At 67.0% G+C, this 230,686-nt stretch carries 199 protein-coding genes and 1 pseudogene (2 of these 200 running past the window's edge); 109 read left to right on the top strand and 91 right to left on the bottom strand.

The features are described from left to right. Positions 1-27: the 3' end of an ATP-binding protein gene (locus CFB39_RS30040; RefSeq protein ID WP_089475558.1), read on the top strand. Its footprint begins 1,296 nt before the window's first position; the window shows 27 of its 1,323 coding nt (coding positions 1,297-1,323); the start codon falls outside the window, past its left edge; it ends in the stop codon at positions 25-27. Between the two features lie 60 nt (positions 28-87). Here the strand turns inward: CFB39_RS30040 and CFB39_RS30035 are convergent, their stop codons facing one another. The 4 genes from CFB39_RS30035 to CFB39_RS30020 all read right to left on the bottom strand — a co-directional run bounded on the left by CFB39_RS30035 (position 88) and on the right by CFB39_RS30020 (position 2,794). After that, a complete protein-coding gene (locus CFB39_RS30035) occupies positions 88-699 on the bottom strand; it encodes an alpha/beta fold hydrolase (RefSeq protein WP_089475557.1) in 612 nt (203 codons plus the stop codon). A gap of 67 nt (positions 700-766) precedes the next feature. Then, positions 767-1,501, bottom strand: coding sequence for a metallophosphoesterase (locus CFB39_RS30030; protein ID WP_089475556.1), 735 nt, complete (start codon positions 1,499-1,501; stop codon positions 767-769). A 111-nt stretch (positions 1,502-1,612) separates the two neighbouring features. Then, complete coding sequence (locus tag CFB39_RS30025; RefSeq protein WP_089475709.1) at positions 1,613-2,149, bottom strand: GNAT family N-acetyltransferase; 537 nt, start codon at positions 2,147-2,149, stop codon at positions 1,613-1,615. A 12-nt stretch (positions 2,150-2,161) separates the two neighbouring features. Beyond that, positions 2,162-2,794, bottom strand: coding sequence for a LysE family translocator (locus CFB39_RS30020; protein WP_089475555.1), 633 nt, complete (start codon positions 2,792-2,794; stop codon positions 2,162-2,164). Positions 2,795-3,100: 306 nt separating this feature from the next. Here CFB39_RS30020 and CFB39_RS30010 point away from each other — a divergent pair, with 306 nt between their 5' ends. Together CFB39_RS30010 and CFB39_RS30000 are read left to right on the top strand one after the other, a co-directional pair. After that, positions 3,101-4,294, top strand: a complete 1,194-nt coding sequence (locus CFB39_RS30010) for a porin (protein WP_089475553.1) — start codon at positions 3,101-3,103, stop codon at positions 4,292-4,294. A gap of 646 nt (positions 4,295-4,940) precedes the next feature. Then, complete coding sequence (locus CFB39_RS30000; RefSeq protein ID WP_089475552.1) at positions 4,941-6,863, top strand: SMP-30/gluconolactonase/LRE family protein; 1,923 nt, start codon at positions 4,941-4,943, stop codon at positions 6,861-6,863. A gap of 43 nt (positions 6,864-6,906) precedes the next feature. On the opposite strand, the gene CFB39_RS29995 is transcribed toward CFB39_RS30000, so the two are convergent. From CFB39_RS29995 to CFB39_RS29975, 5 genes are all read right to left on the bottom strand, one after another. Continuing rightward, positions 6,907-7,842: a c-type cytochrome gene (locus CFB39_RS29995; protein WP_089475551.1), complete on the bottom strand. Its 936-nt coding sequence runs from the start codon at positions 7,840-7,842 to the stop codon at positions 6,907-6,909. Continuing rightward, complete coding sequence (locus CFB39_RS29990; protein ID WP_089475550.1) at positions 7,839-8,525, bottom strand: c-type cytochrome; 687 nt, start codon at positions 8,523-8,525, stop codon at positions 7,839-7,841. The genes CFB39_RS29995 and CFB39_RS29990 overlap by 4 nt, the downstream gene beginning before the upstream one ends. 60 nt (positions 8,526-8,585) lie before the next feature. Continuing rightward, complete coding sequence (locus tag CFB39_RS29985; RefSeq protein WP_089475549.1) at positions 8,586-9,644, bottom strand: substrate-binding domain-containing protein; 1,059 nt, start codon at positions 9,642-9,644, stop codon at positions 8,586-8,588. 8 nt (positions 9,645-9,652) lie between these two features. Then, on the bottom strand, positions 9,653-10,444 hold the full coding sequence (locus CFB39_RS29980) for a transcriptional initiation protein Tat (RefSeq protein ID WP_089475548.1): 792 nt from the start codon (positions 10,442-10,444) through the stop codon (positions 9,653-9,655). A gap of 420 nt (positions 10,445-10,864) precedes the next feature. Beyond that, on the bottom strand, positions 10,865-13,054 hold the full coding sequence (locus CFB39_RS29975) for a TonB-dependent siderophore receptor (RefSeq protein WP_089475547.1): 2,190 nt from the start codon (positions 13,052-13,054) through the stop codon (positions 10,865-10,867). Positions 13,055-13,455: 401 nt separating this feature from the next. Here CFB39_RS29975 and CFB39_RS29970 point away from each other — a divergent pair, with 401 nt between their 5' ends. Further along, entirely contained in the window at positions 13,456-13,902 is a 447-nt protein-coding gene (locus tag CFB39_RS29970; protein ID WP_089475546.1) for a hypothetical protein, read from the top strand. Positions 13,903-13,927: 25 nt separating this feature from the next. Here the strand turns inward: CFB39_RS29970 and CFB39_RS29965 are convergent, their stop codons facing one another. The 5 genes from CFB39_RS29965 to CFB39_RS29945 all read right to left on the bottom strand — a co-directional run bounded on the left by CFB39_RS29965 (position 13,928) and on the right by CFB39_RS29945 (position 19,776). Beyond that, complete coding sequence (locus tag CFB39_RS29965) at positions 13,928-15,022, bottom strand: porin (protein ID WP_089475545.1); 1,095 nt, start codon at positions 15,020-15,022, stop codon at positions 13,928-13,930. Positions 15,023-15,124: 102 nt separating this feature from the next. Then, positions 15,125-16,468, bottom strand: coding sequence for an MFS transporter (locus CFB39_RS29960; RefSeq protein WP_089475544.1), 1,344 nt, complete (start codon positions 16,466-16,468; stop codon positions 15,125-15,127). A 155-nt stretch (positions 16,469-16,623) separates the two neighbouring features. Next, the gene (locus CFB39_RS29955; RefSeq protein ID WP_089475543.1) at positions 16,624-17,685 is read right to left on the bottom strand and encodes an aromatic ring-hydroxylating dioxygenase subunit alpha; all 1,062 of its coding nucleotides are present in this window, start codon (positions 17,683-17,685) and stop codon (positions 16,624-16,626) included. Positions 17,686-17,734: 49 nt separating this feature from the next. Further along, complete coding sequence (locus CFB39_RS29950; RefSeq protein ID WP_089475542.1) at positions 17,735-18,700, bottom strand: PDR/VanB family oxidoreductase; 966 nt, start codon at positions 18,698-18,700, stop codon at positions 17,735-17,737. Beyond that, positions 18,697-19,776, bottom strand: coding sequence for an aromatic ring-hydroxylating dioxygenase subunit alpha (locus CFB39_RS29945; protein ID WP_089475708.1), 1,080 nt, complete (start codon positions 19,774-19,776; stop codon positions 18,697-18,699). The genes CFB39_RS29950 and CFB39_RS29945 overlap by 4 nt, the downstream gene beginning before the upstream one ends. A gap of 199 nt (positions 19,777-19,975) precedes the next feature. Between CFB39_RS29945 and CFB39_RS29940 the strand changes: the two genes are divergently transcribed. Then, a complete protein-coding gene (locus tag CFB39_RS29940; protein WP_089426730.1) occupies positions 19,976-20,464 on the top strand; it encodes a MarR family winged helix-turn-helix transcriptional regulator in 489 nt (162 codons plus the stop codon). A 55-nt stretch (positions 20,465-20,519) separates the two neighbouring features. Here the strand turns inward: CFB39_RS29940 and CFB39_RS29935 are convergent, their stop codons facing one another. Continuing rightward, positions 20,520-21,266, bottom strand: a complete 747-nt coding sequence (locus CFB39_RS29935) for a TetR/AcrR family transcriptional regulator (RefSeq protein WP_089475541.1) — start codon at positions 21,264-21,266, stop codon at positions 20,520-20,522. Between the two features lie 170 nt (positions 21,267-21,436). Here CFB39_RS29935 and CFB39_RS29930 point away from each other — a divergent pair, with 170 nt between their 5' ends. From CFB39_RS29930 to CFB39_RS29895, 8 genes are all read left to right on the top strand, one after another. Next, the gene (locus tag CFB39_RS29930; RefSeq protein WP_089475540.1) at positions 21,437-22,618 is read left to right on the top strand and encodes an isovaleryl-CoA dehydrogenase; all 1,182 of its coding nucleotides are present in this window, start codon (positions 21,437-21,439) and stop codon (positions 22,616-22,618) included. A 31-nt stretch (positions 22,619-22,649) separates the two neighbouring features. Continuing rightward, a complete protein-coding gene (locus tag CFB39_RS29925) occupies positions 22,650-24,257 on the top strand; it encodes a carboxyl transferase domain-containing protein (RefSeq protein ID WP_089426732.1) in 1,608 nt (535 codons plus the stop codon). Positions 24,258-24,276: 19 nt separating this feature from the next. After that, a complete protein-coding gene (locus CFB39_RS29920; RefSeq protein WP_089426733.1) occupies positions 24,277-25,062 on the top strand; it encodes an enoyl-CoA hydratase/isomerase family protein in 786 nt (261 codons plus the stop codon). Between the two features lie 45 nt (positions 25,063-25,107). Beyond that, entirely contained in the window at positions 25,108-27,105 is a 1,998-nt protein-coding gene (locus CFB39_RS29915; protein ID WP_089475539.1) for an acetyl/propionyl/methylcrotonyl-CoA carboxylase subunit alpha, read from the top strand. Positions 27,106-27,628: 523 nt separating this feature from the next. Beyond that, positions 27,629-28,060: an STM2901 family protein gene (locus tag CFB39_RS29910; protein WP_089475538.1), complete on the top strand. Its 432-nt coding sequence runs from the start codon at positions 27,629-27,631 to the stop codon at positions 28,058-28,060. Continuing rightward, positions 28,060-28,398: a DUF1493 family protein gene (locus CFB39_RS29905; protein WP_089433189.1), complete on the top strand. Its 339-nt coding sequence runs from the start codon at positions 28,060-28,062 to the stop codon at positions 28,396-28,398. Before CFB39_RS29910 ends, CFB39_RS29905 begins: the two co-directional genes overlap by 1 nt. A 214-nt stretch (positions 28,399-28,612) precedes the next feature. After that, positions 28,613-28,816: a hypothetical protein gene (locus tag CFB39_RS29900; protein ID WP_089475537.1), complete on the top strand. Its 204-nt coding sequence runs from the start codon at positions 28,613-28,615 to the stop codon at positions 28,814-28,816. A gap of 42 nt (positions 28,817-28,858) precedes the next feature. After that, positions 28,859-30,973, top strand: coding sequence for a phosphocholine-specific phospholipase C (locus tag CFB39_RS29895; RefSeq protein WP_089475536.1), 2,115 nt, complete (start codon positions 28,859-28,861; stop codon positions 30,971-30,973). Between the two features lie 104 nt (positions 30,974-31,077). Here the strand turns inward: CFB39_RS29895 and CFB39_RS29890 are convergent, their stop codons facing one another. Next, positions 31,078-32,400, bottom strand: coding sequence for a galactosyl transferase GMA12/MNN10 domain protein (locus tag CFB39_RS29890; RefSeq protein WP_089475535.1), 1,323 nt, complete (start codon positions 32,398-32,400; stop codon positions 31,078-31,080). A 445-nt stretch (positions 32,401-32,845) separates the two neighbouring features. Here CFB39_RS29890 and CFB39_RS29885 point away from each other — a divergent pair, with 445 nt between their 5' ends. The 3 genes from CFB39_RS29885 (at position 32,846) to CFB39_RS29875 (ending at position 36,079) form a co-directional block, all read left to right on the top strand. Then, positions 32,846-33,988 (top strand): DUF2827 domain-containing protein, encoded by a 1,143-nt coding sequence (locus CFB39_RS29885; RefSeq protein WP_089475534.1) that lies wholly within the window; start codon positions 32,846-32,848, stop codon positions 33,986-33,988. A gap of 778 nt (positions 33,989-34,766) precedes the next feature. Continuing rightward, positions 34,767-35,570 (top strand): EAL domain-containing protein, encoded by an 804-nt coding sequence (locus CFB39_RS29880; RefSeq protein WP_089475533.1) that lies wholly within the window; start codon positions 34,767-34,769, stop codon positions 35,568-35,570. Between the two features lie 92 nt (positions 35,571-35,662). After that, the gene (locus CFB39_RS29875; RefSeq protein ID WP_089475707.1) at positions 35,663-36,079 is read left to right on the top strand and encodes a hypothetical protein; all 417 of its coding nucleotides are present in this window, start codon (positions 35,663-35,665) and stop codon (positions 36,077-36,079) included. Between the two features lie 93 nt (positions 36,080-36,172). On the opposite strand, the gene CFB39_RS29870 is transcribed toward CFB39_RS29875, so the two are convergent. The 11 genes from CFB39_RS29870 to CFB39_RS29795 all read right to left on the bottom strand — a co-directional run bounded on the left by CFB39_RS29870 (position 36,173) and on the right by CFB39_RS29795 (position 55,234). Then, entirely contained in the window at positions 36,173-38,152 is a 1,980-nt protein-coding gene (locus CFB39_RS29870; protein WP_089475532.1) for an FkbM family methyltransferase, read from the bottom strand. Between the two features lie 23 nt (positions 38,153-38,175). Continuing rightward, positions 38,176-39,312: a DUF2827 family protein gene (locus CFB39_RS29865; RefSeq protein WP_089475531.1), complete on the bottom strand. Its 1,137-nt coding sequence runs from the start codon at positions 39,310-39,312 to the stop codon at positions 38,176-38,178. A gap of 32 nt (positions 39,313-39,344) precedes the next feature. Further along, positions 39,345-39,812, bottom strand: coding sequence for a DUF4019 domain-containing protein (locus CFB39_RS29860; protein WP_089475530.1), 468 nt, complete (start codon positions 39,810-39,812; stop codon positions 39,345-39,347). A 25-nt stretch (positions 39,813-39,837) separates the two neighbouring features. Beyond that, positions 39,838-40,992 carry a DUF2827 domain-containing protein gene (locus CFB39_RS29855; protein ID WP_089475529.1) on the bottom strand — a complete coding sequence of 385 codons (1,155 nt, stop codon included), beginning with the start codon at positions 40,990-40,992 and terminating at the stop codon, positions 39,838-39,840. A 14-nt stretch (positions 40,993-41,006) separates the two neighbouring features. Further along, on the bottom strand, positions 41,007-42,152 hold the full coding sequence (locus CFB39_RS29850; RefSeq protein ID WP_089475528.1) for a DUF2827 domain-containing protein: 1,146 nt from the start codon (positions 42,150-42,152) through the stop codon (positions 41,007-41,009). A gap of 402 nt (positions 42,153-42,554) precedes the next feature. Further along, positions 42,555-43,217, bottom strand: coding sequence for an OmpA family protein (locus CFB39_RS29845; RefSeq protein WP_089475527.1), 663 nt, complete (start codon positions 43,215-43,217; stop codon positions 42,555-42,557). A 124-nt stretch (positions 43,218-43,341) separates the two neighbouring features. Continuing rightward, complete coding sequence (locus tag CFB39_RS39725) at positions 43,342-51,498, bottom strand: ESPR-type extended signal peptide-containing protein (protein WP_144030339.1); 8,157 nt, start codon at positions 51,496-51,498, stop codon at positions 43,342-43,344. 1,009 nt (positions 51,499-52,507) lie between these two features. Next, on the bottom strand, positions 52,508-53,410 hold the full coding sequence (locus tag CFB39_RS29810; RefSeq protein ID WP_089475522.1) for an aminomethyltransferase: 903 nt from the start codon (positions 53,408-53,410) through the stop codon (positions 52,508-52,510). A gap of 95 nt (positions 53,411-53,505) precedes the next feature. Then, entirely contained in the window at positions 53,506-53,724 is a 219-nt protein-coding gene (locus tag CFB39_RS29805) for a hypothetical protein (RefSeq protein WP_011354057.1), read from the bottom strand. 229 nt (positions 53,725-53,953) lie between these two features. Further along, entirely contained in the window at positions 53,954-54,604 is a 651-nt protein-coding gene (locus CFB39_RS29800) for an NADPH-dependent FMN reductase (protein ID WP_027790596.1), read from the bottom strand. A gap of 324 nt (positions 54,605-54,928) precedes the next feature. Beyond that, the gene (locus CFB39_RS29795) at positions 54,929-55,234 is read right to left on the bottom strand and encodes an NIPSNAP family protein (RefSeq protein ID WP_089426751.1); all 306 of its coding nucleotides are present in this window, start codon (positions 55,232-55,234) and stop codon (positions 54,929-54,931) included. A 279-nt stretch (positions 55,235-55,513) separates the two neighbouring features. Here CFB39_RS29795 and CFB39_RS29790 point away from each other — a divergent pair, with 279 nt between their 5' ends. The 3 genes from CFB39_RS29790 to CFB39_RS29780 all read left to right on the top strand — a co-directional run bounded on the left by CFB39_RS29790 (position 55,514) and on the right by CFB39_RS29780 (position 59,485). Continuing rightward, positions 55,514-56,302, top strand: a complete 789-nt coding sequence (locus CFB39_RS29790; RefSeq protein WP_089475521.1) for a GNAT family N-acetyltransferase — start codon at positions 55,514-55,516, stop codon at positions 56,300-56,302. Between the two features lie 359 nt (positions 56,303-56,661). Beyond that, entirely contained in the window at positions 56,662-58,746 is a 2,085-nt protein-coding gene (kdpB, locus tag CFB39_RS29785) for a potassium-transporting ATPase subunit KdpB (RefSeq protein ID WP_089475705.1), read from the top strand. 40 nt (positions 58,747-58,786) lie between these two features. After that, a complete protein-coding gene (locus CFB39_RS29780) occupies positions 58,787-59,485 on the top strand; it encodes a response regulator (RefSeq protein WP_089475520.1) in 699 nt (232 codons plus the stop codon). 8 nt (positions 59,486-59,493) lie between these two features. On the opposite strand, the gene CFB39_RS29775 is transcribed toward CFB39_RS29780, so the two are convergent. The 3 genes from CFB39_RS29775 to CFB39_RS29765 all read right to left on the bottom strand — a co-directional run bounded on the left by CFB39_RS29775 (position 59,494) and on the right by CFB39_RS29765 (position 65,018). Further along, complete coding sequence (locus CFB39_RS29775) at positions 59,494-60,147, bottom strand: lytic transglycosylase domain-containing protein (protein WP_089475519.1); 654 nt, start codon at positions 60,145-60,147, stop codon at positions 59,494-59,496. 129 nt (positions 60,148-60,276) lie between these two features. Beyond that, positions 60,277-61,620 carry a DUF3999 domain-containing protein gene (locus CFB39_RS29770; RefSeq protein WP_089475518.1) on the bottom strand — a complete coding sequence of 448 codons (1,344 nt, stop codon included), beginning with the start codon at positions 61,618-61,620 and terminating at the stop codon, positions 60,277-60,279. After that, complete coding sequence (locus CFB39_RS29765; RefSeq protein ID WP_089475517.1) at positions 61,617-65,018, bottom strand: DUF2339 domain-containing protein; 3,402 nt, start codon at positions 65,016-65,018, stop codon at positions 61,617-61,619. The genes CFB39_RS29770 and CFB39_RS29765 overlap by 4 nt, the downstream gene beginning before the upstream one ends. Before the next feature lie 485 nt (positions 65,019-65,503). Between CFB39_RS29765 and CFB39_RS29755 the strand changes: the two are divergent. From CFB39_RS29755 to CFB39_RS29735, 5 genes and pseudogenes are all read left to right on the top strand, one after another. Then, a pseudogene (locus CFB39_RS29755) lies at positions 65,504-66,792 on the top strand (glycine betaine/L-proline ABC transporter ATP-binding protein); the annotation flags it as partial. Continuing rightward, positions 66,785-67,681 (top strand): choline ABC transporter permease subunit, encoded by an 897-nt coding sequence (gene choW, locus CFB39_RS29750; protein WP_046549695.1) that lies wholly within the window; start codon positions 66,785-66,787, stop codon positions 67,679-67,681. The pseudogene CFB39_RS29755 and the gene choW, both read left to right, overlap by 8 nt. 105 nt (positions 67,682-67,786) lie before the next feature. Continuing rightward, positions 67,787-68,785 (top strand): GlxA family transcriptional regulator, encoded by a 999-nt coding sequence (locus tag CFB39_RS29745; RefSeq protein ID WP_011354068.1) that lies wholly within the window; start codon positions 67,787-67,789, stop codon positions 68,783-68,785. Between the two features lie 98 nt (positions 68,786-68,883). Continuing rightward, positions 68,884-69,831 carry a choline ABC transporter substrate-binding protein gene (locus CFB39_RS29740; RefSeq protein ID WP_089475515.1) on the top strand — a complete coding sequence of 316 codons (948 nt, stop codon included), beginning with the start codon at positions 68,884-68,886 and terminating at the stop codon, positions 69,829-69,831. Between the two features lie 302 nt (positions 69,832-70,133). Further along, complete coding sequence (locus CFB39_RS29735) at positions 70,134-70,760, top strand: trimeric intracellular cation channel family protein (protein WP_089475704.1); 627 nt, start codon at positions 70,134-70,136, stop codon at positions 70,758-70,760. Positions 70,761-70,769: 9 nt separating this feature from the next. Here the strand turns inward: CFB39_RS29735 and CFB39_RS29730 are convergent, their stop codons facing one another. Then, complete coding sequence (locus CFB39_RS29730; protein ID WP_089475514.1) at positions 70,770-71,195, bottom strand: PACE efflux transporter; 426 nt, start codon at positions 71,193-71,195, stop codon at positions 70,770-70,772. 147 nt (positions 71,196-71,342) lie between these two features. On the opposite strand from CFB39_RS29730, the gene CFB39_RS29725 reads away from it, so the two are divergent. Next, on the top strand, positions 71,343-72,272 hold the full coding sequence (locus CFB39_RS29725; protein WP_089475513.1) for a LysR substrate-binding domain-containing protein: 930 nt from the start codon (positions 71,343-71,345) through the stop codon (positions 72,270-72,272). 48 nt (positions 72,273-72,320) lie between these two features. Here CFB39_RS29725 and CFB39_RS29720 read toward each other — a convergent pair whose 3' ends face one another. Both CFB39_RS29720 and CFB39_RS29715 read right to left on the bottom strand, forming a co-directional pair. After that, on the bottom strand, positions 72,321-73,469 hold the full coding sequence (locus CFB39_RS29720) for a sialidase (RefSeq protein ID WP_089475512.1): 1,149 nt from the start codon (positions 73,467-73,469) through the stop codon (positions 72,321-72,323). Between the two features lie 66 nt (positions 73,470-73,535). Continuing rightward, positions 73,536-73,805 (bottom strand): MoaD/ThiS family protein, encoded by a 270-nt coding sequence (locus CFB39_RS29715; protein ID WP_043180651.1) that lies wholly within the window; start codon positions 73,803-73,805, stop codon positions 73,536-73,538. 217 nt (positions 73,806-74,022) lie between these two features. Between CFB39_RS29715 and CFB39_RS29710 the strand changes: the two genes are divergently transcribed. Further along, positions 74,023-74,406 carry an ASCH domain-containing protein gene (locus CFB39_RS29710; RefSeq protein WP_241025767.1) on the top strand — a complete coding sequence of 128 codons (384 nt, stop codon included), beginning with the start codon at positions 74,023-74,025 and terminating at the stop codon, positions 74,404-74,406. Between the two features lie 65 nt (positions 74,407-74,471). Here CFB39_RS29710 and CFB39_RS29705 read toward each other — a convergent pair whose 3' ends face one another. Continuing rightward, a complete protein-coding gene (locus CFB39_RS29705) occupies positions 74,472-74,870 on the bottom strand; it encodes a nuclear transport factor 2 family protein (protein ID WP_089475510.1) in 399 nt (132 codons plus the stop codon). A gap of 80 nt (positions 74,871-74,950) precedes the next feature. Here CFB39_RS29705 and CFB39_RS29700 point away from each other — a divergent pair, with 80 nt between their 5' ends. Next, positions 74,951-75,907 (top strand): LysR substrate-binding domain-containing protein, encoded by a 957-nt coding sequence (locus CFB39_RS29700; RefSeq protein WP_089475509.1) that lies wholly within the window; start codon positions 74,951-74,953, stop codon positions 75,905-75,907. 25 nt (positions 75,908-75,932) lie between these two features. Here CFB39_RS29700 and CFB39_RS29695 read toward each other — a convergent pair whose 3' ends face one another. Beyond that, positions 75,933-76,622 carry an aspartyl/asparaginyl beta-hydroxylase domain-containing protein gene (locus tag CFB39_RS29695; RefSeq protein ID WP_089475508.1) on the bottom strand — a complete coding sequence of 230 codons (690 nt, stop codon included), beginning with the start codon at positions 76,620-76,622 and terminating at the stop codon, positions 75,933-75,935. Positions 76,623-76,865: 243 nt separating this feature from the next. Between CFB39_RS29695 and CFB39_RS29690 the strand changes: the two genes are divergently transcribed. Both CFB39_RS29690 and CFB39_RS29685 read left to right on the top strand, forming a co-directional pair. Then, positions 76,866-77,210 carry a DUF4148 domain-containing protein gene (locus tag CFB39_RS29690; RefSeq protein WP_089475507.1) on the top strand — a complete coding sequence of 115 codons (345 nt, stop codon included), beginning with the start codon at positions 76,866-76,868 and terminating at the stop codon, positions 77,208-77,210. A gap of 80 nt (positions 77,211-77,290) precedes the next feature. Beyond that, positions 77,291-77,566 carry a DUF4148 domain-containing protein gene (locus CFB39_RS29685; protein ID WP_089475703.1) on the top strand — a complete coding sequence of 92 codons (276 nt, stop codon included), beginning with the start codon at positions 77,291-77,293 and terminating at the stop codon, positions 77,564-77,566. A 266-nt stretch (positions 77,567-77,832) separates the two neighbouring features. Here the strand turns inward: CFB39_RS29685 and CFB39_RS29680 are convergent, their stop codons facing one another. Beyond that, on the bottom strand, positions 77,833-78,360 hold the full coding sequence (locus tag CFB39_RS29680; protein ID WP_089475506.1) for a cytochrome b: 528 nt from the start codon (positions 78,358-78,360) through the stop codon (positions 77,833-77,835). Positions 78,361-78,549: 189 nt separating this feature from the next. On the opposite strand from CFB39_RS29680, the gene CFB39_RS29675 reads away from it, so the two are divergent. From CFB39_RS29675 to CFB39_RS29665, 3 genes are all read left to right on the top strand, one after another. Next, positions 78,550-78,900: a hypothetical protein gene (locus CFB39_RS29675; protein ID WP_089426768.1), complete on the top strand. Its 351-nt coding sequence runs from the start codon at positions 78,550-78,552 to the stop codon at positions 78,898-78,900. Between the two features lie 62 nt (positions 78,901-78,962). Further along, on the top strand, positions 78,963-80,132 hold the full coding sequence (gene hpnI, locus CFB39_RS29670) for a bacteriohopanetetrol glucosamine biosynthesis glycosyltransferase HpnI (protein WP_089475505.1): 1,170 nt from the start codon (positions 78,963-78,965) through the stop codon (positions 80,130-80,132). After that, positions 80,129-81,217, top strand: a complete 1,089-nt coding sequence (locus CFB39_RS29665; protein WP_089475504.1) for a lysylphosphatidylglycerol synthase domain-containing protein — start codon at positions 80,129-80,131, stop codon at positions 81,215-81,217. The genes hpnI and CFB39_RS29665 overlap by 4 nt, the downstream gene beginning before the upstream one ends. Positions 81,218-81,260: 43 nt before the next feature. Here the strand turns inward: CFB39_RS29665 and denD are convergent, their stop codons facing one another. From denD to CFB39_RS29625, 8 genes are all read right to left on the bottom strand, one after another. Beyond that, positions 81,261-82,232 (bottom strand): D-erythronate dehydrogenase, encoded by a 972-nt coding sequence (gene denD, locus CFB39_RS29660; protein ID WP_089475503.1) that lies wholly within the window; start codon positions 82,230-82,232, stop codon positions 81,261-81,263. A 28-nt stretch (positions 82,233-82,260) separates the two neighbouring features. Continuing rightward, positions 82,261-83,037 carry a 2-oxo-tetronate isomerase gene (otnI, locus tag CFB39_RS29655; protein ID WP_089475502.1) on the bottom strand — a complete coding sequence of 259 codons (777 nt, stop codon included), beginning with the start codon at positions 83,035-83,037 and terminating at the stop codon, positions 82,261-82,263. A gap of 82 nt (positions 83,038-83,119) precedes the next feature. Then, positions 83,120-84,445: an MFS transporter gene (locus tag CFB39_RS29650; RefSeq protein ID WP_089426773.1), complete on the bottom strand. Its 1,326-nt coding sequence runs from the start codon at positions 84,443-84,445 to the stop codon at positions 83,120-83,122. A gap of 112 nt (positions 84,446-84,557) precedes the next feature. Further along, complete coding sequence (locus CFB39_RS29645; protein ID WP_089475501.1) at positions 84,558-85,196, bottom strand: aldolase; 639 nt, start codon at positions 85,194-85,196, stop codon at positions 84,558-84,560. Beyond that, a complete protein-coding gene (gene otnK, locus CFB39_RS29640; protein ID WP_089475500.1) occupies positions 85,193-86,491 on the bottom strand; it encodes a 3-oxo-tetronate kinase in 1,299 nt (432 codons plus the stop codon). The genes CFB39_RS29645 and otnK overlap by 4 nt, the downstream gene beginning before the upstream one ends. Before the next feature lie 19 nt (positions 86,492-86,510). Then, entirely contained in the window at positions 86,511-87,401 is an 891-nt protein-coding gene (gene ltnD, locus CFB39_RS29635) for an L-threonate dehydrogenase (protein ID WP_006489132.1), read from the bottom strand. A gap of 49 nt (positions 87,402-87,450) precedes the next feature. Next, positions 87,451-88,155 carry a FadR/GntR family transcriptional regulator gene (locus tag CFB39_RS29630; RefSeq protein WP_011354089.1) on the bottom strand — a complete coding sequence of 235 codons (705 nt, stop codon included), beginning with the start codon at positions 88,153-88,155 and terminating at the stop codon, positions 87,451-87,453. Positions 88,156-88,344: 189 nt separating this feature from the next. Beyond that, positions 88,345-89,412, bottom strand: a complete 1,068-nt coding sequence (locus tag CFB39_RS29625) for a GlxA family transcriptional regulator (protein WP_089475702.1) — start codon at positions 89,410-89,412, stop codon at positions 88,345-88,347. Between the two features lie 290 nt (positions 89,413-89,702). Here CFB39_RS29625 and CFB39_RS29620 point away from each other — a divergent pair, with 290 nt between their 5' ends. The 7 genes from CFB39_RS29620 (at position 89,703) to CFB39_RS29590 (ending at position 97,265) form a co-directional block, all read left to right on the top strand. Further along, on the top strand, positions 89,703-91,088 hold the full coding sequence (locus CFB39_RS29620; RefSeq protein ID WP_089426777.1) for an L-serine ammonia-lyase: 1,386 nt from the start codon (positions 89,703-89,705) through the stop codon (positions 91,086-91,088). Between the two features lie 16 nt (positions 91,089-91,104). Further along, positions 91,105-92,349, top strand: a complete 1,245-nt coding sequence (locus CFB39_RS29615; RefSeq protein WP_006480591.1) for a sarcosine oxidase subunit beta family protein — start codon at positions 91,105-91,107, stop codon at positions 92,347-92,349. Positions 92,350-92,380: 31 nt separating this feature from the next. After that, entirely contained in the window at positions 92,381-92,680 is a 300-nt protein-coding gene (locus CFB39_RS29610) for a sarcosine oxidase subunit delta (protein ID WP_089433164.1), read from the top strand. Then, positions 92,677-95,688, top strand: a complete 3,012-nt coding sequence (locus CFB39_RS29605) for a sarcosine oxidase subunit alpha family protein (protein ID WP_089475499.1) — start codon at positions 92,677-92,679, stop codon at positions 95,686-95,688. The genes CFB39_RS29610 and CFB39_RS29605 overlap by 4 nt, the downstream gene beginning before the upstream one ends. Further along, positions 95,678-96,310, top strand: a complete 633-nt coding sequence (locus CFB39_RS29600; protein ID WP_089475498.1) for a sarcosine oxidase subunit gamma — start codon at positions 95,678-95,680, stop codon at positions 96,308-96,310. The genes CFB39_RS29605 and CFB39_RS29600 overlap by 11 nt, the downstream gene beginning before the upstream one ends. Then, positions 96,307-96,747 (top strand): dihydroneopterin aldolase, encoded by a 441-nt coding sequence (locus CFB39_RS29595; protein WP_011354099.1) that lies wholly within the window; start codon positions 96,307-96,309, stop codon positions 96,745-96,747. Before CFB39_RS29600 ends, CFB39_RS29595 begins: the two co-directional genes overlap by 4 nt. Before the next feature lie 194 nt (positions 96,748-96,941). Next, complete coding sequence (locus CFB39_RS29590) at positions 96,942-97,265, top strand: helix-turn-helix domain-containing protein (protein WP_089475497.1); 324 nt, start codon at positions 96,942-96,944, stop codon at positions 97,263-97,265. Between the two features lie 232 nt (positions 97,266-97,497). Here CFB39_RS29590 and CFB39_RS29580 read toward each other — a convergent pair whose 3' ends face one another. Next, complete coding sequence (locus CFB39_RS29580) at positions 97,498-98,571, bottom strand: alkene reductase (RefSeq protein ID WP_089475495.1); 1,074 nt, start codon at positions 98,569-98,571, stop codon at positions 97,498-97,500. Between the two features lie 172 nt (positions 98,572-98,743). On the opposite strand from CFB39_RS29580, the gene CFB39_RS29575 reads away from it, so the two are divergent. Beyond that, positions 98,744-99,619, top strand: coding sequence for a LysR family transcriptional regulator (locus CFB39_RS29575; protein ID WP_089475494.1), 876 nt, complete (start codon positions 98,744-98,746; stop codon positions 99,617-99,619). A gap of 22 nt (positions 99,620-99,641) precedes the next feature. On the opposite strand, the gene CFB39_RS29570 is transcribed toward CFB39_RS29575, so the two are convergent. The 7 genes from CFB39_RS29570 to CFB39_RS29540 all read right to left on the bottom strand — a co-directional run bounded on the left by CFB39_RS29570 (position 99,642) and on the right by CFB39_RS29540 (position 105,130). After that, positions 99,642-100,040 carry a lysozyme inhibitor LprI family protein gene (locus tag CFB39_RS29570; RefSeq protein WP_089475493.1) on the bottom strand — a complete coding sequence of 133 codons (399 nt, stop codon included), beginning with the start codon at positions 100,038-100,040 and terminating at the stop codon, positions 99,642-99,644. Positions 100,041-100,062: 22 nt separating this feature from the next. Further along, a complete protein-coding gene (locus CFB39_RS29565) occupies positions 100,063-100,746 on the bottom strand; it encodes a lytic transglycosylase domain-containing protein (RefSeq protein ID WP_089475492.1) in 684 nt (227 codons plus the stop codon). Positions 100,747-100,904: 158 nt separating this feature from the next. After that, positions 100,905-101,300, bottom strand: a complete 396-nt coding sequence (gene arr / locus CFB39_RS29560; RefSeq protein WP_089426786.1) for an NAD(+)--rifampin ADP-ribosyltransferase — start codon at positions 101,298-101,300, stop codon at positions 100,905-100,907. 32 nt (positions 101,301-101,332) lie between these two features. Further along, the gene (locus tag CFB39_RS29555) at positions 101,333-102,100 is read right to left on the bottom strand and encodes an ABC transporter permease (RefSeq protein ID WP_089475491.1); all 768 of its coding nucleotides are present in this window, start codon (positions 102,098-102,100) and stop codon (positions 101,333-101,335) included. Next, positions 102,097-103,035, bottom strand: coding sequence for an ABC transporter ATP-binding protein (locus CFB39_RS29550; RefSeq protein WP_089475490.1), 939 nt, complete (start codon positions 103,033-103,035; stop codon positions 102,097-102,099). The genes CFB39_RS29555 and CFB39_RS29550 overlap by 4 nt, the downstream gene beginning before the upstream one ends. Continuing rightward, complete coding sequence (locus CFB39_RS29545; RefSeq protein WP_089475489.1) at positions 103,032-104,210, bottom strand: ABC transporter permease; 1,179 nt, start codon at positions 104,208-104,210, stop codon at positions 103,032-103,034. The genes CFB39_RS29550 and CFB39_RS29545 overlap by 4 nt, the downstream gene beginning before the upstream one ends. Then, positions 104,207-105,130, bottom strand: coding sequence for an ABC transporter substrate-binding protein (locus tag CFB39_RS29540; protein WP_089475488.1), 924 nt, complete (start codon positions 105,128-105,130; stop codon positions 104,207-104,209). The genes CFB39_RS29545 and CFB39_RS29540 overlap by 4 nt, the downstream gene beginning before the upstream one ends. Positions 105,131-105,296: 166 nt before the next feature. On the opposite strand from CFB39_RS29540, the gene CFB39_RS29535 reads away from it, so the two are divergent. Further along, positions 105,297-106,226: a 2-hydroxyacid dehydrogenase gene (locus CFB39_RS29535; RefSeq protein ID WP_089475487.1), complete on the top strand. Its 930-nt coding sequence runs from the start codon at positions 105,297-105,299 to the stop codon at positions 106,224-106,226. Positions 106,227-106,323: 97 nt separating this feature from the next. Here the strand turns inward: CFB39_RS29535 and CFB39_RS29530 are convergent, their stop codons facing one another. The 3 genes from CFB39_RS29530 to CFB39_RS29520 form a co-directional block, all read right to left on the bottom strand. After that, on the bottom strand, positions 106,324-107,427 hold the full coding sequence (locus CFB39_RS29530) for a hypothetical protein (RefSeq protein WP_089475486.1): 1,104 nt from the start codon (positions 107,425-107,427) through the stop codon (positions 106,324-106,326). 45 nt (positions 107,428-107,472) lie between these two features. Next, a complete protein-coding gene (locus CFB39_RS29525) occupies positions 107,473-108,435 on the bottom strand; it encodes a cyclopropane-fatty-acyl-phospholipid synthase family protein (protein WP_089475485.1) in 963 nt (320 codons plus the stop codon). 267 nt (positions 108,436-108,702) lie between these two features. Further along, the gene (locus CFB39_RS29520) at positions 108,703-110,655 is read right to left on the bottom strand and encodes a Xaa-Pro dipeptidyl-peptidase (RefSeq protein ID WP_089475484.1); all 1,953 of its coding nucleotides are present in this window, start codon (positions 110,653-110,655) and stop codon (positions 108,703-108,705) included. Between the two features lie 591 nt (positions 110,656-111,246). Between CFB39_RS29520 and CFB39_RS29515 the strand changes: the two genes are divergently transcribed. Beyond that, positions 111,247-112,059: a hypothetical protein gene (locus tag CFB39_RS29515; RefSeq protein WP_089475483.1), complete on the top strand. Its 813-nt coding sequence runs from the start codon at positions 111,247-111,249 to the stop codon at positions 112,057-112,059. Positions 112,060-112,091: 32 nt separating this feature from the next. Here the strand turns inward: CFB39_RS29515 and CFB39_RS29510 are convergent, their stop codons facing one another. Further along, on the bottom strand, positions 112,092-113,360 hold the full coding sequence (locus tag CFB39_RS29510; RefSeq protein WP_089426798.1) for a lipoprotein-releasing ABC transporter permease subunit: 1,269 nt from the start codon (positions 113,358-113,360) through the stop codon (positions 112,092-112,094). Between the two features lie 286 nt (positions 113,361-113,646). Between CFB39_RS29510 and CFB39_RS29505 the strand changes: the two genes are divergently transcribed. The 4 genes from CFB39_RS29505 to CFB39_RS29490 all read left to right on the top strand — a co-directional run bounded on the left by CFB39_RS29505 (position 113,647) and on the right by CFB39_RS29490 (position 123,519). Continuing rightward, positions 113,647-119,649: an MG2 domain-containing protein gene (locus CFB39_RS29505; protein ID WP_089475482.1), complete on the top strand. Its 6,003-nt coding sequence runs from the start codon at positions 113,647-113,649 to the stop codon at positions 119,647-119,649. 54 nt (positions 119,650-119,703) lie between these two features. Beyond that, on the top strand, positions 119,704-122,118 hold the full coding sequence (gene pbpC, locus CFB39_RS29500) for a penicillin-binding protein 1C (protein ID WP_089475481.1): 2,415 nt from the start codon (positions 119,704-119,706) through the stop codon (positions 122,116-122,118). Between the two features lie 77 nt (positions 122,119-122,195). Further along, the gene (locus CFB39_RS29495) at positions 122,196-122,552 is read left to right on the top strand and encodes a hypothetical protein (RefSeq protein ID WP_256991472.1); all 357 of its coding nucleotides are present in this window, start codon (positions 122,196-122,198) and stop codon (positions 122,550-122,552) included. A gap of 157 nt (positions 122,553-122,709) precedes the next feature. Next, positions 122,710-123,519 carry a hypothetical protein gene (locus tag CFB39_RS29490; RefSeq protein ID WP_089475701.1) on the top strand — a complete coding sequence of 270 codons (810 nt, stop codon included), beginning with the start codon at positions 122,710-122,712 and terminating at the stop codon, positions 123,517-123,519. Positions 123,520-123,759: 240 nt separating this feature from the next. Here CFB39_RS29490 and CFB39_RS29485 read toward each other — a convergent pair whose 3' ends face one another. Further along, positions 123,760-124,098, bottom strand: a complete 339-nt coding sequence (locus tag CFB39_RS29485; protein ID WP_011354126.1) for a helix-turn-helix transcriptional regulator — start codon at positions 124,096-124,098, stop codon at positions 123,760-123,762. A 79-nt stretch (positions 124,099-124,177) separates the two neighbouring features. Between CFB39_RS29485 and CFB39_RS29480 the strand changes: the two genes are divergently transcribed. Both CFB39_RS29480 and CFB39_RS29475 read left to right on the top strand, forming a co-directional pair. Continuing rightward, a complete protein-coding gene (locus CFB39_RS29480; protein WP_089426803.1) occupies positions 124,178-125,077 on the top strand; it encodes a hypothetical protein in 900 nt (299 codons plus the stop codon). Between the two features lie 207 nt (positions 125,078-125,284). Next, the gene (locus tag CFB39_RS29475) at positions 125,285-125,515 is read left to right on the top strand and encodes a hypothetical protein (RefSeq protein WP_089429039.1); all 231 of its coding nucleotides are present in this window, start codon (positions 125,285-125,287) and stop codon (positions 125,513-125,515) included. 97 nt (positions 125,516-125,612) lie between these two features. Here CFB39_RS29475 and CFB39_RS29470 read toward each other — a convergent pair whose 3' ends face one another. From CFB39_RS29470 to CFB39_RS29440, 7 genes are all read right to left on the bottom strand, one after another. Further along, complete coding sequence (locus tag CFB39_RS29470) at positions 125,613-126,620, bottom strand: aldo/keto reductase (RefSeq protein ID WP_089475479.1); 1,008 nt, start codon at positions 126,618-126,620, stop codon at positions 125,613-125,615. 51 nt (positions 126,621-126,671) lie between these two features. Beyond that, positions 126,672-126,998: a carboxymuconolactone decarboxylase family protein gene (locus tag CFB39_RS29465; protein ID WP_089475478.1), complete on the bottom strand. Its 327-nt coding sequence runs from the start codon at positions 126,996-126,998 to the stop codon at positions 126,672-126,674. 132 nt (positions 126,999-127,130) lie between these two features. Further along, on the bottom strand, positions 127,131-128,024 hold the full coding sequence (locus CFB39_RS29460) for a LysR family transcriptional regulator (protein ID WP_089475477.1): 894 nt from the start codon (positions 128,022-128,024) through the stop codon (positions 127,131-127,133). Between the two features lie 82 nt (positions 128,025-128,106). Then, complete coding sequence (locus tag CFB39_RS29455; protein WP_179257757.1) at positions 128,107-128,985, bottom strand: alpha/beta hydrolase family protein; 879 nt, start codon at positions 128,983-128,985, stop codon at positions 128,107-128,109. A 110-nt stretch (positions 128,986-129,095) separates the two neighbouring features. After that, positions 129,096-129,836: an alpha/beta fold hydrolase gene (locus CFB39_RS29450; RefSeq protein ID WP_089475475.1), complete on the bottom strand. Its 741-nt coding sequence runs from the start codon at positions 129,834-129,836 to the stop codon at positions 129,096-129,098. Further along, positions 129,833-130,639, bottom strand: coding sequence for a DinB family protein (locus tag CFB39_RS29445; RefSeq protein ID WP_089475474.1), 807 nt, complete (start codon positions 130,637-130,639; stop codon positions 129,833-129,835). The genes CFB39_RS29450 and CFB39_RS29445 overlap by 4 nt, the downstream gene beginning before the upstream one ends. Positions 130,640-130,727: 88 nt before the next feature. Then, positions 130,728-131,498 (bottom strand): alpha/beta hydrolase, encoded by a 771-nt coding sequence (locus CFB39_RS29440; RefSeq protein ID WP_089459026.1) that lies wholly within the window; start codon positions 131,496-131,498, stop codon positions 130,728-130,730. A 182-nt stretch (positions 131,499-131,680) separates the two neighbouring features. Here CFB39_RS29440 and CFB39_RS29435 point away from each other — a divergent pair, with 182 nt between their 5' ends. Then, entirely contained in the window at positions 131,681-132,277 is a 597-nt protein-coding gene (locus CFB39_RS29435; protein WP_089475473.1) for a TetR/AcrR family transcriptional regulator, read from the top strand. A 69-nt stretch (positions 132,278-132,346) separates the two neighbouring features. On the opposite strand, the gene CFB39_RS29430 is transcribed toward CFB39_RS29435, so the two are convergent. Together CFB39_RS29430 and CFB39_RS29425 are read right to left on the bottom strand one after the other, a co-directional pair. Further along, on the bottom strand, positions 132,347-132,778 hold the full coding sequence (locus CFB39_RS29430) for a YciI family protein (protein ID WP_089475472.1): 432 nt from the start codon (positions 132,776-132,778) through the stop codon (positions 132,347-132,349). A gap of 160 nt (positions 132,779-132,938) precedes the next feature. Next, complete coding sequence (locus CFB39_RS29425) at positions 132,939-134,702, bottom strand: ATP-binding protein (protein ID WP_089475471.1); 1,764 nt, start codon at positions 134,700-134,702, stop codon at positions 132,939-132,941. A gap of 161 nt (positions 134,703-134,863) precedes the next feature. Here CFB39_RS29425 and CFB39_RS29420 point away from each other — a divergent pair, with 161 nt between their 5' ends. Beyond that, a complete protein-coding gene (locus CFB39_RS29420; protein WP_034186060.1) occupies positions 134,864-135,094 on the top strand; it encodes a hypothetical protein in 231 nt (76 codons plus the stop codon). Positions 135,095-135,136: 42 nt separating this feature from the next. Here CFB39_RS29420 and CFB39_RS29415 read toward each other — a convergent pair whose 3' ends face one another. From CFB39_RS29415 to CFB39_RS29400, 4 genes are all read right to left on the bottom strand, one after another. Further along, a complete protein-coding gene (locus CFB39_RS29415; protein WP_256991471.1) occupies positions 135,137-135,607 on the bottom strand; it encodes a hypothetical protein in 471 nt (156 codons plus the stop codon). Positions 135,608-135,633: 26 nt separating this feature from the next. Beyond that, entirely contained in the window at positions 135,634-137,046 is a 1,413-nt protein-coding gene (locus tag CFB39_RS29410) for an MFS transporter (protein WP_089475470.1), read from the bottom strand. A 160-nt stretch (positions 137,047-137,206) separates the two neighbouring features. Further along, positions 137,207-137,968 carry an ABC transporter permease gene (locus CFB39_RS29405; protein ID WP_083266168.1) on the bottom strand — a complete coding sequence of 254 codons (762 nt, stop codon included), beginning with the start codon at positions 137,966-137,968 and terminating at the stop codon, positions 137,207-137,209. A gap of 3 nt (positions 137,969-137,971) precedes the next feature. Further along, the gene (locus CFB39_RS29400) at positions 137,972-138,916 is read right to left on the bottom strand and encodes an ABC transporter ATP-binding protein (RefSeq protein ID WP_089475469.1); all 945 of its coding nucleotides are present in this window, start codon (positions 138,914-138,916) and stop codon (positions 137,972-137,974) included. A gap of 434 nt (positions 138,917-139,350) precedes the next feature. Here CFB39_RS29400 and CFB39_RS29390 point away from each other — a divergent pair, with 434 nt between their 5' ends. The 10 genes from CFB39_RS29390 (at position 139,351) to CFB39_RS29345 (ending at position 149,397) form a co-directional block, all read left to right on the top strand. Beyond that, positions 139,351-139,647: a cupin domain-containing protein gene (locus CFB39_RS29390; RefSeq protein WP_089475468.1), complete on the top strand. Its 297-nt coding sequence runs from the start codon at positions 139,351-139,353 to the stop codon at positions 139,645-139,647. 617 nt (positions 139,648-140,264) lie between these two features. Continuing rightward, a complete protein-coding gene (locus CFB39_RS29385) occupies positions 140,265-141,863 on the top strand; it encodes a DUF2957 domain-containing protein (RefSeq protein ID WP_089475467.1) in 1,599 nt (532 codons plus the stop codon). Between the two features lie 71 nt (positions 141,864-141,934). Beyond that, the gene (locus CFB39_RS29380; RefSeq protein ID WP_089426816.1) at positions 141,935-143,188 is read left to right on the top strand and encodes a DUF2957 domain-containing protein; all 1,254 of its coding nucleotides are present in this window, start codon (positions 141,935-141,937) and stop codon (positions 143,186-143,188) included. Positions 143,189-143,261: 73 nt separating this feature from the next. Then, positions 143,262-144,086 (top strand): OmpW family protein, encoded by an 825-nt coding sequence (locus CFB39_RS29375; RefSeq protein WP_089475466.1) that lies wholly within the window; start codon positions 143,262-143,264, stop codon positions 144,084-144,086. A gap of 121 nt (positions 144,087-144,207) precedes the next feature. After that, positions 144,208-144,711 carry a hypothetical protein gene (locus tag CFB39_RS29370; protein WP_046549628.1) on the top strand — a complete coding sequence of 168 codons (504 nt, stop codon included), beginning with the start codon at positions 144,208-144,210 and terminating at the stop codon, positions 144,709-144,711. Between the two features lie 182 nt (positions 144,712-144,893). Next, a complete protein-coding gene (locus tag CFB39_RS29365) occupies positions 144,894-145,397 on the top strand; it encodes an activator protein (protein WP_089475465.1) in 504 nt (167 codons plus the stop codon). A gap of 230 nt (positions 145,398-145,627) precedes the next feature. Beyond that, on the top strand, positions 145,628-146,725 hold the full coding sequence (locus CFB39_RS29360; RefSeq protein WP_089475464.1) for a hypothetical protein: 1,098 nt from the start codon (positions 145,628-145,630) through the stop codon (positions 146,723-146,725). A gap of 440 nt (positions 146,726-147,165) precedes the next feature. After that, the gene (locus tag CFB39_RS29355) at positions 147,166-148,308 is read left to right on the top strand and encodes a glycosyltransferase (protein ID WP_089433136.1); all 1,143 of its coding nucleotides are present in this window, start codon (positions 147,166-147,168) and stop codon (positions 148,306-148,308) included. Continuing rightward, positions 148,305-148,799, top strand: a complete 495-nt coding sequence (locus CFB39_RS29350; protein WP_089475463.1) for a hypothetical protein — start codon at positions 148,305-148,307, stop codon at positions 148,797-148,799. Before CFB39_RS29355 ends, CFB39_RS29350 begins: the two co-directional genes overlap by 4 nt. A gap of 13 nt (positions 148,800-148,812) precedes the next feature. Further along, positions 148,813-149,397, top strand: a complete 585-nt coding sequence (locus CFB39_RS29345; RefSeq protein WP_089475462.1) for a dual specificity protein phosphatase family protein — start codon at positions 148,813-148,815, stop codon at positions 149,395-149,397. 84 nt (positions 149,398-149,481) lie between these two features. Here the strand turns inward: CFB39_RS29345 and betA are convergent, their stop codons facing one another. From betA to betI, 3 genes are read right to left on the bottom strand one after another with little or no spacing between them, the layout of a single operon-like run. Next, positions 149,482-151,182, bottom strand: a complete 1,701-nt coding sequence (betA, locus tag CFB39_RS29340) for a choline dehydrogenase (protein WP_089458772.1) — start codon at positions 151,180-151,182, stop codon at positions 149,482-149,484. Between the two features lie 25 nt (positions 151,183-151,207). After that, complete coding sequence (betB, locus tag CFB39_RS29335; protein ID WP_089475461.1) at positions 151,208-152,677, bottom strand: betaine-aldehyde dehydrogenase; 1,470 nt, start codon at positions 152,675-152,677, stop codon at positions 151,208-151,210. Positions 152,678-152,709: 32 nt separating this feature from the next. Continuing rightward, the gene (betI, locus tag CFB39_RS29330) at positions 152,710-153,294 is read right to left on the bottom strand and encodes a transcriptional regulator BetI (RefSeq protein ID WP_089426825.1); all 585 of its coding nucleotides are present in this window, start codon (positions 153,292-153,294) and stop codon (positions 152,710-152,712) included. 720 nt (positions 153,295-154,014) lie between these two features. Between betI and CFB39_RS29325 the strand changes: the two genes are divergently transcribed. From CFB39_RS29325 to fdhA, 8 genes are all read left to right on the top strand, one after another. After that, entirely contained in the window at positions 154,015-154,917 is a 903-nt protein-coding gene (locus CFB39_RS29325; RefSeq protein ID WP_089429040.1) for an alpha/beta fold hydrolase, read from the top strand. A gap of 67 nt (positions 154,918-154,984) precedes the next feature. Next, the gene (locus CFB39_RS29320; RefSeq protein WP_046549619.1) at positions 154,985-155,554 is read left to right on the top strand and encodes an isoprenylcysteine carboxylmethyltransferase family protein; all 570 of its coding nucleotides are present in this window, start codon (positions 154,985-154,987) and stop codon (positions 155,552-155,554) included. A 17-nt stretch (positions 155,555-155,571) separates the two neighbouring features. Then, on the top strand, positions 155,572-156,855 hold the full coding sequence (locus CFB39_RS29315) for a glycosyltransferase (RefSeq protein ID WP_089475460.1): 1,284 nt from the start codon (positions 155,572-155,574) through the stop codon (positions 156,853-156,855). Next, positions 156,852-158,447, top strand: coding sequence for a DHA2 family efflux MFS transporter permease subunit (locus tag CFB39_RS29310; protein ID WP_089475459.1), 1,596 nt, complete (start codon positions 156,852-156,854; stop codon positions 158,445-158,447). Before CFB39_RS29315 ends, CFB39_RS29310 begins: the two co-directional genes overlap by 4 nt. Positions 158,448-158,457: 10 nt before the next feature. After that, positions 158,458-159,396: a glycosyltransferase family 2 protein gene (locus CFB39_RS29305; RefSeq protein WP_089475458.1), complete on the top strand. Its 939-nt coding sequence runs from the start codon at positions 158,458-158,460 to the stop codon at positions 159,394-159,396. A gap of 17 nt (positions 159,397-159,413) precedes the next feature. After that, positions 159,414-161,252, top strand: coding sequence for an efflux transporter outer membrane subunit (locus tag CFB39_RS29300; RefSeq protein ID WP_089475457.1), 1,839 nt, complete (start codon positions 159,414-159,416; stop codon positions 161,250-161,252). After that, entirely contained in the window at positions 161,252-162,442 is a 1,191-nt protein-coding gene (locus tag CFB39_RS29295; RefSeq protein WP_089475456.1) for an efflux RND transporter periplasmic adaptor subunit, read from the top strand. The genes CFB39_RS29300 and CFB39_RS29295 overlap by 1 nt, the downstream gene beginning before the upstream one ends. Before the next feature lie 322 nt (positions 162,443-162,764). Beyond that, positions 162,765-163,961, top strand: a complete 1,197-nt coding sequence (fdhA, locus tag CFB39_RS29290) for a formaldehyde dehydrogenase, glutathione-independent (protein WP_059525191.1) — start codon at positions 162,765-162,767, stop codon at positions 163,959-163,961. A gap of 154 nt (positions 163,962-164,115) precedes the next feature. Here the strand turns inward: fdhA and CFB39_RS29285 are convergent, their stop codons facing one another. Further along, entirely contained in the window at positions 164,116-165,138 is a 1,023-nt protein-coding gene (locus CFB39_RS29285) for a class I fructose-bisphosphate aldolase (protein WP_089475455.1), read from the bottom strand. Between the two features lie 363 nt (positions 165,139-165,501). Between CFB39_RS29285 and CFB39_RS29280 the strand changes: the two genes are divergently transcribed. Then, positions 165,502-166,422 carry a LysR substrate-binding domain-containing protein gene (locus tag CFB39_RS29280; protein WP_089475454.1) on the top strand — a complete coding sequence of 307 codons (921 nt, stop codon included), beginning with the start codon at positions 165,502-165,504 and terminating at the stop codon, positions 166,420-166,422. Here the strand turns inward: CFB39_RS29280 and CFB39_RS29275 are convergent. From CFB39_RS29275 to CFB39_RS29265, 3 genes are all read right to left on the bottom strand, one after another. Beyond that, the gene (locus CFB39_RS29275; RefSeq protein WP_089475453.1) at positions 166,411-167,298 is read right to left on the bottom strand and encodes a DMT family transporter; all 888 of its coding nucleotides are present in this window, start codon (positions 167,296-167,298) and stop codon (positions 166,411-166,413) included. The genes CFB39_RS29280 and CFB39_RS29275 overlap by 12 nt on opposite strands. Before the next feature lie 226 nt (positions 167,299-167,524). Further along, positions 167,525-168,283: a hypothetical protein gene (locus CFB39_RS29270; RefSeq protein ID WP_089475452.1), complete on the bottom strand. Its 759-nt coding sequence runs from the start codon at positions 168,281-168,283 to the stop codon at positions 167,525-167,527. Between the two features lie 263 nt (positions 168,284-168,546). Next, positions 168,547-169,968 carry a PLP-dependent aminotransferase family protein gene (locus tag CFB39_RS29265; protein ID WP_089475451.1) on the bottom strand — a complete coding sequence of 474 codons (1,422 nt, stop codon included), beginning with the start codon at positions 169,966-169,968 and terminating at the stop codon, positions 168,547-168,549. Positions 169,969-170,242: 274 nt separating this feature from the next. Here CFB39_RS29265 and CFB39_RS29260 point away from each other — a divergent pair, with 274 nt between their 5' ends. Next, positions 170,243-171,655 (top strand): discoidin domain-containing protein, encoded by a 1,413-nt coding sequence (locus CFB39_RS29260; protein ID WP_089475450.1) that lies wholly within the window; start codon positions 170,243-170,245, stop codon positions 171,653-171,655. Between the two features lie 57 nt (positions 171,656-171,712). On the opposite strand, the gene CFB39_RS29255 is transcribed toward CFB39_RS29260, so the two are convergent. Continuing rightward, positions 171,713-172,738, bottom strand: a complete 1,026-nt coding sequence (locus CFB39_RS29255; RefSeq protein WP_089475449.1) for a GlxA family transcriptional regulator — start codon at positions 172,736-172,738, stop codon at positions 171,713-171,715. A 447-nt stretch (positions 172,739-173,185) separates the two neighbouring features. Between CFB39_RS29255 and CFB39_RS29250 the strand changes: the two genes are divergently transcribed. The 11 genes from CFB39_RS29250 to CFB39_RS29200 all read left to right on the top strand — a co-directional run bounded on the left by CFB39_RS29250 (position 173,186) and on the right by CFB39_RS29200 (position 187,521). Next, positions 173,186-174,460, top strand: coding sequence for a serine hydroxymethyltransferase (locus CFB39_RS29250; protein ID WP_089475448.1), 1,275 nt, complete (start codon positions 173,186-173,188; stop codon positions 174,458-174,460). A gap of 31 nt (positions 174,461-174,491) precedes the next feature. Continuing rightward, positions 174,492-175,463, top strand: coding sequence for a dipeptidase (locus CFB39_RS29245; RefSeq protein ID WP_042588480.1), 972 nt, complete (start codon positions 174,492-174,494; stop codon positions 175,461-175,463). A 140-nt stretch (positions 175,464-175,603) separates the two neighbouring features. Continuing rightward, entirely contained in the window at positions 175,604-176,137 is a 534-nt protein-coding gene (locus CFB39_RS29240) for a DUF5943 domain-containing protein (protein WP_089475447.1), read from the top strand. A gap of 76 nt (positions 176,138-176,213) precedes the next feature. Then, positions 176,214-178,277, top strand: coding sequence for an NADH:flavin oxidoreductase (locus CFB39_RS29235; RefSeq protein WP_021160633.1), 2,064 nt, complete (start codon positions 176,214-176,216; stop codon positions 178,275-178,277). Positions 178,278-178,280: 3 nt separating this feature from the next. Next, positions 178,281-180,206 (top strand): (Fe-S)-binding protein, encoded by a 1,926-nt coding sequence (locus tag CFB39_RS29230; protein ID WP_089475446.1) that lies wholly within the window; start codon positions 178,281-178,283, stop codon positions 180,204-180,206. A gap of 4 nt (positions 180,207-180,210) precedes the next feature. Further along, positions 180,211-181,380 (top strand): electron transfer flavoprotein subunit alpha/FixB family protein, encoded by a 1,170-nt coding sequence (locus CFB39_RS29225; protein ID WP_089475445.1) that lies wholly within the window; start codon positions 180,211-180,213, stop codon positions 181,378-181,380. After that, a complete protein-coding gene (locus tag CFB39_RS29220; protein ID WP_089475444.1) occupies positions 181,377-182,162 on the top strand; it encodes an electron transfer flavoprotein subunit beta/FixA family protein in 786 nt (261 codons plus the stop codon). Before CFB39_RS29225 ends, CFB39_RS29220 begins: the two co-directional genes overlap by 4 nt. 52 nt (positions 182,163-182,214) lie before the next feature. Then, positions 182,215-183,456 (top strand): SRPBCC family protein, encoded by a 1,242-nt coding sequence (locus CFB39_RS29215; RefSeq protein ID WP_089475443.1) that lies wholly within the window; start codon positions 182,215-182,217, stop codon positions 183,454-183,456. A 30-nt stretch (positions 183,457-183,486) separates the two neighbouring features. Beyond that, a complete protein-coding gene (locus CFB39_RS29210) occupies positions 183,487-184,641 on the top strand; it encodes a hybrid-cluster NAD(P)-dependent oxidoreductase (RefSeq protein WP_089475442.1) in 1,155 nt (384 codons plus the stop codon). Between the two features lie 134 nt (positions 184,642-184,775). Then, positions 184,776-185,639 (top strand): glycine betaine ABC transporter substrate-binding protein, encoded by an 864-nt coding sequence (locus tag CFB39_RS29205; protein WP_089475441.1) that lies wholly within the window; start codon positions 184,776-184,778, stop codon positions 185,637-185,639. 226 nt (positions 185,640-185,865) lie between these two features. Continuing rightward, on the top strand, positions 185,866-187,521 hold the full coding sequence (locus CFB39_RS29200) for an APC family permease (RefSeq protein ID WP_089475440.1): 1,656 nt from the start codon (positions 185,866-185,868) through the stop codon (positions 187,519-187,521). Between the two features lie 161 nt (positions 187,522-187,682). Here the strand turns inward: CFB39_RS29200 and purU are convergent, their stop codons facing one another. Further along, a complete protein-coding gene (purU, locus tag CFB39_RS29195; protein ID WP_089475439.1) occupies positions 187,683-188,567 on the bottom strand; it encodes a formyltetrahydrofolate deformylase in 885 nt (294 codons plus the stop codon). Between the two features lie 169 nt (positions 188,568-188,736). Next, complete coding sequence (locus CFB39_RS29190) at positions 188,737-189,642, bottom strand: LysR family transcriptional regulator (protein WP_089475438.1); 906 nt, start codon at positions 189,640-189,642, stop codon at positions 188,737-188,739. A 275-nt stretch (positions 189,643-189,917) separates the two neighbouring features. On the opposite strand from CFB39_RS29190, the gene betC reads away from it, so the two are divergent. The 5 genes from betC to CFB39_RS29160 all read left to right on the top strand — a co-directional run bounded on the left by betC (position 189,918) and on the right by CFB39_RS29160 (position 197,131). Then, on the top strand, positions 189,918-191,453 hold the full coding sequence (gene betC / locus CFB39_RS29180; RefSeq protein ID WP_089475437.1) for a choline-sulfatase: 1,536 nt from the start codon (positions 189,918-189,920) through the stop codon (positions 191,451-191,453). A 45-nt stretch (positions 191,454-191,498) separates the two neighbouring features. Further along, entirely contained in the window at positions 191,499-192,467 is a 969-nt protein-coding gene (choX, locus tag CFB39_RS29175; RefSeq protein WP_089475436.1) for a choline ABC transporter substrate-binding protein, read from the top strand. A 259-nt stretch (positions 192,468-192,726) separates the two neighbouring features. Then, complete coding sequence (locus CFB39_RS29170; RefSeq protein ID WP_089426849.1) at positions 192,727-193,866, top strand: porin; 1,140 nt, start codon at positions 192,727-192,729, stop codon at positions 193,864-193,866. A gap of 374 nt (positions 193,867-194,240) precedes the next feature. Then, positions 194,241-195,653 carry a cysteine--tRNA ligase gene (gene cysS / locus CFB39_RS29165; protein ID WP_089475435.1) on the top strand — a complete coding sequence of 471 codons (1,413 nt, stop codon included), beginning with the start codon at positions 194,241-194,243 and terminating at the stop codon, positions 195,651-195,653. Between the two features lie 227 nt (positions 195,654-195,880). Next, positions 195,881-197,131: an MFS transporter gene (locus tag CFB39_RS29160; protein WP_089475434.1), complete on the top strand. Its 1,251-nt coding sequence runs from the start codon at positions 195,881-195,883 to the stop codon at positions 197,129-197,131. Positions 197,132-197,189: 58 nt separating this feature from the next. On the opposite strand, the gene CFB39_RS29155 is transcribed toward CFB39_RS29160, so the two are convergent. From CFB39_RS29155 to CFB39_RS29135, 5 genes are all read right to left on the bottom strand, one after another. Next, positions 197,190-197,558 (bottom strand): YbjQ family protein, encoded by a 369-nt coding sequence (locus tag CFB39_RS29155; protein WP_069252350.1) that lies wholly within the window; start codon positions 197,556-197,558, stop codon positions 197,190-197,192. A 127-nt stretch (positions 197,559-197,685) separates the two neighbouring features. Next, on the bottom strand, positions 197,686-198,939 hold the full coding sequence (locus CFB39_RS29150; protein WP_089475433.1) for a M20/M25/M40 family metallo-hydrolase: 1,254 nt from the start codon (positions 198,937-198,939) through the stop codon (positions 197,686-197,688). Positions 198,940-199,018: 79 nt separating this feature from the next. Further along, positions 199,019-200,731 (bottom strand): M36 family metallopeptidase, encoded by a 1,713-nt coding sequence (locus tag CFB39_RS29145; RefSeq protein WP_089475432.1) that lies wholly within the window; start codon positions 200,729-200,731, stop codon positions 199,019-199,021. A gap of 489 nt (positions 200,732-201,220) precedes the next feature. Next, complete coding sequence (locus tag CFB39_RS29140; RefSeq protein ID WP_089426853.1) at positions 201,221-202,165, bottom strand: GlxA family transcriptional regulator; 945 nt, start codon at positions 202,163-202,165, stop codon at positions 201,221-201,223. A 130-nt stretch (positions 202,166-202,295) separates the two neighbouring features. Beyond that, complete coding sequence (locus CFB39_RS29135; RefSeq protein ID WP_089475431.1) at positions 202,296-203,258, bottom strand: helix-turn-helix domain-containing protein; 963 nt, start codon at positions 203,256-203,258, stop codon at positions 202,296-202,298. A gap of 244 nt (positions 203,259-203,502) precedes the next feature. Here CFB39_RS29135 and CFB39_RS29130 point away from each other — a divergent pair, with 244 nt between their 5' ends. The 7 genes from CFB39_RS29130 to CFB39_RS29100 are packed head-to-tail and all read left to right on the top strand — an operon-like array spanning position 203,503 to position 209,014. Next, positions 203,503-204,660, top strand: coding sequence for an amine dehydrogenase large subunit (locus CFB39_RS29130; protein WP_089475430.1), 1,158 nt, complete (start codon positions 203,503-203,505; stop codon positions 204,658-204,660). Between the two features lie 7 nt (positions 204,661-204,667). Further along, complete coding sequence (locus tag CFB39_RS29125) at positions 204,668-205,222, top strand: MauE/DoxX family redox-associated membrane protein (protein WP_089475429.1); 555 nt, start codon at positions 204,668-204,670, stop codon at positions 205,220-205,222. Continuing rightward, positions 205,219-205,851: a methylamine dehydrogenase accessory protein MauD gene (gene mauD, locus CFB39_RS29120; RefSeq protein WP_089475428.1), complete on the top strand. Its 633-nt coding sequence runs from the start codon at positions 205,219-205,221 to the stop codon at positions 205,849-205,851. Before CFB39_RS29125 ends, mauD begins: the two co-directional genes overlap by 4 nt. Before the next feature lie 39 nt (positions 205,852-205,890). Then, a complete protein-coding gene (locus CFB39_RS29115) occupies positions 205,891-206,436 on the top strand; it encodes a methylamine dehydrogenase light chain (protein ID WP_089475427.1) in 546 nt (181 codons plus the stop codon). After that, positions 206,433-206,933: a cytochrome c gene (locus CFB39_RS29110; protein ID WP_089475426.1), complete on the top strand. Its 501-nt coding sequence runs from the start codon at positions 206,433-206,435 to the stop codon at positions 206,931-206,933. The genes CFB39_RS29115 and CFB39_RS29110 overlap by 4 nt, the downstream gene beginning before the upstream one ends. A 53-nt stretch (positions 206,934-206,986) precedes the next feature. After that, positions 206,987-207,475: a cytochrome c gene (locus CFB39_RS29105; RefSeq protein WP_089475425.1), complete on the top strand. Its 489-nt coding sequence runs from the start codon at positions 206,987-206,989 to the stop codon at positions 207,473-207,475. Positions 207,476-207,508: 33 nt separating this feature from the next. Continuing rightward, complete coding sequence (locus CFB39_RS29100) at positions 207,509-209,014, top strand: aldehyde dehydrogenase family protein (protein WP_089475424.1); 1,506 nt, start codon at positions 207,509-207,511, stop codon at positions 209,012-209,014. Positions 209,015-209,086: 72 nt separating this feature from the next. On the opposite strand, the gene CFB39_RS29095 is transcribed toward CFB39_RS29100, so the two are convergent. Next, the gene (locus CFB39_RS29095; RefSeq protein ID WP_089475423.1) at positions 209,087-209,530 is read right to left on the bottom strand and encodes a DMT family transporter; all 444 of its coding nucleotides are present in this window, start codon (positions 209,528-209,530) and stop codon (positions 209,087-209,089) included. Positions 209,531-209,651: 121 nt separating this feature from the next. Between CFB39_RS29095 and CFB39_RS29090 the strand changes: the two genes are divergently transcribed. Then, positions 209,652-210,530 (top strand): LysR family transcriptional regulator, encoded by an 879-nt coding sequence (locus CFB39_RS29090; RefSeq protein WP_089475422.1) that lies wholly within the window; start codon positions 209,652-209,654, stop codon positions 210,528-210,530. A 55-nt stretch (positions 210,531-210,585) separates the two neighbouring features. Here the strand turns inward: CFB39_RS29090 and CFB39_RS29085 are convergent, their stop codons facing one another. Next, positions 210,586-212,169 carry an isocitrate lyase gene (locus CFB39_RS29085; protein WP_089426863.1) on the bottom strand — a complete coding sequence of 528 codons (1,584 nt, stop codon included), beginning with the start codon at positions 212,167-212,169 and terminating at the stop codon, positions 210,586-210,588. 610 nt (positions 212,170-212,779) lie between these two features. Here CFB39_RS29085 and CFB39_RS29080 point away from each other — a divergent pair. The 6 genes from CFB39_RS29080 (at position 212,780) to CFB39_RS29055 (ending at position 218,509) form a co-directional block, all read left to right on the top strand. After that, positions 212,780-213,733, top strand: a complete 954-nt coding sequence (locus CFB39_RS29080; protein WP_089475421.1) for a choline ABC transporter substrate-binding protein — start codon at positions 212,780-212,782, stop codon at positions 213,731-213,733. An 83-nt stretch (positions 213,734-213,816) separates the two neighbouring features. Next, entirely contained in the window at positions 213,817-214,746 is a 930-nt protein-coding gene (locus CFB39_RS29075; RefSeq protein WP_039366557.1) for a 3-keto-5-aminohexanoate cleavage protein, read from the top strand. An 87-nt stretch (positions 214,747-214,833) separates the two neighbouring features. After that, positions 214,834-215,799, top strand: coding sequence for an L-carnitine dehydrogenase (locus tag CFB39_RS29070; protein ID WP_039366226.1), 966 nt, complete (start codon positions 214,834-214,836; stop codon positions 215,797-215,799). A 12-nt stretch (positions 215,800-215,811) separates the two neighbouring features. Beyond that, on the top strand, positions 215,812-216,300 hold the full coding sequence (locus CFB39_RS29065) for a thioesterase family protein (RefSeq protein WP_089475420.1): 489 nt from the start codon (positions 215,812-215,814) through the stop codon (positions 216,298-216,300). A 33-nt stretch (positions 216,301-216,333) separates the two neighbouring features. Continuing rightward, positions 216,334-217,290, top strand: coding sequence for an alpha/beta hydrolase (locus tag CFB39_RS29060; RefSeq protein WP_089475419.1), 957 nt, complete (start codon positions 216,334-216,336; stop codon positions 217,288-217,290). 22 nt (positions 217,291-217,312) lie between these two features. After that, positions 217,313-218,509, top strand: a complete 1,197-nt coding sequence (locus tag CFB39_RS29055; RefSeq protein ID WP_089475418.1) for a TauD/TfdA family dioxygenase — start codon at positions 217,313-217,315, stop codon at positions 218,507-218,509. 199 nt (positions 218,510-218,708) lie between these two features. Here CFB39_RS29055 and CFB39_RS29050 read toward each other — a convergent pair whose 3' ends face one another. The 3 genes from CFB39_RS29050 to CFB39_RS29040 form a co-directional block, all read right to left on the bottom strand. Further along, the gene (locus CFB39_RS29050) at positions 218,709-219,005 is read right to left on the bottom strand and encodes a DUF4148 domain-containing protein (RefSeq protein WP_089426868.1); all 297 of its coding nucleotides are present in this window, start codon (positions 219,003-219,005) and stop codon (positions 218,709-218,711) included. 214 nt (positions 219,006-219,219) lie between these two features. Then, positions 219,220-220,206 (bottom strand): oxidoreductase, encoded by a 987-nt coding sequence (locus CFB39_RS29045; RefSeq protein WP_089475417.1) that lies wholly within the window; start codon positions 220,204-220,206, stop codon positions 219,220-219,222. 167 nt (positions 220,207-220,373) lie between these two features. Beyond that, positions 220,374-220,664, bottom strand: a complete 291-nt coding sequence (locus CFB39_RS29040; RefSeq protein ID WP_039366241.1) for a DUF3331 domain-containing protein — start codon at positions 220,662-220,664, stop codon at positions 220,374-220,376. Between the two features lie 664 nt (positions 220,665-221,328). Here CFB39_RS29040 and CFB39_RS29035 point away from each other — a divergent pair. The 9 genes from CFB39_RS29035 to CFB39_RS28995 all read left to right on the top strand — a co-directional run bounded on the left by CFB39_RS29035 (position 221,329) and on the right by CFB39_RS28995 (position 230,645). Then, a complete protein-coding gene (locus CFB39_RS29035) occupies positions 221,329-222,093 on the top strand; it encodes an SDR family oxidoreductase (protein ID WP_089475416.1) in 765 nt (254 codons plus the stop codon). Between the two features lie 42 nt (positions 222,094-222,135). Next, a complete protein-coding gene (locus tag CFB39_RS29030; RefSeq protein ID WP_089475415.1) occupies positions 222,136-222,978 on the top strand; it encodes an ureidoglycolate lyase in 843 nt (280 codons plus the stop codon). 23 nt (positions 222,979-223,001) lie between these two features. Further along, positions 223,002-224,279, top strand: a complete 1,278-nt coding sequence (locus CFB39_RS29025) for an L-fuconate dehydratase (RefSeq protein ID WP_089426871.1) — start codon at positions 223,002-223,004, stop codon at positions 224,277-224,279. A gap of 43 nt (positions 224,280-224,322) precedes the next feature. After that, entirely contained in the window at positions 224,323-225,099 is a 777-nt protein-coding gene (locus tag CFB39_RS29020) for an SDR family oxidoreductase (RefSeq protein WP_089475414.1), read from the top strand. A 12-nt stretch (positions 225,100-225,111) separates the two neighbouring features. Then, entirely contained in the window at positions 225,112-226,650 is a 1,539-nt protein-coding gene (locus CFB39_RS29015; RefSeq protein ID WP_089475413.1) for a sugar ABC transporter ATP-binding protein, read from the top strand. 27 nt (positions 226,651-226,677) lie between these two features. Beyond that, positions 226,678-227,715, top strand: a complete 1,038-nt coding sequence (locus CFB39_RS29010) for an ABC transporter permease (RefSeq protein WP_089475412.1) — start codon at positions 226,678-226,680, stop codon at positions 227,713-227,715. Between the two features lie 97 nt (positions 227,716-227,812). After that, positions 227,813-228,754: an ABC transporter substrate-binding protein gene (locus CFB39_RS29005; protein ID WP_089475411.1), complete on the top strand. Its 942-nt coding sequence runs from the start codon at positions 227,813-227,815 to the stop codon at positions 228,752-228,754. A gap of 60 nt (positions 228,755-228,814) precedes the next feature. Next, positions 228,815-229,687 carry an amidohydrolase gene (locus tag CFB39_RS29000; RefSeq protein WP_089475700.1) on the top strand — a complete coding sequence of 291 codons (873 nt, stop codon included), beginning with the start codon at positions 228,815-228,817 and terminating at the stop codon, positions 229,685-229,687. Positions 229,688-229,877: 190 nt separating this feature from the next. Continuing rightward, on the top strand, positions 229,878-230,645 hold the full coding sequence (locus tag CFB39_RS28995) for a FadR/GntR family transcriptional regulator (RefSeq protein WP_089475410.1): 768 nt from the start codon (positions 229,878-229,880) through the stop codon (positions 230,643-230,645). A 30-nt stretch (positions 230,646-230,675) separates the two neighbouring features. Here the strand turns inward: CFB39_RS28995 and CFB39_RS28990 are convergent, their stop codons facing one another. Continuing rightward, on the bottom strand, positions 230,676-230,686 hold the 3' end of the coding sequence (locus CFB39_RS28990) for an FAD-binding oxidoreductase (protein ID WP_089475409.1). It continues 1,231 nt past the right edge of the window; 11 of the gene's 1,242 nt are visible here — the last part of the coding sequence; its start codon lies beyond the right edge, outside the window; its stop codon occupies positions 230,676-230,678.

The following is a 230,686-nucleotide window of genomic DNA, read 5'->3' as shown; positions in this document are numbered from 1 at the left end:
CGGCTGACGTTGAGGAATGCGGGGTGACCGCGTGCGGCGTGTGAGCACTTCGGCTTCAGGTTTGTGCTGAAGCCGAAGCGCGCGGCGTCACCCGCGCTGCAGATGCGCATCGACGAGCGGCGCGAGCGTCGTCGCATGCACGGCCGCGAGATCGTGCCGGCCGCCCGGCACGACATGCAAATGCGCGTCGGGCAGCCGTTCGAGCAGGCGCCGGCCGGCCGCGACGGGGCTGATCGGGTCGTCGTCGCCCCACAGCAGCAGCGTCGGCTGCGCGATGCGGCCGATATCCCGCGACAGGTCGGCACGGAACGTCAGGAACCAGTCGGGAAGCTGCGGGTTCGCTTCCGCGAAACCGGTGCGCCAGTCCTGCGCGCCGAGCCCGGCCATGTCGAGGCCGCCGGACGTGACCGTCAGCACGAGGTGCGTGATCAGTGCGGGCTTGTCGAGCGCCGCGCGCATCGCGATCACGCCGCCCATCGATTGCGCGATCACGGCGGTCGGCCGGTCGATCGTTTCCAGCACATGACGCACGAGGCTGTCGAAATCGTCGACGGCCGGATCGCGCGGCGTGTCGCCGAAGCCCGGGTAGCCGACGATCCGGCGCTCGGCCGGATGCGTGAGAAGGCCGGCGAGCGGTTGCCAGAAAGCGGTGCTGCCCGATGCGCCGGGCAGGAAAAGCAGTTGCGACGGAACGGGCATGGCGGTGCGATTTCCCGGTGAGTGAAGTGAAGTGAAGCGGAAGGGCGCGTGACGTGAGCCGGACGCATCAGCACCGGCCGGTGCGCAGCGCGACGGTCCAGTCGTCGCGCCCGCGTGAGGCCGCGGTGGCGGCCGCCGTGTGCCAGTCGTATTCGACAGCATGGAATTCGACGTTCCAGCCGGCGGCCGTGCGCGTCACCATCGCGTAGCGCGCGTGCGGCGAGCCCGTCTCGATGCGGTGCGGATGCGGCAGGTCGTCCGTGTAGGCCTGCAGCCCGACGCTGCCCGGGTTGACGACCAGCCGGCCGTCGTCGAGCCTGGCCGTGCGCGGGAGGTGCGTGTGGCCGCACAGGATCAACGATGCCGGTTCGTCACCCGCGCGCTGCGCGATTTCATCGGGCGTGGCCGCGCGGCAGCCGTCGGGCGTGACCGTTTCGAGGAAATAGACGAGGTCGCTGTCGGGCGTGCCGTGCACCATCAGCACGTCGTCGTCGAGCGTCATGCGTTCGGGCAGCGCGGCGATCCATTCCAGATGATCGGCGCGCAGCGTGTCGTGCGCCCAGCGATCCGACAGCCGCATCGACTCGCGATCGCCGGTGAGCAGTTGCCGCTCGTGATTGCCCTTGATGGTCGGCAGGTCGAGCGCGATCAGGCGGTCGGCCGTCTCGGGCGGATGGAGTGCGCCGGACAGGATGTCGCCGAGATTGACGATCACGTCGGCGCCGCGGCGGCGGACGTCGTCGAGCACCGCGTCGAGTGCGGCGAGGTTGCCGTGGATGTCGGACAGCGCGGCGATTTTCATGGCGGGTCGGCGAGGAAGGGAACGGCGATTGTCGCCAATTCGGCGCAGGCCGTCCAATGGCGGGCGCAGGCGACGCGGTGAGCGGTTTGACGTGAAGCCGCGATGGGTGTGTCAGTCGGTTGCGAGGCGCGCGTACATCGCGAAATCGCCCGGCGTGCCGCGCACCATCTTGTACGCGCGCAACAGCCCTTCGTACCGGTAGCCGCATTTCTGCAGCACGCGCGCGGAGCCTGCGTTGCTGGTCAGCACGACGGCCTGCATGCGCATGAAGCCGCTGTGGGCGAATGCCCACTCGGTGACGGCCGTGCACAGCGCGCTCGCGATCCCGCGCCCCCAGTGCGACGGCGCGAGGTCGTATGCGATCTCCGCCGAGCGGTTCACGGTCGATACGGTATGCAGGCCGATCGTCCCGGCGAGCGCGCCCGATGCGTCGTCGATCACGGCGAGACGCCGGATCGAGTCGGGGTCCGTCGATTCGATGGCGTCGAACAGCGGCAGCAGATCGTCGGGCGAGCGCAGGTTCCAGCTCGTATGGCGGTAGACGTCTGGGTTCGTCAGGTACGCATACCACGCGTCGAGGTCGGCGCGTTCGATCTGGCGGAGCGACAGGCCGGGAAAGCCGGAGCGGGGCGGCGCAGCGATTTTCATCGGCATCCGCGCCTATGCCGCATGACGCCGGTACAGCGCCAGCGACCCGGCGAGCGCGAGCAGCATCGCGCCGCACGTACGTTCGAGCCACAGCGCCCCCGCGCGCTTCAGCAGCCGCACCGCGCGTGCGCCGAGCAGCGCGTAGCCGAACATCACGACCCCGTCGAGCAGCGCGAACGTGATCGCGAGCGCGACGTATTGCGGCGCGAGCGGCGCGGACGGATCGAGGAACTGCGGCAGGAAGGCGGAGAAGAACAGATAGCCCTTCGGGTTCGTCACCGCCGTGAGGAAACTCTTCGCGAAGATCGACGCGTTGCGCCCGGATGGGTCGCCACCGTGCGCGGCGGCGACGTCGAGCGAGCCCTTCGACATCAGCAGCCGGATGCCGACGTACGCGAGATACGCGGCGCCGAGCCACTTCACCACCGAGAACCAGAACGCCGACGCCATCAGCAGCGCGCCGAGGCCGAGCGCCACCGCGACGATCAGCACGAAGTCGGACAGCATCGCGCCCGCGAAGCCGTAGGCCGCGCGGCGCACGCCGTAGCGCGAGCCGTTGGTCAGCGCGAGCAGCACGGTCGGGCCGGGTGTCGCGATACCGACGAACGCGACGGCGGCGAAGATCAGCAGGGTCGTTTCATGCATGAAGGCACTCCCGATGGATGGCGGCGCGTTCGATTATCGGTTGCGCCCGCCCGGGCTGTACAGGTGAGACGCGTTGCGCACACGGCCGGCTGCGCGACTATCTCGATTTTGGCAAGAAACTGTTTTCATTATTGTGCTTTCGACGGGAACCGGTTCCATCTACCATGGCGGCCGCAGTGGGCATGCCCGCCGCGTCGTCGCGCGCGGACGCGGCCGGCCTCGCACCGCCGGCACATCTCGCCGCCCGCGCGCTGCTCGCAACTGACAGCCAGAACAACGGGTTCAACGCCCGGAGACACGATAATCATGAACAAGCAACTGATCGCAGCCCCGCTGCTGCTCTCGCTCGCGGGCATCGCCGCCGCGCAAAGCTCCGTCACGCTGTACGGCATCGTCGATGCGGGCGTCACCTATCGCAGCAACGAGCGGGTCGGCTCCGCGGGCGCGTACACCGGCCACTCGAGCGTCGGGCTCACGACCGGCAACCTGTCCGGCAGCCGCTGGGGGATCAAGGGTTCCGAGGATCTCGGCGGCGGGATGCGCGCGCTGTTCGTCCTCGAGAACGGCTTCGACATCACGAACGGCACGTCGGGGCAGGGTGGCCGCCAGTTCGGCCGCCAGGCATTCGTCGGCCTCGGCAGCGACCGCTACGGCACGGTCACGCTCGGCCGCCAGTACACATCGCTCGACGACTTCGTGAGCCCGGTCGGCCCGTCGTCGTATATCGGCGGCTTCGGCGCGCACCCGGGCGACATCGACGACCTCGACCAGACCGCGCGGGTCGACAGCTCGATCAAGTACACGAGCGCCAACTACTCGGGCTTCACGTTCGGCGCGCTGTACGGCTTCGGCAGCCAGCCGGGCAGCATGAAGCAGCGCAACACGTGGAGCGTCGGCGCGGCATACGCGGCGGGCCCGCTGCGCGTCGGCGTCGGTTACGAGCGGTCGGACAACAGCAAGACGGGTGCGACCGACCCGACGGCCGGCAAGTGGCAGAGCACCGACGACGGGCTGTTCAACTCGTCGATCAACGAAGGCTATGCGAGCGCGCAGTCGCAGCAGATCATCGCGACCGGCGCGACCTACGACTTCGGGCCGGCCGTCGTCGGCGTGAACTACAGCAACGTGCAGTACCGCAGCGGCGGCCAGTCGCTGTTCACGGGCCACGCGACGTTCAACGTCGCGGGCGTGTTCACGCGCTGGAACGTGCGCCCGCAGACGCAACTGTTCGCGGGCTACAGCTACACGCGCGGCAGCGATGTCGACGGCGTGGACGACCGCGCGCAGTATCACAACGTCACGCTTGGCGCCGTGTATGACCTGTCGAAGCGCACCAGCGTGTACCTGCTCGGCGCGTACCAGCATGCATCGGGCATGACGCTCGACGCGCTCGGCCACCCGGTGGCCGCGACCGCGTCGGTGTCGGACAAGGCGAACGGCCACTCGTCCGATTCCCGCTCGCAGGCCATCGTCAGCCTCGGCCTGCGCCAGAAGTTCTGACGCGCAGCGATCGTTGCGGCCGCAACGTTGCCCGCCGCCGATGCCGGCAACGTTGCATGCAGGCTCCTGACCTGTCGCTTCTCCTTTCTTCTTCTACCGGTACCGCATGATCGACATCGTCGACGCGCGGCCGAAATTCCTCGACGGCCGGGCTGGCCCGACGCTCGACGACGCGAACTGAACGATCGCGGCCGCGTGCCGGCATGGCCGGCGCGCGGGTTTTGGGTTTGCTCCACCGTATCCCGCTTTCCTCTCCCTTCCTCCCGCTGCATGCCGCCGTGCCGAATCGCGATGACGCGATTGCGCCGGATATTATTTTTTCTCTTTCATTTCAATTTCGATTTGTAATCATTTGGCCCATTTCCGGGGAATGAAAAAGGCAATGCGGGCATTTCAGAAAAAATGACGCATTCGCATTGCGTGAACCGGAAGAAAATGCCGGGGAAAAAGCGCCGAAACCGTGCGCCCGGCAAGCTGCTGCGGCGCGGTGAGCGGGTTTGACCATCGTTGACGGAAAAGCGCCGGACGGCAAAAAGAACGGAGTGAATAATTCGGGAGGGCGGCGAATGCGCTTTAGCCGGAATCACCAATATTTCACGCGCCGCGATTTACAGTGTCGACCATTGAACGTTCGGGAGCATTATTCATGTCAATGAAACAAATTCGGGCGGCGTTGCTGGGAATGTGCATGGCAATGCTGGCGCCGGCGAGTCACGCGCAGGTGCAATACTCGACCGACTGGCTCGCGAACACGTACGGCACGCTGGCCCAGCACGTCGGCAATGCCGCGCGCTCGATGTGGGTCGCGCCCGAGGGCGTGATCTATACGTCGTCGCGCTGGGACGAGAACGCGGGCGGCGTCGCGCTCTACCAGAACGGCCAGACGTTGGGCACGATCGGTATTCACGACGAATTCCAGGGCGGGGCGATTACCGGCAACGCGACGTCGATCTTCGTCGCGCTCGGCTACAACCGCACCTTCGGCAGCGGCTCGGTCGGCCGCTACGATCGCAGTACGAACAAACGCGACCTGCGTATCCCGGTCAGCACGTGGACGGGCCTTCCGAACCCGGACGTGATCACCGGCCTCGCGACGGCCGGCAACCTGCTGTACGCGAGCGATTTCTACGGCAACCGCGTGCGCGTCTATACGACCGACGGCGTCTGGCAGCGCGACATCGGCGTGACCGGGCCCGGCGCGCTGGCGCTCGATGCGGCGGGCAACCTGTGGGTCGCGCGCATGGGCGCGGGCGTGGTCGCGCAGTACAGCGCGACCGGCACGCTGATGAACACGATCCAGATGGCGGCCGGCGCGCGGCCGTCGGCGCTGTATTTCGATGCGTCAACGGGGCAGTTGCTGGTGGGCGACCAGGGCCCGGACATGAACATCAAGCTCTACAGCCTCGCCGGGTTGCCGCAGCAGATCGGCACGTTCGGCGTGCAGGGCGGCTATCTCGACACGACCTCGGGCATCAAGGGGCAGGTCGGCGACAAGCGCTTCACGCGCGTGGTCGGCATCGGCAAGGATTCGGGCGGCAACCTGTACGTGCTCAACAACGCGTGGGGCGGCGGCTGGGATCTCGGGCGCAACGGCAGCACCGATCTTCATTCGTACAGCCCGACCGGCGCGCTGCAATGGAAGCTGCAGGCGCTGAACTTCGAGGCGATCGCCGCGCCCGACCCGGCGACCGACGGCGCGTTCTTCTATAGCGGCAACAACGTGTATACGGGCTCGGCGGGCGGCACGTTCGTCGCGAACACGGTCGACCCGTTCACCTATCCGAAGGACCCGCGCCTCGACATGAACGACTACCAGCGCGGCCAGCATTTCGGCCAGCTCGTGATGGTGGGCGGGAACCGGATTCTCGTCGCGTCGGGCCAGAACCCCGGCAACTTCAATTTCTATTACTTCACGCCGGCGACCGGCTATATCGCGAATCCGGCCGGCTCGCTGCCGGGCAAGCCGTTCAACACGACGTTGCAGGTCACGACCGGTTTCGACATCGACGGCAATGGCGACGTGTGGGCGGGGCTGAACGGCACCAACGCGATTACCCGCTACCCGATGACGGGCTTCGATGCGACCGGCAAGCCGTCGTGGGGCAAGCCGGTGACGACGCCCGTGCCGAGCACCGTGGCGCCGACGACGCGCATCGTCTACCAGGCGGACAGCGACACGATGATCCTCGCGCAGGGCCTCGCGAACAACTGGGACTGGACCGCGATGAACGGGCACATCGAGGTCTATCACGGCTGGAAGAACGGCAACACGACCGCGCCGAACCCGGTGATCAACCTGACCAGCGCGAACCCGAAATCGATCGCGGCGGCCGGCCACTACCTGTTCGTCGGCTACGTGCACACGGTGCCGAACGTCGACGTGTTCGATCTCAACACCGGCGCGCTCGTGACGACGCTGACCAACTCGAACACATCGGCGATGGACGTCGGCAATGACGTCGACTCGATGTACGGGATCCGCGCGTACCTGCGCTCGACCGGCGAATACGTGATCACGAAGGACAACTACAACGGCACGAGCATGATCGTGTATCGCTGGCATCCGTGAACGTGCAGGCCGTGCGGGCCCGGTGGCCTGCACGGCGTTTGCATCACGGTGCGCCGAGCACGCGCCCGTTCACGCTGAGCCCGTACATCGAATCGGGCGAATCGTGGAACTTCGCGCGCGTGTCCTGCACCGAGCCCGTGAAGCGTGGGTCCTGCGGACGTTCGTGGCTGTCCATGAAGGTCGCGACGTCCCACGCCTCTTGATCGGTCAGCGTGCCGCCGAGCCCGAGCGGCATGTTGGCCTTGATGAAGCCGGCCGCATTGCGGATGTCGCCCATCCCGGCGCCCCAGTTGAACGAACGCGCGCCCCACAGCGCGGGGAAGACCGCCTTGCCGCCGCTCGACTGCCCCTGGCCGTCCGCACCGTGGCACAGCGCGCAGTGCTGCGTGTAGACGGCGGCGCCGCGTGCATAGTCGGCCTTCTGCGCGGGCGGCGGCAGTTTCAGGAAACCCTGCCCCAGCAGCTTCGTGCCGACCGGCGCGCCCTTCGCGAGCCAGTACGAATAGGTCTCGAGCGCGACGAGGATCGGGTCGCCGGCCGGTGGGGCCTTGCCGTTCATGCTGTAGCGGAAGCACCCCTGCAGGCGCTCGGCGAACGTGTTCACGTGGCCGTTCTTGCTGCGGTACGCCGGATACAGCAGGTAGGCAGCCCACATCGGGCTCGAATCGGGCCGGCGGCCCGCGTCGAGGTGGCAGCTCGCGCAGGTCAGCTTGTTGCCGACGTACTTGCCTGCGAACTCGGGCGTGTGCAGGAAGATCTGCTCGCCGAGCTTCACGGTCTTGCCGAATTCGTCGGCGGGTATCGCGGATTCGGCGGGCGGCGCGAAGGGTCTGGCGGCCGTTGCCATCGTGGCCGGCGCGGGTGCGGAAGCCGCGGCCGGTGCATCCTGCGGGGTAGCCGCGAACGCCAGCGCGGGCATCCAGGCCGCACCGAGCAGGGCCGCGCGGGTGCGGCGGATCAGCGTCGTGCGGTCGATCATTGCTTGTCTCCTTGTGCCGCGCCGCCGCGCGCGTAGTAGGCGGCCACCGCGTCGATGTCGGCGTCGGACAGCTTGCCGGCGATCGCCGGCATCAGCGCCATTGGCCCGGGCAGGCGCGTGCCGTGTTTCCAGCCGTTCAGCTGGCCGGCGATATAAGCGGCCGGCTGGCCCGCGAGCGGCGGAAACGCGGTGCCCACCCCGAGGCCGCCGGGGCCGTGGCATTGCGCGCACGCGGGCAGACCCTGCGACCAGCGTCCGCGCGTCGCGAGCCACGCGCCGGTGTTCGCCGGGTCGATCGACGTGTCGTTGGAGGCCACGATGCCGGCCGGCGCGGGCAGGCTCGCGAAGTACGCGGAGACCGCATCGCGCTCGTGCGGCGTCAGCAGTGTCGAGAGCGGCTGCATGACCGGGTTCTGGCGGCTGCCGTCCGCGAACGCGGCAAGCTGCGCGGACAGATAGGCGGCTGGGGTGCCCGCGAGGCGCGGGAAACCGGTCGCCGCGTTGCCTTCGCCCTGGCTGCCGTGGCAGCCGATGCACGCGGCGACGCCCGTCGTCGTGCCCTGTGTGGCGATCGTCTTGCCGAGCGCCGCGTCGTCTGCGCGCGCCTGGCCGGCCAGCAACGCGGCCGCTGCGAGCAGCAGCGGTGCGAACCGGCGTCGCGGTGTGTCCACCGTATCGTTCACGTGTCCCCTCCTTGTTGTAGGTCGCTCGCGCGCCGCCGGACTGCCGGCGCGGCCGCGCGGTCAGCCCGCGTCGGATTGCTGCTGCTCCGGCGCGAGGTGCTGCGTCGGTGTCGCCGCATCGTATCGGCCGAAGCCGTAGCGCTGGAAAATCCGGAACGCTTCCGGCGACCGGATGAACGCGAGCCACGTGCGCGCGGCCTCCGGATGCGGCGCGTCCTTCACCATCGCCCCCGCATAGATGGCCGTCGTATTCTGCTCGGCCGGAATGTCGATGTGCATCAGCGGATGCCCGACCTGTTCCTGGAACGCCGCTTCGGATTGCCACAGCACGCCCGCGTCCGCGCGACCCTGCATCAGGAACAGCGCGGTTTCCCGATGGTGGATGTGCGTGAGCTCGGCCGTGCCGGTGCGCACCTTGTCGTCGTAGACGGTACGCGCGAGCGCGTCGCCGCCGGCTTTCACGAGCGACGCGCGGATCTGCCGCGCGACGCCTTCGAATGCAGGATTGGGCATCGCAAGCTGCACGTCGGGCCGCGCGAGGTCGTTCAGCGACGCGATGCGCTTCGGATTGCCGGCGCGCACCATGATCGTCAGCTGGTTCGTCACGTACGGCACGGCCGGGCCGATGAGCGTGCCGTCCGCGATCAGCCCGTCGATCTTGCCGAGCCCCGCGAAATACGCATCGGGCTTGACCGTCCACGTCATGTTGCCGACGGTGATCGTGCCGCCGGCCTGGATCTGCTTCACGAGCAGGCCGGGCGGGATCGTCTCCCAGTAGATGCGGCCGCGGTACTCGGGGTGATCTTCCTCGAACTTCGCGACGAGCGGCGCCATCGCGAAGAAATAGTTGCCGCCGACGAACAGCACGAGCTTCGGCGCGGTGAGGTCTCCGTGGAAATCGGCGAGTACGTCGACCTGCGGCACCGTGAATTCGAGGCCACGGTGCGTCGCGTCGTTGTTGCGGCCGTTTTGCCAGGGCGGGAAGACGGTCGCGGCGGTATCGGCGGGCGCGGCAAGCGACAGGGCCGACGCGCAGCAGAGCCACGCGGCCAGCACGGCGCGCAGCGTGCGCCGACGGCGGCGCGACGGCGGTTGCAGTTGCAGCGGGATCGATGTCATCGCGGGGCTCATTTTGCGTACGTGAAGCCGGCCTGCTGCAGTTCGGGCAGCGTGCCGACCGCGCCTGGCGTGACGATCGCCGACGGGATCACGTGGTTGGTCAGGTCCGCCGCAAGCGCATCGAGCGGCAGCTTGTCGGGATTCGCGTTTGCGCCGTCGAGCCGTTCCGCGAGTTCCCAGATCGCGTTGTGGCACGACAGGAACACGACACCACGCTGCTGCAGCGCGGCGATGCTGTTGTCGTGCGACGAGAACGCGCCGTCGGGTAACTCGTGGTCTTGCGCGCTTTTCGATTGCGCGGGCTTTGCATCGAGCAGCGTGTTGGACGGAAACGCGGCGCCGGCGAATTTCGCGAGGCCGTATTTGTCCCACGCGGCCTGGTCGAACAGCGCGAGATGCGCGCTGCCGTGCGTGGCCGAAACGACGAGGAAATCCGGATGACGGTACGACCAGATCTGCGCATTCAGCGAATTGCGCATCAGGTTCAGCCATGGGCCGCCGAGCTCGGTGTTGTCCCATACCTGCTTCGGGCCGCCGCGGTAGCCGGTCACTTCGGCGAGTGCCGCGTGATCCCACTGGTCGGGGCGTTCGAGGATCATCGGCACCGTCTTGAAGTCGCGCCGCCTCGGCGCGGCCGCGAGGCGGCGCGTGAGGTCGGCGAGGTGCGTGGCGCCGCCGGGCAGCAGCGCGCCGGTGTCGGGCGTGGCGGCGTGAGCGGGGCGCGCGGCGGCGAGCAGCGCGGTGCCGGCCGCAAGGCCGAGTGTCTTGAGCGCGCCTCGGCGTGCATGCCGGTCGGACATGGCTTATCTCCCGGAATCGTTTTTGTGGGGGGCGTGTCGCGTTGCCGTGCGGCGATTCGGCGTCGCGAATGCGTAGCCAGTCTAGCGGCGCGTGCTCGATACGGAAAATCGCGATATCGGATGGGAGGTATTCGAGCGTCTGATGATTGGACGGGGGGCGGGGGCGGTGCGAACGGCGTGGCGACCGTCGGGGCGAGCGTTGCATCCGACCTTCTTCGCAGCGCCGGGTCGTCGGAAGCATCCAGCGGACGGTTCCGGCTGCGGTCGACGAATTGACCTGATTATTGATATGGATGACTGATTATAAGGCGAGGGGAGCAAATGGTCGGCTTGTATAATCGCCCCAACGAATGCGATGCGGGCTTGCGGGTGGGCCGCCGCTTGCCGGCCAGCCCACGCCCGCATCAGCCCATCAGCCCATCAGAACGACACCGTCGTCGTCAGCGTGACGAGCCGCGGCTCGCCGACCGCGATGATCAGGTTGTTGTTGCTCGACGGGTAGTAGGTCTTGTCGAGCAGGTTCTTCACGTTGAGCTGGAAGCGCGTCGGGAACTTGCCGATCGTCGTTTCGTAGGCGGCGAATGCGTCGACGGTCACATAGCCGGGCAGCGTGAAGCTGTTTGCAGTGTCGCCGGAGCGCGCACCGACCAGACGTGCGCCGCCGCCGAAGCGCCAGCGGCCGGGCAGGTTCGCGATCGCCGTGTCGTATACCGCGAAGAGGCTGCCCGTATGGCGCGCAACGTTGGTTAGCGGCGTGTTGCTGTCGCGATCGGTCGCATTCGTGTACGCATAGCTGCCGATCACGCTCAGGTGGCGCGTGATCTGCCCCGCGACGTCGAGCTCGATCCCGCGCGAGCGCGCGGTGCCGATCGTCGACGTCAGATCGCCCACCGTGACCGCGACGTTGCGCTTGTCGATCTGGTAGACCGCGAGCGTGCCGGTGATCGCCGGCTTCAGGCTGAACTTCAGCCCGGCCTCGAGCACGCGGCCGTATTCCGGTGCGAGCGGCGCCGCGACGTTCGTGGCGACGTTCGGCTTGAACGAGCGGCTGACGTTCGCGTAGGCGGTCAACGCCGGCGTGAGCGCATAGGCGAGCCCGAACTGCGGCAGCCACACGCTGCCGCGCGAGCGGTCGGCGAACACGAACGGCCGCCCCATCCCCGATTCCTGCTGCCAGTTTTCCCAGCGCAGCCCGCCTACCGCGGTGAGTCGGTCGGTGAGCTTCACCGAGTCCTGCACGATCGTCGAATATGCATGCACCACCGAGCGCGAATCGCTCTGCTTCGGGTTGGGCGTGCCGCCCGGCGCGAGCAGGTCGTACACGGGATCGTAGAGATTGAAGCCCTTCGTCGCCTTGCCGCGGATCGTGTCGCCGCGGAAGCTGCGCTGCCGCTCGTATTCGCCGCCGATGTAGATCGCGTGGTTCATGCCGGCGAGCGTCACGTTGCCGAGCAGGCCGAGCGTCGCGATCTGGTCGGAATCGTTGCGCCCGAGATTCGCATCGGACGAGCGCGTCAGTGCGCCGGTGGTGCTGTTGAACGCGGTTGCGCGGGTAATGTACTGATCGTAGCGATCGCGGCCCCAGCCGTAGGTTGCACGCACGCGCCACGCATCGGAGAAGCGGTGCTCGACGCGCGCACGCAGCGTTTCCTGAATGCCGGTGCTCTGCGACCACGCTTCCTCGTAGCGGCGATAGCGCAGCGCATCGTCGAGCTGGCCGTTCACGAGCACGGTGCCGCGATCGAACGGCGTCGTGTAGTCGACGTACTGGTAGCTGACGTCGATCGACGTGTTCGCGTCGTGCCACGACAGCGCGGGCGCGATCAGCGCGTCGCGCTGGCGGCCGAAGCTGCGCCAGTAGCGGCTCGTGTCGTACTGGCCGGTCAGCCGGAACGCGAGCGTGCCGCCCGCGACCTGGCCCGGCTTGCCGAGCGGGCCCGTGAGATCGAACGTCGCACTGCTGCCGCCGTGGCTCGTACGCGAGGCCGAGATCGAGCCGCCGAAGGCGTCTTCCGGCTTGCGCGTGACGAGGTTGATCACGCCGCCCGGATCCTGCATCCCGTAGAGCAGCGACGCCGGGCCCTTCAGCACTTCGACGCGGTCGATCGTCGCCAGGTAGCTGTGCAGCACCGGCGTGCGCACGCCGTCGACGAGCACGGAGCCGTCGTTGTTCGACCCGAAGCCGCGTTTGATGAACGCGTCGCGCGTGCCGCCGAGGGTGTTCGTTTGCGTGACGCCGCTGATGTTGCCGAGCACGTCGTCGAGCGAGCGCGCCTGCTGGTCCTGCATCACGCTGCTGCTGACCACCGCGACCGATTGCGGAATCTCCTTGATCGAACGGTTGTCGCCGCCCGCGATGCTCGTGGTGCGCGGCTGATAGCCGACTGTCGGATCGGCGGTTGCCGATGCGCTGACGCTGATCGCCGGGAGTTCGCGCGCGGCCGTCGGCGCGGGTGTGGAAGCGGAAGCAGGGGCGGCGGATTCGGCGTCAGCGCGTTCTGCGGCGGACGCATGCGTGCCGCTCGCAACGCACAGGGTGATCAGGGCAGGCAGGCTCGTGCGCCACGGACGCAGGGTCCGGGCACGGCGGGGTGTTCGGCGGGATGGCATGAATCGATGCAGGACGGAGTGCTAAGGATCGGGGCGCGGGCCGCGGCGTTTCGCCATGACCAGGACGCGAATAATATATGTAATGAGAATCATTTGCAATTGTAATGAGGTGATCTGCCCCACGGGGACCTCGGTTGCCGGCCTGCCGGCCGTCTGCTACCGTAGCGACCAAAATCAGACGCAGTGAAATTCAATGAGAGAGCCGGGGGCCGCACCATGTCACCTTCCTGTCACGTCGCGTTCAGCGCGACGCTGCGCACCGCACACGACCATGCGGGTGGAGAAGTGATCGCAGCCGTGTTCCGCCATTCGAACGATTAAAGCAACGGAAGCGAATTCGTCCGGCGCAAGCGCCGGGCTTCAATTACTTCAACCACCACGCTAGACGGGAGAGACCACCCATGAAAAAGATTTCCGCGCCGTTCGCGGCGGCCGCGCTTGCGGCATGCACGATGCTGGCGGCCGTTTGCCAGAGCGCCTGCGCCGCATCGGACACCGAGCCCGCGATCGACGCGCATTACGGCGCCGTGATCGAGGCCTACACGCAGGACATGGCCGCCGCGAAGACGAAGTACGACGGCAAGCGGCTCGTGTTCGTCGGCGCCGTGATCCGGATGGGCAGCGATCCGGGCGGCACCTATTTCGGCGCGCTGACGAAGGACGGCGAGCAGTTCGACACGCATTTCGACGTGGCCGACCAGGATGCGCTGAAGCCGAAATTCCCCGGCGGCGAGATCAAGCCGTTCGTCACGTCGGCGGCGTTCCGCTTCAGCTGCGTGAACGAAGGCTATATCGATGCGCCGGTGCTGCCGGGGTTGAAGCTCTCGCACTGCAAGCTCGCCAACTGACCTGCGCCGGCGCGGTGTCCGGCGTTCAGAACTTCTGCTGGATGCCGGCCATCACGCCGAGCTGGTTCATCCCGGTCCCGACCGTCCCGCCGGCGGCGACCGCGTTCGCCGCCAGCGTGCTGTTGAACATGTAGCCCACCGACGTATAGACGGTCGTCCGCTTCGACAGGAAATAGTTCGCGCGGCCGACGAGCAGCGTGGCATTCGTGCCGCCTTCGCTGTTTTCGCGGCGCTGCAGGTAGCGTACGCCCTGAAGGTCGAGCGCGAGGTAGGGCGTCGCGTAGTACGTGCCGCCGGCGAACACGATATCGGCCTGCAGGTGTTCGGCCGCCGCGAGGTTGCGGCGGATCCATCCGGCGCCGAGTTTCGCCGGGCCGATCTTCACGTAGCCGGCGACGATGTCGCGCGTGTCGGTGTACGCCGGATTGTTCAGCGGCGCGAGCGCGCCGCCGCCGCCGCGCATCACGTCGTGCGACGCGGCGAGCCCGAAGTTGCTCGCGTCATACGCGAGCATCGCCGTGTACTGGCGGCAGGCGACGATGTCGCCTGGCACCTGCCCGGCACAGCCCGTCGCCGACGGCCCTGCCGGGCCGGCTGCGTCGCGGCCGAAGCTGTAGGTGGCGCCGAGCGTCACGCCGTGGAACGTGCCCTTGTAGCCGATCGCATTGTCGCTGCGCGCGTTCGGCAGATAGGAATCGAAATCAGCCATCGAGTGAATCGACGGGCCGATCACGTCCGCATTGGTCAGCACGATCATCGACATGTTCATCTGGCGGCCGAGGGTCAGCGCGCCGAACGGACCGTTCACGCCGACGTTCGCCTGTCGCCCGAACAGGCGCCCGCCGTAGTTCAGTGCGCCGGTGCCGGGCTGGAAACCGTTTTCGAGCACGAAGAAGGCCTGGTAGCCGCCGCCGAGATCCTCCGTGCCTCGCAGCCCCCACCGTGACGGCACCTCGCCGGTGAGCGTCGGCATGCCCGTGAACGATCCGCCGTGCGCGGCGTTGTTGTAGTAGGACACGCCGGTATCGATGATCCCGTACAGCGTGACGCTGCTTTGCGCGCAGGCCGGTCCGGCCAGTGCCATCGCCGTCGCGAGCGCGACGCCCAGTTTATTTTTCATGGCTGTCTCCAAACAGTATGTAGAAATACTTATCGATTTTTATAGTGACCCGGACGAATCCGGGATGCCGACAGGTATCGGCAAGACGGCTGGCGCCGCGTGTTACGACATCGCCGGGTCGCGTTGCCGGCGCGGCGCCGCGGCCCGGGAGCCCACCATGACGACGGCGATTGCCGCGCCGGCCATCGGCACGAGGAACGCGAGATAGAGATGGGGCACGGACCAGCCGTCGTCCAGCAGCGCACCGACCGTCATCGGCGACAGGATCGCGCCGAGGCGGCCGATGCCGACCGCGAGGCCGATGCCGGTCGTGCGGATTTCGGCGGGGTACGGCGTCGGCGACAGCGCATACATGCCGGCCACGCACGCATTGATCACCGCGCCGAGGAACACCGCGACGGTCATCCCGATGCCGAGCGAGCCCGTGTTCGCGCCGAACACGACCATCAGCGCGCCGCCGAGCAGCAGGGTCGCGCCCAACAGGTTGCGCAGGCCGAAACGCGTCGACAGCAGGCTGAAGAGCGAGGCGCCCGCAATGCCGCCAAGGTTGAGCAGGACGCCGCCGGTGACGCCCTGCGATGCCGACAGCCCGGCCTGGACCAGCAGCTTCGGCGTCCAGCTCACGACGAAATAGAAGCTGCCCATCACGAGGAAGAACGCGATCCACAACGCGATCGTGCGGCGCGCGAGCGGTGCGCGCAGCACGGCCGTCCAGCTCGACGCGGGGCTTGCGGTGTCGATCGACGAGGCCGCGGGCGGCAGCGCGTCGATCGGTGCGCGCTTCATTCTCGCGAGGATGCGGTTGATTTTCTGCAGCGCGTGGTCCGGACGCCTCGCCAGCAGGAAATCGAGCGATTCCGGCAGCAGCGCGAGCACCATCGGGATCGCCAGCAAGGTCAGGATGCCGCCGAACGCGAACACGCTGCGCCATCCCCACGTCGACAGCAAGTAACCGGCGATGACGCCGCCGGCGGTGGCGCCGATTGCGTAGCCGGTCGACTGCATGCCGATCGCGGCGCTGCGCCATTTGTTCGATGCGTACTCGCCGCTGATCACGGTCAGGCTCGCCAGCATGCCGCCGATGCCGAGCCCCGTGTACGCACGCGCGACGGCGAGTTGCAGCGTGCTGTGCGTGGCCGCGCAGGCGAGCATCCCGGTCGAGATCACGGCGAGGCAGAGCAGGATGATGCGGCGGCGGCCGACGCGGTCGGCCAGCGGCGCGATCAGCACCGAGCCGATGCCCATGCCGGCCAGCCCGGCACTCAGCAGCAGGCCGATTTCCTTGCCGCTCAGTTTCCATTCGGCCGCCAGGTGCGGTGCGGCAAACGCGACGGCCAGCACATCGAAGCCATCGAGCATGTTCAGCACGACGCAGGCCGTGACCGCCATCGTCTGGAACGCGCTCATCGGGGATTCGTCGATCGTATTGCGGATATTTGCGCTCACGTCAAAGACCCTTCATAAAATAGTATGACTAATCAAATGGAATGGCATTGAAGCCGGGTAGCGAATGGGACGAAAGCGAACGCGTGGGGTTGACGGGCATCCCCCGGGAACCCCCGCTGCTGCCGGCAGGCGCCGCTAGTGCGCCGGCAAGATGCTTACGCGGGTTCGGGTTGCAGCAGCAGCCGCTCGATCACGCGCCGCGCACGATTGGGGCCCGCGTCGACGTGAATGTCGAGCTGTCGACCGTCCGGAAAGCGCAGCTGATTCCGGTATTGCGCTTCGATCACGGCCTTGTCCTCGTCGAACGTCGCCGCGGATTGCTCGATGACCGTTTGCGCGATGCGCTCGACGTCGTGCTGCGGATTGGTCGCGACGGTCCAGAAGTAGTGCGTCGTCGTTTCCGTCTCGGGCGTGATACCGTGGAAGCCGCGCATGTGAAGGCCGCCGCGTGCCGGATCGTGCAGGTCGCCGGTGCCGGCGTCGATCGCGCCGGTCCAGATCCGGATGTGCGACACGTGGAACTCGATTTCCTGCCAGCGATCGACGCGGGCCGCGAACGGCCATGCGGCGGTGTAGGTCGGCGGCGGGACGGAATCCGGCATCCGGCGCACCAGCGTCACCGTGTCGCCGTCGCTGCTGACGCGGGTTTCCGCGCCCATATGCAGCGGCGCGTTGCCGCCGATCGTTTTCAGATGGACATAGCCGAGGTGGCTCAGGTCCATCAGGTTGTCATGAATCAGTTGATACGGCGCGTCGTAATGGTACTGGCCGCCGCCGAACCGGTATTGCGGATCCGTATGGAATGTGTAGCGCGGCGGCGCGCAGGTCGGTTGGGCGTGCGCGTCGGCGCCGATCCAGATCCACACGATCGCGTCCTGCTCCTGCACCAGATACGCCGACACGCACGCCTTGGCCGGTATCCGGTCCTGCCCGGGAATCTCCACGCATGCGCCGCCGCGGTCGAACAACAGGCCGTGATAGCCGCAGCGCAGGCCGCGCGCTTCGAGCGAGCCGCACGACAGCGGCAACGACTTGTGGCAGCAGCGATCCTCCAGCGCACCGACTTCACCGGACGGCAGCCGGAACAGGACGACCGGATGGCCGAGCAGCGTGCGGGCGATGGGCTTGTCCGTCAGTTCGGATGACAGTGCGGCGACCCACCATCGGTCGACCGGGAATTTAGCAGTATTGATTGATGGCCGGGCAGGTTGCGCCATTGATCGTCTCCATTGTGGTGGTGGGCCGCCTCGAGTCGGGCGTGTCCGTCTACAGGTCGAGTACCAGCAGGTCGGTTCGCGCTCGCGAGCAGCAGGGCATGAACTGGTCGCCGGCGGCTTTTTCCTCGTCGGTCAGATACGCATCGCGGTGATCGGGCTCGCCTTGCAGCACGCGTGTCAGGCATGTGCCGCAGACGCCTTGCTCGCACGACGTCAGCACGTCGACGCCGTTTGCCGCGAGCGCCGCGATGACCGTGCATTCGGCCGGCACGTCGATCACCTGGCCGCTGCTCGCGATCCGGACCTGGAACGCGCGATCCGCGCCGGACGCCGCCACCGCGCCGCCGAAGAACTCGTAGTGCAGTCGCGCTTCCGCCCAGCCGCGCTCGCGCGCGGCGTTCAACACCGCATCCATGAAGCCGCGCGGCCCGCATACGTACAGGTGCGTACCTTCGGGCGCCGCGGCGAGCACGGCGGCCAGGTCGAAGCGTTGCTCGGGCGCGCCGTCGTCGACGTGGAAGCGGGCGCGATCACGGAATCCGGCCGCGTTGATCCGCTCGACGAAGGCCATGCGGTCGGCCGAGCGCGCGCAGTAATGCATGTCGAACGCGACACCGGACGAGAACAACCGTTCCGCCATGCTGAGGATCGGCGTGACGCCGATCCCGCCTGCCAGCAGCAGGTGGTGCGGCGCGTCGGGGGCGAGCGGAAACTGATTGCGCGGCACGCCGATCCGCACGGTATCGCCTTGCCGGACTGCATCATGAATGGTGCGCGACCCGCCGCGACCGTCGGCATCGCGCAGCACGGCGATCTGATAGCGATCGCCGTGCTCCGGGTGGTTGCACAGCGAATACTGGCGCACGAGGCCGCCCGGCAGATGCACGTCGATATGGGCGCCGGCGTCGAAGCGCGGCAGCGGCGAGCCGTCATCGCTGACGAATTCGAAGCCGCAGATGTCGCGTGCTTCCTGCCACTTGCGGGCCACGCGGACCGTCAGCGTCGCGGCGCTCATGACGCCTCCCTGACCTGCGCGACCGGAATCACGGGCCGCGACGGGCTCGACGCCTGCTCGTCGGCGAGCAGCCGCTCGATCACCTTGCGCGACAGCACGCCGCCGGCGTCGATGTTGAGCTTGAGCAGCTTGCGATCGGGCCACTTCTCCAGGTTGAGCTGCTGGCGCTCGAGCATCTCGAGATCCTCGGCGAAGATCTTGCCCTGGCCTGCGCGGATCTCGGCGGTCAGTGCGTGATCGTCGGGCCGGAAGTTGCGCGCCATTCCCCAGAAATACCAGATCGAGGTGTCCGTCTCGGGCGTGATGAAATCGACGACGATCGACGACGCCTTCAGGTCGGCCGGCGCGTCGTAGCCGCCGTGGCCAGCATGCGCGACACCCACTTCGATCATCACGTGGCTCGGCGGGGCGAAGCGGCAGATCTGCCAGCGGTCCACCGGCACGTCGTCGGCCAACCCGTTGCCGCGCAATGCCATCTGCCAGAACGGCGGCGGCATCACGTTCTCCATGAAGCGGCTCGTGACGACTTCGTCGCCGTGGCTGGTGGTCTTCGGCGGCGCTTCGTCGATTTCCTTCTGGCCGATGCTCGACGCATGCACGTAGGTTTCGTGCGTGAGATCCATCAGGTTGTCGATCATCAGCCGGTAGTCGCAGCGGATGTGGTACAGGCCGCCGCCATGGGCCCAGGCCGGATCCTCGGCCCACGCCAGCACGGGCAGTTTCGCGGGATCGGCTGCCGACGCATCGCCCGGCCAGACCCAGATGAATCCATATCGCTCGATCACCGGGAAGCTGCGAATCGGCGGGAAGCCGCCGACACGCTGGCCCGGCATGCCGGCCGCCTTGCCGTTGCAGCCCATTTCCAGCCCGTGATAGCCGCACACGAGTACGCCGTCGCGCACGAATCCCAGCGACAGCGGTGCACCGCGGTGCGGGCAGAAGTCCTCGAGCGCCGCGACCTGGCCCTCCGCCGCGCGATAAAACACCATCGACTCGTTGCAGATCTGGCGGCCCAGCGGCTTGCCGTCGATTTCATCGGGCGTGCACGCCACGTACCAAGCATTCTTGAGAAACACGTTCGTCGTCTCCTTCAGGTCGATGCCGCCGGTACGCGGCATCTCTTCATTCCGTGTACTGAATGAGATTCAGTGTACTCATCGAGATTGGCTGGAGCAAGGCGGGCGGTATACTGGTTTTCCCGGGAAATGGCGCGAGGCAGCGCCATGCCGTCGGCGCGTGCAACCGGCATGCGCCGTTTATGTCATCGACTCATTCATGGAAAAAACGAATCCCGCCGACCTGCCGGTTTTCCCGCTCGATCTGTACGACGAACCCGGGCACCTGATCCGGCGCGCACACCAGATCGCGGTTGCGATGTTCTACGAGAAGCTGGGCCGGGACGTGACGCCGGTGCAGTACGCGGTCCTGCGGATGCTGTACGAGTGCCCGGGGCTCGATCAGGTGACACTCGCGCAGCGGGTCGCGCTCGACACGTCGACGACCGCGGATCTCGCGGTCCGGCTCGAAGCGAAAGGATTGATCGTGCGCGAAGTGCTGCCGCGGCGTCAGCGCCGCTTGCTGCTGACACCGGCGGGCGTCGAACTGCTTACGCACCTGATTCCGTCGGTGAAGGAATTGCGCGCCGGCCTGTTCGACGGGATGGGGGAGGACGATTCGCAGGAACTGGTGCGCCTGTTGCGCAAGTTCGTCCATTTGAACAACGAGCAGAGCCGCGCGCCGCTGCGCGTTGGCGACGAGTCGTAACGCCCTCGACGCCCAGCAGCGGCGGGGAAGCGGCGGGCGCGCTGCCCGCCGTGCGTCACCCGCGCGTGCTGTCGCCTTCCAGCCGCCGCACGGCTTCCGCCACTTCGTTCCTGAAGCGCACGAGCGCCGCCTGTTCCGGCGCCGGCGGCTGCACGGCCGCCCACAGCATGTCGACGAGCTGCGTGGCCGTCGTTTCCGTATCGAGCTTGCGGTGCCCGAGGATCGCGTCCCACAGCACGTGCTCGATCGGCCCGAACACCATCGAGCGCAGCAGACTCAGCGGCAGGTCGGTGCGCACCTGCCCGGCCGCCTGGCCGCGTGCGAGCACGTCCATCAGCGGCGCGGTGTAGCGGCGCTGCAGCGCGGTGAGCTCGTCGCTCAGCGCGTGCTGCTTCGCACGGCCTTCCGACAGCACGAGCGCGCACAGGCCCGTGCCGTTCACCAGCATCAGCCGCAGATGGGTGCGCACGATGAAGGCGAACTGCTGCCGGACCGACGCGTCCTGCGGCATCCCTTCCTCGAACGCGGCGATGTTTTCGTCGTACCAATCCGCGATGACACGCGCGCACAGCTCGCGCTTGCCGCGGAAATAGCTGAACACCGTCGCTTCCGATACCCCCACGCGCTGCGCGATCTCGGCGGCCGTCGCATGCTCGTAACCTTTTTCGGCGAACACTTCCCGGCCGGCGCGCAGAATGTCCTGCACGCGTTGCTGGGATTTGCGCCCGGCGGGCGCGCGCGGCGTGTCGGCGCGGTCGGCTTTGACGGTGGCGGTCATGGTGTCGGCGGTAGCGGCTGTCATCTCGGCATGATATCTGAGTGTCACTCAAAAAACTATTGACGCCGAACCCGACGAGGCGCGAAACTGTGCCAAATTTACGCTGTATCGGTCAATGAATCTAGGTATTCATTCGATTTGAGCGAAACTCAGAAATCGGTGAGTGCCCCACACTTTCTGGAGACGGAGGAGACATGATCAACCTGCCCGGTGTGCAATTCATGCTCGGTGAAGACATCGAGATGCTGCGCGACGCCGTCGCGACGTTCGCGGCGAAGGAAATCGCGCCGCGCGCGGCGGAGGTCGACCGCACCGACCAGTTTCCGATGGATCTGTGGAAGAAGTTCGGCGATCTCGGCGTGCTCGGCATGACGGTGGCCGAGGAATACGGCGGCGCGAACATGGGCTACACCGCGCACATGGTCGCGATGGAAGAGATCTCGCGCGCATCGGCGTCGATCGGCCTGTCGTACGGCGCGCACTCGAACCTGTGCGTGAACCAGATCCACCGCAACGGCACCGACGCGCAGAAACAGAAATACCTGCCGAAGCTCGTGTCGGGCGAACACATCGGCGCACTCGCGATGAGCGAGCCGAATGCCGGCTCCGACGTCGTCAGCATGAAGCTGCGCGCGGACAAGCGCGGCGATCGCTACGTGCTGAACGGCACGAAGATGTGGATCACCAACGGCCCGGATTGCGACACGCTGGTGGTCTACGCGAAGACCGACCTCGAAGCCGGCCCGCGCGGCATGACCGCGTTCATCGTCGAGAAGGGGATGAAGGGCTTCTCGGTCGCGCAGAAGCTCGACAAGCTCGGCATGCGCGGCTCGCACACGGGTGAGCTGGTGTTCCAGGACGTCGAAGTGCCGGAGGAAAACATCCTCGGCCAGCTCAACGGCGGCGTGAAGGTGCTGATGAGCGGCCTCGACTACGAACGCGCGGTGCTGTCGGGCGGCCCGACGGGCATCATGGCCGCGTGCCTCGACGCGGTGGTGCCGTATATCCACGACCGCAAGCAGTTCGGCCAGGCGATCGGCGAATTCCAGCTGATCCAGGGCAAGATCGCCGACATGTACACCACGTTCCAGGCATGCCGCGCGTACCTGTACGCGGTCGGCCGCCACCTCGACTCGGCCGGCAGCGATCACATCCGCCAGGTGCGCAAGGACTGCGCGGGCGTGATTCTCTACACGGCCGAGAAGGCGACGTGGATGGCCGGCGAGGCGATCCAGATCCTCGGCGGCAACGGCTACATCAACGAATACCCGGTCGGGCGCCTGTGGCGCGATGCGAAGCTGTACGAGATCGGCGCCGGCACGAGCGAGATCCGCCGGATGCTGATCGGCCGCGAGCTGTTCGCGGAAACGATGTAACGCCCCACGTCACGCGAACGGAGCCCCGTCGATGCCGATCATCGAATCGAAACTGAATCCGCGCTCGGAAGACTTCCGCGCGAATGCCGCCGCGCTCGAGGCGGTCGTCGCCGACCTGCGCGCGAAGATCGAACAGCTCGCGCAGGGCGGCGGCCAGGCCGCGCGCGACAAGCACCTGTCGCGCGGCAAGCTGCTGCCGCGCGACCGCATCGCGCAACTGCTCGACCCGGGCGCGCCGTTCCTCGAGTTCTCGCAGCTCGCGGCGAACGGCATGTACAACGACGACGCGCCGGGCGCGGGCGTCATCACCGGGATCGGCCGCATCGCGGGCCGCGAATGCGTGATCGTGTGCAACGACGCGACGGTCAAGGGCGGCACGTATTACCCGGTCACCGTGAAGAAGCACGTGCGCGCGCAGGAAATTGCCGCGGAAAACCGGCTGCCGTGCGTGTATCTCGTCGATTCGGGCGGCGCGAACCTGCCGAACCAGGACGACGTGTTTCCCGATCGCGACCACTTCGGCCGCATCTTCTTCAACCAGGCGACGATGTCGGCGGCGGGAATTGCGCAGATCGCCGTCGTGATGGGGTCATGCACGGCGGGCGGCGCATACGTGCCGGCGATGAGCGACGAGTCGATCATCGTGAAGGAGCAGGGCACGATTTTCCTCGGCGGGCCGCCGCTCGTGAAGGCCGCGACCGGCGAGGAAGTGAGCGCCGAGGATCTCGGCGGCGGCGACGTGCATACGCGCCTGTCGGGCGTGGCCGACCATCTCGCGCAGAACGACGCGCATGCGCTGTCGATCGCACGCAACATCGTCGGTCACCTCGCGCCGAAGATCGCGTCGCCGGTCGCGTTGCGCGAGCCGAAGCCGCCGCGCTACGACGCGAAGAGCCTGTACGGCGTGATTCCGGTCGATACGCGCAAGCCGTTCGACGTGCGCGAGGTGATCGCGCGCATCGTCGACGATTCCGAGTTCGACGAATTCAAGGCGCGCTACGGCACGACGCTCGTCACGGGCTTCGCGCACATCTGGGGCCACCCGGTCGGGATCGTCGCGAACAACGGCATCCTGTTCTCCGAATCGGCGGTGAAGGGCGCGCATTTCATCGAGCTGTGCTGCCAGCGCAAGATTCCGCTCGTGTTCCTGCAGAACATCACGGGCTTCATGGTCGGGCGCAAGTACGAGAACGAAGGCATCGCGCGGCACGGCGCGAAGATGGTGACGGCCGTGTCGAACGCGAAGGTGCCGAAGTTCACGGTGATCATCGGCGGCTCGTTCGGCGCCGGCAACTACGGGATGTGCGGTCGCGCATTCGGCCCGCGCTTCCTGTGGATGTGGCCGAACGCGCGCATTTCGGTGATGGGCGGCGAGCAGGCCGCGTCGGTGCTCGCGACGGTGCGCCGCGACGGCATCGAGGCGAAGGGCGGTTCGTGGTCGGCCGAGGAAGAGGATGCGTTCAAGCAGCCGATCCGCGATCAGTACGAGCGCCAGGGCCATCCGTATTACGCGAGCGCGCGGCTGTGGGACGACGGCGTGATCGACCCCGCGCAGACGCGTGACGTGCTGGGGCTTGGCCTCGCCGCGTCGATGAACGCGCCGATCGAGGACACACGCTTCGGCGTGTTCCGCATGTAACGGCCGGGAGGGCTGAACGATGCGATACGAAACGATCAAGGTAAGCGAAGCCGGCCGCGTGGCGACCGTCACGCTCGCGCGTCCCGACGTGCGCAATGCGTTCAACGAGACGACGATCGCCGAGCTGACCACCGCGTTCGAATGGCTCGACGCGCACGAAGGCGTGCGCGCGATCGTGCTCGCCGCGGAAGGCGCGGCGTTCTGCGCGGGCGCCGACCTGAACTGGATGAAGAAGATGGCCGGCTACTCGGACGACGAGAACCGTGCCGATGCGCGCAAGCTCGCGCGGATGCTCGAGGCGATCCATCGCTGCGGCAAGCCGGTGATCGCACGCGTGCATGGCGACGCATATGCGGGCGGCGTGGGCCTGGTGGCGGCGGCCGACATCGCGATCGCCGCCGACGGCGTGAAGTTCTGCCTGTCGGAAGCGCGGCTCGGGCTGATCCCCGCGACGATCGCGCCGTACGTGGTGCGCGCGATGGGCGAGCGCGCGGCGCGCCGCTACTTCACGACGGCCGAGGTGTTCGACAGCACGCGCGCGGCGTCGCTTGGCTTCATTCACGACGCGGTGCCGGCCGACGCGCTCGACGACACGGTCGCGAAGCTGGCCGCGACGCTGGTCGCGAACGGCCCCGACGCGGTGAAGGCGTGCAAGCGGCTCGTCGCCGATGTCGCCGGCCGGCCGCTCGACGCGACGCTGATCGAGCAGACCGCCGACTGGATCGCGCGCACCCGCGCCGGCGCGGAAGCGCGCGAAGGGATTGCGTCCTTCCTCGAAAAGCGCACGCCGTCGTGGCGTGAATGATCGCGCAGCGCGCGTGACCCCCTCTTTCCGGACGACACCGAAGCCATGTTCGACAAGATTCTGATCGCCAACCGCGGCGAAATCGCGTGCCGCGTCGCCGCGACGTGCAAACGTCTCGGGATCGCGAGCGTCGCCGTCTATTCCGACGCGGACGCGAACGCGAAACACGTGGCCGCATGCGACGAAGCCGTGCACATCGGCGGCTCGGCCGCCGCGGACAGCTACCTGCGCATCGAGCGCATCATCGAAGCCGCGCGCGCCACCGGCGCGCAGGCGATCCACCCCGGCTACGGCTTTCTGTCGGAGAACGAAGATTTCGCGCATGCGTGCGAAGCGGCCGGCATCGTCTTCATCGGGCCGCCGGTCGACGCGATCGCGGCGATGGGGTCGAAGGCGGCCGCGAAGGCGCTGATGCACGCGGCGGCCGTGCCGCTCGTGCCCGGCTATCACGGCGACGACCAGGACGCGTCCAACCTGCATCGCGAAGCCGACGCGATCGGCTATCCGGTGCTGCTGAAGGCCAGCGCGGGCGGCGGCGGCAAGGGAATGCGCGTGGTCGAGCGCTCCGACGATTTCCCGGCGGCGCTCGCGTCGTGCCAGCGTGAAGCCGCGAGCAGCTTCGGCAACGATCGCGTGCTGATCGAGAAGTACCTGACGCGCCCGCGCCACGTCGAGGTGCAGGTGTTCGGCGACACGCACGGCAACACCGTGTACCTGTTCGACCGCGACTGTTCGGTGCAGCGCCGTCACCAGAAGGTGCTCGAGGAAGCGCCGGCGCCCGGTTTGCACGACGACGTGCGCCAGGCGATGGGTGAGGCGGCCGTCGCGGCCGCGCGTGCGGTGAATTACGTCGGCGCGGGCACCGTCGAATTCATCATGACGGGCGAAGCGTTCTACTTCATGGAAATGAACACGCGCCTGCAGGTCGAGCATCCGGTCACCGAGATGGTCACGGGGCTCGATCTCGTCGAGTGGCAATTGCGCGTCGCCTCCGGCGAGCCGCTGCCGCTGAAGCAGGACGAACTGCGCGTGCAGGGTCATGCGCTCGAGGCGCGTCTCTATGCGGAAAACCCGGCGCGCGGCTTCCTGCCGTCGACGGGCACGCTGAAGCACCTGCGGCTGCCGGCCGGCGTGGAGTTCGCGATCGGTGCGTCGGTGCGCGTCGACAGCGGCGTGCGCGAAGGCGATGCGATCACGCCGTTCTACGATCCGATGATCGCGAAGCTGATCGTTCATGGCGCGGACCGTGCGGAAGCGCTGAGCCTGATGCTGCGCGCACTGCGTGCCTGTGAAGTGGTCGGCCTGCACACGAACGCCGCGTTCCTGCAGCGAATCGTTGCGTGCGCACCGTTCGCGACGGCCGATCTCGACACGGGCCTGATCGAGCGCAACCACGACGCGCTGTTCGCGCCGCAGGAGCCGCCGCGCGCGATGCTGGCGCTCGCGTGCGCGGCGCTGCTCGCACGCGAACGCGGCGCGACTGCGCGGGGTTCGTCGCCGTGGGGCGCGCTGCCGGACTGGCGGTTGAACGGCGGCTATCGCCGCACGCTCGAATGGCACGCGGCCGAGCGCGAAGCGGACGTGACGGTGACGTACGAGGACGACGGCGCGGGTACGCGCCTCGCGATCGGCGCCGCCGCCGCGCAACCGTTCGCGTGGACGCGTGGCGCCACGCCGCTCGATTTCGACGTGACGCTCGGCGGCGTGCGCAGCAGCGGCCGCGTGTATGCGGACGGCGACCACTTCCACGTGTTCACGCAGGGCACGGCGGAGACGTTCGAATGGCGCAACCTGCTCGCGCATGCGGGTGACGCGGAGCAGGGCGGTGGCCGCCTGACCGCGCCGATGCCGGGCAAGGTGATCGCGGTGCTGGTCGAGCCCGGCCAGAAGGTCGAAGCCGGCACGCCGCTGATCGTGATGGAGGCGATGAAGATGGAGCACACGATCGGCGCGCCGAGCGCGGGCGTGGTCGCGGAAGTGCTGTACGGCGTCGGCGACCAGGTGTCGGATGGCGCGCAGTTGCTGATGATGGCGGAAGGCTGAGCGTTGCATATGCGTGAGAGCCGTTTCCGGCTCTCACGCACGGACCACGTGCCCCGTATTATCCGATCGTCTCCGACACCATCCGGCTGCGAATACCTGATGTCCTGCATCAGGACGACATCGCATTTCTGTGTTGTGATCGTCGCTGTCGTCGCGCGTAGACAAAAAAGAATAATTTGCGTGTCGCAGCTTCAGGATTCTTGAATAATCCCGGGATTCTCGTCGGCGACCGGCCGCTCGACGTGCGCTGTCGCGCTGCCTTGCACCGGTTTGTCCGTTGCAACAGTTGTTCAAAGATCGAAACCGGCCCCGTCCGGACTTCCTCGCCAAAACGAACTGACTGCTTCCTCTTGTGGAGAAAGGCCGCGCGCGATCGCGACTGCTTTCCGGTGTGTCCAGAAAAACAGGCTCGATTGGAGAAACAGTCCCGCGTTCCTGCCGGTGCGCGACATGGTTGCGTTAGCGTAATCGCCGGGATGTGCGGCCCGGTGTCCTGCGCAATGTAGCCGAGAGAAAGACTGAGATGGCGAACAAGTATAAATACGGAATTCACATCGACCTTACTCCGCCAGAACTTTTCTGCCTGATTGTTATCGACGTGGCCTGTGATGAATTGGGTATCGACGATGCTGTCGGGATCGCAATGATTTTATTAGGTCAAAGGTTCATGCCGACCAGAGGGAAATTCGGCGGAGCAGTCAAGGGAACCTCGATCGCGTCCAGGGTATCGAGAAAGGTGTTGCCCTATGAACTCAAGTACAAAATTCTGCCAACGGTAACGTCATTCAAGAGTCTCCTGCTGCTCAAGATCAAATTTACCCGGGAGCTCGGCGCCTTTGTCGGGCGGGCTGTACCGGTGGTCGGTTGGATCATTACCGCTATCGATATATCAGTCATCATGTACCGCTCTACAGTCACGTACAATGGCTTGGTCAAGCAGGAGGATCGCTTTTAATGGACGGTCGTCTGATAGAGCTGGTGCGGGATGAGGCCGATTCGCCACTATGGGGCGAGCTCGAGATTACCGAGGACACGGATCTTTGCATCGACCTTGAAATTTCCGACAGGGCCATGTTGAGATTGATGCGGAGATTTTCGGAAACGTTTGGTGTCGATATTTCCGATTTCGACGTTGATTATTATTACCCTTCCCGGAAACTGGGGCTGGGCCGATTCTTGCTGACGGTATTCAGGTCGCCATTCAGCGCCGACGCCAGGGACAAAATACTGGAGCGTCCGCTCACGATCAAGATGATGGAGACCGCGATTGAAACCGGCCGGTGGACGATGTAACCGCTCGAAAAAACGCTTGGCTAACGAAGATATTTCGATAACCTTGCGATTGTCATCCTCCCTTCCGTATCCCCGCATGGCGCGCGCTGCGCGCACGTCGATCCTCCCGCCACTCGACACCATCGTGTAACACGTCGAAATTAGCATCTCGCCGTCGATATGACCGGAGCGTATCCGCGCCTGGGTCACGTCATCACATCCACGGAGAGACGTTATGCGAAACTCGGCCCTACGGCCCGTCGCGGTCGCTGGCCTGATCGCGCTGACCGCACTCCTCGGCGCCTGCAACGACGACGTGACCGCACCCGCCGCACCCGTCGCGCAGCAGAAGGCCGCCTGTGGCGGCGGCGTGGTCGCCACCGCGCAGATGCACTGCCCGCCCGGTTTCACCGCGCCTGCCTCCTCGCCCGCTTCCTGATCCCGGCCGTTTCCACCAGAAATCCAATCAAGAGCAACCAGCATGGCCACCCATTCGCGACGCGACTTTCTGAAGTTCTCCGCCGGCCTCGCCGGTGCGACCGCCGCCACCGCACTGCTGCCCGAATCGATCCGCAAGGCGCTCGCGATCGAGCCGAACACCGTGACGGGCACGATCCAGGATGTCCAGCACATCGTCGTGTTCATGCAGGAAAACCGTTCGTTCGACCACTACCTCGGTCACCTGAGCGGCGTGCGCGGCTACAACGACCGCTTCCCGGTCACGCTGCCGAACGGCAAGCCGGTGTGGTTCCAGCCGCGTCAGGAAGACACGTCGAGCGTGATCGCGCCGTTCCGCTACGACACGACCAACCCGGGCGTCAACGCGCAGTGCATCGGCGGCCTGCCGCATACGTGGGCGACGACGCACGGCGCGATCGACAACGGTCGCGCGGACCAGTGGGCGGTGCAGAAGTCGAACATGACGATGGGCTATCACGTCCGCGACGACATCCCGTTCCATTACGCGCTCGCGGATGCGTTCACCGTGTGCGACAACTACTTCTGCTCGATCCCCGGCAACACGCACCCGAACCGCATGTACCTGATGACGGGCATGGTCGACCCGCTCGGCACGGGCGGCGGCCCGCTGCTCGACAACACCGATTACATCGACAACCAGTTCGACAAGATCAAGCTGCCGCCTTTCAACTGGACGACCTACCCGGAACGGCTCGAAAAGGCCGGCATCTCGTGGCAGATCTATCAGCAGGGCACCGGGTTCGACAACTTCACCGGCAACTACGGCACGAACATGCTCGCGTGCTTCAACAACTTCGTGAATGCGCCGGCCGGTTCGTCGCTGCAGACGCGCGGGATGAGCACGCGGCCGATCACGCAGCTGAAGGCCGACGTACAGGCGAACGCGCTGCCGCAGGTGTCGTGGCTGCTGCCGCCCGCCGCGTATTCGGAACATCCGAAGTTCACGCCGCTCTACGGCGCGTACTACCTGTCGACGATTCTCGATGCGCTGACGTCCAATCCGGACGTGTGGAGCAAGACCGTCCTGCTCATCATGTACGACGAGAACGACGGCTTCTTCGATCACGTCGTGCCGCCGTCGGCACCGACGCTGCCGGGCTCCGGGATGAGCACCGTGGACGTTTCGCTCGAGCGGCACAACGTCGTGACCTCGACCCAAACCGGCACGTACACGGCCGACAACCTGCCGTATGGCCTCGGGCCGCGCGTGCCGATGTTCGTGGTCTCGCCGTGGTCGAAGGGCGGCTTCGTCTGCTCGCAGGTCTTCGATCACACGTCGGTGCTGCAATTCATCGAGAAGCGCTTCGGCGTGATGGAAACGAATATCTCGCCGTGGCGCCGCGCGATCTGCGGCGACCTGACGTCGGCGCTCGACTTCTCGAAATCGGATGCCACGCTGCCGACCCTGCCGAGCACGCAGGCGTATGTCGCGCAGGCGGACCTGCAGTGCTCGCGCGCGTCGTCGCAGACCGCGCCGGCCAGCACCGTGCAACAGGTCGTGACCGCGCAGGAACCCGGCACGCGGCCGGCGCGCGCGCTGCCGTACGAATTGCATGTGACCGGCCAGCTCCAGGCGCAGGGCTACGCGCTGACGTTCGCGAATACCGGCACGCAAGGCGCGCACTTCTGGGTCTATACGGGTGACGCGACCGCGATGCCGCGCCGCTATACGGTCGAAGCGGGCAAGCAGCTGACCGATACGTGGGCGCTCGACGCGAACGGCAACTACCTGGTGAGCGTGTGGGGGCCGAACGGCTATTTCCGGCGCTTCGCGGGTTCGGCCGCGGCGGATGCCGGCGCGAAGCCTGAAATCACGCCGTGCTACGACACGGCCAATGGCGACGTGTACGTGACGATCGCCAACGCGGGTACCGGCGCGCTCACGGTCACGGTGACCGATGTCGCGTACGGTAGCGCCGCGCGCACGCTGACGGTGCCGGCGGGGCAGCGCATCGAGGCGCGCTGGGATCTGTCGTGCAGCAGCCACTGGTACGACCTGCAGTTCGCGGTGGCGGGGAATGCCGGCTGGACGCGACGCATTGCGGGGCACGTGGAAACCGGCAAGCCCAGCCTTACCGATCCGGCCGCCGTCGCGCCGACGGTGACGGCGATCTGACCGCGGCCCGTGCGTGCCGGCGGCTCGCCGGCACGCGATGAGCGCCGTCGCTCGGGGGATTGATTGTAGTCATCCAGCGGTTTTTGCCGCTTCGAACACCGGTATCAGCCCAGCACCCCGTCGTCGTGCGCCATCATCAGCGCACGCATCGCGGACCACATCCCGTAGTAGTGGACGATGTAGCTGTCCGCGCGGCGAAACAGCCAGGGCGTGTTGAAGCTGACGAGATCGGCCACGCCTTCGCCGTCCAATTGCCCGTCGCGCTCCATCGCGCGAATGAAATGCAGCTGGTCGCCGTCGCTCGCATAGACGCTCGACCGGTCGTGCAGCGCGGCGATCGTCGTCATCATGTCGCGCAGCATCGCGTCGTTGCGCTCGGTGTGCCGGAACGCCATCACGCCCGAGTTGAACGCCCACTGGCCGAGATCGTGCGCGAGCAGCCAGTCGCGCCCTTCGAGCAGCGGCGCCAGCGCTTTCTGCTGGTCCGCGATCAGCACGTCGGCATCGAGCCACACGACCCATTCGTGATGCTGCAGGTACGCATGCAGCAGCCACGGCTTGAACCAGTTGCCGGTCGCGTTCAGGCCGATCTCGGCCGGAATGTCGCGATGCACGTAGAGCGTGTAGCCGTGCGTGTCGCAGTAACGCCGGAAATTCCGTTCGGCGACGCGCGCATAGCTGCCGATGTTCGGCGTGTAGAGCGTCATCAACGCAATCGGGCGGCCCGGGTTGTAGGTGCTGCGCTCGGCGGCTTCGTCCGGCGTGTTGGCGGCGTCATGATCGAACGAGAACATCGGCCGGCGGGCGGCCCGGCATCGATTGACGTACGCGACGAGCGTGTCGCGGAAACGGGGCGTCGTGCCTTTCCGTTCGGGATCGTCCGGCGTGTCGTCGATGCTGATCGCGAACGTCGGTTCGCGGCTCCACATCGGATCGAGGTCGGGGCTGCTCGGCATGACCGGATACAGCCCGTCGATCGGGGTCATGTAGTGATGCGTGTCGAGCGCCGCGAACAGCGCGGCCTCCGAGGTCAGCCGCGGTTCGCTGCCGAGCTTGCAGCGTTGCACCAGCTGCATCACGATCGCCCGCGCGGCCGCCGTATTGCGCCAGATCTGCACGTCGACCTGCGGCAACGGGGGCGCGAACGCGTCGACGAGCAGCATGTCGCGGCCGTGCATCAGGCGATCGAGCGCGACGGGCTCGATGATTGCCGCATCTTCGCTGAGCAGCAGCACGAGTTCGTCGGGCTGCGCGCCGCGCAGCACATGGAGCAGTGATTCGTAGCGATGGAGCGGCCGCAGCGGCAGCGCCTGCGGCATCGCGGAGGCGTCGACGATTACGTGGCGATAGCCGTGCGCCTGCGCGTACTGCCGGTGATTCTCGAGGCTGGCGGGCGCGTCGTGACTGAAATGGCTGAGGACGATCATCGCGCGCTCCGGAGGCCGCGAAGCGGATCACGGCGGGCGCCGGGCGCGGGACGTGTCGGCACGGCATCGCGGCCGGGCACGCGTACCGGCGCATGCCGCCCCTGTTCATGATGGATTGCCCGGAAGACTTGCGCGGCGTCGCGTTCCATTCTGTCAGCCATTTTTTCCGCAGCGTGGCTGCGAGGTCGTTGTCTGCCCGCGCCGGATGCCGATACCGTCCGATCATCCCCCGGCATCCCGGTAGCGCGGCGGGTCGCCGGAGTATCGCACAACCGTCTCGCCGATTGGCATGCGCCGGCGGTGCGCTGACCATCCCTGACAGTATGCGGCCGGCGCTCCGCTAGAATGCCCGCTTGCCGCCGGCGAGCGCCGCTTGACGCGGGCGGCGCATCGCGCGCTACACTGCGTCCATTCCATCCCCATCCAACCTTCCATCCTGCCGACGATGACGTCTCCTGTCCTGAACGGCCTGCGCATCGGTATCACGATCGGACTGCGTGCCCCCGACGAAAGCCTGTGGATCAACGGCATCAAGCAGAACGCGCTGTTTCTCGCGAAGCTGCTGATGGCGTCGCCGCACGGCTACCGCGTGACGCTGGTCAACACCACCGATGTGCCGCTCACCGATGCGCTGCAGTGGGATCGCCACGTATTCGACACGCGCACGTTCGACGACATGAAGGATTCGCTCGACGTGGTGATCGAGCTCGGCGGCCAGGTCAACGGGGAGCAGACGGCCTACCTGAAGGCGCGCGGCGCGAAGCTCGTCAGCTACTGCTGCGGCGTCGAGTACATCAACGTGATGGAGTCGATGCTGTTCGGCCGCCGGCTGTGGGATTCGCTGTTCATCAACCGCGGCTACGACGAGGTGTGGGCGATTCCGCAGATCGCGCCCTCGTCGCTGCCGTTCCTGCAGTCGCTGCGCCGCTGCCCGGGGCGCGTCGTGCCGTTCGTGTGGGATCCGATGTTCCTGAGTGCGCGCGCCGCGCCGCTGCCCGAGCACGGTGAATACCGGCCGCGCAGCGAGCCCGGCAAGCGGCTGACGGTGATGGAGCCGAACCACGACGTGGTGAAGTTCTGCGTGTATCCGATGCTGATCATCGACGAAGCGTATCGGCGCGACCCCGACGCGATCTGCTTCACGCACGTGACGAATGCCCTCCATCTCGCACACGACAGCCCCGAGTTCGTGATGCTGATGAACTACCTGGACATCGTGCGCGCGGGCAAGGCGAGCTTCGTCGGGCGCTTCGATACGCCGCTGTTCCTGGCCGACCTGACCGATATCGTCGTGTCGCACCAATGGTCGAACCCGCTCAACTATTTCTATTTCGACGTGTGCTGGCAGGGCTATCCGCTCGTGCACAACGCGAGCCTCGCGCCCGATCTCGGCTACTACTATCCGGACAACGACGTGCAGCAGGGCGCCGATGCGCTGCTGCGCGCGCTGCATACGCACGATGACGACTGGGAAGCGTACACGCGGCGCCAGCGCGAGATCCTCGGCCGCTATACGTCGGCCAATCCGGCACTCGTCGCCGAATATGATGCGCTGCTGGCGAACCTGATCGGCGCCTCGGCCGCATAAGGCCCGATGTTTCGCGCGACGCACACCGTCGCGCCCAATCCCGCCATCGGGATTGTCCCGCCCTAATGTCTGACGAAATAATGCCGTTAAAAAAGAAACCGCCGAACCCGATCGGTTCGACGGTTTTGAAGGCACGAATTTGACGGCTCCGAGGGAAGTCCGTCGGAAATCATTTTAGAGGTTAACAAGTATTTAAGATTGTTAAAAATGGTTCAATCGATAATCATCATATGAATTAAATTGATATTATCGATTAAAGGCTGTTTGATTCATGTTTGAAAATTTAATAATTCGTTTGAAACAATAAAATTGAATGCTGTGATGATCGAATGACGTGCGGTAGCCGATTTTCGACGTAGGTGCCGGCTTTTGCTAGAGGCTCGACAGTGGGCGATGACACGATGCTTCACGGGGCGGTATTTATCTGATCAATTCAGGGTTTCCTGATTTCGAGATCCGTAAATGACAGGGGAATTGAATCGGGCCGGGTTGTTTAGGCGGGGGAAATAAACAGTATCCGAATCGGGGTTCCGTAATTTGCGTTAGTGTGACCTGTCGCACATTCGGTATCGTGCGCGCATGGTGTATTTCCAGTAACTGAATATCGTTGAAAAATATCGAATTTGACGGCGCGCCGAAGCGAACAGTACGCTCCCGGAAAAGATCGACATAACAGGATGGGCCGGGTAGGCGGCGGAGCGCGTCATGGGTCGGCTTGCTCCGCATGTTTGTTGAGGTCGAGCCGCGATCGGCGGCTCGCCATTTGCCGGAGCGCCGGATGAATGCGGTCGAAGCTCGCCTGGAGGCGAATCGGGAAGCGAATCGTGACGAAATCGATCTCGTGTTCGGCGCCCCCGACGATCATCCCGACCTTGCGTCGGTACGCAGTTTCGTGGAAAGCCGGCTCGGGTTCGCGCAAGAGCCCGTGTGCCGGGCGGACCTGTCGGGTGGTGTGCTGTACCAGGAATGCCTGGCGCGATTGCGGTGGGGCGAGCGCGATACGCTGCCGCCGGTCGCGTTCCTGCCGCGCCTCGAGGCGCTCGGGCTGATGCGGTGGTTCGACCGGCTCGTGGTCGGCCGGACGATCGATGCGTTGCGTGCCGATCCGGCTGCCGTTTACGGCTGCAACGTGGCGGCGGCGAGCGCGGTGGTCGACGACGCGTGGCTGGCCCTCTTCAGGCGGCTCGAGCGCGAGCCGTCGGTCGCGGCGCGGCTGGTGGTCGAGATCACGGAGACGGGGCCGCTGAACCCCGTCGCGGGGCGATCGTTCGTGAACCGCTTCCGGCAGGCCGGGTGCCGCATCGCGATCGACGATTTCGGGGTCGGCTTCAGCGCATTGAACAACCTGGTGGTCGGCAATCCCGACATCGTGAAGCTCGACCGGTCGATCCTGTCGATGATCAAGCGCAACGCGATCGGGCGTTACCAGCTCCGCCGGCTGATCGCGTTCGCGCATGAAGGGGCACGACACGTCGTCGTCGAAGGCGTGGAGAGCGAGGTCGACCGGCAGATCATCCTGGATGCCGGCGTCGCGTGGGCGCAGGGCATCCGTTTTTCGTGGCGGTCGCCGGCCGCCGCGTGACGGCGCGGGAACAGGCGAGGTGGCGTGCACGATGCACGCCGATGTCGGGCGTGATCGGCGCGTGGCCGGGACGAATCGCAAAGGGGCTGAGCATGGCAGGGACGAAGGCCGGAGGCGGAACGGGCACGCAGGCGGCCGGTGCGCGCGACCTCGTCGCGATCACCGAGCTGGCCGACATGCTGTGGCAACTGGGCGCCGAATCGACCGAGGTGCCGATCGACGTCGCACCGTATCTCGACGGCCTGAAAGCCATTGCACGCCGCATTCAGCGGATGACGCAGCTCGACGCCGGCGGCCGCGAGCTGGCGGCGCGGCACTATTACGCGGCCGTCATCGCGGGCGCGTGCGGCGACGATTCGGCCATCGCGCGTGGCGTGTCCGACAGCCTCGTCAAGCCATCCGGCGGCGCCAGCCGGCCGGTGGCGCATTGCTTCGCGGTGCTCGCGCGGATGGGGCGGCGGCATGGCCGTACGTTCGCCGCGCAGAGCGGCGATCGGGTGCTGGTCTAGCGTCTGTTCACGCCAGTCACGGGCCACAGCGCGAGACGCGCGGCCCGCGTCGACATCGTCCGCGCGCCGCGGCCCCGATCAACATCCTGTCGATCAATCCTTCCCGAATCCGCCGAGCACGAACGCCATCGCGCGGTCGACCGCGTCGTCCCATTGCCCGACGCGCGCGGCGCGCACGATCCGGATGCCGGGATAGAGCGCGGTGCGCGAGCCGGTTTCCCAGCGCGCGTCGGCTTTCGGGCTGAGCAGCAGCACGGCCGGCACGCCGAGCGCGCCGGCGAGGTGGATGTGCGCGGTGCAGGTGGTCACCACGGCATCCAGCGCCAGCATCAGCCCCGCCAGGTCGCTGAAGTCGCCGATCGCGTGATGCGGGAACGTCACCGGCAGGTCCGATTGCTCGGACTGCGCGGACAGGTCGCGGTTGATGCAGTACGCGGCGTGGCCGTGCATCCGCGTCAGCGGCGCGAAGTCGCGCAGGCTGGCCGCGCGATGGAAGCGCACGTCGCTTTCGTCGCGTCCGCGCCAGTTGAGCCCGATGCGGCGCGTGCCGGCGGGATGGCCGTCGCGCGACACGCGCTCGCGCCACGTGGCGGCGCGCTCGGGCGGGCACGACAGGTAGGCGGCCGCCGAGCCTGCGGGCGCCGGCGCATAGCCGAACTGCGCGGCGAGCATCAGGCACGAACACCAGTAGTCGTGCGCGAGTGGCGACGTGTCGACCCATGCGCCCTGTGTGCCGATGAATTCGATGTGCGGGAACGTGTGACGCAGCAGGCCCGTCAGCGCGTCCGGCACGACGACGGTCACGCTCGTGCAGCCGAGTGCGCCGAGCGCAGGCAGGTAGCGCGCGTACTGGAGCTGGTCGCCGACGCCGCCGTAGCTGAGCACGAGCAGCCGTTTGCCGTGCAGCGGCTGGCCCTGGTAGAGCCGCTCCGTCGCCAGCCCGAACTGGGCGGCCGTCAGCACGTTTTCGCTGGCGATGGTGGCGAGGGCGGCCTCGTCGCGCCGGCCGGCGCGCAGCAGCAGCGCCGAACGCGCGAGTTCGATGCGCCCGCGCGTTGCGTCGGGCAGGGCGGCAGGATCGCCGAAGCGTTCGAGCGCCGCGAGCCCGGCTTCGGGCGCGCCGGCGAAGCCGTAGCACGACGCGAGCTGCAGCGCGATCGCATCGTCGTCGAGCCCGCGGCCGCGCGCACGCTGCCAGCGGTCGATGGCATGGCCCCATTCGCCGCGCGACTCGTGGTCGAGTGCGAGATTCCAGTTCGTTTCGGGCGCATCGGCGTCGGCGGCTGCGGCTGTCGCTGCCGGGAGCGCCGTATCGTTGTCCGCCTCCGCCGTGACGGCAAGCGGTTCGCCCGAGATGATCAGCTTCTGCCGGTCCCAGCGCGGGTTCGGCACACACAGCATGTTCAGGCCGTCGATCCGGTAGAACGTGTAGTCGAGGCCGGCGAACGTGGCGATGATCGGCGCCTCGCCGACTTTCCAGTATTCGATCCAGCACCACGGCAGATGCGTCTCGATCAGCCGGCGCGCGCCGCGCAGCGCGTCGATCTCCATCCCTTCGATGTCGAGCTTCAGGAAATCCAGCCGAGGCAGCCCCAGCGAGTCGAGCCGCACGACCGGGGTCGGCGTGCCGCCGTCAGCCTGCCCGCCGACGAGCGAGACCTGGCCGAAGTCGGCCTCCTGTCCGTAGTCGACGTCGGGCACCTTCATCGTCCCGTTGGCGCTGGCGAGCCCCATGTTCAGCAGATGGACGTTGTCGAGCTGGTTGAGCGCGACCGTGCCGCCGAGCGCATGGAACAGCGTGCGCTGCGGCTCGAACGCATACACGCGGCCGCCGCGCGCACGCAGCCGGTGCGCGATCGGCACGCACACGAGCCCCGCATTTGCGCCGCCGTCCACCGCGATCGCATCGTCCGGCAACTGGTCGATCACGTGCAGGATCGTGTCGAGCTCGCCCTGGATGTGCGGCCGGCCGGTCTTGATCAGCGCTTCGGCCTGAAACGCGCAGTGCCGGTTGATGACGAACGGGCCGTGGATCGAATCGATCACGACGAAATTGCGGACGGTCTGATTCATGGGCGGGGCGTGTGCGAAGGAGGTCAGCCGAGTGCGCGGCCGTCGAACAGCTGCCGGATCTGCGCGGAATATGCGTGGACGTTGTGCTCGGCGAGCGTGTCGACCTGATGCAGGCAGCGGCGGGCCGCGGCCGCGTAGTCGTCGAGCCGAGCGTCGTGCGTCTGCGCGGCGGTCGCGATCGCACGCGCCGCATCGAAGATCTCGAAGTCGGGGTAGTAGTAGCCGACGTCGCGCAGGAACGGCGAGTTGTGCACGAGCGGGTAGTTGCCGTACAGCGCGTCGTACAGCAGGTAGTTGAGGCCGTTTTCCCAGTGATGGGACACGACGATGTCGGTGTGATGCGCGGCCCAGGCGACGAACGGCGCGCGCACGTCGGCGGTCGCCTTGCCGTCGCGCACCATCTCGAGCCCGAGCGCGAGATGCTTGAAGGCGACGTTTTCCTTCTTGTCGAACGTGTTGGTCATGAACACGTGCTCGACGAGCGCCGGATGCTCGACGTAGCACGCGTTCGCGGCGAGCATCGGCACGATCGAGCTCTTCACGACGTTCAGGTTCGGTTCGAAGAACGCGATGCGCTTCGCGGTGCCGTGGTTGCGATAGCCGAAGCGCGCCTTCAGTTCAGGATCGGCGTCGAGGCTGCGCTCGATGAAATACGGCGACCAGATGTGCGGCAGCTCGATCACCGGCGCGCGATAGACGGCCCGGAAATACGCCGCGCACGTGTGCATGTGCTGCGGGTTGGTCCAGATCTCGTCGAACTGCACGCGGTTCGGGTTCGGCCGCCACTGATTCTTCTCGAAGTTGATCGTCTCGACCGCGATCACGTAGTCGTTGCCGAAGCGGTACGACACGCACTTGCCGCCGCGCCGGCGTACGGCATCCGTGTGGGTCTGGTCGATGAACGCATTCATCTCGATCAGCAGGTCGGTCTGGTGGACGACGGCCGACAGCGGCCGCAGCGCGTCGCCGAACGCGTCCATCATCAGCGCTTGCGGATAGTCGGTGATGCCGTCGTCGTGCGCGAGCCAGACCTCGCCGATCAGCGGCGACTGCTTCAGCAGCATGTACAGGAACACGCAGTGCTGGTTCGCGCCGTTGTACCAGATCGACTGCGTCGCGTCGCGCTGCACGTTCATCGTTATCGCGACATTGAGTTTCATCGGATCGGCTCCGTGGGTGCGCGGCGCGCGGGTTATTGCGCGAAATTCTGCGACTGGCGCGGCACGTAGCCCGTCAGGTGCCAGCGGCCGTCATCTTCGAGGCGGAAGCTCAGCTTCTCGTAGACCGTCGCGCCGCTCGTCAGCGTGGTCGTGTAGTCGACGTTCGCGTAAAGCCCGTCGGGCGTCGTCGCCGCGTTCGTGTAGCGGATGCGCGTGACCTGCGCCCAGCCGCGACGGCTGACCGTGCCGACCGACTGGCGTGCATGCTGCATGTCGGCCGCGAACTGGTCCTGCTTGATGCGCGCCTTCACGAACGGGGCCGCGTCGGCCCATACCGCGCCGTACTGGCCGGCATCGAGCTGCTTGAACACCGCATCCGAGTCGTGGAGCAGCGCGTCGGCCGATTCGCCGGCGGATTGCGCGTGCGCGCCGAGCGCGAGCGAAGCGACGGCGCAGCCGATCAGCCATTTGGCGCGGGTGAGGGACGGGCGTGCGTTCATGTCGGAGTCCGGAAAGGGCGGCGCGTCACGCGTCGCGATAGAGGGTGGCGATCGCGTCCGTGTAGGCGGCGACGTTCTCGGGGTTGTAGATGCTGACGGAACTGAGCACGTGCCGCGACTGCTCGCGGTACGCCTCGAGGTTCGCGTCGTGCTCGGTGAACGCCTTCAGCAGTGCGCGGCCGCCGGCCTGGCAGTCGAAGTCCGGATAGAAATACCCGGCCTTGCCGAGGAACGGCGAGTTGTGGATCAGCGGGTAGTCGCCGTACAGCAGCTCGTAGTACAGGTAGTTCTGCGCGTTTTCCCACGTGTGCGACACCACCGCATCGCCGTACGCGGCCATGAACTCGTACACCGCATAGCGGCTTTCGAACGTCGTGATCCCGTGGTTCACGATGTCGAGGCTCTTCGCGAAGTGGACGAACGTCGCGTGTTCCTTCAGGTGCAGCGTGTTGCACACGCGCACGAACTCGAGGAAATCAGGCTTGGCCCGATACGCTTCCTCGGCCACCAGCATCGGGATGACGCTCGTCTTCACCATGCAGATGTTCGGCTCGAACATCGTCACGCGCCAGCGCGGCTTGCCGGGCGCATAGCCGAACGACAGCCCGGCGCCGAGCGTCGCGCGCGCCTTGTCGAACAGCATCGGGTGCCAGATGTGCGGGACGATCGTGACGGGCGCGCGCAGGCCCGTCTGGTAATAGTGCAGGCACGAGCGCTCGAACTCGGGGATCGTCCACACGGCGTCGTACGGCGCGCCCGAGAACAGGAAACCCGACGGCTTGTTGAACATCGCGCGTTCGATGTCGATCACGTAGTCGTTGCCGACCCGCATCGTGACGACCTTGCCGCCGCGCTCGCGGAACGCGCGCAGGTAGTCCGCGCCGAACTGCGCGCTCATTTCGATCAGGACGTCGCAGCGCTGCAGCGCTTCGTCCATCGACAGCAGCGGCACGTCCCATTCACCGAGCATCATCTGCGGATCGGCGACCTGTTCGCCGCCGTTCACCATCACGGCTTCCGCGACGAGCGGCGACTGGCGCAGCAGCAGGATCAGCAGCAGGCAGTTCTGGAAGATGCCGTTTTCCCACAGCGACTGGCCGGCGCCGCGCACGAACAGCGACACGCCGACGACGAGACGCTTGCCCTCGCCGGGCGCTTGACGGGCATTGGAGTCCGACATGCGTATGCTCCGGTTCAGGCGACCAGACGCGAGACGAACGCGTCGAGGTTCGCGGGGTTGTCGATCGAGACCGACTGCAGCAGCCGGCCGGCCTTCGCGCGGTAGTCGTCGAGGCGTTCGTCGTGATGCAGCCAGGCCTCGAGCAGTGCTCGGCCGCCCGCGGCGGAATCGAAGTCGGGGTAGTAGTAGCCGGCGTCGCCGATCAGCGTCGAGTTGTGGATCAGCGGGTAGCCGCCGTACAGCACGTCGTAATACAGGTAGTTCTGCCCGTTTTCCCAGTGGTGCGACACGACCGCGTCCGCATGGCGCGCCATGAAGCCCGGCAGGTCGAGGCGCGGCTCGAAGGTCGCCTTGTGCTGGCGCACGAGGTCGAGGCTGTTCGCGAAGTGCACGAAGGTCGGATGCTCCTTCATGTGCAACGAATTCACGACGAACATGTGCTGTACCGCGTCCGGGCGCGCGCGGTAGAACTCGTCGCACGCGAGCATCGGGTAGTGGCAGGACTTGGCGACCGAGATGTTCGGTTCGAGCATCGCCAGGTGCCACGGGCGGCGGCCTGGCCGATAGCCGAACGTCGCGCCTTCCGCGGCGAGCGCGGCGATGCGGCGATCGAGGAAGTACGGCGACCAGATGTGCGGCATCAGGTGGACCGGCGCGCGCAGGATGGTCTGCAGCATTGGCGCGGCGGTCTTGTCGTATTGCGGCAGCAGCCACACTTCGTCGAACGGCGCACCGTTGAAGATGTGCCCCGACGGTTTGCCGAAGATCGGGGTTTCGCACAGGCCGGCATACACGTGCCCGCAGAAGAACGCGGCGATTTTCTTGCCGAGCGCCTTCATGTGCCTGAGCCATTCCACCGGCAGCTGCGCGCCCATTTCGATCACGACGTCGAGTTCGTGCGTGACGTCGGCGGGCTTCACGAGCGGGATGTCGAGGCCGTCGAGTTCGAGGCCGGCCGGCAGCGCGTTGGCGTCGCCGCCGTTCAGGAAGTAGACGGGGCCGACACGATCCGAGCGCTTGAGCATCATCGCGAGGAACGCGATGTTCTGGTGTATGCCGTTTTCCCAGATCGCCTGGCCGTCGCGCGCAAACAGCGAGATGCCGACCGCCGGCCGTTGCTTGCGGGTGCCGCCCGAGGCGGCTTCATTGATGTCCGTCACCGGTTGGTTTCCTCTGCGGCGTCGTGCGTCCGGGCATCGCGTCGAGCGTCTGGCCTGGAAGCGGCGCGCCGTGGATCGTCATGGTTGCATGTGCGCCGGTGCGCCGCGGCGGGCGAATCGGGCGACCGGGTTCGCGAGGGCGGCAGCCGGTTTCCGGCGTGTCGTCGGGTACGCCTGGCACGGCGTGCGAGTCGGGCAGGCTGCCCCGGCGACTGTCTGCGGCGATTGTGGCACGGAAACCACCGGTTTTGGCGGGACGTGACGAACTTTGACATAGCCGCCGGCCAACGGAAACGGGCGCCGGCGAAGCGGCGCCCGGGCGGTCCGGCGGCGGTCGGGTGCGAGCCCGGCGCGGCGCTGGCGGCCGGCCGGATCGGGGCGCCGCGCGCGGCGGCGGCCCGCTCAGTGCTGCAGGCGGATTTCGACGCGGCGGTTGCTGGCGCGGCCTTCCGGCGTCGCGTTGGACGCGACCGGATCGGCCTTGCCGCGACCCGTGACCGTCAGCGAGTCGGTCTTCAGGCCGTGCGCCTTCAGGTACGCCGCGACGGATTCGGCGCGACGCTTCGACAGCGCGAGGTTGTAGTCGTCGCTGCCCACCGAATCCGTAAAGCCGGTGACGCTCACCTGCGAGTACGTGTGGTCGGCGCGCTCGCTCAGCAACCGGTCGAGCGATTCGCGCGCGGTCGGGGCGAGCGTCGCGTGGTCGGTCGCGAACAGCGCGTCGCCCGACAGGTTCACCTGTTCGACGACGGCAGCCGCCGGCGCGGCGGCCGACGCCGCTTCGGCCGGCGCCGCGCCGCACTGGAACACGAGCGTCGCGGGATCGGATTTGTCGCGCAGCGCGCGGGCCGAGTCGACGGCGCGCACCGGCTCTTCGCCGCAAATCTTGCGGGCGGCCTTCATGCAGGTCTGCGGGCCCGACAGCAGGCCGTGGCAGTCCACCTGGAAGGTCCGCACGCCGTCGCGCGGCTGCAGTTCGGAAGCGCTGAAGGTCGGGCCGGATGCGGTCGAGCACGCGGCGAGGGCCGTTGCGGAAAGTGCGAGCGCAAGAGCGAGTTTGTTCACGGTTACATCCTCAATGCTTGGGTTGACTGAAGCCCGCCACGGGTGGCGCGGCGGGCTCGTCCGGCCGTCGGGGCCGCCGCGGGCCGTCCGGCTGGCGAGCCGGGCGGCCTGGCGGCGCGACGCGTTACTTCCACTGGTACAGCATGCCGGCGCCGATCACCTTCTGACCGCCGCTGAAGCCGCCGTTGATCGACGCCTTCAGGTTCTCCGTGATGCGAGCCTGCATGTTGACCGCCATCGCCTTCTGGCCGAGGAAGGTCGACGTACCCACGCCCATCCCGAAGTTGGCATCGCGATCGAGCTGCGGGATCGATGCCATCGCGCCGACGGCCGCGATACCCTGCTTCGCCATCTGGTCGGTCTGCTGCAGTTGCGAACCCAGCGAGTTGATCTGCGCCTGCTGGCCCGACAGTGCCGTCGACAGCGTCGTCTGCACCTGCGTCAGCTGGTTCACGTTCACCGCGTCGGTGCCTTGCGTACCCGGCGCGACGTTCGTGATCTGGCGCTGCTGCTGGTCGTTGCCGACCGACACCACGTTCGAGCGGCCGCCGTCGTTGGAGCCCGCACCGATCGCCACCGAGTTCGAACCCGCGGTGACGACCGGAAGGTCGTTGCCCTTGCCGTTCAGGTCGGCGGCGACGCCGTTGTTGTTGTTGGAACGAATCGTGTTGTTGTTGATCGTCGTCGACAGCGAGTTCAACGTGTTGTTGATGTTGGTCACGCCGGTCGACAGCGAGGCCACGTTGCTGTTCGTCGTGCTCAGGCCGGTGGACAGCGAGCCGATGCCGGTCGAGGTCGACGTCGACAGCGAGTTGACGTTGCTGTTCGTCGTGCTCAGGCCCGTCGACAGCGAGTTGATCGCGGTCGAGGTCGACGTGGACAGCGACGCCACGTTGCTGTTCGTCGCGCTCAGGCCGGTGGACAACGAGTTGATGCCCGTCGACAGCGACGCGACGTTCGACGCGGTCGACGTCGACAGCGTGTTGATCGCGTTGTTCGTCGCGTTGAGCTGGCTGCCGTTGATCGCGTCCGTGCTGCTGGCCGAGATCCGGCCCGCGGCGACGTTCGTGATCTGGCGTTCCTGGCCCGGTGCGCCGACGCTCACCACGCCGACCGGCGAGCCGCCTGCGAAGGGGTACGTGACGCCGCCGATCGTGGCGCTCGACGTCGGATTCGCGGCGCTCGTGACCGAGTTCGCGCCGAGTGCGATCGAGTTGGCGACGTTGGCCTGTGCGTTCGTGCCGAAGGCGAGTGCGTCGGCGGCGGTTGCCTTCGCAGCCGAGCCGTACGCTTGCGCGCCGGTGGCGCTTGCCGTGGCCTGGTTGCCGAGCGCGATCGTGTTGTCCGCGGTGGCCTGGTTCGAGCTGCCGAGGGCGAGCGCGCTCGCGCCGTTGGCCGTGTTCGCGTTGCCGAGCGCCACTGCGCCGTTGCCGGTCGCCGTGTCGTTCGCACCCATCGCCACCGCGCCGGTACCCGTTGCGATGCTCGGGTCGCCGATCGCGACCGCGCCGTCGCCGGTTGCCGTGTTGCCGGAGCCGATCGACACGGCCTTGCCGCCCGTTGCCGATGCGTTCTGGCCGATGGCGACCGCGCCTGCCGACTGCGCGTTCGAACCGTCGCCGACCGCGACGCTGCTGGCGCCTGCCGCGCTGGCGTTCACGCCGGCTGCCAGGGCGTTGGTGCCCGTTGCGCCCGTGTTGTCGTAGTTGGCTTGCTGCACGCCGTTGTCGTTGACGCTGTAGTAGTGCGTCTTCGCGGCGTTGATCGCGGTCGAGGTCGAGGTCGACAGCGAGGTGATCGAGCTGGTCGCGGACGACAGGCCCGTCGACGTCGAAGTCGACAGCGAGATTACCGAACTATTCGTCGAGCTGAGACCCGTGGACAGCGAACCGATCGAGCTGTTGGCCGAGGACAGACCCGTCGAGGTCGAGGTCGACAGCGAGGTGATGGAGCTGTTCGCCGAGGACAGGCCGGTCGAGGTCGACGTGGACAGCGAGGTGATGGAGCTATTCGCCGAGGACAGGCCGGTCGACGTCGAAGTCGACAGCGAGGTGACCGAGCTATTGGTCGACGAGAGGCCGGTCGAGAGCGAACCGATCGAGCTGTTGGCCGACGAGAGACCGGTCGAGGTCGAGGTCGACAGCGACGTGATCGAGCTGTTGGCCGAGGACAGACCGGTCGAGGTCGAAGTCGACAGCGAGGTCACCGAACTATTGGTCGAGCTGAGACCCGTGGACAGCGAACCGATCGAGCTGTTAGCCGACGAGAGGCCGGTCGACGTGGAAGTCGACAGCGACGTGATCGAGCTGTTTGCCGACGACAAGCCGGTCGAAGTCGAGGTCGACAGCGAGCCGATCGAGCTGTTCGCAGACGACAAGCCGGTCGAGGTCGAAGTCGACAACGACGTGATCGAGCTATTTGCCGACGACAGGCCCGTCGAGGTCGAGGTCGACAGCGAGGTGATCGAGCTGTTGGCCGAGGACAGGCCCGTCGAGGTCGAGGTCGACAGCGAGGTGATCGAGCTGTTGGCCGACGACAAGCCGGTCGAGGTCGAGGTCGACAACGAGGTGATCGAGCTGTTAGCCGACGACAAGCCGGTCGAGGTCGAAGTCGACAGCGACGTCACCGAGCTATTCGTCGAGCTGAGGCCCGTGGACAGCGAACCGATCGAGCTGTTGGCCGACGAGAGGCCGGTCGACGTGGAAGTCGACAGCGACGTCACCGAACTATTCGTCGAGCTGAGGCCCGTGGACAGCGAACCGATCGAGCTGTTAGCCGACGACAGACCGGTCGAGGTCGAGGTCGACAGCGAGGTCACCGAACTATCCGTCGAGCTGAGGCCCGTGGACAGCGAACCGATCGAGCTGTTAGCCGACGAGAGGCCGGTCGAGGTCGAGGTCGACAGCGAGGTCACCGAACTATCCGTCGAGCTGAGGCCCGTGGACAGCGAACCGATCGAGCTGTTAGCCGACGACAGGCCGGTCGAGGTCGAGGTCGACAGCGAGGTTACCGAACTATCCGTCGAGCTGAGGCCCGTGGACAGCGAACCGATCGAGCTGTTAGCCGACGAGAGGCCGGTCGAGGTGGAGGTCGACAGCGACGTGATCGAACTGCTAGCCGACGAGAGGCCGGTCGAGGTCGAGGTGGACAACGACGTGATCGAGCTGTTCGCCGAGGACAAGCCGGTCGACGTCGAAGTCGACAGCGAGGTGACCGAGCTATTGGTCGACGAGAGACCGGTCGAGAGCGAACCGATCGAGCTGTTGGCCGACGAGAGACCGGTCGACGTCGAAGTCGACAGCGACGTGATCGAACTGTTAGCCGACGACAGGCCCGTCGAGGTCGACGTGGACAGGGACGTGATCGAGCTGTTAGCCGAGGACAGACCGGTCGAGGTCGAGGTCGACAGCGAGGTGACCGAGCTATTGGTCGACGAGAGACCGGTCGAGAGCGAACCGATCGAGCTGTTGGCCGAGGACAAGCCCGTCGAGGTCGAGGTCGACAGCGAGGTCACCGAACTATCCGTCGAGCTGAGGCCCGTGGACAACGAACCGATCGAGCTGTTGGCCGACGAGAGACCCGTCGACGTCGAGGTCGACAACGACGTGATCGAGCTATTGGCCGAGGACAGGCCGGTCGAGGTCGAAGTCGACAGCGAGGTGACTGAGCTATTGGTCGACGAGAGGCCGGTCGAGAGCGAACCGATCGAGCTGTTGGCCGACGAGAGGCCCGTCGACGTCGAGGTCGACAACGACGTGATCGAGCTATTGGCCGATGACAGACCCGTCGAGGTCGACGTCGAGAGCGATGTGATCGAGCTATTAGCCGAGGACAAGCCGGTCGAGGTCGAAGTCGACAGCGAGGTGACCGAGCTATTGGTCGACGAGAGGCCGGTCGAGAGCGAACCGATCGAGCTGTTGGCCGATGACAGACCCGTCGAGGTCGACGTCGAGAGCGAAGTGATCGAGCTGTTAGCTGACGAGAGGCCGGTCGACGTGGAGGTCGACAGCGACGTGATCGAGCTGTTAGCCGACGAGAGGCCCGTCGACGTCGAAGTCGACAGCGACGTGATGGAGCTATTCGCCGAAGACAGGCCGGTGGAGGTCGACGTCGAGAGCGAAGTGATCGAGCTGTTAGCCGACGAGAGGCCCGTCGACGTCGAGGTCGACAACGACGTGATGGAGCTATTCGCCGAAGACAGGCCGGTGGAGGTCGACGTCGAGAGCGAAGTGATCGAGCTGTTAGCCGACGAGAGGCCGGTCGACGTGGAAGTCGAGAGCGAAGTGATCGAGCTGTTTGCCGAGGACAAGCCGGTCGACGTCGAAGTCGAGAGCGAGGTGACCGAGCTATTGGTCGACGAGAGGCCGGTCGAGAGCGAGCCGATCGAGCTATTGGCCGACGACAGGCCCGTCGAGGTCGAGGTCGAGAGCGACGTGATCGAGCTGTTAGCCGAGGACAGGCCGGTCGAGGTCGAGGTCGAGAGCGACGTGATCGAGCTGTTAGCCGAGGACAGACCGGTCGACGTCGAGGTCGACAGCGAGGTGACCGAGCTATTGGTCGACGAGAGGCCGGTCGACGTGGAAGTCGACAGCGAGGTGATCGAGCTGTTAGCCGACGACAAGCCGGTCGACGTGGAAGTCGACAGCGAGGTGATCGAGCTGTTGGCCGACGACAAGCCGGTCGACGTGGAAGTCGACAGCGAGGTGATCGAGCTGTTGGCCGACGACAAGCCGGTCGAGGTCGAGGTGGACAGCGAGGTGACTGAGCTATTGGTCGACGAGAGGCCGGTCGAGGTCGAGGTGGACAGCGACGTGATCGAGCTATTGGCCGACGACAGACCGGTCGAAGTCGAGGTCGACAGCGAAGTTACCGAACTATTCGTCGAGCTGAGGCCGGTGGACAGTGAACCGATCGAGCTGTTGGCCGACGACAAGCCCGTCGAGGTCGAGGTGGACAGCGAGGTGATCGAGCTGTTGGCCGACGACAAGCCCGTCGAGGTCGAGGTGGACAGCGAGGTGATCGAGCTGTTGGCCGACGACAAGCCGGTCGAGGTTGACGTGGACAGCGAGGTGATCGAGCTGTTGGCCGACGACAAGCCGGTCGAGGTTGACGTGGACAGCGAGGTGATCGAGCTGTTAGCCGAAGACAAGCCGGTCGAAGTCGAGGTCGACAACGAAGTCACCGAGCTATTCGTCGAGCTGAGGCCGGTGGACAGCGAACCGATCGAGCTGTTAGCCGAGGACAGGCCGGTCGAGGTCGAGGTGGACAGCGACGTAATCGAGCTGTTGGCTGACGACAGCCCCGTCGACGTGGAAGTCGACAGCGACGAGACCGAACTGTTGGTCGAACTCAGGCCAGTCGACAGCGACGAGATTGCGCTGCTGGACGACGACACCGTCGTCGACAGCGAATCCACGGCCACATTGGTTGCAAAGAGCTGCGAGCCGTTGATTGCGTCGGTACTGGCCGAGGAGATCGCGCCGGCCGCAACGTTCGTGACCTGGCGCTGGTTGGTCGAGCTGCCAACACTGACCACGCTCGTCGGATTGCCGCCCGCGAACGTGCTGGTTACGCCGCCGACGGTACCGGTAGGCGTCGGGTTGGCTGGGGCCGTAGCGGAGCCGCTGCCCAGCGCGACGCTGCCGACGTTGCTCGCGACGGCATTCGGGCCGATCGCGACCGCGTTGCTTGCGCTCGCGCTCGCAGCATTGCCGACGGCGACGCCGCTTGCGCCGGCTGCGTTGGCAGCATTGCCGACGGCGACACTGCTGGCGCCCGCGGCCGTGGCGGCTACACCGGCGGCGAGCGAGTTGATGCCCGTTGCGCCGTTGTTGTTGTAGTTGGCTTGCTGCACACCACCGTCGTTGACGCTGTAGTAGTGCGTCTTCGCGGCTTCGATCGCAGTCGAGGTCGAGGTGGACAGCGAGGTAATCGAGCTGGTGGCCGACGACAGACCGGTCGACGTGGACGTGGACAGCGAGTTGATACCGGTCGATGTGGACGTGGACAGCGAGGTGATCGAGCTATTGGCCGATGACAGACCCGTCGACGTGGAAGTCGACAGCGAGGTCACCGAACTATTCGTCGAGCTCAGGCCCGTGGACAGCGAACCGATGGAGCTGTTGGCCGACGAGAGACCCGTCGAGGTCGAGGTCGAGAGCGAGGTGACCGAGCTATTGGTCGACGAGAGGCCGGTCGAGAGCGAACCGATCGAGCTGTTAGCCGACGAGAGGCCCGTCGAGGTCGAAGTCGACAGCGACGTCACCGAGCTATTCGTGGAGCTGAGGCCCGTGGACAGCGAACCGATGGAGCTGTTGGCCGATGAGAGGCCCGTCGAGGTCGAAGTCGACAGCGACGTCACCGAGCTATTCGTCGAGCTGAGGCCCGTGGACAGCGAACCGATCGAGCTGTTGGCCGACGAGAGGCCCGTCGAGGTCGAGCTCGACAGCGACGTCACCGAGCTATTCGTGGAACTGAGGCCCGTGGACAGCGAACCGATCGAGCTGTTGGCCGACGAGAGGCCCGTCGAGGTCGAGCTCGACAGCGACGTCACCGAGCTTTTCGTCGAGCTGAGGCCCGTGGACAGCGAACCGATCGAGCTGTTGGCCGACGACAGACCGGTCGACGTGGAAGTCGACAGCGAAGTGACCGAGCTATTTGCCGAGCTGATGCCGGTGGACAGCGAGTTGATGCCGGTCGAAGTCGACGTGGACAGTGACGTAATCGAGCTGTTGGCCGACGACAGGCCGGTCGACGTGGAGGTCGACAGCGAAGTGACCGAGCTATTTGCCGAGCTGATGCCGGTGGACAGCGAGTTGATGCCGGTCGAAGTCGACGTGGACAGCGAGGTGATCGAGCTATTGGCCGACGACAGGCCCGTCGACGTGGAGGCCGACAGCGAAGTGACCGAGCTGTTGACCGAGCTGATGCCGGTGGACAGCGAGTTGATCCCGGTCGAAGTCGACGTGGACAACGACGAGATCGAGCTGTTGGCCGACGACAAACCGGTCGATGCCGACGTCGACAGGCTCGTGATGTTCGACGTCGTCGTGCTCGCCACTGCGTAGAGCTGGCTGCCGTTGATCGCATCGGTGCTGGTCGCGCTGACGAGGCCCGCGGCGACGTTCTGGATTCGGCGTTCCGCGTTAACCTGACCGACGCTGACAATGCCGCCCGTCGGCGTCCCGGCTTGGTAGTTGCCGAACGTCTGGCCACCGATCGTGGTGCTGTTGACGGCGGTGTTGCCGCCCGTCGTCGTCGACGCGGTGCTGTTCGTTACCGAGCTGCTGCCGAGCGCAACCGAGTTTGCGACGTTTGCGGTCGAGCCGACGCCGATGGCGATGGCGTTGGTGGTCGTTGCATTGGCGTTTTGCGCGAATGCAACGGAACCCGCCCCCGAAGCGGTCGAGTTCGAGCCGAAGGCCGTTGCGTAAGAGTTCGACGCCACGGCTGCCGAGCCGACAGCCACGGCGCCGGAGCTGCCGCTGGCCGTCGAGCCGTTACCGAGTGCAACCGCGTCCGAGCCGGTCGCCACCGTGGTGGCCGCGAAGCTGCCGACGTTGCCCATCGCGATTGCGCCCAGGCCTGTCGACGTGGCCGAATTGCCGATCGCAACCGAGCCGTTCGTGCCCGTGGCCGATGCCCCGCGGCCGAGTGCGACGGACGTATTGTTCGCCGTGGCATTGGTGCCGAAAGCGATGGAGTCGACGCCGGTGGCAGTCGCGTTGGAGCCGAGTGCGTTCGCGCCGCTGGCGGACGCATTCGAGAACCGGCCGAGCGCGATCGAGTTGGTGCCGGACGCCACCGCGCCGCCCGTGCCCGAGCTGTTGCCGCCGCCGATCGCGATCGCGCTGGAGCCCGACGCCGTGGAGTCGTTGCCGACGGCGGTCGCGCCCGTGTTCAGCGCCTTCGCGCCGGAGCCGATGCCGATCGCGCTCAAGCCGGTAGCCGTCGTGGCCTGACCGAATGCCTGGGAGTAGTTGCCCGATGCCGTTGCGTTCGCGCCGATTGCAATCGACGTCGCGCCGCTGGCCGTCGTCGTGCTGCCGCTGTTGCCACCGATCGCGATCCCCTGGGTGGCGCCGCCTGATACGGTGCCGCCGCCGGCCGAGTACTGCGCGTGCGCGACGTTGCCGGCGGCCGCCCCCGCGACGAGCACAGCGGCCGCGACGGCCTTGACGACGGCCGACTTGTTCGGCTTGCCCCGTGCCGAGTCGTGTTCCGATGCGGCGACCCACGCGCCGAGGGATTCGTTCCAGATCGAGCGGTATGTGCGGTTCATGTCCTGCTACCTCCAAATATGCACGCCACACACCGGTCTCTTTTGTTAGAGGAATACTCCGTGCGCTCGCGCGAATCTCAAAATTGATGGGCGGAGTTTATTGGAGGGGGATTTTTCAGATTGATAAAAAGTGATAAATAGTGGGTTTTGAAAGTTAAAGGATGGTTAATAAGTCGCGTTTTGATGTATCTGTGCGGAATGTATTTGAAAGTTGTAAGAATGTTTGGTGCAGGGTTTGAAACTTCCAGGGGTGCCTTGGTTTTTCGTATAAAAATCATGTGCTTATGGTAGTTTTGTGCGTTGTCTTACACAACGGAGACGCTCAATTGTAAGATGGATGAAATAGCAAACGTTTGCGGAGCGGAGAATTCTTTCAGACATGTAATGTATGTGGATGTGCCGGGGGATAATATGATTTCCATCTTGTTAATTTGTTAATTCAAGATTTGTGTTTCGTTTTTATATTGATTTTATCGATTATCTTTAAATCAAATTAATTTGTAATATCGAACATCTGGCTGTGCTGATTTACGCATCGGGTCCACTGCGATGGCCCGCGAGACGGGCGTTTCGGGCCGGTTGGCCCGTCCAATTTGTAAAAAAGTGCTACAGGGCGGTGGACCGAACCGTCACCATTCATCTTTCGAATTTGTCCTATTGACTATTTCGACGATGGTGACAATCGGATGAGATTCGGCGACGGGGCGAATCCGTCTGGCAGGCGTGACCGACGTCGATGGTGCGCCTGGCGGCGACAGGTTGTTAAAAGGGGCTGTCCGGCATCGGTGGCGACGTCCCCGAAACGTCAAATCCCGGGTGTGACAATTTGTCCGCGCGTGCCGAAGCGCCGAAGAAAAAAGGGCGCGAGTGAGTGTGTCAGCCGCGCCACATCAGGCAGGTCGATGAAGGTCAGCGAGGTTCCGCACCGCGTGCGATGGGGCGGGCTCGAGTTGCCCGGTTGCCCGACCGGACAACCGGGGCAACCGGGCTGCTGCCCGGCGCGGCGCCCTTACTTCTTGAGAAACCGCAGCGCAAACCGCGCCATGCGCGGCACGAACATCGGGCGCAGCAGGCGCTTGTCGTAGCCGGCCATCCGCCGGTCGTTCTCGGCGAGACACAGTTCGATCAGCTCGCGCGGATTGAGTGCGTCGCCGATATCGGCGGTGCCGGTTGCCGGGAAGTTCGCGTCACGTGCGACGCCGTCGGAATCGATGCCGCGCGCGATGCCGATGCGCTCCCGGATCAAATGCACCCACACGGCCGCGACCCGCGCGAAGAACCACGGCCGGCGCCACCACGGGAGCGAGCGCCAGTACCACGCGTACCAGTTCACGAAGAACAGGATGTGGCGGCCTTCTTCCTGGATCACCGGCTCGAAGGTTTCAACGAGTTCGGGCGGGAAATAGCCGGAGCGCTGCGCGGAACGGAACAGGCCGAACGCGAAGAAGCTGTCGATGCATTCGCTGAAGCCCGTGACGATCCACCACCACTCGGGATCTTTCGGTGCAGGGTAGGCGGGCTCGGGGGCGAGCCGGATGCCGTATGCCTCGACGAGCTTCGACAGCACGACCTTGTGCCGCGCTTCCTCGCCGCCGTCCATCTCGAGCGCGCGGCGCAATAGCGGATTGCCGATCGTCGCCGCATAGGTGGCCACGCGAATCGATGCGCGGCCTTCGGTCTGCACCGCGATGTCCCAGATCGGCAGCGACGTGAGCCGTTTGAGCTCGGCGGGCGTGAGCGCCGGCCAGTCGATCACGGCCGGCTTGTACGGATTGTGTGTGTCGAGCAGCATGCGGCAGAACATCTGCATGTGCGCATCGGAACCGATCCGGACCGGACCTTGCCTCTCGAAGGTCCAGTTGCGCATTGCGTGATCTGCGGCTGCATGCTGTTCCTGCAGCGTGTCACTCATGGCTGTTGTTATGCGATTACGGGTCGAAAGATTCTTGCATAGCTTCCGTAAACGCGTATTTTCGAGCGGCCATGCGCACGCCGGCCAGGCGTGCGTCACGCGTTCGTGTCGACCCAGAGGCGGCCCCAGCGGGACGCGTAGGCCAGCGCGTGTTCTTCCTCGAAGAAGAAATCGATCGCGTCGAACGAAACGGCGCGCGGCGACGGGCCGCCGCTCGCCTTCTCGATCGTCAGGTTGGCGGCGAACAGCCCGTTCGGCAACCGGGCAGCAGCGGGGGCGACTTCGTAGCCCTTGTAGCGGATCGTACGGTTCATGGCGTGCGCGGAGAAAGTTCGGAGGTTCAGCGTACGAAAACCCGCCCGCGGCGTGAACCAATCTTTCGGCCAATGCAAATCACGCGGCGGGCCGAATTCTTATCGGCGCGGGGAAAGGGGCAGCAGGGAGAGGCGCCGACGCACACGGCGCGTGGCCGCGCGTCCGAATGTGCACCGCCCGCGCCGGCGAATGGAATCGTCCGGGCGCGGGCGGTGGAAGGCGGGGGAATTACTGGTTGGCGATCTTCAGCACGGGTGCGAGCGCATCGACCGATGCCGCATGCGAGGCCGCGCGATGCGAGGCGAACGCGAGCGCGAACTCGGCCGCCTGCGTGCCGACCGTCTCGAGCTGTGCGACGACCTTCGGATCCGAGCAGCTGTCGGCGCTGTCGAAGCGCGTTTCGAGCGTGTTCACGGTCGCGCCGAACGGCGTCGGCCAGCCGCGCAGCGCGTGCACGATCGAACGCAGCGACGTCAGCACGGTGCCGGCCGCCTGCCAGCCGTAGGCCGTGACGATCAGGCCGACCGCACGGCCGTCGAGATACGGGCGATCGTCCGCGCGCAGTTCCTCGAGCGTGTCGAGTGCGTTCTTCACGAGGCCGGATACGCCGCCGTGATAGCCGGGCGTCGCGATGATGATCGCGTCGGCCTGGCGCACGGCGTCGATCAGTTCGCGCTGCGCGTCGGTCAGCGTTTTGTGTTCGGGCGCGTAGTGCGGCAGCGTATGCAGGAACGGGCCGTCGAACAGCCGCGTACGCGCGCCGGCCGCTTGCGCGCCGCGCAACGCGAACGACAGCGCGCGTTCGGTCGACGACGCTGCCCGGGTGGTACCGCCAATGCCGACGACGAACGGGCGGCGGTGTTGATCGAATGCAGTCAAGGGGCGCTCCTGGGGGATGGCTTGCCCGGCTAAGCACAGGCTTAAAACCAGATGGTAACGACCCCGCCGCCACTCTGAAAACGACTTTTCGTTCTATCGATATGCCGCGCGGCAGGGGCAATCGTGTGCGCGGGCGCCCAGATCGATAGCAGAAATGCTTGGTTGGGACGGCGGGCCGCGGTCGATAAGATGGGCCCGTCTCCTCCATGATGTCTCTACTGACATGGGTTGGCCCCGCCGCGCGGATGCAGGCGGGGCTTTTTTTCGTCCCGGTCAGGAAAAGGGGCGCGATGTGGCGGGCGGTTGCCCGTTGCCCGTTACCTATTACTCGAACACCGGCCGGAAGAAGCTGCGCTCGTAGCTGACGATGCAGCGTGTTTCCTCCGCGTAGCGGAATGCGGCCTGGCAGGCCGGATCGTCCATCGAGCGTTCGCGGTAACGCTCGTATTCGGCGAGGCTCGGGAACGAGAACATCGCGAGCGCGATGTTGTTCGCCCCTTCGGACGGCAGGAAGTAGCCGTGATGCGTGCCGCCGAACTTTTCGACGAGCGGAATCCACATCCTGCCGTAGGTTTCGAACTGGTCGAGCTTGTACGGATCGATGACGTAGCGAAGGTAGCAGGTGATCATGAGCGCGCTCGGAGCGGGGAGGATCCAGCGAGTCTGGATGGCGCCGCCGCATGTGTCAACGACACATGCCGACGCGTGATCCGGCCACGAGATGCGTTGCTTGCGCAAACAACGATCGGCGCACTTTCATCCGTTCGCAACGACCCGCGCAGCGCCGCGGCTCGCACCGTTGCACGGGTCTCTCCCGCGCGCATTTCCCCAAACTTTTACGACATTTTTTCTTGCGAGGGCGGCTGGCGCGCTCATAGACTTCGGGCATCCCAACCACGGAGCAAGGCAATGTCGATACCCTGGAACGCGATCGCCGAACACACCCCCGCCGTGCCGCCTTCCGTGCGCGCCGATCGGGTGATCGTGCGGCGTTTCGATCCGGCCTTCGACAGTTATGCACAACTCACGCCGATGCTGCATCGCGCGTTCGCGCGGCTCGGCGCGATGGGACTCAACTGCACGTGTGTCGACCAGAGCGAGGACGTCACGCGCCGCCGCGCGGAAGCGGGCGAGTGCTACGTCGCCGTGTGCGGCGGGCGCGTGATCGGCACGGCCACGCTGTATGCGACCGATCCGTCGTCGGCGTGCTCGCTGTACCGGCGCGAAGGCGTCGCGAGCGTGCGGCAGGTGGCGGTGGACCCCGATTGCCAGAGCCGCGGGATCGGCGCGTTGCTGCTGTCGTTCGCCGAACAGTGGGCCGCGCTGCGCGGCTATACGCTGCTCGCACTCGATACGCCGCATCCCGCTTCGCACCTGCTCGCGTTTTACGGCGCGCAGGGATTCGACGTCGTCGACGTGATGCGCTTCGACGGCAAGCGCTACGACAGCGCGATCCTTTGCAAGCGGCCCGTCGCGCACCTCGCGCGCCGCGTGTCGCCGGCGTCGCGCATGGCCGCGCGCGTGGCGGCCGTGCGGCGTCTTGCGTATGCGTTGCCGTCGCGCGTGGTCGCCGTGGCCCGGCGCGGCCAGCACGTGCGCCGCGGCGCAGGCTGGGCGGCACGACGCGCGGCCGGTGCTGCGAGTTGCCGCTCGTCGCCGTGGCGTCCGCGTCAGCACGGGCGCTACACGTTCGGCTGAACGCCGCGCCCCGGTTCGTTTTCCTGCTTTGCCGCGTAAGCGTCGGATGAGCGGAGTGTGGCGCTCCCGCTCGTGTACGGCCCTTGAGACACCCCCGCCGCGCCGCGGCGAAACGGACGTTTACGCGCTTTTTATACCGTGACGCGATCCTTTGCCGCGATCTTCACGCGAACCTTCATAAGATGGTTGCGTGGAAAACGGAAGCCGCACGCGAGCATGCGTGAAGGCCGCCGGCTCGCCTGACCGATGCCGGATGCCGATGCGCGGGCGTGCCGGCAAAGGAAACCGCCATGTCTCTCTCACCCATGACAGGTCCGCGCCCCGCGCAGCCAGGCCATCCGCGCACGGCCGCGCGCTCGATGTTCGACCCCGCGCTCGTGCGCCCCGCGATCGCCGATTCGTTCAGGAAGCTCACGCCGCGCACGCAGTTCCGCAACCCGGTGATGTTCTGCGTGTACGTCGGCAGCATCCTGACGACGATCCTGTGGATCGCCGCGCTGTTCGGCCAGGCCGAAGCGCCCGCCGGTTTCATCGTCGCGATCGCGCTGTGGCTGTGGTTCACCGTGCTGTTCGCGAACTTCGCCGAAGCGCTCGCGGAAGGGCGTTCGAAGGCGCAGGCCGCCTCGCTGCGCAGTGCGAAACACAACGTGGTCGCGAAAAAGCTCTCGGCGCCGCGTGCGAAGGCGGTCGTCGAAGTGATGGCGTCGACCGACCTGCGCAAGGGCGACGTCGTGCTCGTCGAAACCGGCGACACGATCCCGGCCGACGGCGACGTGATCGAAGGCGTCGCGTCGGTCGACGAATCGGCGATCACCGGCGAATCCGCGCCGGTGATCCGCGAGGCGGGCGGCGACTTCTCGTCGGTGACGGGCGGCACGCGCGTGCTGTCCGACTGGATCGTCGTGCGCGTCGCCGTCAATCCGGGCGAGGCGTTCCTCGACCGGATGATCGCGATGGTCGAAGGTGCGAAGCGCAAGAAGACGCCGAACGAGATCGCGCTGACGATCTTGCTCGTCGCGTTGACGATCGTGATGCTGCTCGCAACCGCCACGTTGCTGCCGTTCTCGACGTTCGCGGTCGAGGCGATGAAGGCCGGCCATGGCGTGACGATCACCGCCCTGGTGGCGCTGCTCGTGTGCCTGATCCCGACGACGATCGGCGGCCTGTTGTCCGCGATCGGCGTGGCCGGGATGAGCCGCATGATGCAGGCGAACGTGATCGCGACGTCGGGCCGCGCGGTGGAAGCCGCCGGCGACGTCGACGTGCTGCTGCTCGACAAGACCGGCACGATCACGCTCGGCAACCGCCAGGCGTCGGCGTTCGTGCCCGCGCCGTTCGTGACCGAGGAAGCGCTGGCCGATGCCGCGCAGCTGTCGTCGCTTGCCGACGAAACGCCGGAGGGCCGCAGCATCGTCGTGCTCGCGAAGCAGCGTTTCAACTTGCGCGAGCGCGACATGCAGGCGCTGCACCCGGTGTTCCTGTCGTTCAGCGCGCAGACGCGGATGAGCGGCGTCGACCTGTTCCCCGACGGGACTTCCTCCGGGGCGCCCGGCCGTGAAATCCGCAAAGGCGCGGCAGATGCGATCAAGCACTATGTCGAGTCCCACGGCGGCCACGTCACGCGCGAAGTCGACGCGGTCGTGACCGACATCGCGCGTCGCGGCAGCACGCCGCTCGCGGTGGCGGAGCGCGTCGACGGCGTTGCCCGCGTGCTCGGCGTAATCGAGCTGAAGGACATCGTGAAGGGCGGTATCAAGGAGCGCTTCGCGGAACTGCGCAAGATGGGCATCAAGACCGTGATGGTGACGGGCGACAACCGGCTGACGGCCGCGGCGATCGCGGCGGAGGCGGGCGTCGACGATTTCCTCGCGGAAGCGACGCCGGAAACCAAGCTCGCGACGATCCGCGAGCATCAGGCGGCGGGCCGTCTGGTCGCGATGACCGGCGACGGCACCAACGACGCGCCGGCGCTCGCGCAGGCCGACGTGGCGGTCGCGATGAACACGGGTACGCAGGCGGCGAAGGAAGCCGGCAACATGGTCGACCTCGACTCGAACCCGACGAAACTGATCGAGATCGTCGAGATCGGTAAGCAGATGCTGATGACGCGCGGTTCGCTGACGACGTTCTCGATCGCGAACGACGTCGCGAAGTATTTCGCGATCATCCCGGCCGCATTCGCGACGACGTATCCGCAACTGCGCGTGCTCGACGTGATGCACCTCGCGTCGCCGGCGTCGGCGATCCTGTCGGCGGTGATCTTCAACGCACTGATCATCGTCGCGCTGATTCCGCTCGCGCTGAAGGGCGTGCGCTATCGCCCGCTCGGCGCCGCGCCGCTGCTGCGCAGGAACCTGCTGTTGTATGGCCTCGGTGGCGTACTGCTGCCGTTCCCGTTCATCAAGCTGATCGACATGGTGCTGGTGGCATGCGGATGGGCCTGAGCATGGGCGCGCACCATGCACCGGACGAAGGCGCTGCCGCATGAGCGAACCGAGCGTCGTCATCGTGATCGTCGACGAAGACAGGTTCATCCGGCATTTCGTCCGTGTCGCGCTGAAGGCCGAACACATGCACGTCTTCGAGGCCGCGACCGGAGCGGCGGGCGTGGCGGCCGTCGGCGCGCGACGTCCCGACCTGATCGTCGCGGACACGAACCTGTGCGACGTCGGCGGCACCGACCTGATCCATGCGCTGCGCGCGTGCTCGGCCGCGCCGCTGATCGTGCTGTCGGCACTGAGTGCGGAAAGCGACAAGGTGGCGGCGCTCGACGCGGGCGCGGACGACTACCTGACCAAGCCGTTCGGCGCCGCCGAGCTGATCGCGCGGATGCGTGCTCACCTGCGGCGACAAGCCGGCGGCGGGCGCATCGATGCGGTGTGCGTGCGCTTCGACGACGTGACCGTCGATCTCGGCGATCGCCAGGTGCTGCGCGGTGGGGCGCGCGTGCATCTGAGCCCGATCGAATTCCGGCTGCTGGCCGCGCTCGCGCATCACGCGGGCCGGCTACTGACGCACGACCGCCTGCTGAGCGAGGTGTGGGGCGCGGCGCACGGCAAGGATGCGCACGACCTGCGTGTGTATGTCGGCCACCTGCGGCGCAAGCTGGAATGCGATCCGCGGCGGCCCGCGTACATCGTCACGGAGACGGGCGCCGGCTACCGGCTCGACGGCGCGCGGTAGCGACGCGCTCAAGGGTTCGCGGCCGTCCGCAGCGCGTCGCTTGCCGCGCCGTTCGAACGGCGTAGCTGCGCATCGAATTGCTGCACGCGCAGCGCGACCCGCTGTGCATAGCGCTTCGTGCCGCCGTTGTAGCGCACGAGCGCGGTTTCGACGTCGCCGTCCGCATCGTCGAGATAGCCGCGGAAGATCGCCGCGCCAATCCGCACGTTGGTGGCCGGATCGGAAAGATCCTTCACATGCGCGACGAGATCGCGATGGGCGGTGGGCATCACCTGCATCAATCCGCGCGCGCCGGCGACACTGACCGCGTGGCGATCGAAGCCCGACTCGACCGCGATGATCGCGAGCAGCAGCGCCGGTGCGAGCCCGTAGCGATCCGATTCGGTCTGCACCGCGCGCGCGATCGTGCGCGCGTCGGCATACGCGAGGTGAAAGCGGTTGCGTAGCGCGGTGACGATCGTGTCGAGCGTCGGAGGAAGCGAGGGTTCGGGCGTGCTGGCTGCGCTGGCCGGCGCCGCTGGCGTGTCGTCGGCATGCGCGGGCCATGCGATCGACAGCGGCAGCACGATCGGGAAGAGCAGCAGAAGCTGCTTCAGCCGCAGGGCCGGGCGCACGCGCGTGCGTGGCAGCGGCCGGTCATACGATGGATAGGTTTCCTGCATGTCGTCGCATCGTGGTTCCGATGCGACGACTGTACGCAGTTATGCATTGCGACCGTCGAAAGAAACCGGCAAGCGAGATAAACGGCGCGTAAAGACGGGCGGACGGGCGGTGTGCATGACCGCGCGGCGTCACCCGTCGCGGCCGTGCGTATCGCCGCCACCTTTCGCGAGGCGCCACGCAATCGTGCCGAGCACGCCGACCGCGATGACCAGTGCGCCCCACAGCACGTAGCGGCGCGGTGCGTCCGTATCGGCGGCTGACGCCGGCGCGACCGCCGACACCGGCAACGCCGCGCCGACCCGCGCGGGCCGCACTTCGGGCGCCATGCCCACCAGCAATGCGTCGCGGCTCACGGCCGACGACACGAGCGACGCGTCGCCGACGCCGAGCGTAAACGGCGGCGTGCCGCGTGCGACGAACGTCAGCGCGGCCGGATGCCAGCCGATCGCGACGGCCGGCTGGCCGCCGCCGAATCCGCCATTGCGCATGTCGACGACGATCCGCCACGCGCGATCCGTATTCGCCGCGAATTCGAGCGGCGGATTGCGCTGTTCGCCGGCCTTGCCCTGCAGCCGGAACAGCACGGCGCCCGCGACGTCGCGCCACGGCGCCTGCGCGTCGGCGCGGCTCTGCAGCGTCGCGCGCGCCACGGTGTTCGGCTGCGGCAGGTCGATGCGCACTCGGTCGACCGGATACGCGCCGTCGGTGTCGAACAGATACTCGCCTGGCGTGGCGCCGGCCCGCACGCGCACGGCGTCGCGCCATTGGCGCGGCACGGAGGCGGTGTCGGTCCCGCGTGCATCGCGTGGGTGCGTCTCGACGTCGATCGACGCGATCGCGGGTGCGCCGTCGAGCCAGTCGAGCCGCAGGTAGCGTGGCGCGGCGCCTTCGAGCGCGATGCGTTCCTGCACCAGCATTGCGTCGCCGTGGCCCACCTTCAGCAGTTGCGTGCTGCCGAGCGACCGCCAGCTGCGCAGGTCGTCGCTGGCTTCAACGGTGACACGCCCCTGGTAGCTGTCGTCGCTCACGTGCACGAGCAGCGCGTCGATCTCGCCGTCCGCATGCGACAGGTCGACGAGATCCGCGCCGTGCTTCGCGCGCACCGGTGCGGCGGCGCCCGCGCGCAGTGCGCCGTCGGGGCCGACCGTCACGCCGAGCGGCGCGTTGCCGTTGTCGGCGCGGACGGGCGGCAGCGCAAACCAGTGCACGGGCGTGCGCTTCGGCTGGACGGTGGGCGCGGCCGCCGTGGGGGCATCGAGCGAATACGGCACGGGTTCGCCCGCGCCGTTGAAGATGCGCACGTCACCGAGGTCGTTGCGCCGGCTCGCCGCATAGACGGGCTGCGGCACGGTGAGCTGGTAATACGCGGCGGTGCCGTCGAGGTCGAGCGAGAAGCGCTGCGCGACGCGCGCGTCGGCCGCCGCGAACGACGCGAGCAGGCTCAGTCCGAGCAGGGCGGCGAGTCGTTTCATGGCGTGTCGTCCTGCGGCGCGGCGGCCTTCGGCGGCAGCGGCGAGAAATACCCGATCAACAGCAGCAGCACGCCGATGCCGATGAACGACACGATGCGCTCGATGCCGGTCACGTGCGACAGGTCGAACAGGAACAGCTTGACGACCGTGAGCGCGAGCAGCGCGGCGCCGACGAACCACAGCGGACGCAGTCCGCGGCGCGTGGCCCAGATCGTGATGGCCAGTGCGCAAAGCGTCCAGTACACGGACACCGATGCCTGCACCAGCGTCGATTCCGCCATCGCGCCGAGTTCGTACGGCACGCCGGCCCAGTGATGCAGCGTGCGCAACAGGATCGCATTGAGCCACAGGAACGCGGTCGCGCCGGCCGCGCTCAGCAGCTCGACGCGATACTTGCCGAACGACCAGCCGAGCTTGCGGGCGCGCACGAACCACGATGCGGCGAGTGCATAGACCACCGCGAGCACGAGGTCGAGCGGGTTGAAGAGCGGCACGCGCGCCCAGCTTCCGCCGTCCTGCGTGAAGTTCGCGTAGAAGGTCCACGCCCACATCACGACGATCAGCGGCAGCGACGCGAGCGCGCACACGCGGGCGATGCCGTCGCGGCGCGTCAGCCACATTCCGGCGAACGCGAACAGGCTCCAGCCGACCATGAACACCTGCTGGATGCCGAACGACGACAGCACGGTGTCGATGCCGTAGGCCAGGTGGAAGCGCTGATGCAGCGTGCGCAGCATCAGTGCGTTGAACCACAGGAACACGGTGGCGATGGCCACGTAGTCGACGACGCGCGGATGCCACGCGATGCCGAGCGTCTTCAGCCGGCGCAGCCACACGGCGAATGCAATGAACACCAGGCACTGCGCGATGTCGAGCGGGTTGAGCAGCGGCAGCCAGAAGAGCGGCGCCGCGTTGCCGTCGCTGATCACGCTGGCGATGCTCCACAGCCACAGCAACGCCGCGAGCGGCGCCGCACCCCACACCTGGTACGCGCGCGGAAACGCCGCGACGGGCCAGCGCAGCCGCGAGCCGGGGCCCGACACCAGCAGGAGCAGCGCACCGAAGCCGTAGGCCCACGCGCTCCAGCTCCACGCGCCTTCGGGCACGTACGCACGCAGGCGCCAGAAGCCTTCGAGCGACAGCAGCCCGCACACGGTCCAGAACATCAGCGTATGCAGCGGCGCGATGATGCCTGCGGAGAGGGATGGCGCGACGCCGCGCGCCGAGCCTGGCGCGGAATCGGCGCCTGCGGTGCCGCGCGACTGGCGCCACAGCAGCGCAAGGCCTGCGCCGACGGCGACGGGCCACGCGAACGCGCCCATCCCCGACAGCGGCGCTTCGTGCGCATCGAACACACGCAGCGCGAGCAGCGCCAGCACCGGCGTCAGCGCGAGCGCGGGCCATTCGGCGAGCGGCCACGCCAGCCGGCGGCGGGCGACGTGCGCGAGCCACGCGGTGCCGGCCGCGAACAGCGCGGTCGAATCGACGACGAAGCGGTCGGCATGCAGGTCGACGTGACGGCTCGCGTAGACGAGGATCTCGTGCAGGCCGCCGCTCACCCACCACAGCAGCCCCCATGCGGCGGCCGCGGCGCCGATCTCGGGCATCCACGCATGCCACGCGCGGGCTTCGCCGCGCCCGTGCAGCCACCAGCCGGTGAACAGGCCGGCGAGCGCGATCAGCAGCATCGCGATATACGGGCTGTTGAGCACCGGCAGCGCGGTGGCGTCGGCCGGCCCGAGCAGGCTCGTGAAGAACGCGCCGGCAGCGGCAACCTGCATCAGCAGTCCGAAGCCGAACCGCAGCATGCGCTTCTCGCGCACGCCGAGCCAGACGACGGCCGCGCCTTCGATCGCCCACGCGGCGCTGGTCGTCGGACCGGAGAACGCGAGCGGCACGGCCAGCGTCGCGAAGATCACCGCGAGCGCGAGCGTGGATTCGAACAGCAGCGCGAGGCGGTCGCGGCGCCGCGCGAGCCACGCGGTGACCACGACGTAGAACGCCGACAGCGCGACGGCGCTCCACGCGAGCCCGAACGGCATGTCCTTCACGAGCGACGCCTGCAGCGCGGTCGCGACGATCGGCGTGCCGAACACGAGCGTGCCGTCCACGTAGTGCCGCAGCGCGAGTTCGCGCTTCACCGCATACAGCAGCGCGATGCCGACGTACATCAGGAAGAACAGGATGAGGAACGGCTCGGTGCTCGCGAACAGCGCGGGGCGGTAGGCCGTCACGCCCCACGCCGAGCCGATCGTGAACGTGAAGACGAAGCCGAGCAGGTTCAGCGGACGCCAGGCCTTGAACCACGCGATCGCGAAGATGCCCGCGTTCAGCAGCGCGTAGTAGCTGAACAGCGCAACATGGTTGCCCTGGCCGGTCGACAGCAGCACCGGCGCGAGAAAGCCGCCCGCGGTGCCCATGAACGCGAGCGGCAGCGCGTTCTGCCGCACCGCGAGGAACGCGCTCAGCGCACACACGGCCACCATCAGCGGGAACGCGGCGCCGACGGGCAGCAGCGCGTAAAGCTTGGTCGCGGCGAAGATCGTCAGGTACAGGATGCCGACGCCGCCGCCCTGCAGCACGAGCCCGTACGCCGCACGGCGCGCGCGCACGCGCCAGCCGATCGCGAGCAGCGCGGCCGCGGCGAGCGCGGTGCCGGCGAGGCGGAATTCGATCGGCAGCATGTTGTTGTCGGCCGCGTACTTGAGCAGGAACGCGACGCCGAAGAACAGCACGATGATCCCGACGCGCACGACCGTATTGCCGCCGAGCAGCCAGTCGCGTGCGGCGCGGAAGGCGCGCTCGACGAGGTCGGGTTCGCGCGGTTTGGGCGGCGCGGGAGGCGCCGACGGTGCGGGCGCCGGGGCGGCAGGCGTTTCGCTCGCGCGGATCGCGGCGGCCGGTGTCGGCGCCGGCGTGGCGGCGCGCACGGGAGTGGGAGCCGGTGCCGATACGGACGCCGGTGCATCCGCGCGTGCGACGGCCGGCTGGGCCGGCGCGCGCGGCGGCAGGGCGGCCGAAGGCGGGACGGGTGCGGATGGGGTGGCGGAGGCGGTGCCGGCGGGCTTGTGCACGGTCGCGTCAGTTGTGGCCGTGCCGGCCTTCGCACCAGCCAGCTGGCCGCGCAGCGACGCCACTTCGCGCGTCAGCGTCTCGACTGTCGCCTCGAGGCGCGCGACGCGCTCGGCCAGGGGAGCCGGCGGCTGGGCGGGCGGTGCCTGCATCGCGAACGCATCGGGGGCCGTGCCGTTGTTCTTGCGCTTGCGCTGTTGCAGCGTGTTGTCGAGGCAGAACCCGATCGCGGCGCCGAGCACTGCGCCGGTGATGGCGGAGAAATCCCCGATCCATGCGGCAATCCCGCCCACGATGAAGCCGATTGCGGTAAAAGCCCAGTTCATCTCGCCTTGCTCCCTCTCTCGTATCGTTATCGGCCTGCGATCGGATGTGTGCCCGTCGAGGCGGTGTCGGCATGGCCGGCAGGCGAACCGGCATGCGCTGCTGACCACGGTGGCCGCGTGGCGGCCTGCGTCGCGATCAGCGTATTGGCGGGGAATGTATCACAGCGGCTGTCGGGGATTTTCCGGGTTGGCGCGGTATCGCGGCGTGCACCGTCCGGTGTCGCCGCGCGGCTTTTTGCACGGTCATGCTTTTTATTGGTGGAGGCGAGGCGCTTTCGTCTGAGCAGATCGACGCGTGATCGGACGTGAAATTGTCGTAAAGCGACGCGTGCCCGATGCGAATTGGCGCAAGGCGCGACACGATCCGCGCCGCGTTGCTGCGCACAAGTCCGACGCGCGATGCCCGCCGTTGCTGGCCGTGCGCGTATTGCGCCGCCGCAATCGGGTGCCGTCGCGTGCCGCGCCCCGCCCGGCGGGGCTGGCAGCCGTGTCGTATTTGCGCAAGCGTTTGTCGTAATTCGTCGGCAGGTCGGGGTTTTTTCTGGCAACTATGTAGGCACGCTAAGACAAGCGCGAGTCCCCGCTACACGAGGAGAAGGTTTCGATGGATGCCCCCAAGGTCGTGGTCGAAGGTCTGTGCAAGGTGTTTGGAAGCAACCCGCAGCAGGCGCTCGACATGCTCGCCGCCGGCGCGACGAAGGACGATGTGCTCAAGCGCACCGGCCAGGTCGTCGGCGTGCACAACGTCTCCTTCGATGTGCAGGAAGGCGAAATTTTCGTGCTGATGGGCCTGTCCGGCTCCGGCAAGTCCACGCTGATCCGCCTCGTGAACCGGCTGGTCGATCCCAGCGCCGGCAAGGTGATGATCGACGGGCTCGACGTCGCGTCGGCGCGCCGCTCGGCGCTGACCGCGCTGCGCCGCAAGGACATGAGCATGGTGTTCCAGTCGTTCGCGCTGATGCCGCACCGCACCGTCGTGTCGAATGCCGCGTTCGGCCTGGAAGTCGCGGGCATGGGCAAGAAGGAACGCGAGCGCCGCGCGATGGAAGTGCTCGAGCAGGTCGGCCTCGCCCCGTTCTCGCACAAGCTGCCGTCCGAGCTGTCGGGCGGGATGCAGCAGCGCGTCGGCCTTGCCCGCGCGCTGGCCGTGAACCCGTCGCTGATGATCATGGACGAGGCGTTCTCCGCGCTCGATCCGCTCAAGCGCCGGGAAATGCAGGATGTGCTGCTGCAACTGCAGAAGGAACAACGCCGCACGATCATGTTCGTGTCGCACGATCTGGAAGAAGCGCTGCGCATCGGCAACCGCATCGCGATCATGGAAGGTGGCCGGCTCGTGCAGGTCGGCACGCCGCAGGACATCATCGCGAACCCGGCCGACGATTACGTGCGCGCGTTCTTCGACGGCATCGACACCAGCCGCTACCTGACCGCCGGCGACCTGATGCAGACGGGCGCCGTGCCGATCGTGTCGAAGTGCGATGCCGCGAACGTCGCGGCGACGCTGAACGGCAGTGCCGACTATGCGTTCGTGCTCGATGCGCAACGCAAGATCCGCGGCTTCGTCACGCGGGAAGCGATCGGCCAGGCGACGCCGTCCGTGAGCCCGATCGAATCCATCCGGCGCGACGCGTCGCTCGAACATGTCGTCGCGCGCGTGGTCGCGAGCCCGAATGCGCTGCCGGTCGTCGACGACGACGGCTGCTACTGCGGCTCGGTCGATCGTGCGCTCATCCTGAAGGCCATCACGCGTTCGCGAGGTTCCCATGTCTGAAATGATTCCGCTCGGTACCTGGGTCGACCAGTCCGTTCACTACCTGCTCGACCACGACGCCAAGACGTTCGACACGATCGGCCAGGCGATCGAGGGGCTCGCGGCATTCGTCGAGCACGGCCTGCAGGCGATCCCGATGTGGCTGATGATGGCGATCTTCATCGGCGTCGGGCTGTGGCGGGTGGGCTGGCGCTTCGCGCTGTTCACGACGCTGTCGCTGCTGCTGATCTTCGCGACGGGCTTCTGGGACCAGACGGTCATCACGCTCGGCCTCACGCTGTCGTCGACGATCATCAGCCTCGTGCTCGGCATCCCGCTCGGCATCTGGGCCGCGAAGAGCAAGTGGGTCGCCGCGATCGTGCGCCCGATCCTCGACCTGATGCAGACGATGCCCGCGTTCGTCTACCTGATTCCGGCCGCGATGCTGTTCGGTCTTGGCCGCGTGCCGGGGATCCTGTCGACGGTGATCTTCGCGATGCCGCCGGCGGTGCGCCTGACGAGCCTCGGGATCCGCCACGTGAACCGCGAGATCGTCGAAGCCGGCCAGGCCTTCGGCTGCACGCCGTGGCAACTGCTGTACAAGGTGCAGTTCCCGAATGCGCTGCCGTCGATCATGCAGGGCGTGAACCAGACGATCATGATGGCGCTGTCGATGGTGATCATCGCGTCGATGGTGGGGGCAGGCGGCCTCGGCAACGACGTGCTCGCCAGTATCCAGCGCCTCGACATCGGCCTCGGTTTCGAAAGCGGCCTGTCGGTCGTGCTGCTCGCGATCATTCTCGACCGCATCACCGAAAGCTTCGGCCGTGCGCCGGGCACCGTGAAGGCGCCGCTGTTCTCGGGTCTCAAGCAGCTGTTTCGCGTGAAGGCCGCGCCCGCGCAGGCCTGACCTCCGGCGGCCGGCATCCCCGGCCGCTCACCCTGAATGAATAACGGCTTCCGCGGTTTCGGCCGCGGGGCTGGCCCCCTGCAACCTCCTCGCCAGGAGACCGATGTGACGTCCGCCGTCGCTGTCGCGCCCGCAGCCTGCGTTTCACCGGTTTCATCGCTCGCCCATTTCGGCTTCCTGACGCTGCCGAACTTTTCGATGATCGCGTTCTCGAGCGCCGTCGAAGTGCTTCGGATGGCGAACTACGTCGGGCGCGCCGATCACTACCAGTGGTCGATCTATTCGCTCGACGGCAGTCCGGTGCACGCGAGCAATGGCATCGCGGTACGGCCCACGCAGGCGCTCGACTACACGAACCTGCCCGACGTGATGATCGTGTGCGGCGGCATCCGCATCCGCGACGTGGTCGACGAGGGCGCGCGCGATACGCTCGCGGCGCTCGCCGAACGTGGTCTGCCGCTCGGCGGCATCTGCACGGGCGCGTATGCGCTGATGTCGAGCGGGCTGCTCGACGGCTATCGCTGCACGGTGCACTGGGAGAACCTGTCCGCGTTGCATGCCGAGTTTCCGCAAGTGGGTTTCGCCGACGAACTGTTCGTCGTCGACCGCGACCGGCTGACCTGCACCGGCGGCACCGCGCCGCTCGACCTGATGCTGAACCTCGTCGGGATGCGCTTCGGCCAGCAGCTGGCCGCGCAGGTATCCGAGCAGTTCATCCTGGAGCGCATCCGCAGCTCGACGGACACGCAGCCGATTCCGGTCGATGCGCGCGTCGGCTTCTCGCGCGCGGAGCTGATCGAGGTCGTGCGGCTGATGGAGGCGAACATCGAGGAGCCGCTGTCGCTCGAGGAGCTCGCACGGCTCGTGCGGCTGTCGCAGCGGCACCTGCAGCGCATGTTCAAGGTGTACCTGAACGTATCGCCGACTCACTATTACCTGACGCTGCGCCTGAAGCGCGCACGCGACCTGCTGCGCACGACCGACGCGTCGATCGCACGCGTGACGACGGTCTGCGGCTTTCATTCGCCATGCCATTTCAGCAAGGCCTACCGTGCGCAGTTCGGCCACGCACCGAGCTACGAGCGCCGGTTGCCGGGGCGCTGACTAATCCAATGGTCCGCGACGCCGCCGGGATCGCGGCGCGCGGCTTCAATAAACGATCCCGCATTCAAGCAAACGACATCACTTTGAGGAGAAGCAAGATGAAGCGCCTATTGATCGCAGCGGTGTGCGGGATCGGGATAACCGCGCCGATGTCGGCCGTGTATGCGGCCGATCCGCCCGTGTGCAAGAACGTGCGCTTCGCGGACGTCGGCTGGTCCGACATCGCGGCGACCACGGGCCTCGCATCGACGATGCTGCAAGGGCTCGGCTACAGCCCGACGAAGACGATCGCGTCGGTGCCGATCACGTTCGCCGGCATCAAGAGCAAGCAGATCGACGTGTTCCTCGGCTACTGGTCGCCGACGATGGACCCGATCATCCAGCCGTTCACGAAGGCCGGCCAGATCAAGGTGCTGTCGACGCCGAACCTGACCGGCGCGAAATACACGCTCGCGGTGCCCGACTACGTGTACCAGGGCGGCCTGAAGTCGTTCGCGGATATTCAGAAGTATGCGGACAAGCTGAACGGCAAGATCTACGGGATCGAACCGGGCAACGACGGCAACCTGCTGATCAAGAAGATGATCGACGGCAACCAGTTCGGCCTCGGCAAGTTCAAGATGGTCGAGTCGAGCGAGGCCGGGATGCTGGTCGAGGTGAATCGTGCGATCCGCGACAAGCAATGGATCGTGTTCCTCGGCTGGGAACCGCATCCGATGAACGTGCAGATGAAGATCGACTACCTGAGCGGCGGCGACGACGTGTTCGGCCCGAACTACGGCGAAGCGAAGGTGCTGACGGCGACGCCGCCCGACTACGCGCAGCGCTGCCCGAACGTCGCGAAGTTCGTGTCGAACCTGCAGTTCACGACGTCGATCGAGAACCACGTGATGATGCCGATCATGAACAAGGAAGACCCGAACAAGGCGGCGGCCGAGTGGCTGAAGGCGAACCCGCAGGCGCTCGACAAGTGGCTCGCCGGCGTGACGACGCTCGACGGCAAGCCGGGCCTGCCGGCGGTGAAGGCCTATCTCGGCGTGCATTGAACGTAACGCGTCGGGCGTCGCGGCTTCGGCTGGAAGCCTGACGTGTTTCCGAGCCGGTGGAAGCAGGGTGCGCATCCTGCTTCCGCCGGCTTTTTGCTTCCGGTTTCAGGTTCGGCCCGTCAGTGGACGGGCGATGCGCTAGACTGCCCGATCCCGATCGAGGAGGCGGCAATGATACGCAGTGCGCTTGAGGTATCCGGATGGCGGCAGGTGGCCGGCAGGCGGCCGAGGCCGAACGGCGCGTCGGCTTGTCGCGACGCAGGCTGCAACCGGACGATGCCGCACTGCGGCCATTCACGCACATGAAGCGCATCGAGCAAGTGGTGCTGGCCGCCGATCTCGCGGGCACGGCGGTGTTCGCGGTCGAGGGTGCCAATGCGGCGATCGGCGCCGGGCTCGACCTGTTCGGTGTGATGGTGCTGTCGCTCGTCGTCGCGCTCGGCGGCGGCGTGATCCGCGATCTGCTGATCGGCGCACGGCCGCCCAGCGCCGTGAGCGACTGGCGCTATCCGGCGCTTGCGTTCGCTTCAGGGCTGTTCGCGTTCGTGTTTCATGAGCGGGTCGCCGCGTTTTCTCCGTCGCTGCTCACGACGCTCGATGCGGCCGGCCTTGCGTTGTTCGCGGTCGCGGGCGCGGTGAAGGCGCTCGAATTCCGGGTTCACCCGTTCATTGCGACGCTGATGGGCGCCGTGACCGGTTGCGGCGGCGGCGTCGTGCGCGATGTGCTGCTTGCACGGATCCCGGTCGTCCTGGTCACGGACATTTATGCGAGCGCGGCGCTGCTCGGCGCGGTGGTCGTCGTATCGTGCCGACGGCTCGGTTGCTCGCCGATCGTCGCGGCCGCGCTGGGCGGCGTCGCATGCTTTGCGCTGCGGATGGCGGCGGTACGATTCGGCTGGCAATTGCCGAAAATTGCCGCCGGGGCGTGAGCGTTCGGCTCATTGCCCCTTCGTCGCCGCCGGCACGTCGAACACCCGATCGAACGCCCACTGGAACACGAACGCGTAGCCGAAGAAGAACGCGAACAGCCCGATGTCGACGACGAACGCGTCGAGCCACGAGATGTCGAGCCACCCCGCCACGACCGGCACCAGAATGAAGATCAGCCCGCCTTCGAATCCGGTCGCGTGCAGGATCCGCCGCCCGAGCGTGCGTGTCGGCTGGCGACGCGACGCTTCCCAGCGCTCGAACAGCGCGTTGAAGATCATGTTCCACAGCATCGCGATCGCCGACATCGTTGCCGACAGCGCGCCCGAATAGACGAGGTCCTGCTTGAAGATCGCCGCGATCACGGGCGAGATGCAGGAAATCGCGATCGCTTCGTAGAGCACCGCCTGCGTGATCCTGCGCGGTAGGCCTTGCACGTTGTTGCTCCGGAGGGACGTCACTCGACGCGGCACCGTGCCGCGACGTCCCGCAAGGCTATTCGCGTTGCACGCCTGCTTCAATTCACCTAATCTCACCCGGATTCAATTGAATTCAACCCGGCCCGAGCCGGCCCGCGAGGCCCCGTGTTCTCGAAAATCCCCCTGACTGCATTGCGTGTATTCGAGTCGTCGGCGCGGCTCGGCGCATTCAAGGCCGCCGCGGACGAACTGTCCGTGACGCCGGCCGCCGTGTCGCACCAGATCAAGTCGCTCGAAAGCCGGCTCGGCGTGCTGCTGTTCGAGCGCGGCGCGAGCGGCGTGCGGCTCACGGACGAAGGCGAGCGCCTGTTTCGCGCGAGTCACGATGCATTGCTCGCATTGAGCCGCGGGCTCGATGCGGTGCGGCCCGAGGCGGCCGGCGAGCGCACGCTCGTGCTGACCACCACGCCCGCGTTTGCCGCGATGTGGCTGATTCCGCGCCTCGGCCGGTTTCGTCAGGTCGATCCGCAACTGCACATCAAGGTTGAAACCGGCAACACGCTTGCGGATCTCGAACGCGATGCGCGGATCGATCTCGCGATTCGCGCGACGTCGCGCACGTTTCCGGCACTGCACGAGATTGCGCTGATCGACGAGTATTTCGGCGCGTATGCGGCCGCCGGCTTCGACGCGCATCGCACGGACGAGCCGCTCGACCTGATCGAGACCGTGTGGGATACGCCGCTGCCGGTGTCGGTCGACTGGGTGTCGTGGTGTCGCGCGGCCGGCCGCGACGCGTGGCTCGAGCGCGCGGTGTTTCGCCACTACGACGACGAGCATTACGCATTGCAGGCGGTGCTGCATGGGCAGGGCATCGCGTTGCTCAGTTCGGTGCTGGCCGCCGAGCATGTCGAGCACGGGGCGCTGATGCCGATCGAGCCGGCGGTGCGGATCGAGGGCGCGCGTTTTGTCGCGCTGTGCCGGCCCGGGCGGGAGCGCGAGCCGCAGGTCAGGTCGTTTCTCGACTGGCTCGAAGAGGAGATTGCGCAGACGCGGGAGGCGGTGGGGCGGATGGGGGCGGGCGTTGAGCGGTAAAGCGGGCCGTGCAGGCCGATGCGAACCGACCCGCTCGCACACCCACCGTCACCCGAACCTGACGCAATAAACCGGCGGCAAATGCGCAGACACCAGTTGCCAGTTTTCGCCGCCGTCACCGGACGTCCATAACCCGCCGGTGGTCGATCCCATCGCGAGGCGCGTACCGGTGTCATCGATCGCGAGCCCGTGCCGATACACGAGGTCGTACGCCGGTGCACTCGGCAACCCGTTCGAAAACTGCTCGAAACTGCGCCCGCCGTCGCGCGTGCGCGTGACGACGAACCGACCGTTCACCGGAATCCGGCACGCGTCCTTCACGGCCGGCACGAACCACGCGGTGTCCGGTTCATGCGGGTGCACGGCTACCGCGAAGCCGAAGCTCGAAGGCTGCGCCTCGATGCGCCGCCAGTGTTCGGCGCCATCGGTCGAGCGGAAGATCGCGCAGTGATGCTGCGTCCACAGCACGTCCGGGTTGGCCGCGCATTGCACGACGCGGTGCGGGTCTTGCGCGTTGGGCTCGCCGCGCCGCTCGGGCGGCATGTAGTCGGCTTCCATGCCGTCGGCGGTCACGCGCCACGTCGCGCCGCCGTCGGCGGTCTGCCAGACGCCGCCGCACGAGATGCCGACCGTCACGTGCCGGCTGTCGCGCGGATCGACCATCACCGAATGGATGCCCGGCGCATCGTATCCGCCGCCGCCCCATTCGGCGCGCTCCGGGCGATCCCACAGTGCCCGGTTGAGCACCCAGGAACTGCCGCCGTCGTCGGAGCGGAACAGTCCGCCGGGAATCGTGCCGGCCCACAGCACGCCGGGTTCGTCGGCGCCGCCGGTTTCGAGCGCCCAGATCTGCTGGAGCGTCCATGGCGGTTGCGGCGTGCCGGGTGGCGCGTCGTCGTCGTCGCCGGTGCCGGCATTCACACTGGCACCGGCGGGTGGGGCGTCGGCGGGCTGCGGCGGATAGACGGGAACCGCGCATTCTTCCCAGTCGGCGGCGCCTGCGCGCCGGCGGTGCAGCTTGACGCCGAAATGGCCGAGGTTCAGCGCCGCATACAGCGTGCCGTCGCGCGGGTCGGCGAGCGCCATGCTGACCGGCTCGCCGGCGAAGTGCGGCTCACCGAGCGTCCAGCCGCCGTGGCCGTCGGCCTGCAGGACGAACAGGCCCTTGCGGGTGGCGACGAGCAGTCGATCGTTCATTTGCGATGTCTCCGGATGCCCGGCTTGACGTTGGGGTGCGCGGCCGGTGCTTGTGCATATGTCCCCTTATCCGCCCGTCAACGCCTGCACGACATAGACCCGGCTGGCGTCGCCGAGCACATCGGACAGGTGTTGCCGGTCGCGGATCGGCTGGCCGTCGATGAATACCGACAGGTGTTTGCGCAGCGCACCCTGGTCGTCGAGGATGTAGCCGCGCAGCCGCGGCTGCTCGCCGAAAACGGTGTCGAATGCTTCGCCGACCGAGTGGGCGTCGATCTCACGCTCGGGCGTTTCGATATGCCGCTGGATCGAGGCGGCGAAGAAGAGGTGCGCCATGGCGGTGGCTGGCAGGAGCCTCGCTGAGGGGACGGTCTGTAGTTTAGGCGATCCTTTGGGGGCGGAAAGCCGGCATCGCGTAGTCGCGGTGCGCCGGCGTGTCCGATCCGGCCGGGTCGACACGTTCCGGCGAATCGGCAACAATCCTTGCCGGATCGTCATCGCATACAGGAATCGACCGCCATGCGACCGTCAGTCGTACGCTTTCCATTTGCCGATGAAGGAAATACTTGCCATGCCGCGATCCGCGCTGTCGATCGTCAAACCCGCCGTCGACGATATCGTCGCGGGCCGCAAGCGGGTCGAAATCCGGTCGTGGGCGCCGCCGGTCATACCGTTGCGTGATCTCGTGCTGGTGCAGAACACGATCTTCCTGCGTCAGGACGGACAGGAGGACCCTGACGGGATCGCGCTCGCGCTGGTCGACGTCGTGGGGGTACACGACTGGACGCCGGATGAAGCCCGCGCGCAAGGCAAGCAATGGTGTGCCGGATACGTGTGCTGGGAACTGACGAACGTGCGGGCGATCGATCCGCCATTCCGATGCGCAGCGAAACGAGGGATCTATGCACTGGAGACCCCGGAGCGTCATGCATCCTGACTCCCGCGCCCGGGAACGACAGAGCCATCGGTGATGGTTTGCCGGGCAGATATCGTGCAGTCGTATTACGCGTACTTGTCACCCACCGCCGCCCTGACCGGATGCGTGTCATAGACGATGACCATGCGCTCGACGCGTCCGCTTTCGTCGAATTCGAACACATCGACGCATTCGAACTGCACCGCCGAGCCGTCCTTCAGCCCCCAGTCGTACACGAAGTAACCGGTTGCCCGTCGCGCGCCGGTCGCGCTGACGCAGATGTCGATCGCCGTGATGCGGCTTTGTCCGGATGCGGAAACGACTTTTTCGAAAAACGGTGTCGGCTGCATCCAGCCGAGAAACGGCGAATAAATCCGCGCATCCGGCGTGAACAATGCGCAGATCGCGGCGACGTCGCCGCGCTCGAGCGCCTTCAGGTAGGTGTCGACCTGCCGCGTGTATAGTGCTTTCGACGATGGGTCCATTCTCTTTCTCCGCGGGTTGTTGACGAGCCGGGCCGCGACAGGTGAGGCGGATCCGGTGCAACCACGATAGCGATGCACAGATGTCCGAACAATCGAAAAATCCGCAACCCAGGCATGCGGCCCGTGCATACCCGCTTGCCGAACTCACGCGAGCCCTGCCGCCGTTGACGGCGTTCCAGGCCTTCGTTGCCGCGGCCGAACTCGGCAGCTTCAGCCGGGCTGCCGATCATCTGTGCCGGACCCAGGGGGCGGTGAGCCGTCAGGTGCAGCAACTGGAAGTGCATTACGGGTGTGCGCTGTTCGTGCGTCATGCGTCGGGGCTGACACTGACTGCGGAAGGCGGCGCGTTGCTGACGGTGGCCGTCGACGTCCTGACGCAACTGGCACGCCACGCGCAGGCGCATGGCGGCGTCGCGCCGGTTCTCACGCTGCGGTTGCCGTCGACCTTCGCGATCCGCTGGCTGCTGCCGCGTCTCCCGGCGATCAATCGCGCACTCCCGCAGACCGAGCTGCGGATCCAGACGTCGGCGGACGACACGCCGGATTTCGCCGGAACCGACGTCGACGCGATCGTCGTACGAGGCGCCGGGCACTGGGCCGGCATGGTGTCGGTTCCGCTCTTTGCAGAGCGGCTGACGCCGATGTGTACCGGCACGCTGGCCGCTTCATTGAGATCGATCGCCGACCTTGCGCAGGCCACGTTGCTTCATCCCGCCCACGGGCACGACGAGTGGCGCTGCTGGCTCGCGGCCGTCGGCGCGACGCAGGTCGACCCGGAAGCCGGGCTCGTACTGGACACGCTCGAATTGACGCTCACCGCCGCCGAGCAGGGGCACGGCGTGGCGATCGGTGACCCGCGCATGGCCCGGGACCGGCTCGCGGCCGGGACGCTGGTCGCCCCGTTTGGCGAGGTCGTGGACAACGGTCTCGGCTATTTCCTCGTGTACCCGTCGCCGCGTGCGATGCAGCCCAAGATTCGCGCGCTGACGTCGATCCTGGCGGAACTGGCACAGGACGATTCGCCGCGCATGGCGTGACGGGAAGCCACGCCGCTCACACGCGCTAAACCGGAATCGACCGCCCGCGCATCCTGATCCCGATCCGCACGACACCGATCACCGCATTCGACAGCCACGTGAGCAGGCGCGGCATCCCGCGCCGGCGGATATCGAGCAGCAGCACGATCCGCACCGCGTCGCTGTCGTTCCATACCTCGTGCAGGAACGTGTCGTCCCACAGCAGGAAACGCCCTTCCTCGAGCCGGTATTCGTGGCCGTCGACTTTCAGCACGGCGGCCGGCGTGCCGTCCGCGCGCGTCGGCATCGACAGCACCAGATAGCCGCGCAGGATGCCGCGAAACGGCCCGCGATGCGGGGGAATGTGCTTGCCGGGCGCGAGGAACGACAGCGATGCGGACAGCACGTCCGGCGATGCCGCGACGATCGACGCGACGGTCGGGCAGCGCGACAGGTTGCGCGGGAACGGCTGGCCGTACGCCTGCATGATGAACATCCGCCAGTCGCGTGCATCGTTGGCCGAGATGTCGTACTGCTCGCGCATGATCTCGTGAAAGCGCGGGATGCGCGGCATGTCGCGCGCCACGGCGAATGCCTCAGCCTGGATGTCGGTCCAGGCACGGACGAAACGCTCGGTGTCGGGAAACACGGCCGTGTCGAGCACCGCGCCGCCGTCGATATGGCGGTCGAACAGCGTGCGCAGCAGGCCGGCTGCATAGTCGTAGGCGACAGACATGATCGATCGAAGGGCGATCCGTAAGGGGTGACGTCAGTCTGCCCGAAGCGCGGCAGGCGCTGCGTTACGTCAGGTTACGCCGGCTGACGAAAGAATGACAGTTGCATGAACGTCCGTGCCGGGCGCGCCCGGCGCTCGAGACGCCGCGTGATCCGGGTTGCGCGACGCGCGGGAATAAACGCACGCGCTCCGTCGTCATACGGGTGTAGCACGTCGTCTCGTTGACTTCTCAAGGAGTGGAACATGAACACGCATTGGCTGGTGGCCGCCGCGGTGGCGGCGATTTCTCTCGCGGGTGTCGCGACGCAAGCGTCGGCACAGGCACTGACGCGCGCGCAGGTCAGGCAGGAACTGATCGACGCCGAAAACAACGGGCTGCGCTTCGTGACCGATACGTCGTATCCGGACGTGAGCCCGCTGTTCCAGCGGCAGGTCGAACAGATGCCGACGCATCAGGCCAGCACGGCGGTCGGCAGCGATCCGGCCGCGTCATCCGAAGCGGGCAGGCCGGCGACGATGTCGCCGCGCCAGGGTTCCGCCGCATGCGTCGGCCCCGCGAGCTTCTGCGCGGTCTATTTCGGAAGCTGACGCAGCCGCCTGCGTTCGCAGGTCAGGCATTCGAGGGATTCAACACGGTTGATCGATACGGAACATTGAAGGAGTTCATGATGAAAACATATATCGCAGTACTTATGATGATCGGCGCGATCGTCGGTCAGTCGGCCTTCGCGCAATCGGCCGCGCCGCTGACGCGTGCCCAGGTTCGCGACGAATTGATGCGTCTGGAAGCAGCCGGGTACGACCCGGCGAAGGGAGATGAAGGGGAGTATCCGGCGGACATCCAGGCGGCGGAAGCGAAGCTTGCCGAGCAGGACCGGGCCCGGATGGCGGCTGACGCCGCGCACGCGCCGGCCGCCGGTATGCCGGCGCAGACCAGCAACTAGGTGTCGACATGGTCTTGTGCGACTTCAGGCCGTCGTGTTCGCGGCACGGCCGAACGGCCGCCCTTCGTGCCGCTCGACGCGGCAGAAGGGCGCCGGCCGCGCCGCCGGTCATCGCGCGCCGCTTCGCGCGGCGGCGCGATCATCTCATCGGCCGCGCGCGATGAGCGGCCGGTCGGGCGTGCGACGAAGCGGAACGCAGACGGTAGCGGTATCGGCGGCAATCCGGCACATGCGCACGATGGCATGCGGTGCCGCCAGCATGGCGATCACCAGGGCATCATGCGCTGCATGACCTGATCGCGCAGCACGAAGCGGTGCGCGAGCGCGGCCGCCACGTGCAGGCAAATGCCGACGAACAGTGCCCACGCGAGGATGCCGTGCACGTCGCCCATCGCGTGGCCGAACGCGGAGCCGGCCGCCGACAGCGCGGGCAACGGCACGATCCCGAGCAACGTCACGCTCCATGCGCGCGACGACGCGTTGATCCAGCCGAGCAGCGGCACCGCGATCAGCAGCGCGTAGAGCGCGAAATGCGTCGCGCCCGACAGTGCACGCATCGCGGGCGGCAGGTCACTCGCGGGTGGGCGATGCGTCACGCGCCACAGCACGCGGCAAGCCATCGCCGCGAGCAGCGCGGTGCCCACGAGGAGGTGCGCGGCGATCAGGCCGACGGGCCGCGTGTCGCGATGCACGTCGGGCATCGTCCAGCCGATCGCATATTGCGCGATGACCAGCGCGACGATCAGCCAGTGAAGCAAGCGCGCAACGGTGTCATATCGGGCGGGCGTGGACATGGAGACTCCTGCGGACGACGGGGACGATATCGGTCGAGCGGATTCTACGTTCGCTTTCTTAACGAAACGTTAAGCAGGCGTCGCCACAATCGTTCTCCGCTGGACTGTCGCTTTTCTTCATCCTGACCTACGCGACCTTTCGAATCTTTCAGATCGATAGCGGTCGTCCGCACGGGAGACTCTTTCATCATGGCACCTTCGACGATCGAGCGATGGCGTGCCCACCTGCTGATCGCCGCGCTGGCCGGCATGTTCATCCAGGGTTTCATGCTGGTGTCGTTGCTTGCATGGCACGTACCCGAAGCATTTTTCACCACGATGACGTTTCGTATCTGGGTCGCCATCGCGTTGGCCACCGCGATCCTTTCGGCCCGCAAGCTTGCCGACGTCGCGTTCCGCGCCGCGCTCGCCTGCGGCTACGTGCGCGTGACAGGAATCGATCGCCGCACGGTAGTCGTGTCATCTGATTGCGCGTATCGTCGCTTGGTCGTCCTTCACATCCGGCTCCACGGGAATCGATACGGCGGCGTGCACGGCTGACCCTGCGTGCGCGCGGCGGCTCCCGGGTGTCGTGGTCGCACGGGTCACCACTGGGGAGAAGCATGGTTTTGCTGCATGTGCTGCGCGCGCTGGCCGGGGCAATGTCGATCGTCTGCGGGCTGGGCGTGTTACTGGGCATTGCCTACACGATCACGGCCAGCGTGCTGGTCGGCCGGTTCTTTTCCCGGGCGCCGGCCGAGCCGCGCGACTATCCGGGCGTCACCGTCGCGAAGCCGCTGCACGGCGACGAGTGGCAACTCGTACAGCATCTCGAAAGCTTCTTCGTGCAGAATTATCCGGGCCCGGTCCAGCACCTGTTCGGCGTGCACGACGCGAACGACAAGGCGCTCGTGGCCGTCGAGGCGCTGCGGGCGCGCTACCCTGAAGCGAACATCAAGGTCGTCGCCGATGCGCGGCTCTATGGGCCGAACCGCAAGATCGCCAATCTCGTGAACATGCTCGAACACGCGGAGTATTCGGTGCTCTGTCTCGCCGACAGCGACGTTCGGGTCGAGCGCGATTATTTGCGCGCCGTCGTCGGCGCGCTGCAGCAGCCGGAGGTCGGCATCGTGACGAGCGTGTATCGCGGCATCGCATCGCCGGGCTTCTGGCCCGGTGTCGCCGTCGCGATGACGAACTACCATTTCCTGCCGGGCGTGATCACCGGGCTCTTCCTCGGGCGCGCACGGCCATGCTTTGGCCAGACGATTGCGATCACGCGCGCGACGCTCGAACGCATCGGCGGCCTCACGCGTTTCGCGCATCACCTGGCCGAGGATCATGCGCTGGGCGAGGCGGTGCGGCAGGTGGGCGCGCAGGTCGTCATTCCGCCGTTCGTCGTCGGGCATGCGTGCGTCGAGGAGACGTTCGCGAAGCTGTACGCACACGAATTGCGGTGGAGCTGCACGATCCGCGCGGCGGACCGGCTCGGTCACGCCGGCTCGGTGCTGATGCACCCGGTGCCGCTCGCGCTGCTGGCGCTGCTGTTTTCCGGCGGCACGGCCGTCGCGTGCGGGCTGACGGTCGCGGCGCTCGCCGCGCGGGCGCTGCTGATGCTGAACACGAGCCGGGCGACCGGCGCCGGCCTGCGCGGCGCGCTGTGGCTGCCGTTCGTCGATCTCCTGCAGTTCGTCGTGTTCGTGTCGAGCTTCTTCTCGTCGCATGTCGTGTGGCGCGGCACGCGTTTTCGCGTCGACCGGGAAGGGCTGCTGTCGCCCGCGAGCGAATCATGACGACCCCAACGAACCCCGCTGCCGATGCCGCGGAGCGGAACGCCGCGCGGGGCGACGCCCGGCTGCGCCACGTGGGGCAGGCGGCGGCGCTGGGCGGGCTCGCGCTCGCCGTGTGGCTGATCTGGCGCGAGCATCCGCTCGACATCCTGCATCGCCTGCAGATCGCCGGGGCCGGGCTGTTGCTCGCGGCGCTGGCGCACATCCTGCCGATGCTCGCGAATGCGTGGGACTGGCGGATGCTGATCCGCGGCCCGCGCCGGCCGTCGTTCGCGACGATGCTGAAGCTCGTGTGGATCCGCGAATCGATCAACGGGTTGTTGCCGGTCGCGCGGATCGGCGGCGAGATCGTGTCGTTCGGCCTGCTGCGGCAGGCGGGCGTGCGGCCGGCCACCGCCGTCGCCAGCCTCGTCGCCGACATGCAGCTGACGCTGATCAGCCAGCTCGTGTTCGCGCTGGTCGCGATCGGCTACGTGCTCGAGCACGTGTCGTCCGACGCCGCGCGGGTGGCCGGCAACCTCGCGATCGGCATGGCCGCGCTGGTACCGGTGCTGCTGCTGTTCGCGCTGGTGCAGCACGCGCGGCCTTTCGAACGCGCGATGCGCGTGCTCAACCGCGTCACGAGCGGCAAGGTGGTGGCGCTGGTCGGCGAATCGGCGCGCACCGATCAATCGATCCGGATGATCTGGAGAAAGACCGGCATCGTCGTGCGTTATCTCGTGATCTGGCAGACGCTGCAGTTCGTCGGCTATGCGCTGGAAATCTGGCTCGCGCTGTATTTTCTCGGCGCGGAGCCGACGTTCGCGCAGGCGCTCGCGATCGAGGCGCTGATCCAGCTCGTGAGCAGCATCGCGTTCCTGATGCCGGGCGGGCTCGGCGTGCAGGAGGGCGGGTTCGTGCTGATCGGCGGGCTGCTCGGGTTCGACCCGCCGACCTGTCTCGCACTGGCCGGCGCCCGCCGCGTGCGCGACCTGCTGTTTTATCTGCCGGGCCTGCTGGCATGGCAGTGGGCGGTCGGTTCGGCGAAGCGGCCGGGCGGAACGAAAGCCGCGCCGCTGCCCATCGGGGAATCCGCCCGGCCGCGTTGATGCGACCGGGGAGCCCGCGCCCGCGCGGCGGGCCGCGCGGGACTCAGCGCCGTTCGTCGGCGAGATGACTGCGGATCACGTCCGCGAACGACGTATCGCCCGTCAGCCCGAGCGCTTCCGCGCGCGACGTATCCCAACGGCCCGGCCAGCTGCCGACGATCTTCTCGACGCGCTCGTCCGGCACATGGCGGATCAGCTTCACGACGTCGTCGCCCGCGACTTCGCGCAGCGCCGCGATCATTTCGTCGACCGATACCGACAGGCCGGGCAGATTGATCACCCGTTTGTTGCCGAGCTTCGCGCCGTCGATCTCGCAGCCCGCGACGAGCGCTTCGATCGCGCCGCGGGGCGACAGCAGCCACAGCCGCGTCGAACCCGGCACCGGGCACACGCTTTCCTCGCCGTTCAGCGGCTCGCGGATGATGCCGCTCGCGAACGACGACGCAGCCGCGTTCGGGCGGCCCGGCCGCACGCTGATCGTCGGCAGCCGCAGCACGCGGCCGTCGACGAAGCCGCGCCGCGCGTAGTCGCACAGCAGCAGCTCGGCGATCGCCTTCTCGGCGCCGTACGACGATTGCGGGTTCAGCGCGGTGTCGTCCTGCACGACGTCGGGCAGCGTGCCGCCATAGACCGCGACGGAGCTCGTGAACACGACCCGCGGCCGATGGCCACGCGCGCGGCACACTTCGAGCAGCGTGCGCGACGCGTCGAGGTTGATCCGCATGCCGAGGTCGAAATCGGCTTCGGCCTGCCCGCTGACGATCGCCGCGAGGTGGAAGATCGCGCCGGTTTGCGTGTCGATCGCTCGGTCGAGCACCGCGCGCTCGGCGATGTCGCCGACGATCGACGTCACGCGTGCGTCGCCGAAATCGCTGCCTGCGACGACGTCGAGCAGCACCAGCTCGTCGATCTTCTCGCTGCGGCCATCGGGGCCGGTGAGTTCGCCGCGCTCGAGCAGCTTGCGTGCGAGACGCTGGCCGAGAAAGCCGGCGCCGCCGGTGATCAGTACTTTCATGTTCTTTACCCTCGGAAGAATGCTGGAATTACAGGTACGGCTTGAGCCAGCCGAGCCCTTCGGACGTGCCGGCCTTCGGGCGGTACTCGCAGCCGATCCAGCCGTCATAGCCGAGCGCGTCGATCAGCGCGAACAGATACGGGTAGTTGAGTTCGCCGATATCCGGCTCGTGGCGTTCGGGCACGCCCGCGATCTGGATATGGCCGATACCCGCGAAATCGCGCTTGAGCTTCATCGCGAGATCGCCTTCGACGATCTGGCAGTGGTAGCAGTCGAACTGCACCTTCAGGTTCGGCGCGCCGACTTCCGCGCAGATCGCCTGCGCGTCGTCCTGGCGGCTCAGGAAATAGCCGGGCATGTCGCGCGGGTTGATCGGCTCGATCAGGATCGTGATGCCATGCGCGGCGGCGGCCTGCGTCGCATGCCGCAGGTTCGCGAGGTACGTGTCGCGATGGCGCGCACGATCGGCGCCCGGCGGCACCATGCCGGCCATCACGTGCAGCTTCTTGTTGCCGAGCACGCGCGCATAGTCGAGCGCCTGGTCGATGCCGCGCCGGAACTCGTCCTCGCGGCCCGGCAGCGACGCGGTGCCGCGTTCGCCCGCGGCCCAGTCGCCGGGCGGCGCGTTGAACAGCGCCTGCTCGAGGTGGTGCGCATCGAGGCGCGCGCGGATGTCCTCGGCGGCGAAGTCGTACGGGAACAGGTACTCGACGGCCTTGAAGCCGTCGTAGGCGGCAGCGGCGAAGCGTTCGAGGAACGCGTGCTCGGTGTACATCATCGAGAGGTTGGCGGCGAAGCGTGGCATGGCAGCGGGTCCTGTGAATGAATGGGGCGGGGCGCGCACGGCGCCCCGCGTCGAATGGCGGCCGGATCGGCGACTTGGCGAATCAGCGGTTCACGAGTTTCGCGGGCGTGAGCCACACCGCGATCGCGCCGATCACGAGCATCGCGGCGAGCACGTACATGCCGGACGCCGTGCTGTGCGTGACGTCCTTCAGGTAACCGATCACGTACGGGCTCGCGAACCCGGCGAGGTTGCCGACCGAGTTGATGATCGCGATCCCGGCCGCGGCCGCGGAGCCCGCGAGGAACGCGGTCGGCAGCGACCAGAACAGCGGGGCGCAGGTCAGCACGCCGCCCGCCGCGAGCGACAGGAACACGATCGACACCGCCGTATTGTGCGAGTACGACGCGGCGACCGCAAACCCGATTGCGCCCATCAGCGCCGGCACGATCAGGTGCCAGCGGCGTTCGCGGCGCTTGTCCGCGCTGTGGCCGAACAGGTTCATCACGACGATCGCGACGAGGAACGGAATGGCCGACAGCAGGCCGATCTGCAGCGTATCGGTGATGCCGGTCGACTTGACGAGCGTCGGCATCCAGAACGTGAGCCCGTACTGGCCGGTGACGAACGCGAAGTAGATCAGCGACATCCACCACATGCGCGGGTCCGCGAACACGGCCTTCAGCGAATGGCCGTGCTTCTGCTGTTCCTGCGGCTGCGCGGCGATCTCGTCCTCCAGCAGCTGCTTCTCGCGCTCGTCGAGCCACTTCGCGCTGCGGATGCTGTTGTCGAGATACAGGATCGTCGCGATGCCGACGAGCACGGCCGGCACGGCTTCGATCATGAACATCCATTGCCAGCCGTGGAAGCCCGAGCCGCCGTGGAAGCGCTCCATGATCCAGCCCGACAGCGGGTTGCCGAAGATGCCCGACACGGGAATCGCGGACATGAACACCGCGATGATCTTCGCGCGGCGATGCGACGGGAACCAGTACGTGAGGTACAGGATCACGCCGGGATAGAAGCCGGCTTCCGCGAGGCCGAGCAGGAAGCGCAGCACGTAGAACTGCGTCGGCGTCTGCACGAACGCGAACAATGCGGACAGCAGGCCCCACGTGATCATGATCCGTGCGATCCAGATGCGTGCGCCGATGCGGTGCATCAGCAGGTTGCTTGGCAGTTCGAACAGAAAATAGCCCAGAAAGAAAATGCCGGCGCCGAGCCCGAACACCGTTTCGCTGAACGCGAGGTCCTGTGACATCTGCAGCTTCGCGAAGCCGACGTTCACGCGGTCGAGATACGCGACCACGTAGCAGAGCATCAGGAACGGCACGATGCGCCAGAACACTTTCTTGTAGGTGCGGTCGAGTTCCGCGGCATGGGCGGGCGCGGCGGGCGAGCGGCCAGCGGCCGCGTCGAGAGCAGTCATCGTCGTCTCCAATGATGTCGTGTGCCGGCGGCGCGTACGTCGCCGGTCGTGTGTGTGCTGACGGAAGGGCCCGCGCACACGGCAGGCATGGGAATCGTTGCGCGGCGCGCCGCTACCAGCGCGCGCCGAAGCTGGCGCGTAGTTCGTCCAGCGCGGCGTCGTCGAGCGGCTCGGGTTTCGGGTGCGTCATCAGCCACAGCCGCGCCGTTTCCTCGAGTTCCTCGAGCGCATACGACGCGTGCGACACCGACGGTCCCCACATCACCGGGCCGAGGCGATCGAGCAGCACGCCGCGCACCTGATCGGCGAGCGCCGCGACTTCGGCGGCAACGCCCGGATCACCGGGGCGGCGGTAACGGATCAGCGGAATGTGGCCGACCTTCATCACGTAGTACGGCGTGATCGGCGGCAGCACGTCGGTGTCGTGCCACACGCCCGCGAGCGTCAGCGCGACGAGATGCGTCGAATGCGTGTGGACGACGCCGTTCGCTTCGGCATTGCGCGCGTAGATGCCGCGATGCAGCGCGAGCGTCTTCGATGGCTTGCCGCCCGATACGGGCTGGCCGTCGAGGCCGACCTTCGCGATGTCGTTCGGGTCGAGCCGGCCGAGGCAGGCATCGGTCGGCGTGATCAGCCAGCCGTCGGGCAGGCGCGCGCTGATGTTGCCCGCGCTGCCGACCGCATGGCCGCGCGCATACAGGCTCGCGCCGACCACGCAGATCTCTTCGCGCAGTTTCGCTTCGTCGCTCATCGTGCGGCTCCGTCCAGCGCGCGCAGCGCCTTGTCGAAAAAGTCCGTGGCGCCGAAGTTGCCGGACTTCAGCGCGAGGCCGAGCGGCTGCGCGTCGATGGTGGCCGTCGCCGGCACGCCCGGGTCGATCTGCGTGCCGATCTGCAGTGACTTCACGTCGAGCGCCTGCACGACCGCGCCGGACGTTTCGCCGCCGGCGACCACGAACTTGCGCACGCCGAGATCACGCAGGCCGCGCGCGATCGCCGCGAGCGTGGCTTCGACGAGATGGCCGGCCGCGTCGACGCCGAGCGCCTGCTGCACGGCCTTCACTTCGTCGGGCGTCGCGGTCGCATAGATCAGCACGGGCTGCGGCAGGTGCGAGCGCGCAAAGGTGAGTGCTTGCTCGACGACGGGTTCGCCGCGCGATGCCGCGAGCGGATCGATGCGGAAGCTCGGCCGCGTGGCGCGCCATGCGGCGACCTGCGCGTTGGTGGCCTTCGACGCGCTGCCGGCGAGCACCGTCGAGAGTCCTTCGATGCGCGGCAGCGACGCCGCGTTGTCGCGTTCGGGCAGTTGCTCCGCGCGACGGAAATTCGCGGGCAGGCCGAGCGCGATGCCCGAGCCACCGGTGACGAGCGGCAAGCCCGCGCACGCTTCGCCGAGCACGTAGAGGTCGCGGTCCGACAGCGCGTCGGCGATCGCGAAGCGCACGCCTTCCGCGCGCAGTTGCTCGATCCGCGTGCGCACGGCGGCCGCGCCCAGCGCGATCGTGTCGTAGCGGATCAGGCCGACCGGCGACTTCGTCTGCCGTTGCAGCACGCGCACGAGGTTCGCGTCCTTCATCGGCGTGAGCGGATGGTTCTCCATCCCCGATTCGTTCAGCAGCACGTCGCCGACGAACAGGTGGCCGCGATAGATCGTGCGGCCGTTCTCGGGGAACGCCGGGCACGCGATCGTGAAGCCGCCGCCGGCCGCATCGAGCAGCGCATCGGCGACGGGCCCGATGTTGCCCGCGTCGGTCGAATCGAACGTCGAGCAGTACTTGAAGAAGAACTGCCGGCAGCCTTGCGCGCGCAGCCATTCGTACGCGGCGAGCGATTGCGCGACGGCGTCGGCGGCGGGGATCGTGCGCGACTTCAGCGCGACGACGATCGCGTCGGCGTCGAGCGGGGTGCCTGCGGCGCCGTCGGCGGGCACGCCGATCGTCTGCACGGTGCGCATGCCGCTCTTCACGAGCATGTTCGCGAGATCGGTCGCGCCGGTGAAATCGTCGGCGATGCAGCCGAGCAGGGGACGGGAAGCGGAAGCGGTCATGGCAAGTACGTCGGTCGAATCAGCGGGCGGGCGGCAGCGTGATGCCGGGGAAAGTCTTGATCACGGCGGAGTCGTCCTCGCCGCCGTGGCCGGCGCTCGACGCGCTCATGAACATCTGGTGCGCGGTGGCCGACAGCGGCAGCGGGAACTTGCTGCGGCGGGCCGTATCGAGCACGAGGCCGAGATCCTTCACGAAGATGTCGACGGCTGACAGCGGTGTGTAGTCGCCGTTCAGGATGTGCGGCACGCGGTTCTCGAACATCCACGAATTGCCGGCGCTGTGCGTGATCACGTCGTACAGCGCGTCGGCATCGACGCCTTCGCGCAGGCCGAGCGCCATCGCCTCGGCCGCCGCCGCGATGTGCACGCCGGCCAGCAGCTGGTTGATGATCTTCACTTTCGAGCCGATGCCGTGCGCGTCGCCGAGGCGATAGACCTTGCCGGCGATCGCCGCGAGCACGTCCTCGCAGCCCGCATACGCGGCGGCCGGGCCCGACGTCATCATCGTCATCTCGCCGGAGGCCGCGCGCGCGGCGCCGCCGGATACCGGCGCATCGAGCATCTGCAGGCCGGCCGCCTCGATCCGCGCGCCGAGCGCGACCGCGAATTCGGGCGCGACGGTCGCGCTGGCGATCACGACGCCGCCCGGCTTCATCGCCGCGACCGCGCCGTGCTCGCCGAACAGCACCGTTTCGGTCTGCGCGGCATTGACGACGAGCGTGACGACGACGTCGCACTGCGCGCCGAGTTCGGCCGGCGTCGCGCAGGCGATGCCGCCTTCGGCGGCGAACGCCTGCAGCACCGTGTCGCGCACGTCGCATGCGTGCACGCGCAAGCCGGCGCGCAGCAGCGAGCGGGCGACGCCGAGGCCCATCGCGCCCAGGCCGATGACTCCAACATTTCGTGACATGGTCAACCTTGATCGATTCGGGAGAGGGGCGGCGCGGCGGCCGCCGGGTTCAGCAGATACCGGCTTCCGCGAGGCGGCGGGCGGCGTTGTACATGTGCGTGCGCGCCGCGTTGCGTGCGGCCATCGGGTCGCGCGCGCGGATCGCGTCGGCGATCGCCGCGTGTTCCTCGCGCACCTGCCGCGAGAAGTCCTCGCGCGTCGCTTCGTTGCGCCGCGTGACCTTCACGCCGGCTTCGAGGTATTGGTTCAGGAACTGCAGCGTCTTCAGGAAATACGGGTTGCCGGTGACGGCCGCGATCGTGCGGTGGAACGCGACGTCTTCCGCGACGCCATCGCGCCCTTCGGCCACCGCGTCGTCGATCTTGCGCAGCGCATCGTCGATGTCGGCCATGTCTTCATCGGTGTGGTTCAGCGCGGCTTCGGCGGCGACCTCGGCCTCGATCGCGCGGCGCACCGCGAGCAGGTGCGGCAGCGACGTGGCTTCGACGGCCTCCGCGTAGTCGATCCGCAGCGGCCGGATCGCGCCGTGCTGGTTCACGTACACGCCGCTGCCCTGGCGCGGCTCGACCACGCCTTCGTTCTTCAGCCGCGAGATCGCCTCGCGGATCACGGTGCGGCTCACGCCGAATTCCTGCGCGAGCACGGCCTCCGTGGGCAGCTTGCCGGTGGCGGAGAAACTGCCGACTTCGATCTGCTTGAGCAGTTGCTGCGCGACATGGTCGCTCATCGCACGGGCGGGAATTTTCTCGAACATGGCGCTCTGGTTTGTAAGGTTATGTGGTCATCATACAAATTTGAATGGGCGTCAGCATCCGGGATAACCCTCGGTTAACGGAGTGCAACGTCGGCTAAATTGACTGGAACCGGTTCCAATTGAATCGAATCCGATGCGTTCGAGTGTCGATGCGCGAACGGTTGGAAAAGGAGCGGGGGCCCGTCGCCGTCAGTCGGCGATGTCCTCGACGGCGTCCGCCGCGATTGCCGCGCCGGCTTCCGCCACTTCGCCGCCACGCTCCCGATACGTCGCAGGCGGCACGCCGAACTGCTTGCGGAATTCGCGCCCGAGGTGCGACGCATCGGCGAATCCGCAGCTCGACGCGATATCGGCCACCGTGCGGTCGGAGCTCGTCAGCAGCCACGCGGCCGTGCGCAGCCGCACCTGCTTCGCGAACGCCTGCGGGCTCTTGCCCGTCTCCGCCTTGAACAGCCGCTCGAGCTGCCGCGTCGACAAATCGAGCTTGCTCGCGAGCTCGTCGAGCGACAGCGCACGCCCGACATGCTGTTCCATCAGGAGAATCGCGCGCTTGACCTTCGGGTGCGTCGCCGGCTCGAGGCCCGGCGGATGCGGCTGCGGCGCGTTGCCTTTCTGCATCTCGCCGACCAGCAGGATGCGCAGCGCCTTCTGCACGGTCGCGTGATCGAAGTGGCGCAGCAGGATCGCGGCGGCGACGTCGATCGACGCGCGGCCGCCCGAGCAGGTGATGCGGCGCCGGTCGATCACGAACAGCCGGTCGGCGATCAGCAGGTCGGGATCGGCAGCCGGAAAGCGCTCGATGAAATCCCAGTAGTGGAACCAGCTCACGCAGGTGCGGTAGCCGTCGAGCACGCCGGCGCGCATCAGCGTGAACACGCCGGTGCAGATGCCGACGACCGTCGCGCCGCCCGCCGCCGCGCGGCGGATGAAGTCGAGCGTCTCGGGGCCCGCCTGCGGCCCCGAATGCAGCAACCCGCCGACCACCACCACATAGTCGAACGGCTCGGCCGCGTCGAACGTTTCCCACGGCGTGATCTGGATCCCGCAGCTTGCGCGCACCGGCGCGAGGGTCTCGCCGATCACGCTCCACGCGCAGCGCACGGGCTTGCTGTAGTCGCCGTCGTCCGCCGACAGCCGCAGCATGTCGACGAAGCCGGAGAAGGCCGTCAGCGTGAAGTTCGGCAGCAGCACGATGCCGAAGCGGATACGCCGCGGCGTGGGTTCTGCGAGGGGGGAAGCGGGTACGTCGGTTGTCATCGCGGCCAATCTCTTCACGCCGGGCGGGCGGTCTCACTCAGTCTGTTGATACGGGTCATGCGGATACGGCGGCCGGGCGGGGCGGATGCAGCCAGCGTCGCTGATCGGTTCCGGCACGACTTGTGGTTTTCCGTCGCGAACCATCGCCAAAACGCACTTTCGGGCCTGCCGGCAGGGCGCTTGGCGGCGGTATCCCACGCCGATGCCGTTTTTGTTCTATCGGCCGATTTTACGCTTTGATGTACTGGCGCCAACGTCATTTCACGTGTGTCCCACCCAGAGGAAGCCAGATGAACGTCAGCGTCTTCGACCTGTTCAAGATCGGCATCGGCCCGTCCAGTTCGCATACGGTCGGCCCGATGATCGCCGCGTGCCGCTTCGCGTCGCACGTGGAGGACGCGAACCTGCTCGGTTTCGTGCGCCGCGTGCGGGTCGAACTATACGGCTCGCTCGGCGCGACCGGCAAGGGCCACGGCACCGACAAGGCCGTGCTGCTCGGTCTCGAGGGCCACCTGCCCGACACGATCGATCCGGACCTGATCGAGCCGCGGCTCGCCGCGATCCGCGCGGAGAAATCGCTGTCGCTGCTCGGCAAGCAGACCGTCCGCTTCGAGGAAAAGGAGCACATCGGCTTCTATCGCAAGCTGATGAGCGGCACGAGCATCGTGCACCCGAACGGGATGCGCTTCCAGGCGTTCGACGAACACGGCCAGCTGCTCGTCGAGAAAGAGTATTACTCGGTCGGCGGCGGCTTCGTCGTGAACCGCGACGGCGATCGCGTGAACGGCGTGCGCGCGGCGGTCGAGGTGCCGTATCCGTTCCGCACCGGCGACGACCTGATGCGCCAGTGCCGCGAGCACGGGCTGTCGATCGCCGAGCTGATGATGCGCAACGAATGCGCGCTGCGTCCCGCCGACGAAGTGCGCGCCGGGCTGCTCGCGATCTGGCGCACGATGGCCGCCTGCGTCGAGCGCGGCTGCAAGGTCGAGGGCGACCTGCCGGGCCCGATGCGCGTGAAGCGCCGCGCGGCCGAGCTGAACAATCGCCTGCGCGCGCGCTCGGAGGAGTCGCTGCGCGACCCGCTGTCGATGCTCGACTGGGTCAACCTGTATGCGATGGCCGTCAACGAGGAGAACGCGGCGGGCGGCCGGGTCGTCACCGCGCCGACCAACGGCGCGGCCGGCGTGATTCCCGCGGTGCTGCACTACTACGTGAAGTTCGTGCCGGGCTCGAACGAAGCCGGCATCGTCGAATTCCTGATGACGGCCGCGGCGATCGGGATCATCTACAAGGAAACCGCGTCGATTTCCGGCGCGGAAGTCGGTTGCCAGGGCGAAGTGGGCGTCGCGTGCTCGATGGCCGCGGCCGCGCTCGCCGCGGTGATGGGCGGCACGCCCGACCAGGTCGAGAACGCGGCCGAGATCGGCATGGAGCACAACCTCGGGATGACCTGCGACCCGGTCGGCGGGCTCGTGCAGATCCCGTGCATCGAGCGCAACGCGATGGGCGCGATCAAGGCGCTGAACGCGTCGCGCATGGCGCTCAAGGGTAACGGCCAGCACTACGTGTCGCTCGATTCGGTCATCAAGACGATGCGCGAGACGGGCGCCGACATGAAGACGAAATACAAGGAAACGTCGCGCGGCGGTCTGGCCGTGAACGTCATCGAATGCTAAACGAAGGATCACTCACATGAGCCGCTACTCGATATTCAGCCTGTTCCGCAACGGCCTCTCGTATCACGAGAACTGGGAAAAGCAGTGGAAGAGCCCGGAACCGAAGAAGGAATACGACGTCGTGATCGTCGGCGGCGGCGGCCACGGCCTCGCGACCGCGTATTACCTCGCGAAGGAGCACGGGATCACGAACGTCGCGATCCTCGAGAAGGGCTGGATCGGCGGCGGCAACACCGCGCGCAACACGACGATCGTCCGCTCGAACTATCTGTGGGACGAATCGGCCGCGCTGTACGAGAAGGCGATGAAGCTGTGGGAAGGGCTGTCGCAGGACCTGAACTACAACGTGATGTTCAGCCAGCGCGGCGTGATGAACCTGGCCCACACGCTGCAGGACGTGCGTGACACCGAGCGCCGCGTGAACGCGAACCGGCTGAACGGCGTCGACGCCGAATTCCTGACGCCCGCGCAGATCAAGGAAATCGAGCCGACCATCAACCTGAACAGCCGCTACCCGGTGCTCGGCGCGTCGATCCAGCGCCGCGCGGGCGTGGCGCGTCACGACGCGGTGGCCTGGGGCTTCGCACGCGGCGCGGACCGCGCGGGTGTCGACATCATCCAGAACTGCCAGGTGACGGGCATTCGCCGCGAAGGCGGCGCGGTGGTCGGCGTCGATACGGTGAAGGGCTTCATCAAGGCGAAGAAGGTTGCGGTGGTCGCGGCCGGCAACACGACGACGCTCGCCGACATGGCCGGCGTGCGCCTGCCGATCGAAAGCCACCCGCTGCAGGCGCTGGTGTCCGAGCCGATCAAGCCGGTCGTCAACTCGGTGATCATGTCGAACGCGGTGCACGCGTACATCAGCCAGTCCGACAAGGGCGACCTCGTGATCGGCGCCGGCATCGACCAGTACACGGGCTTCGGCCAGCGCGGCAGCTTCCACATCATCGAAAGCACGCTGCAGGCGATCGTCGAGATGTTCCCGGTGTTCTCGCGCGTGCGGATGAACCGCCAGTGGGGCGGCATCGTCGACGTGTCGCCGGACGCGTGCCCGATCATCACCAAGACCGACGTGAAGGGCCTCTATTTCAACTGCGGCTGGGGTACCGGCGGCTTCAAGGCGACGCCCGGCTCGGGCTGGGTGTTCGCGCACACGATCGCCCGCGACGAACCGCATCCGCTGAACGCGCCGTTCGCGCTCGACCGTTTCTACACGGGCCACCTGATCGACGAGCACGGCGCTGCCGCCGTCGCGCACTGACCGCTACCGCACAGACACAGGAGAAAGAAACATGTTGCTGATCGAATGTCCGTGGTGCGGGCCGCGCGCCGAATCCGAGTTCTCGTGCGGCGGTGAAGCCGACATCGTGCGCCCCGTGAACAACGAGAACATGACCGACCGCGAATGGGGCGAGTACGTGTTCATGCGCGAGAACAAGCGTGGGCTGCACAAGGAGCAATGGCTGCACACGCAGGGCTGCCGCCGCTGGTTCAAGGCCACCCGCGACACGGTGACCTACGATATCAAGGGCTACGAAAAGTTCGGTGGCGAAGCTGCCGGCAACGCACACGAAGAGGGCACGAGCAAATGAGCCAGAAAGACCGCCTCGGCACCGGTGGCCGCATCAATCGCGCGATTCCGTTGACCTTCACGTTCAACGGCCGCACGTATCAGGGCTTCCAGGGCGACACGCTCGCGTCCGCGCTGCTCGCGAACGGCGTGCACTTCGTCGCGCGCAGCTTCAAGTACCACCGCCCGCGCGGGATCGTGACGGCCGACGTCGCGGAACCGAACGCCGTCGTGCAGCTCGAATCGGGCCCGTACACGGTGCCGAACGCACGCGCGACCGAGATCGAGCTGTACCAGGGGCTCGTCGCGTCCAGCGTGAATGCGGAGCCGTCGCTCGAGAACGACAAGTACGCGATCAACCAGAAGCTGTCGCGCTTCCTGCCGGCCGGCTTCTATTACAAGACCTTCATGTGGCCGCGCAACATGTGGCCGAAGTACGAAGAGAAGATCCGTGAAGCCGCCGGCCTCGGCAAGGCGCCGGAAGCGCTCGACGCCGATCGCTACGACAAGTGCTACGCGCACTGCGACGTGCTCGTGGTCGGCGGTGGCCCGTCGGGCCTCGCGGCCGCGCATGCGGCGGCCACGGCCGGCGCGCGCGTGATCCTCGTCGACGACCAGCGCGAGCTCGGCGGCAGCCTGCTGTCGTGCCGCGCCGAGATCGACGCGAAGCCCGCGCTGCAGTGGGTCGAGAAGATCGAGGCCGAGCTGCGCAAGCTGCCCGACGTGACGATCCTGTCGCGCAGCACCGCGTTCGGCTACCAGGACCACAACCTCGTGACGGTCACGCAGCGTTTGACCGATCACCTGCCGGTGTCGATGCGCAAGGGCACGCGCGAGCTGCTGTGGAAGGTCCGCGCGAAGCGCGTGATCCTCGCGACCGGCGCGCACGAGCGGCCGATCGTGTTCGGCAACAACGACCTGCCGGGTGTAATGCTCGCCGGTGCGGTGTCCACCTACGTGCATCGCTTCGGCGTGCTGCCGGGCCGCAACGCGGTCGTGTTCACGAACAACGATCGCGCGTACCAGACCGCGCTCGACCTGAAGGCGTGCGGCGCGAAGGTGACGGTCGTCGATTCGCGCGCGTCGTCGAACGGCGCGCTGCCGGCCGCCGCGAAGCGGCAGGGCGTGACGGTGATGAGCGGCGCGGTCGTGACGGGTGCATCGGGCAAGTGGCGCGTATCGTCGGTCGACGTCGCGTCCTACTCGAACGGCCAGACCGGCGGCAAGCTGCAGACGCTGCCGTGCGACCTCGTCGCGATGTCGGGTGGCTTCAGCCCGGTGCTGCACCTGTTCGCGCAGTCGGGCGGCAAGGCCTGCTGGAACGACGAGAAGGCCTGCTTCCTGCCGGGCAAGCCCGTGCAGGCGGAAGCGAGCATCGGCGCAGCAGCCGGCGAATTCGGCCTGGCGCGCGCGCTGCGGCTCGCGGTCGATGCGGGCGTGGAAGCCGCGAAGGCAGCGGGTTTCACCGCTGCGCAGCGCGCGGTCGCGCCGCAGGTCGCGGAACCCGTCGAAGGCGCACTGCAGCCGCTGTGGCTGGTCGGCAGCCGCGAAGCCGCGGCACGCGGGCCGAAGCAGTTCGTCGACTTCCAGAACGACGTGTCGGCCGCGGACATCCTGCTGGCCGCACGCGAAGGCTTCGAGTCGGTCGAGCACGTGAAGCGCTACACGGCGATGGGCTTCGGCACTGACCAGGGCAAGCTCGGCAACATCAACGGGATGGCGATCCTCGCGGGGGCGCTCGGCAAGACGATTCCGGAAACGGGCACGACGACGTTCCGCCCGAACTACACGCCCGTGTCGTTCGGCACGTTCGCGGGCCGCGAGCTCGGCGATTTCCTCGATCCGATCCGCAAGACCTGCGTGCACGAGTGGCACGTCGAGCACGGCGCGCTGTTCGAGGACGTCGGCAACTGGAAGCGGCCGTGGTACTTCCCGACGAACGGCGAGGATCTCCATGCGGCCGTGAAGCGCGAATGCCTCGCGGTGCGCAACAGCGTCGGCATCCTCGACGCGTCGACGCTCGGCAAGATCGACATCCAGGGTCCGGACGCGGTGAAGCTGCTGAACTGGATGTACACGAACCCGTGGAACAAGCTCGAAGTGGGCAAGTGCCGCTACGGGCTGATGCTCGACGAGAACGGGATGGTGTTCGACGACGGCGTGACGGTGCGCCTCGCCGACCAGCATTTCATGATGACGACCACGACGGGCGGCGCGGCGCGCGTGCTGACGTGGCTCGAGCGCTGGCTGCAGACCGAATGGCCCGACATGAAGGTGCGTCTGTCGTCGGTGACCGATCACTGGGCGACGTTCGCGGTGGTCGGCCCGAAGAGCCGCAAGGTCGTGCAGAAGGTGTGCCAGGACATCGATTTCGGCAACGAGGCGTTCCCGTTCATGAGCTACCGGAACGGCACCGTCGCGGGCGCGAAGGCGCGCGTGATGCGGATCAGCTTCTCGGGCGAGCTCGCGTATGAAGTGAACGTGCCGGCGAATGCGGGCCGCGCGGTGTGGGAAGCGCTGATGGCGGCCGGCGCCGAGTTCGACATCACGCCGTACGGCACCGAGACGATGCACGTGCTGCGCGCGGAGAAGGGCTACATCATCGTCGGCCAGGACACCGACGGCTCGATCACGCCGTACGACCTCGGGATGGGCGGCGTCGTCGCGAAGTCGAAGGACTTCCTCGGCAAGCGTTCGCTGTCGCGTTCGGACACCGCGAAGGAAGGCCGCAAGCAGTTCGTCGGCCTGCTGACCGAGGACGAACAGTTCGTGCTGCCGGAAGGCGCGCAGATCATCGCGAAGGACACGCAGGTGTCGGCGGTCGATCCGACGCCGATGCTCGGCCACGTGACGTCGAGCTACTACAGCCCGATCCTGAAGCGCTCGATCGCGCTCGCGGTGGTGAAGGGCGGCCTGAACAAGATGGGCGAGAGCGTCGTGATTCCGCTGGCCAACGGCAAGCGCATCACCGCGACGATCTCGAGCCCGGTTTTCTACGATACCGAAGGGGTGCGCCAGCATGTGGAATGAAACCAGAAACCAGACGCAGGTGGCGGGCGCGGGCGGCGTGACGCTTGAATCGCCGTTCGTCGGCGCGGCCGACGTGCTGAAGCCGCACCAGGCGCGCGCATCGAAGAAGTTCACGCTGCGCGAGCGGCCGTTCCTCGATCTCGTCAACGTGCGCGGCGAGTTGAGCGATCCGGCGTTCGTGAGCGCGTTCGAGCGCGTGGTCGGCTGCCGGCCGCCCGCGGCGCCGAACACGGTCGCGCGCGGCGCCGAGTACGACGTGCTGTGGCTCGGCCCCGACGAGTGGCTCGTGCGCTCGAACGGGCCGGTGCCGGCCGGCGTGCTGGAGGCGCAGCTCGCGGAGGCCGTGCAGGGTTCGTATGCGGCGGCCGTCGACGTCGGCAGCGGCTATACGGTGGTCGAGATCAGCGGCGAACGCGTGCGCGACGTGCTCGCCCGCGGCTGCCCGCTCGATCTCCATCCGCGTGTGTTCAAGCCGGGCCAGTGCGCGCAGTCGCATTACTTCAAGTCGTCGATCGTGCTGATCCCGACCGGTGACGATGCGTTCGAGATCGTCCTGCGCCGCAGCTTCGCCGACTACTTCGTGCGCATCATGCTCGACGCGGCCGCGCCGCTCGCATCATGAAGCCGTTCGACGAACCGTTCGTGGCGATCGACGCGCCGCGCCTGCGCGGGCGCGGCTGGAGCGTGTTCGTCGACGAACTGAAGGTGCCCGCGCGGATCGGTATTCATGCGCACGAGCATGAAGCGCCGCAGCCGATCGTGATCGATGCACGGCTCGGCTATCGGTGCGAGCCGAGCGAGCAGGGCGAGTGGATCGATTACGATGGCTATTGCGCGCGCCTTGCCGCATTCCTGTCGCACAAGCCGCATACGCGGCTGCTCGAGACGCTCGTCGCCGATATCGCGGTGCTGTCGTTCCGTGAATGGCCGGCGCTGGAGTCGCTGACACTGTCGGTGTACAAGCCGAAGATCCGGCCCGGCACGAAACGGGTCGGCGTGTCGCTCGACTGGACACGCGGGGATTATTTGCGGTGGACGGGGGCGGCGGGGCAGTTTTGACGCAGGAGAGGCGGCCGACGAGCGCATCGAAACGATGCCGGTCGGCTGCCGGCCGTGGCACTTGCTGGTCTGTATAGTTCCTGAAATATGCGAACAATTCGCCGTCGCTGACATTCAAGTCTTTAATTCCGAGATTCTCGTAACAATGCCGTCGATACCGTTCGTCGGCGTTTTGTTCCTGGTATCCCGGAATTATGGCCCGCACCTTACCCCGCCCGATTGCATCACCCGACCCGCTTGCGCAGGATCTCGCGGCGCTGGGTGCGCTCGTCCGCAACCGGCGGGCGCAGAACCAGATGCGGATCGACGACGCAGCCGACATGCTCGGCGTCTCCAAGGACGTGCTGTCGCGGCTCGAAAACGGCCGGGCGGTGAGCCTCGACAAGTTGTTCAAGGTGCTCGACGGTCTGGGACTCAATTTGCTCGTCGTACCGAAGCGCGAAGTGCCCGTCGCTCGCAAGGCATTGCATGAACTTGCCGAGCCGGCTGTTCCGGCGGAGTCGCGGGAGGGCGCGTGATGGTTCATCGCCTGCGCATCTCGACCAACGGTTCGCCCGTCGGGCAACTGACTTACGACGCCCGTCAGGATGACTACGGTTTTGCGTATGCGTACTCAGGCCGACCGCGTGCTGCGTATTGCGCCTATGGTGTCCAAGGTGAACATCGATCTGCTTTGAAATCGGGCATTCACCGGGCGATCGCAGCGACATCCGTTCCAGCCTGTCGTTGCGATCACCCTGAGCCGAAGCATCAAGCCGCCGCCACCCCATCCAGCGCCGGATAGTCGACATACCCGCGCGCATCGCCGCCGAAGAACGTTTCGCGCCGCGCGTCGTTCATCGGCGCGCCGGTCTTCACCCGCGTCACGAAATCCGGATTCGCTAGCACCATCTGCCCGTACGCTTCGAGATCGGCCAGCCCCGACGTCACGTCCGTGCCGATCGCGTCGCGCGTGCGGCCCGGACGGTTCAGGATCAGCGTGCCGCTCCAGCGCGCGCGCAGGTCGGCCAGCAGCGCTTCGTTGCCCTGATGCATCACGTGCAGGTAGGCGAGGCCGAGCCGGTCGAGTTCCGTCGCGAGATGGCGATACAGGTCCGGCCCCTCCGCACCTTCGTCGAGGCCGCCCAGCGTGTTGCCGGGCGATACGCGGATAGCCGTGCGATCCGCGCCGATCTCGTCGGCGATCGCCGTGGCAACCTCGATCGCGAAGCGCGCACGGTTCTCGATCGAGCCGCCGTACGCGTCGGTGCGCGTGTTGGCATTCGGCGCGAAGAACTGCTGGATCAGGTAGCCGTTCGCGCCGTGGATCTCGACACCGTCGGCACCCGCCTCGATCGCGCGGCGCGCGGCGATGCGGAAGTCGTTCACGGTCTCGCGCACTTCGTCGAGCGTCAGCGCGCGCGGCGCGGGGATGTCCAGCATCCCCTTCATCGTGAACATCTGCGCATTCGGCGCGATCGCCGACGGCGCGACGGCCTGCCGGTGATGCGGCGTATTGTCGGGATGTGACATGCGCCCGACGTGCATCAGCTGGATGAACAACCGGCCGCCACGGGCATGCACGCGGTCGCTGATCGCCTTCCAGCCGGCGACGTGCGCGTCGGTATAGATGCCGGGCGTCGTCAGGTAGCCTTGCCCGTCGTCCGACGGCTGCGTGCCTTCGCTGACGATCAGTCCGAGGCTCGATCGCTGCGCGTAATACTCGGCGGCCCATTCGCCGGGCGTGCCGTCGAAGGCGGCGCGGCTGCGGGTCATCGGCGCCATGACCAGGCGGTTTTCCAGCGTATATCGGCCCACGCGGACCGGGGTGAACAGTTGGCTCATGATGCGTCAGCTCCTCGAGAGTCGGGACGGTGGCACCGGGTCGGTGCCGCCTCGGGCGCCGGCCGCGCACGGGTGTGCCGACCTCGCCTCCACGCACCCATCATCCATTGCTTCCTTTTCGGGATAAACCGGGTAATCTGGATAACATTGATCCATTGATGGAGCAGTGGGCATGGAACTGCTGAACGACATGGCGCTGTTCGTCGAAGTCGTGAAGGCGAAGGGGTTTCGCAGTGCGGCGGAGACGCTGGGGATGCCGAACTCGACGCTGTCGCGGCGCATCAGCGCGCTGGAGAAGGCGATCGGGCTGCGGCTGCTGCATCGCACGACGCGCCGGATCGAGCTGACCGAGGCCGGCCAGCTCTACTTCGAGCGCTGCAAGCGCATCGTCGACGAGGCGCGGCTCGCGCACGAGCAGCTCGGCGGGTTGCTGGCGGAGCCGACCGGCGTGTTGCGTGCGTCGTTTCCGGTCGATTTCGCGGTGACCTACCTGGCGCCGCTGATCGTCGAGTTCTCGACGCGTTACCCGAAGCTGACATTCGATTTCGAGCTGACGTCGCGGCGGGTCGATCTGGTGAGCGAACCGTTCGACGTGGCGATCCGCTTGGGCGATTCCGACGATTCTCAACTGATCGCGCGGCGGCTGGCCACGCTCGGGAACTACCTTTATGCGTCGCCCGGCTATCTCGCGCGCAAGGGCGAGCCGCGCTCGCCGGACGACCTGGCGCGGCACGCGTGCCTCAGCCTGGCGAGGGCCGGCACGTGGACGCTGCATGACGGCACGCACTCCGTCGCGGTGCCAGTGAGCAGTCGTTTCGCGGGAAACAGCGTCGGCATGCTGCGGCGCCTGGCCACGCTCGATGCGGGCATCATCGTGCTGTCCGAGGCGATCGTCGCGGACGACCTGGCCGCCGGCCGGCTGCGCCGCGTGATGTCCGCATGGGAGGGCGAGCCGATTCCGGTCTACGCGATGACGGAAACGCGGCTGCTGCCCGCGAAGACGCAGCATTTCATCGAGTTCTTGCGGGAGCGCTTCGCGCAGGCGTGACGGGCGGGTAGCCGTTCGTCGTTCAGTTCTGCGCCGGTGGCGGTGCGTCCAGCTGCGCTTCCCATTTCTTCAGGATGCGCACGCGTGCCTGGCTGAAATCGACCCAGCAGTTCATCCGCGCGTCTTCCGGGATCATCTGCTGCGGATTGGCGGCTTTCACGTAGTCGCAGGTGTCGTCGGCGAAGCGGGTCCAGCTTGCCTGCGACTTCGCGAGCGCGCTGGCGGCATCGGGGTTGCGCTGCTTGAGCTTGTGCTCGAGCGATCGGTACGCGCGCTCGACGGCCTGATCGTCCTGACCGAGTACGCAGGTCCGTACGTCGTTCATCGTCAGCGCATGTTTCTCGCAATCGACGGCGGCAAACGCGGTGGTGTGGCCGATCGCCAGCGCGGCAACAGCAAGGAAGCGGGTGGCGTGGCGCATGCGCGTCGATCGAAGGGGGAGACTAGTTGGCGCGGGCCGACGTCGGGCTCGTCCTTTCGCTGACCGGCACCATGCGGGCCTTCGCATCGTTCGCGGAATTCACGGGATTCGAGGCTTTCGCATCGTCGTCAGGTTCAAGCACGAAGCGGAACGAATCGACGCGCTGCATCACCTTCGCCGCATACGCGTTCGACCCGCCGCTGTAGCTTCTCAGGCCGGCCCGCACGTCGCCCCCGGCCGCCCTCACGTAGCCCGACAGGATCGCGGAGCCCACTTCGACGTTCGCGTTCGGGTCGGTCAGGTCCTTCACGTTGCGCACCAGGCCGCGGTGCGCGGTCGGCACGACCTGCATCAGCCCGGTCGCGCCGTGCTGGCCGCGCGCCTTTTCCTGGAAGCGCGATTCGATCGAAATAATGGCGTAAACGAGTGCGGGAGGCAGTGAATATTTCGTCGCAGTGACGCTCACGATATCGGCGAGCTTCGCGGCCCGTTCCTTCGCGACGCCGAACTTCTTCGTCAGGTAGGACGTGATGCGGCGGTTTGCTTCGTTCGGCTGATCGTTGGCGTCGGCGAGCGGCGCGGAGGCGACGGACGGCGCCGATGCGGCTGCTTCGGGCGCGGACGCAGGCAGTGCGGGCGCTTGCTGCGCCGACGCCTGTTGCGCGATGCCGAGCGAAAGCACGATCAGCCAGAAAAACCGTCGCATGGTGGAGTGCGGGGAATGGGAAGGCGCCTAGTATATCGGCCAATTGCCGCCGGCGGTCGAGTGCCGGTTCGAATGAAAGCGGCATGTAGGCTTGTGTCGCGGCGAGCCGATCGAGGAACCGATCGTTGCGCGGACACGCATCGGAGTCCGGACGAACGCTAGTTGATGATCTCGCCGATGCCGGTTTCGATGCGGATTCTGAGCTGCTGGATGAACGCCGGATCGTAGGGTTCCCAGCTTTCGAGTTCGCCGACGATCTTCAAAGGCGATGTGCTCCGGTACGATCGCGTCGGATTGCCCGGGAATTTCTTGTCCGTGACGTTCGGGTCGTTTTCGAATTCGCCGGTGGGTTCGACGATGTAGACCCGCGGTCGGCCGTCGCCTTTGGCCATTTCCGCAGCCAGGCCGGCGCCTTTGGGCAACGCCGTGAAGTAGATGTGATTCATCACGACGTCATCGCGATAATTCGATCGGAAGCCTGCCGTCAGCAAGTCGCCGATCCGCAAATCCGCTTTCGTGCCATGAAAAAACGGGCCGGTGTCCGAAACGGTCATGGTTTCTCCTTCGAAAAATCGCGCAACGGCTTCTACGCGCGGCGTGCGGCTGCCACCCGTGCAATCGTGCCGATTGCATCGCTGACGAGCACCGCGAGCAGCCCGACGATCACGCCGCCCTGCAGCACGAACGCGGTGTTCGACGTCTGCAGCCCCGCGATGATCACGTCGCCGAGCCCGCGCGCGGCGACCGTCGAGCCGATCGTCGCGGTGCCGAGATTGATCACGACCGCGAGCCGCACGCCGTTGACGATCACCGGAAACGCGAGCGGCAGCTCGACCGACACCAGTTGCTGCCAGCCGCTCATCCCCATCCCGCGCGCGGCGTCGACGACGTCGCGCGGCACGTCCTCGAGCCCCGCGATCGTGCTTTCGAACACGGGCAGCAGACCATACAGCACGAGCGCGATCAGCACGGGCTTCAAGCCGAAGCCGACGGCCGGCACCGCGAGCGCGAGCACCGCGACGGGCGGGAAGGTCTGGCCGATGTCGACGACGCTGCGCGCGACCGGCAGGAAATCCGCGCCCCACGGCCGCGTGACCGCGATGCCGGCCGCGACCGCGACGATCGTGCCGATCAGGCTCGACAACGCGACCGTGCCGAGATGCGCGAGCGTGAGGTCGAGCAGGCTCGCGCGATCGTAGATCACTGGCGCGCCGTTGTCGGCGAACGGCGCGAACAAGCCTTGCAGCCAGGCGGGTCGCAACAGCAGCACGAGCAGCAGCGCGAGCGCGGCCGCGCGTGCGAGGTAGGCGGGAAGTGCGGACCGCCCGGGCCGTGTGCTGCCGTGCGTCGTCATGCGGGCTTCCTTGCGTGCGCACGGATCGCATCGAGCGTGATGCGGCGCGTGTTGCGGCCGTCGCCATCTTCCACTGGAAGCACATCGACACCACGCCACAGCAACTCCGACACCGCATCGCGCAGCGTGCGCGTCGCGGCGATCGGTTCGCCATCGGCATGACCGGGTTCGGCCACCGCATCGATCGGTGTCAGCGCGAGCAGGCGCAGCGGCCGATCGACGCCGGCGACCAACTGTTCGACGACGCCGGCTGCCGGCTTGCCGAGAATCTCGGCCGGCGCAGCGACCTGCAGCAGCCGGCCGCCGTCCATCACCGCGATCGTGTCGCCGAGCTTCAGCGCTTCCTCGATGTCGTGTGTGACGATCACGACGGTGATGCCGAGGCGGCGCTGCAAGGCAAACAGGTCGTCCTGCGCCTTGTTGCGGATGATCGGATCGAGCGCACCGAATGGCTCGTCCATCAGCAGCATCGCGGGCTCGGCCGCGAGCGCACGCGCCACGCCGACGCGCTGTTGCTGCCCGCCCGACAGTTCGTGCGGCAGCTTGTCCGCGAACTCGGCCGGCGCGAGATGAAACAGGTCGAGCAATTCGTTCACGCGCGCGTCGATGCGATCGGCCGGCCAGCCGAGCAGGCGCGGCACGGTCGCGATGTTGCGCGCGACGCTCCAGTGCGGAAACAGCCCGTGCCCCTGGATCGCATAGCCGATGCCGCGCCGCAGCTGCTCGGGCGCAACGGTGGCCGTATCGACACCGTCGATGCGGATCGTGCCGCTGGTGGGCGCGATCAGCCGGTTGATCATGCGCAGCAGCGTCGACTTGCCGCTGCCCGATGCGCCGACGAGCGCGGTGATCGTGCCGCGCTCGATCGTCAGCGACACGTCGTCGACGGCGACGATATCGCCGAAGCGTTTGCCCGCACGTTCGATCTCGATCATCCTGCACGCCCCTTCGCGAGCGTGGTCGCGGCTTCGAATATGACGGCCGCCACCAGCGCGAGCACGATCGTCGGGATCGCGCCGAGCAGCACGAGATCGGCGGCCGATTGCCCGATCCCCTGGAAGATGAAGGTGCCGAAGCCGCCGCCGCCGATCAGCGCGGCGACCGCGGTCAGCCCGATGTTCTGCACGAGCACGATGCGCACGCCGCTCAGGATCACGGGCAGCGCGAGCACGAGATCGACGCGCAGCAGCCGCTGCGCGCGCGTCATCCCCATCGCGCGCGCCGCTTCGGTCACGTGCGGCGGCACCTGGCCGAGCCCGACCACGACGCTCGACGCGATCGGCAGCAGCGAATACAGGAACAGCGCGAGCACGGCAGGAGCGACGCCGATGCCGCGGATGCCGAGCGCGGCCGCGAGCGGCACGTGGGCGGCGAGCAAACCGAGCGGCGCCATCATCAGCCCGTACATCGCGATGCTGGGGATCGTCTGCACGATATTGAGCACGGGCATCGCGACGGTACGCACCGCCGCGATGCGCGCGCAGGCGATGCCGAGCGGCACGCCCGCGACGAGCGCGGCCGCCACCGAGCCGCCGGTGAGCGACACGTGCCGGATCGCCTCGATCCAGAAGTCGTCGCTGCGCACCGCGTATTCGCGCATCACGGAAAGGCCGTCCCACCAGCCGCTCGCGAGCGGCACCGAAATCGCTGCTATCGCGACGACGAGCGCGGCGAGGCGCCGCCACGGGCCGAAGGCGAGCCGCGCGAGCGCATCCGCGACGAGTACGGCCCACGCGAACAGCAGCAGCCAGACGCCGGAGGAGGGCGATACGCGGGCGAGCGTGTCGTCAGGCGCGACGAGGTGCGTCGCGGCCGCGCCGACCGCGTACGCGAGCGTGGCGAGCCACGCGCAGCCGGCCGCGAGGCGCCACGCGGGGCGGCTGGCCGTCATCGCCCACAGCGCGCCGACGATCCACAGCGCGGCGAACCCGGCGCCCTGCAGGGCCGGCAGCGCGGCGAACACCGACAGGTCGGTGCCGGCCGCGATGCGGTTCGGCCGCAGCACCGCGAACGGCAGGCCGAGCACGGCGACGATCGTCAGGACCCCGATCAGGATGCCGACCTTGTCCGCCGTGATGCGCCGCGCGGACGCTGCCGCGCGATCCGTCATTTAACGAAGCCCTTCGCTTTCAGGTAGCTTTTCGCGACGCCGGCGGCCGGTTCGCCGTTGATCTGGATGCGCGCGTTCAGCGTCTGCAGCGTCTTCAGGTCGAGGCTCGCGAACACGGGCTTCAGGTAGTCGGCGATCTGCGGGTGCGCTTTCAGCACGGCTTCGCGGATCACCGGAGCGGGCGCATAGACGGGCTGCACGTGCTTGTCGTCGTCGAGCACCGCGAGGCCGCTCGACGAGATGCCGCCGTCGGTGCCGTAGACCATCGCGGCATTCACGCCGTCGGTCTGGTTCGCCGCGGCCTTGATGGTTGCGGCCGTGTCGCCGCCGGACAGCACGACGAGCTGGTCGGGCTTCAGCTTGAAGCCGTACGCCTTCTCGAACGACGGCAGCGCCGACGCGCTGTTCACGAATTCGGCCGACGCCGCGAGCTTCACCTTGCCGCCGCCGGCCACCCACTTGCCGAAATCGGAGAAGGTCTTCAGGTGCTGCGACTGCGCGACCGGTGCGAGCACGGCGACGCCCCACGTGTTGTTCGCGGGCGCCGGGGTGAGCCAGACGAGATGGTTCGCCGCGTAGTCGAGTTGCTTCGCGGTGTCGTAGCCCTGGCTCGCGTTCTTCCACAGCGGATCGTCCGCCTTGTTGAAGAAGAACGCGGCGTTGCCGGTGTATTCGGGGTAGACGTCGATCTCGCCGCTCGTGAGCGCCTTGCGCACGATCGGCGTGGTGCCGAGCGCGATCTTTTCGGTGACGGGGATGCCGTGGGCCTTCAGCACCTGCGCGATGAGGTTGCCGAGCAGGTTGCCTTCGGTGTCGATCTTCGACGACACCACGACGGGCGTGTCGGCATGCGCGCCGGGCGCGACGATCGCGGCGGCGAGCGCGAGGCCCAGGATCCGGGCGGGCAGGGCGAGCTTCATACGGGCCAATCTCCAGGACGAGGGCGTACGCCGAAAGTTACTTGACTGAGCCGGCTTTGGCAAACCACGTGCGGCGGCGTGCCCACAGCCCGTGTGGGGATTACCCGCATCCGTGTTGCAGGCTTGTTACACTGAATCCGTTCCCGCCTTGCCGACACTTCCTGACATGAAGCCCGAGTTGCTGGTTCTCATCGCTTTGCGCGGCGACGCGCATCGCGAGATCGCCGCGTCGTTCGACGTGCGCTACGCCCCGACATCCGAAGCACGCGAACGCGCGATCGCCGAACACGGCGGCACGATACGCGCGGTGCTGACCAACGGCAGCACGGGGCTCACCGCCGCCGAAATCGATCGTCTTCCGCAACTCACGTTCGTCAGCGCGCTCGGCGCCGGCTACGAGCACATCGATGTCGCCCATGCGAAGACGCGCGGCGTGACCGTGGTCACGGGCGCCGGCACCAACGACGATTGCGTCGCCGATCATGCGTTCGCGCTGCTGCTCGCGGCCGTGCGCAACGTCGTGCAGCTCGATGCGAAAACCCGCGGGGGCGTGTGGCGCGACGGCCTGGCGATGCCGCCGAACGTGTCGGGCAAGAAGCTCGGCATCGTCGGGCTCGGCAAGATCGGCGAGAAGTGCGCGCGCCGCGCGGCCGGCTTCGACATCGAGATCGGTTATCACAACCGGTCGGAGAAGAACGTCCCTTACCGCTATTTCGATCGCGTCGACACGCTCGCGCAGTGGGCCGATTTCCTGATCGTCGCGACACCGGGCGGCGCGGGCACGCGGCACCTGATCGATCGCGCGGTGCTCGACGCGCTCGGCCCCGGCGGGTTCGTCGTCAACGTGTCACGCGGCAGCGTTGTCGATACCGCTGCTTTGGCGGACGCGTTGCGTGAAGGACGCATCGCGGGCGCGGGGCTCGACGTGTACGAGGGCGAACCCGAGCCGCCGCGCGCGCTGACGGATCTCGACAGCGTCGTGCTGACGCCGCACATGGGCGGCTGGTCGCCCGAGGCGCTCGATCGGTCGGTGCGGCAGTTCATCGACAATGCCGAGCGGCACTTTTCAGGGCGGCCGGTGTTGACGCCGGTGTGAGCGCGGCCCGTGTGGCAGGTGCGGCGGCTTAGCTTCACCGCACCGCGTATCGGCGCGAATTTGTACGGAACCGGCGCGCGTAATGGCGCCGCTTGCATCAGCTCACGGGGCGGACACCGGCCAGATCGGCCGCCGCGATTTCATCCGTGGAAGGAAGCGGCCGAATGGTCACCTCACCGGAAATGAACCGTTTCCCCTTGGCATCGCGGCCATGGTAGCGCGTGCTGATCGCGTGAAATTCCGCATTGCCGGACGCCAGATGCTCGAGCTCGGTCACGTAGGCGCGCACATCCGCCCGATTTCCGAGCGGACCGGCAAGGACGCGATCGCGCGCGGCCATCAGATTGCGCTCGTTCTCCGCAACCAGCGTTGCCAGCTTGTTCAGCGCATCCTGGAGTTTCAGGCCCTCCCGGTACATCAGCAGCCAGACGGAGTTGACCGAATCGGCGATATGAATTTCCTTTCGGAATGAATACGGGTCGTTGACCAGCGTAATCGAATCGATGGCGGCCGTTCTCATTTCCGCCAACGAGCGGTCGGCCGCCAAATGCTCGGTCATGTCGACGTCAATGGCGTACTCCGTCATGATGGCCGCCCATTCCCCGTAGTTGTCGATGCGCCGCATCTCCAGGTAGGCATCGAACGTGAACTCGTCCATCTTCAGGGCCAGCGGATCCGTCTGCCTGATGATCAGCGTATGCAGCGCGTCCTCCATGCGTTTCCACACACGCGGTTTCGACGCCAGGTGCGCCTTGACGGGCAGCAGCCCCTCGTACAGCAATTGTGCGATGGGCGCGGTGTCCGGCGGGCGGATGCCGGCGATTGCATCGAAGTAGTGCTGGCGCAATGTCGAGCGCTGTTGCGCCTGATCCAGCATCGTGGGGTTGGTGATGGTGTCGTCGATCAGCGTGGTGATGCTCATCATCCGTTCCAGATCGTAGATCCTGTCGTTCAGGGTGTGCGGATAGCACAGCCCGCCGAATGACGGCATGCTTTGCGCCAGATAATGTTCGACGGCCTTCTGGCTGCCGTAGTAGGCCAGGATGTACGGGCTGTCCGTGAGCGCGATCCGCCGTTCCGCCTCGTCGTGGAGCGGATGCCACATGGGTTTCAATTGCAGATGGAAGTCCGGATGGAAGATTGTCTCGCCGGGCTTCGGCAGGCCAGGCAGGTTGCGGACGAAGTTGGGAATATCTGTCATGGCGGGTTCTCGGGCTTGATGTCCGGCGGCGGGAACGGGCGGCCTTCATCGACCGTGCTTGAGCACGAAGCTATAGATGGAAACCTGATGCTTCACGATGGCGACGGCCAGGCTTTCGCACATCACGCGGAGTTCTTCCAGCGCGCCGACCGCACCCGTCGGGAAATGGCGCTCGATGTTGTCCTGAACGTCAAGCAGCCATCGCGTCGCGTCCGTCCGGTTCGGCAGGACCTGCATGTCCTGGACGCGGAAACCGCTTTGCTCGAATACCTGGCGCAGGTACGCGGGCGTCTTGCGATACTTGCACGCCAGCCTGTCGACCAGGTCAGGCGTATCGGAGCGGTATTCGGAGAGATCGACGTTATATAAGTTATCCGAAACGATGACTGTCCCGTTTGCACCCAGCCGCTGACGCAATTTGGCCATCACGATTTCGAAGAGATCGTAGGGGAAATGGGAGATCACGCCGCGCATGATCACGAGGTCGTAGGGCTGGTCGACATCCGGCAGCAGGTCGATGTCCAGCGCATTGCACTGGAACAGGTTGATCCTGTCGGACAATCGCCGCGCGGCGTTTACCTCGGCGCAGTATTCGAGCTGGCGGCTGCTGATGTTGATGCCGTCCAGGCGATGGCAGCCGGGAAACCGCTCGGACAGATCGCGCAGCACGGTTCCCCATCCGCATCCGATATCGAGTACCCGGTTGATCGGCTGGCGCCCGGGCGTCTCCAGGCCGGCGATCTTCAATTGCCGTTCGAAATACCTGAGGCCGGATTCATCGAGATCGACCGGCCTCGGCGATTGGGGATGGTCAAAGACGCCGAACTGGAACCAGAGGCGATCGCCGATGGCCTTGCTCCAGTTCAACGGGTCGTCCTGGTAGGCCTCCACGACCCGGGATTCGTAATCGTTTCGCTCTCGGCCTCGAATTGCCGCGAATGGCGGGTTACGCCGATCGTTCAATGGCGAAGCAGATGCGGCGGTTGTGCCGGTAACCAGGTTGTTCATTGCCATTTCCCCGCGGCGACCGGCTACAAATGTCCGGATTATTGACTTTTAAATCTAGCCGGCGGGGAATCGATGTCAAGCGATATCAGATTGTTTCTGATTTTGATTCAATAATGTAATTGATTGATGAAGCGTGGAATTGTTGTTTTAAAGAGCCGTTGCTTCTATTTCCATAAGCATCGGGAAATGGAACCGAATGAATGAAGCTATCCCGGGACGCCGGTGCGCTGGCGTCCCGGGACGGCTTCAGGACGGGCATGCCGCCGTTCAGGAAGCCAGCGGCACCGTCACCGACGTACCGGCCGGGTCCAGCGTCAGCCCGGTGCCCGGCGTCGGCCGCAGCGTCGCCTCGTTGTCGCTCGACAGCACGACGAGCCCCAGCCGGTGGCCGGCTTCCAGCTTGTAGTCACGCGGCATGAACGTCAGCTTCAGGTCGTACGGCATGCCGGGCAGAACCGGCTGCGAGACCCACTCCGACACGCGGTTGCGCGGATCGGTCCACGCCCGCGTGACGATCGTCGCCGTGCCGTCCGGCGCGCGATCGACCAGCAGGGCCGTCACGTTGGCCACGGCCGTGAAGGTCAGCCTGACGCGCGCGGTCGCCGAACCGGACAGGCGTGTCGCGGCCGTGAGCGGCGCGGTTTCGAAGCGGCTGCGGTTCTCGCCCGTCGGCGCGTTCGCCAGCGTGAGCGCGGTGATGCGCGCATCGTCGGTGAAACGCGCGAGCGGGCCGCCGGTCGGCAGCCGCAGCAGCGTGCCGGTGCCCGCGCCGTCGCCGCCCGCGAAGTACGTGACCGGCGTGGCATGGCGCGCGGCCCAGTCCGCTTCCTTCAGCAGCGTGCCGTCCGCCTGCTCGATCACCGCGCGCGGATCACGTTCGACGCCATTGTCGAAACCGATCAGGTAGCGCGTAAACCAGCGGTTCACTTCCGCGGTCCACGCATCGGCCATCGCCGGCACGCGGGTCGGGTCGGTGTGCTTCAGGCGATGCAGCCACAGCTGCGTCGGCACGCCCTGGCGCCGCATCGCGAGATGCCACAGCGTCGACTGGTCGACCCGCACGTTGTCATCGGTGAGCCCCTGCGCGACGAGCGCCGGCGCGACCGCGTACGCGGTCGGAATATCGCGCGCGGCCCAGAACGGCGAATAGTCGCCGGTCTTGCGGTCTTCCTGCTGCAGCGCTTCGTCGATCAGGTGCGTGCAGCGCTCCGGATGCGCGTTCGTCAGCAGCGCCTTGATGTACACGTCGACGTCCTCGCCCTGATAGCCTTCCGGCGCACGCACGAGCCCGCCCGAGCGGTAGTAGCCGTACATGTTCGTCAGCCCGGCGACCGGCACGATCGCGTCGAGCCCGCGCGTGCGCAGGCTCGCGACCATCTTCGGCAGCGTGCCGTCGTACGACACGCCGTACATGCCGACGTGGCCCGTCGACCAGTTCGCGACGACCGTCTTGCCGTTCGCGTCCTTCGCGGTCGCGTCGCGGCCGAGCCAGCGGATCACCGAGGCCATCGCGACCGATTCGTCGCGGGTGAGGATCGTCGGGCAGCCGTCCGAGCCGGCCGTGCCGAGCGAATCCGCGTAGACGATCGTGAAGCCGCGCGGGATGAAGTAGCCCTCGATCCACGAGCGCCCGGCGGCGGCCGCCTCGACCTGCTGCAGCATCCGCACCTGCGGCGCGGCGGCCATGATGCGCGCGGAGGCGCCGGTCGCTGCCGCGGCCGCCGTGGCGGCCGGATGCGGCGTGCCGTCGAGTTCGACGTCGACGTTGTGGTCGGGGCTGTCGGCGAGGCCCGCGTAGTACGGGCTCGCGAGCACGATGACGGGCGTGCGCGCGCCGTTCGCGGTTTCGGTCGGGCGCACGATGCGCACGTGGATGCGGTCGCGCGTGCCGTCGCCGTCGGAGTCGACCGGCGTGTCGACCCACGCGTTCTCCTCGATCGTGCCGCCCGACAGCGACGGCTGCACCTGGCCGTTCGTGATCACGGGCCGGTAGCGGCCGCCGCTGGCCGGGTTGGCGTACGGCACGCCCGACGGCGATATGCGTGACGCGAGCGACTGCTTGTCGGCTGCCGATGCGGCGGCCCCCTCCTGTTGGCCCTGCGCGAGCGCGGAGGCGCCCGCCACGCTGCCGCCGTCGTCGCCGCCGCACGCGGCGAGCGTTGCGGCCGCAACGAGCGCGGGAAGCCACGCGCGACGCAATCCGGTTCGATGAATGTCCATTGTCGACCTCTTGTTGTGATTGTCTGGAACCGGACGGCCCGCGATATGCCCCCTGCGGCCCGGCCGGGTGCTGCATCGGATGAAACGGAACTGCACCTTCGAAAGCGCCGGGCGCGATGCCCGGGTGTCACGGCCGGTGTCGACGCGCGTCATGCATCGCGCGACCCGGCGAGCATCGGGGCGATTGCATCGCCTCGACCGCAAAGCGTCAGCGCGGCGGCTGATTCGGGCCGCCCGGTCGAAGCGAGGCCGGCGGCACGAAGTGAATACAGGAGTGCGAATCAAATGCGGGCATGCCCGATCTTCCTTCAGGTTTCAGATGAAACGGAACGGCACGATGCGATGAGGCGGGGATGGTGCGAACGGCGGTGCTGCAACGGCAGGAAAGCGCGACGCGAGTCGGCAGGGCCGGCCGGAATGCTTTCCGGAAGCTTGCGCAAAACTTATCTCAGTGAAATCTCGGTGTCAAACTTTTTTAGTTTGAGTCAAACAAAGTTTTAAGCGTGCGGGGCGATGGACCTGCGATCGGTCTAAATTTCCGGGAAATCTGTCCGTAAACGGTAAAAAACAGATTGAAAGGAGAGAGAGGGCATGACGACTTCAGTCACGGCAGCGAGCGGCCTTTCGCTCGTGCAGATGGCGCAGCAGGCTGCGCTCGACGGGCGCCAGCAGGCGGACGCGGCGACCGGGCAAGCGCAGGACACGCCGATCACCATCCGGGCGCTGGACCAGGACGCGATGCAGGCGGCGCGCATGAAGCAGATGTCGATCCTGGGCAACCTGTCGACGAAGCTGCGCGACGTCACCAGCCAGCTCGCGACGAGCCTGCACGAGATCATCGCGAAGCGTCCGGACCTGGCCGACGCGCAGTTCGACTTCATGACCGACAACGGTCAGATCAAGGTCGTGTCGAAGACGATGACGGAAAGCGATCGCGCATGGGTGGAGTCGACGCTGAACGCGAACGCGGGCCTCGTGCTCGCGACGCGCGCGTTTCACCAGCAGGCCGTCGATTTCGCGGAGCAGGGCGCGGCCGCCGTAGGCGAGACGTTCACGGACGACGATCGCAAGGTGGCCAGCCAGCGCGCCGACGCGGACTTCCTCTTCATGAAGGAAGTCAACGCGTCCGTCGCGCGCAACCAGCGGTTCGAAGAGGTCGGCGGGCATTTCACCACGCAGGACGGCACGCGGCTGACGTTCGATCAGTCGGCCGGCACCGCGCGCGGCACGTTGGCGCTGCTGGATACCGACCGCCAGTTGTCGTCGGGTGCGGCGATCTTCGTCGACGAGTCGGGGCAGAAGACCTACGGTCGGCGCGCGAGCCTGATCGACGTCGGCTTCGGCGCCGCGTTCGAGAACATCCTGAACGGCCGCAACAGCATCGGCTTTCACGAGATCGCGTAGCCACGCGCGTCACGGAGCCGCACGCCGCGCGCCTATTCGTCGCGCAGCGCCTCGGCCGGCCGCACCCGCGCGGCGCGCCAGCTCGGGTAGAGCGTCGCGACGCACGACATCAGGAACGCGGCCGCGGCGATCTCGATCACGTCGGTCGCGGCGAGCTTCGAAGGCAGCGAGCTGAGGAAGTACACGGACGGCGTCAGGAAGCGGATGCCGAGCAACTGCTCGATCGCCGGCAGCACCCACGGGATGCTCACCGCGATCGCGCAGCCGAGCGCGACACCCGCGAGCGTGCCGGCGAGCCCGATCGTCATCCCCTGGATCGCGAAGATCTTCATGATCGACCCGGGCGGCGCGCCGAGCGTGCGCAGGATCGCGATGTCGCCCTGCTTCTGGGTGACGGTCATCACGAGCGACGACACGAGGTTGAACGCGGCGACCGCGACGATCAGCATCAGGATCAGCGACAGCATGCGCTTTTGCAGCCGCTCGGCCTCGAACCACGTGCGGTTCTGCCGCGTCCAGTCGCGGATATAGAGGTCGCCCGACAGCGTGCGCGACAGTTCCAGTGCGACGTCCGGCGCGCGCTGCAGATCGTCGAGGCGCAGCCGGATGCCGGTCGGCGCACGCACGTTGAACAGCGTCTGCGCGTCGCGGAGGTGGATGTAGGCGAGCGCGCTGTCGTACTGGTAGTGGCCCGACTCGAACGTGCCGACCACGTTGAATTGCCGGAACCGCGGCAGCGCGTCGCCGATGCGCGCGGTGTTGCCGGGCGCGAAGAACGTGACGCGGTCGCCGATCTTCACGTGCAGCGCGTCGGCCAGCGCCGAGCCGAGCACGATGCCCATCTCGCCCGGCACGAGCGCGTCGAGCCGCCCGGTCTTCAGCTTGCGCGCGATCTCGGACACCCGCGGCTCCAGCACGGGATCGATGCCGCGCAGCGCGACGCCCGTCACGCTGCCCGCGTTCGTCAGCAGCGCCTGTGCGTCGACATAGGGCGCGACGGCGCGCACCGCCGGATTCTGCAGTGACTCATGAGCGGTGAGCCGCCAGTCGGGCATCGCGCCCGTCGGCGAGAAGATTTCCACGTGGGCGAGCACGGACAGCATCCGGTCGCGCACTTCGGTCCGGAAACCGTTCATCACCGACAGCACGACGATCAGCGCGGCGACGCCGAGCGCGATGCCGGCCATCGCGGCGCCGGCAATGAACGACACGAAGCCGTCGCCGGCCGAGCGCCGGCCGCCGCGCGCATAGCGCAGCCCGATCTGCCATTCGAACGGGAGTTTCAAGCGGTTTCCTTTCATTTCGATTCGATCCTGCCGAGCCGCGCATTCTAGCGAACGCGGCGCCGCCGTGTGCAGAGGTTGCGCCCTGGACGACCGAGATCCGCCCGACCGGCCGGTCATCCGGCGGCGTTGCGTGCCGGCACACCGATATTTCCATCGTTTCGGGTCTGATCGATAATGGCGCCCAGCATCCGGTCGAACATACCAAGCAATTACGGCGCAACCGGGCCGCGCCGTCACAGACCCATAACAATTCGGGGAAGGTTGCCGCACCCGGCAGCATGTCCTTGACAAGGAAATAACAATGGATTTGCTGCGCTTCCTGCTGCTCCTGCCGATTCGCGTGGCGGGCTTCGTCTGGTGGCTGCTCGGCTGCGCGCTGCGGCCGCTGGTGGGCGACGTGTCGTGGACGGCGCCCGCGTGGATGGGCGTGACCGCCGCGGCCGTGCGCCGCCGCCCGTGGCATGCCGGCGGCCTCGTGCTGCTCGCGGCCGCGCTCGGCTACGGCGGCTACTGGTTCAAGCATCGCCCGAAGCCGCCCGAGCCCGCGACCGTCAGCTTCACCGTGAAGGCGCCGGCGATCACCACCTACGAGGTGGACGACACCGACAAGCCGAAGATCACCGTGCATCCGCTCGAAGTCGTGTTCGCGCAATCGGCGGCGCCGATCGAACAGGTCGGCAAGCCGGCCGGCGACGGCATCGAGATGACGCCCGCGCTGAAGGGTGCATGGGAGTGGGCCGACGACAAGACGCTGCGCTTCACGCCGGCGACCGACTGGCCGGTCGGCGCGCACGTCGAGGTGCGCTTCGCGGTGCACCGGGTGTTCGCGCCGCAGGTGCTGATGCACGACGACCGTTTCGCTTTCGACCTGCCGGCGTTCGCCGCGACAGTCGGCAACAACGAGTTCTACCAGAACCCCGACAATCCGGCGGAGAAGCAGGCGCTGCTGCAGTTGCGCTTCAACTATCCGGTCGATCCCGCCGAGTTCGAGAAACGCATCGGCCTCGTGCTGGTCGGCCGCGACGGCAAGAATACGACGCCGCTGCGCTACACCGTCAGTTACGACAAGATGAAGACGAGCGCATGGGTCCGCTCGCAGTCGCTCGAGATCCCGCGCGATCCGCTGGTGGCACGGCTCGACGTCGACAAGGGCGTGAAGAGTGCGCGCGGCGGCAACGGCACGCTGGACGTGCTGCATGCGTCGGTCGCCGTGCCGGGGCTCTACAGCCTGTCGATCGCCAACATCGCGCCGACGCTCGTCGACAACGAGCGCTTCGAGCCCGAGCAGGTGCTCGTCGCGGAGGCATCCGACGGCGTGCGCAGCGCCGATCTCGCTGCGCGTGCCAAGGCGTGGGTGCTGCCGAAGCGCAAGCCGGGTGTCGATCAGTCGGACGACGATCCGCCTTACGAATGGAACGTGGCCGACATCAGCGACGCGGTGCTGAAGCAGTCGAAGCCGCTGCCGCTCGACGCAGTGCCGACCGAGAGCGACTACGCGACGCTGCAAAGCTTCAAGTACCACGCGACGCCGGGCGATCGCATCGTCGTGCGTTTCGCGGGCGACCTGAAATCGGCCGGCGGCTACCTGCTCGCCGAGCCGGTGACGACCGCGTTCACGGTGCCCGACTATCCGAAGCTGCTGCGCTTCATGGCTGACGGCTCGCTGCTCTCGATGAGCGGCGGCAAGCGGTTGTCGGTCGTGTCGCGCAACCTGCCGGGGATGAAGGTCGAGATCGGTCGCGTGCTGCCCGACCAGCTCCAGCATCTCGTGAGCTTCAACAACGGCACGTATGCGCGGCCCGAGCTGTCGTATTCGTTCAGCGAGGATCACATCGTCGAGCGCTTCGTGCAGACGCGTGCGTTCCCGGCCGGCGACCCCGGCAAGGCGCATTACGAAGGCATCGATCTCGGCCAGTACCTGAAGGGCGGCAAGCGCGGCGTGTTTCTGCTGCACCTGACGAAGTACGACCCTGCGGCCGAGAAGAAGAAAGCCGACGATGCGAAGGACAGCGATGCATCGTCCGGCGACGGCAGCCAGGATCAGTCGGACAACGCCGATTCGGGCGACAGCAGCGGCAACGGCGACGACAGCGACAACGCGCTCGGCGACACGCGCCTGATCGTCGTGACCGATCTCGGGATGCTGGTCAAGAAGGCGCTGGACGGCAGCCAGGACGTATTCATCCAGTCGATCCGCACGGGCAAGCCGGTTGCAGGTGCAACGGTATCGGTGCTCGCGGTGAACGGCCAGGCGCTGTTCACGCAGACCACGAGCGCCGATGGCATCGTGCATTTCCCCGCGTTCAAGGGGCTCGACCGTGAGAAACGGCCGCAGCTGTACGTCGTGAAGAAGGACACCGACCTGTCGTTCCTGCCGGTGGCCGGCCGCGACCGCCAGCTCGATTTCTCGCGCTTCGACGTCGACGGCGAGCGCAATGCGACGGGCCAGGGGCAATTGTCCGCGTACCTGTTCTCGGATCGCGGGCTGTATCGGCCCGGCGATCCGTTCCACATCGGCCTGATCGTGCGCGCCGCGAGCTGGGCGCGCAGCCCGGCCGGCGTGCCGCTGCAGGCGGAGATCGTCGACCCGCGCGGGATCACCGTCGAGCGCAAGCCGGTGACGGTCGATGCGACCGGCTTCACCGAGCTCGGCTATACGACGGCCGAAACGGCGCCGACCGGCACGTGGACCGTCAACCTGTATATCGTCAAGGACGGCCAGCCCGGTGCGGAGCCGATCGGCAGCACGACGGTGCAGGTGAAGGAGTTCCTGCCCGACCGGATGAAGGTCGACGCGAAGCTGTCGCAGCAAGTGATCGAAGGCTGGGTGAAGCCAAAGGGGCTGAAGGGCATCGTCGATGCGCAGAACCTGTTCGGCACGCCGGCGGAGAAGCGCCGCGTCGCGGCGACGCTGACGCTGCGCCCGGTGTGGCCGTCGTTCCGCAGCTGGCAGGGCTATCACTTCTTCGACGCGCGCCGCGCGAAGGAGGGCTATACGACGACGCTGCAGGACGGCACGACCGACGACAAGGGCCATGCGGAGTTCGACCTCGATCTCGACAAGTACGCGGACGCGACCTACCAGCTCTACTTCCAGGCGAAGGCCTATGAAGCGGAAGGCGGTCGCAACGTCGCCGCGAACGCGCAGACGCTCGTGTCGAACAACGACTGGCTCGTCGGCTACAAGTCGGTCGACGATCTCGGCTACGTGAAGCGCGGCAGCCCGCGCACGGTGCGGCTCGTCGCGATCGATCCGACCGCGAAGGCGATCGACGTGAAGGACCTGCGTGCGCAGCTTGTCGAGGAGCGCTACGTGTCGGTGCTGACCAAGCAGGATTCCGGCGCATACAAATACGATTCGCGGCTGAAGGAAGTGCCGGTCGACGACAAGCCGCTGGCGATTCCGGCGGCCGGGCTCGACTTCACGCTGCGCACCGACAAGCCGGGCAGTTATGCGCTCGTGATCCGCAACGCGGCTGGCGCGGCGGTGAACCGGATCGAGTATTCGGTCACGGGCGACGCGAACGTCACGCGCTCGCTCGACCGCAACGCGGAGCTGCAGGTGACGCTCGCGAAGCACGACTACAAGCCGGGCGAGCAGGTCGAGATCGCGATCCGCGCGCCTTACGCGGGCAGCGGCCTGATCACGATCGAGCGCGACAAGGTGTATGCGCACGCGTGGTTCCATGCGGACACGACCAGCTCGATCCAGCACATCACGGTGCCGGCCGGCTTCGAGGGCAACGGCTACATCAACGTGCAGTACATTCGCGATCCGTCGTCGGACGAGATCTTCATGAGCCCGCTGAGCTACGGCGTCGTGCCGTTCTCGGTGAACCTCGACGCGCGCCGCAACGCGGTGTCGGTCGATGCGCCGGCGCTCGTGAAGCCCGGCGACACGGTGAACTTCACAGTGCATTCGGCGAAGCCTTCAAAGGTCGTGGTGTTCGCGGTCGACGAGGGCATCCTGCAGGTCGCGCGCTACAAGCTCGGCGATCCGCTGAAGTTCTTCTTCCGCAAGCGGATGCTCGAAGTCGGCACGTCGCAGATCCTCGACCTGATCCTGCCGGACTTCGAGAAGCTGATGGCGATGGCCGCGCCGGGCGGCGACGCCGACGATGCAATCGGTCGCCAGTTGAACCCGTTCAAGCGCAAGCGCGACAAGCCGGTCGTCTACTGGTCGGGGATCGTCGACGTGAACGGCGACACGCGCCTGAGCTACACCGTGCCCGACTACTTCAACGGCAAGCTGCGCGTGATGGCCGTGTCGGTATCGCCGGACCTGGTCGGTACGTTCGAAGGCGCGACGACGGTGCGCGGCGATTTCGTGCTGTCGCCGAACGTGCCGACGACACTCGCGCCGGGTGACGAGGCCGACGTCAGCGTCGGTGTCGCGAACAACCTGACGGGTGTCGGCAACCAGCCGGTGCCGGTCGCGGTCACGCTGAAGACGGGGCCGCAGTTGCAGGTGGTCGGGCCGGCCACGCAGAACGTCGCGCTCCCGCCGCAGCACGAGGGTGTCGCGATGTTCCGCGTGAAGGCGACCGACACGCTCGGCTCGGGCTCGCTGTCGTTCGGCGCGCGTTATGGCGCGAAGGGCGCGCAGCAGCGCGTCGACGTGTCGGTGCGGCCGGCCGCCGCGTTCCGCACGCAGCTCGACATCGCGCGCCTCGATCCGGGCAAGAAGGCGAGCGTGCCGAACCTGCGGTCGATGTACGACGCGTATGCATCGCGCGACGCGAGCATCTCGACCGCGCCGCTCGTGCTGTCCGAAGGGTTGTCGTCGTATCTCGTCAACATCGAGCACACCTGCAGCGAGCAACTGGTGAGTGCGGCCGTGCCGCGCGTGTTCGCGGCGAAGTGGCTGTCGGTGCGGGCGCTGACGAGCGCGATGCATGCGACCGACGCCGGTGCCGACGCGACGAACGCGGCGGCGATCACGCAGTTCCTCGGGGTGCTGCGCGGCCGGCAGAACGCACAGGGCGGGTTCGGGCTGTGGAGCGCCACACCGGACGCCGATCCGTTCGTGTCCGCGTACGCGATGCACTTGCTGCTCGACGCGCGCGAGCGCGGCATCGCGGTGCCGAAGGACATGCTCGACGCGGGTAGTCAGTATCTGCAGAAGCTCGCGGCGAACGATTCGCTCGGCTCGCTCGACCTGCTGCGGCAGCGCGCGTACGCGGTGTATCTGCTGACGCGCCAGGGTAACGTGACGACCAACAGCCTCGCGGCCGTGCAGAAGCGGCTGCAGGATGCGTATCCGAACGACTGGAAGAACGATCTCGCAGCCGCATGGCTTGCCGCGTCGTACCAGCTGCTGAAGCAGGACAAGGAGGCCGCGGCGCTGATCGCGGGGCCGCAGGCGCTGCTCGAGCGCAAGCGGGCATCCGACGGCGGCTACGTGACGGGTTACTACCTCGATCCGCTGACGCGTGACGCGAGCGTGCTGTACCTGATCGCGAAGCACTTCCCCGAGCGCGTGCGCAAGCTGTCGCCGCGCGCGATGGACAACCTCGCCGCGCCGCTCGTCGACAACCGCTACAACACGCTGTCGTCGGCGATGACGATCCTCGCGCTCGATGCGTATGCGGCGTCGAGCGCGGGCCAGCTCGACCAGCTCGCGATCGACGAGGTGCGCGCGGGCGCCGCGCCGAAGGACGTGTCGTCGATCCAGGCGAATCTCGTGCGTTCGGGCACGTGGTCGGCCGGTGCGTCGCGCGTCGACTTCGTGAACGGCAGCTCGCTGCCTGCATGGTGGATCACGAGCCAGTCGGGCTACGACCGCGGCACGTCGACGAAGGCGATCAAGAACGGGCTGGAGATCGTGCGCGACTACACCGACACGGACGGCAAGCCGCTCGACAAGATCACGGTCGGCCAGGAGATCGACGTGCACCTGAAGATCCGTGCGACGGGCTCGGCGAGCGTCGGCAACCTCGCGATCGTCGACCTGTTGCCGGGCGGCTTCGATCCGGTCATCGCGCCGCCGCCCGTCACCGACTCGCAGGAGGGCGACAGCAACGGCGACGGCCGCGCGTCGGCGCCGGTGGCCGATGCGCCGTGGCGTTCGCCGATCGGCGTGAAGGGTTCCACGTGGCAGCCGCAGTTCGCGGACGTGCGCGAGGATCGCGTGGTGATCTACGGCACCGCGACGACCGACGTGCGCGAGTTCGTCTACCGGATCAAGGCGAGCAACGCGGGCCGCTTCATCGCGCCGCCGGCCTACGGCGAGTCGATGTACGACCGCCGCTTGCAGGCCCAGGCGCCCGGCGGGTCGACACTGACGGTGGAGCGCGTGCGATGACGATGAGGCTGCAACGTCGTTGCCGGCCGCGCCGGGTGCGAGGAGCGCCCGCGCGTGGCTGACGACGTTTCGGTGCGCCGGCGCGTGCTGCACGGCGCCGGCCGCTGGCTGCATCGCTGGCAGAACTGGATCGCCGGCGTGCTGCTCGTGTTCGGCGCGCTGGCCGCGTGCCGGCTGTGGCCGCATCCGCCGCTAAGCGACTGGAAGCCGTCGTCGGTCGCGGTAACCGACGCACAGGGCCACTTGCTGCGGCTCACGCTCGCGAAGGACGATCGCTACCGGCTGTGGGTGCCGCTCGACCGGATGTCGCCGCAGCTCGTCGAAGCCGTGATGCTGCACGAGGACCGCTGGTTCTGGTGGCATCCCGGCTTCAATCCGTACGGGCTCGCACGCGGCGCGTGGATCACGTACGTGCGCGGCGGCAATCCGCAGGGCGGCTCGACGCTGACGATGCAGCTCGCGCGCTCGCTTTGGCGGCTGAACACGCGCACGCCGGCCGGCAAGCTCGAGCAGGTGGCGCGCGCGGTGCAGCTCGAACTGTTCTATTCGAAACGGCAGATCCTCGAAGCGTATCTGAACGATGCGCCGTACGGCCGCAACGTCGAAGGCGCGGGCACCGCGAGCGTCGTCTATTTCGACCGGATGCCGGACGCGCTGACGCTGCCCGAGGCGCTCGCGCTGGCGGTGATTCCGCAGGACCCGGCGCGACGGGTGCGCGGCGGGCAGGATGAAATCAACCGCGCGCTGACCGTGTCGCGCAACCGGCTGTATGCGCGCTGGCTGACGACGCATCCGGGCGATGCGTCGTTCAAGCCGCTGTTCGCGTTGCCGCTTGCGATGCGGCCGCTGTCCGCGCTGCCGTTCGATGCGCCGCATGCGGTCGACCAGGCACTCGCCGCACGCAGTGCGTGGCGTACGTCCTCGAGTGCGACGGCGAACGACAGCGACGCCGACGCGCGGCTCGTGACGACGCTCGATCTCGACCTGCAGCACACGCTCGAACGGCAGATCGCACGCTATGTCGCGCGCAACGATACGCGCGGCGTGCGCAACGCGGCGGCGATCCTCGTCGACACGCGCGACATGGGCGTGAAGGCGCTCGTCGGTTCCGCGAACTTCTTCGACCGCACGATCGACGGGCAGGTGAACGGCACGCTCGCGCGGCGCTCGCCGGGATCGACGCTCAAGCCGTTCATCTATGCGCTTGGTTTCGACCAGGGCGTGCTGCATCCGCAGACCGTGCTGCGCGACGTGCCGACCGCATTCGGCCCGTATGCACCGGAGAATTTCGACGGTCATTTCCTCGGGCCGATCACCGCGACCGATGCGCTGAACCGCAGCCGCAACGTGCCGGCCGTGTGGGTCGCGTCGCAGCTCAAGTCGCCCGATCTGTACCGTTTCCTGCAGGAAGCCGGCGTGCGGCGGCTCGCGAGCGCGCAGCACTACGGGCTCGCGCTGGTGCTCGGCGGCGGCGAAGTGACGATGCAGGATCTCGCGGCGCTCTACGCGATGCTCGCGAATCGCGGCGAGTTCCGGCCGCTGCGGCTGCGCGCGGACGAACCGGCGCTGCCTGGCAAGCGGCTGCTGAGCGCCGAGGCGAGCTACATGACGATGGACATGCTGCGCCAGCATCTGCGCCCCGACGAGACGACCGGCGCGCAGCCGTCGAGCGTGCCGGTCTACTGGAAGACCGGCACGTCATGGTCGTTCCGCGATGCGTGGACGGCAGGCGTGTTTGGCCCGTATGTGCTGGTCGTGTGGGTCGGCAACTTCGACAACTCGACCAACACGGCGTTCGTCGGCGTCGATGCGGCCGCGCCGCTGTTCTTTCAGGTTGTCGATGCGCTGAATGCCGAGCGCACGCTCGTCGAGCCGCCGCGTGCGATGCCGCCGAAGCTGAAGCGCGTGCGGATCTGCCTCGCGAGCGGCGACTTGCCGAACGAGTGGTGCCCGCAGCAGGGCTGGACGTGGTTCATTCCGGGTACGTCGCCGATTCGCGTGAGTACCGTGCACCGGCCGGTCGTGATCGACGATGCGACGGGGAAGGCGGCGTGCCCGCCGTACGACGGCAAGCGCACGCATGCGGAGATCTTCGAGTTCTGGCCGTCGGATCTGCAGCAGGTGTTCGTGCAGGCAGGCATTCCGCGCCGACGGCCGCCGCAGAATGCGGACTGTCGCGACGCGGGGCAGGTCGAGGGCGATCCGCCGCGCATCACGTCGCCGCTGCGCGGGAGTACGTATGCGATGCGTGTGAAGAGTACGGAGGAGACGCGCATTGCGTTCAACGCCACGGCCGATGCGAGTGCGCACGCGCTGTACTGGTTCGTCAACGATGTGTTCGTCGGGCGCGGTGTGCCGGGCGATGCGCTGTTCTGGCAGCCGCGGACGGCCGGTAGTTATACGGTGCGGGTGGTTGACGATCACGGGCGCAGCGATCAGCGGCCGCTGGCGGTGGGGTTGGAGCAGTAGGCGTTGCGTGGCTGTCGCCCGGGTTGCCGCCGGGTGACTGCGTCGACCGCTTCTGTGCTGGGAGGATTTCCGCGGACATGGGGCAGACTGTCGGCATTCGGCCGGATTCATCGTTCGACAACAGCGCAACGAGAAACGAAATGATTGCAATCGACGTCGCGTGGAAGCACGCTTTCGAGACAGAGCCGGTTCGGCTCGTTTCGGTGCTGGATCCGGATCGCTATGAGGTGCGCAAGCTCGAATTCTTTCGCGACGGCCGGGTGGGATTTGCCGACGATGTGAGGTCGTCGCATGGAACGGAGCTTGGAACGGTTCCCGTGCCGTCGCTGGTCGAGATCAACGCCGATCCTGAATTCGACGGAAGAGAGATCACGCTGGAAGATTTCGAAACGCTATGGTCGCGCCATGTGAGCCGTATCGATCGCGTCGACTGAGTGTGTGGTGCTGGGCGGCAATCAGTCGCTCGACATCAGCGCGCAGATTGCCGACCATCGATAACGAGAGCGTCGAACGTCATCGTCCGCCGATATCGGCAATATCGGAACCTCGGAAGCTGTTGCTGATCCATGCAGTCCACTTATGCGATGCCTTATGGACAAGAAAGCAAGAAACATCCTGGTCAGAACTTACTGGAACAGCAAGGGATGGGTTGACAGAAAGGACAGGAACATCAGCGACGCCGATCTTGCCTATGCAACGGAACAAGGCGTGATGTTTGCCCCCGTCACGCTGACGCACGACCAGAGCATTACGGCAATCAAGGAAATTCTGCCGAAGGTCGCGCAGGATGCCGTAGCCAGGGCGTTTTTAAGCAGCCTCTCGACGCGGCGGCTGGAATGGCGTTCGGCGTTGGCTTCTTTCGTGTGCGCGCAACGATTGTCGCCGCCGCATGAATACGTACCGAAGGTGAGCGGACACGGGTACACGAACGGTGTCATCACGCACACCGCCTATCGCTGCGGCGTCTGCGACGGATCCCGGGAGTATGAGGCGGTGGACTTGAGCGTACTGAATTTCGAGCGCATCAAATGGGGCGGCGTGCGTCTCGGCGACCGGATGTATACCTTGTTCGATTTGCAGCAATTCCTGCGCGAAGAAATTTCCGAGCCCACGCAGGCCGACATCGACATTCTCAAATCGATGCTGTCAGTGATTGCTCATAGCCAGCCAGATGACTACCCGAGTGCGTTGAGGGACAACCTCGCGCCGGTCATCAAATCGTCGAAAAGCGAGCGCGGCGTGTTGATGGAAATTCTGGCGTGCGTTGATATTCTGCGACCGTCGTCTTACGACAGGCCCTCGCGAGGCAGGCACGATTGGCATTTCATGGAGCAATGGCGCGGAGAGGACAAATACAACGAAGCTGCCGTGAAGCAGTATTTCGGCAAGTATCTCGATTGACAAGAGACCGCAACTTGCCCGGTTTGCAGGCCGGGTTGGCAGCACCGATTCAGCCTGCCTCGATTGCTGATGCCGCACATCGAAGCCAATGCTGGGTTCGGCCGAGTGGCGGCATTTCAAGAATGCTGCATGTCTCTTGCGGGGCGTCAGGCAACATCCATTGCAATCGCCAACGCGCCTTTTCTTCTTCTCTTCCGGCGCTTGCCGTAGCCGCGGGCGCGTAACGCCCCGCCCACCCCATCACCCATCATCCGCCTTCGCCTGCAGCCCCTTCAACCCCTGTATCACGACCAGCAGCGCGCGCCCGTGCTCATCCGACCCGTCCCATGCGTCGACGATCGCGTCGCGCAGCAGGTCGTTGTACTGGCGGCGCGACGGCCCGGTATCGACACCATAGAAACTGCATAGCTTATTGAATGGCGCGCTGCGGCGCAGCCGGTGCCCGTTCGACAGCCTCAGGCGCGATACGGTCGGTTGGCTGACCCCGGAGAGTCGCGCGATTTCGCTGGACGAGCGTGTATCTGCCATCAGGCGGCGCAACAGGTCTTGAACGGGAAAATCTTGGTCCGGGGCTTCCATGCGATGCATTATACCTATACAGTTACGGCTGTTGAATGGGCTTGCTGTCACCAGCGAGGCTGTATCCCCGAGAAAGTTGATGACACTGAAACACCTCCCACCCACGTTCTGCTGGACCAAGATCGGTACCGAGTCCGGCGAGGATTTGCCGACCGTCGTGCTCCGCAAGGAATGGGAGCGCCGGCTTGGGGGCGGGCGTTTTCTGTGGGGCATCAACCAGCCGCTCGGCAGCAGCGCGCAAGTCGCCGCGCATCGCACGGGCTCGCTGCTCGCGCTGTTTTCGCCGGTCGCATCGCGCCCGCGGGCGGGCGAGCGGAAAGACATGCTGCTATGGAACGCGTGGGTCGATGCGAGCGGGCAGGTGCGGCCGTTGCCGCCGCACACGTTCATCGCCAGCCGCTCGACCCTGCCGTCGGGCCGGCGCCGCGAACAGCACTACGCGCTCGTGTGCGCGTCGTCCACCGCGCTGACGGTCGGTACGCAATTGCGCGTGTTTCCCGATCACCTGCGCAGCGTGAGCACCGGCCAGCCGCTTGGGGCCGCACAGGGCGCGGCCGTGGTCGATTGCGTCGGGCGTGCGAAGGAGCAGACGGGCAAGAGCTATCCGCTCGCGCTGTCGGTCGAACTCGAAGCACCGTATTTCGTGCGGCTCGCACAACCGTGCGTGCTGAAGGCACGCGATCTCGCGGAAGTGAACAAGGCCACGCGCGCGGGCGATTTCGATCGCTTCGTCGAGCTCGTCGCGCGTTTGCGCGGCCGTTCGCCGACGGATGCCGTGCGCGGCGTCACGCGTGATCTGTTCGATGTGCCGCCGATCGAAACGGCCGCCGCGTATGTTGCGCCCACGCACGCGGCGCGATTGCGCAACCGGCCGGCGGCCGAGCATCCGCGTGATCTCACCGGCGACCTGTTCGACCTGTCGCCGGGTGAAGCGGCCGCGTTCGCGGGCCTTGCGCATCCCCGTATCGGGCGCGCGTGATGAAACGCGCGACGCAGATCGCGCAAGAATTTGTTGCAATCTCGCCATAGCGGAGCGGCGAGCGCAGAGCGACAATCGGCACGAAGCGCGCTGCGCGGCGGCCGATGCGTCGATACTCGATGGGTCGTGGTTCCCGCCGCCGACATGCGCACCACGCACACTGAGCGTCGGCGTGCTTCACACTGCAACCCTGAGGGAGAAGTGTCGATGTCGACCCACATCTGTTCGCGGGAAGCCCGGGCCGCGCAGCGCTTCGTCGAAGCCACGCGCAACGTCGATCAGGCGTTTCGCGCCGTGCGCGGCGAAAGCGACGACGACGTTTCGTCGGCCGAATACGCACTTGCGATGTCGCGCCTCGATCGTGCGCTCGACGAGCTGGCGCGTGCGCAGGAATTTTTCGATCGCGTCGTCAGCGCCGACACAGCGCACGACAACTGATCGAGCCGCATCAACGTGAAAGCGCGTCGGGCGACGCGCTTTCATCATCTTGCCGGGTATCGCGCCCGGCATGTCATTCAGTCATCCCGTTCCGACTTCAAACCTTGCGGCCTTCGACCGGATAGCCGGGATCGGTATAGCCGTGCGTCGAGGCATGCCCGGGCGGCACGAGCGAATCGACGAACCGTTCGTCATCCGGGCCGAGTTCGAGCTTCAGCGCATCGACGTAGCTGTCCCAATGCGCTTCGGTGCGCGGCCCTGCAATCGTCGAACTGACGATGCGGTTCTTCATGACCCACGCGAGCGCGAACGCAACCGACGTCGTGCCGCGCGCGGCGGCATGCGCGGCCACCTGCTGCGCGATGTGCAACGATTCGGGGCGCCATTCCGTTTGCTGGATGCGACGGTCACCGCGGCCCGCGCGTGAATCGGCGGGCGGCTGCGCATCGACTGCATATTTGCCGGTCAGTACGCCACGCGCGAGCGGGCTGTACGGCACGACGCCGATCCCGTAATGCGCGGCGGCCGGCAGTTGTTCGACCTCGGCCGTGCGATCGACGAGGTTGTACAGCGGTTCGCTCGCGACCGGGCGATCGATGCCGAGCTGGTCCGCGAGCCGCACGATCTCGGCGATGCGCCAGCCCTTGAAGTTCGACAGCCCGAAGTAGCGCACCTTGCCTTGCCGGATCAGGTCGGCGATCGCGCGCATGCCTTCGTCGAGCGGCGCATCGGTCAGCGCGCGATGGAAATAGAGGATGTCGATGTAGTCGGTGCCGAGCCGCTTCAGGCTCGCGTCGACCGATTCGACGATCCATTTGCGCGACTGGCCCTGCCGGTTCGGCCCTGCGTCCGGCCCGGCCGGATAGCCGAACTTCGTCGCGACGACCCAGCTGTCGCGACGTGATGCAATCGCGCGGCCGACCACTTCTTCCGAGCGGCCGGCGTGATAGACGTCGGCCGTGTCGATGAAGTTGATGCCCTGGTCGAACGCCTTGTCGATGATGCGCGCCGATGTCGCTCCGTCGGTTTCGCCGCCGAACATCATTGCACCGAGACACAGCGGCGACACCTTGAGCGCGCTGCGCCCGAGATAGCGGTAATCCATGAAGGCTCCATGCGGGCGCGTGCCCGCCGGTTGAATGTAGGGATGCTGCGCTTACACGCCGGCTTCGTCGAACACGCGCTGCGCGATCGTCACCGCCGAGCTTGCGGTCGGCCAGCCGGAGTAGAACGCGAGGTGCGTGATCGCTTCGACCAGCTCGTCGCGCGTGAGGCCGTTGTCGAGCGCTTTCTTCAGGTGGAACGGCAGCTCGTTGACGCGATACAGCGACACGAGGCTCGCGACCGTGACGAGGCTGCGATCGCGCGGCGACAGGCCGGGGCGTTGCCACACGTCGCCGAACAGCACGTTGTCGGTGTAGTCGGCGAGGGCGGGGGCGATGGCGCCGAACGCTTTGCGTGCGGCGGAAGTCGGTTCGGACATCGAGGGCTCCGGGGAAAGTGGGGAACACCGTCGATGGTAGCCACCGATGCGTCTATCGATAATCCCCGCCAATCCGCATGCACTTATCGACCCGATTCATGAATCGCGGCGCATGGGCGGCGCACGGTCGGCTCATGCGCGATAGCGCAGCGCCTCGACGATTACCGCGAGCGCGCGCGACGACTGCCGCCGGCTCGCGTAGTACAGGTGATGACCGGGGAACGTCGGGCACCAGTCGGCGAGCACGCTGTCGAGGCGGCCGGCGGCGACATGCGGCGCCGCGAGTTCGGCGGGCACGTAGGCGAGCCCGTAGCCCGCGAGCGCCGCATCGAGTGTTTCGTAGGTGCCGTTGAACGTGACCTGCCCGTCGACGCGCACCTGAAGCATCTCGTCCCCGCGTGCGAGCTCCCACGCGTACAGCGCGCCATGCGTCGGCAGGCGCAGGTTGATGCAGTCGTGCGCGACCAGATCCTGCGGCGACACGGGCCGCGCGCGTTCCGCGAAATACGCGGGCGCGCCGACGATCGCCATCTTCATGTCGGCCGAGATGCGTACGGCGATCATGTCTTTCGCCACCTGGTCGCCGAGCCGCACGCCGACGTCGAAGCGCTCCGCGACGATGTCGGACAGCCCGTAGTCGTTCACGAACTCGACTTTCAGGTCGCGATAGTCGCGCAGGACCGGCGCGAGCTTCGGCCACAGCAGCGTGCGGATCACGAAGTCGGTCGCGTTGATGCGCACGGTGCCCGTGGGCTGGTCGCGCAGTTCCGCGAGCGCAGCCAGTTCGGCCTCGATTTCGTCGAAGCGCGGCGCGAGATTGAGCAGCAGGCGCTCGCCGGCTTCGGTCGGCGCGACGCTGCGTGTCGTGCGCGTGAGCAGCCGCACGCCGAGGCGGGTTTCGAGCGAGCGGATCGTATGGCTGAGCGCGGATTGCGAGACGCCGAGCTGCGCGGCCGCCCGCGTGAAACTGCGCTCGCGCGCGACGGCGATGAAGGCGAGGAGATCCGCAAAGTTGTCGCGCGGCATGGAAGGTGTCGGGTGGTCGATGCCCGCGCATCGTACCACCGGGTTCGCCGGGCCGCGTCGTGTCGCGGCGATGCGGCGCGCGTCAGCCCGCGCGGGTCATGCCCGGCGCATGGGGCGCGGGACGGTACGCATAGCCGCGCTGCTGGAACGACGTCGCGAAGAACCGCATCTGGTAGCGGATCGCATTCGCCCAGTAATCCCACGTGTGGCCGCCCGGCCGTTCCGCATAGTCGTGCGGCACGCCGAGCGCGACGAGCCGTTCGTGCAGCGTGCGGTTCGAGCCGACGAACGCGTCGTCGCGGCCGCAGTCGATCGTCAGGTCGAGATGCGCGCGCACGAACGCGCTGGCGCTGGCGGCGATCACGTTGCGGTCCCAGAACGACGGATGGCGGCCGGGGTCGCCGAATACGTGGTCGATGCCCGGCTCGTCCGCGCAGCAGCGCGGATCGACCGCGCCGCTGATGCTGCCGACCGCGCCGAACGTGTCGGGCCGGTCGAGCGCGATGCGCAGCGCGCCGAAGCCGCCCATGCTGAGCCCGGTGATCGCGCGGGCGCGTTGCGTGGCGATCGTGCGGAAGTGCAAGTCGATGTACGACACGACTTCGTCGCCGATGAAGGTTTCATAGCGGCTGCCCGAATCGAACGGGCTGTCGATGTACCAGCTCTCGTGCCCGCCGTCGGGCATCACGAGGATCACGTGGTAGCGGTCGGCCAGCGCGGCGATGCGCGTGTTCGACGTCCAGTCGGTGTGATCGCCGCCGGAGCCGTGCAACAGATAGACGACCGGATAGCGGTCGCCGTCGCGGGTGCCGCGCGCATAGGCGTCGGGCAGCACGACGGTGGCCTTGAGCGTCTCCTTCATCGCGGCGCTGGGAATCACGACGACCCGCGCGTGGAAGGCGAGAGCAGGGCCTGAAATGGCGACCAGCAGAAGCAGCCAGAAGGCGCGTGCCAGGTACATCGATCCTCGCATGTGTCGACCCCATCCGGCGCCGGGCGCCGGGAAAACCCTGTTCGGACGACTCTAGCAACCGCGCCTTTCAACCATATTTCGGCGAATCCTACGGGTTGTCAGGCGGGCGGCGCGGACACGATGCGCTCGAGCGCCGCGCGAAACGCATCGGGTTGCTCGGCCGGGATCAGGTGCCCGCAGCGCTCGATCGTGTCGAAGCCGGCGCAGCGCGCGAGCGCCCGGTCGGGCACGTGCCAGCCTGCGCGCGAGCGTTCGCCGGCCATCAGCCAGACCGGATGACGCGCGAACACGTGCGCGAGTGCCTGCAGATAGCCCGGTTCGCCCGTCGTCGCGACCACCGAGCGGCCCATCGCGCGCAACGTCGATGCCGGCTGATGCGCGAGCCAGCGGCGGGCGTCGTCGACGAGGCCCGGCGACGGCGCGTCGATCGCGCCACGCAGCCAGCCGTGCGGATCGGCACGCAGGCCGTCGAGCATCGCATCGGCTTCGGCAGGCGTCATGCGGCCGACCGACGCCGACCAGAATGCATCGTCGAGCGTGAAGTTGCCCTCGATGTTGACGATCCGCCGCACGCGTTGCGGGTGCGCATGCGCGAACAGCATCGCGATCGCGCCGCCGACCGAGTGGCCGACGACATCGACCGGCTGCGCGCCGAAGTGCGTATCGACGGTATGCCGAAGGTGCTCGACCTGCGCGGCGAGTGTGATCAAGTCGAGCGGTACTGCGCGATGCGCGCCGTAGCCGAGCAGGTCGGGCGCGAGATGCGGGCCGTTCCACCCGCGCACGTCGAGCGTGCCGATGAAACCGTGGATGAAGACGACGGGCGTGGGCTGGGTCATGGAGCGGGCGCGGCAGGAAGGGGCGGCAATTCGAGTTCGGCGAGCAGTTCGTCGAGTTCGAGCACGTGCGTGCGGTCGTGGTCGAGCAATTCGCGCACGAGTTCGTCGAGCGACATGCGGCGCAGGCCGTCGCGCAGCCCGCAGCGTGCGAGTTGCGCGGAATCGAGCGCGGCCGAGGTTGCACACAGCGCGGCGCGGCCCGTGCGGAATGCCGTGACGGCAGCGTCGAGCGGTTGCGCGAGATAGTCGCGTTGCGCGGCGAGCGCGGTGCCGTCGACGGATGCAATCACGGGCAGGTCGAGCGTGCGTACGGCGTCGATGCGCTCGGCGAACACCGCGTCGAGATCGCGCAGGTGGCACGCATGCTCGACGAGCGAGAAGCCCGTGCCGTCGGGGCGGCGTGTCCACAGCGCGGCCGGCACGTGCGCCGCATACGCGGCGAGCCGATCGGGCAGGCGGGCCAGCGCGGCGACGACGTCGGTGAAAGGCAGCAGTTGCGGATACGCGCTGAACACCGCGCCATAGCTGAACAGCGTGCCGCCGAGCCGCCCGCGCGCCTGCACGACGTCGTGGCCGTGACGGCGCATGACTTCCGCGACCATCGCGCCGCAGAACTGGCGGGCTGTCGTGTCGGTTTCGATTTCGGGGAATTTCAGTGCAATCTCGTGCTGGATCGCGCCGATCGCGGCGACGCCCACGCGCGACAGCGCCGCGAATTCGACGTAGCGCTCGGGTTGCGCGATCAGCGCTTCGAGCTGGACGCCGAGCGGCGTGGTGCGGAAACGGTCGAAACGGGAATGCATGACGGAAGGAACTCGCCAAGTAACGTATCAAAACGATACGTTACTCGGCGAGGGGACGTCAACAGGCGGAATCGGGCAAGACGTTGGCTCACTCCTTGCCTGCGCCCTTGGCTGCCTGTTCGATCAGCTTCGCGACTTCGGCCGGGTGCGAGATGTACGCGACGTGGCTCGACTTGAGTTCGATCGTCTTGCTGCCGGCGCGTTGCGTCATGAAGCGTTCGAGCTCGGGGTTGATCGCGCGGTCGGCCGTGGCGACCACTGCCCAGCTCGGCTTGGTCCGCCATGCGGCATGCGTGATCGGCACGCCGAACGACTGCGCGGCCGGCGTCACCTGCGAGATCGCCATGAATTTCGCTTCGGCGGCCGGCACGTCGGCCGCGAAGTCGGCGTGGAACGACGCTTCGTCGAAATACAGATGGCCGTCTTCGGTGGCCTTGATCGCCTTCGTCGCGGGCGGCGTCTTCTTGGTCAGGTCGAGCGGGCTTTCGCCGGTGTCGGGCTGGAACGCGGCCACGTAGACGAGGCCCGCGACCTTGTCGTCGTTGCCGGCTTCGGTGATCACCGCGCCGCCGTAGCTGTGGCCGACGAGGATGCTCGGGCCGTCCTGCGCGTCGACGACACGCCGGGTTGCCTTCACGTCGTCGTCGAACGACGTTTCCGGTTGCTGAACGACGGAAACCTTGTAGCCGTCGCGCGTCAGGATGTTCGAGACGGCTTGCCAGCCCGAGCCGTCGGCGAAGTAGCCGTGAACCAGCACGACGTTCTTGACGGGGGCGGCGACGGCCGCGTGCGAACCGAATGCGGCGGCGGAAACGGCGAGTGCCGCGGCGATGTGGCGAAGTTGGGAAAAGCGCTTCATTTTCATTCTCCAGAAGGAAGACAGGGTGGGAAACCGTCGGATATCGACAGGCGTCTTGTTCCGTCGATGAAGTCATCCTACTAGTAGGTAGGATGATCGACAAGGAGAATTTGCGGCTGGAAAAGACTATCTCAGGGCAGTAAACTATCGCTGTTTTTCATCCGACTAGATGGTAGGCAGATATGACGGTATCGGGGGACAGTACGGCGGGCCGCATTCTCGAGGCCGGGCGGCAACTGATCATGCGGCGCGGCTATAGCGCGTTCAGCTATGCCGACATCGCCGACGCGATCGACATCCGGAAGGCGAGCATCCATCACCATTTCCCGACGAAGGCGGATCTGGCGGTCGCGGTGCTGCAGCAGTCGCAGGCGAATTTCGATGCCGATATGTCGCTGCTCGACGCGAGCGGCGCCGACGCGCTGGTGCAGATGCGCGCGTACATCGGCTACTGGGAACGCTGCATCGCGGACGACAGCGCGCCGTTCTGCGTCGCCGGCATGCTCGGCGCGGAGCTGCCCGCGCTGCCCGACGAGGTCGCGCGGGCGGTGAGGGCGCATTTCGACGACCTCGCCGCATGGCTGGTGCGCGTGCTCGAGGCGGGGGTGAAAGACGGCGTCGTGCAGCCGGACATATCGGTGCAGACCGAGGCCGCGACGTTCGTGTCGCTGGTCTACGGCGCGATGCTCGCCGCGCGGGCGTACGGCAATGCCGGGATGTTCCGGGACGTGACCGGCGGCGCGGTCGAGCGGCTCGCGGTGCCGCGCAAACGCGGGTGAGCCGCGCACGCATCAGCGGGTAGGAGCGGCGTCCGGCGGTGAGGCGAAACCGTCCGGCGCCGCCGCGATTTACGCGTGTTTTCCGGCCTCGGCTTGCGCGCTCAGCCGCGCCTTTTGTTCTTGCAATGCTTCCGTGAACGCCGGGCTGAAGTCTTCCGCCTCGAACAGCGGGCGGATCTCGATGTCGGAGTCGCCGGGCATCGGGTTCGGGCAGCGCTTCACCCATTCGACTGCCTCTTCCATCGATTTCACCTGCCACAGCCAGAAGCCGGCGACCAGTTCCTTCGTTTCGGCGAACGGGCCGTCGCTGACGGTGCGGTTCTTGCCGGCAAAATGCACGCGCTTGCCGCGCATGCTCGGGTGCAGCCCGTCGGCGGCGAGCAGGATGCCGGCTTGCGCCAGTTCTTCGTTGAACCGGCCCATCGCGGCGATCATTTCCGGGTCGGGCATCCGGCCGGATTCGGAATCGGTGGTGGCCTTGACGATGACGAGGACGCGCATGGTGGACTCTCCTTGAACAAGAATGAGGGGGCGCCGCCGGTCGTTCCGACGGCAAAACGAGCGGTTACGACAACACGACGCGCGACGGCGGCGCGAATCGACATCGCAGGGAAAAAATCTCAGGGGTGAACGGCGTGTGCGGCGTTGCGCCGGCAATCCGTCATGTCGTGCCGGCGCCCGCATCGAGCGCGCTGCGGATCCGGGCGGCGAGTTCGTCGCGCCGGTATGGCTTGCCGAGCAGCATCACGCCGGGGTCCAGCCGTCCCGCATGGAAGATCTCGTCTCGCGTGTAGCCGGACGTGAACAGCACGGGCAACGGCGGCTTGCGCAGCGCGGCACGGCGTCCGAGTTCGCCGCCCTTCACGCGGCCGGGCATGATCACGTCGGTAAACAGCAGGTCGATTGGCGTCTCGCTGTCGAGCACGCGCAATGCGGCTTCGCCGCTGGACGCCGTGATGACCTTGTAGCCGAGCTGCGCGAGCATGTCGACCACGGTCAGGCGGACGTCCGCATCGTCCTCGACGACGAGGATGGTCTCGTGGCCGCGCACCGCGTCGTGCTGCGGCATGCGGGCCTGCTCCTCGGCCGCGCCGTGGCAGCGCGGAAACGTGAGGCGCACGGTGGTGCCCTGGCCCGGCGTGCTGTCGATCGACACATGGCCGCCGCTCTGCTTGACGAAGCCGAACACCATGCTGAGCCCGAGCCCCGTGCCTTCGCCATCCGGCTTGGTCGTGAAGAACGGTTCGAATGCGCGCTCGAGCACGTCGGCCGTCATGCCGGTGCCCGTGTCGGCGAGCTCGAGCGTCACGTATTCGCCGGGTGGCGTCGGCGCGCGGCCGGCGTTCGACGCATCGCCTGACTGCACGTTGTAGGCGGCGATCGTCAGCGTGCCGTCGCCGCGCATCGCGTCACGCGCATTGAGCGCAAGGTTCAGGAGTGCGTTTTCGAGCTGGTGCCGGTCGGCGAGCACGTTGCCGACATCGGACGACAGTGCGGGGACGATCCGGACCGTTTCGCCGAGCGCGCGGCGCAGCATCTCGCTCATGTCCACGATCAGTTGCCGCGGATTCAGCGTCGTCGGCGCGAGCGGCTGGCGGCGCGCGAAGGCGAGCAGGTGCGACGCCAGTTTCGCACCGCGCCGCACGGCGTTGTTCGCGTTCTCGATCCGGGGTTGCGCGCCCGCATGGGCGCCGAGCTCGACGGAGAGGATCTGCAGGTTGCCGCTGATCACCTGCAGCACGTTGTTGAAGTCGTGCGCGATGCCGCCGGTCAGGTTGCCGATCGCTTCCATCTTCTGTGCATGACGCAACTGTTCCTCGATCGCCGCACGCTCCGCGATCGCGTCGGTCACGCGCTGCTCGAGCGTCTCGGTCAGGTCGCGCAGCCGGGCATTGGACGCCTGCAGCGCCGCTTCCGCGCGATCGCGGTGGCGCGTGGCGAGCACGCGTTCGGTGGTCTCGACGACGACGGCGAGCACGCCGCCCGGTGCACCGTCGTCGTCGGGGATCGGGCTGTAGTGCAGATCCATCCAGACGTCTTCGGGGCGGCCGCTGCGCAGCAGCACGAGGGCTTTGTCGCGATAGGACAGCGTGCCGCCGGCGAGGCAGGTGTCCATCACGTTGCGGTTGAAATCGGCGACTTCGGGCCAGCCGAGTTCGACCGGCTTGCCGAGCAGATACGGATGGCGCCCGCCGGCGAACCCGGCATACGCGTCGTTGTAGATCATGTAGCCGGGGCGGCCCCACAGCATCACCAGCGGCAGCGGCGACGCGAGCACCGTGCGCACGGCCGTGACGAGGCTGGCCGGCCACCCGTCGAGCGGGCCCAGCCCGGTGGCGGCCCAGTCGAATGCGGCGATGCGCCGGGCCATGTCGCCCTGCCAGCCGGTACAAGCGTGATGCTGCGCGAACAACTCGACATGCATGGGAGCGCTCCGATGAGGACATGCGGTCTCGGGCGGGGGACAAGTCGCGAAAGCGTGCTCCATTCTAGGGCAGATCGATTCGTGCGGCGACGCTGCGCCGTTCCGGAGCCCGTCGTCAAAACTGGTATGCTGATCCTCACCACGTTCACGCGGAGGGCGCCATGGCTGCTAAGGAAGTCTCGAAGAAGAAGTACCTGAAAATCCTGAACAAACGCCTGCGCGCCGAGCCGGCGGCTCCGGCCGGCGCGTCGTTTGTCTTTTTCCCGCTGGGTGCGAAGGCGAAGCACGCGACGGGTGTCGTGTCCGGCGACACGCGCAGCAAGCGCGAACTGGCGGTGATGGCCGCGGTGCAGCGCAAGGCGGCCGAAGAGTTCGTCGTCGCCGGCGCCTGACCGGACCCTGCTGCACCCTCGCTGGATTGCCGCCTCCGCCCCTTACGCGGCGGCGGCCTCGCAATGCGCGATCGCGCCGGCGAGCACGCGCGGGATGTCGTGCGTGAGGGCCGGGCCGTGCCTCGGCAGGATGAGGTCGAGATCGAGCGGCTGGATCGGGCACAGCGCACTGGCCAGGCAGGCGAGCGAGGGCAGGTAGTCCGGGCGCCGGCTCGAATCGACGGTCGCCGGCAGCGGGCCGTCCGTCGCTTCACGGCCGAAGCGCATCAGGATGCCCGACGACAGCAGCGCCTTGTACGCCGGCAGGTACCCGACTGACCCATTCCACTGATGTACGTGTTTCGTGAAGATCGGCACGAGTTCGACGCCGGAGCGGGGCGTCGGCACCGTGCCGGGCAGGCGCGCGACACGGTGCCTCGGCTCGGTCCGGCAGCGTCGGTCCGGCCGCGAATCCGGCCGCTTCGCGCAGCAGTCGGGCACGGCGCTGCGCACCGTCCCGGCTATCGTGAACATCCGGTTCGATCGGGCGCTCAGGACACCTAGTCCGCCGCCGCCGCGTACCTGCCACCGCCACCCGCTTCATCACCCGCGGCGAGCTGTTCCAGCGCGAGGCCCTTCGTCTCGATCCCGAGTGTCCACACGGCCAGCGCGGCCGCGATGAACGACAGCGCGCCGAGCGTGAACACGCCGCCCTGGCCGAACACCGGCAGCACGACGCCGACCACGTAAGGCCCGATCAACGAGCCGACGCGCCCGATCGCCGACGCGAAGCCCGAGCCCGTCGCGCGCGCGCCGGTGCCGTACAGCTCCGGCGTGTACGTGTACAGCGCGGCCCACATCCCGAACAGGAAGAACTGCATCGCGAGGCCGGTGCCGATCAGCAGCGCCATGCTGCCGCCGTACAGCGCGCTCTGGCCGTACGCGTACGCCATCACGCCGCCGCCGATCAGCGACGCGATGCAGGTCGGCTTGCGCCCCCAGCGTTCGACGAGCCACGCGGCGCACAGGAAGCCCGGCACGCCGCCGAGCGAGATCAGCACCGTGTAGAACACCGATTTCGTGACCTCGAAGCCGGCCTGCTGCAGCAGCGCGCCGAGCCACGACGTGAGGCCGTAGAAACCGAGCAGCGCGAAGAACCACAGCAGCCACACCATCACCGTGCGGCGGCGGTACACGCCACTCCAGATTTCGCGCAGCGCGCCGTGGCCACGCGCGACGACCGGCTCGGCGAGCCGCGACGGCGGCGGCAGCGTCGTGACGCCGGCCGAGCGCATCACCTTCGCCTCGATCGTGTGCATCACCGTGTCGGCTTCCGCGTGCCGGCCCGCATGCTCGAGCCAGCGCGGCGATTCCGGCACGATGCGGCGCACGACGAGCACGAACACCGCGGGAATCGCGAGCAGCGCGAACACCGTGCGCCAGCCGAACTGCGGCAGCACGAAGTACGCGACGATGCCGGCCGTGATGAAGCCGAGCGGCCAGAAGCCGTCCATCAGCGCGATCAGGCGGCCGCGCTTCTCGGTCGGCACGAATTCCGACAGCAAGGTCTGCGCGACCGGGAATTCCATCCCCATCCCGATCCCGAGCAGCACGCGGTAGACGATCAGCGCGTCGACGCTCTGCGCGGTCGAGCACAGATAAGAGGCCGCGCCCCACAGCACCATGCTCCACTGGAACACGGGCCGGCGGCCGAAGCGGTCGGCGAGCAGGCCGGCGACGGCCGCGCCGAGCACCATCCCGAAGAAGCTCGCGCTCGCGACGAGGCCGGCGGCCGCGGTCGACAGGCCGAACTCCTTGCGGATCGAGCCGAGCACGAACGTCATCGTGCCGAGGTCGACCGAGTCGAAGAAGAATGCGATCGCGATGATGAAGAAGATCCGCTTGTGATAGCCGGAGAACGGCAGGCGTTCGAGCCGGGCGGCGGCGGAGGCGGGAGCGGTGGCGGCGGGCATGGCGTCCTCTGAAATGAAAAGGGGCCGCGAAGCGCGTGCTTCGCGGCCCCGATGCTTCATCTTCAGTAGACGCGACCACAAAATGCCGCATCAGAGGAAAAGCGCCGCCTGCTTGCCCAAATGCGTCATCGGCAGCAGCGCGGGGAGCGGCCGTCTTGCGTCAATTCTTCAGCTTGTAGCCGGTGCGGAACATCCACGCGACGATCGCCAGCAGGATCACGAGGAACAGCGACGTCGCGCCGAGGCTGACGCCCACGTGCACGTCGGCGATCCCGTAGAACGACCAGCGGAAGCCGCTGACCAGGTAGACGATCGGGTTGAACAGCGTGACGACGCGCCACGCGGGCGGCAGCATGTCGACCGAGTAGAAGCTGCCGCCGAGGAACGTGAGCGGCGTGATGATCAAGAGCGGCACGAGCTGCAACTTCTCGAAGCTGTCGGCCCAGATGCCGATCACGAAGCCGAACAGGCTGAACGTGACCGCCGTCAGCACGAGGAACAGCACCATCCAGAACGGATGCAGGATGTGCAGCGGCACGAACAGGCCGGCCGTGGCGAGGATGATCACGCCGAGCAGGATCGACTTCGACGCGGCCGCGCCGACGTACGCGATCACGATCTCCCAGTACGACACGGGCGCGGACAGAATCTCGTAGATCGTGCCCGTGAAGCGCGGGAAGTAGATGCCGAACGACGCGTTCGAGATGCTCTGCGACAGCAGCGACAGCATCACGAGCCCCGGCACGATGAACGAGCCGTAGCCGATGCCGTTCACGTCGCTGATGCGCGAGCCGATCGCGGAGCCGAACACCACGAAGTACAGCGATGTGGAGATCACCGGTGCGATGATGCTCTGCATCAGCGTGCGGCGCGTGCGGGCCATTTCTGCGCGGTAGATCGCGCGGATGCCATGCAGGTTCATGACTCAGGCTCCTTGCACGCCGTTGCGGCGGTTGTCGATCAGGCTGACGAAAATGTCCTCGAGCGAGCTCTGCGTCGTGTGCAGGTCGCGGAAGCCGATGCCGGCCGAGCCGAGCGCGTTGATCAGTTTCGCGATGCTCGCGTCGTCACGCTGCGAGTCGTACGTGTAGACGAGCGCGGCGCCGTCGGCCGCGCGTTCGAGCCCGAACGGCGCGAGCGCGGGCGGCACGTCCGCGAGCGGGTGCTCGAGCTGCACGGTGAGCTGCTTCTTGCCGAGCTTGCGCATCAGCTCGTGCTTTTCCTCGACGAGCACGAGCTCGCCGCCGAGGATGATGCCGATCCGGTCGGCCATTTCCTCGGCTTCCTCGATGTAGTGCGTGGTCAGCAGGATCGTCACGCCGCTCTCGCGCAGCGAATCGACGAGCTTCCACATGTCGCGGCGCAGCTCGACGTCGACGCCGGCCGTCGGTTCGTCGAGGAACAGGATGCGCGGCTCGTGCGACAGCGCCTTCGCGATCATCACGCGGCGCTTCATGCCGCCCGACAGCGTCATCAGCTTGTTGTCGCGCTTGTCCCACAGCGACAGCGCTTTCAGCGTCTTCTCGATGTACGCGGGATCGGGCGCCTTGCCGAACAGGCCGCGGCTGAACGACACGGTCGCCCAGACGGTCTCGAACGCGTCGGTGGTCAGTTCCTGCGGCACGAGGCCGATCATTTCGCGGGCCGCGCGGTAGTGATCGCGGATGTCGTGGCCGCCGACCGTCACGCGGCCTTCGGTCGGCGTGACGATGCCGCAGATCGAGCCGATCAGCGTCGTCTTGCCGGCGCCGTTCGGCCCGAGCAACGCGAAGATCTCGCCGGGGCGGATGTCGAGGGTCACGTGCTTCAGCGCCTGGAAGCCGGACGCGTAAGTCTTGGAGAGGTCGGAGACGGAAAGGATCGGGTGCATGCTCACGGAGGGCACGGCCGGCCGGCGTGACGGTGCGCGCCGCGCGTGCCCGGCATCGCCGCCGCTGCGAAGCGGCCGGGATCGGGGACGGCATGGCGAACGGGCGTCATGTCGAACGGCGTTGTGGTGCGGGATCGCAGGACCGCCATATTAGCAATCGGTAGATGGAAATGCATTCTCGTGGAAAGGGCGTGGGTTGCCGGTGCCGGATTTGCGTGAATTGACCGAGCATCGCGGAATAACGCGGCGATTTATTTGCGGTGCGTGAACAATGGGTGCCGTTTTCGGCGAGCCGGGCTGCGATCGTGTTTCCGCTCGGTGGCGGCGCGGCCGGCCGGCCGACTGTGCCGCCCGAAGGCCGTCGCGCCGTACCGGGACGGCGTGCGCGGTGCTCGCGATAATGCATTCCTTTCATCGTTCTCGGAGCGGGGCGCATGTCTTTGATCGATTTCAAATCCGTGGCGGCGGCGCAGCCGGTCGCGTGGAAATCCACGATCGTCGGCGAGGTCGGGCCGGCCAGGATCAAGGTGCTGCGCATGGATGCGCAGGCTTACGAAGCGGAAGTGCACGACTACAACGAGGGGTTGCTGGTGCTCGACGGCCGGATGATGCTCGAGGTCGCAGGCGAGACGATCATCGTGGAGGCCGGGCAGATGTACCTCGCGCACGCCGGTGTGTCTCATGCGGTGCTGCCGGGCAGCCACGGCACGCTCGCGATCATCGACGTGTAAGGTTGCGCCGCAACATGCAGGCGGCCGGCTGAGGCCCGGCTGGCTTGGCCGGGCGCGGATTGGCGGCCGCCATTCAAACGCGTGTTATACCGCCCGGGTATTTGTCTGAGCAAATAAAATGAAGGCTGTTTGAAAATCTGTCAAATACCGTGTAAACGCTAGGATTGCGTGGTTTCGGTCGTTTGGAACTCTGCATCCATTTACTTGTGGGTATCGTCCGATCATAGTCTCCACCAACGACGCATCACGATAACGAATCAAGCGTACGGATGGAGACCCATACATGAGACGCCTATCCGCGGGGCCAGTCGGACTGCCGTTTCCCGTTTTTTCGCTGAATGCAGGCGCGATGCCGATCGCGTACCTGCGTTGTCCTGTCGCCGTGTAGCGGCGAACCATTTCCCGTTTCGATCGTTCTCACGGCGCCTTGCTACTTGACGGCGCCGCGGGAGCGCGCTTGCCTGCCGCCGCGGCGTGTGCCGCATGTGCCTGACCGGCATCGCGGCCGTCTTGCGCGCACCGTCATGCGCCGCGCGTCCGTGCCGCGGCGCGATACCAACCGGCGGGCCATGCAGCCTGTCCGGAAGAGACTTGTCGTACCTGAAAAGGAGGGGTTGATGATTTGCATTCCTGAATGGCGGAAAGCGATCCTGTCGTGCGCGGTGCTGGCGCTGCCGTTCGTCGCCGGTTGCGGCGGCGGCGACGATCCGGGGCCGATCAACGTGCCGCAGTGCTCGGGCAGCGCATGCGGGCCGAGCGGTGCCGAAACGACGCCGCCGGTCGTGACGAAGCTGTGTCCGGACGCGCTCGATTACACGACGACGTATACGGGCGGCGCAGGCAGCGGCGAGTACGTGAAGGTGAAGTTCGACACCACGAAGCTCACCTACCAGATGCAGTTCATCGAATCGTCGGTGCCGACGTCGGCCGGGCAAGTCAACAATACCCGCGCGGGCTTGACGATCAGCGGCGCATTCCATCATCCGACCACGCTCCCGACGGCCGAGCAGAACCGCTGCGCATTCGTGCTCGACAGCGGCGCGACGAGCGACGGTGCGTATTCGGTGACGATCAACCGTGCCGATCCGCCGATGCTGTTCGTCGGCAATGGCGTGGTGGGCGGGGGGATTCCGGGGGCGACGATTGCGTTCGCCGGTATTCCGCTGCTCCCGGGCGTCACGCTCGGCGTCGTACCGTCGCGCACGTTCGATTTCTATCCGTTCATCGGCTTCACCGACACCGAAACCGACTTCACGAAAGTGGCGGGCAACTACAACGAGGTAGGCATCCATCTGTCGCCGATCGGCGGTGATGGTCAGAGCCCGACCGGGCCGGTCGGCTGGGAGTCCGACGTCGTCAACTGGAATCAGACGTTCAATGCGGACGGCTCGTGTTCGATCACGCAAGGCAGCGACTACTCGTGTCAGACGACCGGGACGCCGTGGACGCGGCGCAACAACGCGGACGGATCGGCCGACAACGTATTCGTGAGCAATCCGGCTGTGGGGCAGGGGTATCCGATTGCGGGGCAAGGTTCGACGCTGATCATTGCACCGAGTCAGGCGAAGGGCATCATGATCGTCGGCAGATTGAACGGCGTACTTGTGCCGATTGTGATTCGAGTGGGCTACACGCACGTCGATACGGTCAATCTGCTCGCATCGGTCGCCGATGCCGAAGTCGGTATCTCGATGCTTTCGTCGACGAAAGCGATTGCCGCGAACTCCCTGAAGGGCGGTTATATCGGCGCGACCAGTGCATCCGCATGCGGCATCGTGACCTCCAGTGGCCAGGGGAACAAGTTGACGTCGGCGGGGCCGAGCTTCAACCCGAACGTGCCGCACCCTGACCTGCCGGGTACCTTCACCAATAACGCCTTCTATTCGGTAGCAGGCAGTTGCAACGACGGTACTGCCGTGTCGACGATGGCCGCGAACTATACGTCGACGCTGTTCCAGGGGGCTACCGCGGCGTTCATCGATCCGCAGACGTCGTCGGTGACCTCGCAGTTCGGGCTCGACTACACGCAGGCGACACCCGGCAAGATCAAGGTCACGGCCACGCAGAACTTCAACGCGAAGGGCGCCGGCGGCGACGTGGCGATCTTCAAGAAGGGCGATACGGGCTGGATCGTGACGGCCGGCAACGTCTACGCGATGGTCGTCAACAACAGCCAGGTCAATCCGTTCTTCACGGTCGGCGCATTCGTCCAGTAACCCTGCATTGAACACGTAACACCGGCGGCGCATGCGTCGCCGCCGGCGAATCGAATTTCAAGAGGATTCCTATGAATTTGAAGCAATGGATGGCCGCGGCCTCGCTCGCGCCCGTGCTGGCAGCATGCGGCGGAGACGGCGACCCGCCGCCCGCACCGGCGGTCCGGCTGTGCCCGCAGACGATCGACTACAACACGGTGTTCATCGGCGGGTCGGGATCGGGCGAGCTCGTGAAGGTGCAGCTCGATACGACGAAGATGACGTACCGGATGACGTATCTCGCATCGCCGGTGCCGACCACCACGGGCACCGTGCAGCCGACCCGCGACACGGCGCCGGCCAACGTGGTCGACGGCACGCTCGCTGACGAAACGGGGCTGCCGACGGTGAAGCTGAACCAGTGCACGTTCCGGATGCAGAACGCGAGCCTCGACCCGAACCGGCCCGCGCGGCTGTTCCTCGGCGAGGGCGTGCTGGGCGGCGCGATTCCCGGCGCGACGATTCAGTTCGACGGCGTGATCGGCGTCGGCAAGATCACGAAGACGACGTTCCCGTACTACCCGTTCATCAGCTTCTCGTCGCTGGAAACCGACCTGACGAAGATCGCAGGCAAGTACAACCAGCTCGGCTATCACCAGGTGCCGTCGCAGAGCTTCCAGCCGGTGGCGCTCGACCAGCAGGTGACGATCAACGCGGACGGGAGCTATGTCGAAACCGACAACTTCGGCAAGAAGAACGGCGGGCAGCCGCTTGCATCGAGCGCGACCGTGAACCAGCCGTTCACGCTGCGGCCCGATGCGCCGGCGTTCCAGTCGCTCAACTACCTGCCGCAGATTCCGCCGACGCTCGCCGCGGTCGATCCGGCGAAGGCCGGCAAGGGGATCCTGATCGTCGGCAAGCTGCGCAACCAGCTCGTGCCGATCTTCATCCGCACCGGCGCGGCCAACGCGGACCTCACGCAAGGCCCGCCGAGCGCGGACGACGAATCGGGCATCTCGTTCCTGAGCCCGCAGACGGCGATCGCGCAAGGCTCGCAGAACGGCGAGTACACGGGCGTCGACAGCGCGTTCAACTACCGCGCGACCGCGCTCGTCGGCGCGCAGGCCACGCTGCTCGATCCGTTCAATGCGTCGCAGGCCGCGCTTACGCGTGCGCTGAACCTCGACTACACGCAGAAGATGCCGGGCGTCGTGACGACCGTGCATGCGGACGCGGCGTCGGGGCCGGCGACCGGCAAGTTCGTGTTCACCGGCGGCGTATTCGGGTTCCTCGACATGAACGATACGAGCAACCCGTACTTCACGGTCGGCGCATTCGTGCAGTGACGCACGCCTGGATGGAGACACGGTGGCGCCGCGCGCAGATGCGCGGCGCCCGGACAGAATGAGGGGAGACTTCATGAAGAAGCTGATTGTCGCGGGTGTCGTCGCAGGCGTGTCGACGCTCGCATCGGCCCAGCAGGCGGGCGACAACGTCGCGACGCTGGGCTGGCTGCACATCATGCCGCAGGATTCGACCAACGGGCTCACGACGAATCTTGCCGGCATGCCGATCAACGGGCCGCTGCGCCTGCCCGGGTCGTTCACGTCGCCGGGCACGAGCCTGACGGTCAACAACGCCGATACCGTCGGCCTTACGCTCACGCACTTCTTCACCGACCATATCGCGGTGACGTCGGTGCTCGGCGTACCGCCCGAGTTCACGCTGACCGGGCACGGCTCGATTCGGCCGCCCGGCCCGGCCGGTGCGCTCGGCAGCGTCAACATGGACAACCCGGCGAACCAGCCGGCAGTGAAGAACGCGCGGCAGTGGAGCCCGACGGTCATTCTGCAGTACTACTTCAATTCGCCGACGGCGCGGTTCCGCCCGTTCGTCGGGATCGGCGTGGCCTACAGCTGGTTCAGCAACATCGAACTGAACGGCAACTTCGCGAAGGACATCAACGAGAACCTCGGCAGCGTGCTCGCGGCCGGCGCCGGCAAGCCGGGGCCGACATCGGTGGAGGGAAAGGCGTCGTCGTCGTTCACGCCGGTCTACAACGTCGGCGCGAGCTATGCGATCGACAAGCACTGGGGCTTAACGGCGACGCTGACGTACATGCCGCTGAAGACCTACTCGTCGCTCGTGATCAAGGCGGCCGACGGCTCGACGCTCGCCACCACGCGCACGCGGCTGAAGGCCGATCCGCTGATCACGTTCGTCGGGATTTCGTACAAATTCTGAGCCGTCCGGCGCGCATGACGCGCGTCGGCGGCTTCCTGCGACCGGCTGGCCGGACCCTTCCGGCAGGAAGGTCGCGTTCCTGGCGGCGTGCCGCCATTTGTGAAGAGAGGGGGCAGTTCAAATGAGCATTCGCAAAATCGTATCGCTTGTTGCTGCAGTGGCTTTCACCGCGGTTTCGGCCGCGCCTGCTTTCGCTGTCACCGTTACGCGTGCCGACGGCCAGCCGATGAACCCGAACGGCGAGCCGTTCTCGGCGACCGGGCTCACGAACCTCAGCAAGGGTGCGATCACCGCAGGCTGTACCGCGACCTTCAACGGCACGATCACGTCGACCGGTATCGTCAACATCACGTCGACGACGTTCACGGGTGGCGCAACATGCTCGCTGATCAGCGGCAGCGCGAGCAGTACGTCGCCGTGGACGGGGCAGGCTGACAGCACGACGCAGTTGTCGATCAATAACGTAAAGGTGAACGTCACGCTGCTCGGCACCTGCGGGCCGAGCAAGGTCGTGACGACGTGGAGCGATACGAACTCGTCGCTGGCGTTCAATAACTCCGTGCTGACGCCGGACTGCACGGTGGCTGGCACGGTTCTGACGTCGCCGAAGTTCCACGTGCAGTAAGCGATCGCGGATCGAAGCGGATGCCCGCCGCGCGCGAGGGCCGCGCGGTATGTGCGGCGGGCTTCCGCGGTTTCGCTGGGTTCGTGCCGTCGCGTGTATCGGCGCGGCGGCCGGATTCATTCTGCAGAGCGGCCGCGTTTCTCGTGTAAGGCCGCCATATATCAATAGAGAGGGCCGTACAAATGGAAATTCGTCAAATTGCATCGCTTGTTGCTGCAGTGGTATTTACCGCGGTTTCGGCCGTGCCTGCTTTTGCGGTGACCGTTTCGCGCGCGGATGGGCAGCCGATGAATCCGAACGGTGAGCCGTTTTCGGCGGCGGGGCCGGTAACGCTTGTCAAGAAGACGGCCGTCACGAACTGCACCGCGATATTCAACGGAACGATTACGTCGACGGGTATCGTCAATATCACGTCGACGCAGTTCGTCGGGGGCAACTGGTGCCCGCTGATCAGCAACACTGCGAGCAGCGCGGTGCCTTGGACAGGGCAGCTGGACAGCACTACGCAGCTCTCGGTCAATAACGCGCAGGTGGGCATCGCGCTTCTCGGACCTTGCGGACCGAGCAAGCTCGTGTCGTCATGGGACGATTCGAATTCGTCGATGACGTTCAATAACGCGGAATGGAAACCTGATTGTACGTTGGCCGGCAGGACTGTTACGGCGCCGAAGTTCCATGTGCAGTAACCGTATCCGAGGACGCCGGGCGCGGGCCACGCGTGAGGACCATCCGGTATGAACGTGGGTTTCCGCTTCCTCGATTTGTTCGCGTTGTCGCGCTTATCAGCGTGACGGCCGGCTGGCCTCCCGTATCGCGATCCGATACGGGGGATTGCAGTGCCGGCGTGGCGTACAGCGCCACTCGATTCAATTGAAACAACCAAATTCAAATTGGCCAGAACACTCCCGGAAGACCCATGCTTACCGATCCAGCAAAGTATGGAGATGCCCGCGGCGCGACGCCTGACCGGCTGCGCACGGCCGCGTGGCTGCAGTATCTGATCGAACGACTCGACGCCGCCGCGTGCGCGGCGGACACGGGTGACGCCGGCGACACGACCGTCATCTCGTCACACGCGATACGTATGCGAGTGGGCGCGAACCTGTCTCGAGAAACGGCAGCGATTCTTGGCCGGCTTGCGCCGTGGATCGCATCGGACAGTGGCGCCTGCGCATGCGATCTGACGGACCCGCGCGGCGCGTGCTCGCATGTGCCGTCGATGCAGCAACTCGCCGAAGCCGAACGCAGCTGCCCCGGCTCGCGCGCCGTGTTCGACACCGCGTACGGTGTGATCGATGCATGCGCGTTCGACGATCCCGATGTTGGCTGGGCCGCACTCGGGCGGATTGCCGGCGGTGTCGAATGCAACGGGGGCGATGACGGTGCATGTAGCGAACATGAACAGGGCGTGCACGGCGACACGTCGCCTGCGAAGAACCTGAGAGAAAGACTGGCCGTGGTCGCGGCTGCCGGTGGGGAAACGGCAGCCATGCCGGGCGCCGTCATCGACGCGATCGTGCTGCGCGTGTGCGGGCCGCGCGACGATGCATCGCGCATCGACGAGATGGCGGCGCTCGTGACGTTCTCGGCCGCATTCGCCGCTGGCGACGGGGCCTCTGTTGCCGCGTATGGCGGTCAGCACAACCTCGTTGCCCGGGCGATCCGCACGCATCGTGCCGATCTCGCGTCGGTGGACGGGCTGCTCGCGGCGTTGTCCGTGTGCCGGCTCGATCGGCTAGTCGGCGCCGGCAGCTTTTGGGCCTACTACTTGCTGGCAGGCATCGTGATCGCAGCGCCGGACGCCGTTCGGGAAGTCGGTCGCCGCTTTCATGGTGATGAATGGCAGGCGTGGCTCGATCACGTGCTCGCGTGGCCGGCGGTCAGTCGATTCGGGCCGAAGGAGGACGTCGCGTTCGAAGGCCTGCGCGGTGCAATGAGCCTGACGTCGCGATGGAATCCGATCGTCCGCGGGAAGCGGATGCGGAAGCGGAAGCGGGGTGTTGTAACGCCCTGATTTGAGGAACACGGGGACGCGGCAGGCTAATGCATCGCTTTTGCCGAATCGATACGCAAGGATTCCAAACGAATCGCGCACGAGTACCCTGGCTCGCGCCGAAATGGCGGGCCTCGTTCGTACGCGCGAACGGGCGTCAGGCGGCGCGCTGAGCCTTCGTGCCGTCGGCGTCCGCGCTGGCCGCGCGCCACGCCGTCCACGCCATCTATCCTTCCAGACCGTCAGACCGTCAGACCGTCTCGTGCCACCCCCGATCCAGGCACCCTCGACCGAACGCAGTATGATTCCGCAGACGGTGCCGGCGATCGCTCCGCTATAACGGCCCGCCCGCACCGCCCAAGATCCGCCAAGCTTGTTGTAAGCCGGACGCAAACAGCCGCCGCGTGAGAGCGCCGCCGCGAACCCGCCGCCGGACCCCCTTCATCGAAACGGTCAGTCAGATGTCAAAGCAAAACAAGAAGATCCTCCTCCTGAGCGTCAGCGCCGGCGCCGGCCATACCCGGGCGGCCGAAGCGATCCGCGCGTTCGCCGACCACCATCCCGCCGGCATCGAAGCCACCCACCTGGACGTGATGGATTTCGTGTCCACCGGTTTCCGCAAGCTGTACACCGATCTTTACATCAAGCTCGTCAGCAGCCAGCCGGCGCTGTGGGGCTACCTGTACCAGAAGACCGACGAAGTCGATCCCGCCGCGCCGTCGCAGAAGATCCGGCGCGCGATCGAGCGGCTCAATTGCCGGGCACTGCTCGCGGAGATCGAGCGGCAGCGCCCTGACGCGATCATCTGCACGCACTTCCTGCCCGCCGAGCTGCTGTCGCGCGAGATCCGCAAGGGGCGCGTCGACACGCCGGTGTGGGTGCAGGTCACCGATTTCGACCTGCACAGCATGTGGGTCGTGCCAAACATGCGCGGCTATTTCGCGGCCAACGACGAGATCGCGTGGCGCATGCATGCGCGCGGCATGGCGCCCGACACGGTGCATGTGAGCGGTATCCCGATCATGCCGGCGTTCGGCCAGCCGCTCGATCGCGCCGCCTGCGCGGCCGAATTCGGCCTCGATCCCGCGCGCCCGACGTTCCTGATGATGTCCGGCGGCGCGGGCCTCGGCGGGCTCGACGTGCTGGCCGCGCGCCTGCTCGAGATGGAGGCTGACTTCCAGCTGATCGCACTGGCGGGCAAGAACAAGGCGATGCTGACGTCGTTGCAGGAACTCGCCGCGCAGCATCCGGGCCGGCTGTTTCCGCAGGGCTTCACGCAGCAGGTCGAGCGCCTGATGGCCTGCGCCGATCTCGTGATCACGAAGCCGGGCGGCCTGACGACGTCCGAGTGTCTGGCGATGCAGTTGCCGATGATCGTCAACTCGCCGATTCCGGGCCAGGAAGAGCGCAATGCGGATTTCCTGCTCGAACAGGGTGTCGCGCTGAAGGCGATCGACGACGATGCGCTCGTCTACCGGATCCGCGCGTTGCTGCAGACGCCCGAGCGTCTCGCCGACATGCGCCGCCGTCTCGCGCCGCTCGGGCGGCCGCTCGCCGGCCGCTTCGTGCTCGATCGCGTGCTGGGCCTGGAGCCGGCCGCATGAGCGGCGCGCGTTTTGTGCCGACGCGCCATACGGTGTTCGTCGTTGCGTGGGTCGTGCTGCTCGCGTACTTCTTCGCGAACGTCGAGATCCAGATCGAAGGCAGCGCGGGCTGGGCCGCCAACCTGCCGACGTGGCGCATCGAGCATCACTGGCTGCTCGACCTCTTCTGGGGCGGGCGGCCGATGACCGGCTACCACGCGTGGGTGTTCCCGTTCGTCGCGCTGTTCTTTCATCTGCCGGCCGTGTTCAACGGACGGTGGTCGTGGCGCATCGAAGCGCGGACCATCGCGTGCATCATGGTGTTCTGGCTGACCGAGGATTTCCTGTGGTTCGTGCTGAATCCGGCGTATGGCCTGGCCCGCTTCAATCCGGCGAATGTGCCGTGGCATATCCACTGGCTGGGCGTGGCCCCGACCGACTACTGGACGATGAGCGCCGCCGCGATCGTGCTGTTCATGCTTTCCCGCGAGCGCAAGCGCGCCTTTTATTGATCCCTGACCCGACATGAAAATCGCCATCATTGCCGCGATCGCCGTCGCGTTTGCCGGGCGCGTGCAGCCGGCCCACGCGGACCCGGCCTCCGAGGTGTCCGCCCGGCCGATCAAATGGGCGCAGAGCGTGGCCGACGCGCATGTGAACAACCTGCATCGCATCACGCCGACGCTGTATCGCAGCGCCCAGCTGTCGCGCTCGGACGTGCCGGAACTGCAGAAGCTCGGCATCCGCAAGGTCATCAGCTTCCGTTCGTTTCACGCGGACGACACCATCCTGGCCGGCACGCAGATCCGGATGCAGCGCATCCGGATCAACACGTGGGACATCCGCGACGAGGACATGGTGACCGCGCTGAAGGCGCTGCGCACGGCCGACCAGGACGGCCCGGTGCTGATCCACTGCCAGCACGGCGCTGATCGCACCGGCCTCGTGTCGGCGTTGTACCGGATGGTGTACCAGGGCTGGACGCGCGAGCAGGCGCTCGATGAACTGCAGCACGGCGGCTACGGGTTCCATCCGGTCTGGCAGAACATCACGAACTACCTGAAAAACGTCGACGTCGAGCGCTTGAAGCGGGAAGTGAACAGCGGCTGACGAATCCATGCAAAACGCCGCCGACAATCGCTGTCGGCGGCGTTTCAAAAGTACGTCGATGCGCGGGCACCACGCCCGCCGTCGTCAGACCGTCTCCGGCTGCCGCACTGCCTTCGCGATATTGCGGGCCATTGCCCCGTTCGCGACGAAGTAAGGCACGTCCACGCGCGCAAGCGGCTTGCGCCCGCGAATCTTGTCCGCGATCTTCTCGGCGATCATGATCGTCGGCGCATTGAGGTTGCCGGTCGTGATGATCGGCATGATCGACGCATCGACGACGCGCAGCCCCTCCAACCCGTGCACGCGGCCTTCTTCATCGACCACGGCCATGTCGTCGTAACCCATCTTGCACGAGCACGACGGATGGAACGCGGTCTCCGCGCGGGCGCGCACGAACGCGTCGAGTTCCTTGTCGGACTTGCAGTCCGCACCCGGATTCAGCTCGCGGCCGCGATATCGATCAAGTGCCGGCTGCCGCATGATCTCGCGCGTCGCACGGATCGCATCGCGGAATTCGCGCCAGTCGAGCGCTTCGGCCATGTAGTTGAACAGGATGCTCGGATGGTCGTTCGGATCGCGCGAGCGCAGCTTCACGCGGCCGCGGCTCGGCGAGCGCATCGAGCCGACGTGCGCCTGGAAGCCGTGCATCTCGATCGCGTTCGAGCCGTTGTAGTTGATCGCAACAGGCAGGAAGTGATACTGGATGTTCGGCCACAGATCGTCGTCGCGCGTGCGGATGAAACCGCCCGCCTCGAAGTGGTTGCTCGCGCCGAGGCCGGTGCCGTTCAGCATCCATTCGAGGCCGATCTTCGGCTGGTTCCACCACTTGAGCGCCGGGTACAGCGAGACCGGCTCCTTGCACTCGTACTGGATGTACATCTCCAGGTGATCCTGCAGGTTCTGGCCGACACCGGGCAGGTCGAGCACGACGGGAATGTCGAGTTCCTTCAGCCACGCACCGGGGCCGACGCCCGAGCGCTGCAGCAGTTGCGGCGACGCGATCGCACCGCTGCACACGAGCACTTCGCGGCGCGCATGCGCGGTCGCACGTTCGCTGCCGCGCAGGTAAGTGACGCCCGACGCGCGCTTGCCGTCGAACAGGATGCGATCGGCGAGCGCGTGCGTGACGATCTCGAGGTTCGACCGCACCTTCGCCTGGTCGAGGTAGCCGCGCGCAGTGCTGGCGCGGCGGCCCTTCGGCGTGACGGTGCGGTCCATCGGGCCGAAGCCTTCCTGCTGATAGCCGTTCAGGTCGTCGGTGCGCGGATAGCCGGCCTGCACACCTGCATCGACCATCGCCTCGAACAGCGGGTTCACGCCCGGCTTGCTGGTCGTGACCGACACGGGGCCGCTGCCGCCGTGATAATCGTTCGGGCCGACGTCGCGCGTTTCGGCCTTCTTGAAGTACGGCAGGCAGTCGAGATACGTCCAGTTCTCGAGGCCCTTGTGCGTCGACCAGTTGTCGTAGTCGAGCGCGTTGCCGCGGATGTAGCACATGCCGTTGATCAGCGACGAGCCGCCGAGCCCCTTGCCGCGGCCGCATTCCATCCGGCGGTTGTCCATGTGCGGCTCGGGGTCGGTTTCGTAGGCCCAGTTGTAGCGGCGGCCCTGCAGCGGGTAGGCGAGGGCGGCCGGCATCTGCGTGCGGAAGTCGAAGCGGTAGTCGGGGCCACCTGCTTCGAGCAGCAGCACCGTCACGTCCGGATCTTCCGTCAGGCGCGTTGCGAGCACGTTGCCCGCGGAACCTGCGCCGCAGATGATGTAGTCGTATTCGCGTGTCGTCATGACGGTCAGTCTCCTTTCGTGATCCTTAAAACACCGGGTTGTAGCGGCCGAGCTCGACCTGCACCGACTTGATTCGAGTGTAGTGCTCGAGCGTCGTGATGCCGTTCTCGCGTCCGACACCGGATTGCTTGTATCCGCCAACCGGCATCTCGGCCGGCGATTCGCCCCACGTGTTGATCCAGCAGATGCCGGCTTCGAGGCGATGGATCGTGCGGTGCGCGCGCGACAGGTTCTCGGTCACGACGCCGGCCGCGAGGCCGTAGTGCGTGTCGTTCGCGCGGGCGATCACTTCGTCCTCCGATTCGAAATCGAGGATGCTCATCACCGGCCCGAAGATTTCCTCGCGGACGATCTTCATGTCGTCGCGGCAATCGCCGAACACGGTCGGCGCGACGTACTGGCCGCTGCCGAAGTGGCCGTCGGTCAGGCGCGTGCCGCCCGCGAGCAGCTTCGCGCCTTCTGCCTTGCCGCTTTCGATGAAGCCGAGCACCTTGTCGAGCTGCGCGGCCGACACGAGCGGGCCGAAGTTGGTATCGGCATCGGTCGGCTTGCCGACGCGGATGCGCTTCACGCGCTCGAGCACACGCTGCGTGAATGCATCCTTGATCGAGCGGTGCACGAACACGCGCGTGCCGTTCGTGCAGACCTGGCCCGAGCTGAAGAAGTTGGCGGTCACCGCGATGTCGGCCGCGCGGTCGAGGTCCGCATCGTCGAACACGATCAGCGGCGACTTGCCGCCGAGCTCCATCGTCACTTCCTTCAGCGACGACGCGCCGGCCAGCGACATCACCTTCTTGCCGGTTTCGACGCCGCCGGTGAACGACACCTTCGCGATGTCCGGGTGGCCCGTCAGCAGCGCGCCGACCGAGCCGTCACCCTGCACGACGTTGAACACACCGGCCGGCACGCCGGCTTCCGTATAGATTTCCGCGAGCTTCAGCGCGGTGAGCGGCGTGACTTCGCTCGGCTTGAACACCATCGCGTTGCCGGCCGCGAGCGCGGGGGCCGTCTTCCAGCATGCGATCTGGATCGGGTAGTTCCACGCGCCGATGCCCGCGCACACGCCGAGCGGCTCGCGGCGCGTGTAGACGAACGATTCGGCGCGCAGCGGCACCTGCAGCCCTTCGATCGCGGTCGCGAGGCCCGCGTAGTACTCGATCACGTCCGCGCCGGTGACGATGTCGACCGCGAGCGTCTCGCCGATCGGCTTGCCCGTGTCGCGCGTTTCCAGCGCCGCGAGTGCGTCGTTGCGCTCGCGCAGCAGGTCGACCGCGCGGCGCAGGATGCGCGAGCGCTGCATCGCGGTCATCGCGGCCCATTCACGCTGGCCTTCCCGTGCGGACGCCACCGCGCGATCGACGTCGGCCGCGCTGGCCTGCTGCACCTGCGCAAGCAGTTCGCCGGTGGCGGGATCGAAGGTGTCGAAAGTCTTGCCGCTCGTGGCGTCGACGTAACCGCCGCCGATGTAGAGGCGCTGCAAACCGAATACGGACATGAGGATCTCCTTGAGGGCGACTGCGTCGCGCGTCAGTCGGACGCGAGCAGCAGGTCGATGTAATCGTGGGCGAGCTTCAATGCAGCCCGGGTGTCGATGGGGCCGCCGGCGAGTGCGCCGCGCAGCCACAGGCCGTCGATCAGCGCGGCGAGGCCGCTGGCGGCTTCGCGCGCTTGCGTGCGCGGCAACGCCTTCGCGAATTCGGCGCACAGGTTCGAGTGGAGGCGCCGCGTGTTGACGTGCTGCAGGCGCTTGAGCATCGGGTCGTGCATGCTCTGCGACCAGAACGCGAGCCAGGTCTTCATCACAGGCGCGCTGACCTGCGTGACGTCGAAGTTCGCGGCGACGATCGCGCGCAGCCGGGCGCGCGGGTCCTTGCGTGCCGCCACGCGGCGGCGCGTGGTGGCCGACCACAGGTCGCGCAGCACGTGCCGCATCGTCGCTTCGAGCAGGCCGTCCTTGTCGCCGAAGTAGTGGCTGACGATGCCCGTCGAGATGTTCGCGCGTTGCGCGACCGACGCGAGCGTCGTGCCGGGCAGGCCCGCTTCGTCGATCGAGCGCAGCGTGGCGTCGATCAACTGCGCGCGGCGTATCTCCCGCATTCCGACTTTCGGCATCGCGACTCCCTTCGCCCGGACGGGCCGTCCATGGAAGTCGAGAGCTTAGCGGTTTTTTATTGATCGTTCAATCAACAAAAAATCGGGGTCTGACGGTGACGACGGTACCCGGCGGGTGAGCGAGGGCCCCGGATCGTGCGTTGTGCAGGTGCGGAAAAATGATTGAAAGATGATTAAGAAAGATGGAGTTTGTTTAAAACGCTTTCTGAAGCGAGCAATCAATCCGGTTAATCGTTGCAGGTGTCGAATCGATTACGGAATGAAAGAATAATGAGCTGTGTGATATTTGGTTAAGCGTAGAAGTCGACACGCGAAACAGCGTCACGATTCATTCATGAAAATCCGTTTGAAATAGACGAATGAAACGACTTAACGTATTGATTTTAAATGGATATCTGTCAATTAAACAGGGATCGACTGCCGCTCCGCAAACGATTGCGGCCGCCCTCGATCGGATTCCGCTTACCATAAAAAATGCTGGAATAATTTGAATCCGACGTATTTCCTAACAGAGTAGAGGGTATCGTTGGAATGACTTGAGTCAGTAATATTGTCCGTATTAGTATGGCGCCGCACTACGAGGAATGAATCGATGCCGCCGGTATTGCCGCGGTGCATTGGCCAATCGCGCGATTCGGACGCGCGTGACAAACCGGCGCAGTCATTGCGCACCTGCAGCATGCCGCGACGTCGAGACGCCGCATCCACCGGAGAACGACGATGCTGACCGAAAAACACGTGGTCCCGTTGCCGAATGGTCTGAAGGTCTACGTCGAACGGAACGTGTTCGACCCGGCGTTCGACACGGCAATGCTCGTCAACGGCGCGCTCGCGACGACCGCGTCGTTCGGGCAGACCGTCCAGTATCTCGGCGAGCGGATGAACACGATCTGCTTCGACCTGCCGTATGCGGGGCAGTCGCGCCAGCACAACCCGGGCTGCTTCATCCTGACGAAGGACGACGAAGCCGCGATCCTGCAGCACCTGGTCGAGCGCTTCGCGCCGGCGTACCTCGTGTCGGTGTCGTGGGGCGGCGTCGCGTCGCTGTTCGCGCTTGCACGCGGCTGCCCGAGCGTGCGGCGCGCGGCGATCTGCTCGTTCTCGCCGTTCCTGAACGACGCGATGGTCGACTACGTGACGCGCGCCCGCGACCACATCGCGGCCGGCGAGAACCTGAAGGCCGCGCAGCTGCTGAACGACACCGTCGGCCGCTACCTGCCGCGCATCATGAAGCTGTACAACTACCGGTATCTCACGCGCCTGCCGCGCGACGAGCAGGACCAGGTCGCGTTCCACGTCGACCAGATCCTGTCGCTGCAGCCGGAGCGCTACCTCAGCGAGTTCTCGAACATCGGCTGCGAGCTGCTGTTCCTGAACGGCGAGCGCGACGAGTACACGACGCCCGCCGACGTGCGCCAGCTCGGCGCGCACGTGCCGCGCGCACGGTTCGCGACGGTGCCGGACGCCGGCCACTTCCTCGACATCGAAGGCCGCGCGCAGCGCGAATACACGCGCTCGGCGTTGCTCGACTTTTTCTGCGGCGGGTCGCAGCTCGCCGCCGGCATGGCGCTCGCCGCCGCGCAGTCGTGCGTGCCCGCACCGATGCACGCGCTGTCGTCGTGACACCATCCGCCGTGCGTCCGATACGCGCGGCGCTCCCGAACTCCCATCCCAACGAGGCAGGCCCGCCGTGAATATCGTTCAGACCATCGCCATCGTCGTTCCGTGGGCCGTGTGGCTCGCCTACTGGATCGCCACTTCGCAAGGCGTGAAGACGACCGTGCGCAAGGAAGCGTCGCGCTCGCGCACGTTGCAGTCGATTCCGCTGATCGTCGGCGGCGCGCTGATCATCCTGCCCGATCCGTCGTGGCAGGCGCTCGTGCCGGACTGGCAGCGCTTCGGCCTGCAGGCGCAGTGCGGGCTCGCGGTGCTGGTGGCCGGCCTGCTGTTCTCGGTGTGGGCGCGGCTGCACCTCGGCACGAACTGGAGCGTGTCGGTCACGCTGAAGGAAGACCATGAGCTCGTCCGCACGGGGCCGTATGGGCTCGTGCGTCACCCGATCTATACGGGCTGCCTGATCGCGCTCGTCGGCGCCGCACTGATCGGCGGCGAATGGCGCGGCGCGATCGGCGTGCTGCTCGTGTTCGCGTCGCTCGCGTACAAGGTGCGCGTCGAGGAAAGCTGGCTGACCGGGTATTTCGGGCCGGCGTACACGCAGTACCGTCGCGAAGTCGCGGCGCTGATTCCCGGCTTCTACTGAACCCCGCGAGGCGCGCGATGGCGAAGATGATCGTGACCGCGATCGGCTCGGCGGGCGACGTGCATCCGCTGCTCGGTGTCGCCCGCACGCTCGCGGCGCGCGGTCACGACGTCGTGTTCTGCACGCATGCGCCGTTCGAGGCAGCCGTGCGCCGGTGCGGGTTCGCCTTCGTGCCGATCGGCACCGCGGCCGACTACGAGGCCGCGATGGCGAACCCCGCGCTGTGGGATTCGCGCACGTCGTTTCGCACGCTGTGGGCGGTGATCGCGCCGACGGTGCGCCCGCATTACGACGCGCTGCGCGCGCTGACCGACGACGATACGGTGCTCGTCGGCACGCTGTGGGCGTTCTCCGCGCGCATCATGCAGGAGCTGCACGGCACGCCGTACGTGTCGGTGCAGGTGTCGCCGTCGACGCTGCTGTCCGCGCATGCGCCGCCGACGCACCCGCGCCTGACGATTCCCGCGCGCTGGCCGCTGCCCGTGAAGGCGGCGCTGATGACGCTGATCGAGCGGCAGGTGCTCGATCGCACGTGCGGCCCCGCGCTCAACGCGGTGCGCCGCGCGCTCGGGCTCGCGCCGGCGCGGCGTGTGCTGGGCCGCTGGCTGCATTCGACCGATGGCGTGCTGTGCCTGTTTCCCGGCTGGTTCGCGCCGCCGCAGCCGGACTGGCCGTCGAATCATCTGCAAAGCGGCTTCCCGTTGTTCAACGATATTGCGACGCCTGAAGACGATGTGGCACTCGATGCGTATCTCGCGGCCGGTGAACCCCCGGTCGTGTTCACGGCCGGTTCGACACGCGTCGATCACGCGGCATACGCGCGCGCGGTGGCGGACGCGCTGCGCGCGACCGGCGCGCGCGGGATCCTGCTGACGCCGCACGATGCGGCGCCGGACAGTGACCGCTTGCTCGTGCGCCGCTTCGTGCCGATGCGCACGCTGCTGCCGCGCTGCCGCGCGCTCGTGCATCACGGCGGGGTCGGCACCGCGGCGCTCGCGTTCGAAGCCGGGATCGCGCAGGTCGTCACGCCGTTCGCGCACGATCAGTTCGACAACGCGCAACGGGTCGCCGTGAGCGGCTGCGGCGTGCGGGTCGACGGCCCGGTCGACGGTGCGCGTCTCGGCGCGGCGCTCGCGCGCGTGCTCGGTGAACCGTCGTTCGCGGTGCACGCGGCGCGCACGCGCGCGCTGCTTGCCGCCGAGCGGGACGGCTGCGAAGCCGCCGCCGATTTCATCGAACGGTTCGCACCGGCGCACGGGCAGGCCGCCGCGCGGCCCGAAGCCGCGGTGGCCGGCGCATGAGCACCGCGTCGCCGCTTCACGACGGGCCGGTCGCGCCGTCCGCGTTCGACGTGCCGGCGCCAGCGCCGGCCGCGCGGCCGGTGCGTGGCGTCCGGCTCGCGCTGCTGACGTTCGCGCTGTCGCTCGCGACCTTCATCGAGGTGCTCGACTCGACCGTGACGAACGTCGCGGTGCCGGCGATCTCCGGCAGTCTCGGCGTATCGAACAGCCAGGGCACGTGGGTGATCAGCTCGTATTCGGTCGCGGCTGCGATCGCGGTGCCGCTGACGGGCTGGCTCGCGCGCCGCGTCGGCGAGTTGCGGCTGTTCGTCGGCGCGATCCTGCTGTTCACGCTGACGTCGCTGCTGTGCGGGCTCGCGCGCGACCTGCACGTGCTGGTGATCTGCCGTGCGCTGCAGGGGCTGTTTTCCGGGCCGATGGTGCCGCTGTCGCAGACGATCCTGCTGCGTACGTTCCCGCCGGACAAGCGCACGATCGCGCTCGCGCTGTGGGCGATGACGGTGCTGCTCGCGCCGATCTTCGGGCCGGTGGTCGGCGGCTGGATCGTCGACACCTTCTCGTGGCCGTGGATCTTCCTCATCAATTTGCCGATCGGGCTGTTCTCGTTCGCGGTCTGCACCGCGATGCTGCGCCCTGACGCGCAACGCGGCACGGCCGGCCCGATCGACGTGCCGGGCATCGTGCTGCTCGTGATCGGCGTCGGCTCGCTGCAGGCGATGCTCGATCTCGGCCACGATCGCGGCTGGTTCGGCTCGCCGCTGATCGTCACGCTCGCGGTGGTCGCGGCGCTCTCGATCGTGTCGCTGCTGATCTGGGAGGCGGGCGAAGCGCATCCCGTCGTCGATCTCAGCCTGTTCCGCGATCGCACGTTCTCGTTCTGTGTCCTGATCATCTCGCTCGGGATGATGAGCTTTTCGGTGGTCGGCGTCGTGTTTCCGCTGTGGATGCAGGCCGTGATGGGCTACAACGCGTTTCACGCGGGGCTCGCCACCGCGTCGCTCGGCGTGCTCGCGCTGGTGTTCTCGATCCTCGTCGGGCTGCATGCGCATCGCTTCGACGCGCGCGTGCTCGCGACCTTCGGCTTCCTCGTGTTCGCGGCCGTGCTCGCGTGGGATGCGCATTTCACGCTGAAGATGACGTTCGCGCAGATCGCCGCGCCGGGGCTGATCCAGGGGATCGGGCTGCCGTGCTTCTTCATTCCGCTGACCGCCGCGACGCTGTCGCGCATTCCGGACGACCGGCTCGCGGCCGCGTCGAGCCTGTCGAACTTCCTGCGCACGCTGTCCGCCGCGTTCGGCACCGCGATGAGCGTGACGCTGTGGGACAACCGCGCGACCTATCACTACGACGTCGTGTCGCAATCCGTCACGCACGCGTCGGCGAACACGCAGCGCTTCGTGCACACGTTGAACGCGATGGGCGTGGACGGCGTGCGCGAGCTGTCGACGTTGCACCAGGTCGTGATGCAGCAGGCCTACATGATGGCGACCAACGACATGTTCTGGATGGCGAGCATGACGTGTCTCGCCCTCGCGGCAATGATGTGGCTGACGCGGCCGAAACGCGGCGCGGCGGCGTCGTTCGGGCATTGAGGAGAGGAACATGACGACACTCGGCGCACTCGTGATCCTGTATCACCCGAGCGATGCACAGCTCGACGCGCTCGGCGCATGGCGGCACGCGTGCGACGCGCTGCTCGTCGTCGACAACACGCCGCAGCCCGATGCGCGGGCCCGCGAGCTGTGCGCGCGCGAGGGCATCGCGCTGCTGCATCACGGCAATCGCGGCGGGATCGCGGGCGCGTACAACGCGGGGCTCGCGGCGTTGTTTCGCGATCGGATCGACGCCGTCGCGCTGTTCGACCAGGATTCGTCGGTGCCGGCCGCGTATTTCCCCGCGATGCGCGAAGTCTGCGCGGGGCTTGGCGGGCGCCCGTTCCTGGCGGGCCCGCGCATCTTCGACGAAAACGCGCGTAGCTTCCTGCCGGAACTGTCGACCAACGGGATCGGGCTGCGCCGCCTGCGCATCGAGCCGGGTGCGTCGTTGCAGCGCTGCGCGTTCCTGATTTCGTCGGGCTGCGTCGTGTCGCGTGACGCGTTCGACGTGCTCGGCCGCTTCGACGAGACGCTGTTCATCGATCACGTCGATACCGAATACAGTTTCCGCGCGTTGTCGCGCAACGTGCCGCTCTATGTCGTGCCGTCGCTGGTGCTGCCGCACCGCATCGGCGCGAAGCAGCGTCATGCGCTCGGCCCTTTTGAAATGACGTCGATGAATCACTCGTGGCAACGGCGCTATTACAGCGCGCGCAATGCGGTGCAGCTCGGGATGCAGTACGGGTTGCGCTTTCCGGTGGCGATCGTGCCGAACCTGTTGACGATATGGCAGGTCGTGCAGATCGCGCTCGTCGAACGCGACAAGCGCGCGAAGCTCGCCGGCATTCTGTTCGGCATCGCGGATGGCCTGTTCGGCCGGCTCGGCCCGCTCGAACGCACGCGGCCGCGTCTGGCCGCGCGTGCGCAACGCGTTCAGCAGGGGTGAGGGACGCGATGCGGCGTATGAATGAAGCGGCGAACGTGACGCGTGGCATGAAGGGCGGCTCGATGATGATCGTCGCCGCGGCCGCGTCGCTGGCGTTGAGCGGATGCGTGCCGTCGGGCTTCCTGCCGTCGCTGTCGTTGCGCGCGCCGGCCGACGATGCGCTCGCGCATACGGCCGGCCCCGGCGTGAACGGCGCATGGCCCGCGCCCGACTGGGTGAAGCAGCTGCAGGATCCGCAGCTCGACGCGCTGGTCGCCGAGGCTGCACAAAACAACCCCGACCTGCAGGTCGCACAGGCGCGGCTGCGGATCGCGCAGGCGCAGCTTCAGCAGTTCGATTCGTTGACGGGGCTGACGGGCACGGCCGGCGCGACGGTCAGCCGCGCGCGGATGCCGAAGCCGGGCGACGACGTCGCCAACGTGTCGGTCAGCGGCTATCGCGTGCCGGTGGAGATCTTCGGCGATCCGAACACGTCACCGTCGTCGGTGTTCGTCGGGCTGACCTACCAGCTCGACCTGTGGGGCAAGAACCGCGCCGCGACGAAGAGCCTGATGTCGCTGCGCGAAGCGGCGCGGGTCGAGGCCGAGCAGGTGCGGCTCACGCTGGCGGTCGCGATCGTCACCGTGTACTGCCAGCTCGACCAGGCGTATGCGACGGAGGACCTGCTGCAGCAGAAACTGAAGGTCAGCCAGCGCGTGACGACGGTGCTGCGCGAGCGCACCGCGCGCGGGCTCGACAACGCGTACGACGCGAGCGACGCATCGATCAAGCGCAGCAAGCTGCTCGCGCAGATCGCGATGAACGACGAGCAGATCAAGCTCGCGCAGCTGCAGCTCGGCGTGCTGTCCGGCCGTGGTCCAGAGCGCGGGCTCGCGCTGCAGCGGCCACGCGTTGGTGTCTTCGCGGGCGGCGCGCTGCCCGCGCGGCTGCCGGCCGATCTCCTGGGGCGCCGGCCCGACATCGTCGCCGCGCGCTTGCGTGTCGAAGCCGCGTTCGCGAATGCCGATTCGACGCGCGCACAGTTCTATCCGGACGTGAACCTCGTCGCGCTCGGCGGCGTGTTCGCGTTGACGCCCGCGTCGCTGTTCTCGCGCGATGCGCTCGCCGGTTCCATCGGCCCGGCGATCTCGCTGCCGATCTTCGATCGCGGCCGGCTGAAGGCGAAGCTCGGTGCGGATGTCGCGCAGGCCGACGTCGCGATCGGCCTGTACAACAAGACCGTCGACGACGCGCTCGGCCAGGTCGCGCAGTTCGTCACGTCGCTGCAGACGTCGCAGACGCTCGTCGCGCAGCAGCAGGACGCGGTCGCGGCCGCGCAGAAGATCGTTGAGATCGCAACCGACCGGCACCGGCGCGGCGTGCTGATGCAGAAGGACGTGGACGTCGCGGATCTCACGCTGATCGACGAGCGCGCGCAGATGATCGCGTTGCTCGGCCGGCAGCGGTCGCTGCGCATCGGGCTCATCGGCGCGCTGGGCGGCGGGTTCGATGCAGGTGCGACGGTTGCGCAGGCGCCGGCCGCGCATCGGGCGCGTAGCGGGGCGGGCAAGCGAGGCGCTTCGACTACCGCGCCGGCCTTGGCCGCTGCGACTGTATCGACCGCGACCCGACCGGTGGCGGCGCCGTCGGCCGATGTGCGTGCGGCGAGCGTGGCTGTGCCACCGATCGTCGCTGCATCGAATGCGGGGCCCACGCGACGCGACGACGCGGCACGTACGCCGGCCGTCGCCGCGACACCTCCCAGCACCGCCGTTCTCGCGCACACGGCAGCGGCGAATCCGGCGCCGAGCCCGTCGGTCATGCCGCCGATCCCCTTGTTCCAGCACGATCGTCTGATCGTTACGCAAAGCGACTGATGCACCACGACAACCTCCATACCGCCGCGCCGCCGGCCGCACTGAACGACCCGGCACTCGACGCGCGCCGCGCGACGCGCCGCAAGCGCTTCATCGCGTTCTTCGCGGTCTTGCTGGTGGCCGCGCTTGCATGGATCGCGTACTGGCTGCTGAGCGATCGCTATTACGAAGACACCGACGACGCCTACGTCGCCGGCAGCATCGTCCAGGTCGCCGCGCAGATCCCCGGATCAGTGACCGACGTCGTGGTGGCCGATACGCAGGCCGTGCGCGCCGGCCAGACCCTCGTGAAGCTCGACGACACCGAGGCGTCCGTCGCGTTCGCGCAGGCGAAGGCGCAACTCGCGCAGGCGGTGCGGCAGGTCGCGAACGCGAAGATCTCGAACACGATGTACGTCGAGGCCGTGAATGCGCGGCGCGCCGACCTGGCGCTCGCGCAGCGCGCGTTCGCCGCACGCTCGGGCGCGTCGGTCGAGATCGTCGCGCCCGAGGAACTCGCGCGTGCGCGCGCGGCGGTCGCCGGTGCGCAGGCGAATCTCGCGGCCGCGCAGGCGCAGCTCGATGCGGCACGCGCGCTCGGCACCCGGTTGCCCGTCGACGAAAGCCCGGCGGTCGTGCAGGCGGCCGCGCAGTTCAAGCTCGCGTACCGGAACCTGAAGCGCACGACGATCGTCGCGCCGGTCGACGGCACGATCGGGCAGCGTTCGGTGCAGGTCGGCCAGCAGGTCGGGCCCGGCGTGCCGCTGATGTCGATCGTGCAGCTCAACCAGCTGTGGATCGAGGCGAATTTCAAGGAAGGGCAGATTCGCCACATGCGCATCGGACAGCCGGTCGAGGTCGTGTCGGATCTGTACGGCTCGCGCGTGACCTATCGCGGCCGCGTGCAGGGCTTCTCGGCGGGCACGGGCAGCGCGTTCTCGATGCTGCCGTCGCAGAATGCGGCCGGCAACTGGATCAAGGTCGTGCAGCGCGTGCCGGTCGTGATCGCGCTCGATGCGCACGATCTCGCCGCGCATCCGCTGCGCGTCGGGCTGTCGATGCGCGCGACGGTCGACACGCACGATCGCAACGGCCACGCGCTCGACAGCGAGCCGCCGACGCCGGCCGTCAGCACGCGCGTGCACGACGGTGTCGCGAGCGACGCGGAAAGCGCCGCGGCCGCGATCATCCGCGACAATCAGGGCGGGTAACGCCAGCCCGAGAGTGGGGGCGGCCGGTTGTCACGACCGGCCCGCCGCCCGGCGCGTTGCGGCGTTCGCTAGCGCCTCCAGCGCCTCCAGCACCTCCAGCACCATCACCATCCAGCGCGTCACCCCACGCACCAAACTTTCCCGTCGTTTCCCGCCCCGACTTTCGCATTTCCGCCATCGATGTCGGCGCTGTTCAAACGCGTGTCGCGTTTGAGACATCGGCGCCCCTGCCTCCGGGACTACTCTCGAACAGCACGTTGCGCGTGCGCCGCATGGCGCCGGCGCGCCGCGGCGCCATCCAACGAGACATGGAGACAATACGATGAGCAGCAATCGAGGTGTCGTCTATCTTGGGCCGGGCCAGGTCGAAGTCCAGAAAATCGATTATCCGAAGATGGTCGACCCGAGCGGCCGCGCGATCGGCCACGGCGTGATCCTGAAAGTGGTGAGCACGAACATCTGCGGCTCCGACCAGCACATGGTGCGCGGCCGCACGACCGCGCCGGTCGGCCTCGTGCTCGGTCACGAGATCACGGGCGAGGTGGTCGAGATCGGCCGAGACGTCGAGACGCTGAAGCTCGGCGATCTCGTGTCGGTGCCGTTCAACGTGGCCTGCGGCCGCTGTGCGATGTGCAAGGACACGCATACGGGCGTGTGCCTGAACGTGAACCCGTCGCGTGCCGGCGGCGCCTACGGCTACGTCGACATGGGCGGCTGGATCGGCGGCCAGGCCGAGTACGTGCTCGTGCCGTATGCCGATTTCAACCTGCTGAAATTCCCCGATCGCGATCAGGCCATGGCGAAGATCCGCGATCTGACCTGCCTGTCCGACATTCTGCCCACCGGTTATCACGGTGCGGTGAGCGCGGGCGTGAAGCCGGGCTCGACGGTCTACATCGCGGGCGCGGGCCCGGTCGGGATGGCGGCGGCCGCCTCGGCGCGCCTGCTCGGCGCGGCCGTGACGATCGTCGGCGACATGAACGCGGAACGCCTCGCACACGCACGGGCGATGGGCTTCGAGACGGTCGACCTGTCGAAGGACGCATCGCTCGGCGAGCAGATCGAGCAGATCCTCGGCGTGCCCGAGATCGACTGCGCGGTCGACTGCGTCGGCTTCGAGGCGCACGGCCACGGTTCGTCGGGCCATGCGGAGGAAGCGCCCGCGACGGTGCTGAACTCGCTGATGGAAATCACGCGCCCGGCCGGCGCGATCGGCATCCCGGGCCTGTACGTGACGGACGATCCGGGCGCGAAGGACAAGGCCGCGCAGCACGGCAGCCTGAGCATCCGCTTCGGCCTCGGCTGGGCGAAGTCGCACTCGTTCTTCACGGGCCAGACGCCGGTGCTGAAGTACAACCGCAACCTGATGCAGGCGATCCTGTTTGACCGGCTGCCGATCGCGAAGATCGTCAACGTCGAAGTGATCTCGCTCGACCAGGCGCCGGAAGGCTACAAGAAGTTCGACGGCGGCGCGCCGCGCAAATTCGTCATCGATCCGCACGGGTTGCTGGCGGCGTAACGCGACCGACCACCGCGCGGCAATCGAAGGGGCCGGGGCGTGCAAGCGCCTCGGCCCTTTGTCGTTCCGGAAGCGCGCGCTCAATGCCGGCGATGGAACCGGGCGGGAAGCTCACGCGTGAACGATCGACCGGGCGACATTCGCCCGGCTCCGTTCACGCGGTGCGCTCCATCGCGGCGTCGTACTGACCGCAGCAGGCCGCACTGTTCAGGCGTGCGCGCAGCAGCAGCGCCTCCTGTGCGGCGCGTACGTTGGCCGCCTGTCCCTTCCACGCGGCCAGCGGCGGCTCCTGCAGCGCGCGTCCATAGGAAAAGCTCAGCACCCACGGCCGCCCGTCAACGCGATTCATTGCATCGAGATGCGCGGTCGCTTCCTCGGGCGTCTGTCCGCCGGACAGGAAGAAGATGCCGGGCACTTCGGCCGGCACGGTGCTGCGCAACAGGCGCACCGTGGCTTCGGCGACTTCGGCAGGGGCCGCCTGCACGGCGTGCGTGCTGCCCGCGACGACCATGCTCGGCTTGAGCAACATGTGCGCCAGCGCGACCCGGTGCCGGTGCAGCGCGTCGAACACGGCGTGCAGCACGGCGTCGGTCACTTGCGCGCAGCGGCCGATCGAATGATCGCCGTCCATCAGCACCTCCGGCTCGACGATCGGCACGACGCCGGCCTCCTGGCAGATCGCCGCATAGCGCGCCAGCGCTTCGGCGTTGGCTTCGATCGCTGCGTGGCCCGGCAGCGTGTCGGACACGTTGTACACCGCGCGCCATTTCGCGAACCGCGCGCCTTGCCGCTGGTAGCCGTCGAGGCGTGCCGCAAGCCCGTCGAGCCCTTGCGTGATTTCGTCGCCGGGCGCGAGCGCGAGCGGAATCTTGCCCGCGTCGACCTTGATGCCGGGCACGATCTGCTGGCGGGCGGCGAGTTCGGGCAACGGCGTGCCATCGTCCGCACATTGCCCGAGCGTCTCTTCATACAGGATCACGCCGCTGACGAATTCGCCGAGGCCCGGCGTCGACAGCAACAGGGTGCGCCATGCGCGGCGGTTCTCTTCGGTCGATTCGACCGCGATCGTCTTGAAGCGCTTCGCGATGGTCGGCCCGCTTTCGTCGGCCGCCAGCAAGCCTTTGCCATCCTGAACGAGTGCCTGGATCGTCGCCTGGAGTGTGCTCTCGGTGCTCATGGAATTCCTCCGCTGAAACCGCCGCGCGGCCGTGCCGACCGCGCGCCGTTCACTTCGTCACGGTCGTCACGCCGCCTTCCGATTTCATTCTTTGTCGCGCACCGGCCAGAACGCAAGGCGCGTGCGCCGGTGGCATCGTCCGTGCCGGGGCGGGTGCGTGATGCGCAGGCGTTCGACGCGCGTGACGCGTCGCGCGAAACGGGCCGCCGTATTTTGTCGGGGAGGTGCAGGGGAGAGCCGGCCACGCATACGTTCGGCGCGGCCCGGAACACGGGCGCCCCGCGATCCCGGGGACGCGCAATTGCTGCGATAATCATCGCCCGTTCCCGACCCCATCGCCGCCGTTCGGCGGCGTATCCACGGATGGCCAAGTCACTTCCCCTCGCAGCGTTGCACACGTTCGTCGAAGTGGCGCGCTGCGGCAGCATGAAACAGGCGGCCGACCAGCTCTGCATTTCGCCGGGCGCCGTCAGCCAGCATGTCCGCAATCTCGAGGATCGCCTCGCCGTGCGGCTGTTCGAGCGCACCGGCCGCGAACTCGAGCTGACCGGCACGGGCCGCGCGCTGTTCGACCAGCTCGCCGGTGGCTTCAACGAAATCGAGGCCGCATGGGCGAACGTGCACGGGGCGAACCGGCGCGTCGTCCGCCTCGCGGTGACGACCACCGCATCCTTCGCGAACACGTGGCTCGTGCAACGCCTCGGCGCATTCAATGCCGCGTACCCCGACATCGAAATCACCGTCGAAACGCGCGCGCAGCTGGTCGACCTGCGGCGCGACTATGTCGACGTCGCGATCCGGCACGGGTTGGGCCGCTATCCCGGGCACGCATCGTTCCGTATCTGGACCCCCGAGCTGTGGCCCGTCTGCAGCCCGCGACTGCTCGATCCCGCCCGCCCGATCGCCGCGCCGGCCGACTGCCTGTCGTATCCGCTGCTGCAGGACGCGGATCGCGCCGATTGGGCACTGTGGTTGCGCGCGCAGGGCATCGAGGATCCTCGCGCGCCGCGCGGCGCGAGCTTCAGCGAGGATGCGTTGCTGATCAAGGCGGCTGCTGCCGGGCAGGGCGTGGCGCTGGTGCGCGACATCTATGCGCGGGACGAAGTCGCGGCCGGCCGGCTGGTGCGCGTGCTCGCACGGCCCTGGCCGACCGAGCTGTCCTATTACGTCGTGTGCAGCGAAGCGCGCCAGCACGAGTGGAAGATCGCCGCGTTCCGCGACTGGCTCGCGAGCGAGATCGGCGGCGACGACGACGGCGACGGCCCGCGCGACCTACTGGCGTGACCCGCGCACGGTGGCGGTCGCGAAGCCCTTGAGCTTGCCGGTCGCGAGCGCGGTGCCGAGCAGGACGATCGCGCACCCGGCGAGCGTCTGCACGGTGACGGTCTCGTGCAGGAAGATCGCGCCCCATACGACACCGAAGATCGGAATCAGGAACGTGACCGACGCCGCATATTGCGCGCCCGCGTTGCGGATCAGCCCGAAATACAGCAGATAGGCGACGGCCGTACAGATCGCGCCGAGCAGCACCACGGCGATCCACGCGGATGGTTGAACGGGGCCGTGCGGCCACATCGGCAGCGCGAGTGGCACGAGCGCGACCGCTGCGAACAACTGGCTGCCGAACGCCGACACGAACGGCCGGACGTTCGCCAGCCTGCGCTTCGAGTAATGCGCGGCGAACCCGTACGACAGCGTCGCGAGCATCGCGGCGGCGATCGCGCGCGATGCGCCGGGCGTGCCGGCGCCGACTGCCGAACCGGCGAGCACGACGACACCCGCAAAACCCAGCGCGAGGCCGAGCGCCTGCGGTTTCGTCAGCGGCGCACGCAGCCACACGTACGCGACGATCGCGGTCCACAACGGCGTCGTCGCATTCAGGATCGAATCGGTGCCGGCCGACACGAACAGCGCCGCGTAGGTCAGCAGGCAGAACGGCAGCGCCGAGTTCGTGATGCCGACGACGAACAGCGGCAACGCATGCGAGCGGAATTCCTGTCGCGCCTGCGCGTTGCGCAGCACCGGCGACAACAGCACGGCCGCGATCGCGACGCGCAGCGCGATCAGCGGGACGACGCCGAATTCCGGCGCGCCCATGCGCATGAACAGGAAGGACGCGCCCCAGATGGCGGCAAGGGCCACGAGTTGCAGTGCATTCATCAACGACTCCGTTCGGTGGATCAGGCGGCCGGCCGGGAACGCAATACGCAATACGCGAGATGCGAGATGCGAGATGCGAGATGCGAGATGCGAGATGCGAGATGCGAGATGCGAGATGCGCCGGCGCGGGCGAATGACCCATTGAACGTCACGCGTGAGTCGCGACGCAAACGAGGTTTTGTGACGGGTGGTTTAGAAAAATGAATCGACGAACGCGCCTGCGCGCTCAGTGGCCGCGATAGAGCTGCGCGATTTGCTGCGTATTGCTGGCGGGGCGTCGGGCACGTGCGGTGTGCGTGCTCACGCGGTGGAGGGTATGTGGGCGATGCGCGGCACCGTGATTGCCTTTCCAGCCCGCCAGGCGAACCGTGGCGCCGGGGTGCGGCCGGTCGGGGGCGCGCATGGCCGGCGCCGCTCGCGCGACTGCCGTCCGTCCCGCGGGTGCGCGGGCGGCCTCGGGGCCCGGGCTGCCCGGCCGGGCGACCGCCACCTGCGTTCCGTCAGTCGAATGAAACGGATAGACGGGTGCGGGCAAGACCGGCAGCACGGGGTCGTTCGATGCGTACGGGGCGGCATCGCTCGCCATCGCGCGCGAATCATTCGAACCGCGACAGGCGGGATCGGCCTTGCATGTCCGGTCGACCACCACATAGCCGCCAACCAGCAGCACGAGTGTCAGGATGCTCAGGATCGGCGCGGTCGATGCGCGAGGCTGCTGGAACGCCGCGTTGCGAAGCGCGCGCGCGATGCGCGACGACCACGTGTGAAAGGCGCGCGGAGCATGCGTGGCATCCGGTGCGCGGGGGATCGAATCGAACGGCCAGTTCCGCCGTCCGCAGACGGGGCAATGTTCGAGCGCACGGAAGGCCACGAAGCCGCATTCCCTGCAGCGGAAGCTGGCGGTGCGCCGCGCTTCGGCTCGCGCGGTCAGGATCGCGCGCCAGTCATCGCGTGAGCGAATGGTGCGATTGGGGAGGACTCGCATCGCTGGAAGCGGGCGGGCGCCGTCAACGAGGCGAACGTTCGCCGGTCGTCATGATCCGTTCCTCCACGGCAGCCGATCGGCCCGTGCCGGAATGCAGGGGAGCGTACCTCGTCGACTGTCGTTCGCATGCGGTGTTCATGGGATTCTCCGTGACATCGGGTGCGCGGAACACGTTCGTCCGTGATGGCCTACCGCTTCATTCTTGGTCGCCGGCGCGTGAAACGCAAGGCACAAACAGGCTGTCGTGAGCCGTCGGTTCCACGCTAACCGTCCCGCCGCTGCCGGGCCGCGAGCGTCCCGATGGTCTCCATCGCGTGCTCGACCGCCGGCGTCCACGGCCGGCCGTAATTGAGCCGAAGATAGCGGCGAAATCCGCCGGTCGCGGAAAAGATCGGCCCCGGCGCGATGCTGACGCCGCTCTCCATCGCATCGCCGAACAGGTGCATCGCATCCACGCGCGGCGGCAGTTCGATCCACAGGAAATACCCGCCGCGCGGCGCGAACACTTCAGTGCCGGCCGGAAAATACGCGCGCACGGCCGCCAGCATCTGTGCCTGGTGCGCGGCGAGATTGCGGCGCAGCTTGCGCAGGAAGCGGTCGTACGCGCCGTCGCGCAGGTAGCTCGAAATCGCCATCTGCGCAGGCACGTCGGCCGCCGGCGCGCTTGCGCCCTTTGCCTGACGAATTTGCCGCACGTAGCGTCCGGCCGCGACCCAGCCGATCCGGAACCCGGGCGCGAGGCATTTCGAGAACGAGCCGCAATGCAGGACGAGACCGCTGTCGTCGTACAGCTTGGCGGGGCGCGTGGGTGACGTGCCGAAATGCAGCTCGCCGTAGACGTCGTCCTCGATCAGCGGCACGTTGCGTGCCGCGAGCAGGTCGATCAGTGCGCGCTTGCGCTCGTCGGTCAGCGTCGCGCCGGTCGGGTTGTGGAACGACGTCATGAACCAGCACGCCCGCACCGGATGCGTGTCGAGCGCTTTCTCGAGCGCGTCGAGATCGAGACCGGTGCGCGGGTCGACCGGAATCTCGACGGCCTTCAGGTGCAGGCGCTGCACGGCCTCCAGGGCCGCATGAAACGCCGGTCGCTCGATCGCGACGATATCGCCGGGGCGTGTCAGCGCCTGCAGGCTGAGCGTCAGCGCTTCGAGCGCGCCGGTCGTGATGACGATCTCGTCCATCGGCAACGCCGCACCCGCATTCAGGTAGCGCAGCGCGATCTGGCGGCGCAGCCCGTCGTGGCCGGGCGGCGCGCCGGACAGCAGGGCCGTGCGATCCATGTTGCGGGCCGCCGACGCCATCGCGCGCCACAGGCTGCTCATCGGGAACAGCGAATAGCTGGCGAAGGCCGAGCCGAGCGGGACGATGTTTTCGCATCTGAGCGAGTCGAGCAGCCGGAACAACGTATCGCCGTTGCCCGCGGGCGGGGCGGCCGGCTTGCGCGGCGGTTCATGGCCGAACCGCACGCGCTTGTCGTCGAGGTTCGCAACGAAATAACCGGACCGTGCACGCGCGACGATCAGACCCTCGCCTTCGAGCGCGTAGTACGCGCGAAACACGGTGGACGGGCTCACGCCATAGGCGCGGCATGCGGCGCGCACGGTGGGGATGCGCGTACCGGGGGCCAGATCTCCCCGCCGGATCGACTCGGAAATCGTCCGGGCGAGCTTCGCATAACGCTTCATGCCTGCCTCAAGTCGAGCAGCTTTGTGCCGAAAAAGAGTAGCACGGCGCGCGCTGCGCCACAGGGTCGTTATCCCGTGATCCGCTCGTTTTTCACGGGCTCTGATCCTGTTTTTCGGCGCGACGCGCTGGCATGCTTTCGCCCCTCGAGCAATCTTTGTTCCCGACATTGACCGATACGGAATTCACGCTGTCCGCCGGCTGATCCGTGCCCCGTGCGCCTGGGCGTGCGAGGTGTAGTCAGCGGTGTCATGACCCTAACCGGAAAACTTCAGCGTGAAATTGAATACTCTCGTCGCGGGCCTCGTGGCCGGCGTTGCCCTCAACCTCCTCGGCGGCGTCGCGCAGGCCGCCTGCATCAGCAATCCGCCCACGCAATCCAACGCGACGTTCCCCGCCGCACTGACCGGCAAGCTCGTCTATCACAGCTACGTCAAGTACGGCGACGGCACGAGCCAGCTGTTCCTGTACGACTTCTCGGCCCGTACGCTGACGCAACTGAGCAAGAGCGCGTGGGGCATCACCGATCCGATGAACGGCGTGTTCAGCCCCGACGGCAAGTGGCTCGCGTTCATGGGCATCAGCAACGGCGCATGGAACGTGTTCATGCTGCAGCTCGGCGCCGGCACGCCGCCCGTCAACATGACCAACAGCACGGGCGCCACCCGCAACGAAGACCCGAAATTCAGCACGGACGGCAAGACGCTCGTGTTCAAGCAGAACGGCGACGTCAAGCAGGCGACGCTGTCGTATACGAGCGCGGGCCCGGTGTTCACGTCGGTCGTGAGCCTGACGAACGCACCCTCCGGCGCCGAATATTCGATGCCGTTCCTCGCGCCCGATGCGAGCGCCGTGTACTACGCGACCGGCACGGGCGCGAACATGGGGCTGATGAAGCGCACGCTCGCGACCGGCGCGACTGCGGTGTTCGATGCTCCGGCCGGGCTGCAGACGTACTACCCGATCGTGCGTGGGGACGGCATGGTGTTCTACGCGCGCTGGAAAGACAGCGGCCAGGCCGACCAGATCTATACGAAGACGGCGGACCCGGCGTCGACGCCGAACGCGTTGCCGATCAACGACTGCGTGAGCAACAACTCGGATCCGGCGCCGGTGACCGGCACCAACTACGTGTTCTTCTCGTCGACGACGGCGGGCGGCTACCAGCTCTACGTCGGTGACGTGACGACCGGCCAGCGCTGGAGCCTGTCGCAGTTCGGCGTGAACGCCGACACGACGAAGGCCAAGCTCGGGTCCAGCTACTACGGCGGCCCGGCCGCCGCGCAGCCGACGCTGCTGTCGCAGGGTCGTCCGGCTGCCGCATCGGCGAGCTACAACGCGTCGCTCACGGCCGACAAGGCGTTCGACGGCAACACCACGAGCACGCGCTGGGATTCGCCGGAAGGCGCGGGCGTCGATCCGCAATGGATCTCCGTGGATCTCGGTGCGACGAAGACGATCAGCAGCATCGATCTCTACTGGGATGCGGGCGCGCTCGTGTACCAGATCCAGACGTCGAACGACAATGCGAACTGGACGACGATCTACTCGACGAACAACGGCGTGTCGTACGGCCACGTGACGTTGCCGAACCTGAACGGGCATGGCCGCTACGTGCGGATGCTCGGCACGAAGCGCGCGACGCCGTGGGGGTATTCGCTCGACGAAATGCAGGTGTGGGGATCGTAAGCGGAAAGAAAAAAGCGACCTTCGAGGTCGCTTTTTTTTCGTCAAGCGCGGCGGGGATCACGCATGCAGCACGTGCACCGGAAACGCGGGGCTGGCGCTCGTCGCACCTTGCGCAAGCGGCGCGACCTGCTTGCGGCGCTCGCGGGTCGGCGCGACGCCGAACGCGTCGCGATAGCTCTTGCTGAAATGGCACGCCGACTGGAAGCCGCACGCCATCGTGATGTGCATGATCGACATGTCGGTCTGCAGCAGCAGTTCGCGTGCGCGGCGCAGCCGCAGCGTCAGGTAGTAGTGCGTCGGCGTCATGCCGAGGTGTTCGCGGAACAGGCGCTGCAGTTGCCGCTGCGACATGTTCGCGAGCCGCGCGAGCTCCTCGCGTGACAGCGGCTCCTCGATGTTGTTCTCCATCAGCGAGATCACTTCGAACAGCGACTTGTTCGCGGAGCCGAGGCGCGCGACCAGCGGCATGCGTTGCTGCGCGCTCGTGTCGCGCACGTGTTCGACGATGAACTGCTCGGCGATCTGCGTGACGCGCGCGGTGCCCACGCGCGCGGCGATCAGGTTCAGCATCATGTCGAGCGGCGCGACGCCGCCCGTGCACGTGATGCGGTCGCGGTCGATCACGAACAGCTCCTTCAGGAAGCGCGTGTCCGGAAACTCTTCCTTCAGCGCCGACATGTTCTCCCAGTGGATCGCGCACGCGTAGCCCGCGAGCAGCCCCGACTTCGCGAGCGCATAGGTGCCCGTGCACAGGCTGCCGAGCGGGATGCCCGCGCGCGCGAAGCGGCGCAGCGTCGACAGATGGGCGGGCGTGGTCGCGCGCTGCACGTCGACGCCGCCGCACACGAACACGATGTCGGGCTGGCCCACGCATTCGGCCGGGCCGGTGTCGACCGTCAGGCCGTTGCTCGCGGTGACCGGGCCGCCGTCCGGGCTGATGACCGACCAGCGGTAGAGCGGCTGGCCGCTCAGGTAGTTCGCCATCCGAAGCACCTCGATCGCATTGGTGAACGCGATCATCGTGAAGTTCGGTAACGGCATGAACGCGAAGTGGGACAGCGACGCTGTGCGGTCGGGCGACATGGGGAGCGTTCCTAGAATCTCTAATAGCTTTACGCCCGGGGGCACCGATCGGGCTGCGATATTGTGTGAGCCAGCGCAACAAGCGTGCCATACGGCTAAACCCTAGATCCATACGTTGTCTGGCTGAAAGCGGCATGCTGCACTGCACCGTATTCGTGACGGGCTGCACCCCGACCGGGCGGCAATCGCACCGCCGGCGTGCCTGTTCATAGGTGAACTGCCTCGACCATTTTTGTTGGCCATCCGAAAAAGCACGACCGGTCACTTGTATAAAACGGACGCGGATGGCGGAAAAGGCAAAGAACGCGTCTAAATTCATCAATCCGCCGAAAATCCGAACGACAAGAATAGAGCCGTCGGCAGCCTTGTACGGGACGAGCGGGAAACCCAGGCAGGGCGGGCCTTGAGCTTCGGTTTCAGCCCCTTATTCTTCGTCACGGACGCACTATGTCGAACACCCAGCCTTTCTTCTCGCAGCCCCTTGCCGAGCGCGACGCGCCGGTGCGCAGCGCCATCCTGAAGGAACTCGAGCGTCAGCAGTCGCAGGTCGAGCTGATCGCGTCGGAAAACATCGTGTCGCGCGCCGTGCTCGAGGCGCAGGGCTCGGTGCTGACCAACAAGTACGCGGAAGGCTATCCCGGCAAGCGCTATTACGGCGGCTGCGAATTCGCGGATGAAGTCGAGGCGCTGGCAATCGAGCGCGTCAAGCAGATCTTCAATGCCGGCTATGCGAACGTGCAGCCGCACTCGGGCGCGCAGGCGAACGGCTCGGTGATGCTCGCGCTGGCCAAGCCGGGCGACACGGTGCTCGGCATGTCGCTCGACGCGGGCGGCCACCTGACGCACGGCGCGAAGCCGGCGCTGTCGGGCAAGTGGTTCAACGCCGTGCAGTACGGCGTGAACCGCGACACGATGCGGATCGACTACGACCAGGTCGAGGCGCTCGCGCACGAGCACAAGCCGAACCTGATCATCGCCGGCTTCTCGGCCTACCCGCGTGCGCTCGACTTCGCGCGCTTCCGTGCGATCGCCGACAGCGTCGGCGCGAAGCTGATGGTCGACATGGCACACATCGCCGGCGTGATCGCCGCGGGCCGCCACGCGAACCCGGTCGAGCATGCGCACGTCGTCACGTCGACCACCCACAAGACGCTGCGCGGCCCGCGCGGCGGCTTCGTGCTGACCAACGACGAGGAGATCGCGAAGAAGATCAACTCGGCCGTGTTCCCCGGCCTGCAAGGCGGCCCGCTGATGCACGTGATCGCCGGCAAGGCCGTCGCGTTCGGCGAAGTGCTGCACGCGGACTTCAAGACCTACATCGACAACGTGCTCGCGAACGCGCAGGCGCTCGGCGAAGTGCTGAAGGCGGGCGGCGTCGATCTGGTCACGGGCGGCACCGACAACCACCTGCTGCTGGTCGACCTGCGTCCGAAGGGCCTGAAGGGCGCGCCGGTCGAGCAGGCGCTGGAGCGCGCGGGCATCACCTGCAACAAGAACGGCATTCCGTTCGACACCGAGAAGCCGACCGTTACGTCGGGCATCCGCCTCGGCACGCCGGCCGGCACGACGCGCGGCTTCGGCGTCGCGGAATTCCGCGAGGTGGGCCGCCTGATCCTGGAAGTGTTCGATGCGCTGCGCGCGAACCCGGAAGGTGACCAAGCGACCGAACAGCGCGTGCGCCGCGAGATCTTCGCGTTGTGCGAACGCTTCCCGATCTATTGATCCCACCGACCCGACAATACTGGAGCAACACATGAGCACGCTGCATCAAGACAGCATCATCATCGACGGGCTGAACATCTCGAAGTTCGAGAAGCCGGTGTTCGAAGACATGCGCAAGGGTGGCATCACGGCCGCCAACTGCACGGTGTCGGTGTGGGAGAACTTCACCAAGACCGTCGACAACATCGGCGTGATGAAGAAGAAGATCCGCGACAACAGCGAGCTGCTGACGCTGGTGCGCACGACGGAAGACATCTTCCGCGCGAAGAAGGAAGACAAGACCGGCGTGATCCTCGGCTTCCAGAACGCGCATGCGTTCGAGGACAACATCGGCTACATCGAAGCGTTCGCCGACATGGGCGTGCGCGTCGTGCAGCTCTGCTACAACACGCAGAACCTGGTCGGCACCGGTTGCTACGAGCGTGACGGCGGCCTGTCGGACTTCGGCCGCGAAGTGATCACCGAGATGAACCGCGTCGGCATCATGGTCGACCTGTCGCACGTGGGCGGCAATACGTCGTCGGAAGCGATCGCGTTCTCGAAGAAGCCGGTGTGCTATTCGCACTGCCTGCCGTCGGGCCTGAAGGAGCATCCGCGCAACAAGAGCGACGAACAGCTGAAGGAGATCGCCGATGCGGGCGGCTTCGTCGGCGTGACGATGTTCGCGCCGTTCCTCAAGCGCGGGATCGAAGCGAACATCGACGACTACATCGAGGCGATCGACTACGTCGTGAACCTGATCGGCGAGGATGCGGTCGGCATCGGCACGGACTTCACGCAGGACTACGCGAAGGAATTCTTCGACATGCTGACGCATGACAAGGGCCGCTATCGCCAGCTGACGAACTTCGGCAAGGTGATCAACCCGGACGGCATCCGCACGATCGGCGAATTCCCGAACCTGACGGCGGCGATGGAACGCCACGGCTGGAAGGAGTCGCGTATCCGCAAGATCATGGGCGAGAACTGGGTGCGCGTGTTCAAGGACGTGTGGGGCGCATAAGCGCCGCGAACGCCGAACCCCCTTCAGCGATTCAACATTAAAAGAAATCGGGACGTGCCCGTGCAAGCCGCACGGGCGCGCGGACGATGTCGCGCCGGTGCACTGAGCCGCGCGGCCACTTTCCTCACGGAGTCACCACGATGCAACCGCAACTGCCGATCAACGTCGATCCCGATACCGGCGTCTGGACCACCGACGCGCTGCCGATGCTGTACGTGCCGCGCCACTTCTTCACGAACAACCACGTCGCCGTCGAGGAAGCGCTCGGCGTCGAAGCGTATGCCGAGATCCTGTACAAGGCCGGCTACAAGTCCGCCTACCACTGGTGCGACAAGGAAGCGAAGCTGCACGGCCTGACCGGCATGGCCGTATTCGAGCACTACCTGAAGCGCCTGTCGCAGCGCGGCTGGGGGCTGTTCTCGATCATCGAGGCCGACCCGGCGAGCGCGCGCGCGAAGATCGAGCTGCGCCACTCGTCGTTCGTGCTCCAGCAGCCGGGCAAGGAAGGCAAGCTCTGCTACATGTTCGCGGGCTGGTTCGCCGGCGCGATGGACTGGGTCAACGACACGACGCCGGAAGGCAAGGGCGCGCCGCGTGCGCGATCGTTGGAGGTGCAGTGCGCGGCCGAGCATCACGACCACTGCGTCTTCGAAGTGTCGCCGATCGCGCACTGAAGCCCTGACGCACGGATTCACCGAAGCACAACAACACCCGCAACACGAGACATTCGAACGCCAGAGGTCGCCAGCGATGCGTTATCCCCACCTGTTCAAACCCATGCAGCTGAACCAGCTGACGCTGCGCAACCGGATCGTCAGCACCGCGCATGCGGAGGTGTATGCCGAGCCGGGCGGCCTGCCGGGCGACCGCTATATCCGCTACTACGAAGAAAAGGCGAAGGGCGGCGTGGGCCTCGCGATCTGCGGCGGGTCGAGCCCGGTGTCGATCGACAGCCCGCAGGGCTGGTGGAAATCGGTGAACCTGTCGACCGACAAGATCATCGATCCGCTCACGCGCCTCGCCGACACGATGCACAAGCACGGCGCGAAGATCATGATCCAGGCGACGCACATGGGCCGCCGCTCGTCGTTCCACGGCGAGCACTGGCCGCATCTGATGTCGCCGTCGGGCGTGCGCGAACCCGTGCACCGCGGCAACGCGAAGATCATCGAGATCGAGGAAATCCGCCGCATCATCGGCGACTTCGCGGCCGCCGCGAAGCGCGTGAAGGCGGCCGGCATGGACGGCATCGAAATCTCGGCCGCCCACCAGCACCTGATCGATCAGTTCTGGAGCAAGCGTTCGAACCACCGCACCGACGAATGGGGCGGCAGCCTGGAGAACCGCCTGCGCTTCGGCATCGAAGTGCTGACGGCCGTGCGCGAGGCGGTGGGCAAGGACTTCTGCGTCGGTCTGCGCATGTGCGGCGACGAATTCCACGAGGACGGCCTCGATCACGAAGCGCTGAAGGAAATCGCGCAGGCGATGTCGGAGACGGGCCTGATCGACTACCTGAGCGTGGTCGGCTCGGGCGGCGACACGCACAACACGATCGCCAACTGCATGCCGCCGATGGCGCTGCCGCCGGAGCCGTTCGTGCACCTCGCGGCCGGCATCAAGTCGGTCGTGAAGATTCCGGTGATGCACGCGCAGAGCATCCGCGATGCGGGCCAGGCCGAGCGCCTGCTCGCGACCGGCATGATCGACCTGGTCGGCATGACGCGCGCGCAGATCGCCGATCCGCACATGGTGATCAAGATCCGCGACGGCCGCGAGGACGAAATCAAGCAGTGCGTCGGCGCGAACTACTGCATCGACCGCCAGTACAACGGCCTCGACGTGCTGTGCATCCAGAACGCGGCGACGTCGCGCGAAGCGACGATGCCGCACATCATCGAGAAGTCGCGCGGCCCGAAGCGCAAGGTCGTGGTGGTCGGCGCGGGCCCTGCGGGGCTCGAGGCCGCGCGCGTCGCGAAGCTGCGCGGCCACGACGTCGTGCTGTTCGAGAAGAATGCCGAAGTGGGCGGCCAGGTGATGATCGCCGCGAAGGCGCCGCAGCGCGAACAGATGTCGGGGATCATCCGCTGGTTCGACATGGAAACGAAGCGCCTGGGCGTCGACCGGCGCCTCGGCGTGGCCGCCGACGAGAAGATGATCATGGCCGAGAAGCCGGACATCGTCGTGCTCGCGACGGGCGGGTCGAGCTTCACGTGGCAGGTGCCGGGCTGGGGCGTGGCCGAGGGGCTGGCCGTCAGCTCGTGGGACATCCTGACCGGCAAGGTCGAGCCGAAGCAGAACGTGCTGCTGTTCGACGGCGTGAGCACGCATGCGGGCGCCGGCGTGGCCGACTTCATGGCGAGCCGCGGCTCGAAGGTCGAGGTCGTCACGCCGGACGTGAAGGTCGCCGACGATTGCGGCGGCACGACGTTCCCGATCTTCTATCGCCGCCTGTACGCCTTCGGCGTGATCCCGACGCCGAACACGATGCTCGATCGCGTCTACGAAGAGGACGGCAAGCTGATCGCCGTGCTGCGCAACGAGTACACGGAAGAGCTGGAAGAGCGCGCGGTCGACCAGGTGGTGATCGAGAACGGCTCGTCGCCGAACGACGAGCTGTACTGGAAGCTCAAGCCGGAATCGGTGAACCGCGGCCAGATCGATCCGCACACGCTGTTCGCGGCCGAGCCGCAGCCGTGCCTGTCGGAAGAACTCGGCAACGGCCGTTTCCTGCTGTTCCGTGTCGGCGACTGCATCTCGATGCACAACGTCCACGGGGCGATCTACGACTCGCTGCGTCTCGTGAAGGATTTCTAAACGATGAACCCGTCCTTCCTCATTACCGCCCTGTTGTGGCTGTCGGTGGCGGGGCTCGCGTTCGCGGTCGCGAAGCGCTCGTCCTACTGGCGTCTGGGCCGGGCCACCGCGCCCGGCTCGTTCGGCGTCGCGAACCTGTTCGCGATCCCGAAGCGCTACTTCGTCGACCTGCACCACGTGGTCGCCCGTGATCCGTACATCGCGAAGACGCACGTCGCGACGGCCGGCGGCGCGATCGGCGCGCTCGCGCTGGTGTTCGTCAACTACGGCCTCGCGATCTACTCGCCGTGGCTCGACAAGCTGATCTTCCTCGCGGCGCTCGCGATGCTGGTCGGCGCGGTGTTCGTGTGGCGCCGGCGCGCGGCCAAGGACGTGCCGGCCCGCCTGTCGCGCGGCCCGTGGAATACGCTGCCCTGGTTGCTCGGCTCGTTCGCGCTCGGTCTCGTGCTGTTCATGCTGGTGCCGACCGGCGCGATGTCGGGTGCGTTCGCGGTGCTCTGCGCCGTGCTGATCGGTGTCGGTGCCTTCACGATGACGGTCGGCGCCGCGAAGGGCGGCCCGATGAAGCATGCGATCGCAGGCCTGCTGCACCTGGCCTTCCACCCGCGCCAGGAACGCTTCGCGGCCACCCGCGACTCGTTCACGGGCAACGGCACGGCCACGCCGCCGACGGCGCTGAAGCTGCCGGACATCGAGCATCAGGAGTACGGCGTCGCGAAGCCGGTCGAATTCCGCTGGAACCAGCTGCTGAGCTTCGACGCGTGCGTGCAGTGCGGCAAGTGCGAAGCCGCGTGCCCCGCGTTCGCGTCGGGCCAGCCGCTGAACCCGAAGAAGCTGATCCAGGATCTGGTCGTCGGGATGGCGGGCGGCACCGATGCGGCGTACGCCGGCAGCCCGTCGCCGGGCATTCCGGTCGGCCAGCATCGCGGCGACCCGAACGGCCCGATCGTGTCGGGCCTGATCGAGGAGCAGACGCTGTGGTCGTGCACCACCTGCCGCGCATGCGTGCAGGAATGCCCGATGCTGATCGAGCACGTCGACGCGATCGTCGACATGCGCCGCAACCGCACGCTCGTGCACGGCACGGTGCCGGGCAAGGGCCAGGAAGTGCTCGCGAACCTGCGCGAGACGGGCACGATGGGCGGCTACGACACGGCCGCACGCTACGACTGGTCGGTCGACCTGAGCGCGCCCGTCGCGCAACCCGGCAAGCCGGTCGACGTGCTGTTCGTTGCAGGCGAAGGCGCGTTCGACATGCGCTACCAGCGCACGCTGCGCGCATTCGTCAAGGTGCTGAACAAGGCGGGTGTCGACTATGCGGTGCTCGGTTCGACCGAGACCGACACGGGCGACGTCGCCCGCCGGCTCGGCGACGAAGCGACGTTCCAGCAGATGGCGAAGCGCCTGATCGGCACGCTCGGCACGCTGTCGTACCAGCAGATCGTGACGGCCGACCCGCACGTGATGCACAGCCTGCGCAACGAATACCGTGCGCTCGGGCTGCGCGTGACGGTCAAGCATCACACGACCTTCCTCGCCGAACTGGCCGACAGCGGCAAGATCGCGCCGAAGGCCGTCGAAGCGCTGCAGGACAAGCGCACCACGTATCACGATCCGTGCTACCTCGGCCGCTACAACGGCGAGACGGACGCGCCGCGCAAGCTGCTGAAGACGATCGGCATCCAGGTCGTCGAGATGGAGCGCAACGGCATGCGCGGCCGCTGCTGCGGCGGTGGCGGCGGTGCGCCGCTGACCGACATTCCCGGCAAGCAGCGCATTCCCGACATCCGCATCGCCGACGCCCGCACGATCGGCGCGGACGTGGTCGCGGTGGCCTGCCCGAACTGCACGGCGATGCTCGAAGGCGTCGTGGGCCCGCGCCCCGACGTGCTCGACGTGGCCGAACTCGTTGCCGCCTCGCTGGAGTGAATCGATGAACACGATCAAACGAATCGATCCGCGCCGGCCGTTCATCATCACGGCCGCCGGCCTGAAGCGCATCACGCTCGGCGAGGAAGGCAGCGCCGATGCGAACGCCGTGCACGGGTTCGCGCATGGTCATGGCGCAGCGGCCGCGAAGCCGCGCCGCGCGGTGCAGGATCCGAAGCACGTGATGCTGGTGGTCGCGCACAGTGAACGCGGCGCGCTCGACGATCATTCGCGGCAGGCGATCGCCGCCGCCGCATTGCTCGCCGATGCGCAGACCGAAGTCGCGCTGCTCGCGTTCGGCGAGCTGAAGGACGACGTGGCCGAACTGGGCGTCGACAAGCTGCTGGAACTCGCCGGCTTCGATCGGCGTACGTTCGACCCTGAAAGCGAATTGCAAGCGCTGCAGGCCTGCGTGGCGGCACTCGCGCCGAGGCACGTGTTCGTGCCCGACAACGCGACGGGCGACGGCGATCTCGGCCGGCGCTACGCGGCGGCCGCCGGCGCGAGCGTCGCGACGCACGTCGTCGAGATCGATGCGAAGCACGTCGGCGCGTATGCGCAGGCCGGGCGCGCGTTTGCCACCCGAGCGCTGCCCGACGTGATCCTGCTCGCGCAGAACGCGGTCGACGCGAAGCTGCCGTTCGTCGGTGCGGGCGAACGGCTGGCCGCCGACTTCATCCGCCCGGCGCACGACGCCGCGCAACCGTACCGCGATCTCGGTCTCGACGAAATCGACGCGGCCCAGGTCGCGCTCGAGGAAGCCGATTTCATCGTGTCGGCCGGCAACGGCGTGTCCGACATCGGCGCGTTCGAGCGGCTGGCTGGTGCATTCGGCGCGGCGATCGGCGCAAGCCGCGTCGCGGTCGACAACGGCCACTTCACGCGCGACAAGCAGGTCGGTGCGACCGGCAAGACGGTCGAGGCGAGCGTCTACATCGCGTTCGGTATCTCGGGCGCGGTGCAGCACCTGCAGGGGATCAAGGATTGCCGCCACGTGATCGCGGTGAACCTCGACGGCAGCGCGCCGATCGCGAAGCGCGCGAACCTGACGGTGGTCGGCGACGCGCAGGGCACGATCGCCGCACTGATCGAACAGGTGCAGGCTGCGCGCGCCGCGCGTGGCGAATCGCCGGCCGCGGTCGGCACCCGTGAACCGGAAGGAGTCGCTGCATGAACGCCCCCCGTCCCTTGCAACGCATCGCGGTGCTCGTGTCCGTCGGCCGTCATCCGGTCAGCGGTGTCGCGCGCTACAGCCGCAACGACGCGGCCGCGCTCGAAACCGGCCGCCAGCTCGCGGAGCGGCATCGCGCGAAGCTCGACGTGATCCATGCGGGCGACCCCGCGAATGCGGCGCTTGCCGAATATCTCGCGCTCGGCGCCCGGGAGGTCGAGGTGCTGGCCTGCCGCGACGGCGACGACGCCGTGCATGCGCTCGCCGCGCGCGTCGAGGGCTACGACCTCGTGCTGACCGGCACGCGCGCCGAGGGCGCGTACGACACCGGCATGCTGCCGTATCGCGTCGCCGCGGCGCTCGGCTATCCGCTGGTGGGTTCGGCCGTCGACGTGACGGTCGAAGGCGGCCGCGTGGCCGTCCGGCAATTTTTGCCGAAGGGGCTGCGGCGGCGCGTCGACGCGGCGCTGCCGGCCGTCGTCGCCGTTCATCCGCTCGCCAATGCCGAGCCGCGCTATGCGTATGCGCGGCTGCGCGCCGGCGCGATCCGGCCGGCGCTCGCGGCGCCCGGCGCGGACGCCGACGCGGCCGCGTGGAAGGTCGGCCCGATCGAGCGTAAACCCGTAAAGCTGGTCGCCGCCGAGAAGCGCTCCGGGCATGCCCGGATGCTGTCCGCGACGACGACCGAAAGCCGTGGCGGCAACGTCGTAAATGAAGGGAGTTCGGTCGAAAAAGCACAAGTGATCCTCGCGTATTTGCGCGAGCATCAGCTCATCGACTACTGATTTTGATGCCTGTCGGCAAGAACCCAGGGATGCAAGGAATCCGGAGCAAACGATGAAAGTATCGGCAGACATTCGTGCATTGATCGAGCGGCGCAAGGAAGGGCACAGCCTCGAAGCGCCGTTCTACACGAGCGAGGACATCTTCGCGCTCGACATGGAGGCGATTTTCCGCCAGCACTGGATCCAGGTGGCGGTCGAGCCGGACATTCCGGAGCCGGGCGACTACGTGACCGTGGAACTGGGGAGCGATTCGATCCTGATCGTGCGCGACGACGACATGGCGATCCGCGCGTTCCACAACGTGTGCCGTCACCGCGGCGCGCGCCTGTGCAATGAAGACAAAGGCTCGGTCGGCAACATCGTGTGCCCGTACCACAGCTGGACCTACAACCTGACGGGCCAGCTGATGTTCGCCGAGCACATGGGCGAGAAGTTCGACCGCTGCAAGCACAGCCTGAAGTCGGTGCACGTCGAGAACCTCGCGGGCCTGATCTTCATCTGCCTCGCCGACGAGCCGCCCGCCGACTTCGCGCAGCTGCGCGCCGAGATGGAGCCGTACCTGCTGCCGCACGATCTGCCGAACACGAAGATCGCCGCGCAGATCGACATCATCGAGGAAGGCAACTGGAAGCTCACGATGGAGAACAACCGCGAGTGCTATCACTGCGTCGCGAACCATCCGGAGCTCACCATCTCGCTGTACGAATACGGTTTCGGCTACCAGCGCTCCGACGCCAACGCCGAAGGCATGGATGCGTTCGCCGAAACATGCGTGCGACGCGGGAAGGAGTGGGCCGAAATGGGCCTGCCGTCCGAAGAGATCGAGAAGCTGCTCGACGTGACGGGCTTCCGCACGCAGCGCCTGCCGCTCGATCGTCACGGCGAATCGCAGACGCTCGATGCGAGGGTCGCGTCGAAGAAGCTGCTCGGCGGCTTCGACAAGGCGGACCTCGGCGGCCTGTCGTTCTGGACGCAGCCGAACTCGTGGCATCACTTCATGAGCGATCACATCGTGACGTTCTCGGTGATCCCGCTGTCGGCCGGCAAGACGCTCGTGCGCACGAAGTGGCTCGTGCACAAGGACGCGAAGGAAGGCATCGATTACGACGTGAAGAACCTCACGGCCGTGTGGAACGCGACCAACGACCAGGATCGCGCGCTCGTCGAATTCTCGCAGCGTGGCGCGACCAGCAGCGCGTACGAGCCGGGCCCGTATTCGCCGTTCACGGAAGGTCTCGTCGAAAAATTCTCGGCCTGGTACATCGGCCGACTCGCCGAAAAAACCGGCGAATAAGCGTACAGCAGCGGACAAGCGGAGCTAGACATGATGCGAGATGCGGCCAACTTCGAGCCGACGGACAGCCGGGTGACGCGCCCGGCGTTCTGGAATGGCCTTCCCGAGCGCTGGACGAGCGACGTCGAGGAAACGCTGGTGTGCTGCCACGTGCGGCAGGAAACGCACGACGTGAAGAGTTTCTTCTTCCGTTCGCCGCAGGGCCGCTCGTTCTCGTTCGAGCCCGGGCAGTTCCTCACGCTCGAGCTCGACATCGACGGCGAAACGATCAACCGCTGCTACACGATCTCGTCGTCGCCCGCGCGGCCGCACACGGTGTCGATCACGGTGAAGCGTGTGCCGGGCGGCAAGGTGTCGAACTGGCTGCACGACAACCTGCAGCCGGGCGCCGCTGTGCGCGTGCTCGGCCCGGCCGGCGAATTCACGTGCGCACGGCATCCGGCGCGCAAGTACCTGTTCCTGTCGGCCGGCTCGGGCGTCACGCCGCTGATGTCGATGAGCCGCGCGCACCATGATCTCGCCGAGGATCGCGACATCCTGTTCGTGCACAGCGCGCGCACGCCGGACGACATCATCTTCGCGCGCGAGCTCGACCTGATCGCGTCGAACCACACGAACTTCCGCACGTCGTTCGTCGTCGAGCGCGTCGGCGCCCGCACCAACTGGCCGGGCGTCACGGGCTTCCTGACGCTGCCGCTGCTGAAGCTGATCGCACCGGATTTCATGGAGCGCGAAATCTTCACGTGCGGCCCCGCGCCGTACATGAAGGCCGTGCGCGACCTGCTCGACGAAGCCGGCTTCGATCGCAAGCAGTATCACGAGGAAAGCTTCTCGTTCGAAACGCTTGCCGAAACCGCAAGCGACGAACTGCTCGCCGATCTCGCCCCGTTGGCCGACGGCGCCGACACCGACACCGAAACGAAGCAGTACACGGTCAGCTTCGCGAAGAGCAATCGCGAGATTTCGTGCGGCTCGGAGCAGCACGTGCTGGATGCGGCGCGCCAGTCGGGCGTGCGGCTGCCGGCCTCGTGCACGCAGGGCATGTGCGGCACCTGCAAGGTGAAGCTCGTGTCGGGGCAGGTTGAAATGAAGCACAACGGCGGCATCCGCCAGCGCGAGATCGACCAGGGGATGGTGCTGCTGTGCTGCAGCAAGCCGCTGTCGGATCTCGTGATCGACAAGTAGTCGCAACACGCCATCGGCTGCCCGGGCGCGTCGCGTCCGGACAAGCATCCGTCGGAAAACAACGATACCGCGGATTTGTGGTTGAAGAACCTAGAGAGGCAACGCGCACGGTGCGCATATCAAGGAGATCGACCATGAAGCTGTTCGGAAAACTGTTGTGGACCGGCGCACTGTCGGCCATGGTGGCGCTGAGCGCGTCCGCACTTGCCGATACGAAGCCCACGCTGAAGATCGGTTACGTCGAAGGCTGGGATGACAGCGTGGCGACGTCGAACGTCGCGGCGCGCGTGATCGAGAAGAAGCTCGGCTACGAAGTGAAGCTCGTGCCGGTTGCTGCCGGGATCATGTGGCAGGGCGTCGCGCGCGGCGATCTCGATGCGACGCTGTCCGCGTGGCTGCCGGTCACGCACGGCTCGTACTGGGATGAATACAAGGCCAAGGTCGTCGACCTCGGCGCGAATTTCCCGGATGCAAAGATCGGCCTGATCGTGCCTGCCTACGTGAAGGCGAAGAGCATCGACGACCTGAACGCGGAGAAGGGCAGCTTCGGCGGCCGGATCGTCGGCATCGATGCCGGTGCCGGCGTGATGCGCAAGACCGACGACGCGATCAAGAGCTACGGGCTGAACTACACGCTGATGCCGAGCTCGGGCAGTGCGATGACGGCTGAGTTGTCGCGTTCGGTCGGTGCGAACAAGCCGGTGATCGTGACGGGCTGGGCGCCGCACTGGATGTTCGCGAAGTGGAAGCTGCGCTTCCTTGAGGATCCGAAGAAAGTGTTCGGCGGCGCGGAGCACGTCGACAGCGTCGTGAATCCGGGGCTCGAAACGAAGGCGAAGCCGGTGGTCGCGTTCCTGAAGAAATTCCAGTGGAAGCCGGGTGAAATCGACAGCGTGATGCTGGCGATCCAGAACGGCTCGAAGCCGGAAGCGGCCGCCGATGCGTGGATTGCAGCCCATGCGGATCGCGTGAATGCGTGGACGGAAGGCGTGCAGTAAGCCGGCAGTGAATCGCCTCGATAAATAGATGAAGAGACAGTCCGGGAAAGGTCGGTAGTAATGCGAAATAATTGCACTGCGACACGACCTTATCCCGGAATTATTTTTTTGATTCTGCAGAAAAGTGCGTAAGTTGTTACACTAGCGCCCTTGTGCGGAGTCATCTGCTTTGCATCGGACCAGAGTAAGCGCTGAAGCGCTAACTCTGCTCGAGAGGAGGAATTGGATGAGTCAGGCAGGACTGCGTGCGAATCGCACCAGTGATGTTGAGGCAACCATCTCACATGATTCGCCGGGCCACACGCTGCATCGTGGCCTGACTTGGAAAGACGCTTTTTGGGTAACGAGCGGCGTGCCGGCAGGCGTGCTGTTCACGATCGGCGGCGTATGCGCGACGATCGGCCAGCCCGCGTGGGCGATCTGGATCGCCGCGATCACGATGGGGCTGGTTCAAAGCGCGACTTATGCGGAAATATCGGGGCTATTTCCCCATAAATCGGGCGGCGCGTCCGTGTATGGCGCGATCGGCTGGGTCCGTTACAGCAAGCTGATTGCCCCGGTTTCCGTGTGGTGCAACTGGCTCGCGTGGTCGCCGATGCTCGCGCTCGGCTGCGGCCTCGCGGCGAGCTATGCGCTCACGAGTCTCTTTCCCGCCGACGCGGCGGTGCTGCACTGGCAGCTCAAGGTTGCGGATCTCGGGTTCATCAAGCCGGGTCTGTCCCTGCGGATCAATGCGACGTTCATCATCGCGACGATCCTGCTTCTCATTACGTTCAAGCTTCAGCACAGCGGTGCATCGAAGGCTGCGCGTACGCAGCGCATTCTCGGCATCGCGTCGCTCACGCCGCTGTTGATCGTTGGCATCGTGCCGTTCGTCACGGGCGACGTGCCGATGTCGAACCTGCTCCCGCTGCTGCCGCTCGGTCACGACGCGCACGGCAATCTCACGGCCGCGACGTTCGGCTCGTGGAACGGGCAAGGCGTCACGATGGCGCTCGGTGCGATGTTCATGGCCGGCTGGGCGTCGTACGGCTTCGAGACGGCCGTCTGCTACACGCGTGAATTCCGTGACCCGCGTCGCGATACCGCCAAGGCGATCTTCTGGTCGGGCGCACTGTGTCTCGTCGTGATGACGCTCGTGCCGATGGCGTTCCAGGGCGCGCTCGGCACGCAGGCGATGCTCGATCCGTCGATCGGCGACGGCACCGGCGTCGCGGCCGCGATGGCCAAGATCGTCGGCGGTGGCGCATGGGTTGCGAATGCGGTCGTCGTGATGCTGATGCTGTCGATCCTGCTGATCGTGATGACGTCGATGATGGGCTCGTCGCGCACGCTGTACCAGGCATCGGTCGACGGCTGGCTGCCGAAGTACCTGTCGCACGTGAACGAGCACGGCTCGCCCACACGCGCGATGTGGACCGATCTCGGCTTCAACCTCGTGTTGCTGATGATGTCGGACTACATGACGGTGCTGTCGATCTCGAACGTCTGCTACATGCTGTTCGTATTCCTGAATCTTCAGTCGGGCTGGATCCACCGGATGGATCGCGGCAACTGGGATCGGCCGTTCCGCTGTCCGACGTGGCTGCTCGTCGGCGGTGCGATCTGCGGTTACGCGAACCTGGTGTATGTCGGTGCAGGCGCGAACCTGCAGGGCGAGGGCACGCTGCGCAATGGGCTGATCGCGATGCTGCTGATCGTGCCGGTGTTCCTGTTCCGCCACTACTGGCAGGATCGTGGCCGCTTTCCGGCGCAGATGCAGCGCGACATGGAACTCGAAGTGCCGAAGCGTGCGATGTGGCTGAATCTGATGCCTTACGTTGCGCTGGTTGGCGCGGGGCTGACGATCTGGTTGTCGTATTACTTTGCTTGGGTGAAGTGATGCGGTAACGCACGCGTTGCGGCGCGCGGCGGCTCCGAAAACCGCACACGGAGCGTCGCGTGGCGCATCGCGCGCAACGCGAGAGCAAAAAAGGCTCGGCCGGTACCTACCCGTCGAGCCTTTCTCGTTTCTGCCGCGTGTCGAACGCGACGCCTTTCCGCTTACGGAAACACCACCGTCCGGTCCCCGTTCAGGAACACCCGCCGCTCGATGAACGCCTTCACCGCGCGCGCCAGCGTGAGCGATTCGACATCACGCCCGACCGCGAGCAGCTGCTCCGGCCGCAGCGCATGATCGACCCGCTCGACGACCTGTTCGATGATCGGGCCTTCGTCGAGATCGTCGGTGACGAAGTGCGCGGTCGCGCCGATCAGCTTCACGCCGCGCGCATGCGCCTGGTGATACGGCTTCGCGCCCTTGAAGCCGGGCAGGAACGAATGATGGATGTTGATCGCCCGGTTCGCGAGCTTCGCGCTCGTCTCCTGCGACAGCACCTGCATGTAGCGCGCGAGGATCACGAGTTCGGCGCCGCTCGTCTCGAAGAAGTCGAGCCACTGCGCTTCCTGCTGTGCCTTCGTCTCGGCCGTGATCGGGAAGTGGCGGAACGGCAGCCCGTGCTGCGCGGCGAGCGGCTCGAAGTCGGGATGGTTCGACACGATGCCGACGATGTCCATCTTCAGCTCGCCCATCCGCCAGCGGAACAGCAGGTCCGCGAGGCAGTGCTCGAGCTTCGACACCATGATCAGCACCTTGGGCCGCGCGTTCACGTCGTGGATGGCCCACTGCATGTCGCCCTGCTGGCCACCGAGCCCGGCTGCGATCGGTGCGAATTCGTGGCGAAGCGCATCGATCTGCAGCGTTTCATCCGTCGGATGAAAGACGCAGCGCACGAAGAAGCGGTTGCTGAGATCGTCGTCGAACACGTTCAGCGCATCGACATAGCAGCGATGGCGATCGAGAAAGCCGACGACGGCGGCGACCTGGCCGGCCGCGCTCGCGCACGACAGTGTCAGGACGAATTGATCGGGGCGGTGCTCGGCGGTCATGAGACTCCTCGGATGGCATGGGCGCACGGCCGTGCGGCGGCGCACGAAAGCGCCGCGCCGCGCGGGTAGCGGGAGGCTCAAGTAAATCAGGACGATTTCGAGGCGGATAGAACCAACGCGCCGTGTGGCTGGTATCGGCGCGCCAGCACGCGGGGGCGCGGTGCGCCCGTCACGCGCTCGCGCACGCGTCGAGCAGCCAGCGCCGGAACACGTGGGTCGCGTTGGGCTCGGGCCGCTGAGGCGGCCGCACCAGGAAGTAGCCGCGCGACGTGACGACCGGCGCGTCGACGAGCTTCACGAGCTGACCGGACGCGACGAGTTCGTCGACGAGCGGCGACCAGCCGAGCGCGACGCCCTCGCCGAGCAGCGCCGCATGGATCACGAGCGCGTAGCTGTTGAAGGTCACGCCGCGCGCGGCGGCGGCCGTATCGAGGCCGTGCGCGTCGAACCAGCCGGACCACGACAGCCAGCGCTCGGGGCGCGTCGGCTGCACGTGCAGCAACGGCAGGGCCGGCAGGTGCTCGGCCCGCGCGACGTGCGGGTGCGCGTCGCGGAACGCGGGCGAGCAGACGGGCGTGACCGATTCCGGAAAGAGGCGTGCGGCGGTGCACGATGGCCAGTGGCCGTCGCCGAACAGGATCGCGATGTCGCCATGGTCGCGCTGCGCGTCGTAATCCTGTGACGTGACGACGCGCACGTCGACATCCGGCATCACGCGTTTCAGCCCGGCCAGGCGCGGCATCAGCCAGTAGGTCGCGAAGCCGAAGTCGGTGACGATCGTGAGCGCGCCGTGCTCGCGGCGCGCGCGCAGGGTCGCGGTCGCGCCGCGCAGCGTGTCGAGGCTCAGCCGCACGGCTTCGTACAGGCACTCGCCGTCGGCCGTCAGCGTGACGCCGCGCGGGCTGCGCTCGAACAGCGGCACGCCCAGTTCGGCTTCGAGCTGGAACACCTGCTGGCTCACGGCCGGCTGGGTGGAGCCGAGCTCGCGCGCGGCGGCCGTGAAGCTCGCGAGCCGGGCGGCCGATTCGAACGCGCGCAGCGCCTGCATCGACGGTAACGGTTCGGATTTCGACATAAGTCTCTCTAATGGCCCCATAAGGGCCGGACGCCTACCCGCGCGAATTCGGGCGGGTGATAGTGCTTCGGACGGTGCGGTACCTGCGCTTCGCGGCCTGCTTCAAAACCTGCTTCAAAGCCCGCTTCACGGGCGCCGCGCCACGCATTCCGCGATTCTAGCCAGCGCGGCCCGCCCGTGCGGCACTTTCGTCGAGCCGCTTCCGTCATGCCGGACGTCCCGCTGCGCGAGCGGCGCGCAGCTCCATTCGAACACCGTTTTCCCCACGACAGCCGATGACGAACCCGACACCCAACATCCTGATCCTGATGGCCGACCAGCTCACGCCGTTTGCGCTGCCGGCCTACGGCAATCGCGTCGCGCGCACGCCGACGCTCGACCGTCTCGCCGCGCAAGGCGTGGTGTTCGACGCCGCGTACTGCGCGAGCCCGCTGTGCGCGCCGTCGCGTTTCTCGCTGCTGACGGGCAAGCTGCCGTCGGGGATCGGCGCCTACGATAACGCCGCCGAATTGCCGGCGCAAACGCTGACCTTCGCGCACTACCTGCGCGCGGGCGGCTACCGGACGATGCTGTCCGGCAAGATGCATTTCTGCGGGCCCGACCAGCTGCACGGCTTCGAGGAGCGCCTCACGACCGACATCTATCCGGCCGATTTCGGCTGGGTGCCCGACTGGGACAGCCCGACCGAGCGGCCGAGCTGGTATCACAACATGAGTTCGGTGCTGGAGGCCGGCCCGTGCGTGCGCACGAACCAGCTCGATTTCGACGACGAGGTCACGTTCGCCGCGAAGCAGAAGCTGTACGACGTCGCGCGCGAGCGCGCGGCCGGGCACGATGCGCGGCCGTTCTGCATGGTCGTGTCGCTGACCCATCCGCACGACCCGTATGCGATCACGCGCGACTACTGGGATCTGTACAGCGACGACGACATCGACATGCCGGCCGTGCACCTCGATGCGGCGGACAGCGACCCGCATTCGCAGCGGCTGCGCTTCGTCTGCGAGAACGACCGCACGCCGCCCACCGACGCGCAGATCCGCGCCGCGCGCCGCGCTTACTACGGCGCGACGTCCTACGTCGACACGCAGTTCGGCAGCGTGCTGGCCGCGCTCGAACAGTGCGGATTCGCCGACGATACGATCGTGATCGTCACGTCCGACCACGGCGACATGCTTGGCGAACGCGGGCTCTGGTACAAGATGACGTTCTTCGAAGGCGGCTGCCGCGTGCCGCTGATCGTCCATGCGCCGGGCCGCTTCGACGCCGCGCGCGTGCGCGGGCCCGTGTCGCACGTCGACCTGCTGCCGACGCTTGTCGACCTCGCCGGCGCTGCGCCGGCCGGCGGCTGGCCGGATCCGATCGATGGCGCGAGCCTGGTGCCGCACCTGCACGGCACGCCGGCGCACGACGTCGCGCTCGGCGAATACCTGGCGGAAGGCGCGGTCGCGCCGGTCGTGATGATCCGCAGTGGCGACTGGAAGTACGTGCATTGCCCGCTCGATCCCGACCAGCTGTACAACCTGTCGGACGACCCGCGCGAGCTGACGAACCTGGCCGACACGCCGGAAGCGGCCGACGTGCTTGCCGCGTTCCGCGCGCAGGCCGCGCAGCGCTGGAACCTGCCCGAGCTGGACCGGCAGGTGCGCGCGAGCCAGCGGCGCCGGCGCTTCCATTACGCGGCCACGACGCAAGGCCGCATTCAGGCGTGGGACTGGCAGCCGTTCACCGACGCGAGCCAGCGCTACATGCGCAATCACATCGAACTCGACACGCTCGAGGCGATGGCGCGGTTTCCGCGAGTCGGGCGCTGAGCGTACCGCATCGTGATCATTGAAGAGCGACGGAGGAAGCGAACCATGAAACGGCAACGCAATGCAGCAATCCGAAGGATCGGCGCGGCGCTCGCCGCGGCCGCGTGCCTGATGACGACGCAGGCCGCGCACGCGGCCGACCCGCAGACGTGCAGCGACGTGAAGATGGCGGCGCCCGGCTGGACCGACATCGATGCGACGAACGCGATGGCGGGCGTCGTGCTGAAGGCGCTCGGCTATCGGCAGGACGTGGCGAACCTGTCGGTGCCGATCACGTACCAGGGGCTCAAGAAAGGGCAGGTCGACGTGTTCCTCGGCAACTGGATGCCCGCGCAGGCGCCGCTCGTGAAGCCGTTCGTCGACGAGAAATCGATCGACGTGCTGCACGCGAACCTGAGCGGCGCGAAGTTCACGCTCGCGGTGCCCGATTACGTGGCGGCCGCCGGCGTGCATACGTTCGCCGATCTCGGGCGCTACGCGGACCGCTTCGGCGGCAAGATCTACGGGATCGAGCCCGGCGCGCCCGCGAACCAGAACATCAAGCGGATGCTGTCCGACCATGCGCTCGGCGCGGCGAACTGGTCGCTGGTCGAATCGAGCGAGACGGGCATGCTCACGCAGGTCGAGCGCGCGGTGCGCGACAAGCGCTGGATCGTGTTTCTCGCATGGGAGCCGCACCTGATGAACACGAAGTTCCACCTGACCTACCTGTCGGGTGGCGACGCGTATTTCGGCCCGAACTACGGCGGCGCGACGGTCAATACGGTCACGCGCGCCGGGTTCGCCGGCCAGTGCGCGAACCTCGCCAGGCTGTTCCGGCAGATGACGTTCTCCGTCGACGTCGAGAACCGGATGATCGCCGACATGCTCGACCACAAGACGTCGCCCGTGCTCGCGGCGCAGCATGCGCTGAAGGCCGACCCGGCGCTGGTCGCCGGCTGGCTCGACGGCGTGACGACGGCGGCCGGCGCACCGGGCCTGCCGGCCGTGCGCGCGGCCCTCGACGGCCGCTGATTCCCTCCCTTCGGGCGGCCGGTTTTTACCGTGCCGCCTGTCTACGTGTTTTCCCGATCCGTCGCATCGTGACCATTTAGTGTCGCCTTCAGACGGGTGACCCGAAATATGGGTTTGTATTTTTCGCCAATGGCTGCGTTATTGCGGAAAACGAAATACCAAAGCCAGCGGGCGTACCGAATTCGAATCCACCGGCGCATCGCGGCACGCGCCGGGACGAGATTCTATCCATCGAACGGTTCAGGGAGGGTGGTCGATAATGAAGCATACGAAAGTTGCCGTAGCCGCCGCGCTTGCATGCGCGGCCTGTATTCCCGCCATTGGCCATGCGCAAAGCAGCGTGACGCTGTACGGGATTCTCGACGCCGGCATCACGTACGTGAACAACACGGGCGGCTCGCACGTGGTCAAGTTCGACGACGGCGTCGCGTACGGAAACCGCTTCGGCCTCAAGGGCACGGAAGATCTCGGCGGCGGCCTGAAAGCCGTGTTCACGCTCGAGAGCGGCTTCCACCTCGGCAACGGGCAACTCGGCTTCGGCGGCGCGGAGTTCGGCCGCCAGGCGTATGTCGGCCTGCAGAACGACTGGGGCACGCTGTCGTTCGGCAACCAGCTCGACATCACGAACGAGCTCGTATCGATCTACAACATCTCCGCGTGGGGCAGCGGCTATGCGATCCACCAGGGCGACTTCGACCGCTTCAACGGCGACCGCCTGCCGAACTCGGTGAAGTTCCTGTCGAACGATCTCAGCGGCTTCAAGTTCGGCGCGATGTACTCGTTCGGCAACGTCGCGGGCAACTTCCACCGCAACAGCGCATGGAGCGCGGGCGCGAGCTTCACGAAGGGCGACTTCTCGATCGGCGCCGCGTACACGCGCCTGAACAACCCGAACGGCATCTATGCGTTCGACCCGTACGCGATGATCGGCACGCATACGTTCCTCGGCCAGCAGACCGTCACCGTCGATCCGGCGACCGGCGCCCGCACCGACCTGTTCTCGAACACCGCGATGGACGTCGACAGCCAGGGCACGTTCGGCATCGGCACCAGCTACACGATCGGCAAGCTGACGCTCGACGCCAACTACTCGTACACGACGATCAAGGGCTTCGGCCAGTCGTCGCACATGCAGGTGTACGAAGGTGGCGGCCTGTACCAGTTCACGCCGGCGCTGAGCCTCATCGCGGGCTACCAGCACACGCGCTTCGAAGGCCACCACTGGAACCAGGGCACGGCCGGCCTGCATTACCTGCTGTCGAAGCGCACCGACATCTACATCTCCGGCGATTACCTGCGCGCGTCGCAGGGCGTCGATGCGGTGATCGGCTACAGCTTCACGCCGTCGACGACGCAGACGCAGGCCGACGTGCGGATCGGGATGCGGCATTCGTTCTGAGCGGGATGGGGTGGGGCAGCGACGTCTTCAGCGAGCGGTCTCTCTTTGGCGCGAACCTCGGTTCGCGCTTTTTTTTTGCCGGCGTGAGCGGGCACGAAAGCCGTCCGGCCCGTGCCGGCAGCGTGGCCACCGCCCGGGGAGAAGCGCTCGGATGGTATTGACCATTGCCGTCTATAGGCGCTAGCATCGTCCGCATGCTGAATCGCGCCATTTCCCCCTCCTCGTTCATCCGTGCATGTTGTCAGAACATGCCAGGGGGACGTTGCGTCTAGCGAATTCGCTGAACATTCAAGCAATCGCCTTCCGGCCGCCTGTGATGCAAGACAGGCGGCCTTTTTGTTTTTGGGCCGACACTTTCCAGACGGAGAAACTCGATGCCGCTTGCGCTGTATGACACCTGGTCGCGTACCGTGCGCCCCTTCACGCCGATCCGGGCCGGGCAGGTCGGCATGTATTGCTGCGGCCCGACGGTCTACGACGATGCCCACATCGGCAACCTGAGAACCTACGTGTTCGAGGATCTCCTGCGCCGCGTACTGGAACGCAACGGCTACGTAGTCCGGCACGTCGTCAACATCACCGACGTCGGCCACCTGACGTCGGATGCGGACGAAGGCGAAGACAAGATGGAGAAGGGCAGCCGTCGGACCGGCGAATCGGCGTGGGCCATCGCGCGGCGCTACACCGAGGCGTTCGTCCGGGACTGGCGCGCGCTCAACCTGCTCGAGCCGACGGTGTGGTGCCGCGCCACCGATCACATCGCCGAACAGATCGCGTTCATCGATACGCTCGACCGGGCCGGCTACGTCTATCGGACGGACGACGGCCTCTACTTCGACACCAGTCGGCAGGATGACTACGGGTATCTCGCGCGGCTGGAGCGCGCGGGGTTGCAGGCGGGCAAGCGGGTGGCATTGGGCGGGAAGCGGAGCATCACGGATTTTGCGTTGTGGAAGTTCAGCCCGGCCGGCGTCAAGCGGCAAATGGAATGGGACAGCCCGTGGGGGCGCGGCTTTCCGGGCTGGCATATCGAATGCTCGGCGATGTCGGCGAAGTATCTCGGGACGTTGTTCGATATCCATTGCGGCGGCGAGGATCATATCGCCGTGCATCACAGCAACGAGATCGCGCAGACGCGGGCGGCCCACGGCACGCAGCTCGCGAACTACTGGATGCACGGGCACTTCCTGACGCTCGACACCGATACGAAGATGTCGAAGTCGAGCGGCGATTTCGTTCGTCTGCAGACCTTGCAGCGCCGCGGTGTCGATCCGCTCGCGTACCGCTACCTGTGCCTGACGGCCCACTATCGAAGCAAGCTGCATTTCACGTGGGCGTCGCTCGACGCGGCGCACACCGCGCTGAATCGACTTCGGCACCTTCATGCCGGCTGGCCGGACGGCGGCCGCGTCGATGCGGATTTCGCCGCGCGCTTCGATGCCGAAGTGAACGAGGACCTGAATCTGCCGAGGGCGCTCGCGGTGCTGTGGGATCTCGTCAGGAGCAACCTGCCGCCTGCCACCCTGAAAGCGACCGTCGACAGCTTCGACGCGGTGCTGGGCCTCGGGTTGCGCGAATGGCGGCCGGTTGCATTCGACGTTCCGGAACATGTCCGCGGGTTGCTCGGTGAGCGTGAGCGCGCGAGGGCGGACAAGGACTGGGCGCAAGCCGACCGGATCCGGGAAGCGTTGAGCGCCGAGGGCTGGAGAGTCGAGGACACGCCGGAAGGGCAACGTCTGTTCGGCATGGCGATGGGTTCGAGCGAGGCAGGCGGCCCGCCGCAGTAAAGCGCGCGGGCCGCCTGCATCGGAAGATCCTGCAGCCGCGCATCGACCCGGCGGCCGCGATCAGCGTGGCCGCCGGAATCGTCGGCACCCACACCCGCGGCCCGTTTTCCGCGGTTGGCATATCATCGCGCTTTGGCCGCGTCGGCACCGTTGTCGCGCGCACGCGTTGGCGTGCGCCGTCGTTTCTCGAACGGTACCGGCGCACAGCGCCGCCTGCCGAGACCTCGATGACCGACTCCGTGCCCGACCCCAGCCCTTTATCCCCGTTACCCGCCAACCTGTTCCGCCATGTCCCGTTCCAGCGTTTCTGGGGCACGCGCGTCATGTCCTCCCTGGCTTTCCAGATCCTGTCGGTTGCCATCGGCTGGTACGTCTACGCGCTCACGCACAGCGCGTTCGCGCTCGGTCTCGTCGGCCTCGCGCAGTTCGTGCCGATGTTCGCGTTGACGCTCGTCGTCGGGCAGGTGGCCGACCGCTACGATCGTCGACGCATCGCGACGATCTGCCAGGGCGTCGAGGCGCTGGCCGCCGGCGTGTTCCTGCTCGGCGCCACGCAAGGGTGGCTGGCCGCACCGGCCGTGTACGCGCTCGCGGCGATCGTCGGCACGGCCCGCGCGTTCGAATCGCCGTCGGTGTCGTCGCTGCTGCCGGCCGTCGTGCCGCGCACCGACCTGCCGCGCGCAACCGCGCTGTCGACGTCCGCGAACCAGGCCGCGCAGATCCTCGGGCCCGCATTCGGCGGGCTGCTGTATGGCGTGGGCGCGCCCGCCGCGTTCGGTACGAGCGTCGTTGCATTCGCGGTCGCGGCGGTGCTGAGCGGCACGATTCCGCTGCGCAGTGCGCCGCCCGCCCGCGAGCCGGTCACGCTGCGCTCGGTGTTTTCGGGCATCGCGTTCATCCGGCGCGAGCCGGCGATTCTCGGCGCGCTGTCGCTCGACCTGTTCGCGGTGCTGTTCGGCGGCGCGACCGCGCTGCTGCCGATCTACGCGCGCGACATCCTGCAGGTCGGCCCGTGGGGGCTCGGTGCGCTGCGTGCGGCGCCTGCGGTCGGCGCGCTCGCGGGGACGCTGTGGCTCACGCGGTTCCCGCTGAAGGGGCGGCCGGGCCGCGCGATGTTCGGCGGAGTAATCGCATTCGGCATCGCGACGATCGTGTTCGGGTTGTCGCGGCACTTCGCGCTGTCGCTCGTGGCGCTGGCCGCGCTCGGCGCGTCGGACGTCGTCAGCGTCGTGGTGCGGCTGTCGCTCGTGCAACTGCGTACGCCCGACGACATGCTCGGGCGCGTGAGCGCGGTCAATTCGCTGTTCATCGGTACGTCGAACCAGCTCGGCGAATTCGAGTCGGGCGTGACGGCCGCATGGTGGGGCGCGCCGGCGGCGATCGTCGTGGGTGGCGCCGCGACGATTGCGGTCGCGCTCACGTGGATGCGGTTGTTCCCGCAACTGCGAAACATGACTTCGCTGGAACGAGAGCACTGAAGCGATACCGACGCCGTTTCTGCGATCGTGTGGGCGGCCGGCGCGTAACGGTTGACGGTCAGGCGCCGGCGTCGCGCGCGACCCGCACGGCCGTGCCGTAGCAGATGACTTCCGTGACGCCCGCCCCGATCTCGGTCGAGTCGTAGCGCATCGCGACGATCGCATTCGCGCCGAGCTTGCGCGCGTCGCCGAGCATCTTGTCGAACGCCTGCTGGCGCGCCTTCTCGCACAGCGACGTATACAACGTGATGTTGCCGCCGAAGAGGGTTTGCAGCGACGCGCCGAACGAGCCGACGATCGAGCGCGAGCGCACGATGATCCCCTGCGCGACGCCGAGCGAGCGGACGGTCGTGTGGCCGGGCAGGTCGAATGCGGTCGTGACGCGTTCGGGCGTGAGATCGTCGAACGAGCGGGAGATATCGGTCATGGCATTGCACCGTGTTGCTGAAGTGAGCGAATGACGATTCTATCCGGAACGGCTAACGGGTTCGGCCGGGTTCGAACGGGCGCGCCCGCACCACGCGCCCGTTCCACCGCCCCCGGCCGTCGCCGGGTCAACGCTTGACGGTCGCGCTGCCGTTTCCGCCGAGATCGACCGCGTAGGCCAGCGCCAGCTTGCCGAACTTCAGCGCGTGATTCGCCTGCCGATCCGAATTCTCCAGCGTGTCGTTCACGGTATGGATATACGGGCTGTCGTTCTGGTCGGCCTCGAACGGGAACGACGCCGGATACCCTTGCGCATTCCACGACGCGTGATCCGAGCACGCATACCCGCACTGCGACGTGCCGATCGCGAGTTCCGGCAGGTAGGTCTTCGCCAGATTCGTCAGGTAGGTGTTCTGCGACGCGTTCGTGTAGTCGGTGATCAGGTAGATATCCTTCGGATCGCCCTTGTAGTTCGTCATGTCGAGCTGCAGCACGCCGACCACGTTCGCATTCTGCGCGCGGAACTGCTTCGCGATCGCTTTCGAGCCGAGCAGCCCGGCTTCCTCGGCTGCGTACCCGACGAACTTGATCGTGCGCTTCGGCTTGTAGTTGTTCGCCAGCAGCACGCGCAGCGCTTCGGTGAGGCTGGCGATGCCCGACGCATCGTCGTCCGCGCCCGGCGAGCGCGTGTTCTCCGTCGTGCGGCCGACCGTCGAATCGAGGTGGCCGCCCAGCACGACGGTGCCCGCGGCCGGATCGCTGCCGCGAATCGTCAGGATCACGGATTTCTGCGGAAAGCCGGTGTGCGCGAACTGTTCGACGGTGATGTCGGCGCGTGAGCCCGCCAGCTGCTTCCACTGCAGTGCGAGCCAGTCCGATGCGGCGACGCCGTGCGACGTCGTGTAGTAGCGGTTCGTGAAGCCGGACAGCGACGTGATCGTGCCGACGATGTTGCTGGCCTGCAGCTGCTGGATCCACGTGCCGATCTGCGGCGCGTTCGATACCTTGTACACGGAGGCGGCGGCCTGTTTCGCGAGCGTCGGCGGCAACGGCTGCAGTGCCTGGCGCGCGTCGTCGAACGAGTCGTGCACGACATAGCCGGGCCCGTGGCCGCGCGTATGGTGGACGGCGTGGGCCAGCTCGCCGAGCCGTGAATCATCGATTTCGACGACGTGAACGGTTTCGCGGCGCGCGGCGCCGTCGGCCGTCTTGCCGGCGTCGAGGGTCGTGCTGTACTGCGCGGTGGCGCCGGCGTCGATGCGTTGCAACTGGCGGAACGCCGCGTCGCCGAGTGTGATCCACACCGGCGTCGCGTGTGCGGCGGCGGTCAGCAGCATGCCGCCCAGCGCGGCACTCAGGCGGGTCAGTTTCAGAGTAGGCATGTTCGATCTCGTGAGGATGGCGATGTCGAGGAAGAGGGCGCGCCGCAGGTCGTGCGAGGCGCCCCCGCCTGCTGCGGAATTACGACTTCTTCGGTACGGTCACGCCGTACGTGCAACTCTGGTTGTACGCATTGCCGATCGCGGTCAGCTGCGCGCTGCTGTAGCCGAGCGCGGACGCGGCCGTCAGCACGGCCTGCGCGGCGGCCTTCTGGTTGGTCGAGCTGTTGGTCATCGACAACCCTTTCAGGAACGCCTTGTCCATCGCCTGCGCACCGATCGCGTCGCGCGCGACGAGGTTGCACGACGCCCAGTACTGGCCGGCCGTATGGATCTCCGCGCCGCGTGCCTGCGCGTAGGTGCGCCCGACGTTCCAGTTGGTCACGCGGCCGCCCCAGAACTCGTTGTGGCCGTCCCAGTTGTAGACCCAGTGGTATTGCGCATCCGACGGGCTCCACTGGTTGAAGTCGCGGCTGTACGCGGCGGCGAGATAGTCGCCGGTGCCTTCCGACAGCCCTTCCTGTTGCGACAGGCCGCCGTTCGTCACCCAGTCGTGGATGCCGTGGCCGAGCTCGTGGATCACGACGTCCGCATCCTCCGCATCGTCGACGCCGCCTTGCCCGAAGGTCAGCCGGCCGCTGCTCGACGAGTACGACGAGTTGTCGTCGCCCGATTCGCCGTGCGGGTCGTACTGCACGCCGCCGGTGTACTGGTACGGCAGCGCCTTGATACCGAGCGTCTGGTTCACGTAACGCAGGAATGTGTCGATGTGGTAATACACGTTCACGGCCTCGAAATACAGGTTGCCGCGCGTGAACTCGAACGCGGGCGTCGACTGCACGGGGCACGCCTTGTCGAGCGGCGCGTCGAAATCGATGCACGACGCGTACGGGCCCGTCAGCGTGTAGCGCCCGCCCGACTGCGCGAGATCCTTCAAGGTCACGCGCACGCGTGCGGCGGTGAGCTGCGAAGAGTCAGCGTCGTTGCTGTCCTTGAATCCCGTGCTGCCGTAGCTGCTCCTGGTCGGCGACAGCGGGTCGGGCCGGAACACGAAGCCCGTGCCGTCGGTCGCGTAGAACGCCTTGTCCTCGGCGCGCAGCACGTCGCCGCTGCCCGAGTCGATCAGCAGCTCCCAGTCGCCTTTCGGGCCGTCGTTCGGGCGGCCGCGCACCTTCCACGCGGTATGCGTGCCGGTCTTGTCGACGAACGCGACGAGCTGCGCATCCAGGTTCGTGAAGCCGCTCACGCCGAGATACGCGCGGGCGCGGTCGAGCGCCTGCTGCTGGTCGACGGCCTGCGACTTGCGCGACGTCGCGACCACGCCGTTGATCGTGTTGCTCGCGACGTACAGGATGCGGCCGTCCTTCGCGACCGTCACCGCGATATCGCTGCCGTAGACGGGCAAGCCGGCCGCCTGTTGCTGCAGGCGCACGACGGTGAAATCGGCATCGTTGCGCTCCGACGTGACGACGAGGCTCGCGAGCGCGGTCGCGTCGAGCCCGAGCTGCGCGGCCTGCGACGCGACGAAGTCGCGCGCGGTGGCGGCGGGCGTCGTGGCGGTTTTCTTCGCGCGATACGCGGGGTTGTAGAGCGTGACGGCGACGCCGTCCGCGCGGAACTGCCCGGCGGCCGTGTCGGCCTTGGCGGCCGGCGGCGCGATGCCGCGCGTCAGGCTTTCGCGCAGGCTCGTTGCTTGCGGGTTCGACACTTTCGTATCGGCCGCGGTGCCGCCGACGATGCCGAAACCGAGCGCGAGACCCAGGGCGAGCGGCAGTGCTTTGCGTGATGTCTGCATACGTGATCCTCATCTCAACGGTTGGATACGCCCGCGCGTTCGTGGCGCGCAGGCACGACACGGCCCGCGCGCCGGCGCGATGGCGCCGGTGCGGCGAAGCGGTGTTGGGAGCGTCGACTGACTAAGGAACCCTAAATGTCAGGTCGAAAAGAAACAGGCAGGCGAAGAGGGGGAGAAGCGGGAGAAGAAGCGAACGGCAGGCAGGTGCGGCGACGGCGAAGCGAGCATCGTCATGTCATACCCCTCGGATCGGATCGATATCGGTGGCAGCCCGCGTGGCGCGACGCACGTGGCGATGCGGCATGCATGTCGTTAGGCTGCCTATCTAACTTTTTTTGGTATGTTACAGAATATTTTCAACGACATTCCAATTTATTTTCGACGACCGCTTCGGTCCGTCGATCAATCGCCGGCATTGTTCAGCAAGCGGCGGGAATCGCTGCCCGAACGCGCAATTCCGCGCCGGATTGTGTGTGAAACCGGCGACGATCAGCGCGTCGCGCGCCGGTCGTTGCGCGGGCTCAGCCCGAATCGCGTCCGATACGTGCGCGAGAAATGCGACGGCGATTCGAACCCGCACGCGACGCAAACCGACGTGATGCTCATGTCCGTCTGCTGCAGCAGTTCACGCGCGCGATCGAGGCGCAGGTTCAGGTAGAAGTGCGTTGGCGTGTCGTTCAGCGTCGCGCTGAACAGCCGTTCGAGCTGGCGGCGCGTGATCGACACCTCCTGCGCGAGCGCATCGGAGCCGAGCGGGGTTTCCATGTGCCGCTGCATCGTGCCGATCACCTGGATCAGCTTGCGGTTGTGCACGCCGTAGCGCGCGGCGATCTCGAGCCGCTGGCTGTCCGAGCGCTGCCGGATCCGGCTGACGACGAACTGCTCGGAGATCGCCGCCGCGAGATCGGCGCCGTGCCGCCGCCCGATCAGGTCGAGCATCATGTCGATCGACGCGGTGCCGCCCGCGCACGTGATGCGCCGGTCGTCGATCTCGAACAGTTCCTGCGTCGCGTTCAGCCCGGGGTAGCGTTCGCGGAACGCGGCCAGTGCTTCCCAGTGCAGCGTGAGCGGCTGCGATGCGTCGAACAGCCCGGCTTCCGCGAGCACGAAGCTGCCCGTGTCGATGCCGCCGAGCGTTGCACCATGACGGTGCTGGCGGCGCAGCCAGTCGCCGATCGCGCGGGTGTAGCACACGAGCGGATCGAAACCCGCGACGACGAACACCGTATCGACCTTGTCGACCTCCGCGCACGCGGCCTCGGCGGCGACCGGAATGCCGTTGCTCGCGGCGACGGGCGCGCCGTCGGCGCTGATCACGTGCCAGCGATAGAGCTCGGTGCGAAAGCGGTTCGCGACGCGCAGCGGCTCGACCGCGGACATGAAGCCGAGTGCGGAGAAGCCGGGCAGCAGCAGGAAATGGAAATCCTCGGGCATCGGGGCAGGAGATGGAATCGGGTAGTCGTCGTCGCGCATCGTGCGGGGCGGCGAGCGGATGGGCAGGCGCCGCGACCGGCTCGCGCGCGCCGAACGGTCAGCGGGAGATTATCGCGGGTTTTGCGCGGGCTCAGCGCGTTTTCGCGTCGCGCACGGCCCGGCGCGCGGTGGTCGACGGCAACTCGCCGAACTGCGCCTTGTACGCGCTCGCGAAATGCCCGAGATGCATGAAGCCCCAGCGTGCGGCCGCGTCGCTGATCGGCAGGTCGGCCTGCCGCGTATCGAGCAGCATCCGCCGCACTTGCGACAGGCGCAGCGAGCGCACGTAGTTCAACGGGCTGGTCTGCACGACCGACTGGAAGCTGTTCTGCATCGTGCGCCGGCTCACGCGCAATTGCGTGCACAGGCTCAGCACGTCGACCGGTGCTTCGGGATGGCCGATCACGTAGTCGTGCACGCGGCGCACGATGTCGGCGCGACAGGCGTGCGTGAGGCGGTTCGACGGCTCGGGAATCCGGTACGTGAGGAGATCGACGAGCACGTTGCCGATCTCGCCGCGCAGTTCGCGCTGCGCGCGTGCGTCGCGGTAGGCATCGGGTGCCGCCAGCACGCACTCGAGTTGCGTGGCGACCTGCACGCTCGCGCGCATCAGCACGGCGGTGGGCATGTCGACGACGCCGCGCCGCAACGTGGCTTCGTCGACGCGCACATCGGCCGCATCCTCGACCTGCTGCATCAGCGCGCGATCGGCGACGACACCGATCAGCGACATGTCGTCGGGTGAATGCAGCTCGAACGGCGCGCCGCCGCGCGCCATCACCATCGTGCCGCGCTCGATGCGCGCACCGCCGAATGCGAACGCGCCGGAGCCGGTGAGCGGCATGCCGAACACCGTATGGTCGTGCGGCAGTCTTCCGCGCTGGATGATGCGCACGTTGGCGGTTTCCTGGAACAGCTGCATGCCGTCCAGCACCGCGTGCTTGACCGCGCTGCGATACGCGCCGGAGCCGATCTGGTCGTAGCGCTGGTTCCAGCCGCGCAGCGCCTCGGCATGCCGGTCCGCGTTGTCGAACCTCTCGTGAAACACGAACACAGCGCCTCCGGGTGCGTCGATCAGGACCGCGCAAGATTAAACCGACCGCCTGGTCGGCGCAATAAGGGGGAGCGCTATTCCGCGCGCATTTGTCAGAGGGTCGGAAGCGTCCGGCCGGCGCGGCTTTCAGGCGGTTTTCCAATATCCCGAATCGGCAAGCACGCGGTGCCGGTCCGGGTGCTGACCGGATTTATTGTCGAACTACAGTCGCCCCACATCACGTGATTCCCCAACTGGAGGCGACATGAGGACAAGGCGACGAACCGCGGTGCTCGCGGCGACGCTGGCGTTCGCGGCGGCATGGGCCGGCAGCGCGAACGCGACGGAAAAGCCGGAGGAACTGGTCGTGCAGAAGATGCCGCCATGGCATCCGCACGAGGTCTATATCGTCGACATCTCGATGCCGTCGATGACCGACGGACGCATCTACGTATACGACGCCGATGCGAAGAAACTGCTCGGCCAGATCGACGGCGGCTTCGGCCCCGGCTTCGCGATTTCGCCCGACCACAAGACGAGCTTCGTCGCGACGACCTACTTCTCGCGCGGCTCGCACGGCACGCGCACCGACGTCGTCGAGATGACCGACAACACGACGCTCGATCATGCGGGCGAGATCGTGATTCCGGCAAAGCATGCGCAGCATGTGCCGTCGCCGTACAACACCGCGTTCAGCGCGGACGGCAAGCGGCTGTACGTCGCGAACATCACGCCGGCGGCCTCGGTGACGGTGATCGACGCGGTGTCGAAGCAGGTACTGTCGGAGATCGACACGGCGGCTTGCGTGCTCGCGTATCCGTCGGGCAACGACCGCTTCACCGCGCTGTGCGAAAGCGGCAAGGCGTTGACCGTCACGCTCGATGCGAACGGCAAGGAAGTGAAGCGCACGATGTCGGAGGCGTTCATCGACGTCGACAAGGATCCGGCGTTCGTGAACGCGTCGCGCTACCAGGGCGCCTATCTGTTCACGACGTACGGCGGCAACGTGCGCAGCGCGGATTTCAGCGGCGACAAGCCCGCGTTCGGCAAGCCGTGGCCGCTCTTGACGGATGCCGAGCGCGCCGAAGGCTGGCGCCCGGGCGGCATGCAGCAGACGGCCGTGCAGGCCCGGCAAAACCGCTACTACGTGCTGATGCACAAGGGCGGCGACGGCTCGCACAAGGATCCCGGCACGCAGGTGTGGGTGGTCGACCTGAAGTCGAAGCAGCGTGTCGCGCGCTGGGATCTCGCGCAGCAGAAGGTCGATCCGCTCGTGTCGATCCAGGTCAGCGAGGACGACAAGCCGCTGTTCTATGGGCTGACGGCGACGTCCGACCTCGTCGTGATGGATGCGCGCACCGGCAAGCTGCAGCACGTCGAGAAGCAGATCGGCAACACGTCGTCGCTGCTCGTCAACCCGTGAGGCCGCGATGACGCTCGATCCCGTACTTGCCACCAGCGCGCAGGCCGGCGCCGCCGTCGTCGTGCTGCTCGGCGCGTTCGCGAAGATGCGGCGGCCCGCCGCGTTCAGCCAGGCGCTCGCCGGCTACCGGCTGCTGCCCGACGCGCTGACCGCGCCCGTCGCGTTCGCGATTCCGCTCGCGGAAGCGATCGGGGCCGCGGCGCTGCTGTTTCCCGATACGCGCACGGCCGGTGCGATCGGCCTGGTCGCGTTGCTCGTGGCCTTCGCCGCCGCGATTGCGATCAATCTCCTGCGCGGCCACACCGACATCGACTGCGGTTGTTCCGGCTTCGCGGCGGCGCGCACGGATGCGCCGCGCGGCATCGGCTGGCTGCACGTCGCGCGCGTGCTGCTGCTCGCCGCGCTGGCCGCGACCGCGCTCGTCGAGCCGGGCGCACGCGCGGTCGTGTGGTTCGACTACCTGACGCTGTTCTTCTCCGTGCTGCTGATCGTCTGCGCGCTGCTCACCGTCGACGTGCTGCTCGCCAACGCCCCGCGCCTTTCCCACCTGAGGAATTCATGATGCAAACCGCTCTCACCGTTTCCACCGCCCTGCTGTGGGTGGCCGTCGTCGCGCTCGGCGCGATCTGTCTCGCGCTCGTGCGCCAGATCGGCATCCTGTACGAACGCATCATGCCGGCCGGCGCATTGATGATCGACAAGGGGCCGGCGGTCGGCACGATCGCGCCGACGTTCGAACTGACCGACATTCGCGGCGCGCAGGTGAAGGTCGGCGGCTTCGATGCGTCAGGCAAGGCGACGCTGCTGTTCTTCCTGTCGCCGACGTGCCCCGCCTGCAAGAAGTTGCTGCCGCTGCTGCCGTCGCTGCAGGCGAGCGAAGCGACGCCGGTGAACATCGTGCTCGTGAGCGACGGCGATGCCGACGAACACACGCGCTTCGCACGCAAGCACGACCTCGGGCGCTTCCCGTACGTGCTGTCGCAGGAGCTAGGCCTCGCGTACCAGATCGGCAAGCTGCCGTACGCGGTGCTGCTCGACGAAACCGGCACGGTGCGCGCGAAGGGGCTCGTCAACACGCGCGAGCATCTCGAGAGCCTGTTCGAAGCGAAGGAGCGCGGCGTCGCGTCGCTGCAGCAGTTCGTGCACGGCGATCATGGCCACGACCACGACGCGCACGCGCAGCACGCATGACCGGCCGCCCCTCTTTCAACGTCAAGGGAGAACAACGACATGGGCCTGTTTGATTCATGGTTCGAGCGGTCGGCGCGCGGCGTCGCGCAGCACAGTTCGCGGCGCAGCGCGATGGCGAAGCTCGGCAAGGTGCTGGTGGGATCGGCGATGCTGCCGCTGCTGCCCGTCGATCGCACCGCGTATGCGGCCGATGCGGCATCGGGCGCGTCGGCTGCGTCCGGCGGCGCCGCGACGGCGGCAAGCGACGATCCGATGAGCTGCGACTACTGGAAATACTGCGCGATCGACGGCTGGCTGTGCAGTTGCTGCGGAGGCACGTCGAGCAGTTGCCCACCGGGCACGACGCCTTCGCCGATCACGTGGATCGGCACCTGCCGCAATCCGCACGACGGTTCGGACTACATCGTGTCGTACAACGACTGCTGCGGCAAGACGTCGTGCGGCAAGTGCTTCTGCAACCGCAACGAGCGCGAGAAGCCGCTGTACAAGCTGTCGCTGAACAACGACATCAACTGGTGCATGGCCAACGGAAATTCGAACTATCACTGTTCGGTTTCGGTTCTGCTGGGAGCGGCAAAACAATGAAAGGGAAGCAAGCAGGGAAGTTCGCCGTCGCATGCATGACGGCCGTGACGGCCTTCGCATTGCCGGCCGCCGCCGGCGCGCAGGAAACCGTGCATTACCCGGCCGGCAAGAGTCTGTTCGACGCGCAGTGCGCGGTATGCCACCAGGCGGGCGGCAAGGGGCAGGACGGCCTCGCGCCGCCGCTGACCGAGTATCCGGGCAAGTACGCGACGGCCGAGCCGGGGCGCGCGCAACTGGTCGCAACGTTGCTGCACGGGATGTTCGGCGAGATCAAGGTGCGCGACAAGCACTACAACTTCAAGATGCCGTCGTTTGCGAGCGCGAGCGATGACGACATCGCGCACGTGCTCAACTACGTCGTGTTCGATCTCAACGCGCAGCATGGTGACGCGAAGCCGTTCACGGCGGCGGATATCCGTGCGGCGCGCGCGAAGGCGATGGATGGCACGGCCGTTCATGCGCAACGCGAAGTCGTCGTCAAGGGGCTCGGCCTGTGACGCTCGCGTGCGCGCCCCGTGTTGGCGACGCCGCGGCCTGCACGCGGTGTGCGATGTCGTCGTGGCTCGGCAGCGTGTCGCGTCGGCTGTCGTCGTTGCTGATGCTGGCCGGAGCAGTCGCAGGTTTGACCACGGCACCCGCGCATGCCGACGGCGCGGCCGACGCGGCGCGCGCGCGGCAGCACTGGGTGCTCAACTGCATGGGTTGCCACACGGCGACGGGCGGCGGCATTCCCGGCAAGGTGCCGCCGCTCGCCAACTCGCTCGGCTATTTCACGCATCTGCCCGCCGGGCGCGAGTACGTGATGCGCGTGCCCGGCGCGTCGAACTCGGCGCTGTCGGACCAGGATCTCGCCGACGTGCTCAACTGGGTACTCACCACCATGAACCGCGACGCACTGCCGCGCGACTTCAAGCCTTATACGGCCGCCGAAGTCGCCGCGCACCGCCGTCCCGCCTTGTCCGACGTCGCGACCGTGCGCGCCGGCCTCGTGCGCGCGTTGCAGGCGCGCGGGATCGACGGCGTCACGGATCGCTATTGACCGACTCATTCAGGAAATCGAGGAATCAGGAAGATGGAGACGAACGAACATTTCCCGCTGCTCGACGCCACGCGCGCGTTTCTCGCGAAGCCGAAGAAGATGCTGATCGGCGCCGAGTGGTGCGACGCAGCGTCGGGCCGCCAGCTCGACGTCGTGAACCCGGCCGACGGCACCGTGCTCGCGCACGTGCCCGAAGCGGACGAGCACGACGTGCAGCAGGCCGTCGCCGCCGCGCGGCGCGCATTCGACGCGGGGCCGTGGCGCACCGCGAAGACCACCGATCGCGAACGCCTGCTGCTCGCGCTCGCCGACCTGGTCGAAGCGAATGCGCGCGAGCTGGCGGAGATCGAGTCGCTCGACAACGGCAAGCCCGTGATGGTGGCGCAAGGGCTCGACGTCGCGATGGCCGCGCAGTGCTTCCGCTACATGGCCGGCTGGGCGACGAAGATCGAAGGCAGCGTGATCGACGCGGGCATGCCTTACATGCCGGACAGCGAGATCTTTACCTATACGCGCAAGGAGCCCGTCGGCGTGGTCGGCGCGATCATTCCGTGGAATTTCCCGCTGCTGATGGCCGCGTGGAAGCTTGCGCCCGCACTGGCCACGGGCTGCACCGTGGTGTTGAAGCCCGCGGAAGATACGCCGCTCAGCGCGTTGCGCCTCGGCGAGCTGATTCAGGCGGCCGGCTTTCCCGACGGCGTCGTCAATATCGTCACCGGTTACGGTCACACGGCCGGCGCCGCGCTGTCGCGCGATCCGCGCGTCGACAAGATCGCGTTCACGGGCTCGACGCAGACGGGCAAGACGATCGGCCACGCGGCGCTCGACAACATGACGCGGATGTCGCTCGAACTCGGCGGCAAGTCGCCGGTGATCGTGCTGCCCGACGTCGATCCCGACAAGGCCGCACTGGGCGTGGCGAACGCGATCTTCTTCAACCAGGGGCAGGTGTGCACGGCCGGGTCGCGCGCGTACATCCATGCGACGGTGTTCGACGACGTGATCGAGCGCGTCGCGAAGATCGCCGCCAGCCTGAAGCTCGGCCCGGGGATGGACCCGTCGACGCAGATCGGCCCGCTCGTCTCGGCGAAGCAGCGCCAGCGCGTGTGCGGCTATATCGACTCGGGCTTCGGCGAGGGCGCCCGCGCCGTCGCGGGCGGCCGCGCGATCGACGGCCCCGGCTTCTTCGTCGAACCCACCGTGCTGGTCGACACGACGCAGGCGATGCGCGTCGTGCGCGAGGAGATCTTCGGGCCGGTGCTCGTCGCGATGCCGTTCGATGACGTCGAGACGGCCGTCCAGCTCGCCAACGACACACCGTACGGCCTCGGCGCGAGCATCTGGTCGAACGATCTTTCCGCGATCCACAAGCTGATCCCGCGCATCGCGGCCGGCACGGTGTGGGTCAACTGCCACTCGCTGCTCGACAACGCGATGCCGTTCGGCGGGATGAAGCAGTCGGGTTTCGGTCGCGAACTCGGCCGTGCGGTGATCGACCAGTACACGGAAAGCAAGTCGGTGATGATGAACTACGCGTGAGCGTCGCGGCGGGTGCATGCGTTGCCGGCGGTTCGGCAACGCACACGCATGGGGCAGCGACGCGAGACGTCGTCACGCGCGAACCAGCACCACCCCGAGAATGAGGCACGCCGCGCCGGCCAGGCGGATCGGGCTGGCCGCATGCTGCTGGATGCCGAGCACGCCGAAGTGGTCGAACACGAGCGCGCCGGTCATCTGCCCGACGACGATCAGCGCGAGCGTCGTCGCGGCGCCCAGGCGCGGCACCATCAGGATCGCGATGCCGACGAATACCGCGCCGAAGAACCCGCCGGTCCAGCTGAACCATGACGCGGCGCCGGTGGCGCCCCCGCTCAAGCGCGGATGCGGGGTCAGCAGCGCGACCGCGAGCATCGCGGCCAGGCCGACGAGGTAGCTGACCGACCCGGCCCACCACGGCGAGCCGAGCTGCGCACGGAGATTGGCGTTGAGCACCTGTTGCAACGCCACGCTGACGCCGGCGGCAACGACCAGCAGATAGGACAGGAGAGTAGTCACGACGAGGCAGGCTCCGGCGAAGTGGCCGTGACGGTGGCTCCGGCACGGCAGGCTTCCATTCTGGAAAGCGCGACGGTATAACGCAAATATCAAATCGGGCGCTTATCCATCTCTTTTCGGCATGCCATCCCTGAGGCAAATCCAGTATTTCCTGACCGTGGCCGATCTCGGCGGCTTCACGCCGGCCGCGAGCGCGCTCCACGTCGCGCAGTCGGCGCTCAGCCGGCAGATCGGTCAACTGGAAGACGAGCTGGGGTTTCCGCTGTTCGACCGGGAGCCGAGAGGGGTACGGCTCACGCCGGCCGGCGCGCTTTATCGCGATCGCGTGGCGTCGATTCCGGCGACCCTGACCGCAGCGGCCGACGAGGGCGCGCAGTTGTCGCGCGGCGAAGCGGGCGTCTTGCGGCTCCTGCATTCGAGCACCGTTCCCGTCGGCAGCCTGATGCCGGTGCTCGAGCGCTTCATGCGCGCGTGTCCGGGCGCACGGATCGATCTCGACCGCGCGTCGTCCGAGGATCAGGTGCTGGAGATCGCGAGCGGCAACGCCGATATCGGGATCGTCCGTTTGCCGGTGCTGCGCCGCGATCCGCGCGTGCGCTTCGTCGAGCTCGCGGCCGAACGTCTGTGCGCGGCGGTGCCGGCCGATCATCCGCTGGCGGGCCGCAAGCGCATGGCGATCGCGCGGCTGCGGCACGAGCCGTTCGTATCGGCCGTGTATCGGGAGCGGGGCGGGCTCGCGCGCGTCGTGATCGATCTTTGCCTGAAGCGCGGCTTCGTGCCGGCGATCGCCCGGATCGTGTCGCCGAAGACGTCGATGCTGAATCTCGTCGCGGCGGGGCACGGCGTCGCGATCGTGCCGGAACGGATGGCGAGTCTCGGGATCGACGGCGTCGTCTTCGTGCCGATTTCGGATGAAGACGCCAGGTCGGTGTGCGCGCTGGTGTTGCCGGTCGCGCCGACGGTGCTGGCGGACGCGTTCGTGCGGGTGATCGGCGAATAAAAAAACGCCAACCCGTAACGTAACGGGTTGGCGTTTCGCGTGGCGATGACCGGTATCAGAACTGGTTCATCGTGTTGTCCTTGCCGGCCGCCTTCAGCGCTGCTTCGCCGCTGAAGTATTCCTTGTGATCGTCACCGATGTCCGAGCCGGACATGTTCTGGTGCTTCACGCAGGCGATACCCTGGCGGATTTCCTTGCGCTGCACGCCGGCCACGTAGCCGAGCATGCCCTGGTCGCCGAAGTATTCCTTGGCCAGGTTGTCGGTCGACAGCGCGGCGGTGTGGTACGTCGGCAGCGTGATCAGGTGATGGAAGATGCCGGCTTCACGCGATGCATCGGCCTGGAACGTACGGATCTTTTCGTCGGCCAGCTTGGCCAGTTCCGTGTCGTCGTATTCCACGCTCATCAGCTGCGCACGATCGTAGGCCGACACGTCCTTGCCCTCGGCCTTCAGCGCGTCGTACGCCTGCTGGCGGAAGTTCAGCGTCCAGTTGAACGACGGGCTGTTGTTGTACACCAGCTTCGCGTTCGGGATGACCTTGCGGATTTCGCTGACCATGCCGCCGATCTGGGCGATGTGCGGTTTTTCGGTTTCGATCCACAGCAGGTCGGCGCCGTTCTGCAGCGACGTGATGCAGTCGAGCACGCAGCGCGCTTCGCCCGTGCCGGCGCGGAACTGGAACAGGTTGCTCGGCAGGCGCTTCGGACGCAGCAGCTTACCGTCGCGCTTGATGACGACGTCACCGTTGCCCAGCTGGTCGGCCGACAGTTCTTCGCAGTCGAGGAAAGCGTTGTACTGGTCGCCCAGGTCGCCCGGCGTGTTGGTCACGGCGATCTGCTTGGTCAGGCCGGCACCCAGCGAGTCGGTACGGGCGACGATGATGCCGTCGTCCACGCCCAGCTCCAGGAACGCGTAGCGGATCGCGCGGATCTTCGCGAGGAAGTCCTCGTGCGGCACCGTGACCTTGCCGTCCTGGTGGCCGCACTGCTTCTCGTCGGACACCTGGTTTTCGATCTGGATGCAGCATGCGCCTGCTTCGATGAACTGCTTGGCCAGCAGGTACGTGGCTTCCGCGTTGCCGAAACCGGCGTCGATGTCGGCGATGATCGGCACGACGTGCGTGACGTGGTTGTCGATCTTCTCCTGGATCGCGGCCTTCGCCGTGGCGTCCTTGGCGGCGTCGAGTTCGCGGAACAGGCCGCCGAGCTCACGGGCGTCGGCCTGGCGCAGGAACGTGTACAGCTCGCGGATCAGCGCGCTGACCGAGGTCTTTTCGTGCATCGACTGGTCCGGCAGCGGGCCGAACTCGGAGCGCAGCGCGGCGACCATCCAGCCGGACAGGTACAGGTAGCGGCGTTCGGTGCTGTTGAAGTGCTTCTTGATGGAGATCATCTTCTGCTGGCCGATGAAGCCGTGCCAGCAACCCAGCGACTGCGTGTACTTGGCCGGGTCGGCGTCGTACGCGGCCATGTCGGCGCGCATGATCTTCGCGGTGTACTTGGCGATGTCCAGGCCCGTCTTGAACTTGTTCTGGGCACGCATGCGGGCGGCGTACTCGGGGCTGATCGCATTCCACGCGCTGCCGTGGTTTTCCTTCAAACCGGCAACTGCCTTGATGTCGTCTTGATACTGGGCCATGTCAATCTCCTGGGAGCAAAGCGCGTTTGAGTAACGGGTTGAGCGTGCCCGCTACGTCTGTCGAAGCGGACTGCATGGGATAAATAGTAACGCCGCCCATCGAGCTTTTGGTGATGTCTTATATAAGACATAAGACATTATTTTTGCTTGATTTTCAATGAGTTACGCAGCGATTTTTGCAATGCAAAACAAGTTTTCAAGCGACGAAAAGGTGTCGGCGCGGGAATTCGGCGTGGATTCCGCAATACGAAACGCTCTTTCGGCTGCTGGAGATCAGGCCAGCTTCACACGCACCCGTGACACCCGTTCGTCGGGTCGATGCGAGCGGCGCTGAACCGAAGCCGCGCCGGCATGCCGTTTCGTCCGGGCCGAACCGAAAGCATCGCGCCGCATGTGGACAAACCAGATCCATCTGAAGTTCGCGTGAAAACCCCGCCCACCAAGCCTCTCAAGAAACCTAGTGGTTTCCACTCATAGTCGCAAATAGTCAAGAACAGGTCGCCGCCGGTCTTCTCGCGGCCAATATGGCTCGTTACTTTTACTCCCACGATGCAGGCCGGGCACACCCCGCGCACCGGCTGCCGCGAGTCAAACCGGGAGGTAACGAACCATGAAGTCGACGAAGATCGCCGCGCTTGTCGCGGCCGTGCTGGCGACCGGCGCGTTCACGCACGCGGCGCAGGCCGAAACGGATGCCGCCACTTGCCGCACCGTGCGTTTCGCGGATATCGGCTGGACCGACATCACGTCGACCACGGCGCTCGCGTCGACCGTGTTCGAGGCGCTCGGCTACAAGCCGACCACGACGATCGCGTCGGTGCCGATCTCGTTCGCCGGCCTGAAGAGCAAGCAGCTCGACATATCGCTCGGCTACTGGTGGCCCGTGCAGCAGAAGCAGCTCCAGCCGTTCCTCGACAGCAAGTCGATCAACGTCGTCGAACCGCCGAACCTGTCGGGCGCGAAGGCGACGCTCGCGGTGCCGAGCTACGAATACCAGGCGGGCCTGAAGACCTTCGAGGACATCGCGAAGCACCGCGCGGAACTCGACGGCAAGATCTACGGGATCGAGCCGGGCAGCAGCGCGAACGCGACGATCCAGAAGATGATCGACACGAACCAGTACGGGCTCGGCGGCTTCAAGCTCGTCGAATCGAGCGAGGCCGGGATGCTGGTGACGGTCGAGCGCGCGATCCGCGAGAAGAAGTGGGTCGTCTTCCTCGGCTGGGAACCGCATCCGATGAACATCCAGATCAGCATGAACTATCTGTCCGGCGGCGATGCGTCGTTCGGGCCGAACTACGGCGAGGCGCGCGTGTACACGCTCACGGCCCCCGACTTCATTTCACGCTGCCCGAACGCCGGCAAGCTCGTCACGAACCTGCGCTTCTCGACGCAGCTCGAGAACCAGCTGATGCAGTCGGTGATGAACAAGACGAAGCCGGCCGAGGCCGCGAAGGCGTACCTGAAGAAGAACCCGCAGGTGCTCGATCCGTGGCTCGCGGGCGTCAAGACGTTCGACGGCAAGGATGGCCTGCCGGCCGTGAAGGCGTATCTCGGCCTGTGATGGATGACCCGCGCGCCGCACCCGGCGCGCGCCGACGAAACATTCGCATTGCGATACAACCCGATTCAAGCGAGGCAACCAGCATGAACCACGAAGTCATCATCACCTGCGCCGTCACCGGCGCGGGCGATACGGTCGGCAAGCATCCGGCGATTCCGGTCACGCCGAAGGAAATCGCGGCCGCCGCGATCGAGGCCGCGAAGGCCGGCGCAACGGTGGCGCACTGCCACGTGCGCGATCCGCAGACGGGGCGCGGCAGCCGCGACCCGAACCTGTACCGCGAAGTGGTCGACCGCATCCGCTCGGCCGATGTCGACGTGATCATCAACCTGACGGCCGGCATGGGCGGCGATCTCGAGATCGGCCCCGGCGAGGACCCGATGCGTTTCGGCAAGGGAACCGACCTGGTCGGCGGCCTCACGCGGCTCGCGCACGTCGAGGACTTGTTGCCCGAGATCTGCACGCTCGACTGCGGCACGCTGAATTTCGGTGACGGCGACTACATCTACGTATCGACGCCCGCGCAGCTGCGCGCCGGCGCGAAGCGCATCCAGGAACTCGGCGTGAAGCCCGAGCTGGAAATTTTCGACACGGGCCATCTGTGGTTCGCGAAGCAGTTGCTGAAGGAAGGGCTGCTCGACGATCCGCCGCTGTTCCAGCTGTGCCTCGGCATTCCGTGGGGCGCACCGGCCGACACGGGCACGATGAAGGCGATGGTCGACAACCTGCCGCCGGGCGCGCACTGGGCCGGCTTCGGGATCGGCCGCATGCAGATGCCGATGGTCGCGCAGGCGATGCTGCTCGGCGGCCACGTGCGGGTCGGCCTCGAAGACAACATCTGGCTCGATCGCGGCGTGCATGCGACCAACGGCACGCTCGTCGAGCGCGCGCGAGAGATCATCGAACGGCTCGGGGCCCGCGTGCTGACGCCGGCGGAAGGCCGCCGCAAGCTCGGCTTGCCGGCGCGCGGCGAGCGTCCGCTCGAACGCCGTGCGATCGCCGAGTTCGCGTGAGTTTTTGCCAGACTGATTGACATGACGCGGCGGCACGCACAGGCGCGGCCGCCCACCGATTTCCCCTGATTTGAAGGATGCGTTGACATGGCTGTGAAGACCGACATCAAGACGTTCGCCGCCATCGGCACCGGCGTGATCGGCAGCGGATGGATTTCCCGCGCGCTCGCGCACGGTCTCGACGTGGTCGTATGGGACCCGGCACCGGGCGCGGAGGAGCGGCTGCGCGCGAACGTCGCGAACGCGTGGCCCGCGCTCGAACGCGTCGGCCTCGCACCGGGCGCCGACCCCGCGCGGCTGCGTTTCGTCTCGACGATCGAGGCCTGCGTCGCCGATGCGGATTTCATCCAGGAAAGCGCGCCCGAGCGCGAGGCGCTGAAGCTCGAACTGCACGAGCAGATCAGCCGCGCGGCGAAGCCTGACGCGATCATCGCGTCGTCGACGTCGGGGCTGCTGCCGACGGATTTCTACGCGCGGGCGACGCATCCGGAGCGCTGCGTGGTCGGCCATCCGTTCAATCCCGTCTATCTGCTGCCGCTCGTCGAAGTGCTCGGCGGCGCGCGCACGTCGCCGGAAGCGGTCGAAGGCGCGATGGAGGTCTATCGCAAGCTCGGCATGCGGCCGCTGCACGTGCGCAAGGAAGTGCCGGGCTTCATCGCCGACCGGCTGCTCGAAGCGTTGTGGCGCGAGGCGCTGCACCTCGTCAACGAAGGCGTCGCGACGACCGGCGAGATCGACGACGCGATTCGCTTCGGCGCGGGCATCCGCTGGTCGTTCATGGGCACGTTCCTGACCTACACGCTCGCGGGCGGCGATGCGGGCATGCGACACTTCATGCAGCAGTTCGGCCCCGCGCTCGAGTTGCCGTGGACGAAGCTGGTCGCGCCCACGCTGACCGACGCGCTGATCGACAGCGTCGTCGAAGGCACGACCGAACAGCAGGGCACGCGCAGCATCAAGGAACTCGAGCGCTATCGCGACGAGTGCATCACCGAGGTGCTGAAGTCGATCGCCGCGGTGAAGGCGCGGCACGGGATGCGATTCGAAGACTGAGGACGACAGACGATGACCGGCGATACCCCGCTGACGATTTACCGCGACGTGGTGCGGCCCGAATGGGTCGACTACAACGGCCACCTGCGCGATGCGTTCTACCTGCTGATCTTCAGCTTCGCGACCGATGCGCTGCTGGATCGCATCGGCCTCGATGACGTCGCGCGTCGCGAGCGGGGTCGCTCGGTCTATACGCTCGAAGCGCACGTGAACTACCTGCACGAGATCAAGGAGGGCACGCCGGTGCGCGTCGACGCGCGCGTGCTCGCACACGACGCGAAGCGGCTGCACCTGTATCTCGAGCTGTTTGCTGACGGGCACGACGATGCGGTGTCGGCGAGCGAGCAGATGCTGCTGCACGTCGATACACGCGACGGCGCGAAATCGGCGCCGTTCGACGACGACGTGGCCGCACGCGTGGCCGAGCTGCATGCGTTGCAGCGCGAGTGCGCGGCGCCCGCGTATGCGGGCCGCGTGATCGGGCTGCCGCCGCGCCGATAACCTGCGCGAACCTTCGACCTCGGAACGCACACGATGCTCGAACCGGAAATCGCGACGTTCGTTGCCGCCGTGGACGCGTGGTATCCGGCCGACGCGGCGGCGCGCTCGCCCGCCGAACAGCGTCGCCTGTACGACCGCTTCGCGGCCGAATGGACGCCGGCCGCGCTGCCGGCCGGCATCGTGCAGCAGGACGCCGTCTGGCACGCCGCCGACGGCCGTGCGATCGCGCTGCGGCGTTACACGTCCGCGCACCGCACGCCACGCGGCACGGTGCTGTTCTTTCATGGCGGCGGTTTCGTCGTCGGCTCGCTCGACAGTCATGCGCTGATCACCGCGCAACTGGCGGCCGATACGGGGCTCGACGTGATCGCGGTCGACTACCGGCTCGCGCCCGAGCATCGCGCGCCGGCCGCGCTCGAAGATTGCCTGGAGGTCACGCGCGCCGCGCGCGACGCACGCTGGCCGTTCGGGCCGTGCATGCATCCGCTGACGCTCGCGGGCGACAGCGCGGGCGGCATGCTCGCGGCGGCGGTGGCGACCGCGCTGCGCGATGCGGGCGAAGGCGGTATTGACGGCATCGCGCTCGTCTACCCGATGCTTGGATTCGAACCGCAATCGCCCGCGCGCGAAACGGAAGCGCACGCGCCGATGCTGACGCTCGACGACGTCCATCGCTATCGCGCGCTGTACTGGGAAGGCGCCTTGGTCGATGCGCTGGGAGACGGTGACCCGCTGCTGCGCGCGTCGGTACCGCTCGCGGCTTCGCGTTTCGACGGCCTGCCGCCCGTGCTCGCGATCGGCGCGGAACACGATCCGCTGCGCGACGACGCGCGCGTGTACGTCGAACGGATTCGCGCGGCCGGCGGGGCCGCGCATTACTGGATGGGAGAGGGGCTGGTGCACGGCTGCTGGCGCGCGCTCGGAACGAGCCCGCAGGCGGCGCGGCTGCACCGGACGGTCGGCGGGTTTCTGCTCGCACCACACGCGTAGCGGGCGTTTCCGGGAGGCAACGATGCAGGCAGCGCAACACCGTATCGAGGACTGGCGGACGTTTTCGGCCGACGCGGCCATTGCGGCGGCGACGATTGGCGACGGCGCGGTGGACGTCGAATGGAGCGACACGCGACGATCGCCGTTTCATTTCGACTGGCTGCGCGACAACTGCGCGTGTTCCGCGTGCGTGCATGCCGTCACGCGTGAACAGGTGTTCGAGATCGCCGATGCGCGCGAGGATCTCTCCGCGCTCACGGTGCACGTCGAAACCGACGGCGCGCTGCATGTCGAATGGAATGACGGACATCGCAGCGCGTGGTCGCCGGGCTGGTTGCGTGCGCATGCCTACGACGACGCGTCGCGCGCGGAGCGGCAGGCCGCGCACGGGCGGCACGTGTGGGCCGGTGACGACGCGACGGCCATCGGCGTGTTCGCGTGGCGCGACTTGATGGAGGACGACGGCGCATTGCTCGCGTGGCTCGCCGCGTTGCAACGCACGGGGCTGACGCTCGTCGAAGGCGTGCCGGCCGAGCGTGGCCGTGTCGACGAGATCGCGCGCCGTATCGGCCTGATCCGCGAAAGCAATTTCGGCGTGCTGTTCGACGTCGAATCGAAGCCGCGTCCGGACAGCAATGCGTATACGTCGCTGAACCTGCCGCCGCATACCGACTTGCCGACTCGCGAGTTGCAGCCGGGTGTGCAGTTCCTGCATTGCCTCGCGAACGACGCGACCGGCGGCGACAGCGTGTTCCTCGACGGCTTCGCGCTGGCCGATGCGCTGCGGCGCGAGCATCCGGCCGATTTCGAACAGCTCGCGTCGACGCCGTTCGAGTTCTGGAACAAGAGCGCGAACAGCGACTACCGCTGCTCGGCGCCGGTGATCGGGCTCGATGCGCGCGGCAACGTGACGGAGGTGCGTGTCGCGAACTTCCTGCGCGGGCCGCTCGATGCGCCGTCCGGCTCGGTCGCGGCCGTCTATCGCGCGTACCGGCGGTTTCTCGCGCTGGCGCGCGAGCCGCGCTTTCGCGTGCAGCGCCGGCTGCGGGCGGGCGACATGTGGGCGTTCGACAACCGCCGCGTGCTGCATGCGCGCACCGAGTTCGATCCGTCTACCGGGCGCCGGCACCTGCAGGGCTGCTACATCGATCGCGACGAACTGCTGTCGCGGTGGCGCGTGCTGTCGCGCTCGGCGCCTGCCGCGGCCGCGTCGCGCTGACGGGCGCGCGCGGTTTCGTCCTGCTCGTACGCATCCCTCGCCGATGAAAAAACACCCGGACGCCAGGCGCCCGGGCGAAGCCCCCCGTTGCCGGGCGGCGGAGGTATGCGTTTCATAAAAACGGACGAGCCCCGCAAGGGGGCTCGTCCGGATATTGCTTCATCGCGCGACGCGCGGCGCCCGCCGAGGGCGCATCGGCTTACTGGCCGAAGAAGATCGAGTCGCGAGCGTTCGACGATGCAGCCGGGGCGCCCGAGTGGACGGCCGGAGCCGGTTGTGCGCCGTAGCCGCTGGTGTCGGCACCATGAACACGCGCTTCGGCGCTCTGGATGTCGTTCGGGTAGTACGGGCTCGCCACGCCCGGCTTGTAGCCGGCTTGTTCGAGCTGGACCAGTTCATTGCGCACTTGAGCGCGGGTCACGGTGCTTTGAGCGAATGCGCCAAACGAAGCGGACAGGGCGGCAGCGGCAACGACTGCGGAAACGAGCGATTTCATGATGACCTCCGGTGTTTTATTGAGTTCGCTCTCGACACCATGTCTTAAGCGATTGATCAAATCTTAGTCATCGGAAGGTTCAGGGTAAACGCTGGTTTTGACGATAAATTGTTTCCTGGGTGGTAACAGTCGCGCGTCGAATCAGTCTTTCAACCGGCTTTCTTTCCGGTTGGTGCAACAAGTATCACGAATATTGCGGACGGCGAAGCGCGGTTCAACGCACCTCGGCCGCCGTGTCGAACGACCGGCCCGGCGCGCGTCCGGCCGGTGCGCCCGAACTGAGGAAACGCACGCCCGTCGCCGCTTCCGAGGCTTCCCACAGCAGCGCAGCGGAAGCCACGTCGCGCGCCGCGCGGGGCACGCTAGCAGGCGCCGGCAGCCCGCGCGACTCGAACCAGCCGGACGGCCCGATGTACGCGCCGCCGGCGAGATCGGGCGAGGTTGCCGCATGAATCGCGGGCAGCGCGCCCTGGTCGGCCGGCTGCGCGAGATAACGGTTCGCGGCGCGCATCAGTGCGGCACGGGCGGGCGAGCGGTCCATCGCGGGGCCCGCGAACTGCAGGTTGGTCGCCGCGTAGCCCGGGTGCGCGGCCACGCTGATCCCGGCGAACGCCGCGCGCTCGAAACGACGCTGCAACTCGATCGCGAACACGAGATTCGCGAGCTTGCTGTCGCAATAGGCGAGATAACGGTTGTAGCGGTGCTCGGCGCGCAGGTCGTCGACGCGGATCCGGCCGCCGCGGTTGAGCCCGCTCGACATCGTCACGACCCGCGCACGGCGCGCGGCACGCAGCGCGGGCAGCAGATGGCCGGTGAGCGCGAAATGGCCGAGGTGGTTGGTGCCGAACTGCATCTCGAAGCCGTCGTGCGTATGACGCAGCGGCAGGAACATCACGCCGGCGTTGTTGCAGAGGATATCGACGCGCCCATGGCGTTCGGCCACATCGGCCGCGAAGCGCGCGATCGACGCGAGATCGGCGAGGTCGAGCGCGTCGACTTCGACGCGGGCATCGGGATGGAGCCGGCGAATCGCATCGGCCGCCTGTGCGGCGCGGGCCGCGTCGCGGCAGCCCATCACGACCGTCGCGCCTTTCGCGGCCAGCGTTTCCGCCAGCTGCCAGCCGAGCCCGCTGTTGGCGCCGGTCACGATCGCGACCTTGCCGCCTTGCGCCGGGACGTGGCGCGCGCTCCATGCATGCATGTCTGCCTCCATCGGCGCGGCCGGGCGGCCGCGGCACGTAATCATTACATTGAGTGGTGTAACGATAGTGCGCGCGGGCGTGGCAGACAAGCGGGGGAATTAGACCGGCGCTTCTAGGGCCGGCGCACCGGATGGCGCCGCGTGCGGCGACGCGCGGCCGGCAGGATTTACCTGCCGCCGGCCAGCGCGAGCACTTCGGCGGCGGAGATCATCGCGGCCGCGTTCGCGGGCGCCGGGCGTTCGGCCGGGCGGAAGACTTCGTCGCCGCGGTGGATCACCTGGCGCGACAGCGCGCAGGTGCCGGTGCGTTGGGCGAAGCGGCGGCGCCAGCGCTGTTCACCGTAGTGACAGCGGCCGGGTTCGACCCAGCGGACGACGAGCAGCGTATCGGAACGTTCGAGGATTTCGACGTGAACGTCGGCGGGATCGAGCGCAGGCAGGGATTTGGAGGCCTTCATTTTGCCGTTTCCTAAAGCTCGTGCGGTTCGGTCATGGCAGTGGATGTCACTACCCGAGGGCGAATCCGTAGCGGTTTCCATGAGTGGTGCGCTAAATGTAAGCGTCTGTGACCGGAAAAAACATCCTGTCTGGCTCAAATTACCTTTTGCCGATTTAGAAACAATCCAGGCTTATTTTCTTGGAAACCACAGACAAAAACGCCCCGGACACGAAGCCCGGGGCGGAAAATCGGCCTGCGCGCCGTGCCTGCTCGCCCAGTCACGGAGCCCATCGCCGGGGGGACGGAGGTGCCCGCAGGGATCGAACGCGGGCGGGGTGGCGATGGACCGGATGCGCAGTCCGGTACGTCATGATGGCGCGCGCATCCCGTTGAGACCCTGACGTGAACATGACTTTTTCGTCAGTTTGGCGGGATGTCGAGCCCCGCTTGTGCGGAAGAATCGACTGGAAGGCCCGCCGGTATTGGATTTGTCCGAATCCTGGGGTGTGCTCCCGGGGCGCTATCGAACGTCGAATCCCTGCTCAACAGCCCGATTTCCCCACCCGGGTAAATACTGAATCCCGATTCCGTGACAAACGCGGAATCACTTCCTAAGATTGGTTGGACCTTTGGTCCTTTGTGCCAATCGGCCGACGGGTGGCCGGCTTCTTCGGGAGGTGCTCATGAGATTGCAGGGCAAACGCGCGCTGGTGACGGCGGCCGGGCAGGGCATCGGCCGCGCGACCGCGCTGCGGTTCGCGAGCGAGGGCGCCGACGTGCTGGCGACCGACATCAACGAAGCCGCGCTCGTGCGGCTCGAGGCCGACGCCGAGCGCGCGGGCGGCCGGCTGGCCACGCGCCGGCTCGACGTGACCGATGCACAGGACGTCGCGGCGCTCGCCGCGAGCGAACGCGCGTTCGACGTGCTGTTCAACTGCGCGGGCTTCGTGCACCACGGCTCGATCCTCGACTGCGACGACGAAGCGTGGGCGTTCTCGCTGAACCTGAACGTCACGTCGATGTACCGGCTGATCCGCGCGCTGCTGCCCGCGATGCTCGAAGCCGGCGGCGCGTCGATCGTCAACATGGCGTCGGCCGCGTCGAGCGTGAAGGGCGTGCCCAACCGCTTCGTCTATGGCACCACCAAGGCGGCCGTGATCGGCCTGACCAAGGCGGTGGCCGCCGATTTCGTCGAGCGGGGCATCCGCTGCAACGCGATCTGCCCGGGCACGATCGAATCGCCGTCGCTGGAGCAACGCATCGCGGACCAGGCGCGCACGCGCCACGTGTCGACCGACGAGGTGCGCCAGGCGTTCGTCGCGCGCCAGCCGATCGGACGCATCGGCCGCGCGGAGGAAGTGGCCGCGCTCGCGCTGTACCTCGCGTCCGACGAAGCGTCGTTCACGACCGGCGCGATCCACCTGATCGACGGCGGCTGGTCAAACTGACCGCGCCCCTCCCATTCACTTTCCGTATCGGCTCAACACGACATGAAACTGCTGAGATTTGGCGACAAACACCATGAAAAGCCGGGCCTGCTCGATGCGCAGGGCCATATCCGCGACCTGTCCGGCGTGATCGACGACATCGCCGGCGACGTGCTGGCGCCGGCGTCGCTCGCGCGGCTGCGCGACATTCCGCCGTCGTCGCTGCCGCTGGTCGAAGGCACGCCGCGGCTCGGCGCGTGCGTGGGCCGCGTCGGCAAGTTCATCTGCATCGGGCTCAACTATTCCGACCACGCAGCCGAATCGGGGATGGACGTGCCGAAGGAGCCGGTCGTGTTCGGCAAGTGGACGAGCGCGATCTCGGGGCCGAACGACGACGTCGAGATTCCGCGCGGCTCGGAAAAAACCGACTGGGAAGTCGAGCTCGGCGTGGTGATCGGCCAGGGCGGCCGCTACATCGCGGAAGCCGACGCGCTGTCGCACGTCGCCGGCTATTGCGTCGTGAACGACGTGTCGGAGCGCGAATTCCAGCTCGAACGCGGCGGCACGTGGGACAAGGGCAAGGGCAACGACACGTTCGGGCCGATCGGCCCCTGGCTCGTGACGGCCGACGAAGTGCCCGATCCGCATGCGCTGCGGCTGTGGCTGGAAGTGGACGGCCATCGCTACCAGAACGGCACGACCGCGACGATGGTGTTCCGCGTGCCGCACCTGATCAGCTACCTGAGCCGCTTCATGAGCCTGCAGCCGGGCGACGTGATCTCGACCGGCACGCCGCCGGGTGTCGGCCTCGGGCAGAAGCCGCCCGTCTATCTGCGCGCCGGACAGGTGATCACGCTCGGCATCGACGGGCTCGGCGAGCAACGCCAGCGCACCGTGCAGGCCTGATTTCCTTTAACGGACGGTTCGTCATGCCTATCATTCGATCGATGCGCGTCCTCGACGTGCGCTTTCCGACCTCGCGCCAGCTCGACGGCTCCGATGCGATGAATCCGGACCCCGATTATTCGGCGGCCTACGTCGTGCTCGAAACCGACCATGACGGGCTCGAAGGTCACGGGCTCACGTTCACCATCGGACGCGGCAACGAAATCTGCTGCGCGGCGATCGACGCGATGCGTCACCTCGTCGTCGGCCTCGATCTCGACTGGATCCGCGAAGACATGGGCCGCTTCTGGCGGCACGTGACGTCGGACAGCCAGCTGCGCTGGATCGGCCCCGACAAGGGCGCGATCCACCTGGCGACGGGCGCGGTCGTCAACGCGGTGTGGGATCTGTGGGCGAAAGCCGAACGCAAGCCGCTGTGGCGGCTCGTGGCCGACATGAGCCCCGAGGAGCTGGTGCGCGCGATCGACTTCCGCTACCTGACCGACTGCCTGACGCCGGACGAAGCGCTCGACCTGCTGCGCCGGCAGGCGCCGGCCAAGGCCGAACGGATCGCGCTGCTCGAGCGCGACGGCTACCCGTGCTACACGACGTCGGCCGGCTGGCTCGGCTACAGCGACGACAAGCTGCGGCGGCTGTGCCGCGAAGCCGTCGACGCCGGGTTCGAGTACGTGAAGCTGAAGGTCGGTGCGAACCTGGCGGACGACATTCGCCGCGTGACGATCGCGCGCGAGGTGATCGGCCCGGACCGCAAGCTGATGATCGACGCGAACCAGGTGTGGGAAGTGGACGAGGCGATCGACTGGGTGCGCGAGCTGGCGTTCGCGCGGCCGTGGTTCATCGAGGAGCCGACCAGCCCCGACGACGTCGAAGGGCATCGCAAGATCCGCGAGGCGATCGCGCCCGTGCAGGTCGCGACCGGCGAGATGTGCCAGAACCGCGTGCTGTTCAAGCAGTTCATCGCGCGCGGCGCGATCGACGTCGTGCAGATCGATGCGTGCCGGCTCGGCGGCGTGAACGAGATTCTCGCGGTGATGCTGATGGCCGCGAAGTACGGGCTGCCCGTGTGCCCGCATGCGGGCGGCGTCGGGTTGTGCGAGTACGTGCAGCATCTGTCGATGATCGATTACATCTGCATCGCCGGCACCAAGGAAGGGCGCGTGACGGAGTACGTCGATCACCTGCACGAACATTTCGTCGAACCGTGCGTCGTGCGCGGCGCGGCGTACATGCCGCCGACGGCGCCCGGCTTCTCGATCGAGATGAAGCCCGAATCGCTGGAGCAGTACCGGTTCCGCGGCTGACACGCGTCGAGCGTGCCGACAACATGAACGACGGAGACGCGAAGTGGATTTGAATCTGCGACACAAGGTCGTGATCGTGACCGGCGGCGCGTCGGGTATCGGCGCCGCGATCTCGATGCGGCTGGCCGAAGAAGGTGCGATTCCGGTGGTGTTCGCGCGCCACGCGCCCGACGATGCGTTCTGGCGCGCCGTCGTGCAGAAGCAGCCGCAGGCCGCGTGCCTCTCGGTCGAATTGCAGGACGATGCGCAGTGCCGCGATGCCGTTGCGGAAACGGTCACGCGCTTCGGCCGACTCGACGGCCTGGTCAACAACGCGGGCGTCAACGACAGCATCGGGCTCGATGCCGGGCGCGACGCGTTCGTCGCGTCGCTCGAACGCAACCTGATCCACTACTACGTGATGGCGCACTACAGCGTGCCGCACCTGAAGGCGACGCGCGGCGCGATCGTCAACGTTTCGTCGAAGACGGCCGTCACCGGGCAGGGCAACACGAGCGGCTATTGCGCGTCGAAGGGCGCGCAGCTCGCGTTGACGCGCGAATGGGCCGTCGCGTTGCGCGACGACGGCGTGCGCGTGAACGCGGTGATTCCGGCCGAGGTGATGACGCCGCTGTACCGGAGATGGCTCGACAGTTTCGACGACCCCGACGCGAAGCTGGCCGGCATCGCGGGCAAGGTGCCGCTCGGCCAACGCTTCACGACGGCCGACGAAATCGCCGATACGGCCGTGTTCCTGCTGTCGGAACGTGCGTCGCACACGACGGGCCAGTGGCTGTTCGTCGACGGCGGCTATACGCATCTCGACCGTGCGATCAGCTGAGGGCGGCGATCCATGCAACCCGACCTGACTCCGAACGCCGCGCCACCGTTGATCGCACTGACCGGCATCGGCAAGCGCTTCCCCGGCGTGCAGGCGCTCGACGACTGCCGCTTCGACCTGCGTGCCGGCGAAGTGCATGCGTTGATGGGCGAGAACGGTGCCGGCAAGTCGACGCTGATGAAGATCCTGGCGGGCGTCTACCCGCGCGACGAAGGCGAGATCCGGATGGACGGCCGCGCGGTGGAGATCGCCGATCCACGCGCCGCGCAGGCGCTCGGAATCGGCATCATCCATCAGGAACTGAACCTGATGAACCACCTGAGTGTCGCGCAGAACATCTTCATCGGCCGCGAGCCGCGCGGCCGCTTCGGCGTGTTCGTCGACGAAGACAAGCTGAATCGCGACGCGGCCGCGATCTTCGCGCGGATGCGGCTCGATCTCGACCCGCGTACGCCGGTCGGCCGGCTCACGGTGGCCAAGCAGCAGATGGTCGAGATCGCGAAGGCGCTGTCGTTCGATTCGCGCGTGCTGATCATGGACGAGCCGACCGCCGCGCTCAACAACGCGGAGATCGCCGAGCTGTTCCGCATCATCGGCGACCTGCGCGCGCATGGTGTCGGCATCGTCTACATCTCGCACAAGATGGACGAGCTGCGCCAGATCGCCGATCGCGTGACCGTGATGCGCGACGGCAAGTACGTGGCGACCGTGCCGATGGCCGACACGTCGATGGACACGATCATCGCGATGATGGTCGGCCGCCAGCTCGCGACCGAATTCCGCACGCCGCCCGATACGTCCGCGAACGACGTCGCGCTCGAAGTGCGCGGGCTGTCGCGCGGTCGCGCGATCCGCGATGTCGGCTTCACGCTGCGGCGCGGCGAGATTCTCGGCTTCGCCGGATTGATGGGCGCCGGCCGCACCGAGGTCGCGCGCGCGGTGTTCGGCGCGGACCCGGTCGATGCGGGCGAGATCCGCGTGCATGGCAAGCCCGTGACGATCCGCACGCCGGCCGATGCGGTGAAGCACGGGATCGGCTACCTGTCCGAGGATCGCAAGCACTTCGGGCTCGCGGTCGGGATGGACGTGCAGAACAACATCGCGCTGTCGAGCATGCGTCGCTTCGTGCGCCGCGGCGTGTTCCTCGACGCGCGTGCGTTGCGCGACACCGCGCAGTCGTACGTGCGGCAGCTCGCGATCCGCACGCCGTCGGTCGCGCAGCCGGCGCGGCTGCTGTCGGGCGGCAACCAGCAGAAGATCGTGATCGCGAAATGGCTGCTGCGCGACTGCGACATCCTGTTCTTCGACGAGCCGACGCGCGGCATCGACGTCGGCGCGAAAAGCGAGATCTACAAGCTGCTCGATGCGCTCGCCGCCGACGGCAAGGCGATCGTGATGATCTCGTCGGAGTTGCCCGAGGTGCTGCGCATGAGCCACCGGATTCTCGTGATGTGCGAAGGGCGCGTGACCGGCGAATTGCACGCGGCCGACGCCACGCAGGAAAAGATCATGCAGCTCGCGACGCAGCGCGAGTCGACCGTATTGTCCTGAATCAGATGCCGAGACGCTCACCCGATCATGTCCAACGATACGCATCCCGTTCCGCCCCTCGCGTCCGGCGACACGCCGGCCGGCGCATCGAGCCTGAAGTCGCGCTTCTTCAACCCGGCCGCGCGGCAGAAGCTGCTCGCGTTCGCGAGCCTCGTGCTGCTGATCGTGTTCTTCAGCGTCGCGTCGCAGAACTTCCTCGAAGTCGACAACCTCGTCGCGATCCTGCAGGCCACCGCGGTGAACGGCGTGCTGGCCGTCGCCTGTACCTACGTGATCATCACGTCGGGCATCGACCTGTCGGTCGGCACGCTGATGACGTTCTGCGCGGTGATGGCCGGCGTCGTGCTGACGAAATGGGGGATGCCGCTGCCGCTCGGGATCCTCGCCGCGCTGTGTTTCGGCGCGCTGTCGGGCAGCGTATCGGGCTTCGTGATCGCGAAGATGAAGGTGCCGCCGTTCATCGCGACGCTCGGCATGATGATGCTGCTCAAGGGGCTGTCGCTCGTGATCTCGGGCACGCGGCCGATCTACTTCAACGACACGCCGGGCTTCACGTCGATCGCGCAGGATTCATTGATCGGCAACCTGATTCCGGCGCTGCCGATTCCGAACGCGGTGCTGATCCTGTTCCTCGTCGCGATCGGCGCGTCGATCGTGCTGAACCGCACGATCTTCGGCCGCTACACGTTCGCGCTCGGCAGCAACGAGGAAGCGCTGCGGCTGTCGGGCGTGAACGTCGATGCGTGGAAGATCGCGGTCTACACGTTCAGCGGCGCGGTGTGCGGGATCGCCGGGCTGCTGATCGCGTCGCGGCTGAATTCCGCGCAGCCGGCGCTCGGGCAGGGCTACGAGCTCGATGCGATCGCGGCCGTCGTGATCGGCGGCACGTCGCTGTCGGGTGGCGCGGGCAGCATCGTCGGCACGATCATCGGCGCGTTCATCATGAGCGTGCTGACGAACGGCCTGCGCATCATGTCGGTCGCGCAGGAATGGCAGACGGTCGTGACGGGCGTGATCATCATCCTCGCCGTCTACGTCGATATCCTGCGCCGTCGGCGCCGCTGACGGTTGCATTCACGCAGGCAGGTGCTTCATCGCCGGTTCCGGCCGGCGTCCCAGTCGTTCCAGTCGGTTGAGTCGATACGAAAAAAGGAGACGCGAAGTGATCAGGAGCAAGGTGTTGAACGCGATCGTCGGGCTGACGTTCGCCGTCGGCGTCACGGCCGGCGCGCAGGCGCAGGAAACCTACATCCCGCTGATCTCGAAGGGCTTCCAGCATCAGTTCTGGCAGGCCGTGAAAGCGGGCGCGACGCAGGCCGCGAAAGACTACAAGGTGAAGGTGACGTTCGAAGGGCCGGAGACCGAGGCGATGGTCGACAAGCAGATCGACATGCTGTCGGCCGCGATCGCGAAGAAGCCGGCCGCGCTCGGCTTCGCGGCGCTCGACAGCAAGGCCGCGTTGCCGCTCTTGAAGAAGGCGCAGGCCGAGAAGATCCCGGTGATCGCGTTCGACTCGGGCGTGGACAGCGACATCCCGGTGACGACGGCCGCGACCAACAACAAGGCCGCCGCGGCGCTCGCCGCCGACAAGCTCGCCGCGCTGATCGGCGACGAGGGCGAGGTGGCCGTGGTCGCGCACGACCAGACGAGCCGCACCGGCATCGACCGCCGCGACGGCTTCCTCGAACGGATGAAGTCGGCGCATCCGAAGGTGCGGGTCGTCACCGTGCAGTACGGCGAAGGCGACCAGCTGAAGTCGACCGAGGTGACGAAGTCGATCCTGCAGGCGTATCCGAAGCTCAAGGGGCTGTTCGGCACCAACGAAGGCTCGGCGATCGGCGTGGTCAACGGCGTGCGCGAGATGAAGCGCAAGGTCGTGATCGTCGGGTACGATTCCGGCAAGCAGCAGAAGGACGCGATCCGCAGCGGGCTGATGGCCGGCGCGATCACGCAGAACCCGGTCGGGATCGGCTACAAGACGGTCGAGGCGGCCGTGAAGGCGATCAAGGGCGAGAAGCTGCCGAAGGTCATCGATACCGGTTTCTATTGGTACGACAAGACCAATATCGACGATCCGAAGATCACGGCGGTGTTGTACGACTGAACGTTGCGTCGCGCGGCGGTGGCGCGCGACGCCGCCGCGGCGACCGGACACGAGGGCATCATGGGCGCAGTGCGTATCGATTCGCATCAGCACTTCTGGCGCTATCGCGCCGCCGATTACCCGTGGATCGGCCCCGGCATGGGCGTGCTTGCGCGCGATTACCTGCCCGATGCGCTGTGGCCGCTGATGCATGCGCAGGCGCTCGGTGCGTCGATCGCGGTGCAGGCGCGCGCCGGGCGCGACGAGACGGCGTTCCTGCTCGATCTCGCGCGCGACGATGCGCGCATCGCGGCGGTGGTCGGCTGGGAGGATCTCGCCGCGCCGCAGCTCGCGGATCGCATTGCCGAATGGCGCAGCCCGAAGCTGCGCGGGTTTCGTCACCAGGTGCAGGACGAAGCCGATGCCGGTGCGTTCGTCGCGGAGCCGGGCTTCAACCGCGGCATCGCGTGGCTGCAGGCGAACGGCTACGTGTACGACGTGCTCGTGTTCGAGCGCCAGTTGCGCGAGGTGTGGGCGTTTTGTGCGCGGCACGACGCGCACTGGCTCGTGCTCGATCACGTCGGCAAGCCCGCACTCGCCGACTTCGAGCGCGACGACACGGCGCTCGCGCGCTGGCGCGCCGCGTTGCGCGAGCTGGGCGCGCTGCCGCATGTCGTGTGCAAGCTGTCGGGGCTCGTGACCGAGGCCGACTGGAAGCGCGGGCTGCGCGGGAAGGACGTCCGGCGTATCGAGCAGTGTCTCGACGCGGCGCTCGACGCGTTCGGCCCGCAGCGGCTGATGTTCGGGTCGGACTGGCCCGTGTGCCTGCTGGCCGCGTCGTATGACGAAGTGGCTTCGATCATCGAGCGCTGGGCCGAATCGCGATTGTCGGCGGCCGAGCGCACCGCGCTGTGGGGCGGCACCGCCGCGCGTTGCTACGCGGTGCCGACGTGAGCGCGCGGTCGTGCGCGTTGGGGCGTGGCTTCGTCGGACGAATGGCGACGGGTGCCACGGTGTGTCGATGGTTGCGGTCGCATCGATGCTGCAGCCGATGCCCGGGGCCGAACCTTTAGAATAGGCGCAAACGGTTGCGTGCGATGCGCGCGCGGCCGTCCGAAACGAAACCGATCACCAGTCCCGACGTATGTCCATCCAGCCGATTCAGAACCGCCGCCTCTACCAGCAGATCGCCGACAAGCTCAGTGCGATGATCGAGTCCGGCGATTTTCCGCCGGGCAGCTACCTGCCGCCCGAGCGCGAACTGGCCGAACAGTTCGGTGTGTCGCGCACCTCGGTGCGCGAGGCGCTGATCGCGCTCGAAGTGAGCGGACTCGTGAGCGTGCGCGTCGGCGACGGCGTGAAGGTGCGCCATCCCGAAACGGCCGCCGCACCCGAGCCCGCGCCTGTCGCTGCGGAGAAGGCCGTGCCGTTCACGATCGTCGAGATCGATCCCGAACTCGGCATCGCACTCGACCTCGATACCGAAATCCCGCCGTTCGCGTTGCTGCAGGCACGCCGGCTGATCGAGCCGGAAGCGGCGTCGCTGGCCGCGAAGCACGGCTCGGACGAGCAGATCGAAGGGATCCACGAGGCGTTCCTGCGCAACCAGGCAGACAACCTCAGCGGCTCGCTCACGCATCCGGGCGACCGGCTGTTTCATATCCGCATCGCGGAGGCGAGCGACAACGCCGCGTATGCGCTGATGATCAAGCAGCTGCTCGCGCACAAGTACGACCTGATGTTCCAGCGGCTGCAGTCGCTGTACATGCCGAACGACATGCCGCACCGGTCGGAACTCGAACACCGCGCGATCCTCGATGCGATCCGCGCACGCGACCCGGACGCCGCGCGGCGTGCGATGGCCGAGCATCTCGACGAAGTGATCCGCATCTTCGGCCGCGCGCTCGATTGAGCGCGGGTCGACGCGTGGCCGGTTGCCCGTTCAGAAGCGAT

It is taken from the genome of Burkholderia sp. AU6039 (assembly GCF_002223365.1).
In the GTDB taxonomy this organism is placed as follows: domain Bacteria; phylum Pseudomonadota; class Gammaproteobacteria; order Burkholderiales; family Burkholderiaceae; genus Burkholderia.
Note: the sequence above shows the minus strand (reverse complement) of the source record. Positions and strands in the feature narration are given on the sequence as shown.

Excerpts from the sequence above, each read along its gene's own strand:
- CFB39_RS30035 (WP_089475557.1), bottom strand. The coding sequence starts at position 699 with ATGCCCGTTCCGTCGCAACTGCTTTTCCTGCCCGGCGCATCGGGCAGC.
- CFB39_RS30030 (WP_089475556.1), bottom strand. The coding sequence starts at position 1,501 with ATGAAAATCGCCGCGCTGTCCGACATCCACGGCAACCTCGCCGCACTC.
- CFB39_RS30025 (WP_089475709.1), bottom strand. The coding sequence starts at position 2,149 with ATGAAAATCGCTGCGCCGCCCCGCTCCGGCTTTCCCGGCCTGTCGCTC.
- CFB39_RS30020 (WP_089475555.1), bottom strand. The coding sequence starts at position 2,794 with ATGCATGAAACGACCCTGCTGATCTTCGCCGCCGTCGCGTTCGTCGGT.
- CFB39_RS30010 (WP_089475553.1), top strand. The coding sequence starts at position 3,101 with ATGAACAAGCAACTGATCGCAGCCCCGCTGCTGCTCTCGCTCGCGGGC.
- CFB39_RS30000 (WP_089475552.1), top strand. The coding sequence starts at position 4,941 with ATGTCAATGAAACAAATTCGGGCGGCGTTGCTGGGAATGTGCATGGCA.
- CFB39_RS29995 (WP_089475551.1), bottom strand. The coding sequence starts at position 7,842 with ATGATCGACCGCACGACGCTGATCCGCCGCACCCGCGCGGCCCTGCTC.
- CFB39_RS29985 (WP_089475549.1), bottom strand. The coding sequence starts at position 9,644 with ATGACATCGATCCCGCTGCAACTGCAACCGCCGTCGCGCCGCCGTCGG.
- CFB39_RS29980 (WP_089475548.1), bottom strand. The coding sequence starts at position 10,444 with ATGTCCGACCGGCATGCACGCCGAGGCGCGCTCAAGACACTCGGCCTT.
- CFB39_RS29975 (WP_089475547.1), bottom strand. The coding sequence starts at position 13,054 with ATGCCATCCCGCCGAACACCCCGCCGTGCCCGGACCCTGCGTCCGTGG.
- CFB39_RS29970 (WP_089475546.1), top strand. The coding sequence starts at position 13,456 with ATGAAAAAGATTTCCGCGCCGTTCGCGGCGGCCGCGCTTGCGGCATGC.
- CFB39_RS29965 (WP_089475545.1), bottom strand. The coding sequence starts at position 15,022 with ATGAAAAATAAACTGGGCGTCGCGCTCGCGACGGCGATGGCACTGGCC.
- CFB39_RS29955 (WP_089475543.1), bottom strand. The coding sequence starts at position 17,685 with ATGGCGCAACCTGCCCGGCCATCAATCAATACTGCTAAATTCCCGGTC.
- CFB39_RS29950 (WP_089475542.1), bottom strand. The coding sequence starts at position 18,700 with ATGAGCGCCGCGACGCTGACGGTCCGCGTGGCCCGCAAGTGGCAGGAA.
- CFB39_RS29940 (WP_089426730.1), top strand. The coding sequence starts at position 19,976 with ATGGAAAAAACGAATCCCGCCGACCTGCCGGTTTTCCCGCTCGATCTG.
- CFB39_RS29935 (WP_089475541.1), bottom strand. The coding sequence starts at position 21,266 with ATGACAGCCGCTACCGCCGACACCATGACCGCCACCGTCAAAGCCGAC.
- CFB39_RS29930 (WP_089475540.1), top strand. The coding sequence starts at position 21,437 with ATGATCAACCTGCCCGGTGTGCAATTCATGCTCGGTGAAGACATCGAG.
- CFB39_RS29925 (WP_089426732.1), top strand. The coding sequence starts at position 22,650 with ATGCCGATCATCGAATCGAAACTGAATCCGCGCTCGGAAGACTTCCGC.
- CFB39_RS29920 (WP_089426733.1), top strand. The coding sequence starts at position 24,277 with ATGCGATACGAAACGATCAAGGTAAGCGAAGCCGGCCGCGTGGCGACC.
- CFB39_RS29915 (WP_089475539.1), top strand. The coding sequence starts at position 25,108 with ATGTTCGACAAGATTCTGATCGCCAACCGCGGCGAAATCGCGTGCCGC.
- CFB39_RS29910 (WP_089475538.1), top strand. The coding sequence starts at position 27,629 with ATGGCGAACAAGTATAAATACGGAATTCACATCGACCTTACTCCGCCA.
- CFB39_RS29905 (WP_089433189.1), top strand. The coding sequence starts at position 28,060 with ATGGACGGTCGTCTGATAGAGCTGGTGCGGGATGAGGCCGATTCGCCA.
- CFB39_RS29900 (WP_089475537.1), top strand. The coding sequence starts at position 28,613 with ATGCGAAACTCGGCCCTACGGCCCGTCGCGGTCGCTGGCCTGATCGCG.
- CFB39_RS29895 (WP_089475536.1), top strand. The coding sequence starts at position 28,859 with ATGGCCACCCATTCGCGACGCGACTTTCTGAAGTTCTCCGCCGGCCTC.
- CFB39_RS29890 (WP_089475535.1), bottom strand. The coding sequence starts at position 32,400 with ATGATCGTCCTCAGCCATTTCAGTCACGACGCGCCCGCCAGCCTCGAG.
- CFB39_RS29885 (WP_089475534.1), top strand. The coding sequence starts at position 32,846 with ATGACGTCTCCTGTCCTGAACGGCCTGCGCATCGGTATCACGATCGGA.
- CFB39_RS29880 (WP_089475533.1), top strand. The coding sequence starts at position 34,767 with ATGAATGCGGTCGAAGCTCGCCTGGAGGCGAATCGGGAAGCGAATCGT.
- CFB39_RS29875 (WP_089475707.1), top strand. The coding sequence starts at position 35,663 with ATGGCAGGGACGAAGGCCGGAGGCGGAACGGGCACGCAGGCGGCCGGT.
- CFB39_RS29870 (WP_089475532.1), bottom strand. The coding sequence starts at position 38,152 with ATGAATCAGACCGTCCGCAATTTCGTCGTGATCGATTCGATCCACGGC.
- CFB39_RS29865 (WP_089475531.1), bottom strand. The coding sequence starts at position 39,312 with ATGAAACTCAATGTCGCGATAACGATGAACGTGCAGCGCGACGCGACG.
- CFB39_RS29860 (WP_089475530.1), bottom strand. The coding sequence starts at position 39,812 with ATGAACGCACGCCCGTCCCTCACCCGCGCCAAATGGCTGATCGGCTGC.
- CFB39_RS29855 (WP_089475529.1), bottom strand. The coding sequence starts at position 40,992 with ATGTCGGACTCCAATGCCCGTCAAGCGCCCGGCGAGGGCAAGCGTCTC.
- CFB39_RS39725 (WP_144030339.1), bottom strand. The coding sequence starts at position 51,498 with ATGAACCGCACATACCGCTCGATCTGGAACGAATCCCTCGGCGCGTGG.
- CFB39_RS29810 (WP_089475522.1), bottom strand. The coding sequence starts at position 53,410 with ATGAGTGACACGCTGCAGGAACAGCATGCAGCCGCAGATCACGCAATG.
- CFB39_RS29805 (WP_011354057.1), bottom strand. The coding sequence starts at position 53,724 with ATGAACCGTACGATCCGCTACAAGGGCTACGAAGTCGCCCCCGCTGCT.
- CFB39_RS29795 (WP_089426751.1), bottom strand. The coding sequence starts at position 55,234 with ATGATCACCTGCTACCTTCGCTACGTCATCGATCCGTACAAGCTCGAC.
- CFB39_RS29790 (WP_089475521.1), top strand. The coding sequence starts at position 55,514 with ATGTCGATACCCTGGAACGCGATCGCCGAACACACCCCCGCCGTGCCG.
- kdpB (WP_089475705.1), top strand. The coding sequence starts at position 56,662 with ATGTTCGACCCCGCGCTCGTGCGCCCCGCGATCGCCGATTCGTTCAGG.
- CFB39_RS29780 (WP_089475520.1), top strand. The coding sequence starts at position 58,787 with ATGAGCGAACCGAGCGTCGTCATCGTGATCGTCGACGAAGACAGGTTC.
- CFB39_RS29775 (WP_089475519.1), bottom strand. The coding sequence starts at position 60,147 with ATGCAGGAAACCTATCCATCGTATGACCGGCCGCTGCCACGCACGCGC.
- CFB39_RS29770 (WP_089475518.1), bottom strand. The coding sequence starts at position 61,620 with ATGAAACGACTCGCCGCCCTGCTCGGACTGAGCCTGCTCGCGTCGTTC.
- CFB39_RS29765 (WP_089475517.1), bottom strand. The coding sequence starts at position 65,018 with ATGAACTGGGCTTTTACCGCAATCGGCTTCATCGTGGGCGGGATTGCC.
- choW (WP_046549695.1), top strand. The coding sequence starts at position 66,785 with ATGTCTGAAATGATTCCGCTCGGTACCTGGGTCGACCAGTCCGTTCAC.
- CFB39_RS29740 (WP_089475515.1), top strand. The coding sequence starts at position 68,884 with ATGAAGCGCCTATTGATCGCAGCGGTGTGCGGGATCGGGATAACCGCG.
- CFB39_RS29735 (WP_089475704.1), top strand. The coding sequence starts at position 70,134 with ATGAAGCGCATCGAGCAAGTGGTGCTGGCCGCCGATCTCGCGGGCACG.
- CFB39_RS29720 (WP_089475512.1), bottom strand. The coding sequence starts at position 73,469 with ATGAACGATCGACTGCTCGTCGCCACCCGCAAGGGCCTGTTCGTCCTG.
- CFB39_RS29715 (WP_043180651.1), bottom strand. The coding sequence starts at position 73,805 with ATGGCGCACCTCTTCTTCGCCGCCTCGATCCAGCGGCATATCGAAACG.
- CFB39_RS29710 (WP_241025767.1), top strand. The coding sequence starts at position 74,023 with ATGAAGGAAATACTTGCCATGCCGCGATCCGCGCTGTCGATCGTCAAA.
- CFB39_RS29705 (WP_089475510.1), bottom strand. The coding sequence starts at position 74,870 with ATGGACCCATCGTCGAAAGCACTATACACGCGGCAGGTCGACACCTAC.
- CFB39_RS29700 (WP_089475509.1), top strand. The coding sequence starts at position 74,951 with ATGTCCGAACAATCGAAAAATCCGCAACCCAGGCATGCGGCCCGTGCA.
- CFB39_RS29695 (WP_089475508.1), bottom strand. The coding sequence starts at position 76,622 with ATGTCTGTCGCCTACGACTATGCAGCCGGCCTGCTGCGCACGCTGTTC.
- CFB39_RS29690 (WP_089475507.1), top strand. The coding sequence starts at position 76,866 with ATGAACACGCATTGGCTGGTGGCCGCCGCGGTGGCGGCGATTTCTCTC.
- CFB39_RS29685 (WP_089475703.1), top strand. The coding sequence starts at position 77,291 with ATGAAAACATATATCGCAGTACTTATGATGATCGGCGCGATCGTCGGT.
- CFB39_RS29680 (WP_089475506.1), bottom strand. The coding sequence starts at position 78,360 with ATGTCCACGCCCGCCCGATATGACACCGTTGCGCGCTTGCTTCACTGG.
- CFB39_RS29675 (WP_089426768.1), top strand. The coding sequence starts at position 78,550 with ATGGCACCTTCGACGATCGAGCGATGGCGTGCCCACCTGCTGATCGCC.
- hpnI (WP_089475505.1), top strand. The coding sequence starts at position 78,963 with ATGGTTTTGCTGCATGTGCTGCGCGCGCTGGCCGGGGCAATGTCGATC.
- CFB39_RS29665 (WP_089475504.1), top strand. The coding sequence starts at position 80,129 with ATGACGACCCCAACGAACCCCGCTGCCGATGCCGCGGAGCGGAACGCC.
- denD (WP_089475503.1), bottom strand. The coding sequence starts at position 82,232 with ATGAAAGTACTGATCACCGGCGGCGCCGGCTTTCTCGGCCAGCGTCTC.
- otnI (WP_089475502.1), bottom strand. The coding sequence starts at position 83,037 with ATGCCACGCTTCGCCGCCAACCTCTCGATGATGTACACCGAGCACGCG.
- CFB39_RS29650 (WP_089426773.1), bottom strand. The coding sequence starts at position 84,445 with ATGACTGCTCTCGACGCGGCCGCTGGCCGCTCGCCCGCCGCGCCCGCC.
- CFB39_RS29645 (WP_089475501.1), bottom strand. The coding sequence starts at position 85,196 with ATGAGCGACGAAGCGAAACTGCGCGAAGAGATCTGCGTGGTCGGCGCG.
- otnK (WP_089475500.1), bottom strand. The coding sequence starts at position 86,491 with ATGACCGCTTCCGCTTCCCGTCCCCTGCTCGGCTGCATCGCCGACGAT.
- ltnD (WP_006489132.1), bottom strand. The coding sequence starts at position 87,401 with ATGTCACGAAATGTTGGAGTCATCGGCCTGGGCGCGATGGGCCTCGGC.
- CFB39_RS29630 (WP_011354089.1), bottom strand. The coding sequence starts at position 88,155 with ATGTTCGAGAAAATTCCCGCCCGTGCGATGAGCGACCATGTCGCGCAG.
- CFB39_RS29625 (WP_089475702.1), bottom strand. The coding sequence starts at position 89,412 with ATGACAACCGACGTACCCGCTTCCCCCCTCGCAGAACCCACGCCGCGG.
- CFB39_RS29620 (WP_089426777.1), top strand. The coding sequence starts at position 89,703 with ATGAACGTCAGCGTCTTCGACCTGTTCAAGATCGGCATCGGCCCGTCC.
- CFB39_RS29615 (WP_006480591.1), top strand. The coding sequence starts at position 91,105 with ATGAGCCGCTACTCGATATTCAGCCTGTTCCGCAACGGCCTCTCGTAT.
- CFB39_RS29610 (WP_089433164.1), top strand. The coding sequence starts at position 92,381 with ATGTTGCTGATCGAATGTCCGTGGTGCGGGCCGCGCGCCGAATCCGAG.
- CFB39_RS29605 (WP_089475499.1), top strand. The coding sequence starts at position 92,677 with ATGAGCCAGAAAGACCGCCTCGGCACCGGTGGCCGCATCAATCGCGCG.
- CFB39_RS29600 (WP_089475498.1), top strand. The coding sequence starts at position 95,678 with ATGTGGAATGAAACCAGAAACCAGACGCAGGTGGCGGGCGCGGGCGGC.
- CFB39_RS29595 (WP_011354099.1), top strand. The coding sequence starts at position 96,307 with ATGAAGCCGTTCGACGAACCGTTCGTGGCGATCGACGCGCCGCGCCTG.
- CFB39_RS29590 (WP_089475497.1), top strand. The coding sequence starts at position 96,942 with ATGGCCCGCACCTTACCCCGCCCGATTGCATCACCCGACCCGCTTGCG.
- CFB39_RS29580 (WP_089475495.1), bottom strand. The coding sequence starts at position 98,571 with ATGAGCCAACTGTTCACCCCGGTCCGCGTGGGCCGATATACGCTGGAA.
- CFB39_RS29575 (WP_089475494.1), top strand. The coding sequence starts at position 98,744 with ATGGAACTGCTGAACGACATGGCGCTGTTCGTCGAAGTCGTGAAGGCG.
- CFB39_RS29570 (WP_089475493.1), bottom strand. The coding sequence starts at position 100,040 with ATGCGCCACGCCACCCGCTTCCTTGCTGTTGCCGCGCTGGCGATCGGC.
- CFB39_RS29565 (WP_089475492.1), bottom strand. The coding sequence starts at position 100,746 with ATGCGACGGTTTTTCTGGCTGATCGTGCTTTCGCTCGGCATCGCGCAA.
- arr (WP_089426786.1), bottom strand. The coding sequence starts at position 101,300 with ATGACCGTTTCGGACACCGGCCCGTTTTTTCATGGCACGAAAGCGGAT.
- CFB39_RS29555 (WP_089475491.1), bottom strand. The coding sequence starts at position 102,100 with ATGACGACGCACGGCAGCACACGGCCCGGGCGGTCCGCACTTCCCGCC.
- CFB39_RS29550 (WP_089475490.1), bottom strand. The coding sequence starts at position 103,035 with ATGATCGAGATCGAACGTGCGGGCAAACGCTTCGGCGATATCGTCGCC.
- CFB39_RS29545 (WP_089475489.1), bottom strand. The coding sequence starts at position 104,210 with ATGACGGATCGCGCGGCAGCGTCCGCGCGGCGCATCACGGCGGACAAG.
- CFB39_RS29540 (WP_089475488.1), bottom strand. The coding sequence starts at position 105,130 with ATGAAGCTCGCCCTGCCCGCCCGGATCCTGGGCCTCGCGCTCGCCGCC.
- CFB39_RS29535 (WP_089475487.1), top strand. The coding sequence starts at position 105,297 with ATGAAGCCCGAGTTGCTGGTTCTCATCGCTTTGCGCGGCGACGCGCAT.
- CFB39_RS29530 (WP_089475486.1), bottom strand. The coding sequence starts at position 107,427 with ATGACAGATATTCCCAACTTCGTCCGCAACCTGCCTGGCCTGCCGAAG.
- CFB39_RS29525 (WP_089475485.1), bottom strand. The coding sequence starts at position 108,435 with ATGAACAACCTGGTTACCGGCACAACCGCCGCATCTGCTTCGCCATTG.
- CFB39_RS29520 (WP_089475484.1), bottom strand. The coding sequence starts at position 110,655 with ATGGACATTCATCGAACCGGATTGCGTCGCGCGTGGCTTCCCGCGCTC.
- CFB39_RS29515 (WP_089475483.1), top strand. The coding sequence starts at position 111,247 with ATGACGACTTCAGTCACGGCAGCGAGCGGCCTTTCGCTCGTGCAGATG.
- CFB39_RS29510 (WP_089426798.1), bottom strand. The coding sequence starts at position 113,360 with ATGAAAGGAAACCGCTTGAAACTCCCGTTCGAATGGCAGATCGGGCTG.
- CFB39_RS29505 (WP_089475482.1), top strand. The coding sequence starts at position 113,647 with ATGGATTTGCTGCGCTTCCTGCTGCTCCTGCCGATTCGCGTGGCGGGC.
- CFB39_RS29495 (WP_256991472.1), top strand. The coding sequence starts at position 122,196 with ATGGGGCAGACTGTCGGCATTCGGCCGGATTCATCGTTCGACAACAGC.
- CFB39_RS29490 (WP_089475701.1), top strand. The coding sequence starts at position 122,710 with ATGGACAAGAAAGCAAGAAACATCCTGGTCAGAACTTACTGGAACAGC.
- CFB39_RS29485 (WP_011354126.1), bottom strand. The coding sequence starts at position 124,098 with ATGGAAGCCCCGGACCAAGATTTTCCCGTTCAAGACCTGTTGCGCCGC.
- CFB39_RS29480 (WP_089426803.1), top strand. The coding sequence starts at position 124,178 with ATGACACTGAAACACCTCCCACCCACGTTCTGCTGGACCAAGATCGGT.
- CFB39_RS29475 (WP_089429039.1), top strand. The coding sequence starts at position 125,285 with ATGTCGACCCACATCTGTTCGCGGGAAGCCCGGGCCGCGCAGCGCTTC.
- CFB39_RS29470 (WP_089475479.1), bottom strand. The coding sequence starts at position 126,620 with ATGGATTACCGCTATCTCGGGCGCAGCGCGCTCAAGGTGTCGCCGCTG.
- CFB39_RS29465 (WP_089475478.1), bottom strand. The coding sequence starts at position 126,998 with ATGTCCGAACCGACTTCCGCCGCACGCAAAGCGTTCGGCGCCATCGCC.
- CFB39_RS29460 (WP_089475477.1), bottom strand. The coding sequence starts at position 128,024 with ATGCCGCGCGACAACTTTGCGGATCTCCTCGCCTTCATCGCCGTCGCG.
- CFB39_RS29455 (WP_179257757.1), bottom strand. The coding sequence starts at position 128,985 with ATGTACCTGGCACGCGCCTTCTGGCTGCTTCTGCTGGTCGCCATTTCA.
- CFB39_RS29450 (WP_089475475.1), bottom strand. The coding sequence starts at position 129,836 with ATGACCCAGCCCACGCCCGTCGTCTTCATCCACGGTTTCATCGGCACG.
- CFB39_RS29445 (WP_089475474.1), bottom strand. The coding sequence starts at position 130,639 with ATGCATTCCCGTTTCGACCGTTTCCGCACCACGCCGCTCGGCGTCCAG.
- CFB39_RS29440 (WP_089459026.1), bottom strand. The coding sequence starts at position 131,498 with ATGAAGCGCTTTTCCCAACTTCGCCACATCGCCGCGGCACTCGCCGTT.
- CFB39_RS29435 (WP_089475473.1), top strand. The coding sequence starts at position 131,681 with ATGACGGTATCGGGGGACAGTACGGCGGGCCGCATTCTCGAGGCCGGG.
- CFB39_RS29430 (WP_089475472.1), bottom strand. The coding sequence starts at position 132,778 with ATGCGCGTCCTCGTCATCGTCAAGGCCACCACCGATTCCGAATCCGGC.
- CFB39_RS29425 (WP_089475471.1), bottom strand. The coding sequence starts at position 134,702 with ATGCATGTCGAGTTGTTCGCGCAGCATCACGCTTGTACCGGCTGGCAG.
- CFB39_RS29420 (WP_034186060.1), top strand. The coding sequence starts at position 134,864 with ATGGCTGCTAAGGAAGTCTCGAAGAAGAAGTACCTGAAAATCCTGAAC.
- CFB39_RS29415 (WP_256991471.1), bottom strand. The coding sequence starts at position 135,607 with ATGTTCACGATAGCCGGGACGGTGCGCAGCGCCGTGCCCGACTGCTGC.
- CFB39_RS29410 (WP_089475470.1), bottom strand. The coding sequence starts at position 137,046 with ATGCCCGCCGCCACCGCTCCCGCCTCCGCCGCCGCCCGGCTCGAACGC.
- CFB39_RS29405 (WP_083266168.1), bottom strand. The coding sequence starts at position 137,968 with ATGAACCTGCATGGCATCCGCGCGATCTACCGCGCAGAAATGGCCCGC.
- CFB39_RS29400 (WP_089475469.1), bottom strand. The coding sequence starts at position 138,916 with ATGCACCCGATCCTTTCCGTCTCCGACCTCTCCAAGACTTACGCGTCC.
- CFB39_RS29390 (WP_089475468.1), top strand. The coding sequence starts at position 139,351 with ATGTCTTTGATCGATTTCAAATCCGTGGCGGCGGCGCAGCCGGTCGCG.
- CFB39_RS29385 (WP_089475467.1), top strand. The coding sequence starts at position 140,265 with ATGATTTGCATTCCTGAATGGCGGAAAGCGATCCTGTCGTGCGCGGTG.
- CFB39_RS29380 (WP_089426816.1), top strand. The coding sequence starts at position 141,935 with ATGAATTTGAAGCAATGGATGGCCGCGGCCTCGCTCGCGCCCGTGCTG.
- CFB39_RS29375 (WP_089475466.1), top strand. The coding sequence starts at position 143,262 with ATGAAGAAGCTGATTGTCGCGGGTGTCGTCGCAGGCGTGTCGACGCTC.
- CFB39_RS29370 (WP_046549628.1), top strand. The coding sequence starts at position 144,208 with ATGAGCATTCGCAAAATCGTATCGCTTGTTGCTGCAGTGGCTTTCACC.
- CFB39_RS29365 (WP_089475465.1), top strand. The coding sequence starts at position 144,894 with ATGGAAATTCGTCAAATTGCATCGCTTGTTGCTGCAGTGGTATTTACC.
- CFB39_RS29360 (WP_089475464.1), top strand. The coding sequence starts at position 145,628 with ATGCTTACCGATCCAGCAAAGTATGGAGATGCCCGCGGCGCGACGCCT.
- CFB39_RS29355 (WP_089433136.1), top strand. The coding sequence starts at position 147,166 with ATGTCAAAGCAAAACAAGAAGATCCTCCTCCTGAGCGTCAGCGCCGGC.
- CFB39_RS29350 (WP_089475463.1), top strand. The coding sequence starts at position 148,305 with ATGAGCGGCGCGCGTTTTGTGCCGACGCGCCATACGGTGTTCGTCGTT.
- CFB39_RS29345 (WP_089475462.1), top strand. The coding sequence starts at position 148,813 with ATGAAAATCGCCATCATTGCCGCGATCGCCGTCGCGTTTGCCGGGCGC.
- betA (WP_089458772.1), bottom strand. The coding sequence starts at position 151,182 with ATGACGACACGCGAATACGACTACATCATCTGCGGCGCAGGTTCCGCG.
- betB (WP_089475461.1), bottom strand. The coding sequence starts at position 152,677 with ATGTCCGTATTCGGTTTGCAGCGCCTCTACATCGGCGGCGGTTACGTC.
- betI (WP_089426825.1), bottom strand. The coding sequence starts at position 153,294 with ATGCCGAAAGTCGGAATGCGGGAGATACGCCGCGCGCAGTTGATCGAC.
- CFB39_RS29325 (WP_089429040.1), top strand. The coding sequence starts at position 154,015 with ATGCTGACCGAAAAACACGTGGTCCCGTTGCCGAATGGTCTGAAGGTC.
- CFB39_RS29315 (WP_089475460.1), top strand. The coding sequence starts at position 155,572 with ATGGCGAAGATGATCGTGACCGCGATCGGCTCGGCGGGCGACGTGCAT.
- CFB39_RS29310 (WP_089475459.1), top strand. The coding sequence starts at position 156,852 with ATGAGCACCGCGTCGCCGCTTCACGACGGGCCGGTCGCGCCGTCCGCG.
- CFB39_RS29305 (WP_089475458.1), top strand. The coding sequence starts at position 158,458 with ATGACGACACTCGGCGCACTCGTGATCCTGTATCACCCGAGCGATGCA.
- CFB39_RS29300 (WP_089475457.1), top strand. The coding sequence starts at position 159,414 with ATGAATGAAGCGGCGAACGTGACGCGTGGCATGAAGGGCGGCTCGATG.
- CFB39_RS29295 (WP_089475456.1), top strand. The coding sequence starts at position 161,252 with ATGCACCACGACAACCTCCATACCGCCGCGCCGCCGGCCGCACTGAAC.
- fdhA (WP_059525191.1), top strand. The coding sequence starts at position 162,765 with ATGAGCAGCAATCGAGGTGTCGTCTATCTTGGGCCGGGCCAGGTCGAA.
- CFB39_RS29285 (WP_089475455.1), bottom strand. The coding sequence starts at position 165,138 with ATGAGCACCGAGAGCACACTCCAGGCGACGATCCAGGCACTCGTTCAG.
- CFB39_RS29280 (WP_089475454.1), top strand. The coding sequence starts at position 165,502 with ATGGCCAAGTCACTTCCCCTCGCAGCGTTGCACACGTTCGTCGAAGTG.
- CFB39_RS29275 (WP_089475453.1), bottom strand. The coding sequence starts at position 167,298 with ATGAATGCACTGCAACTCGTGGCCCTTGCCGCCATCTGGGGCGCGTCC.
- CFB39_RS29270 (WP_089475452.1), bottom strand. The coding sequence starts at position 168,283 with ATGCGAGTCCTCCCCAATCGCACCATTCGCTCACGCGATGACTGGCGC.
- CFB39_RS29265 (WP_089475451.1), bottom strand. The coding sequence starts at position 169,968 with ATGAAGCGTTATGCGAAGCTCGCCCGGACGATTTCCGAGTCGATCCGG.
- CFB39_RS29255 (WP_089475449.1), bottom strand. The coding sequence starts at position 172,738 with ATGTCGCCCGACCGCACAGCGTCGCTGTCCCACTTCGCGTTCATGCCG.
- CFB39_RS29250 (WP_089475448.1), top strand. The coding sequence starts at position 173,186 with ATGTCGAACACCCAGCCTTTCTTCTCGCAGCCCCTTGCCGAGCGCGAC.
- CFB39_RS29245 (WP_042588480.1), top strand. The coding sequence starts at position 174,492 with ATGAGCACGCTGCATCAAGACAGCATCATCATCGACGGGCTGAACATC.
- CFB39_RS29240 (WP_089475447.1), top strand. The coding sequence starts at position 175,604 with ATGCAACCGCAACTGCCGATCAACGTCGATCCCGATACCGGCGTCTGG.
- CFB39_RS29235 (WP_021160633.1), top strand. The coding sequence starts at position 176,214 with ATGCGTTATCCCCACCTGTTCAAACCCATGCAGCTGAACCAGCTGACG.
- CFB39_RS29230 (WP_089475446.1), top strand. The coding sequence starts at position 178,281 with ATGAACCCGTCCTTCCTCATTACCGCCCTGTTGTGGCTGTCGGTGGCG.
- CFB39_RS29225 (WP_089475445.1), top strand. The coding sequence starts at position 180,211 with ATGAACACGATCAAACGAATCGATCCGCGCCGGCCGTTCATCATCACG.
- CFB39_RS29220 (WP_089475444.1), top strand. The coding sequence starts at position 181,377 with ATGAACGCCCCCCGTCCCTTGCAACGCATCGCGGTGCTCGTGTCCGTC.
- CFB39_RS29215 (WP_089475443.1), top strand. The coding sequence starts at position 182,215 with ATGAAAGTATCGGCAGACATTCGTGCATTGATCGAGCGGCGCAAGGAA.
- CFB39_RS29210 (WP_089475442.1), top strand. The coding sequence starts at position 183,487 with ATGATGCGAGATGCGGCCAACTTCGAGCCGACGGACAGCCGGGTGACG.
- CFB39_RS29205 (WP_089475441.1), top strand. The coding sequence starts at position 184,776 with ATGAAGCTGTTCGGAAAACTGTTGTGGACCGGCGCACTGTCGGCCATG.
- CFB39_RS29200 (WP_089475440.1), top strand. The coding sequence starts at position 185,866 with ATGAGTCAGGCAGGACTGCGTGCGAATCGCACCAGTGATGTTGAGGCA.
- purU (WP_089475439.1), bottom strand. The coding sequence starts at position 188,567 with ATGACCGCCGAGCACCGCCCCGATCAATTCGTCCTGACACTGTCGTGC.
- CFB39_RS29190 (WP_089475438.1), bottom strand. The coding sequence starts at position 189,642 with ATGTCGAAATCCGAACCGTTACCGTCGATGCAGGCGCTGCGCGCGTTC.
- betC (WP_089475437.1), top strand. The coding sequence starts at position 189,918 with ATGACGAACCCGACACCCAACATCCTGATCCTGATGGCCGACCAGCTC.
- choX (WP_089475436.1), top strand. The coding sequence starts at position 191,499 with ATGAAACGGCAACGCAATGCAGCAATCCGAAGGATCGGCGCGGCGCTC.
- CFB39_RS29170 (WP_089426849.1), top strand. The coding sequence starts at position 192,727 with ATGAAGCATACGAAAGTTGCCGTAGCCGCCGCGCTTGCATGCGCGGCC.
- cysS (WP_089475435.1), top strand. The coding sequence starts at position 194,241 with ATGCCGCTTGCGCTGTATGACACCTGGTCGCGTACCGTGCGCCCCTTC.
- CFB39_RS29160 (WP_089475434.1), top strand. The coding sequence starts at position 195,881 with ATGACCGACTCCGTGCCCGACCCCAGCCCTTTATCCCCGTTACCCGCC.
- CFB39_RS29155 (WP_069252350.1), bottom strand. The coding sequence starts at position 197,558 with ATGACCGATATCTCCCGCTCGTTCGACGATCTCACGCCCGAACGCGTC.
- CFB39_RS29150 (WP_089475433.1), bottom strand. The coding sequence starts at position 198,939 with ATGCCTACTCTGAAACTGACCCGCCTGAGTGCCGCGCTGGGCGGCATG.
- CFB39_RS29145 (WP_089475432.1), bottom strand. The coding sequence starts at position 200,731 with ATGCAGACATCACGCAAAGCACTGCCGCTCGCCCTGGGTCTCGCGCTC.
- CFB39_RS29140 (WP_089426853.1), bottom strand. The coding sequence starts at position 202,165 with ATGCCCGAGGATTTCCATTTCCTGCTGCTGCCCGGCTTCTCCGCACTC.
- CFB39_RS29130 (WP_089475430.1), top strand. The coding sequence starts at position 203,503 with ATGAGGACAAGGCGACGAACCGCGGTGCTCGCGGCGACGCTGGCGTTC.
- CFB39_RS29125 (WP_089475429.1), top strand. The coding sequence starts at position 204,668 with ATGACGCTCGATCCCGTACTTGCCACCAGCGCGCAGGCCGGCGCCGCC.
- mauD (WP_089475428.1), top strand. The coding sequence starts at position 205,219 with ATGATGCAAACCGCTCTCACCGTTTCCACCGCCCTGCTGTGGGTGGCC.
- CFB39_RS29115 (WP_089475427.1), top strand. The coding sequence starts at position 205,891 with ATGGGCCTGTTTGATTCATGGTTCGAGCGGTCGGCGCGCGGCGTCGCG.
- CFB39_RS29110 (WP_089475426.1), top strand. The coding sequence starts at position 206,433 with ATGAAAGGGAAGCAAGCAGGGAAGTTCGCCGTCGCATGCATGACGGCC.
- CFB39_RS29105 (WP_089475425.1), top strand. The coding sequence starts at position 206,987 with ATGTCGTCGTGGCTCGGCAGCGTGTCGCGTCGGCTGTCGTCGTTGCTG.
- CFB39_RS29100 (WP_089475424.1), top strand. The coding sequence starts at position 207,509 with ATGGAGACGAACGAACATTTCCCGCTGCTCGACGCCACGCGCGCGTTT.
- CFB39_RS29090 (WP_089475422.1), top strand. The coding sequence starts at position 209,652 with ATGCCATCCCTGAGGCAAATCCAGTATTTCCTGACCGTGGCCGATCTC.
- CFB39_RS29085 (WP_089426863.1), bottom strand. The coding sequence starts at position 212,169 with ATGGCCCAGTATCAAGACGACATCAAGGCAGTTGCCGGTTTGAAGGAA.
- CFB39_RS29080 (WP_089475421.1), top strand. The coding sequence starts at position 212,780 with ATGAAGTCGACGAAGATCGCCGCGCTTGTCGCGGCCGTGCTGGCGACC.
- CFB39_RS29075 (WP_039366557.1), top strand. The coding sequence starts at position 213,817 with ATGAACCACGAAGTCATCATCACCTGCGCCGTCACCGGCGCGGGCGAT.
- CFB39_RS29070 (WP_039366226.1), top strand. The coding sequence starts at position 214,834 with ATGGCTGTGAAGACCGACATCAAGACGTTCGCCGCCATCGGCACCGGC.
- CFB39_RS29065 (WP_089475420.1), top strand. The coding sequence starts at position 215,812 with ATGACCGGCGATACCCCGCTGACGATTTACCGCGACGTGGTGCGGCCC.
- CFB39_RS29060 (WP_089475419.1), top strand. The coding sequence starts at position 216,334 with ATGCTCGAACCGGAAATCGCGACGTTCGTTGCCGCCGTGGACGCGTGG.
- CFB39_RS29055 (WP_089475418.1), top strand. The coding sequence starts at position 217,313 with ATGCAGGCAGCGCAACACCGTATCGAGGACTGGCGGACGTTTTCGGCC.
- CFB39_RS29050 (WP_089426868.1), bottom strand. The coding sequence starts at position 219,005 with ATGAAATCGCTCGTTTCCGCAGTCGTTGCCGCTGCCGCCCTGTCCGCT.
- CFB39_RS29045 (WP_089475417.1), bottom strand. The coding sequence starts at position 220,206 with ATGCATGCATGGAGCGCGCGCCACGTCCCGGCGCAAGGCGGCAAGGTC.
- CFB39_RS29040 (WP_039366241.1), bottom strand. The coding sequence starts at position 220,664 with ATGAAGGCCTCCAAATCCCTGCCTGCGCTCGATCCCGCCGACGTTCAC.
- CFB39_RS29035 (WP_089475416.1), top strand. The coding sequence starts at position 221,329 with ATGAGATTGCAGGGCAAACGCGCGCTGGTGACGGCGGCCGGGCAGGGC.
- CFB39_RS29030 (WP_089475415.1), top strand. The coding sequence starts at position 222,136 with ATGAAACTGCTGAGATTTGGCGACAAACACCATGAAAAGCCGGGCCTG.
- CFB39_RS29025 (WP_089426871.1), top strand. The coding sequence starts at position 223,002 with ATGCCTATCATTCGATCGATGCGCGTCCTCGACGTGCGCTTTCCGACC.
- CFB39_RS29015 (WP_089475413.1), top strand. The coding sequence starts at position 225,112 with ATGCAACCCGACCTGACTCCGAACGCCGCGCCACCGTTGATCGCACTG.
- CFB39_RS29010 (WP_089475412.1), top strand. The coding sequence starts at position 226,678 with ATGTCCAACGATACGCATCCCGTTCCGCCCCTCGCGTCCGGCGACACG.
- CFB39_RS29000 (WP_089475700.1), top strand. The coding sequence starts at position 228,815 with ATGGGCGCAGTGCGTATCGATTCGCATCAGCACTTCTGGCGCTATCGC.
- CFB39_RS28995 (WP_089475410.1), top strand. The coding sequence starts at position 229,878 with ATGTCCATCCAGCCGATTCAGAACCGCCGCCTCTACCAGCAGATCGCC.